A 230,686-nucleotide genomic window follows, 5' to 3' on the forward strand; every position below is an offset into this window, starting at 1 on the left:
CCATCTACGTGGAACTGAACGATACGGAAGCGAAAGTTTTCTATCTCAGCAACCACCTCGATGTAGCAGGAAGAGGATACGCCCTGGCCTCGACCGATACGCTCGCTAAAAAAACAGACGGTCGCTATGAAAAAGGGCCTGCTACCATCATCACTGAAAACGAAAAAAGCATACTCCTTTTAACCACCAGGAAAGGTGTCAACCGGTACGCACTACATACCGTAACGGATATGCATGCCGCCAACAACGATCTCAACAATGCCTACCATTGTTCCCGGTATTTTGAACTGTCCGACAAGCTGAACAAAACCTACCCGCTTTATCACTACAGTTTCAGGGAAGCTTATGGTACCTGGAAAACTGCAGAGAATAAAGAAATAGATTACGTCCAGTTCCGGGAATGGACCGACCGGCGTATCAGCGTCCTCCGCGACAGCCTCACCCGGCTGAACGACAGCCGCACGGCTACAACGGATTTTCTGCTGAAAAATATCCGGACAATCGACTATCCCGCACTGAAAGAGAAAATCCAGACGCTGCCCGCTGAATACGCCTATCAAAGCCAGTATTTCACGACCGTTGCCAACGCGGTGGCAAAAGAAAAACCGGAATATTTTCTCCGCCTGGCGGAAGACCTTCCTGAAAGCCGGCAAATACTGTTTCAATCCGTCGATAAAACCCGGCCGGTTTTTGACAGGATCAGAGCTGTAGAAGGATATGCCGCGGTAAAAAAAGCCTTCTTCGATGAGAGGGCAGGGATGTACACCGGGTTCTATAAAAAATAGATCACTTGCGTTCGTGCAAGCCTGCATTCCTGTAAATCAAAGTACGATATCCCGCTGACCTCCCTTTTTCACAAATCCAATGACATAACCCGCTCATCCCGACCACCCGATTGTCCCACTTCCGTCACGAAAATCCGTTTACGGGCAAACGCTATTTCCGGCCAACAAATTTGTTTGCCGATTCGGGAATTTCCCGCATATTTACAAAGAGCATTGAAACGGCCCGAAAGCCTATAGAGCACATAGACTACATCTAAACCAAAATCGTTATGCTGAACCCGATATCTTAAACCGTATCCCGCGCAGGACTGCGCCTGATCCACATATTCGATTCCGCTACTCGTTTTTATTGTCAACCATCCAAATTCCTGTCAACATGCAGAAAATTGTACTCCTTTTCCTGGGGTGCTGTATGTGTTTGTCCGTTGCGGCGCAGCAATCGCCGCATAAGGATTACCGCATCCTGCACCTCAACAAAAAATTCACGCCTGAAAAAGGTTTCCGGGCGGATAACCGCTTCAGCCGGACGGCACCCGGCGCGAAGGTCCGGTACAACCAGGACCAGTATTTCCTTGTCCAGTTCGAGGCCATCCCGGACGAGCCGCGCAAAGGCAGGCTCCGCAGCGCAGGCATCACCCTGCTGGACTATTTTCCGAACTACGCTTACTTCGCCCATTTCGCCCGCGAACTGAATTCGGATGAACTGGCCGTCCTCGGCATCCGCACGGTACTGCCCCTCGACGAGAGCCTCAAGCTGTCGCCGGAGCTGTACCACGACCAAATTCCCCCGCATGCCCTTAAAGGCACCACGGCGGAACTGACGCTGCACCTCTTTGCCGGCGCCGACACCACGGCAGTGGCAAAAGAACTCAGCCGCCTCGGCGTCACCCTGCTGGAAAAAACCGCAGCGGCGGAATGGCGCATCGCGGTACCGGCCGCCAAATTCCGGCAGCTGGCCAACATCAAACAGGTGAAATACCTCGAGCCAGTGAGCAGCGACCCGGTACCGGAACGCGAGCCGGAGCCGAAACCCGACCCGGAAGACGTGTTCAGCAACGAGCACGGCCGTTCCAACTACCTCAACAGCGGCTTTAACGGCCTGCTGTACAACGGCGACGGCATCAACGTAATGGTGCGCGAAAACGGGATGTACAAAGGCCCGGAGCTGCAGGGCCGCGTTATCAGCGGCTCCAATGAACCGGGCGATCCTTCGTCGCACGCCTCCGGCGTGGCGGGATACCTCGGGGCAGGCGGCAACGTCAATCCCCGCGACCGCTCCAATGCCTGGGGCGCCAATATCCTCGGCCTCAGCGGGCAGAATACCTACACCTTGTACGACGACCCGGTGAAACGGATCAGGGTCACCAACATGTCGTACGGATGGCCCGATGAAGTAGCCGGCTACAGCTCGCTTTCCCGGGAGCACGACAACTTCATCCGCACCCGCCCCGAGGCCATGCTGGTCTATTCCTCCGGTAACGATGGCGGTACAGCGGCATTTGGCGGTAAATACAACGGCATCTCCGGCTGGGGCAACATCACCGGCCGCGCCAAGCACGCCAAAAATCTGCTGGTGGTGAGCGGTACGGATTACGAAGACAATTTCCTCGACTGGACCTGTAAAGGCCCCGCATACGACGGCCGCGTGAAACCGGAACTGACCATCGAAGGCCAGGGCGGCACTTCCTTCGCCGCGCCCAAAGTATCCGGCATCTTTACCATCCTTCACCAGGCCTATAAAACCGAAAAGAACGCCGCGCTGGTACCCTCCGCACTCATAAAAGCTGTGCTGATGAATACCGCCGACGATGTATATAATCCCGGCATCGACTTCAAAACCGGCTACGGCAGGCCCAATGTGCGCCGTGCCTACCAGGTGATCCATAACGGGCAATACCAGTCCGGCAGCATTGCCAACGGCACACAACAATCGTTTCCTATCGCCGTGCCCGCCGGCACCTCCCAACTCCGCGTAATGCTCTACTGGGCCGATTACGAAGCCGCTTCCGGCGCCGCACAGGCGCTGGTGAACGATGTAGACCTGCGTGTGGCCGACCCCGGTGGCGCTTTCACGCTCCCCTGGGTACTCGACACTACGGCCAACGCGGTAAACCTCAACCTGCCGGCTACACGCGGCGCGGATCACATCAACAACGCAGAACAGGTGACCATCGACAATCCCGCCGCCGGCACCTACACCCTGCACCTCGACGGGTTCAACATCCCGCAGGGCCCGCAGGAATTTTTCCTTGTCTATGAATTTGTACAGGAAGGCGTCACCATCAGCTACCCGGCAGGCGGTGAAGCCTTCGGCACCGGCCAGCAGCAATACATCCGCTGGGACGCATATGGTGCGCCCGGTACGTTCGACCTCTCCTATTCCACCGATAACGGCGCTACCTGGAATACCATCGCCACCGGCATTGCGGCCGACAAACGCCAGTACAAATGGACAGTGCCCGAACTGAACGCCAAAGCGCTGATACGCGTCACCAGGGGCGGGCAAACCAGCACCTCCGGTGATGTACATGTGCTGAACATTCCCTCCGGCCTGAAACTCGATTGGGTATGCGGCAGCAACCTGCAGTTAGTGTGGCGCAAAATGCCGCAGGCCGCGCAATATGAAGTATTCCGCCTTGGCGCAAAATATATGGAGCCCATCGGCACCACGTCCGATACCCTGTTCATCTTTGCGGCGGCGGATTCCACGCTGCCGGAATGGTATGCCGTGCGCGCCATCACGGCCGGCGGTGTAACCGGTTTAAGATGCAACGCCCTGAAAAAAGAACCCGGCTCGTTTGATTGCCAGAACCTGCTGACAGGCCCCGCATTTTTTATCCAGCGGGATAAAGCAACCCTTACCGGTCGCGTGAACCCGCTGGGTCAATCGCTCACCGACGTCACGTTTGAATACGGCCCCACCAGTGCGTTCGGTTCATCGTTCGTACTGCCGCAAAGCTTCAGCGGCACGGTATTCCAGCAGGTATCGCAGGAAGTGCCCATCGCCATGCAGTCGAACCAGACCTGGTACTACCGCCTGAAAGCCACCCTCAACGGCACAATCATTTACAGCGATGCGCAAACCTTCCAGCCCGCGCCAGGCAATTCCATGAAATTCAACGGCGACGGTACCATGACGCTGGGACCGAACGATGCGGTGAACGGTAACAAACCGCGCACCATTGAGCTGTGGGTAAAAACCAGTGTGTACAATGCGGACGGCGGCGCTATTTCCCTGCCCGGCGGTAGTGGTACCACCCGTGGTGATTTTACGCTCGGTACCAACGGCGCCGATAACCAGTGGAAACTTTCCCTCTGGAACGTGACCCGCACTTATACCCTGCCCGGCAACAAAGGCGAATGGCATCACCTGGCGCTGACCTACAACCCCGCCAACACAACGGCGGAACTGTATTACGACGGCACTTTGTTCGATACCTGGAACACCGGCGGCGCCCTCACTACCCTGCCCGGCAATATCCGGCTGGGCGTTCGCGCCAACGGCGGCAACTTCTATTACAACGGTGAAATGGACGAAGTGCGCATCTGGAGCACCGTGCGCACGGCGGCACAAATCCGTGAAAACATGCACCACCCGCTGAAAGGCACTGAAACAGGGCTGGTGTATTATGTGGACTTCGATAACATGGTGCCCGAAACCTATGAGCTGATCACGAAAAAAGTACTCGGCTACACCGGCAACCTGCAAAAAATAAAAGCACACTATCCCTTCGGTCAGGGTGCGACGGTGAACGGCACTGAAGCCGCCGGTACCGTTACTTTCGGCAACAACGCCAACGTAACGGCGAACTATGCAGCACAGGCGGCCAGGGCGGTATCTTTCTCCCGCATCGACCTGACCTCTGCCGTGTTCACCGGTACTTCCACTTCCGCGGTGAAGCTGGCGGACGAGTTCTGGGTAGGCCACCGCTACACCACAGCAGGCGGCGCACTGAACATGCAGCTCGCATTCAAGTCAGCGGCGGATCTCACCGCAACAGATGCCGCCAACCCTGGCAAGATCTATCTCTTTACCCGCCAGCCTTACACAGACGGAGCATGGCAGTACAGCGGCACGGCATCGTCCGTGGACGATGCAGGGGATTCCATCCGTGTCAACGGTCTCACAGCGTACCAGCAGTACATGTTCATGAAGGATGAGAACGCCTTTGTGTTTGCCGCGGCGGATTCGCTGCTGCTCTCGGATGCAAGGCCCGGTGCGGTAACACCGTCTGCCTCCTTCAGTGTATCCGGCTATAACCTGCCTGATTCGCTGGTGGTAACCGCACCGGCCGGCTATGAAGTTTCGGCCGACAACCTCGCCTTCACGGCTGCTCCCCTGAGCGTGCCCGTTACGAACGGCGCGGTGAAAGACCTGAAAGTGTATGTGCGTTTTGCCCCCACGGCAGCACAGGCCTATAATGGCATCGTACGACTGGTGTCCGGCGGCGTACTGCTCGACAGTGTGCGGGTGAGCCAGCAGGGCATTGCAGTAGACACCACCGCCGGCAAAGCGATGAGCTTCGACGGCACCGGCGATTATCTTGAAATACAGAACCTCAACTGGAAACCTACCGAGTTCACGCTCGAATGGTGGCTCAAAGCCAAATCCACGAAGGATTACAACCAGCAGATCGGTAACGGGTGGGGCAGCTTCCTCTCCCATGCCGGCAACGACAAAGGGGCCAGCTTCGGTGTGGCGAACAACGCCAATTCCCGCATTGCCATCCCCGGCGCTTACAACGACCTCGACACCTGGCATCACTACGCCTTCACGTTCCGCAATGGCGAAGCAAAGGTGTACCGCGATGGTAAACTGATCGATTCGCGCACCGCTTCTTCCCTGCCGGCCCAGTGGAATACCTTCCGCCTCGGCACAGCCGACGGCAATACGCTCCACGGCGAACTGGAAGAATTCAGGATGTGGTCTGTAGCCAGGACCCAGCAGGAAATCCGCGAGAACATGCACCTCACCGCCCGCGGCGACGAGCCGGGCCTGAAAGTATACCTGCAATTCCAGGATGCAGCCAGAGACGTGACGGACCTGTCAGCGAACGCTTACCCCGTCCGCCTCTTCGGCAACACCGTACGGGTAACTTCCAACGCGCCGGTAGCCGCCGGCATCAGTGAAACGCGGGCCGTGAACGCTGCCGGTACACTCACCTTCGAACAAACCGGCCTTGCCCTGACGTATGCCAACACCGGCGTATATCCGAAAGGTGAAGTAGTGATCAGCCGCCTGCAAAGCCCCGCAACGGGCGTGAACGGCGCCAGACAATACTGGGTGGTGCGCAACTACGGCGACAGCACTGCCAATGCCATCAGCACGCTGCAACTACTGCAAAACGCCGACAGTCTCAGCAACGTACGCCTGCAGAAACGTGCGTTCAACGCCACCGGTACCTGGAGCGCGGGACTGGCCGGCAATAGCCTCACGTTCAACATCGCGGCTACCGATATCCGCAACAGCCAGGTAGCGTTTGCCGTAACGGCCAACAATGCACCGGTATTCACAGCGCCGGCCCATCTCACCGTATACCGCAACGATACCTGCGGGTACAATGCGGATACCAGCGTAACGGGCGTACCGAAAGCAGTGTCTGACGACAGCGGCCTGCCGCCACAGATCAGCTTCGCAGACATGGTCATCGACACCGCGGTTATCCGCACCTGGACGGCGACCGACAACATGGGGCACCGCTCTTCACAGCAGCAGACCATTTTCATCAAAGACAGCACGGCGCCGGCGGTGCAGTATGCAGACAGCCTCTTCCGCTGTTATGATGCCTCCGGCAGCTACAGTCTACCCGCCTTGCAGGCCAGCGACAACTGCGGCGTGGATTCTATCCGCTACACCATTTCAGGCGCCACCGCCCGCGCAGGCAGCGGTGCCAATGCAGGCGGCGTTTTCAATGCCGGCACATCGCTGATAGACTGGGTGGTGACGGATAAGAGCGGCAATGCTACTCTCCGCCGCACGGTAATAACGGTGAACAATCCGCTGCAGCTGAGCATCCCGCATGCGTTTGCAGTAAGTCCCGGCGGCGCGCCGAACACCATTTACCTGGGTTATGGCCCCGCTTCCATCACACTGGCAGGCCAGGTGAGCGGCGGTACCGCTCCGTATACCTATGCATGGTCAAGCGGCAGCACGCAGGCCACGGCCACCGTACAACCCGCTACCGCAGGGCAGCATAGTTACACCTTAACCGTTACAGACGCCAAAGGCTGTACCATCAGTGCAACGCATGTAGTAACGGTTTCGGACATACGGTGTGGTAACGGCTGGGTAACCATTTGCCACAAAGGCTCCAAAACCCAGTGCATACCTTCCGCCGAAGTGGCGAATCACCTCGAACATGGCTGCCAGCTCGGCGCATGCGAAGGTGGAGCCTCAACGAAAGAAGAGATCTCTGCGGAAGTGCAACCCAACCCTACCGCTACCGAGTTCGTGCTGAAAGTAAAAACACACAGCACGGCGAGCTTGCTGATCAGGGTGTATAACCTGCAGGGCCAGCTGGTGGATGAAATCACCGCACCGGCGGGCCAGCAGATACGCTTCGGGCAATCTTACAAACCCGGATTGTACATCACGGAAATAAGACAGGGGAACCTGCGAAAAACGATGAAGCTGATTAAGTTGTAAGGAACAATACAAACGGCCGGTCAGATTGACCGACCGTTTCATTATCAGGAGTTTTTCCCTGCGCTCGTTCATCTCGCCAATCCTTTATGGCTGCGCTTTGGTCAGCTCTATCGAACCGTTCCCTCTCCAGAGCAATTTGCCCTTCGCATTCAGCACAGCAATATCGCTCTTGGCCACATTGGCTTCCTTATATCCAAAATACAGCGCACCGTCTTTCCAGGTAAAGAAATTGGCACTCGTTTTAATGATCCCGCCTGTATCGTAGATGTCGAGAAATGGGCTGTCGAAATACCAGACATATACCCCTCCGAATACCGGCCCTCCCTTTGTACTGACCCATTTACTGCCTTTCTCCGGCACCACCGCCAGCGCTTCCGGTATAAGCGCCCCGCTATTGAGCGTAAAACCCGGGGAATTTTCGATATTGGACAGCTCCTTTCCAGCCGTGAAGTCTGCCTTGAAACTCATCCCGCTCATGACCAGCGCCAGTTTGCCTGATGTATAAGTCCAGGTGCCGTTGCGGTCGCCGGCTATGTCGTGCCAGACCAATTTCCCGCCGGCATCCAGTTTGAAACTGTACAGCCCTCCGGTATAAGATCCTGTCCAGATGGTGCCTTCCGGGTTAAAAACAGGTTTATCGTTTTTCTTGCAGCCGGTGGCACTGAATATCAGGATGAACATCACCAGTATGCTGCGCATGTTATTTTTCATATATGCGGGTTTATCTGAAACTTCTGTAAAGCTGGATAACCTTTGACAAACGGTATAGAAAAAAAGCGACATTCTTCCCGGTATCGATTTCGTCTGAGGGGCAGCATACCCACTGCTGCACAGGAGCCCTTATTACAGCCGGACAGTTTTCCATTTTTCAATACCTTCGTACCCTGAATTAAACAAAGAGTGTTCATGGCCAGCAAACAAACCGCGCAACCGCAGATACAACCTTCCGGCTTTGATTTTTTAACCAGGCTTAAAAAGAACAATAACCGCGAGTGGTTCAACGATCATAAAACGGAATACCAGCAGGAGCTCGCCCGCATTGAAATATTCGCGGAGGCTTTGCTCGAGAACCTTTCCGCCCACGATGTGATAGAGACGGAATCCGGCAAAAAGAGCCTGCACCGCATTTACCGCGACATCCGCTTTTCGAACGATAAAACACCTTACAAAAGCAACTGGAGCGGGGCCTTCCGCCGCGCCACCAAATACCGCCGCGGTGGGTATTATTTCCACCTCGAACCGGGCAACAGTTTTATCGCGGGCGGTTTCTGGGGCCCGTCCACCGAAGACCTCAAACGCGTGCGCGACGATATTGCATTCGACCCCGCACCGCTGCGCAAGATCATCAACAGCAAAGCCTTCATCAACATGTTCGGCGCTTTGCAGGGGGAACAGCTAAAAACCACGCCAAAAGGATTCGACGCCGGCCATGAAGCCATCGACCTCCTTCGGTATAAACAGTTCCTGCTCATCCGGCGGTTCTCCGATAAGGAAGTGTTTTCCCCAAGCTTTTTAAAGGAGGCCGGCCTGACATTCAAAGCCATGCGTCCCTTCTTCGACTACATGAGCGATGCATTGACAATGGACCCGAACGGCCTGTCTGAGTAATCCGATATGCATTGAAGATCGCTTTAATATGTTATCTATTCGTTATAACGTATTGAAAATGGTTGTTTTACGTTAGCTTTGCCGAAATTTTCAAGCTATGATATTCAAGGCAGTTAACCTGAGAAATTCGCTGCTGGTGGCAGCAGCTGTTACCCTGCTGGCTTCCTGCGCAGCATCCCGTAAAACAACGTCTACCCAGCAGTACATGAGCAAACAGTACAAGGAACTGAAAGACGTGCTGAACGAAGCAGAGGTTAGTATTATTTCGGACAGTGTGAAGGTGATTTTCCCCAACAACGTGCTGTTTGCATCGGGCGCCGATCAGCTGAAAGAAGAAATCAAGCCCACTTTCGGCCGCTTTGCGAACGTGCTGAAGAAATACGATAAAACGAAGATCATCGTTACCGGCTATACCGACAACACCGGCAATGAACAGTATAACAATGCGCTCTCCGAAAAACGCGCTGTCAACGGGAAAGCACTCCTGGTGGAAAACGGCGTGGCGGCAGACCGGATGTTTACCTGGGGCTTCGGCCAGCGGGTGCCCGTCGCTTCCAACGATACCGAAGAAGGCCGAGCGAAGAACCGCCGCGTGGAGTTCGTGATTTTATACGATGTGAAACATTGATCATAAATAATTAATGAGCCGGTTGTTCCGCCCAAAGGAGCAACCGGCTTTTTTTTGTCTGTTATCCTGGCTCCTGACACAGGGTTGTCATGCTCCCTCCTCACCTTTACCGCCAATCAATAAATTATAAAAATGAGCATTCAACACCACCCCGCATTTAACCTCATCGGCATCGCTGTCAGAACTACCAACGAAAACGGCCAGGCGGCCACCGATATTCCCGCATTGTGGGGAAGGTTTATGGCAGAAGGTATCCTGCAGCAAATCCCCGGCAGGATTGACGATACCATTTACTGCCTGTACACCGGCTACGAAAAAGATCACACACGGCCTTACACCACCCTTCTCGGATGCCGGGTGGCCAACCTGGAGCACATCCCCGAAGGCATGACGGGTAAAAGCATCGAAGGTGCGGCATATGAAAAATTCGTGGCCAAGGGGGATCCGATGAAAGGCTCCGTATACAATGAATGGCTGAAGATCTGGAGTGCGGATATACCGAGAACTTTCATCGCCGATTTCGAAGTATACGGCCCAAAATCCCAACAGCCCGATGCCGAAGTGGATATATTCTTAGGGGTGAAATTCTGACCCGGATAAAGGCCTGCAGCATGTGCGGGCCTTTATTCTTTCCGCGCGCAATCCTCCGCATTTCTCACACGCTCCGATATACGGCGACGGCTTTAACATTCCTTTGGGTAAAATTCAAAAATCGTCCACCATTTACAGTAATCTGTCCAATCGCTGACAAAAGAACACGGCTTAATTTTATCCCCATAAAACAAAGGCCATGACAAACTGGACAATCGATGAATCACACAGCGAAATAGGCTTCAAGGTAAAACACCTGATGATCACGAACGTAAGCGGCTACTTCGCCCGCTTTACCGGCAGCATACAAACCGCCACCGACGATTTCGAGGATGCGGACATCACGTTTGAAGTAGCTGCGGACAGCATCAATACCCAAAACTATCAACGTGACCAGCACCTTAAAACCGCCGAGTTTTTCGATACGGTGCAATACCCGAAAATCAACTTCGTTTCCAAAAAAGTGAAGAAGATCACAGACGATGCGTACAAACTGCTCGGCGACCTGACCATCAAGGGCCAGACCCACCCCATCGAGCTGGACGTAACCCGCAACGGCAGCGCTGTGGACCATTACGGCAATGAAAAAGTGGGCTTCGCCCTCCGCGGCCGGCTGCACCGCGCCGATTATGGCCTTCGCTGGAACGCCTTCACGGAAGGCGGCGGCATTGTGCTGAGTGATGAAGTAAAACTGAACCTCGAAATCCAACTCCTCAAATCTTAACATGATCGAAATAGGTATAGACAGCTTCGCGGCGAAGTTCAGCGAAAGCAACAGCACCGCGGCAGACGACCGGCAGGCCATGCACCAGTTGCTGGAAAGAATCGGGCACGCCGACCGCACCGGCCTCGACGTATTCGGTATCGGCGAACACCACCGCAAGGGTTTCCTCGACTCCGCTCCCGCCCTCATCCTGGCCGCCGCCGCATCGCGCACCCGCAACATCCGGCTCACGAGCGCCGTTACGGTATTGAGCGCGGCAGACCCGGTACGGGTGTTCCAGGAATTCGCGACGCTGGATCTGATTTCAGGTGGACGAACGGAAATGGTGGTGGGGCGCGGTTCTTTCACGGACGCATTTCCATTGTTCGGCTACAACCTATCCGACTACGATGCGCTGTTTACCGAAAAGCTCGACCTGTTGCTGAAAATCCGGGACAACGAATTCGTCACCTGGTCGGGAAAATTCCGGCCGGCCATGAGAAACCAGCCCGTTTATCCAAGGCCGCTGCAACAACCGCTTCCCATCTGGCTGGGTGTTGGCGGCACGCCCCAATCATTCGTACGCGCGGGCGTGCTGGGTTTACCCCTTATGGTCGCCATCATCGGCGGGGAAACACATCGCTTCCGCCCATTGGTAGACCTTTACCGCGAAGCCTGGCTAAAGTCCGGCCATCCGGCGGAAAAGATGTCGGTGGGCTTACATTCCCTGGGCTACGTAGGCCCCACCACGGAAGCTGCCGTCCGTGACTTTTATCCCGGCTATGCCGAAAGCATGACCAAAGTGGGCGAAGAACGCGGCTGGCCCCCCATGACCGAAGAACGCTTCCTGGGCCAGGCCGGCCCGCGCGGGGCATTGATCGTAGGTGGCGTGGACGAGGTGGCAGAGAAGATACTCCGGCACAGTGAGGCGCTGGGTGGCATTTCCCGCCTCACCTTCCAGCTGGACACCGCATCACTGAGCCACGAAAAGCTGATGGAATCCATTGAGCTGATCGGTAAGGTGAAGCAGATCGTGAACGGGTAACACGCGATGCAGGATAGGAGAAAAAGGTGTATCTTATGATGCCAAATATATTTTGCCATGAAACACCTCCTTATTACCCTGCTCGCCACATGCCTGTTCACTGCTTCGTATGCACAGACAGAAGACATCGCCGTACTGAAACAACACAATGAAAACTGGATAGGCGCCTATTCTAAGAAAGATACTGCTGCATTAAACAAAATTGTGGCGGACGACCTGGTGATGATCACACCGAATGGGTCGCGGATCGGCAAACAGACGCTACTGGCCAACGTATCCAAAAGTGCATATGTGTCAGCGAAGGTAGACAGCGTTGAAGTGAAGCTATTAGGCAATACCGCCCTGGTCATTGCCAAAGCCAGCTTTGTGACGAATACCGGCGGGAAAGAAACAACCGGCCACACGAGTTATATGGACGTGTATGAAAAACGCAACGGCCGGTGGGTGGCGGTGGGTGCGCATGTTACTTTTTTGGGGCAGCGGTAAAACTGCCCAATGCCGCAAAAAATCAGCCTCCAATTCCCTCCATCCCGTACAACCGCAGGCTCCCCGAGCTATGTACCGCCAGCAGGCCGGCCGGTACAACGATCACATCCCCCACTTCACCGCTGTAATCCAGGATGTCCGCATCACCGGTTACCGGCTTTCCACCCTGATCGTATGCAATGATCTCGTTTCCTTCCAGCAGCAACTCGCCGGTGCAGGCCATCGTAGCCCGGTCTATCAGCAACAGGCGGCCGAAGCGGGTCAGGGAAATGAGCAGCTGATCGTTGAGGAAAAGAACCGTGTAGTCGATGGTATCCTCATCTTCACAGGGGTATTCATTCCGGCCCGCGAATAATGTTTCCTGCGGCAATCCGGCGATGCGCGTTATGGCAGGAAAGGAATATATTTCAATGCCTTCGTCATAATGCGGGGCCATTACGAATGATTGCCCGTCGGGTGAAAAGTTGCCGACGATCCGGTCAAGGCACTGTGTGGCTTCGGCGATATCCAGCCTGCCGTCTTTTTGAATGGTGATGATGAAAAGATGCGCGTCATCCTGACCCGCAGCGGCGTCGATAAAGATGATACCGGGGTCGGGCGTGGCGGTAAACGTATAGCGGTATTCCTGGTCGCCTTCCAGGTCGTAGCGGGCTGCGATGCCAAGTGTTTCCAGGTCGAGCTGCAATAATTTATCGCCGGTGGGCGTGGGAATGATGAACAGCACCCAGCGGCCCGCGAAAAAACAATTGGCACCCATAAACGGCGGCCAGTCGTCGTGCTCATAGGTGAACAGCGTTCCACCGGAGGGCGTCATCAGCCGGAAATTATCTGATTCGGTGATGCCGTACAGTGTACCGTTGGGATGAGCGCTGACATCGGCATATACATAGTTTTTCGACCGAAGGCCGAAATCCTTCGTCCAGAGCACCTCCAGCTGTTCGTCCAGTTTGGACAGCATCGGGCTGCCTTCATATTTGAGCAGGATATTCCCGTTTTCTACCGGGATGACCGCAGCTATTTCCAGGTTAGGCCGTATTTCTTTCTTGATAGCAAGGGGGATTTGCCGGAAGGACATAGCACACATGATTTATACCTTCCCAAGATATAAAAACTTCCCGTTCATGGGGTTGTGGCGATATATTCCCGGCTCTGCCCCACCATCCGGCCTCCTGCTGCTGCCGGCGGCAGCAGGCCCGGCACGCGGTATCCACCGTTGCCTTCTTCCCATTTTTTCTTATTGCCGCCGCCATAATTAACGGAATGGTAATAACACCGCTGCGCATTATCAGCCGCATCCCTGAGACGGTACTTTGGCACGTCCGTCAGTTCGTAAGCGTGATGTGCGGCACATCCCGGGGTGGCGGGGCCCCGGGTGAACCGTCACACGCTATACAATGCATTTTACTCCAGTTTCGCCTTTACGCCCCAGCCGCCGAACGTTTCGGAAACGGCGATCCAGAGCTCGTTCCTTCCCTTTTTCAGATCCAGATAGAGGGCGTCCCAATAACCCACCGTGCCCAGGAAGCGGTAGTCGCGCGACATGAACACATCGTCGCCCGAATACAGCAACCGGTTATTGAGGTACACTTTGGCCCGGTCGGAAAAACCGAAACTCAGTTTTTTGACGCCCGGTTGGTCAGCGTAAATCACCTTCCGCACAAACACGGTGTTACTGTCCTGCGTGATGCCGGTGAGCACCGACAGGTCGGTGATCCCGTTGGCATCTGCCCATAAATGTTTCCAACTGAGCGCTGTGGTATCTTCCGGCCGGAGCTGCATTTTGTTTTGCAGGCTTTTTTCTGTGATCAGGCTGCTGACGGCCCATTCTTTAATGGCGCTCTCGGGCAGGGGCGTCACGGGAGCCGGTTTACTTTTGATGGTCACCGCATCGGAAGGTGTGTATACGACATTACTGTACCATACTGTTTCCGGGTACGGATTGGCCAGGGCGATCATGCCGCCGGTCACTTCCCGCTTCAGTTCGTGGATGAAAAGCACGGGTTTTTCTTCGTTGTCGAAATATACTTCGGCCTGTTTGTCTTTGATCATGAGGCGGACGTGCAGCCAGCGGTCGAACGGCAGCTGCACCGCGTTGTTATAGCCCGGGCCGTAATACAGCTGCCAGCCACCGAGGCCGTTATATACCGGCGTGTACTGCATGGCATCGGGATTGCCGCTCTGGTGCGGGCGCAGGTAATACTCCTCGAAGTTTTTGTCGTCCTGAACCCGGAACTGCACGGCCGGGAAATACCGCGCTTTTTTAAGCGCGATGTCGAATTCAAGGATACCGTTGCGGAAATTGGCGTCGGTCAGCAGCGCCCGGCCTTTTTTCAGCCGGAGCGCCGGCCGGTTGAGGTGGGTTTCTTTCACCGCTTCTTCGCCCTCGATTTTCCAGCGTGGGGAATCGAACGGAACGGCTGTTTGAGCGGTGGCCTGGGCGGATATAAAAAACAGGATGATCAGAAAGCGACACATGCGGAATTGAATTTTAAATGCGTGAAAAATATTACTTTGGATGCGGCATCCACCGAAAGTTATAGCATCCTGCATGTTGGCGGTTGTTCAGAAGGGCTTCAAGTTTATTCAAAGTTGTTCACGCCATATTTAACTGATTATCAATCATGAACAAGAACGATCTGCAACAGGCCTGTTGTGCGCTGATCGAGCGGAAACTCGGCTGGGGACATAGTGACGACTGGCAGAATCAGGATTTCGAAACGCTGAGTGCGAAAATCTTTGAGGAAACGCAGGTGGTGCTGAGCGTCAGCACGCTCAAAAGAGTTTGGGGTAAAGTGAAATACGACAGCCTGCCTTCCCTCACCACTTTAAACACACTCGCGGTATTTGCCGGGTTTGAAAGCTGGCGGGAATTCCGGCAGCGGCAGTTGCATCAGGATGATGGAGAATTTTCCCACGCACCCGGCAGTGACGACATGGGGCTACCCGAAACCGGTGCGCCTGCCATGCCCATTGATGAATCCCAACCGGCACCTGATGTGTCAGTGGAAAGCGGTGCCGCCACGCGCCCCGTTTCCGAAAAGCGGCCTCCGTCAGATTTCCAGGCAGCGAATGCACACACACATAAAGCTGTCTCACCCCGCACAAAAAAAGCCCATCCCGCCTGGTATCTTGTCCCGGGCATACTGGCCGTACTGATTCTCGCCGGTTGGATGTACAATAACAAAGGGCCTGCCGCGCCCAAAAGCAGTTTCAGTTTCAGCAGCGAGCCCCTCTCGAACGGCATTCCCAATTCGGTGATATTCCGGTACGATGCGGCGGCGGCCGGTGGTGATTCGGTATTCATCCAGCAATCGTGGGACCCGCGGCGGAGGTTTGCCGTGCCCCCTAACGGGCATACCTACACGTCCATGTACTATTACCCCGGTTATTTCAGGGCGAAACTGATCGTCGGCAAAGAAATCGTAAAGGAGCACGACCTGCTCATCCCCTCCGACGGCTGGCTGGCGGCTGCGGATCAAAAACCCGTGCCGGTGTATTTTACGCGGGATGAAGTGAGGAAGGACAGCGCCCTCCGGGTAACGGCGGCACTATTGCAAAACAAAAATATCCCGGTGCAGCCACAGGTGCCTGAAATCCGTATTTATAATATCGGGGACATGAAAGGCCTGCGGAGCGACAACTTTGTTTTTGAAACGGAGCTCAGAAGCGAATACGGCCAAGGCTCGGCCATTTGCCAGAAGGCGGCCGTGCTGATCCACTGCGAAAACTCGATCTTTCTCTTCCCGCTGAGCATACCCGGCTGCGTGGCGGAAATGGGCCTTATGCTGAACGACAAAGCCGTTAGCGCCAAAACCGCCGATCTTTCGGCTTTCGGATGTAATATGAATGAATGGGTGAAACTGCGGTGCGAGGTCCGCGATAAAAAGGTCCGGATCTGGGTGAACCGCAAGCCGGCTTATGCGGATGCGCTTACGAGCGAGGCGAACAACATTGTGGGGGTAAGTTACCGTTTCGAAGGGCCCGGGGCCGTCAATGCCGTTAAACTGGCCCGCCTGGATGGTACGGCTGTTTTGGAGGAAACGTTTGAATAGGAAGAAACTCAATTCTCCGGGGCATCAAAAATGCCTGCAGCAGTTGGCTATACGCCCTCTCATATAAAAATCAGATTAATATAACGTTAAACCGGCATAATCCGGTAAGCGCAATGACGCGCTCCTTCCAGTGCATGGTCGAGCCGCTCGATGGTGCCCCACTCTTTGAAGATTTGCTGGAAAGTCTGCAGTTCTACCTTGCAGATGTCGTGGCAGGCCGTGGCGGCCGCACAAATGGGACAATGGTTCTCGATCATCAAAAATCCTTCACCGTCGGGGCGGTATTCGGCCAGGTAACCGTCGGCGGACCGTAATTCGGCGAATTTACGCACTTTGGCCTCCAGCCCTTCTTCCAGGCGCAGGATATCGTAATACCGCAGCAGAGCTTTGTGTTCCCGGGAAGAAATCACCTGGCCCAGGGCCTCGTCGCCCAGCACGTCGCGGATGGTATTGATCAGCTGTACTGTCAGTTCGGCATGGGTATCGGGAAAACGGCGGTTTCCCCGCTCGGAAAGGCTCCAAACCAGCGAAGGCCGGCCCACCCCCTTGGAAATCGACTCAAATATCACCCAGCCTTCCTCCGCCAGCCGCTGCAATTGCTGACGGGCACCCTCACCGGTAATACCCAGCTCCTGCGCAACAGCAGTAGTCGCCAGCGGCCCTTTTGTTTTGAGCAGCAGCAACATACGGTCTGTAGAGGTAGTATGATATGCTTTATAATTTTCCAAGTTTTTACTTGCTTTATTCGCAAATATCGTAACTTTGTGGGGATTTCAAAGAAAGTATTTATTTACCAGTTTGAAATTCGCGGTAGGCAGTGATTAATTACCGCTTCCAAGGCACTATCTTTGTACCGGCGTAACAAAATTACACAATATAATACGGTATAAAAAGGTCAGCAGTCCATGGAGTGGATTGCTTTTACCCGTAGTGGTACCCAATAATTTGATAGAGAAGTATAATATATTATGAGCGCAGAACAAGACATATTACAGGAACTGGCCGGCCGGGATTATGAGTTCGGGTTCGAGACCGATATCGAAATGGATATCGCGCCTCCGGGGTTGAACGAAGGTATTATCCGTTTCATTTCCGCCAAAAAGAACGAACCGGAATGGCTCCTGGAGTGGCGTTTAAAGGGCTACCAGCTTTTTCAGAAGCTGAGCATGCCTACCTGGCAGAATTTCAAACTGCCGGAAGTGGACTTCCAGGGTGTTTCCTACTATGCCGCACCGAAAAACCAGGTTAAGTACGAAAGCCTCGACGAGGTGGATCCGGAATTGCTCCGCACCTTCGAAAAACTGGGTATCCCCCTGGAAGAGCAGAAAATGCTCTCCGGCGTGGCGGTAGACGCGGTATTCGACAGCGTATCGGTGGCTACCACCTTCAAAAAGCAGCTGAACGACCTGGGTATCATCTTCTGCTCCTTCTCCGAAGCGGTACAGGAACATCCTGAGCTGCTCCGCAAATACCTCGGTACCGTGGTACCGCAATCAGACAACATTTATGCCGCCCTGAACTGCGCAGTTTTTTCAGACGGCTCCTTTGTATACATTCCGAAGGGCGTACGCTGCCCGATGGAGCTTTCCACCTACTTCCGCATCAACGCCAAAAACACCGGCCAGTTCGAGCGCACGCTCATCGTGGCCGATGAAGGCAGTTATGTAAGTTACCTGGAAGGCTGTACCGCTCCCATGCGAGACGAAAACCAGCTCCACGCAGCAGTGGTGGAACTGATCGCGCTGGACAACGCGGAGATCAAATACTCCACCGTTCAGAACTGGTACCCCGGCGACAAGGACGGCAAAGGCGGTATCTACAACTTCGTGACCAAACGCGGGATCTGTAAAGGCAAAAACTCTAAAATATCATGGACGCAGGTGGAAACCGGCTCCGCCATCACCTGGAAATACCCCGGCGTTATTCTGCAGGGCGACAATTCCATTGGTGAGTTCTATTCCGTAGCCGTGACCTCCAAAAGGCAGGTGGCGGATACGGGTACCAAAATGGTGCACATCGGTAAAAACACCCGCAGCCGCATCATTTCCAAGGGTATTTCCGCCGTGCACGGTCAGAATACCTACCGTGGCCTGGTGAAGGTAGGTCCAAACGCCACCAATGCCCGTAACTTTACGCAGTGCGACTCGTTGCTGATCGGTGACCGTTGCGGTGCGCATACGTTCCCTTACATCGAGTCCCGGAACAATACAGCGATGGTAGAACACGAGGCCACCACCTCCAAAATCGGGGAAGACCAGGTGTTTTATCTCAACCAGAGAGGTATAGACAGCGAACAGGCAGTGAACATGATCGTGAACGGATACGCAAAAGAAGTTTTAAACCAGCTGCCCATGGAATTTGCCGTGGAAGCGCAAAAATTATTGTCCATTACCCTGGAAGGTAGTGTGGGATAACAATTAATACCAAAGAGATGCTCAATATTAAAAACCTGCATGCAGCAGTAGAAGGAAATGCTATTCTGAAAGGCATTAATCTGAATGTAAAAGCGGGCGAAGTACACGCCATCATGGGGCCCAACGGTTCCGGTAAAAGTTCCCTGGCCTCTGTGCTGGCCGGTCGTGAAGCGTATGAAGTAACTGAAGGTTCTGTAGAGTTCGAAGGTAAAGACCTGCTCGATATGAGCCCCGAAGTGCGCGCCCGCGAAGGTTTATTCCTCGCCTTCCAGTACCCGGTAGAAATACCCGGTGTTTCGAACATCAACTTCCTCAAAACCGCAGTGAACGAAATCCGCGCCTACCACGGCCAGCCGCCGATGCAGGCCAAAGCGTTCCTCGATATGCTGAAGTCCAAGCAGAAACTGATGGAATTCGACGCCAACCTGATGAACCGCTCCCTCAACGAAGGTTTCTCCGGTGGTGAAAAGAAAAGAAACGACATCTTCCAGATGGCCATGCTGGAACCCAAACTGGCCATCATGGATGAAACCGATTCCGGGCTCGACATCGACGCCCTCCGTATTGTTTCCGCCGGCGTCAACAAACTCCGCAGCAAAGACAATGCTTTCGTCATCATCACCCACTACCAGCGTTTGCTGGAATACATCGTTCCGGATTTTGTACACGTACTCTATAACGGCCGCATCGTAAAATCAGGTACCAAAGAACTGGCGCTGGAGCTCGAAGAAAAAGGCTACGACTGGCTGAAAGAAGACATCCGTTTAGAAGAACCCGTACAATAGATCATGACCACTATCACTAACAATACTACATCTTTATACGATTCGCTGCCCGCGCAGTTCAGCACCCTTGCTAACGGTGCGCAGTTTCCCGAAGCCCGGAAGGCGGCGTTCGCCCAGTTCCAGGCCCTCGGCGGGTTTCCGACGGTAAAAACGGAAGACTGGAAATACACCAACGTGATTCCCTTCTTCCGTAACCTGCAGACCCTGGAGCTCCCCCAACCCATCGCCATCAGTGCGGAAGAGCTGGAAGCCACCGAACTGCTGCTGCCGGACACTTACCGCATCGTACTGCTCAACGGCGAACTGCAACCACAGCTGTCCGACCTGCCGCCCGCCAAACAGGCCACTGTCCTGAAACTGAGCGAAGCCGGCAACGAACCCGCTTTTACAGCACACTTCAATAAAAGTAAAAAGCTGAACGAACACCACTTCGCCCAGCTCAATACCGCCTTTTTCACCAACGGCCTCTTTATTGAAGTAAAAGCCAAAGCACAGCTCGAAAAGCCCATCCACATCATCCACCTGTACCACAATACCAGCAGCCTGCTGCTAAACCCGCGCCATCTCTGGATAGCGCAGGAAGGTGCTGCCGTGCAGATCATCGAATCCGCCGCTGGCATCGGCCAGGCCGGCGCCATCGTGGTGAACAGTGTGATTGAGGCGGTTACTGCTGAACGCGCGCAGATGAGCCACTACCAGCTGCAAACAGGCGGCAACCAGCTGCGTTTCATCAACCAGACGCTGGTACAGCAACTGGGCAAAAGCCTTTACAACAACTACACGTTCACCCTGTCCGAATCCGAACTGGTGAGGAACAACCTCAACATTTCGCTCGACGATGAACGCACCGAAACGCACCTTTACGGCTTCTACATCGCTACCGGCAACCAGCTGGTAGACAATCATACCAGCGTAGACCACCGCATGCCCAACTGCGAAAGCAACGAGCTGTACCGGGGTGTACTGATGGACAAAGCCACCGGTGTTTTCAACGGTAAAATATACGTGCACGAAGACGCGCAGAAAACGAACGCTTTCCAGCAGAACAATAACCTGGTGATCAGTCCCGAAGCGAACATTTACACCAAACCGCAGCTCGAGATTTTTGCGGACGATGTAAAATGCAGCCACGGCACCACCATCGGCCAGGTGAGCGACGACGCGCTGTTCTACCTGAAAGCCCGCGGTATCGGCGATGCACAGGCCCGCAGCATGCTGGTGAAAGCATTCGCCTTCGATATTACCGCACAGGTCAAAATTCCAGCCGTGCGCAAACAGGTGGAGCAGATCGCTACCCGCTACCTGAGCGCCGCGGTTAACAACTAAACCGCATAACCATGGAAACCGCCACCGCTAAGAATACGATATGGCCGGATGTGGAAAAGATCAGGAACGAGTTCCCGATTCTCCAGCAATCCATTAACGGCAACCCGCTGGTGTACCTCGACAACGGGGCCACCACGCAGAAGCCCGTGCAGGTCATCCGCGCCATGCAGGAATACTACACCGGCTATAACAGCAACGTGCACCGCGGTGTGCATACCCTCAGCCAGAAAGCAACGTCGGCCTACGAAGCAGCCCGCCACCAGGTGGCCGCTTTCATCGGTGCGCACCATCACGAAGTGGTGTTCACCAAAGGCACCACCGACGCCATCAACCTGGTGGCCGCCGGTTTCCGCAAGGAGTTTTTGCATGAAGGCGACGAGGTGATCATCTCGGGCATGGAGCACCACTCCAACATCGTGCCCTGGCAGCTGGCCTGTGAAGAGAAAAAGGCGCACCTGAAAGTGATCCCCGTGACCGATAACGGTGAGCTGGACATGAATGCCTATGCGTCGATGCTCGGCCCCCGCGTAAAAATTGTGTCCGTTACCTGGATATCCAATACACTGGGCACCATCAACCCGGTGAAAGACATCATCAACATGGCCCACGCCGCCGGCATCCCCGTGCTGCTCGACGCCGCGCAGGCCATCGCCCATACGCCTATCAAGGTGCATGAGCTGAATGTCGACTTCCTCGCCCTTTCTTCGCACAAGGTGTACGGCCCCACCGGCATCGGCATCCTGTACGGCAAAGAAAGCTGGCTCCAGAAGCTGCCTCCTTACCAGGGCGGTGGCGACATGATCAAACATGTCACTTTCGAAAAAACGACCTATGCGGAGCCCCCGCTGAAGTTCGAGGCCGGCACCCCCGCCATTTGCGAGGCCATCGGTTTCGGTGCGGCCGTTGCTTATGTAACGCAGCTGGGCATCCATAAAATACAGGCGTATGAGCACCAGCTCACCGAATACGCCATCGCACAGCTCAAAACCATCCCGGAACTGCGGCTGATCGGCGAGGCCAAACACCGCGCCGGCGCTATCTCTTTCCTGGTAGGCCAGCATCACCCCTCCGATGTGGGCGTGCTGCTCGACCAGCAGGGCATTGCCGTACGAACCGGCCACCACTGTACCCAGCCGCTGATGGACCGCTTCGAGTGCCCCGGCACCGTGAGAGCTTCCCTGGCGCTGTACAACACTACGGCCGATATCGACCGCCTCGTGGAAGGTGTGCGAAAAGCCGTAACTTTGCTGGGATAAACAAACGACGCGAACAATGACCATTAAAGAGCAACAGGATAATATCATCGCTGATTTTGAGGTGTTTGGCGACTGGATGGAGAAATACGAGTACATCATTCAGCTGGGGAAAGACCTGCCGCTCATCGACCCGAAATATAAGACGGACGACAATCTTATCCGCGGATGCCAGAGCAAGGTATGGCTGCATGCGGAAATGCAGGGCGATAAACTGGTATTTACGGCCGACAGCGACGCGGTGATCACCAAGGGCCTCGTAGGCCTCGTGATACAGGTGCTGAGCCACCAGACGCCGAAAGACATCGCCAACGCCGACATCTATTTCATCGACGCCATCGGCCTCACCAGCCATCTATCCCCCACCCGTTCCAACGGCCTGCTCTCCATGCTCAAACAAATCAAGCTGTATGCCATCGGGTACCAGGCCAAATCGATCCAACAAAACTAGCTGAACATGGAAACAACACTCAGAGACCAGGTGGAAGAAGCATTACGCACGGTGCACGACCCGGAAATACCGGTGAACATCTACGACCTGGGCCTGGTATATAAGATCGAGATCGGCGAGAACAACAACGTGCTCGTGATCATGACCCTCACCGCCCCCGGTTGCCCCGTAGCCGGCAGCATCATGGAAGAAGTAAACAACAAGATACTGGCCATCCCCGGCGTGGGCGGCGCAGACGTACGGCTCACCTTCGACCCGCCATGGACGCGCGACATGATGAGCGAAGAAGCTAAACTCGAATTAGGATTTCTTTAATACACAAAGGCGCTTCAACGGCGCCTTTTATTTTTCAGATATGGCAGAAGATTTAACCATCGCAAAAGGCACCAAAGCCGAACAATACACCACCCTGCTCCCGCAGATCAAAGCCCTCATCACGGGCGAGCCCGACCAGACGGCCAACCTCGCCAACATCACCGCCGCGCTCAAGGAACAGTTCGGCTGGCTGTGGGTAGGCTTTTACCTCGTTAAAAACAACGAACTGGTGCTGGCGCCCTTTCAGGGCCCGGTAGCGTGTACCCGCATCCGTTACGGCAAAGGCGTGTGCGGCACAGCCTGGCAGCAGGCCAAAACCCTCATCGTGCCCGATGTGGAGGCCTTCCCCGGCCACATCGCCTGCAGCAGCCTCTCCCGTTCCGAAATCGTGGTGCCGGTGTTTAAAAACGGCGAAGTGATCGGCGTGCTGGATGTAGATAGCGTGGACCTGGATACCTTCGATGAGACCGATCAGCGGTTCCTGGAGGAGATCGTGTCGTGGATCGAATAAACAGCGCAGTCACATAAAAAAAGGCGCGGGCATGCACCCGCACCTTTGTCTAAACCTTACCATTTATTATTATTCCCCGAAAATCTCCTTCAGTTTTTCGTCGACCGATTTATCACCGTCCTCGCCGGCGCCTATGATCTTATAAAGTATCTTACCTTCCTTGTCGAGCAGGAATTTGGTGGGGAAACCCGTCACCCCGTATTTCTGCACCAGGTCGAAATCTTCTTTGCCGTAGTTGTTCATCACATGCAGCCAGTTGATCCCATCGTCCTGCACGGCCTTTTTCCAGGCGGCTTCGCATTTGGCGAGATCAGCCTGTTTTTCTTCCGAGATACCCACGATTTCGAGACCCTTCGCGGCGTATTTCTCGTACACCTTTTTCAGGTGCGGATGGCTTTGGCGGCAGGGCCCGCACCAGCTGCCCCAGAAGTCGAGCAATACGTATTTGCCTTTCAGGGAAGCGAGGCTGAAGTTGTTGCCGTTGATGTCTTTTTTAGTGAAGTTGATCGCCGTTTGCCCCAGCGCGGTGGCTTTTGTGCTTTCAATCTTGCCTGCCACTATTTTCCCGTATTGGGAGCTTTTGTAGGTAGCGGCCAGTTTTTGATAAGCCTGCTCATACTCAGCAAGGCTGTAGTTTTCATACAACTGGCTGAGCAGGTACATGCTGATGAAAGAGCCGGGATGCCGGCTGATGTAATCTTTCCGTAACTGCATACGCTCCTGGTCGATCGCTGTAAGTTGCCCGCGAATAGCGCGCATAGCGGCGGTATCCGACCGTTTGATGCCTGCGGATGTTTTCTGCAGTTCCCAGCGTTTTTTGACCAGCGGGTTTTCTTTGGCCTTCAGCCGCGCCAGTTCTTCATTTAATTTGCCACCTTTCACCGAAGCCATGAACCCTTCCGACGCATCGCCGGTAATGGTAATCGCGTCGTTGGTGAGCACAAACTCCAGTCCCGGCCCCGGTATGAACATGCCTCCTTTTACGACCTCATGTTTGGCGGAAGGATGGCTGGAATACATATAGGCAACCACGGGACCGCTGACCTTCCCTGCGAACCGGAAATGGTCTGCACTCACCACCTGTGGCGTATCCGACTGGCGGCCGGTGGGCGTCTGGTGCATCACGGTCAGTTTATAGCTGCCCTGGCCTTTGATGTGCGCGTCTATCGTATATCCCTGTTGCGCAAAAGCCGGCATGCACGATGCTGCGGCTGCAACTAAACCCAGTAATTTTTTCATCCGTAATTATTTAGGAACAGGCCCCGTATCTTTTTCCCGGCGCCTGTTCCAGGTCAATCAATGTTTATCGGCTTACATCGCCATGGCAGGAATCACCTTTCTTTCACCGGCAGGTTTCGCCGTGGTGCCTTTTTCCATGATGGCCTTGATTTCAGCTTCCGTTCCGGGGCCGTAGCCGGTGTGCTTCGACACGATCTTACCCTGCGGGTCTACCACGTACAGGGTGGGAATACCGCTGAACTGGAACTGCTCCATGGTTTTATCCTTGTCGTCGCTCAGCAGCTGTTTCCATGGCATCTTTTCATCTTCCATGGCTTTTCTCCAGGCTTTTTTATCGGTGTCGATCGATACGCTCACCACGTCAAATCCCTTGTCTTTATACTGCGCATACAGCTCCTTCACTTTCGGGATGGCCTGGCGGCAGGGGCCGCACCAGCTGGCCCAGAAGTCGATCAGCAGGTATTTGCCTTTGTATTGTTCGAGGCCCTGTACCTGGCCCAGCTCGTCGGGATAAGAAATAGTGGGCACAGGCTGGCCGGGTTGCAGCTTCATCGCCTGTGCCTTATTTTTCAGAATGGTGGCTTTCATGTCTTTCGCCTCGGTGAGCCAGGGATACTTTTTAATCAGGTTATCCAGCTTGGTCAACGCTTCGGCATATTTTTCCTTGCTCTCGGTGCCGGCCATGGAACGCAGCGCGTAAATCAATACCGGCCTGTCTTCATAGATCTTCATCAGCACCTCCTGCCGCTGTGCGGCATCTTCGCGCAAAGGGTTGTAGCGCTTGCGGGTAGCCAGATAGCTGGCCCAGGCAGAGTCTCCGCCTTTTTCCTTGTGCTGTTTGGCGAAATATTCCTCATTGTACTCTTCTATCATCCGGAGGTAACCATTGGTACCATTCAGTTCCATCTGGTTAATGAAGTTGTTGTCTGAAGAACCTTCCACGAAATAAAAATGCGGGATCTTCATCTTCATTTTAGCGGTATCGTAACCGCGTGAGCTGATTTTCACATCGGCATCGCTCCAGAAAGAGATATGGTCCCAATACATGATGTTCAGCTTGTAAATACCGGGATGGTCCTGTTTGATCTTGAACGTGTAGGTGAGATCGTCACCCAGCACGGTGGAATCCACCACTACCGGTTTGCCGGTGCCCATGTCGCGGGACAGCCAGATCTTGTTGGGTTGACCGGGGGGTACGGCGAATTTCACCTTTCCCTGTACCGTAATCTGTTTTGGCAAAGCCGTTTTCTGCGCCTGCAGCGCTACCGGGCTCATCAGCGCCAGCAGCAGGGCCGGCTTCATAATCGTATTCATCATTGTGGTTCAGATTTTTAATAGTCTTTGTTCTGTCGAATATTCGGGTTCAATGTGAGCATTCTGTCGGGCACGGGCATCAGCACATGGCCGGCGGGCTGGCGCAGCCCGGTGAGATAAGGCACCGCTTTTCCGAAGCGGCGCATGTCGTTCCAGCGCATGCGCTCCCCGGTAAACTCCCTTCTTCTCTCCTGTTCGATCTCGTTCAGGAAATCCTGCGGGGTAGCGAACTGGCTGTTTAACCGCGTGCTGGCGCCGCGTTTGCTGCGCAGGGCGTTATAGGCGGTGACGTCTACCGCGCCTGCCCTGGCCGCTGCTTCCGCCACGATCAGGTAGGCCTCGCTGTACCGGCAAACGGGATAGGCCGGCGTGATTTCCATCGGGAACTTCATCAGGTAATACACCTCGTTCACGAGGTTAGGCGCCTTCTTTTTCAGGTAAGCGGTTTTGCGGACGTCGCCATCTTCATAACTCTTTACCATGTTGGAATCTATCCAGGTATTGCCGCTGCCCGCCTGGCCGGTACCGCCGGGGCCATACGCATTCGGCAGGCCATAGGCATTACTGCCGCTGGTAGACGTTTCCCCGATGGCATAGACCATTTCCCTGGAACTGGTATTGTACTTGAACATATCGGCATACTTGCCCGCTTCCAGCGTGAATTTCCCGGAGGCGATCACGGCTTCGGCAAGTTGTTTCGCGTCGGCGTGTTTGCCGGTATTCAGGTACAGCCGCGCCAACAGCAACTGCGCGGCCTGTTTGCTGGCCACCAGCGTTTTACCGGCGAAGTCGGGCAGGTAACCGATGGCCTTGTTCAGGTCGGCGATGATCAGCGCTTCCACCTCCGCCACCGGCTTGCGTTCCGGCAGCGATAAGGGGTTTTCGCCACCGAGCATGATACCTACGTCACCGAACTGATCGCTCAGCAGCATGTAGGCATACGCCCGCAGCAGGTAAGCTTCTCCCACTGCCGGACGTATGGCATCGTCGAGGTTCTTTTCGCCGAAATTGATGGCGCTGTTGGCATTGGCGATGCACTGATAGGGATATCGATAGGCAAATGTGAGGGTATTGTCGGTCACGGGGATGTTGCAGGCTTCGTAACCGGCCAGGCCGAGCGTCTGTACGTCGTCAGACATCACGTCCGGCAGCACGAAGTACCCGTAAAATGCATTGTTGGTCAGCCCCAGCTTGGCGCCGTTCACCAGCAGCGGCAGGTTGTTTTTGGTCACCTGGTCCGGCGCGATCTGTGTGTCCGGATACACGTCCAGCTTGTTGCTGCAGGCAGACAGGGCGATAAAAGCGGCGATATGATAAATGAAATATTTTTTCATGGTCGGTGTTGTTTAGAATGATACATCAATGCCTAATACCATCGCACGCGGATTGGGCAGGTTGCTCGATACGATGCCGCTGTTCGCAGCCGCTTCGGGATCAAAGCCAATGTATTTCGTGAGCGTAAATACGTTTTGCGTGGAAGCGTAGAGCCGGGCTTTGTTCATCCCGGCCTTTTTCACCAGCTTGCTGGGCACATCATACGCCAGCATCAGGTTCCGGAGGCGGAAATAAGAGGCGTCGTAGATGTATTGGGTGCTGGGGCGGTAGTTCCAGTCGGTGGTTTTACCGGAACCGTGCGCGCCCACCACGGCCCTCGGCACGTCGGTCACGTCGCCCGGCTTGCGCCAGCGGCTGGTCACGATGTTGAACTTGTTGGGCATCACCCCGAAGAAGTCCATATCATAATTGCGGAGCGTCTGTTCGTAGTAGTCGTACACTTTCGAGCCGGCATTGAAATTGAACAGCGCTTCGAGCGTGAAATTCTTATAGCCGATGTTGAAGTTGAAACCGCCTACGAATGTGGGCAGGGCAATGGGAACGGTCACGTAATCCCTGGTGTTGATCACTCCGTCTTTATTGATATCCTGGTACACAAGATCGCCGGTTTGCGGATCCACGCCCAGCGACTGGTACACTTCCACCGAACCTACCGGCTGGCCCACTTTCACCTTGGAGCCCGGCCCGCCGAAAATGAAGGTGCCGAAGTTGATCACGGAATCGGAGAGCGACATCACCTTGTTGCGGTTGAAGTTCAGGTTGGTTTCCACCTTCCACTGCAGCGCCGCATTGGACCGGCTGCCGTAACTGAGCTCGATGTCGACCCCGCGGTTGCGGATATCCCCGACGTTGAAAGGAATGCTCTGCGCCCCGAATTCCCAGGGAATGAAACGGCTGCTGAGCAGGCCTTCGGAGATTTTGTTGTAATAATCCACCGTCAGGTTCAGGCGGTTGGCGAACATCGCCACATCAATCCCTGCATCTACCTGGCGGGTCTGTTCCCAGCGCACGGCGGGGTTGCTGACGATGTCGCGGAGCTTGAGCGCCGGCTCGCCGAGGTAAGAGGTGGCCTGCATCAGGTCGAACGCGCCGTAGGTGGCCAGCGGGCGGATGTTGCCGCTCAGGCCGTAACTGGCGCGGAGCTTCAGCTGCTGCACCCAGTTGAGCGCCTGCAGAAAATCTTCGCGCGACATATCCCAGCCTGCAGACACCGACGGGAACCAGCTATACCGGTTGCCCCTCGCCAGTTTGGACGAACCGTCCGTACGGATGCTCGCATTGAGCATGTATTTGCCGTCCCAGTCGAGCCCCATCCTCCCGAAATACGCTTCGGAAGTTTCGGTGGAGTTGCCGTTCAGTGAGGCGATGGCGGCTACGCTCCCGTATGCCGCAGCGGCAGCGCCGCCGGTGATGCCTTCTACTTTGGGGAAGCCGTTCAGGTCGTACCCGAACGCCGACTGATCGATGCTGTAAAAAGCGTAACCCGCCGTAGCGTTGATACCGAGTTTTTTCCAGCGGTTGTTGTAGGTGAAATAGTTGTCCCAGTTATAGGAAAGATTATCGCTGCCGGAGGTTTTCAGGTAACCTTTGTTGAAGGCGCCGAGGTAACCATAAGCCGACTGGAAATCGGTGTTATTGGTATTGTATTTATTCAGCGAAAACGCGGACCTGAACTGCAAGGTACGATGCAGCTGGAGCTCCGCGGCGAGGTTGCCGAAGTAAGTGAGCGTTTTGCGTTTGTTGCGGTTTTCGCGCATATCCCCGAGCGGGTTCTGCTGGCGGCCCACGTAATACCCAAGAGAGCCGTCGGGCAGGATGATGGGTTCTTCCGGCGTGTCGGGCCGGGCGTTGAAGGCGCTCACGATGGGATAGGAATTGTTTTTATTCACCCCCTGGGAAATATTCAGGTTGCCGGAGAGTTTCAACCAGTGGTTCACCTGCTGGGTGATGTCTACCTTCCCCGTATATCTTTCGAAGCGGCCGGTGCCGATGGTGGCGTCTTCCTGGTAGCGGCCGAGCGACATATAATAATTGTTCTTCTCCCCACCCCCGCTCATGCTGGCCTGAATGTTGTTCACCGGTGCTCTTTTGTTTTTCACCTTGTCTATCCAGTCGATGCTGCGGTTCTCCATTTTAAGCGCGTCTACCTGGCTTTTCAGGCGGGTGGCTTCGCTCTGCAGCTGGCTGATTTGCGTGGGGGTGAGACTGCCCGGGTTGGCCAGGGTTGTTTCGATGTCTTTGAGGCGATTGTTGCGCGCTTCTTTGAACACTTCTTCATATTCCGGCGTGGTAAGCATCCGGCGGCTGGTAGGCGCGTTGTTGAAACCGGTGTAGGCGTTCACCGCGAAAGCGGGTTTGCTGTTCTGTTTGCCTTTTTTGGTGGTGATGATGATCACCCCCGTGGAGCCGCGTGCGCCGTAGATGGCGGCGGACGCTGCGTCTTTCAATACTTCTACCGATTCAACGTCCTGCGGGTTGATGGCGTTCAGGGCGATGGCGTTGCCTTCTACCACCAGGCCATCGATCACCAGCAGCGGGTTCGCATCCTGTGCGCGGGCGGATTGTACGCCGCGGATGAGGATGTTCGGCTGGTTGCCGGGGCTGCCGGAGCTGCTGGCCACCATCACACCGGCTACTCGGCCCTGGAGTGCCTTGCCGATGTCGCTCACGATATTGTTTTCCGGCGCCAGTTTTTTACTGCTCACCGAGGAAATACTGTTGGTCACATTGCGGCGCTGCAGTGTGCCGTACCCCACTACCACCGTCGATTGAAGGGCCAGCGGGCTGACTTTCAGCATGATGGGCTTCGTGACGAGGGTGGCCGCCGTCATTACAATGGGCTCGAACCCGATGGAGGAAATGCGCACCTGCGCGCCGGCCGGCACTCTCAGTTCGAATTCCCCTTTGGCGTTGGTCATCACGCCACCCGTGCCGTTAATGACTTTGATCGTGGCGCCGGGAATGGGCGCCTGTGTAACCGAGTCGCGTACAGTTCCCCTGATCACCTGTTGGGCCATGGCGCCCACACTCATCATACAGGCCAGGGATAATAATAAAAGTTGCCTCATACTTTAAGATTTGGTTGGTTGTTGGATGGTTGGTTCCTGATTTAGGTTATCGCCCCGGATGAATTCGCTGCCGTGATATAAAACAGATCTCATGAATGACCACAAAATACAGCGCGCCGAATACCGCGACCTGAAAACTGGACATACCGGCATTCCGCAGGGACGTACCGCCCGTGCGGAAGGACGAAAAAAAATGGCCCAAAATGCCCGCGGATGCTGTATCTTAGGGCGGTTATGACAGACCGCGGACCATACCGTTATTGTGCGCACCTGGCCATCTGGATGGCCCTGGTGATGCTCTACATTTTCCCCTCCCTGCGGGTGAACTGGAACAGTGCGTTCGGGATGAAATGGATACTGATCCGCTATGCCGTCTACGGTTTTATCAACTTCCACCTGTTTTACCTGCTGGTGTTCGCGGCGATGCCCCTGCACCGGAGAAAACAACACGGCAAAGCCGTTGCCGCAGTGTCGGGCCTCGTTATTGCCTTCTGCCTGATCAAATACGGCGTCGGGAATATCTTCCCCGATGAAGTGCTGCAAAAGGCTGTCGCGCTGATCGGCCTGAAGAAAACCTATTTCACTTTCTTCGGCTATTTCCGGCTATGCCTGCAAACCGGCCTCGCGGTTACCGCCGTGGCCTATGCGTATTATATATTCCTCAGCTGGCGCAGCAGCGACCAGAAAAGCCGCCTGCTGCAAAAGGCCGCCACAGACGCCTTCAGGCAGTACGAGCGCATGCGGTTTTCTTCCGTGCTGCTCCTGCGCAAGCTCCGCGCACTGGAAACCATGCTGCAGGATGAAAATAAACGGGACAAGGAAGGCGTAGCCGCCATTCTCCAGCTGTCGGACCTGCTGCGGTATATGCTGTACGACAAAGCCGCCCAGCAGGAAAAGGCGCCCCTGGAAAAAGAACTGCAATACTATACCACGTACGTGCAGCTGCACAACCAGCTGTTCCCCCAACAAACCGTACAGCTTCATATTGAAGGCGACCCGCAGGGTTTGTACATCGAGCCCCTGCTGCTGCAAACCGCTACTGAAAAGTTGCTGCAGGAGCAGAACGAAGCGGCGCCCGTAACGCTCCGCCTGCAGATCGCACCCGACAATCTCGCCCTCTCCCTGCCCCGGCAGGGCAGCAGCCAGTGGCAACGTATATGGGCCGCATGGAAAGGCTACCAGGCGATGTACCGTTTCAAAACCCCTTTATATGCAGAAGCGGTTTGACATGCGGCGCACCCTCACTGAATTTTTTGTGCTGCTGGTGATATGGATGGTGCTGATGTACGGGATGAGCCTGTTAACGACCACCGCGAAACTGACGCCGGCCGTGCTGCGCTCCATGCACATTCACCAGGGCGTTTTCGGTTTTTTGAATTTCCTGCTTTTTTACACCGCCACCCGGTGGCCCCTTCCGCAGTTCCTCCAACATCGCCGCTGGCCGGTGCTGATCGGCGGATTATTGCTGCTCATGGCTGCGGGCATCTGCGTGAAATATTTCATTGCCGGTACTTTCTTCGCGGAAGACATCCTGCTGCAGGGCAAACGGAATGTGGTGCGGATATACAGCACCTTCCCCAGGTATGCCGAAAGAACGGCCTGGACGAATGCATTTGTGCTGATCGCCGCCGCCGCGTATGTGCTGTTTTTCAGCTGGCTGCAGGAAGACAAACGCCGCCAGCAGCTGTTGCAACAAAAGCAGGAAGCCGATTTCGCTTTCCTGAAGATGCAGCTGAACACGCACTTTCTCATGAACAGCCTGAACAGCATCTACTCGCTGGCGCTGGTGCGCTCCGCCGAAGTGGTGAACGCCACCCGCACACTTACCGACATCCTGGAATACATGGTGGCGCAGCCCGCCGTGACCAGTTACCGCAGCAAGCTGGCGGATGAGATCAGGTACCTGGAAGACTTTATCGCCATGCAGCGCCTGCGCACCGGTTGTGCCGACTGCGTGCAGCTAGTGGTGTCCGGCGAGGTGGGCGACCATGAAATAGCGCCCCTGCTGCTGGTGCCATTCGTGGAAAACGCCTTCAAGCACGGCATCGCCAACCAGCCCGCCAAACCCGTCCGCATCACGCTGCATTGCGGCCCGGAACTGCTGGAATTCAGTGTGCATAATGCCAAAGCGGTGCAACGGAAAGACAAAACAGGCGGCATCGGCCTGCACAACGTGCGCAAGCGTCTCGACCTCATCTACGAAGGCGGCTATGCCCTCGCCGTGCAGGAGACGGAACAGGATTATTATTGTAATTTGCAGATACGCTGGTAAATAGGGTGCTTATGGCCATTCAATGTATTGTAGTAGACGACGAGCCGCTGTCCATCCAGGTGATCACGGAGTTCATCCGCAAAACGCCGGAACTGGAACTGCTGCAGAGTTTTTCCAACCCTTTGCAGGCGCTCGCGTTCCTGAAGCAGGAACCGCAGGTAGGCCTCATTTTCCTCGACATACAGATGCCGGAGCTCACCGGCATCGAATTCATGCAGATCAGGCAGGGCGCGGCCGATATCATCATCGTATCCGCGTACGACGAATACGCCCTCGACGGTTTCCAGTACGATGCCACCGACTACCTGCTCAAACCTGTTTCCTTCGAGCGTTTCGCCAAAGCGGTACAGAAAGTGCTGCAGAAAAACACACAGAAAGAAGCCGCTCCCACAGCGGCCTTACACAACGAATTCATCTTCATCCGCACAGACAAACGGATCGTACGGGTCAACCTCGGCGATATCCTCTACCTGGAAGCCCTCCGCAACTACGTGGCCATCCAGACGCGCACCCAGAAAATACTCACCCTGCAAAACCTCCGCAGCTTCGAGGAGATCTTATCGCCGCAGCGTTTCGTGCGCGTGCATAAATCGTTCATCGTGGCGATCGACAAGATAGACAGCGTGGAAAGGCAGCGCATCTTCACCGGCCCGCATACGGTGCCCATCGGCGACACTTACGTCAAACAGTTTTACGAAGCCATCCGCATGGGTTAAAACAAAAAGGCTGTCCCGTCGGGAACAGCCTCGTTGTAATGCGGTATACGGTGCTTAAACGCCCTGTTTCCAGGTGTTATTGGTACTGTTCACATCAGGCAGGCGTTTGTCGGGGTCGGCCACTACGCTCTCCACTTTTACGCCGGCGGGCACCGGGTGGCGGAAACGCCAGATGGAGCCGCCCTGCCATACTTCCACAGGTAATTTCACGCGCTCTGTTTTGCCGTTGGCGGTTTTGATTTCCACGGTCAGCGGCATGGGGCATTGTTCCAGGCATTCCACGGCCACGATGGCGGTGGTATCGTTGGCGTAGGTGACGCCCTGCACGCCCATATCCACTTTCCAGTTGTGGATGATCCAGCCGCGCCAGAACCAGTCGAGGCTCTCTCCGCTGCTGTTTTCCATGGCGCGGAAAAAGTCCCACTGCGTGGGATGTTTGAAAGCCCAGTTATCGATGTAATACCTGAATGCCTTATCGAACCGCTCTTCCCCGAGCACTTCCTCACGCAGCAGCTCGAGGCCCATGGCGGGTTTGTAATATGCGAGCAGGCCCAGGCTGCTGGTCCGGATCACGTCGGCGCGGTGCATGATGGCGCTGGCGGAATCGAAGAACATCATGCGGCTGGCGGCGTGGCGATCCCGGCCTTTGTTGTAAAACTCTCCTTTGTTGAAGGCCTGATCGGCCAGGCTGTTGATGAAGGTGTTGAACCCTTCGTCCATCCAGGCGAAGCGGCGTTCGTTGCTGCCCACGATCATGGGGAACCAGTTATGCCCGAACTCGTGGTTCGTTACACCCCACAGGCCGGCCTTTTGCGAGCGGGCGGAGCAGAACACGATCCCGGGGTATTCCATGCCGCCTACGATACCGGCCACATTCACGGCTACGGGGTAGGTATAAGGATACCATTTTTCTGAATAGTGCTCGATGCAGCCTTTCACGAACTCGGTAGAGCGGCGCCAGGCGGAGTCGCCCGCGCTTTCTTCAGGATAGGCGCTCATCGCCAGCGCTTTTTTACCGCCGGGCAGGTTGATGCGGGCGGCATCCCACACGAATGCGGCGGAGGAAGCCCAGGCCACGTCGCGGGTGTTGAGGCATTTGAATTTCCAGGTGAGGCGGTCTTTCCGCGGCCGTGTAGCCGCATCCGTTACTTCGCCCACATTGCGGAGCATCACCGTTTTATCGCTTTGTTCGGCCTGTTTGTAGCGCTGCAGCTGTTGGGGCGTCAGCACTTCGGCCGGGTTGAGCAGTTGCCCGGACCCTACCACGATGTGGCTGGCCGGCGCGGTAATGTTGTATTCGATATTGCCGTATTCGAGGTAGAACTCGCCCTGACCGAGGTACGGCAGGGTATTCCAGCCCAGTACGTTATCGAACACGCACATCCGGGGATACCATTGGGCGATCTCGTAGATCTTGCCGTTTTTGGTCGGCAGGATGCCCATCCGGTCTGTACCGTATTGCGGGATATTGAAGGCGAATTTTACTTTCAGTTGCACCGTGCCGCCGTTCGCTTTGAGCGGCTGCGGCATTTCAACACGCATGCGGGTGTCGGTGATCTCGTGTTTGGCAGCCTGTTCTTTACCGGCGTTCAGGAACGACACTCCGCTGATGGTGTAACCGCCGTTGAAGTTCCGGTTAGCCCAGCGGCCGCCGCCCACAGGGGTTACGGCAATACCCCGGGAACCGGGCTGGTAAATGTTCTGATCGAGCTGCAGCCAGAGGAACGGGAGGTTTTCCGGACTGTTGTTTTTGTAAGTGATGATAACCGTGCCGCTGATGTTTTCGCTAGTTTCGTCAAACGTCACGTCGATCTTGTAGTCAGCCGAATTCTGCCAGTACTGGTTACCCGGCCTTCCGCTGGCGGTGCGGATATCGTTTCCTTCCGATTCATAAAATAAGGGCTCAAAGGCTTTGTAGGCATTGTATTTCGATGCGCTCTGCTGCGCCGATAATGCCGCCGGCAGGCATATACATCCCATCAGGACGGACAGCCAGCGCTTGTGTTGCTGTTGTGCAGGCATATTAAGATTTTGTTATAAGCCGTTAAACTAGGGATAATATTCCGTTTTAAAAAGCGGGAAATGACAAGCGGAGACGGAACTGCGGTACGGCTGCGGGTGCGCGCAGGATGGCGTCCACCCTGCCGGTCGGGCCGAAAAGTAATGTATGCGCCACGGACCAAAGGGGAATCCTCCCTCAATACCGCCAACGCTGCATGGATAAACCGGAACACGCCACAGGGTCAGATATATGCTGCGAAAACGCCCTTGCCTGCAGCCGGATGAATGCCGGCAAAACTGCTTCCCTAGCCCTTCCTTTTGAACGCCTCCAGCAGCACCTCTCCCCGCGGGCTGAGCCGGTAACCGGGGCTCGTGCTTTCGGTGAGCCCCAACGCTTTGAGTTTGCGGATGTTGAGCTTCAGCCATTCCTTGTCCATGTTGAGATCGATGGCCATATCACCGGCTTTCATTTCCGGGTGGCGGAGAATGTGGCCCATCACTTTTTTGGTCCACGGCCCGTATTCGCTGCGGGCGTCGATGTTGTGCAGTTTCTGGAGGATGGCCGCCGTTTCGGTGTCGGATACCTCGCTGTTTTCGCGTAGGGCGATGCGGGGGTCTTCTCCTTCGTAGTGGAGCTGTATGCGGTAGAGCTTTTCGCCCTGGTGTTTATTCAGTTCAGCCAGCAGTGCGGCTTTGGAAGGGAAGCCGGACTGAACGGCTTCGGCATCGGTGATACTGCGGGCGCTCACCACGTCTACCGCGTCGATGCCCAGCACTCCCATTTGAGTAGTCAGCCGCCCGCCGGTTTTGACGGTGGGCCGGTTCCATTTGCGGAAGGCGAGTTTGATTTTCCCTTCCACCATGCCTTTTAGATGATGTTCCTTGATCAGCATAACAGCGTAAAAATAAGCATTATTCCGACCGCAGGCTGTTGACAGGATTGTTGAGTGCGGCCCGCAACGCCTGGTAGCCCACCGTGCCCACTGCCACCAGCAGCGCCAGCACCCCGGCCAGCGCAAACATCCACCAGCTGAGGGAAATACGGTAAGCAAAATCTTCCAGCCAGCGGTGCATCGCCCACCAGGCTAACGGCACCGCCAGTACGGAGGCCAGCAGCACCACCCGCAGGAAGTCGCGCGACAACATGCCGGTGATATCGCCCACCGACGCCCCCAGCACCTTGCGGATACCTATTTCGCGGGTACGCTGCTCGGCGGTAAAGGCCGCCAACCCAAACAGGCCGAGGCAGGCGATAAAAATGGCCAGCGCTGTAAAAATGAGGAACACCCGCCCCTGCGCTTGCTCGGCCGCATACTGACGGGCAAAATCATCGTCGGTGAAATTTATTTCTAGGGGATAGTTTTTTTCAAACTGGTCGTACACCTGCCGGATGTGCTGCAGCGCTTCGGGGATATGGCCTTTCTGCAGGCGCACGTACAGGTTGTCTTCCCATGACGGCTCTGGCGCCATCATCAGCGCCACCGGCGCGATCCTGTGTTGCAGGGAATAGATGTGGAAGTCTTTCACCACCCCGATGATCCGCCGTTCGCGCACGGTATCGGCCGTGAACTGCACCCTTTTGCCGACCGGGTTTTGCAGGCCCAGTTCCTTCACCATCGTTTCATTCACGAGGATGGCGTTGTACCGGTCGCCCGGTTGATCTGCCCTGAAATTGCGCCCCTCGGCCATTTGCAGTCCCATCGTGGCCACAAAGTCTTCGTCCGCCTTGAAGTTTTGGGTGATGAGGGAGGCTTCTTCAAACTTCCCGTCTTTCTCTGCTTTGAACCCGTTGGAACTGATGTTGTTACGGCCGATGGGATTGCTGGTAGCCGCTACACTTTCGATATAGGGGCTTTTTTTCAGTTCCGCTTTGATGGCCGCGATCTGGTTGCGCACGGCACGGTCGTGCAAATGAAACGTCACCACCTGGTCTTTCTGAAACCCGAGGTCTTTCTCCTGCAAATACCGCATCTGCCGCCAGCATACGATCGACACGGCGATCAGCACAATGGCCACGGTAAACTGGAACGCCACCAGGCCTTTTCTGAGCGAGGCATTGCCCAAACGGCTGGTGAGTTTTCCTTTGAGGGCGTTCACCGTTTTAAAACCCGACATGAAAAAGGCCGGGTAAGTGCCTGCCAGCAGCCCCGCCAGCAAGGCAAACAGCCCCAGTACCAGTAACGTATATCCCATCCCGTATTGCCAGAGCGAAAGTTCGGTTTGTGCCAGTACGTTGAAATAAGGCAGCACTACCGACGTGAGCACAATGGCCAGCACCGCCGCCATCAACGTAAGCAGTACGGATTCGGTGAGAAACAGGCCCGCCACCTGTTGTTTGACGGAGCCCAGCGATTTACGCACGCCCACTTCCTTGAGCCGGACAGACGAACGTGCCGTGGATATGTTCATGTAATTGATGCAGGCGATCAGCAGGATCAATACGGCGATCAGCGTATACAGATAGGTATTCCGCGCGCTGCCATTGGGGCCCAGCTCATAATCGAGCGTGGAGTGCAGGTGTATATCGGTGACGGGCTGCAGTTCCATCCGGAAATCCACCCCCTCGCCCATTTCCGCCCGCATGTACCGGTCGTAGAAATCGGGGAGGCGGTTTCGCAGGGTGGCCACATGGGCGCCCGGTTTGAGCAGGATGTAGGTATAAAGGTCGAAAGTTTGCCAGCGGGAGCTCATATCCCCCGGCAGCGAACGCACCGCTTCAAACCGCATATGCGAGTTGGCCGGCACGTCCCGCATAACGCCCGTAACGGTGCTCGTTTGGCGTAAATCCCAGGTCACCTGCTGCCCCATGGCCGCGGCCGGGCTACCGAAAAGCCGGCGGGCCAGCGACTCGGACACCACCACGGCGTCCGGCGCCGCCAGCGCCCTGGCAGGATCGCCGGCCAGCAGCGGGAACGTGAATATGCTGAAGAAAGTACTGTCGGCCAGGATCACCGCATCGGTCTGCAGGCGCTTATCGCCCGCTTTCAGCAAACCGCCGCCTTCCGTCAGCACCCGGGTGTAGTTTTCCACCTCGGGGTAATTTTCCTTCAAGGCGGGCCCGAATGGCGCCGAGGAAGTGGCCAGGCGCAGGTCGCTGCCCGGCCACGATGCCAGTACGGCGGTGCGGTAGATGCGGCTGCTTTGCCGGTGGAAGCGGTCGTAACTCCATTCGTTCCCCACATACAACAAAATCACCCAGCATGCAGCCAGGCCGATCGCCAGGCCAACCAGGTTGATGGCCGTGTAAGTCCGGTGTTTCCACAGCTGGCGAAGCGCTATTTTGAAATGATTGCGAAACATTGGGTATAGATTTTGTGTTGATTACTGGAGAGGATTAAAAACCATACCATCTTTCAAATCACTATTAATCAATCAGTTGACTTCCGGCTGTTGTCCGTTTCAGTACAATGGCCGTCCGCTTCCGGACAACCTGGTTCAAACAAAACAGCGCGTATGCATCTGCAATCCGGTTACCCCTATTCATTGGTAAAATACGGCCTGCCCAATGATTATCCAAAGCTCGGTAGCGACCTCCGTACAACCGTGACCGTTATCGGGGGCGGTATTTCCGGTGCGCTCGCCGCCCATGCGCTTGTGCAGGCAGGCATCGACTGCATCGTGCTCGATGCCCGCACCGCCGGCCTGGGCAGCACGGTGGCCAGCACATCGCTGCTGCAATATGAAATAGACGTGCCGCTCACCCGCCTCATCAAACAGATAGGCCGCTCCGGCGCCGAACGGGCCTACCGCCTGTGCGCCGCCAGCATCGGGGAGCTGGAAGCCATCAGCCGGCGCCTGCCGGGCGTGCCTTTCGACATGAAACCCAGCCTCTACCTCGCCTCTTACAAAAAAGACCTGCCGCTGATCGAAGCGGAACACAAAGCCCGCCGCCGGATGGGGCTTGATGTACTGTTGTGGGATGCCGATACGGTGAAACACACCATCGGCCTGGATGCCCCCGGCGCCATTTATTCCCGCGCCGGCGCACAAACGGACGCCTACCTCCTCACCCACGCCCTGCACCGCTACAACCTGAAAAAAGGCGCACAGGTGTACGACAGAACCCTCGTCACCGATATCCGGACCCACAAAAAAGGCGCGGTGCTCACTACCGCCGGCGGTTATACGGTGCAAACGAAAAAGATCATCGTGGCAACGGGTTACGAGTCGCTGCAATACATCCGGGAAAAAGTGGTGGAGCTCCGTTCCACTTACGCCGTGGCCAGCGAGCATCGCGAAACCGCTACGGCCTGGTACGAAAACTGCCTCATCTAGGAAACCAAAGATCCTTACCTCTACATGCGCACCACCCCGGACCATCGCATCCTCGTAGGCGGGCGCGATGAACCGTACTACAATCCCGCGCGGCGCGACAAACTGCTGCACCACAAAACCCGCCAGCTGACAGAGGATTTCCGGGGGCACTTCCCGGAAACATCATTCTTGCCGGAGTTCAGCTGGACCGGCACCTTCGGCAGCACGCGCGACGGCCTTCCTTATATCGGCGAATACCCCCGCATGCCGCACACCTATTTCGCGCTTGGCTTCGGCGGCAACGGCATCACCTTCAGCCAGATCGCCGCCGGCATCGTTTGCAGCCTCGTACAGGGCAAAAAGCACCCGGACGCGGCCCTGTTCTCGTTCAACCGTTTTAAGGGATAAAAGGCGTAAATTTGTGCCCTTAAACTGGAATGTATGAAGATTGATATCTGGTCAGATGTGGCGTGCCCCTTCTGTTTTATCGGCAAACGCCACCTGGAGGCGGCACTGGAAAAATTCCCCCACCGCGATGAAGTGGAAGTGACCTGGCATAGTTTTGAGCTGGACCCGGGCGCACAAAAGGACTATAACGAAAACCAGTACGAACTGCTGGCGAAAAAATACGGGATGTCGCCCGAACAGGCCAAAGCCACCACAGAACGGGTAGAGGCATCCGGCGCGGCCACCGGCATCCGGTTCGATTTCGACAAGGTGATCCCCACCAATACCTTTAACGCCCACCGCCTTATTCAGCTCGCGGCGCAGCAGGGTAAGCAGAACGAAGTGGAAGAACTGCTCTTCACCGCCTATTTCACCGACGGTAAACATATCGGCCACATCGAAACGCTGGAAGCGATCGGCGCCGCCGCCGGGCTCGACACAACCGGACTGTTCACGTCAGACGCTTACACGGATGCCGTGCGGGCGGACGAAGCGCAGGCGCAGCAGCTGGGCATCCGGGGCGTTCCGTTTTTCGTGTTCGATTACAAATACGCCGTTTCCGGCGCACAACCGGTGAACGCATTCGAACAGACACTGCAGAAAGTATGGGAAGAAAGCCGGCCGGCCGATGTAGCGCCGGGGGCGGTTTGTGAAGATGGGACCTGCACAACGGAGTAAGATCGATTTATAAAAAAGACAAAAGCCTTTTAAAAGAGCTCTTCACTCTTCTAAAAGGCTTTTTTATGCGAGGTAATGCCGCTTAAAAATTAAACCCTGCTTTCAGGCCGAAGAACCCGAGGCCGCCTTCGCGGAACCAGTTCTCGTACTTCGCCTGCACATCCAGGCCCAGTACGCGGATGCCCACGCCGGGCGCGAGGATGAAAGCTGAACCGTCGAGGTCGCCTACGAAGTTGGCGGCGCCGCCTTCCAGTTTCACATACAGGATCGAAATCAGCTGGTATTTCAACCCTACCCTTACCGGTACCGCCTGTACGGTGGAAAAGGTGGTATTACCCACTTCCTTGCCGCCGAAACGCATGTACCCCACAGAGCCCGTTACGCCAAAACCGGCGATCAGTTTGATGTCGGCGCCCAGGCCCACACCATACCCTGTTTTATTGGCATCTGCAAAATCACCTACCGGAAAACCCGCTTCTACATAAGGCCCGAGGCTGAACCGTTTTAATTGCGCCTGCGAAGCTACGCTGCAGGCCAGCATCATCACGACGATGAGAAGGATTCTGTTTTTCATTCAAAGGATATTTCGAGGTTATGTATTACACGAAAGTATTATTTATTTCTCACACGTCCCAAATTAATTGTATCAGCGGCTGATCCGGTTTTGCTCCTGCTCGATGCCGCTGCGGCGGGCCCTGACGCTTCGCACGTCTTTATGCCCGAACCGGTACACGAACGTGAGCGTTACGGTTCTGTTGTCGTTGTACGATTCACTTTTCACCCGCACACCGTTGTAGTCGGAAATATTGCCCTGCTGCATGGTGCGGAATATGTCGGTCATGTTGAGCTTGATATCCGCCCGTTTCCGCCAGATGCTCCGCTGCACGCCGATATTCAGGCCCCAGTAACTTTTCATCTCCTGCAGGCCGGACGCTACGCGCGACGAATAGCTGAACGCGGCCTGTACATTACAAACATCCGGAATGCTGAAAGCGTTCACCGTACTGAAAAAGAAACCGGGCACCGAGGGCTGCAATGCGGTGGAGTCGAACCGGTAGCGGATGTAGCCGCCCTGCAGCGAGGTGTTGTTCGACCACCACGATGTAAACTGTTTGTTATAACTCACCCCGAGGAAATACCACTCCGAATAGCGGAGGTTTGCGTAGGTGGAATACAATATCCTGCTCTTTTCGTCCTGCTCGTAAATCTGCGATACCACCCCGTTATAGCGCATGTAAGATATCGTCGTGAACAGGGTGTTCTTAAACGAATGCGTCAGTTCCGCGTTATGCGCCATTTCAGGCCCCAGATCGGGGTTGCCGCGGAAATAGGCGTATTTGTTCTCGAAGGTCAGGAAAGGGTTCACATAGGCGTAAGACGGCCGGTTGATGCTTTTGCGGTACGACAGTGACAATTCATTCCCGGCGTTCAGGCTGTGTTTGATGGCTACATTCGGGAACAGCCGTACATACTGCCTGCGGAAAGATTCGCCGCTGGTGAGGGAACGTCCGTTGGTGCTGGTGTTCTCCAGCCGGAGGCCTCCCTGCAGGCTCCATTTCTGCCAGTCGCGGCTATAGTTCAGGTAACCGGCAGCGATCCATTCTTTGTAGATGAAATGATTGGTTTTGCCGGCATCATTCACCCAGCCGCCGGCTGTTGCCTGCTGCCAGCGGGTATCGTTATCTGTTTTGATGAAGATCGTTTTCAGGCCCGCATCAAATTGCCCGATGCGGGATGGGTGCTTGTAGTCGGCAGACAGTGCGCCGATGCGGATAAGCTGCGGCGAATGTTCTTCCAGCGTATAAGCCTCGCCGTTCTCCGTGCGGGTATCGAACAGGTTGTTGCGGCGGCGGGAAAACGTGTAATAGTCGCCGTTAAAAGACAGTTCGCGGCCCGTACTGTCGAGGCGTGTTTTCAGGTACGCATTGACGGCCGGCGTGAAAAACCCGCCGTCCCCCCGCGTGGAAGCCGTCAGTACGGAATCGGCCGCGGCCTGTTTGCTGAAAAATGCGGCGGTGCTGGTGCGGCGGCTGTCCTGGTCGGCATACATGCCGTTGACGGCAATGCCCGCGGTGGTACGCGTATTCAGCATATGGTCGATGCCCGCGCGCAGCTGGTGGTTTTGAGTGACGGTAGTGCCGTTCTCGTCCCCGCCGATGCGGAAACCCTTTGCCGTGCGCCATGTTTGGGCGGCCATAGCCCGCTGCTGGCGGCTGAAATCGTAGCCGCCGTACACCGTTGTTTTTTTGCTGCGGTGCTGTACGAACACCCCGTTGCTGGTCCGTAAGTGCGCGCCCATCCCGGCGCCCAATGTAAGGGTGCCGTTTGTGCCCATCCCCTTTTCTTTTTTCAGGCGGATGTTGATGAGCGCGCCTCCGGACGCATCGTATCTGGCGGAAGGATTGCTGATGAGCTCTATCTTGTCGATGCTGTGCCCCTGCTTGCCCGTGAGCAGCGCTTTCAGCGCGTCGGCGCTGAGGTAGGAAGGGCGGTCGTCGATATACACCGTTACGCTTTTGCCGTTGAGGCTGATCTTTCCCTGTGCATCCACCTGCACGCCGGGCGCCAGCTGCAGGATCTCCAGCACGTGCTGTCCCGCCGAAAGCGGGCTTGCCGCCACGTCCAGCACCATTTTGCCGGCTTTCATGGTAATAAAGGGTTTACGGCCCTCCACCGTCACCCCTTTGAGCTGAAGGGTGTCTTTCTGTTGGGCCGGCAGTTGTATGGAGATGAATAAGAGGAACGGTACAATTATCTTTTTCATATTTTCGGTTTTATGCAGCAAAGAAAGGCAGGAAGGAAAGCCCCTTCAAGCGGGTTTCGACAACACCCGGCAGGTTTTCGGCCAAACGGGACGCGGGTCGTTTCGTCGACGAAAAACCCGTTTCGTCGACGAGCGCTTTCCTCCAAAAGCGGCTGCGATTAATTTACAGGCATGAAAAAACGACCGTCCCTGCGCGCATCCCGGTTCCCTTATCTGTATGAGGCGTTTATCTGGCTGATGTACGTGGCGCTTTACAAATACGACTATTACCTCCGGTTTGTGCCCGCGATGGACGTGGGGCATACCGTTTTCCCTTTCCGCAACATCCTCCTGTATGCCATCGCTACCAGCCTGTATATGATCCTTTATTACCGCTGGCTGGCGCCCATGCTGTTCAAACGCCGGTGGTACTGGCTGTTCGCGGTGATGGTGATCGTGTATTTCGGGTATGTGTCGAAGCTGAATTACTGGACGATGAGCGAGCTCTTCGCCGCCTGGAACGGCCAGCCGCTGCTCGACGGCACCTTCGAATCGTTCAGGCGGCTCGATTCCCTGCGCCTGCGGCACCTGCTTTCGGGCTGGGACCTGCGCATCCTGGCCACGGACTTCGTCACGTTCTCTTCGGTGTTCTTTGTACGGTATGCTTTCGAGAACGAAGAAAAAAAACACCTCCTCGAAACCGATAACCTCGTATTGCAGCTCGAATCGCTGAAAGCGCAGCTGCACCCGCACTTTTTGTTCAATACGCTCAACAGCCTGTACGGCATGAGCCTTACACAGTCGCCCGACACACCGGCGTTCATTCTCAAACTGAGCGATATGCTGCGGTATGTGCTGTACGACTGCCAGCAGCATAAAGTGCCGCTGGAAAAAGATGCGGAGTTCCTGCTCAACTACCTCGATATGGAGAAGAAACGCTACCCCGACGCACAGATCGACTTCCAGGTAAGTATAAACGACGGTAGCATCCCCATCGCCCCGCTCCTGTTCATCAGCTTCGTGGAAAACAGTTTCAAGCATGGCGCGCACCGCATCAACCCGGACGGGTTTGTACGCGGCTCCCTCACACAGGCCGGGCATACCCTTACCTTTGTAGTGGAAAACGACATCCTCGAAGCCGGGCCGCCCTCTCATCCATACGGCGGCATCGGCCTCGAAAACGCCCGGAAACGGCTGGAGCTGTATTATCCCGGCCGTTATGAGTTGCAGGCCGGCGGCAACGGCAGAATTTTCACGGTCACCCTTCGCATACAACTAAACGACTGATATGATACGCTGCATGATCGTAGACGACGAACCGATAGCGCACCAGATACTCGAGCAATACATCCTCCAAACCGGGGGCCTCACGCTGGTGGCCAAAAGCCGCAATGCGATGGAAGCCTTTGCCCGGCTGGGGCAGCTGGAAATAGACCTCCTGTTCCTCGACATCGAAATGCCGCTCATGAACGGCATCGCCTTCCTCAAATCGCTGGCGAATCCGCCCAAAGTGATTTTCACCACGGCTTATGCGGAACATGCCCTGGAAGGATTTGAGCTGAACGCGGTGGACTACCTGCTGAAACCCTTTTCCTACGAGCGTTTCGCGAAGGCCGTCGCCAAAGTGCCGGCCACAGCAGCGCAGCCCGCCGAAAACGGCGAGGACTTCCTCGCCATCCGCGAAAAGGACGCCTGGCTGCGCATTCCGTATGCAGACATTCTCTATATCGAAGGCGCGAAGGACTACATGAAAGTGTACACGCCCACACGCAGTTACCTCGCGCGGTTCACAATGAAAAAACTGGAAGAAACCCTTCCCCGGCAGCTATTCGTTCGCACCCATAAATCGTACATCGCCGCCCTCCGGCATATCAGGCTGGTGAAGGCCGAAAACCTGCTGCTGACGGGCGATGTGAGCGTCCCCCTCAGCCCGGTTTATAAAGAGGCGGTAATGAAAGCATTCAAAGGCCATTAGATTTTGTCAAATTCCCGGAGTAAATTCCATGTATGAAACGTTACCTCGTCCCTTTGTTACTTATCCTCACCGCGCGGGCAACGGCGCAGGACGCCCGTTCCTGGAAATATCACAAAGAAATCCGCATTGTCACCACGCCCGCAGGCGCACATATCAAAGGCGATGTGCGGAACTACCCGCTGGCCGTAAAACTGAACGCCCGGAATTTCGACTTTACTACCGCCAAAGGCAACGGGGCCGACATCCGTTTCTCCCAATCCGGCAACACCTTTCTCCCGCACAGCATCGAGTGGTGGGATCCCGTTCACCGCGAAGCCCTGGTATGGGTGAAAGTACCTCTCATCAAAGGCAACAATGACGTGCAAAATATTACCCTGCATTGGGGCAACGACCAAGCCCCCGATGAAAACCGCCCGCACGAAGTGTTTGCCGCCGCCGATGGTTTTGTAGGCGTATGGCACCTCAACGAACCGGGCAATACATTACCGGAAGGATATAAAGACGCCACGGCCAACGCCGCCGATGCCACCGGCGTGAACATGGTGCCCACCAGCCTTGTCCCGGGCGTGCTCGGCAAAGCGCAGCAATTCGACTATCACAGCAAACAATGGATAAAGGTAGACAGTGACAAACGCAAGCTCTTCGACCTCACCAACCGGCTGACTTTTTCGATCTGGGCCAAAGCGCGGAGTTATTCCAACAAGGGCGATGCCGCCAAACGGGTGCTGGAAGGTTACGAAACGATGTTCGCCAAAGGCGACAACTCCTGGCGCCTGCAGAAGTTCGGGGTGCGGGGATGGCACAAGCCGCCCGCCGACCTCATCGAAATCTGCGTGGAGCGCCTTGACCCGAAAGGCGACCTGTGTGTGGTAGGCAAAACCGACATGGTCACCGGCCAGTGGTTCCTGCTCACCGGCGTGCACGATCATCCGTACGTGCGCCTGTACGTTAACGGCGTGCTGGATGCCACCGAGCTCTTCGACAGCAAATGGAAAACGGACGATCATCCCGTGGGCATCGGTAACCAGAGCCAGTTCCCCGAAAAGGGCGGCCGCTATTGGGATGGCTGGCTCGATGAGGCCAGGGTGCTGCAGGTGGCAAAGGATGAGCACTGGATCAAACTCGATTACGAAAGCCAGCGCGAGGGGCAGCGGCTGCTGGAATTCGGGAAAACGCAGCAACAATAATGATAAGACCAGCTTAAGGCAACCTGCAGCAATACGAAAAATATATCCCTTATGATGACCTACATTCTCACCAGCCTCCTTTTTGCCGCCCTCCTTACCTACCTCATTTTCCGCGCAGTGAGCATTTCACGCAATAAGCAGCGGCCTGCCACCGACGGATATTTCATCTCGTCCCAAACACAAAGCAACGAAAGGCTGGCGTCGCTCGGCCTTGACGTCCCATCTGAAAACGCTGCTCATATACTGGACAAAACAAGATTGTCTGTGCCTGATGAAAAAGCTCCTGGTGAAGAAATGAAGTTCGAACCAGACCCTGAAACAGCCTGGATCATCGAACTGGCGCCTGCGGGTGATGCACCTCTTAGAAAGGAATACCTGCGAAACATGTTCGACGCTAAATGGCATACGGAATTTGAATCCGAGATCTATGGTCTTATACCGGGCGATAACAGGTGGACTTTTGCCTTTGCAGGCGGCGCACCGGATCTCTTCAGCAAAATCCGCATCGCCGTTGACCTGAAAGAAATTTACAAGGATGATGAGCCGGAGATTGACTCCCGCAAACTGGAGGGATATCTGACGGAACTGGAGAGCCGCATGAAGTCGTACCCCGTCGCCGCAAGGCTCCAGCCAATGGAACCCGTTGCAGATGCAGTAGTAAAGGCCCGGAAACTCGTTCAGCGTTATCATGGATTCAATATCGATGCCATCATTGTTTTGCACGGTGAAAGGCCATTCAATGGCATGGCAGCCTGGGACGCACTCCTGAGTGTTGGTTTATCCTGGGGCGATGGTGACCTGTTTCACTGGAGCAACTACGATTCCGGTTACGGCCATGATCAGCATTTCAGCGTCTGGACCTCCACAGCACCCGGATATTTCTTACCGGAAGAAATCAAAGCCGGCAATATGCACCCCGGAGATCTGATTTTCGGATTTTCTGTGCCCCGCAGTGCCGATCCGGAGCATATTTTCGACGCCATGCTGGACGCCGCCAAATACTGCCAGCAACGCCTCGGTGGAATACTCGTGAACAGGAACGGCACGATGCTGCAGGAACGGCAGGAAAAAGATGAATTACATGAACTTGTCAGGGAAATGAAAGAAGAAGGGTTGATGCCAGGGTCAGATGGAGCGCTAAGGACATTCTAAGTCAAAAACATATATTTGGACAGAAAAAATGCGACGTCGTGTGAAACCGAAAAATGCAGGAATAAAAAAGCCTGAAGACCGAGAAGGCCTTCAGGCTCGATGAAGTCAATTATGTATTAGTGATTAAAAGTCCGCCGCCACTTGTCGATGCTGAAAAATGTACAGCCTGAAGCATAATTCCATCTTAAAATGGCCGGCTACACACATTATTTCTGACTCTCTTTACTTTTAAAGTCCGTGATGGTCTTTCCATCATAACGATACACTCCATCAACTGCGCCAAACCAGATACTTCCATCGTTGGCTTCCAAAATCCCCAACAAAGCTGGTCCTCTTGACATAATTTCGGTTACAGCGGGCATTTTATCGTACAAGGATTTTTGATCATAACGGGAAAGCGACCAGGCCTGCCCGATACGGGGAGGTTCATCCGCACCGGTGGTCCAGATGTTTCCATTTTTATCTTCGATTATGGCAAAAGCCCCCTTCTGCGATACCTTGGTAAAGGTTCTGCCGTCATAGCGCCAAAGTCCATCATTGTCAGCAAGCCAAATATTGCCTTTTTTATCTTCCATTATCGACCACACGTTGTTAAAGGCCTTACCGTCTTTGTTTTTGAAAACGGTAAATGTTTTTCCATCATAAAAACAGGGCTCGCCCCTTGTGCCAAACCATAATTTCCCGGTTTTGTCTTCCATGATCGTAGTAAGATCATCATTGGAAAGTCCTTCTCTGGTTGTAAAATTTCGAAAAGATCTCCCATCGTAACGGCTTACTCCACCTCCGGTGCCGAACCAGATATTGCCGGCTCTATCTTCATAAACGGACATAACCCTGTTATTGGCAAGTCCCTCCCTCGTTGTAAAATGTTGAAAGGTTTTCCCATTGTAATTATACACCCCTGAATCAGTGGAAGCGAACCAAAGGATTCCGCGTCGATCTTCGAGAACATCCCAAAATCTGTGCGAACCCACTTTACTGGTGAGATTGGTAAACGATTTTCCATCGTAGCGAAAAACACCATCCCATGATGCAGCAATCAAAATGTTTCCGTTTCCATCCTGCTTTACCTTCCGAACCATTGCGTTAGGCCCGTAGGAAGTGACTGTGTCTTTGGTTTCGGACTTGATAACATTCTTCTTTATTGCTGTTTGGTTTTGTCCACAGGAAGTGTGAAAAACAAACATCCAGAACAAAGTATTTAGGCGTATGTATTTCATAATTTATGTACTCAGCAACCGCCGTTTCGAGGGGCGCGTTTAAAAATTATTTTACCATCCCGTTCTACATAGTCGCCCGATACGATTGGATAGGAATACTTGGGAGCGTGCGATACGGTATGGCTTCTTATAATTATTTTGTCGTTGACTTTCAGGCTCTGCAATTGCTCCAATTGAGACTTTTCCGGCTCGAATTTTACAATATAATCGACACCATCAATCCTGGCCATCACCCCGAAACCCAATCTTGATCCCGGCGGAAGAGAAAGAGAGGTGACAACAGCCTCCATATCGGTAAAAGCACTTATATGCTTCCTTATTTTAGCCGCACCGGCCAGCACTTTTTTACCGTCGGGAGACGCTTTCCATTTTTTGTACATTATACCACCAGGGGTAGCCTCCCATTTTTTCACTGCGGCTTCCCTTTCAGCAGCAGAGAATGGCTTGGAGGTCGATTTTTCAGAAGTGTCATTTTTGATTTCGCGATTGGCGAATACGAATCCGCTTACCACAACCAGCGGTAAGAACAGCGCATAAATAACTTTTTTCATGTTTTTCAGGTTTAATGAACATAGATCTATTCCTTATAAGTCAGTTCCGTTTAAGGGATTTCTTTTATTTTTCGTATCCCGTTAAAGTCTGATACAGCGAAGCTACTTTGATCTTTTCGGCTTGAAGGGTCAGGATTGTAAATTTTAAATGTAAACTTTGTAAATTATTGTAAATAACACCTTGGATCTTAGTTGCTTAGATCATCGCTGACTGCAGAAGGTTACTGCTCCCTGAGCCGTACGATGAACGGGTTGCGACGCAACGAAGATGCCCAGGGAAGCGGAAACCGGTACTAAAACGATTTAAGCCGCCAAACAGCGGCTTTTAAATTCCCTCACCTGATTCCGTTCAAAGAAAGAGGCTTGATCAGGCATAAAAAAACAGGCGGCCAAAAGACCGCCTGCCTGTAAAAAACGCGTATATCATCCTACTTTTTCTTCCTGCTCCGTTTCTCCGTGATTATACCGTTAAAAGAGATCGGCTGCCGGTTCACGCTGGTGACCTGGAGGGAAGCATAACCGTCTTCCGATACGGACAGAAACAGTTGCTGCACATCCCGTACGTCTTTCGGGGAAATGGTGATATCCCAGCCCCCGCGTTTGCCCGGCTTTTCCGTGTATTCAAAGTCTTTGGAAAGGAACTGGATACCGCCCTTGGAGGGGTCCAGCGGCGCCGTGTACGCCCGGCCGAAATACGGCAGGTAGGAATTCACGGTGTCTTTCGACACGCTCACGTCGTATCCTTCTCCCCCGATCTGGCGGGTGCGGCCCCTCATGGGGAAAACCGACTGCGCCTGGAACACATAGTTCCGGCTCTGGACTAACTGCCTGATTTTGTCCGACTTGGATGTTTTCACCTGGGCTTTGGTCTGGGCGGATGCCCCCAGGAATCCCCCTAAAACCAGCAACAGAACAGGTATAGTGCGTAATACTCTCATATGCCTGGAATTTTACGTTTGCATATAGAACAAAACGTATACCATAAAGGTTTTTTTCATTATATTTAACAATATATATCCTTAAACACCATACACTATGACTCCCTTTACGCTGTTAGCGGTTGCCGCTGCCCTGTTTTTCGTTGCGCACGTGTTTTTATTGTTCACCTCCTTCGGCCGTGGTACCTATAACAAAAAAAAGTATCTCTGGTCGCACCTTACCCTCTGGATTTGCGGCGGTATCCTGTTTGCCCTGGCTTCGATGTATGCCGGCACCGGCGAATCCCCCATTGTCGACGTATTTGACACCCCGGTGAAACGCTGGCTGATCATTGTGGTGGCTTTCGGCCTGTCGGCCATCGCTCACACCATCGTGAAGCTGCTGGTAATGCCCCGTTACCAGGCCCGGTAGTTCGGCAGCCTGAATGTTTCTGTATCTTGCGGTATGACCGTTCGCAAAATCATTCATGTGGATATGGACGCATTCTATGCCTCGGTTGAGCAGCGCGATTTCCCGGAATACCGGGGCAAACCCATCGTGGTGGGCGGCTCACCCGAAGGGCGTGGCGGCGTGGTGGCAACGGCCAGTTATGAAGCACGCAAATACGGCATCCGCTCCGCCATGCCTTCCAAAAGAGCGCAGCAACTGTGCGCAGACCTCATTTTCGTACGCCCCCGCTTCGCCGCTTACAAAGAAGTATCGCAGCAGGTACGGGATATTTTCCGGCGGTACACGGACCTGATAGAGCCCCTCTCGCTCGATGAAGCTTACCTCGACGTTACGGAAGACAAACGCCATATCGGATCCGCCATCGCCATCGCGCGTGAAATCAAACAGGCCATCCGCGACGAGCTGCAGCTCACCGCCTCGGCAGGCGTGTCCGTCAATAAATTCGTGGCCAAGATCGCTTCAGATATGCAGAAGCCCGACGGGCTGACGTTCATCGCCCCTGAACAGGTGGAAGGATTTATGGAGAAACTGCCCGTGGAGAAATTCTTCGGCGTGGGAAAGGTAACGGCGGAAAAGATGAAGCGCATGGGCCTGCATACCGGCGCAGACCTGAAAAAGCTGTCGGAAAACAACCTGGTGCAGCTCTTCGGTAAAACCGGGCATTTTTATTACAACATCGTCAGAGGGATAGACAGGCGCGAAGTGCAGCCCCACCGCGAAACCAAATCGCTGGGCGCGGAAGATACCTTTGCGTACGACCTTACCACCGTGGAGGAAATGAATACCGAGCTCGACAAAATCGCCCTGACGGTAGCGGGCCGCCTTGAAAAATACCAGCTTAAAGGACGTACGGTAACGCTCAAGATCAAGTACAGCGATTTCCGCCAGATCACCCGCAACCAGTCGTTCTTCCACCCCATCGGCGACCTGGCCACCATTGCGGCCACCGCCAAACAATTGCTGCTCAAAACCGACCCCGTTGATGTAAAAATCAGGCTGCTGGGCATCACGCTCTCCAACTTCGGCGACGAAGCGCCTCCCCCGCCCTCGCAGCAACTCAGCCTTTTTTGATTATTCGGCTTTCAGACTGATGGCCGGGTTGGCCATTGCGGCTTTGATGGCCTGGTAACTGATGGTCAGGCAGGTAATGACCAGCGTGGCGAAGCCTGCTATCACGAACATGCCGGCATTCGGCGTAATATGGTAGGCAAAACCCTGCAGCCATTGGTGGCTGGCCCACCAGGCCAGCGGGAAGGCGATCAGGATTGCTATCAGCACCAGCTTCAGAAAGTCGCGCGACAGCATCACCACCACATTGCCCGTGGTGGCGCCCACCACTTTGCGCACGCCGATTTCTTTCTGCCGGCGTTGCGCGGTATAGGCCGCCAGGCCGAACAGGCCGAGGCAGGAAATGAGGATGGCCAGCCCTGCGAAGTAGCGGGAAAGAACACCTATCCTTTTTTCGGCGGTGTACATTTGCTGATAATCCTCGTCGAGGAATTTGTATGCCAGCGGGAAACCGGGATTAAACTGCCGGTAGAGAGTTTCAAGCCCGGCGATGGTTTCCTGTTCTTTACCTGGCATGATCTTGATGGCAACGGAGTAAGTAGCACCGGGGTTCAGGCGGAAGAAGAGCGGCTTGACGTCTTCATGCAGCGATTCAAAATGAAAATCCTTTACCACGCCGATGATCTCCCGGGTCTCTCCCCACAGCTTCACCTGCTTGCCCAGCGGATCCTTCATCCCCATGAATTTGATCCCCGCCTCATTAAAAATGATGGCATTACTGTCCGATGCAAAATTCCTGGAAAAGGTGCGCCCTTCCTTCAATTTAAAATCCATCGTTTCCAGCATGTCGTAAGACACGGCTACATTCTCAAACTCGGTACGGTCTTCCGGATTTTTGCCGGTCCATTCCACCCCGGAAGTCCCGCTGTTATGCCCGGCCATGTTATGGGCGATATAGGAGGCGTTCTTTACACCCGGCAGCGCCTTTACTTCCCGGATGAACGATTCCAGGTGGTCTTGGGACGCCTGCAGTTTCCCCTCGCGCCGGAAGCTGAGGATGTTATCCCTGTCGTAGCCAAGGTTCTTGTTTTGCACGTACTCCACCTGTCTGTACACCACCATCACCGAAACGATCAATACCGCGGAAATGGTGAACTGGAAAACCACGAGGCCCTTGCGTATCCACAATTCCCCGGCGGAGCTGACCAGCCTGCCTTTCAACACGGTAATGGGCTTGAACCCGGAAAGGTACAATGCGGGGTAACTCCCGGCGATGAGCCCGGTAAACAGGGTAATGAGCAGGAAAGAGAGGATCATTGCAGGGTCGAGCGACAAAACAAGCTGTTTGCCGGTAATATCGTTAAATGCAGGCAACAGCAACGCCACCAGTACCACGGCGGCAATGAGCGCTATAAAAGTCATCAGTACCGACTCTCCCATGTATTGCAGCATCAGCGAGCCACGGCTGGCGCCGGCCACTTTTTTGATGCCGATCTCCTTCATTCTCCTGGCGGCTTTGGCGGTTGACAGGTTCATGAAATTGATCGCGGCGATGATCAGGATGAAGATGGCGATGATACCGAACAGTTTTACATAACTGATGCGTCCGCCGGTATTGACCCCGTTTTCATATGTGCCGTATAAATAATTTTCAGCATAGGGTTTGAGGAAAGGCGTGCGGTGCTTCGTTTCCCCGTTGGTTTTTAGTGTTACAAAACCTGCCAGTTTTTTATTGAACTGCGCCACATCCGTTCCCTCTTTCAACAACACGACCGTACGGGGTCCGGTGTTGCCCCAGCTCCTGATATTTTCCCGGGTCTCAAACAGTATGCTGATTGGCAACAGGAAATCAAACTGTTCCGTCGCATTCGGCGGCGGGCTTTTATATACACCGGATACCGTGTATTGATCTTTATGCCCGAACTCCACGGTTTTACCGATCAGGTTTTCCGTGGTGTTGAACAGTTTAAGCGCCAGCACGTCAGACAGCACGATGGAATTACTCCCGGCCAATACCTGGTCCGGCGTGCCCTGCAGCAGCTGGTAAGAAAAAATATTGAAAAAGTCCTTCCCGGTATATTTCCCGGAAGCCTTTACATCCTGCTGCTGCACCGTCAGCGTAACATCGGCTGCCGACCCTTCCGTAATGGCATACACCACCTCCGGCATGTCCGCCTTCATCGCCTCCGCCATAGGGCCCGAGGTGCTGGGCGCGGTCCAGATGCCATCGGCTTTGATGCGGTGCTCCATGACCTTGAAAATCTGGCTGTCTTTCGTATTGAACTTGTCCACCCGCAGTTCGTCCATCACCCACAGGTAAATGAACAATGCGCAGGCAAGGCCGGTTGACAGGCCGATGAGGTTTAAAAAAGAAGATTGACGGTCTTTTTTAAGGCTGCGCCAGATGACTTTGAAGTAGTTTTTCAGCATAACGGAAGAGATATGGCCATTGTTTTGCGAACTCCATACCACCCTGGCCATCCGCTGTAAATTAACACGAAACAAATGTAATATATTTATTACTTGTTCGCTTTCAAACAAGGGGCTGTCCGGAATTGAACACCCGCTTACTCCGCTTTTATCACGGCACCTCTCCGGGACACACCGTTTTCATTGATGGCCTCGATGGAAAAATAATAGGGTTGCTGACTGTCCATCCCTTTGAAATAATAATCGTTCTGCCCGTGCACCATGATGCAGTTGTAGAGTTTATCCGGCGCGATGCCCATGTAAATGTTGTAGGCGTAGGCATTTTCCACCGGCGCCCATTTCAGCCAGGCGCTTCGTTTATCCTTCTCCGTGCGCAGCACCACAAAATCCCGGATGGTGTCTGGCGGTGTTCCGGCGCCTTTGCCGAACACCCGCAAACCGCTGATCGCGAATTTACCGGTGGGCATGTGGATGTTTTCGAGTTTGATGAAACGGGCCTTCACCGGCTGCGGCAACTCGATATAATCGTGCGGCACATCGCGCCGGTTATCGCTTTTATCGATGAGCAGCTTCCACCGGCGGCCGTCTTCCGAATGATAGAGTTTATACTGATGATAGATGCCCTGCTGTTTGCCGAGGAATTCCGCATCGTGGTCGGCATAGTTGAGCTGGACGGCGTTCACGGTGCTTACCGCGCCAAGGTCGGTGCTGATCCATTCGCCTTTATTGCCTGTAGCCGCGCTCCAATATGTTTTGATGTTTTCATCCACCGCATAATTGGGCAGGTGGCCGCCGAGCGTGGACGATACCGCTACCGGCCGCTGGTAATTCAGCAGCATCCAGCCGGTGAATGCGCTGCCCTCGCCGCGGCGCAGGTAATGCGGGTAATCCCCGAACGCGGTGCTGCACCACATCACATCGTCTTTATCAAACCCGGCCGGCCATATGCCGATGCGGCGCTCGAAATTATTCTTCACCGACACCACCATCGTGGATACATGCCAGTAGTAGCCGTCATTATCCTTAAATGTGGCCCCATGGCCTGCTCCGCGGGCAAAGCCGCCGGGTTTGTAAGCGAATGGATTATGTTTTTGCGGCGTGAAGGGGCCCAGCGGATGATCGCCCACCACTACCCCGTCGGCATAACCGCTGAACTCGGTGCCGGGCGCGCCGTATTGCAGGTAGTATTTGTTGTGGTGTTTCGTCATGGTGGCGCCTTCGATGAAGGGATCGAGAAAGGTATTGTCGTTGTACTCACCGAAGCGCTGCCAGCCGTAACGCCAGTCTTCCAGCAGGTACAGCTCCTTCCGTGTGCCCAGCGGCCGGAAGGTTTTGCGGTCGAGCTCCACGCCGTAAACCGGGTAGCGGTTGCTGCTGCCGTTGTACATGTACAGCCGTCCGTCGTCGTCCGCAAAAAAATCAGGGTCCCAGCCGCCGATCTCAAATGAATCCACCGCTTCCTTCCACTCGTTGCCTTTCGGGTTGGTGCTCATCCAGATGGGAAAGTTACCGCTGTAGGTGGAGCCGAACACCAGCATGGTGTCGCCCATCACGCCCACCGCGGGCGCGCACAGTTCGTCGTATACATGATGGTAAGGTTTCAGGAATTTACGGGGCACGAAGTGCCAGCCGAGCAGGTCGCTGCTCCACCAGTACCCCCACTGGTTGGTGGAAAAGAGGTAATAGTCGCCTTTGTAGTTGACGATCACCGGGTCCGCCGTGGCCCTGTGTTTGCCCCAGGTGGTGAAGTTCGGGATGGGACAATAGCCGTAATCGATGTTCACCGGGTTACAGTACGTGCGCTGCTGCGCGGGCGCGGCTATAACGGTCATCAGCAGCAGGAACGTGGATACCAAGGTTTTCATCTACCTAAGTTCCGAAAAAAATCCCGGTAACCGTGAGGCTACCGGGACCGGCTATATCAGCTTGCATTTTTTCAGTATTTGGCGGCCTGCCCGTTTTTCGGGATGGCTTTCAGGATGAACTGGCGCAGGTGCTCGTTGCTGGTGGCCAGGTCGTCTTTGCGGAGGTACATCATGTGCCCGCTGCGGTATCCTTCCCAGGAGAGGCGGTCTTTCATGCGCCCGCTCGGGTCGAGCTGCCACATGCTGTATTTGGCGTTGAAATAATCACAGGCGCCGTCGTAGTACCCGCTCTGGATGAACACATGCAGGAACGGGTTCTGCGCCATGGCCTGGCGGAGATTCTCGCCGGTGCGGTTGCCGTTGTTGTCCCAGGGGAACACAGGGCCGAACATGTAATATTTCAGGTCGGTTTTATACTTCAGCTCTTCTCGCAGGTACATGTTGATGGCCGGGGTGAAAGAGTGCAGCCAGGAAGTCAGTTCCGCGTTGAAATCCACCCGGTCGCCCGCATCGCGGCGGTCGAGGCCGAGATAGCGGGAATCGAGGCGGCCCACGGTGTAACCGCGCTCACGCAGCAGTTCCTTCCAGAAAAAGTTCAGCGGCACGTCGAGATTGTTCTGCAATACCGCTTTTTCAGACAGCCCGGAGAAGCGGCCCACTTTGGCGGCAATTTCCTTTTTACGCGCCTCGGATAAAAAACCGCCTTCCGCCAATGCCGGCATGTATTCCCTGATGGTGAAAGTCTCTACCTCCTGGAGCATCTGCGGCAGGTCTTTCTGCTGCAGGTCGGCCGCCAGCGCCTTGTGGTACCAGGCGGTGGCCGCGTAATACGGCAGGCGCAGCGCGGCCTCGGCAGGGCCGGACCGTTCGATGCCCAGTTCCGTCGGCGACACCAGCACCACGCCGTTCACATAAATCCATTGCGCGTTTTGCAATTCCAGCGCCAGGCCGGACACGCGGGTGGTGCCATAGCTTTCGCCCACGAGGTATTTGGGCGACGCCCAGCGGTTATAGCGGGTAATGAAGGTATTGATCCATTCGGCGAGGTATTTCACATCCTGGTTCACGCCGAAGAATTTGCTGCCCGGCACGTCTTTGTTCGCCGTGCGGGAGAAGCCGGTATTCACCGGGTCTACATACACGATGTCCGCCACGTCGAGGACGGAATGCGGGTTGTCTTTCAGGCCATAAGGCTGTACCGGGTAACCTTCATCGTCGATCTTCAGCACACGCGGCCCGGTGTATCCTATCTGCATCCACACGGAAGCCGTTCCGGGCCCGCCGTTGAACGAAAACACCAGCGGCCGTGCGCCCTGGTTGCTAACGCCGGTTCTTTCGAAATAGGTATAAAACACGCCGGCAATTGCCTTGCCTTCTTCGTCCCATACCGGCAGCGAGCCCGCCGTTACCTTGTAGGGAACACGCTGCCCTTTGATGGTCACTTCATGGCTGGTCACCACACTGGCGTCGATTTTGAGGGTGCGGCCCGCGCTTGCGGCGTTATAGAATTTACCGTCTGCGGAATCTTTAACAGGGCCTTTCTGTGCGAATAGTTGGCTGCAGCCCAGCAGGAGGGCCGCTGTAAGAATGTGTTTCATAAAATAAACATAACGTATAATCTGAATATACGGGAAAATTTGTGATGGCAGGAGCAAAATCTACACGACCGTTATTGACGCCGCAGGAAATACAGCGTATACCCCAGATCAAGCTCGTCATAGATCTCGAACCCGAACCGCTGGTACCAGGGAAGATTCTTCGGCATGGAGGTTTCGAGATATACCGGTAAATCCGCACTGTGCCGCAGCACCTCCTGCAGCATGCGGCTTCCATGCCCCGCGTGCTGGTGCTGCGGATCCACGCCGATGAACCAGAGGTAAGCCATTTTTTCCTTCGGCCGGATGGCGGCCACTTTGGCTTTCCTTGCCTTCACCTTCTTTACGCCACCCACACCAATGGCCCGGAACATCAGCCGGAGATCGAGCAGGAATGTTCTGAAGGAAGCACGTTGCCGGTCCGGGTACAGCACCAGCGCACAGGCTTTACGGTCGTCGGAGAGCCACACTTCACCGAATATCTCGCACATGGCCACGGAATATTCCATCAGGGCGCGGATACGCTGCTCCCTTTTATCGTCCTGGCGCACGATGTAATTAACGCTGCCATTGCCGTCGAAGGAACGGGTGAGCATGGAAATGATGAGGGGTTTATCGGCGGGTAAGGGTTTGATCATGTAGATAAAGATAAGGGATTCGCGATTTTCGTAAATTTATTGAATACTGGAATCTCTAACCGATTTTCAACAAATGGATGTTACTCAAATTGAAAACAGCGGAAATTTTGCCATACGGAAACTTCGAGCGGATAAATTGAAGAATGGACTACCGTTTATGATCAATTCCAAAGACCTCCCAACGAATGAGGCGTATCTGGAATATCCCTGCGGAAGGATTGCATTGATTACAATTACGAAGGAATCGCGTGACTTTATTGTCCTTCGCAACTTAACGCCCCACGAAAACAGCATCATCAGAGCGAAATTTAATCTTTTCAACCTGGAGAGCTAATGCCTGGGCCATAGATTATCGCCGGCTCAAACCAAGCTAAAAGGTCGTTGATTGCCCCATTAACCGTTCTCTAGCTGCAAAGGTTAAGAAATCGGATTTGCATTTCTTTTTTGAAAACCGCAATTGTAGTAGATTGAAGATTTCGGTTAACCCAAACGACTGCATGGCGTACTTTCTTTTTATCGATGAGAGCGGACAGGATCACAAAAATTCTCCATACGAAGTGCTGGCCGGCATTGCTATTCAGGATACATTGCTCTGGCAGTTGATAAAAGATGTTCATGACATCGAACTAAATTGTTTCGGCAGAAGATACCGGCATGATGGAAGAGAAATCAAAGCCACCAAATTCCTGAATACAAAAACTTTTCGGTTGGCGGGCCAAATGGCCCCGATTAACATGCCCGAACGGACAGCACTGGCAAAGCTGGCTTTGGATAACGGCGAAAGCACCAACAAAAAGCAATTAACCGCCCTTGCACAGGCCAAGCTGTCATACGTCAAACAGATATTCCGCCTTTGCTATGGATATCGATGCAGAATTTTTGCAGCCATCATTGCCAATCCTGACAAAGTGCTTGCAGATGCTTCCATGCTAAGGAAAGATTACGTTTATCTATTTGAGCGGTTTTATTATTTCCTGGAAGACGCTCCCGGAGCCTCACAGGGTATAGTGGTATTTGATGAACTGGATAAGTCCAGCAGTCATATTTTATTGAATCAAATGGAAAAATACTTCAAAAACACGATGAAGGGAAGAGCCAGAAGCAATCTGATTATCCCGGAACCGTTTTTTGTTCACAGCGACCTGACTACCAGTATACAAATCGTTGATTTTATTGCGTACCTGTTTTCATGGAATTTCAGGGTTCCTAAATTGACGAAACCAGGTAGAACGGAACTGAACAGCTATATTGAAATGTTAAAGCCGATGCGATATAAAACCACCAGAGTTATAGGAGAAAACAACAACCACATCATATGGAGCGTGACACCCGTATAAAAGAAAAAAGGCAATGCCAGTTTCCCAGCAAAGCCTCCGTTACAAAGGTAATAAAAAAATAAATATCACGCGCAAAAAAAAATGATCTTTCTTTCAAAACCAAGGTCCTTCTGCTGCGGCTGCGAACAGTTGCATACCAGAAGGACCATTACAAAGGTCAGGGACATTTTCATCTCCCTAAAATAATCTTATTTCGTCATAAACACCCAGTTCACCTTTCGTTCATACCCAAACGGCTTCCCCGTCGCGGGTGCGCTCATCTCTCCTGCCAGCCGGCCGTTTTTGTCTTTCGACACTTTCAGCGTCACCTGCGAATAGGCGCCTTTTTCGTAATTGAAAGTCGTGCCGTCGTCGTCGTACAGGGTGAAGCTGCCGGGTGCGGCGCCGTAGTGCCTTACTTCCAGCGGCAGCACCTCGCCTGCTTTCGGCGCCTGCCTGCGGGCGGGTATCATGGGGATGATCGCGCCGTCTTTAACGAACAGCGGGATTTTTTCGAGCTCGGCTTTGACGGTGATTGCCTGGTTTTCACCGGCCAGCGCGCCGGTATAGAAATCGTACCATTTACCGGCGGGCAGGTACACCTTGCGGCTCTTTTCACCGGTGAACACGGGGGCTACGAGGATGTTGTCGCCCATCATATACTGGTCTTTTACTTCGGAGCGTGTTTTGGCTTCGTAAGGGTTATGCGTGGCATCCAGCTTCCCACCGCTTTCCTGCGCGGCATAAGCGAATCCGTCGATGAGGTTCATGGAACGGAAAGGCGGCTTGCCTTCGAAACGGTACTGGGCGAAGGTGGAATAAATGTAAGGCAGCAGGCGCATGCGCAGCATGGCTACGTCCTGCACGGCTTTTTCCACTTCGGGGAACGACCAGGGTTTGGTGCCGTCGGCCCAGGCGTTGAGCATGGCCATCGGCGAAAAACAGACGCTCTGCATCCTTCTCACCCACTCTTCCGCGGTTTTGGAGGCGCGCACTTCCGGCGTCCACAGCACGCCGATGAAGCTGCTGTTCACGAGGGCGGTGATGAAGTCCTGGTGGGAATAATAATCGTTGTAAATCACGTACGGGAAATTGCTGGCGCCGGCGTTGGACGCACGCACCAGTCCGTAGGTACGCTGGTTCTGTTCACGGTACCATTCGTCGGTCATCTTCTGCATCATCACCCCGTACACCTGCCGCAACTGTTCGGCGGCCGTGCCGGAAGGGAAAGTAGCCACATCGGGCCAGAGCCATTTGTCGTAGCCGTCGTTCTCGTCCATTTTATAACCACTCACGCCGAGGGATATATGATTTTTGATAAAATGCTCCTTCCAGATCTGCCGCGCTTCGGGGAAGGTGAAATCGGTCACCAGCCCGTTCCACACGGTATGCGTGCCGGCAAAGGGTTTCACTTTGGCATACAGGCTGCTTTTGGGCGACACATAGGGGTTGATCCACAGGTTGGCCCGCACGCCTTTTTTAGCCAGGTCGTCGATGAAACCTTTCGGGTTGGGAAAACGTTGTGTATCCCACTCAAACGTGCAGGGATAACTCATCGAATGCCAGCCTGGCTCCACGCCGATGAAGTCGAGGGGGAAGTTATGCGTTTCAAACTCGGTGGCTTCGCGCAGGATGTCCGACTGGGAGTACAACGTGGGCACGCGCTGGGTAAAACCGAGGCCCCACTTGGGCGGCAGGTAACCGCCGCCGCTGAAAAGGTTATAACGTTGCACGGCGTTCATGGCCGTGGGGCCGCCGAACACGTACACCTCCACACCACCGGCAGGCACGAGGACTTCCACGCCGTCGGAATACGGCATGCTCTGCCAGTTTTTATTTTTATCGTTGCGGTCGATCAGCTCAGGCGGATTTTTGGTATCCACGCGCACCGCTGTGCCGGCATATACCGTAATGTAACGGGCGGCGTCGATCAGTACCCCGTAGCCGCGCGACGACACATAAAAAGGCACTGGCGCATGCGTGCGGCCGTTGTCGGCACTGCCGTAGTGGTCCATATGCAGCTGGCTTACGCGGCCGCGCTGGTTCACAGTCTTAAAATTGAGGCCGAGGCCGAAAAGCTGCTCTTCTTTTTCCAAGGGAAACTTGAGGTACACCTTGCCGTCCGCGATGCGCATGGTGATGTCGGCCTGCGGCAAGGGAAATCTGGCGGCGGGTAGTTTTTGCAGGGAAGCTTTGTCGGGCGTAGCGCCGGCGGCTTTGAGCAGGCTGATTTTCTCAGGCGTGCCGGCCGAGGCCTTCCATATGCCGGGTTGTACTTCCTGCCACTGTAAAGGAACTTGTTGTGCCATGGCGGCTGCGGTCATGAGCAGGCAAAGGCATGTAATACGGATTGTTTTCATAATTCGATGGAACTTCTGCAATCAAGTTAGCAAGAAATTCCACGAATTCTCCTTTTGATCAATATACTGGCAGGAAACGGTAAAATAGTGGGGATTACGGCTATACAATCACGTTGCGGTTCACCGGCTCCGTTACCGCCGGGTTCACCTGGTAACAAAGCACCTCGCCGTTGTTGAGCACTTCCACGATGCGGTAGCCGAAATAAGGCGTGCCCCAGCTGCCGCCCAGGTGGCCGTCGAAGAAATAATGTTTGCCGTTCTTTTCCTTCATGCCGTCTTCCGCATGGTCGTGGCCATGGAACACGGCCCGCAGGTTCTTCTGCGCGGAAAACAGTTCCACCAGCTCGGGACAGTCGATACCGTGCTCGGTCCATTTTACCGGTGTGATATGCATGATGACGAAGAGGTGTTTTTTGTTGCGGTATTTATGGAGCTGGCTACGGGTCCAGTCAACATCGGGGCAGATGTATTTCCCTGTTTCGTCCGCGGTGTTGAGTATCAGAAAGGCTGCATCGCCTTTGGTAAATGCATGGTGCCAGCGGGTGCCCCAGGTCTTCTCCCAGCCGTCTTCATTGATTTTGTCGTGGTTGCCGTGCGACACGAAATACGGCATCTCCAGGCGGTCCCAGGTGGTTTTGGCTTCCGGGAGGAAGGCCGGGTTGTCGTGGATAATATCCCCGTTGATGAACGAATAATCAAGCCCCCTGCCCGCTTTCTCTTTATTGAGGAAGCCGGTCATACGCTGATGGTTATCGGCCCAGGTGGTATCCTTTTGCCCGAAGTGCCCGTCTGACGCAAGCGCGAAACGCAGCACCACCTTGCCCGCTGCGGGCAGCCGGAAACCGGGGGCGGCGAAAGACTGTAAAGTATTACCGGCGCCGATGAGTACGATGCCTTTGAGGGTATTGACGAGGAATTTACGGCGTGTGAGCATGGGATGAAGATAAATAATTTCCCGCATCGCCAAAAGCGGCCGGTATGATTTAATCCTGCGTTTACACGAAAGTCAGGTTATCCAGCTGCCGGCGGTAATCGTACTGGAGGTCTTCATGCAGCGTTTCGAGCGCTTTCTCGATTTTACGGAGCTGCTGGGTATACAGGTTGACGAGCTGCACGCTTTTTTCCATTTTGATGCCCGACCGCCTCATTTTCCCGCAGAAGAACAGCAGCAGTTCCACCTCGGCCTGTTTGGAGCCCGTAAAGCGGATATGTTTATTGGTGATGCGCAGGATTTTACGCAGCGTTTTTTTGGCGAAGTAGAGGTTGCCGGTGCCCAGGCCGTCGAACTCCAGGGCGATGAATTCCTTTACCGAGGCCATATACCCGTCGAGGCTGTGGCTTTCGAACAGCAGGTAGGTCAGCAGTTCCTTGCTTTCTTTTTTGAATTTGGCGAGGCGCAGGCACAGTTCCACCAGTTCGCCCGGCGGCAGGGTGCTCAGTTCCTGTTTTATTTCGTGGATGGACGCTACTTTCATCTGTTATTCCTGGTAAAAATCGATCAGCGCGCCGAAGTAGGCTTCGTTCCAGCCTTCCACGATGTCGTGGTACGCTTCGTCGGGGATGTTGGTATGTTTCAGTTCGGCCGAGGTGTCTTTTTTGTGGGGATGCAAAATGATGGTGACGATGGAAGGCGCTTCCTGTTCACCGAAATACCATTCCTGCACGATCTTTTTATCTTCCGTGAACTCCAGGTTCAGGCCGGCGATGCTGCCGTCCCAGAGTGAAAATTCGGAACCGGGCTCGGTACTCATCTCCGCTTTTTCGCCCGTCCATAACTGGATGGTGGCCGGGTTGGTGAGCGCGCGGTACACGTCTTCCGGCAGCGCGGGTATCTCGAAATGTTTTTTGTAGTCTTTCATGCTTTATTGTTCCAGTAACTGGATGCCGGTTTGGGTAAAAGTGATTTTCTGTTGTTTGTACAAAGCGCCCGTGGTCATTTTGAACGTCTTTTTGCTCATGCCGAAAAAGGCGTAAATCTCTTCGGGATCGGATTTGTCGTGGTACGGCAGGTACCCGTCGTTTTCGCGGAGCAGGCGCAGCACTTTTTCGCTTTCGTCTTCCACCTTGCTGTAACCGGAGCGGCCGGGCACCACGTCTATTTTATTGTCGTCCTTGATGGCTTTGATAAAACCCTGGAAGCGGTCGCCGATGTCCATGGGCCGGAACTGGTCCGCAAAATGGAGCACGCCGGTATGGCGGTTATTGATGATGGTGACGAAGCCGATATCGGTGCGGCGGTACACCACCAGGTCCACCACATCTTTTTCCTGGACCGTCAGCTCTTCGTTGCTCAGGTACTGGTCGATTTTTTCGGTGGCGGCGATGCGGCCGGTGAGTTTGTCGATATAGATTTTCACGAGGTACTCCTGTCCCTTGCGCATTTTCAGGAGTTGCTGCGACTTGGGGACGAAGAGGTCTTTCATCAGCCCCCAGTCGAGGAAAGCGCCCTGTTCCGTAGCGTCAACGGCTTTGAGGCTCACGATGTCGCCCACCACGCCGAAGGGTTTGTCCGTCGTGGCGATCAGGCGGTTTTCGGAATCGTGGTAGAGGAACACTTCCAGTTCGTCGCCGGGTTTGGTCCCTTTCGGCACATATCTTTTAGGCAGCAGTATTTCCTGGTCCCCTCCGTCGAGGTACACCCCGAAATCCGCTTCTTTTTTCACTTTCAACGTATTGTATGCGCCGATATTGATCATAATTTTTCCTGTATGAAGCGCAAAGGTACAATAAAATAATTCTGGCAAAACGGTACGGAATTGTACATATGCTACAAATAAAGTATTCATAAACCGCTCAGGGATATGTTCAGAATAGTTGATACACACATTATTAGGCGTAACCAATTATAAACACTACCTTCGGGCCCTTATATTTTTTATAATTTTTTACACAATGGAACAAAAATTCACTGGAACTGTAAAGTTCTTTAATGAAACCAAAGGTTTCGGCTTCATCAAACATGATGAATCAGCTAAAGAAACTTTTGTACACGCAAATGGCCTCATTCACGAGATCCAGCAGGATGACCGCGTAGAGTTTGAACTGCAGGAAGGAAGAAAAGGCATGAATGCTGTAAACGTTAGACGTATTGATTAAGCTTGCTTAAAATATGTTTTACCGGCCGGTCGTTATGACCGGCCTTTTTTTTGCCCGCCTGGCGGGCTTTTTTTTTGTGATGCAAACTCGTTTGAACAATCGCGTTGATGGTTCCGGTTCACCCCCTCGCGCCCGCTTCTCTCTCAATTGTATGCCCCGGTTCGTAAGAATAATGTTCGCAACTGGTCTGTAACTATCCTCCAGGTCGGTACCTCAATAGCCTGAAACTGTTGCTACCATTGTATTTCCTTAGGATGTCCCACAGATATCCCACTGATGTCCCACTAATGAGCCACAGATGTTCCACATCTTATAAGATGTGGGACATCTGTGGGACAATTGTGTTGAAGTCGTGACGGAATAGTGTCGGAGGATTAAGGATTAACCAGTGTTTTAGCAGGTATAGGGACGGTTTTCTCCAGGGAAAGTACCGTTTTAGCCTAATCAGAATCATTTCAGGAAGGCCGTTAAGGCACCGGCTATGACGGATTTCGCCCGGGAAACTGCAGTGTTAATCTAATCAGAGCCGTTTAAGGGGGACATTACGGTACCGGCAATGACGGATCTCGCCCGGGAAAGTGAAGTTGTAACCTGATCAGAGCCGTTTAAGGGGGACGTTGTGTTACAAGCAATGACGGATCTCACCCGGCAAAGTGCTGTTTTAACCTGATCAGAGCCGTTTAAGGGGGACGTTGTGTTACAAGCAATGACGGATCTCACCCGGCAAAGTGCAGTTTTAACCTGATCAGAGCCGTTTAAGGGGGACGTTGTGTTACAAGCAATGACGGATCTCGCCCGGAAAAGTGCAGTTTTAACCAATCAGAACCGTTTCAGGCTGCCCGGTTTGAAGTCCCATTCCGGGGTGATGAGCGCCTCACCCACCCGCGTACCGTACCACGGGCTGCGGGCATCGGCCGGGTTGCGGAGCAGGTGGATGCTCTGGGCCGGCATATAACTTTGCGCCAGGAGGAAGCGCCGTTCGCCGGCTTTGTTCACGGCCACGTCCATCACGATCACGGCATGGCCGGGCGAACCGCCCTGAATGAATACATCACCTGGGAGGATGTCGGCCGCGGCGCGAAGCTCGCGGCTCAGCGAGAGGGTGCCGGCGTAGGAGAACACCGTTTCGAGGAATTGCCGGAAACTTTCCCGGTTTTCAGCCGGGGCGGCGCTGCGGCGTTTGACCAGTTTGCCCTTTTGCAGCACATAGCGCGTGCCGTTGCGCCAGCTGTCGTAATCCATCAGGGTGCCGTCGGTGGCGCGGAAGGCGATGCGGCCGAACTGGCGGTGCGCGTAGCGGTATTCCGCGTAGAGCCGCATCACGGCGTCGGCGCACTGCTGCAGGTCTTTGCTCCCTACGGAGATGTCCAATACGGCGAACTGGGCCTGCTGGTTATATTTCTTTTGCCCGTTGAACAGGTATACGGTACGGTCTTTTTTCAGGGGCACCTTTCGCAGCCAGGCCCCGAAACTTTCAGGGGGCTGGGCCATCCGGGTGAAACCCGCGGGTACGGGAACGTCCGCCACGGTTTGCGCCTGCATTTGCAGCGCGGTAAATACGAGGGTGAGCCATGGAAGGAAACAACGCATGCTGTGTAGATGCAGCGGGCCGTATTTTCCACAAGCATTCTTTTTCCGTCCGGGAAAATTATAATAACTTGACTGCATCATCCACGGCATTATCATAAAATGAATATGATATGAAAAACACCCTTACCCTGCCAACATCGCCGCTGCCGCAACTCACCGGCTTCCATGCCCCGTTCGCGCTGCTGGAGCCGGTAAAGAACCGGGCCCTGCTGATCGTGTTCTGCGGCGTGTTCAGCTTTTTGTTCATGTACATTTTTTCACCCTTCAATATGAACCAGTGGTACCAGGGCGGCCCGCAATCGGTTACGGGCGTGTTCGGGATCTTTTCGCTCTGCGGGATGGCCGGGTTAAGCATCTCCCAGTTCGGGCTGATGCGGCTCAAAGGCCCCAAACCGCTCAGCTGCCTGCAGTTCATGGGCTGGTTCGCGGGCGAGGTGATGCTGGTGGCGCTGATCGTAAACATCGTGAACGTTTCCATGCACGATTACCTGCAATATTCCTGGCTGGAGTATTCGGATACCCTCAAGTTTTCTTTCGGGGTGATGGCGCTGCCCTATTCCATCGCCCTGCTCTGGTTCTATAACCGCGAAAAAGTGGCGGAGCTCCGCTACCGCGGCGAAACCAAAACCGCGGCGCCGGAAACGGATACCTGCCTGCATATCAGCGACGAATACGGCAAACTGGCCCTCAGCCTCCAGCCCGGTCAGTTGCTCATGATGAAGGCGGAAGATAATTATGTGCAGGTATTTTACCAGCATGGCCAGACCATCCGCAAGGAGCTCATCCGCAACTCCCTCAAAAAGCTGGAAGGCCAGCTGGCCGGTCATGGTTTTGTGCGGGCGCACCGGTCGTACATGGTCAACCTGTCGAGAGTGATCCTTTTCCGGAAAAACAGCCGCGGCCATTATATCCAGATCGACGGTATGGAGGATGTGACCATCCCGGTATCCGGCTCTTACCTTCCCGACTTCCAGCAACGGTTCACCCCGGCGGTGTAATTTTCACCCCGCAGGCCCGCCCGTTCACCCCAAAGCAGCCGCAGGCGGCAGTTGGCTGACGGTATTTTTTTAATATCGCTGCATCAACCAATGCCCGCCCATGTACAAACTGATGCTACTGCTCGCCTTTTCCCTGTTGGCCCGGCCCGCTGCGCTGGAGGCTCAACAGGTGATCTCGGGGAACGTCCGGAACAGTGAAACAGGAGAAGCCGTGCCCGCCGTGTCCGTCAAAGCACGGAACACCCCCAACGGGGATTACACCAACAACCAGGGGAACTTCCGGTTCCACACCCGCGCGCCCCTGCCCCTTACGCTGGTCTTTTCTTCCCTGGGGTTCGCCACGCAGGAAGTGACCGTCACCACCAACGCCCCGGTACAGGTACGCCTGCAGCCGGCCACGGTGCTCGGCACGGAAGTGGTGGTGTCCGCCAGCCGTCACGTGCAGCGGAAAATCGAATCGCCGGTGACCATCGAGCGCATCGATAACAAGGATGTGATCAACTCCCCCCAAACCAGTTATTACAACATGCTCCAGGGCCTCAAAGGGGTCGATATCACCACTTCCAGCCTCACCTTCACCACGGTGACCACCCGCGGGTTCAATACCAGCGGCAACACCAATTTCACGCAGGTGGTGGACGGGATGGACAACCAGGCGCCCGGGCTTAACTTTCCGTTGGGTGCGGCCATCGGCCTCACGGAGCTGGATGTGGACAACCTCGAAGTGCTCTCCGGCGCCTCCTCGGCGCTCTACGGCTCCCGCGGCCTCAACGGCACGCTGGTGATGACGGGGAAAGACCCGTTCAAATACCAGGGCCTGAGCATCCAGGTGACCCAGGGCATCAACCACCTCAAAAAAGGAAATGGCAACGACCCGATGGGGCCGTCGCCTTATTACGACTGGGTGGTGCGCTGGGGCAAAAAGGTGAACGACCGCCTCGCTTTCAAGATCAACGCACAGTATACGCTCGCCAAAGACTGGATGGCTACCGACACGAGCAACACCAACAGCTCCGGCACCCGCTTTACGGACCCTAATTACAACGCGGTGAACGGGTACGGGAGCAAAACGTCGGTCGACATCAATCCCTTCCTCGAAGCCGCCAAAGCCATGGACCCTTCGCTGGCGCCGATCGTGGATCCCCTGTTGGCCAAACCTTCCAACTATGTGGCCCGCACCGGTTACCCGGAATATGGTTATCTTAGCAATGAAGCCAAACTGCTCAAATTGAATGCAGAGGTCCGCTATAAGATCAAACCCAAACTGGAAGCGATCGTTTCCGGCACCTACGGCGAAGGCAATGCGGTATACAGCAACGATACCCGTTATGCGCTGACGGGTTATAAACTGGGCCTGTACCGCGCCGAGCTGCGGGGAGAACAATGGTTTTTCCGCGCGTATACCTCCAGCGAAAACTCCGGCAACACCATCATCGCCAGTCCTACCGCACAACTGCTCAACGAAGCCTGGAAACCGAGCTTCAACCCGAATACGATGGACGGCTGGTACCCGCAATACACCGGCGCATTGATTCAGGCGCTGGCCACGGGCAGCAGCCTGCAGGACGCCCACCTCGCCGCCCGGAGCTTTGCCGACCAGGGCCGCCCCGAAGCGGGCAGCGCAATGTTCAACCGGCTGAAAGACAGTATTTCGGGGCTGCCCACCTCACAGGGCGGCACGCTGTTCCTCGACCGGAGCAAACTCTACAACGCGGAATTCCAGTATAATTTCAGCCGCCTCATTCCTTTCGCGGAAATCATCGCCGGGCTCAACTACCGGTTGTATAAACTCGATTCGAAAGGCACGCTGTTCCCGGATACCGACGGGCCCATCCATGTAGCGGAATACAGCGCTTATGCCCACCTGGCGAAAAAGCTGATCGACAATAAACTGCGGTTGGGGGCGGCGTTCCGGTACGACAAAAACACCCTCTTCGAAAAACCGCGCATCACCTCCCGGCTGTCGACCGTTTTGGAAGTGGCGAAAGAAAACTATCTCCGGTTCTCTTACCAGAACGCCTATAGTTTCCCGTCGAACATCCAGTCGCTGCAAAGCACCCTGATGGATTACAACACCTACGCCTCCGGCGGTTCGGCGCGCCTGCTGTACGGCGAATACGGATTCGACCAATACCCGCCCTACCTGCTCAACAGCGTGCTGGAATACCAGCAGACCAACGACCCTTCCAAACTCAAACGGTTCACGCCGAGCGACATCAAACCGCAGTCGGTCGACGCGTTCGAGCTCGGTTATTCCGCGTTGTTCGGCAACTGTGTGCTGGTAGACGTACTGGGTTATTATTCCACCTGGAAAAACTTCATCGGGTATGTGAACGTGGCCAATACGCCCGGCACTACCGACGTGACGGCGTTCAAGGAACGCAGCAAATACATCGCGTACAACATCGCCTACAACGGCGCCGAAACCGTGAATACTTACGGGTATGCGGCGAGTGTGAGCGTGGACATGTCGCACAACTTCATGGCCAAGGCCAACTTTTCGTCCGACTTCCTCCAAAACAGGAACAACAGCCAGATCAACAACTTCAACACGCCCAACTGGAAATTCAACGTGGAGTTCGGCAACAACGGCCTGGGTAAAAAGCAGCAGCTGTCGTTCAACACCAGCCTGCGCTACAAGCCCGCTTATTTTTACGCCATCGGTTTGGCCAGCGGCACCATTCCCGCCAACGTCGTGATCGACGCGCAGGTGAGCTACAAACTGCTGAAAGCCCATTCCCGTATCAAGCTGGGGGCCACCAACCTCACCAACCGGTATTATTACACCGGCTTCGGGAGCCCGGCCATCGGCGCGGTGTATTATGTGACGCTGGCGTATAACGTATTCTAAAATAAAAACCCGCAATATGAAAACTTATGTGGCCGCACTGGCCCTGTTGGCAATAGCAGCCTGCAACACCGCTCCCGCCACCCAGGGAGATTACAAAACCGTGCTCACGTTCGGGCCCGGTGAAGAAACAAAGATCACCGAGGCTTTTCTGTCGCTGAAAGACAGCAGCAGCATCGAGCTGAAGGAAGGCCGGTACCGGTTTGATAACCTCAGCCTGGTGCAGCTCAAACACATCCGCATCAAAGGCGCGGGGCCGGAGAAGACCATCCTCGATTTCAGCGCCCAGAGCCAGGGCGGTGAAGGCATCCGGGTGGCCGAGGTAAAAGGGTTCGTGATCAGCGGCCTGGCGCTCCGCGATTCCAAAGGCGATCTGCTGAAGATCAATAAAAGCGAGAACGTCACCATTACCGACGTGCACACCATCTGGTCCAAATCCGATTCCACCAGCGGCGGATACGGCATATACCCCGTGCTGTGCAGCAATGTGCTGGTGGAAAACTGCTACGCCCAGGGCGCTTCCGATGCGGGTATTTACGTGGGCCAGAGCAACAAGGCCGTGGTGCGCAAATGCAAGGCGTATAAAAACGTGGCCGGCTGCGAGATCGAGAACACCACGAACGCCGAGGTGTACGACAACGAGTTTTACGGCAATACCGCCGGTTTCCTCGTGTTCGATCTGCCTGACCTGTCGCAGCGCGGCGGCCATGTGAAAGCGTACAACAATCACATCCACGACAATAACGAGCGCAACTTCGCCAAGGCCGGCAGCTTCGGCACCAGCTGGGGCGTAGGCAACGCGGCGCCGGGCAGCGGCGTGATCATCCAGGCCACTTCCGACGTGGAGCTGTACAACAACAGGATCCTGAACAATAATTCCAGCGCCATCATCCTGGTGTCGGGATTTTTTGTGGACGGCAAGGCCGGTGAAAAGATCAACGCCAATTATTTCCCGGTGTCCAAAAACATCATGATACACGACAATACCCTGGAGATGGGGCCTGCATTCCCCGAGCCCGTGTATGCCCACCATACCGGTAAAATCCTCGTGGCCATCGAACAGAAACTCGGCGCGCGCATTCCCATGATCGTGTACGACGGTATCAGCACCAACGTGCTCACCAACCAGCAATTGCAGAACCCGGACTCCATCTGCATCCGCCAGGCCGGGCAGAACCTATTCGTCAATGTGAACGCGCTGCAGATGGAATCGAAAGACTGGCGCCCTTCCACAGACATGACCGCTTTTAACTGCCAGTAACAATGAGATGGATCGTCATAACAGTGATGGGGCTCTGCATCGCCTGTAACCAGCCGCAGCAGCCCGTTGCATTCAGTTTCAAGGAAAAATTATCCGACTACGGCTTTTTCACCGGGGCGCTGAAAGACCTGCGCCCCGTGGCCGGCATTTTACCGTACGAGCTGGCTACGCCCCTCTTTACCGACTATGCGCTCAAAGACCGGTTCATCGTATTGCCGAAAGGAAAGGCCATCCAATACCGGGATTCCGGCGTACTGGATTTTCCCGACTCCACGTTCATCATTAAAAACTTCGCCTACACCGACACGGCAGGGCGGAAAGTGATGATCGAAACGCGGCTGCTGTTCCGCGACCCGGCCGATCACGGGTGGAAGGTGATGAACTATCTCTGGAATGCGGAACAGACCGAAGCCGGCAGATGGATCACCGGCAAACGCATTCCCATCACCCTGCTGAACGACGAGCGCAGGGCTGTGTCTACCGTGTACCAGATGCCCAATACGAACGACTGCAAGCGCTGCCATTCCAGTAACGGCTCGCTGCAACCCATCGGCCCCAAGGCCCGCAACGTGCATTACAACGGCCAGCTCGAAAAGTGGGCCGCCGGTGGCGCATTGCAGGGCAAGCCTGCGCAGGTGGCCGCCATGCCCGTGTGGAACGACAGCCGGCATTATACCCTTGACCAGCGCGCCCGCGCTTATCTTGATGTGAACTGCGCCCATTGCCACACCAAAGGCGGCGATGCCGACAATACCGGTTTGTTCCTGGAGTATGAACAGCAGCAGCCCAACCATCTCGGCATGCTGAAGCAGCCCGTATCTGCCGGCAACGGTGCGGGCGGGCTCGATTTCGATATTGTGCCCGGCAGCGCGGCGAAGTCCATCCTCATACACCGGATGAACAGCACCGAGCCCGGCACGGCCATGCCTGAACTGGCCCGCACGCTGGTGCATAAAGAAGGGCTGGCCCTCATCACCGCCTGGGTGAACAGTTTGCCGCCACAGCAGTGAGCGCCTTGAAAAATGTACAAAGCGGAGTATCTTCGGGGTAAGAATCTTCCCATGAAAAAACTGCAGCTCGATGTCACTGAAGGCATGCCTGATACTTTTCCGATAGACTCCACTTTGTCATTCGCACCTTTTGTAACGTATCTGAAAGCACGTGTTGCGGAAGAAAAAGATGCGATCAAACAGACCTTGTACCAGCAGGTGCTCGAACGTTTCGAGGCGCAGCCGCCCGAGGAAGAGATGGCCCGGATGGTGCATACCTGCCTCTCCCCTTCGCTGCTGGCGAAGAACGAAAGCATCTGGGGCATCTGCCCGCCGCTGCGGCCCGTGATCACGTTTGCTACAGACGGCCTGCTGCTCCTGGTCAAAAACTGGAAAGACGAACTGTTTTCGCGCCGGCCCGAAGATTTCCGGAAAGAAAGGTTACAACAGATCTATGCCTTCATCCTGCGGCGGCTGTACAATTTCCAGCCGCCGGTACGGTCGGTCAAATACCACGCTTATTCCAACCCCGAAACGGGGCTGATGCAATACTACACGGTGAACGTCAACCCGGATTTCATCGATGTGGAGCCCATCGGCGAACTGCCGGCCGTGGACTTTTCCAGCCTGCATTCCCGGCTGAACAACGGCGAGGGATATGAGATCCTCGAAAACGTGATCCCGCTCCGGATGTTCCGGTTTAAAGGCATTTCGATCCTGACCGTTACGGATGTTACGGCGCTGCAGGCGGTGGAGAACATCCGGAAAATACGCCTGAGCCGCACGCCGGGCGACAATACGGCCACCTACCGCCATGTCATCCAGTCGCTGAAAACGCTGGTAGGCAATCCCAACGTGGAATTCGACCTGTTCACGTTCGTGCGGGTCAACGGCAAGCTGGTATACGGCTATGAAAAAGGCGGCACGGGCATCCTCTATAAAGTATGGGGCGAAGAGGCCCTCACCCCCGAACAGTTCCAGGCGCAGGCCGAAGGTTATGCCCGGCGCCCGAATTCATTCTTCTCCCGCAACCTGGCGAAGGAAGACCTGGTGCAGAATGCCTGGTTAAAAAAATTCATCGACCACGGCGTGGGCTCGCTCTCACTCAGTCCCGTTTTTTACGACCATACCCTGGTGGGCGTGCTTTGTATGCATACCTGGGGAAAGGAGCGGTTCGACGAACGGCTGCTGGCCCTGATAGAACCCGCCATCGGCGCCATTGCGCAGCTGCTGCAGATTTATGTGGACGAGTTCAACATGGAGATCGACACCATCATCAAGGAAAAGTTCACCTCCATACAGCCCGCCGTGCAATGGAAATTCAACGAGGCCGCCTGGCAGTACCTGCTGCGGCGGAAGAAAAACGAACCGATGCCGGAAGCCGACCCGATCATCTTCAACGCCGTGTACCCGCTATACGGCGCGGTCGACATCCGGAATTCCACCACCGAACGGAACCTGGCCATCAAAGCCGACATGGAGCAGCAGTTGCAGCTGTTGTCCAATACCCTGGCCGCCATCGGCCTGCAGCACCATTCCTCCTTGCTCGACGGCATGCAGTTCGCCTGCCGCAACTGGCAGCAGAGCCTGCAACAGGAGGCGCTCGGCACGATGGATGAAAGCAACATCAACCATTTCCTGCAACAGGAAGCCCTGCCTTTCCTGCAACACATGGTCACCCAGCACCCCGACGTGCAGCCCCATTTCGATGCGTACCTCGCCGGCGACACGGCGGTCGACACCCATAAAAGCGCACTGGAACTGAGCATGCAGATGCTGAACAACCGCATCAACAGTTATCTCGAAAAGGAAAAAGAACAGCTGCAGCTGTCCTACCCCTGCTATTTTGAAAAATTCCGGACAGACGGGATTGAATATGATATTTATATCGGGCAATCCATCGTTCCCGATCAGCCATTCTCCCCCTTCCACCTGAAAAACGTACGGTTGTGGCAGCTGTCGTCCATGGCCGAAATTGCCCGGCTCACCAACAGCCTGCTGCCGCAGATGCCCAAGGCGCTGCATACCACGCAGCTGATCTTCGTGCACAACCAGACCATCGATATCAGTTTCCGCCCCGACGAAAGGAAGTTCGACGTGGAAGGCGCCTACAACATCCGTTACCAGATGATCAAGAAACGGATCGACAAGGTACACATCCGCGGTACGGAAGAACGGCTCACCCAGCCGGGCACTATCGCGCTCATTTATTTCAACCGGAAAGAAATAGAAGATTACATCCCCTTCATCCAATACTTACAGGAAAAGAACGTATTGCAGAACGAACTGGAAGACCTGCTGCTGGAAGATTTGCAGGGGCTCAGCGGATTGAAGGCGCTGCGGGTGAAGGTGGTGCTGTGAGTGCCGCATGCGCCGTATAGCCCTCCCCATCACCCGAAAACATCCCAGGCCAGCCGCAAAATGGTTCCGAATACGACCACCAGGAAAAAGACCCGGATGAATTTGTTGCCTTTCAGTAAAGCGAGGCGGGTGCCGAAGTAGGCGCCGCCCATGTTGCAAACGGCCATCGGTATGGCGAATTCGTACAGGATATGGCCGGTGCCGGCGAAGTAGCAGATGGCGGCGAGGTTGGTGGCCATGTTGATCAGTTTGGCGCTCGCGCTGGCGTGCAGGAAATCATACCCCAGCAAGGCAATGAACACGAGTATGAAAAAAGTGCCGGTGCCCGGGCCGATCAGCCCGTCGTAAAACCCGATGATGAGCCCGGCCAGCATGCCCACCACCATTTGTTGCAACCGGCTGTGCTCTACGGCCACGGGCTGCCCGAAGCTTTTATTAAAATAACTGTAAGCGGCCACGCCTATCAGTACAAAAAGAATGACCGGCTTGATGACGGCATTATCGATCAGGGTAACGCAATAGGCGCCCAGCACGGCGCCGCCGAAAGCCAGGGCGGCCACATACGCCATCAGCCGCCAGTCGATCGCCACATGGCGGGAATACCGCCAGGCCGCGAAAGCGGTGCCGGAAATGGAAGGGATTTTGGTCGTGCCGAGCAGCGTCGCCACGGGATATTGCGGCAGGATTACCAGGATGGCCGGCGTTTGCAGCAGCCCTCCCCCACCTACGATCGCATCGATAAAACCTGCGCAAAAGGCCGCCAGGCAAAGCAGCAACAGTTCCAGCAACATGGCCGCGAAATTACACAAAAAAAGGCTGCTGCTTTTCAGCAACAGCCTTTCCGGTTATTTAATCCACTTCCCTATTTCTCAGGCACGAGGATGGCCTTGAAATAGTTGGCGTTGCCCAGGTATTTCACCGCAGCGGCTTTTACGCTGGCCTCGGTCACCTGTTTCAGGCGCTCGGCCTGGCGCAGCACCGTGGTCGGGTCTTCGTTGTTTTTGAATTTGGAAGAGAGGTACGACAACCAGAAGTTGTTTTCGCGCAGGCTTACTTCCATGGCCCGGGTGCTTTCCGCGCGGAATTTTTCGATGTCCACGGCGGTAGCGCCTTCCTTCTTGATCTTCTCGATCTCGTCGAGCGCGGCGGCTACCAGCTTGTCTACATTCGCGGAAGCGCAGCTGAAGGAAATGGTGAGGGTGTAATACGGGTGCGGCAGTTTTTCGTAGCTCACGCCCACATTGGGGCTGTACACACCGCTTTCTTTTTCACGCAGGCGCTCCAGCACCTTGAATTCCAGCACGTCGCTCAGCGCGCTCAGCTGGAGGTTGTTCTCCACGGAGTACTGGTAGTCGCCATGGAAGAACAGGCGTACCTGAGCCTTGTCTTCAATGCCTTTTTTCACGATGCGCGTCACGTTGCCGGTGAGCGGTTTGCCGCCACGGTCCACGAACGTTTCTTTACGGCCGGTGGCGGGCAGGCCGCCCAGGTATGTTTCGAGCAGGGGTTTGATCTTTTCCACGTCGAAGTTACCAACGAACACAAAAGTCTGCCCGCTTGCATCGGCAAAACGTTCTTTGAAAAACTCGAAGGAACGGTCGAGGCTGATCTGATCCAGTTCCGCCAGCGTGGGTTTCCGTTCCCGCAGGTTGTTGCCGGACATTACGGAAGTGATCGTATCGCCGTACACATTTTCCGGACTGTCGTCCGCATTCTGGAGATACACTTTGAACTCGTCCATGTTCTTTTTGAACAGGATGGGGTCTTTCCGCGGATTGGTGCCGTGGGCGTAGATCAGCTGCAGGGCTGTTTCAAGGTCTTTGGGCGACGCACTACCGCTGTAGCCCTGGTGCAGGCTGCTGATATACACCGAACCGCCGGCGGTGCTGCCGGCCAGCATTTTGCGCAGCTGGGTGTTCTCGAACTCGCCGATACCGTCGCCGCCGATGTTGCCGGCGTAGTTGGTGGCCATGTAATCTTTATCTTCCGCGAGGGAGGTGCCACCTTCGGCAAAGGAAGAGAAGATGATCTGGTCGTTCTTGAAGGTGGTGGGTTTCAGGTATACCTTCACACCGTTCGACAGGGTGAGTTTCGTAACATCGATACCCTGTATTTTTTCTTCCGCCGTTATTTTGCCGGGCACCGGTTTTTTCTCGAGCAGCGGTTTGTTCACGGCATTGTCTACATACGCCGTAACGCCTTTGCCGGAATTGCGCAGCGCATCGAGCAGCTGTGCCTCGGTGGGCAGTTTGGCTTTGTCTTTATCCGGCGCCTGGGCAATGATGGTGATGTTTTCGGGTGCCGCCATCTTTTTGGCGAACTCGTTCACTTCCGCCAGCGTGATATCGGCCAGCAGCTGTTTGGTAAGTGTATAACGGAATTCCGGGCTCACGATGGGGGCGTTGTACATGAAGTTTTTCAGGTAAGCCTGCACGAAGGAGTTGGACGGGATCTTGTCCATTTCGCGGTAGTTCTTCTCATTGCCGGCTTCCATGTTCTTTTTCACCACGTCGAGCTCGGAGGCGATAAAGCCGAACTGCGCCATCCTTTCCACTTCGGTCATCACACCGCTCAGGCCCTTGGCCAGTTCGCCGGGGTCTTTGGTCACCGCCACGATGGTAGCGGCGTCGATGCCGGGTACCAGGCCGCCCTGGTAGGCGCCGTAGCTGAACTGCCCTTCCACGAACGGCGCAGTGCCTTTCTGCTTCAGTTCCAGTAAACGGCTGCTCATCATGGAATTGATCATGCTGGTGATGATCCCTTTCCTGATGTCGGGAATGCCGTTGGTGACTTTAGCGCGGTGGCGGATGAACGTGAGTACCACGTTATAAGGGAACTCCTTGTCCGTAACGAGCTTCACGATGGGCTCCTTATTGTCGGGGAGATCGTATTTTTCATGCGGGCGGGGTTTGGCGGGGTTGGTGAGCGGACCAAAGTTCTCTTTGATCAGCGCTTCCACCTGCGCCACGTCGAAATCGCCCACGGCAATCACCGCCTGCAGGTTAGGACGGTACCAGTCTTTATAAAACTGTTTGATTTCGTTGTGCTTGAAATTCTGGATGATGTCCAGCTTGCCGATGGGGATACGCGCCGCGTAGCGGGAATTGCCCAGCAGCACCGGCAGCAGTTCTTTCTGCATGCGCGACTGTGCGTTCTTGCCGCGTTGGCGGTCTTCTTCCACGATCACGCCTCTTTCTTCATCGATGTCGGCATCTTCCATGCGGATGTGGCCGGCCCAGTTGGCGAGGATCTTGAAACCGTTTTTGAACAGCGCCGCACTGTCTGTGGGTATCGGCAGCTGGTACACGGTCTGGTCGAACGAGGTATAGGCATTCAGATCGGCCCCGAACTTCACGCCTGCTTTCTGCAGGTAGTTGATCAGTTCGTTTTTGGGGAAATCCTTCGTGCCGTTAAAGGCCATGTGCTCGGTGAAGTGGGCCAGCCCCTGCTGCGCGTCTGTTTCCATGAGCGAGCCGGCTTTGAGGGCCATATACAGCACGGCCCGGTTTTTAGGCTCGCTGTTTTTACGGATGTAATACGTAAGGCCGTTGGAGAGTTTGCCGATCTTGACATCGGGGTCGGCCGGTATTTTATCCGTGGCGGCTTTGACGGCGGCCTGTTTGGGTTTCGGCTGCGCCTGGGCCTGGATGGATGTTACCTGGAAAACGCTCGTTGCGGCAAGCGTCAGCAGTAGAAAACGTCGTTTCATAAAGCGGTGTTGGTTTATAGATTTTATTGCGGCAAACAAGTATGCCAACGCCCCCATGACGGGGGCGGGCATAAATATACTATAAACCCTGCGAATGGGCCCGGCCGTTTATCCGGGAAAACAGGGCGCCTGTCATTTATTGTCATACAGCTGCTGATGCACTTCCCAGAACGATTTTACCGGGTTTTTGAACACCCTGCGGTCGTACGTCATCAGCCCGTTGGTTTCCACCTCCACGTCCGTGGTTTGAGTGTACACGGCGGCGGAAAGGCCCAGCGGGATTAATTCTTTCAGTTTCTTCATGTATTCCTGGTACCGTCTGAACAGCTCTCCGGCCGTTTTGAAGGTCTGGTAGCCCCAGTTATCCTTCTGCTGCCACACATGCCCGTCTACCGGGAGGCCCAGCCCGCCGAACTCGCCCAGCACGATGGCCTGCTTGCCGCCGTAGATGTCTGCGTCGGGCATGGCGGGGTCGGGATAATTATGCAGGTCGATGATATGGCCGGTGGGATAAAAGTTGCCGCCGCTGGCGCTGTTGACCAGCCTTGAAGGGTCTTTCTGCATCGTCCATTCGGTGATCTCTCTGGTTTTGAACTGTCCCCATGCTTCGTTAAAGGGCACCCATACCACGATGGAGGGGCTGTTGTGCAGGGCGTCCATGATGGCGCTCCACTCCTGCCGGTAAGCATTTTCGGAGGCCTCGCTGCGTTGCTGATCGGTGCCGCGGCCAACGATGCCGGGGCGGGGTTCCCAGCGGTTGCCGAGGTCGCCGCTCGGCATGTCCTGCCAAACGAGCATGCCCAGCCGGTCGCAATGATAGTACCAGCGCGCGGGTTCCACCTTGATGTGTTTGCGGATCATGTTAAAGCCCATGGCTTTGGTCTGCTCCACATCGAAGAGCAGCGCTTCGTCGGTGGGCGCGGTGTACAACCCGTCTGGCCACCAGCCCTGGTCGAGCGGGCCGTACTGGAAGAGGAATTTATTGTTGAGCAGCATGCGGTACACGCCTTTCTCATCTTTGGCCATCGACGATTTGCGCATCGCGAAATAACTTTTCACCGTATCCACCGCCTTGCCTTTGCGGGTGATCTCCAGCTTCAGGTCGTACAGGAAGGGGCTGGAAGGCGACCACAATTTGGGCGACGGAATTTTCAGCACGGCGGAGCCGCCGGGCTCGATGGTGGTTTCGGCCACTTTGCTGCCGTTGTCCCAGGCGCTCACCAGCACCTGGTCGCCCGGAACGGGATTTACCACGGTGGTGTTCACCGTGAGGGTTTCCTGGTCGATGTCCGGCGTTTGTTTGACGGTGGCGAGGTAGGTTTCCGGCAGGGCTTCGAGCCATACCGTTTGCCAGATGCCGGTTACAGGGGTGTACCAGATGCCCTCCGGCTTGCGCACCTGTTTGCCGCGCGGCTGCGGGCCCTGGTCGGTAGGGTCCCATACTTTCACCACCAGCGTTTGTTCGCCTTTCTTTTTCAGGTGCGGGGTGATGTCGAACGAAAACGGGTCGAAGCCGCCCTTGTGGCTGCCTGCCAGCATGCCGTTCACATATACTTCTGTTTCCCAGTCTACCGCACCGAAATGCAGCAATATCTTTTTGCCGCCGGCGGGCCGGGTGAAGGTGGTCTGGTACCAGAGCAGGCTGTCTTTCCCCACCGTTCTGCCCACACCGGACAAAGCCGACTCGATAGCGAAGGGCACGAGTATTTTCCCCGTATAGGCGGCGGGGTTACCGGCGCTACGGGGGGTAACGGCATAGTTCCACAAACCGTTGAGGTTTTTCCAGTTGCCCCGTACGAGTTGTGGACGGGGGTATTCCGGCAACACCTGGCCGGGCGTTACTTTCTCGCTCCAGGGCGTTTTGATTCTCCCGGGAACTGCCTGCCAGGTCTGTGCCTGGGCCATATTGGCCACCAGCAGTAATACAAATAGTTTTTTCATGAACCGGTATTTAGTGCTTGTATATTCCTGAATTGCGGGATGCGGTGGAAGGTGAGGTAATTGGCGTTGTGGAAACTCTCCGCTCCGCCGGTTTCATCATCGTAGGCCGTGCGGCATACGAAGATGAGGTCGTCGCCGTCTACCTGCCAGTCGGCATAATTGAACCCGTGATGCAGCGGGTCCGGGTGATGCAGCACGATGCTGTGCAGCTCCCAGTGCAGGAGGTCCGCCGACGAGCAGAGCGCCTGCGTATTCCTCACTTTATCGAGCGGGGTACTGTGGCGGTAGGTTTCCGGTACGTAGTTGGCGATGGTCCAGTACCGGGCCGATGCCGCATCGTACCGCACGCTGAACTTTTTACCGCCGCCGGGAAAATCGGTGAAAACGATGTTCCCGCCGGGCTGAACGATGGCGGCCAGTTCTTTGCCGGTATCCTGCGGATGGTGCACCCGGAGCAGGTTCCATACATCGCCGTCCGGGGCGGGCACGGCGTTGCCTTCGAGCCATCCCTGGAACTGCCCGCGGAGCAGTGAGGCGTCGTACGGCAGCGCTTCGTTTTCCTGCCAGCTGGCGGATTGGAGCAGGTCTGCGTCTTCGGGGGCGTGGAGCAGCTGTGCGCTCATCATCCTGCTCCACAGTTCCGGATCCCCTTCCGCTTTTTCCACGGCGCGCCAGATGCGGCCGTTGTAGTGCAGTACGGGCACGGGGCCGGTGTGGTACCGCCCTTCGCGCACGATGCCTTTTTCCCAGGTGCGGCCGCCATCGGTCGAGCGGCGGATCACCAGGTTGCCGTAGTGTTTGTCCGTTCCCATGAGGTATAACGCTCCCCCGTGTACGAAAAGCCCCGACCAGAATTGCCCCTCCAGTTCCGCAACCAGTTCCCAGCGGAGGCCGCGGGAGGCGGAGCGGTAAATGCGGGCGGTGGCGGACTGATGTTCCCTGGAAGCCGGCCCGAACAGGTCGTGCGAGGCGATGTAATCCCCGTTGGGCAGGATGCACACGGACGGCGAGCCGATGTAAAGTCCCTCTGATTTGGGGCTGTGCGCTACTACAACGCCCGGGGGCGCGGCAGATGGCGCCGTTGCGGCATGCTGTACACGGGAAGCAGATGGTTTCATGGTTCGTTGGAATACGGGAAGGGGTAAAATAGTCATTTTTTGAATATCTTGTAAGCATGAAAAAGTTACTCCTTTCCGCTGCCCTGCTGGGCAGCGCCACGTTATCATCCGCTCAGCAATCCATAAGCCTTTTCAACGGGAAAGATTTCACGGGCTGGCACATCGACGTGCCGGCGCTGGAAAAAGACAGTTCCCAGCCTAATCCCTTCATCATCCGCAACGGCATGATGGTGAGCCTCGCCAAACCGCAGGGCCACATCATCACCGACGCGCAATACGAAAACTTCCGCCTCGACGTGGAATACCGCTTCCCCGGCAAGCCCGGCAACTGCGGGGTGCTCGTATTCGCCTCCACACCACGGGTGCTGTACGACATGTTCCCGAAGTCGATCGAAGTGCAGATGATGCATAAAAACGCCGGCGATTTCTGGTGTATCGGGGAAGACATCGAGGTGCCCGATATGGAAGCCCGCCGCGGCCCCAAAGAAAAATGGGGGTCGGTAGACGGGAAGAACCGCCGGATACAGAACCTCACGGACAGTTCGGAAAAACCGCTCGGCGAGTGGAACGCCATGCGCATCGAATGCCTCGGCAATACGGTGAAGGTATGGGTGAACGGCCAGCTGGTGAACGATGGTTACAACGCCACGGCTTCCAGGGGCCAGATTGCGCTGCAGGCGGAAGGATCGGAGGTGGAGTTCCGGAAGGTGATGCTGACGCACCTGAAAAAACGAAAAACAGCCAAAAAATAATGCCCATGGACATGGGCACTAAGCGAAACCAAAAACGTTTTTTCTCATGCCGTTCCCTGTGCGGGTGCGGGCATTGTGTGTAATGTCTACTATATGCATCTTACCGGGAGGGAAAATAAAACAGCCCAGTGAAAAGAAGATGGTCTGCAGCTGCGGGAGAAAGTGTTGCCGCTAAGGTGGCAAAATATTGATTACAAGCCGGTTAAATATTTGTTAAGGCCGGCTCGTCCGGCACAGAAAAACCGGCCGGGAAGCGGGGAATCATCCTCCTTCCGGCCGGTTTTGCCGTATATAAACGGGGAAATTATGCCACACTGATCTTGATCACCACCTTTTTCACCTGTTTCGGCGTGTGGGCGGTAAGGTTGGGCATATGCAGGTCAGACGGGAAAAAAACCGCGAAATCGTGCTGCGCGAGCTTCGAGAAGAAAGACGGTTTTTCCGCGAAGAGCATGTAGTCCGCCTCTTCGTCGTACGCCTTCGAAGGGGCCTGCCCGTTGAGGAAATCGTGCCCGATCTGCTCCTCTCCCTGCACGATGTACTGCACGTCGATGTATTTCTTATGCGACTCCATCTGCTCCCCTGAAGGGTCTACCGTCTGGTATTCGTTGACGATGGCAAAAATGGAGGTGCCGTCTATTTCGTATTTCCCTTTTTCCAGTTTGGAAAAATCCGTCTGCCGCAGGTAGTCGAAAGCCTTTACAAATTTGGGCCCCAGGCCGTGGTAACGATGTGCGTTGTCTAAAGAATCGATGATCATGGGTGTAAAATTCGGCCGGTAAGATACTCATTCATCCGGTAAAACAATACCCGATCCGATAACGGTACGTGGTTTGCTTCATGTATTGGCATGATATTATAACAACCATTCAGCCGAAATTGTAATAATTTTGACAAAATGCAGCAAATGGACCCGAACGAACAAACGGAGAAACCACTTATTTCCAAAGGCGCGGATGCTTTTTTCATTGGTGTTTACGATATATTCAGATTTATCAGCCGTTTTTTCAAGGAAGCGCTGCTCCCCCCTTTTGAAATCAAGGAGTTAATCCGCCAGTGCTTCCAGGTCGGGTATAAATCGCTCGCGCTCATCAGTCTCACCGGTTTTATCACGGGACTGGTGTTTACCAAACAGTCGCGGCCCTCGCTGGCGGAGTTCGGCGCCACCTCGTGGCTGCCTTCCCTTATTTCCATCGCGGTGATCAGGGCGCTGGCCCCGCTGGTAACGGCGCTCATCTGCGCGGGCAAAGTGGGTTCCGGCATCGGCGCGGAGCTGGCGTCGATGAAAGTAACCGAACAGGTCGACGCCATGGAGGTATCGGCCATCAACCCTTTCAAATACCTGGTGGTGACCCGCGTGCTGGCCTGCACCATCTGCCTGCCGCTGCTCATGGCGTATACGGCCGTAGTGGGGCTCATGGGCTCTTACCTCGACATTCACCTCAACGAACAAACGAGCCTCGTGGCCTTTTTCCAGAAGGCGTTCGAAAGCATCTCTTTTCTCGACCTGGGCGCCTCCTTCGCCAAAGCCCTCACTTTCGGGTTCACCATCGGCATCGTGAGCGCGTACCAGGGATATAACGCCACACAAGGCACACAGGGCGTGGGCAAAGCCGCCAACATGTCGGTGGTGATTTCCATGTTCCTGATTTTTATTGAAGAAATACTGATCGTTCAGATTGTAAACTCGATACGGTGACGGCGTGTAACGAAACGCCGCCCGACCTTTGAAAAATCGTTATTGACAGATGAAAACATTTACGCCTGAAATAGACTGGAACAATGTGGTGATCTCCATCAAAGACCTGTACAAGTCTTTCGGGAACAACCATGTGCTGCGCGGCGTGGACCTGGAGCTGCACAAAGGCGAAAACATCGTGGTGCTGGGCCGTTCCGGCACGGGCAAATCGGTGCTGATCAAGATCATTTCCGGGCTGCTGAAGCAGGATGCCGGTACGGTGAACGTGCTGGGGCAGGAAGTGGCCGAACTGAGCCCGGCGGATCTCCGCGCCCTGCGCCTGAAAGTGGGCTTCTGTTTCCAGCATGGCGCGCTGTACGATAGCATGACGGTGGGCGAAAACCTTTCCTTCCCCCTGCAGCGTAACGAGCCGAAAATGACGGCAGCGCAGCGGGAAAAACTGGTAGACATCGTGCTCGAGGCCGTGGGTCTCTCTCACACTGTCAACCAGATGCCGGCGGAACTGAGCGGCGGGCAGCGCAAACGCATCGGCATCGGCCGAACCCTCATCCTGCGCCCCGAAATCATGCTGTACGACGAACCGACGGCGGGCCTCGACCCCATCACCTGCACGGAGATCAACAACCTCATCAACGAAGTGCAGCGCCGGTTCAACACCAGCTCCATCATCATTACGCACGACCTTACCTGCGCGAAAGTGACAGGCGACAACATCGCCGTCATGAAAGAAGGCCAATTCATCAAACAGGGAAAATTCGACGAAGTATTTGCAGAAAACGACGAACTGATAAAGGAATTTTACGACTATAATTTTATTCAGTAAACCATGAAGCCGGGCGTGAACGAAATTTATCCCGCAGGGAACAAATGCGGGGCTCGCTCCGGTCACCGGACCATAAACTATTAACGGATGAAAGATAAGAGTACCAAAAGAACCGTCATCGTAGGCATTTTTATATTGCTGGGCCTGGTCATCTTCGCGACCGGCGTACTGGTGCTGGGCGGACAGAAAAAGACCTTCATGCGGGCCGTGAGGGTGAGCGCCCTCTTTCACGACATCGGCGGCCTTTCCAAAGGCGACAATGTGTGGTTCTCCGGCGTAAAGGTAGGCACCATCAAAAAGATCACCTTTCTCAGCTACGATCAGATAGAGGTGCAGATGGACATCGATAAAAAATCCCGGGAGTTCATCCATAAAGATGTGAAGGCCCGCGTAAGCTCGGACGGGCTGGTGGGCAACAAGATCATCGCACTCTCCGGCGGCTCGGCCAACATGCCGGCAGTGGAAGACGGCGACACCATCCATGTGGAAACCTCCATCAGTACGGACGAGATCATGAATACGCTCCAGGTCAACAATAAAAGCCTTGTGGAAATCACCGGCAACCTGAAGGTGATCACCAAAAAGATCATGGACGGCGAAGGCACCGTGGGCAAGCTGCTCAACGACGATGCGCTGTACAACAACCTCGAAGGTACTTTGGCCACGCTCCGCAAAACGGCCTCCAATACGGAAAGGCTCACACAGGGCCTCTCGGACTATGCCGCCCGGCTGAAAACGCAGGGCACGCTGGCCAACGACCTCGTAACGGATACCGTGGTGTTCGCCAACCTGCGCAGCACGGCCACTCAGTTGTCTGCCGTAGCCGGGCACGCAGACAGTGTGATGCAAAACCTGCGCGGCGCCACGGAAGGGCTGCAGCGCGACCTGCGGAACCCCGCCACACCCGCAGGCTTATTGCTACACGACGAGAAAACGGCGCAGGCTTTGAAAGCCACTATCCGGAACCTGCAAACCAGCACCGAAAAGCTCGACGAGAACATGGAGGCCCTGCAGCACAACTTCCTCCTGCGCGGCTTTTTCAGGAAAAGGGACAAACGCGAAGCGAAGGAAGCCGCACAGCAGGCGAAGGATTCCACCCAACGATAATTACCATCACCATACAAAGAAAAGGCGCCGGATGACCGGCGCCTTTTTTATATCCAGCTGCTGTAAAGCAGGAACGTTCATGACAGTACTTTTTCCGCGATGTTTTTCAGCTGGCGGGTATGGCGGATACTATGTACGATGGCGAAGTTGATCATTTCCTGCCTCGTCAGGAAGCCGAATCCCGGGAATTCAAAGTCGGCGACCGTTTCGGTGAGGTCCAGTTCCCCGATGGCTTTCCGCAGCTTTTCCCGGGAATCCCGGAAGGAAGCGATCAGTTTTTCCTGGAAGTATTCCTGCATGCGCGGGTCAATAACATCAGGCGACTTGAATTTGATATCGAAGTCGAGGAAGGTGGCGCGGATGGCCGGCACCTGCTCGTTGGCCGGCCGTTCCGTGGGGCGGGTATTGCCGAAGAGCACCTCCGCCACGCCGGTTTCCGACATCGACAGATGCTTCGCCACCTGGCCCGGCGTCCAGCTGCCGGGGAAAGGCACGGCGTTAAATGCTTCATGGCTGAAGGAAGACAGTAAGCGGAACAGTTCTTCACTGTTTTTGTCCAGTTCGGCCAGCAATTCGTTTTTCATACAATGGTTTTAATTCACTGCGAAGTTAGCAGGAAGTACCACGCGGGCACGAGGGTAAAAATGCCAACATTGAGGGCAGCTGTTACCGGTTGAGAAGCAGTTTGATATAAAATGAGGGCCTTGCCAGCTTCTTCCGCAGATCCACCTCATGGAACATCGACATCACCAGTTCCTGCAGCTGTTTGTTGCGTGCGCTCATCCGCACCAGCATGTTGAGCAGCCAGGGGAAACGGATGAGCTGCTGGAGTTTGGCACTCAGTTTCAGTTCAGGCCAGAGAGCGCGGTACAGCATATCGTCGTACGCCAGCAGGGTTTCAGCGGAATAATCATCCGCTTCGATGCAGGCGGCGGCCTGCTGCGCCGCGAGGCGGGCGCTGTACATGGCGTTGCCGATGCCTTCGCCGCTGAATGGGTCGATCAGGAAACCCGCGTCGCCCACCAGCATGTAGCGTTCGCCGGAAACCCTTCTTTTTTTGCTGCCGAGGGGCAGGCCGTAGCCGTCGATACTGCCGTTCAGGGTGGCGTTCTTAAACCGTTCCTTCAGCACCGGGTCGTGCGCCACAACATCGAGCAGCATCTGCTTCAGGTTGGCCTTTTTGCGGCGCACCACTTTGCTCAGCATGCCGATGCCCACGTTCGCCTCGCCGTTGGGCAGCGGGAAGATCCAGAAGTATCCCGGCAATACGTTTTTGAGGAAATGCAGCTCGATCAGTTTATCCGGATGGATGCCATCGATGTTGCTGTAATACGCGCGGATACCGGCTACATAATGCTGCGGCTCCATATGGATACCCGCCACTTCTTTGGTGAAGCCGGAATGCGCGCCGTTGGCCGCGATGACCAGCTGCGTTTTGATACGGATGCTGCCTGCCGCGTCAGACAGCAGGTAGCCGTCGCTCTGCAGTTCGTAACGGGTGATGGATGTCCCTTCGATCAGTTGCACCTGCGGACAGCGTTTCAGTTCTTCCACGAGGAAATTATCGAAGTCGAGCCGCTTGCATACAAATCCCCGGGGCTCGCCGGGCAGTTTCCGGTAGCCCGGTTTATAGGGAATGTCCATGCTCATGCGGTTGGCCGCGGTGAAGGTAACACCCCAGCTGTCTTCTTTAAAAGCGGCCTGCTGCAGTCTTTCCCCGATACCCGGATCGATGCGGTTGAGCAGGGTGAGCACTTTGCCGCTGAGACCGTCGCCGCAGACCTTATCCCGGGGGAAAACAGCTTTGTCCACTACCAGGCACGGAATGCCCATATAAGCCAATTGAAGCGCCGCGGTGGCCCCTGCGGGGCCTGCGCCGATGATGCAAACTTTGGTTTCCAACATAGTTTTGCAAAGTAGGCAAATATTTTCCAATATATCAGCACCTGTCCCGTGGCGATACGGCCTATCCAGGCTGATTTTATTTACGGCGCCGGCCATTCCGTGACCACCACCGTGGTATCCGTTTTCCGGACACAACGACGTGCGGAAGTGAACATATTCATATTTCATCCATACATAAATAACAGATCAAATTGGGGCTGCAAGGCTGGCAACCTTCTTGTGGAGGAACCACCGGATCGTTTTTATTTCTTTTAATTCAACCGGGTCTTTATGAGCCACATCGTCATTCCCATCCCACCTCACTCCGGCAAACAGGAGATTGAAATCGAGGTGACCATCAACAACCAGAAACAGCAATTGCACTACCGGGTGGAGCTGTTTTACTGGGAAGATTGCAGTGTCCCTACCGCTCACCGGGCCGATTGCATCAGCGAAATGCTGGCCCACCACGACCCCGAATGGACGGTGTATTACATCGGCACGCCTACGGACAAGTTCGTGCCCATCACGTTCGTGAACAAAGAAAGCCGCAAGCTGCTGCAACGGTTAAAAGATTAGTGAAAAAAAATTTCCGGGGCTGCTGACATACCGTTGTCACAGCCCCGTTTTTTCTTTGTGCTATCAAATAAAATAATAGCATATGGAAAACAATTTCATCTATTCTACCGACGAATTGAAACATCACTGGCAGGGCCACCGCGGCCTCACCCGCAGGGTGATCGACGCCTTCCCCGAAAAAGAACTGTTCAGCTATTCCATCGGCGGCATGCGCCCCTTCTCGGAAATGGCCATGGAACTGATACGTATAGCCGAAGCCGGTATGGAGCAGATGGCCAATCGCAACCTCGACCCGTCCGGCCAGCTGCACACCGGCGCGAAGCCCGCCACCAAAGCCGAGCTGCTCGACCTCTGGGATAAAGTGAGTGAAAAGGCCGATCTGCTGTGGGCCAAAATGCCGCCTGCCCGCTTCCGCGAAACCGAGAAAGCCTTCGGTGAATACGAAGGCACCGTGATTTCCCTGATGCAGTATTTCTTCGATAATGAAATCCACCACCGCGGACAGGGCTACGTGTACCTTCGCTCGCTCGGCGTAGAACCGCCCCCGTTCTGGGACCGCTATTAATAAATTTAACGGCGGAAGAAGGAAATTTCGAACTTTACGGGGCTGATTGCGACACCATCCCTGCGATTTAACAACAGAAACCGTTAGATTGCATAAAATTTATCAACCATGAAAGTCCTGAAAAAGATCCTTATCGGCCTGCTGGTGCTGGTTGCACTGCTGGTGATCGTTTCCTTCTTCCTCCCTTCCACTTACAGCGTCAGCCGGACCTCCGTAATGAAGGCGCCGCCCGAAGCCGTGTTCAACCAGTTCAACGATTTCAACAACTGGCGGCAGTGGAACACTTTCGACGACATGTACAAGGAGATCAATTACACCACCTCCGACCCGTCTTCCGGTGTGGGCGCCAAACAAAGCTGGGTGGCCAACAAAAACGAGAAGGGCGTCATGACGATCGTGAAAAGCGAGCCCGGCAAGCAACTGGATTTTACCATCGCCTTTGAAGGATTCGACGAGCCGATGTACGGTTTTGTGAGCTTCGAGCCCGTGGCCGAAGGCACGAAAGTAACATGGACGGATAAGGGGAACATGGGCAACAACCCGATGTACAAGTACATGGGCCTGTTCATGGACGGTATGATGGGCGGCAACATGGAAAAGTCGCTCGACAACATCCGCAAAATGGTGGAGAATAAATAACCGTTTGTTAATGATATATCGAAACCTGCACTCTTGTGCAGGTTTTTTTGTGCCCTGTCGTAAATCACCCCTTATCTTGGCCCAAGTGCCCTCGCCTGATTCAACGGAGTATCGTAAGTTTGGGGTATTCAATTATCCACCAAAAAAGTAATCATCATGGCACACGTTAATCCTTATCTGACATTCGGCGGCAACTGCGAGGAAGCATTCAATTATTACAAATCCGTACTCGGCGGCGAATTCCTCACGGTAATGCGCTATAAAGACATGCCCGGCCCCCATCACCAGGACCCGGCAGACGACAACCTGGTGATGCACGTGGCATTGCCGATCGGCAAAAACTCATTGCTGATGGGCGGCGACCGGCCCAAATCTTTCGGCCCCGCCGAGCTCGGCAACGTGTTTTCCCTGGCCATCGATCCGGACAGCCGCGAGCATGCGGACAAGCTCTTTGAAGGCCTTTCCAGCGGGGGCAAAGCCGACATGCCCATGGGCGACGCTCCCTGGGGCGCGTATTTCGGCATGCTCACCGACAAATTCGGGGTGCAATGGATGATCAACTACGACGCCAACCCGAAACAGTAACGAACCGTTCAAACATAAAAAAGCCTCCGGTGTATAACCGGAGGCTTTTTTGTTACGGCGGTAATGCCGGATTATTTCAGGATGCTGCCGTCGTTCACGATGTATACACTGTTGAGGAATACAGTGGAAGAGGTCGCATTCGTGTTTTGTTTCGCCGGGATGGTAAGGCGGAACTCTTTCGCCACCGGGTCCTGGAAACCGGCATACGTTGCTTTCGCGTAGGCCAGCCAATCTTTGATGCCCGTGCTGGTAAACCAGAGCTGACCGCCTACATAAGCGTGGAACACATGGTTCGCGTCTACGGAAAAGGTGATTTTCTGTTCGGCGCCGCTGGCCATGGCGAAGGCCGGGAGCCTGCCGGTAACCGGGTTGAGGAGCGGCAGCGGTTTGGGCAGTGTGGCGGCGGTGTTGCCGTTTTCGCTGAACTGCTCAGAACCGCCGATTTGCGGAACGGCCGTGGAGAAACGAATGCGGTAGTTATTCCCGGTACCGCCCACGGTGGGGTATATTTCCCAGCGGATTTCGCGCAGGTAAGGAAACGAAGGGTTCGCTTCCGGCTGTTCGAAAATCATGGAAAAAGTGATGGGCTCGTTGGCCCTGAACGATTTTTTCCAGCCGAATTCAGCGCTGACGGAAAACGGTATCTTCAAAGGCACTACGTTGAGCGGTCTGCGGAAAGTGGGGATATTGGTGTCTTTCGCGTCAAACTCCATGATCGACTTCTTCGGGTCCGTATTCGCCACAAGGGTACGGTTGATATTCGATTCCGCCCAGCCACCGCCGGCAGTGGTAAAGGCATCCTGGAACTCGTCAAAGAAATACCGCACCACTTTCATCACGGTAGACCGGGAAGAAGTGTTCTTGCCGTTTTTGGCGGTAGCCGTAATCGTGTATTCACCGGGCGTGACAGGCGCAATCCAGAGATTTTCGAAAAGGTTCTGTGTTCTCCAGCCGTCGAATGTGCCGCCGGTGGCGGTCCAGCTGTAGGTGACATCATGCAGGTCGCCGGAGGTGGCTGCCCACACCGGCACTTTTTCCCCGTAATAAAACTCCTGACCGGGTTTGCTCAATGACACGATCTCAACCGGCTCATCTTTCTTGCACGCCACGATGGATGCGCACATCGCCAGGAACAACACCGGATAATATATCTTTTTCATCATGATCAGTTTAATTATTTGTTATTGTCGAATTGTGCCTTGGAGGGCGGAATCAGATACTTGTCCATTACATGCACCGGCGCGTTGGTGGCCTGCAGATTGGGCGTGCGCGGCCTTGTTTCCAGGTACCAGGTATGCGGGAAAAGGGCAAAATTGTTCAGGTAAAAGAACCCGTCGCGGTCGCCTTTCATATACACGTAAATCTTCGCCAGCGGATTGGCTTCGCTGGTGAGGTAAGTATCCAGCCACACCGGTTTGGAGGTGATGGTGGAATAATCCTGCCGGCCTTTCAGGATGTGATACCGCAGCAGGTCGGCCACCAGCTTTTTGTCGTATTGCGCCCAGCTGGTGCCGCTGAACGGTTTGGACGGATCCGCCGGGTTGGCGATTTTGTTCCTGGTGAAGAAACTCGTGGTATCCGTTTCCAGCTCGGTGAGCGCATTGTTGGTAAGCAACAGGAAGGTATTGCCGGTGCCGGCATACAGTGGCTTGATGTCTTTGTAAGCCGGGTCGGTATCTACATAATCGATCGCCGCCAGCATGCCGGAAAACAGGTCGGGCCGCGATTTCATGAAGTCCACCACGCTTTTGTTGAGTTTGTTATCGTAGTGAGACGGCGTATAGTCGTATCCCTCCTGCAACGGCAGCTTCTTACAGGCTGTAAAGGCAACGCACACAAGCAGGGCGGGCATTATTAAAAATATCTTTTTCATACACATTTCTGATTAACGTGAAAGTTATTATTCGTCGTAAGGCGGGTTCTGGTCGCCCACCAGCTTGCGGTTCGCATTAAACGCGTTGGAGTTGATCGGGAACAGGATCCGGCCCATCGCGTTCGGCGTATTGGCGTTGTTATCGAACAGCGTAGCGCCTTCGCGGGTAGCCAGCACGGGATTCATCATCTCACGCAGGTATTCGTAACCGGTGTTGGTGAAGTCGTACATCTTGTCGATACGGCAGAGGTCGAACCAGCGTTTGCCTTCGCCCAGCAGCTCGAACTGCCTTTCCTTGAGAATGATGCGCTCGATGCCTTTGATCTTATCCATGCCGGCCGGTACGTCCGCTTCCGTTGCTTTTACCTTATACCCTACTCTTTCCCTTACTTTATTCACAATGTCCAGCGCTTCCGTAAAGCGGCTTTTATGCGCCAGCGCCTCTGCGCGCAGCAGCATGATGTCCGCAAAGCGGTAGATGGGGATCTTTACGTTGCAGGTATTGTTGCCTTCGAAAATAAATTCGCCACCCGGTGCGGCTTTCCACAGGGAGAACTTGCCGAACTGCACCACATCGGTGGTGTATTTGGCCACGGAGTTATATTTCACGGTATCCCAGCAGAGGTAAAAACGGCCGTCGGTGGTTTTGCCGCCTTCGAGGTGGTTTTTCAGTTCCTGCCACAGATCCGGACGCAGCTTGTACTGGTGGGTGTTGGAGCCCGAGCCCAGTTTCTGGCATATGCCTACGCCCTGGTTACCTCTTTCCACATCGTTCCACCAGAGGTTGAAGATGGTTTCGGTAGAGTTTTCAGGGTTTACGAACATGTCTTTCCACTTCATATTGTCGGTAACCCAGGTGCATTTGCTTTCGGTGATGCAGTTCTGGGAAGCTTCCAATGCCGCATCATACTCCTGGAACCACATGTGCACGTCCGTTTTCAGGGCGTACACACCGCCTTTCTGGATGCGGTATTTCATCGCTTTGGTGGTGATGTCGTTGCCGATGATGGCCAGCGACGCATCGATGTCGTCGAGTATCCGTTTTTTAACGTCGGCGATCGGTGAGCGCGCAAACTGCACTTCCTGGTTCAGGTCTTCCACGGGCACCGTGAGCAGCGGCATCTTGCCCCAAACACGCAGGCCGTAGAAATAATACATCGCACGCAGCGCGTAACACTGCCCCAGGTAATCTTTGTACACATTGATGCCTGCATCGCGGTTCTCCGCGATCATCTCCGGAAAATACTTGATACCGAAATTGCAGAGGGAAATGCCCACGTACAGCTCGGTCCAGGTGGTAGTGCCGTTCAGGTCGGCGTCGTTGGCGGTGAGCGCATTCGACAACATTTTCACCTGCGCGTTACCGGTACCGGCCACCGTCATGTTATCGGAACGCACTTCGCCCCAGTCGAACCAGTTCAACCGCAGCACGGTCTGCAGCTGGTTGTATACGCCGGCCATCCAGGCTTTGGCGTCGTTCTGGTCTTTCCAGAAATCTTTCGGATCGCTGGTGGAAACAGGACTTTCATCCAGTGTTTTGTTACACTGCACACTGGCGATCATCATCAGTCCTGCAAAAAATATCGCGGTTAATTTGATTCTTTTCATACACTGTACTGATTAAAATGAAACGTTTACACCCATGCCCAATTCACGCCTGCGGGGGTATTTGCCCGGGTCGTCGCCGGGTTTCAATACGCTGCGCTGGTTTACTTCCGGATCAAAACCGGTGTACTTGGTCCATGTTAACAGGTTATTGCCGTAGATATACACATTCAGCATCTGCAGCCGTAGTCTTCTGCTGATATCGCCCGGCAGGGAATACCCCAGGCGGGCAGACTGCAGGCGGATAAAGGAGGCGTCTTCCAGGAAGGAGCTGTTGCCGCGGCGGGAGTTGTCCGCCGTTTTATCGCCGCCCCTGTAAGAATCGGTGATCTGGCCAGGATACTTCCACATGGTGTAGATATAATACGGTTCCGGCGTTGTGTTCGAGTTGGAGAATGAGGCCGTGTTCCGCCTGTTCTCGTTGTACACGTGGTTGCCGAAGTTGCCGTAGAAAGAAAATGCCAGGGTGAAGGTTTTGTAGGTGAAGGTATTGCTCCAGCCCATGCTCCAGCGGGGCTGCCCGTAACCGATGATCTTCCTGTCTTCGTTACCGATGTTGCCGTTGAGCACGCCTTTGTCATCGGGCAGGTTGGTCCAGATCACGTCGCCGCCTTTGGATACCTTGCCCGCCGCCGTCATCTGTTTCACGTCGCCGGTATATTTCTGTCCGTCGGGCGTGTTGTAGCCGGTGAGGATGGGCTGCATGTTTTTGCCGATGATCACGTTGCCCTGCGCATCGCGCTCGAACTGCGGGATGAGGCGGGTTTTGTAATCGGATGACCAGGCGTTGCTCTGGTCGTACTCGTAAATTCCCTGGTATTCATAACCAAAGAAGTTACCGGCTTCCATGCCCTGGCCAACATACCAGATATCATCCACGTAGTCGCCGCCGGGCAGGCGGGTGATCTCGTTCCGGATTTTGGTCCAGTTCACGTTGGTCATCCACTGGAAGTCTTTCGTGCGGACGGGGTAAGCCGTCACACCCAGCTCGATACCGGTATTTTTGATGCTGCCGGCGTTGGTGCGCACCTTGCCGGGATAACCCGCTTCGAGGGGTAGCGGCGCGTCGTACAGCAGGTCTGAAGTATGTTTTTCGTAATAGTCCGCAACAAAGTTGATGCGGCCGTTCAGGAAAGTCAGGTCGATGCCCAGGTCAGGCTGAATGGTTTCTTCCCATTTCAGCGACGGGTTGCCGAGGCGGGTATTGGTTCTGATGCCGCTCACGCCGTTGTAACGGTATTCCCCGAAAATGAACTGGGTTTGCGCATCATAGTCGCCGATGGCCTGGTTACCTGTAACACCCCAGCTGGCGCGGATTTTACCGTCGGTCAGGATCTTAGACAGGCCTGCCATGAAAGGCTCGTCGCTGAAGCGCCAGCCCACGGATACGGAGGGGAAGCTGCCCCAGCGGGTATCGCGGCCGAAGCGGGACGAACCGTCGCGGCGGATGAGCGCGTTCACGAGGTAGCGGCCTTTATAGTCGTATCCAACCCTGCCGAAGAAGCCCAGCAGCGAGGAGTTGGTACCGGAGCTGTACAGGTCCGCCAGGGAAAATTCCTGCGCAGCGTTGAACGTTTCCACGGATTCCGTTACAAACCGGCGGCCGGCGATATTGGTTTCCTCGAAAGTGTTTTTTTCATAGTTCATCCCTGCCGTGGCGCTCACGTTGTGCACTTTATCGAACGTCTGTTTGTAGGTCAGGAAAACGTTCGACTGCGTTCTGATCGGCAGCGAGGTGTTTTCGGTAGCCGTGGCTACGGGGTCGCTGGTGAGGTCCACCAGCTTCGATGTAAAGCGGTTTCGTTTCTCCAGTTCGAAGTCCGCAGACGCGTCGCCGTGCAGGTTCAGGAAAGAGGTGATGGCGTAGTCGAACGACTGGTATACGGTTCCGCGGTAAATATTCGATATATCCTTACGGAGGTAAGCTTCCGCAATCGGGTTTCTACGGCCGCCGCTGTTATACACATATTCCCCGCTGGGCGTGTACAGCGCATGATGCGGCGGGCGTTGCAGCGCCTGGCGGATCACGTTGCCTTCGTCCGTGTTGCTTCTGTCCTGGAAGCCTGCGAACAGCCGCGTGGCCATGGTCAGTTTTTTATTCGGCCTGTACTCCACGTTGGTACGGAAGGAGAAACGTTTGTTGTAGGTATTGAGGATGATGCCCTCTTCCGAGAGGTATTGCAGGCCGGTGTAATAGTTCAGCACTTTGGTGCCGCCTTTCACGCCGATGTCGAACTGGTTTTTGATGGCGGTCTGGGTGATGAGGGCCTGGTAATCGTTGTCGGCGTTTCTGTTGAATGCGGTGGAATCGTCCGGTTTCGGATCCAGGCCGATATTGGCGCGGCGATCGTAGATCTGCCTTTCGAGGCGGTTGGACTGCGGCACCCTGTTAGCCAGTTTCGACCAGCTGCGGAAATAATCAAAGCTCACCTGCGGTTTCCCTTCTTCCCCGCGTTTGGTGGTGATGAGCACCACGCCGTTGGCGGAGCGGGAACCGTAGATCGCAGCCGAGGCAGCGTCTTTGAGGATTTCGATCGACTGGATATCTTTCGGGTTGATGGAATTGATATTGTTCATCGTCACACCGTCTACGATATAAAGCGGTTTTACGCCTGCGTCCGAGAGGGTGGAGAGGCCGCGGATGGTAATGTCCTGCTCCGAACCGGGGGCTCCGGAGCTGCTCATGACCCTGACGCCGGGCGCTGCGCCCTGGAGGGCGTCGAACACGCTTACCGGCTGGCGCTCTTCAATCGCTTTCGCGCTGATGGAAGTGATGGCCGCCGTTACGTCTCTTTTTTTCTGTGTGCCGTAGCCCACCACCACTACGTCGTTGAGCGTGGAAATGCTTTCCAGCAGCGTGATGTTGATGGTGGTACGGTTGCCTACCGGTTCTTCTTTGGTGGTGAAGCCGGTCATCGAAAACTGGAGGGTGGCGCCGGCAGGCACCGAGATGGTGTAATGGCCTTCCATATTGGCGGCCACACCCTGTTTGGTGCCTTTTACGGTCACCGTTACACCGGGCAGGGAATTGCCCTTTTCATCCTTGACGGTACCCTGTACTTTTACGGTTTGCGCAACTGCGGCGGCACTCACCGTCACCAGCAGCAGCAGCAACATCGAAAGCGGCAACAGCCACTTCCTGGCGTAAAAGAGGCGGGGATTCGCGCTCATACGTTGTCTCATAAGGGAATTACTTTAAAATTTTGAAAATTGATACAGGAGCTGTTGATTACTATTTATTCGATTGATCAGGTGGAATTGGCAAGATGGGCAGGGCAAGCACCCCGCAGTTGCAGCATAGTTCTCCAGTCATAACGTGTTACTCTTTCTTTTTTTTAAACATTCATAGATCCGGTCCTTTTGATACCGTTTCATGCAATCGTTTGCATTTTGTGGCAAAAAAATAACGGCATTGTCCGTTCTGTCTACGATCAGTTGTACTGCCTGCGGCAGCCCTTATTTTACGTGATTTGTAAGTAAGATCTGAAAGTTATCCCCAATTCCAATTTCCGCGGATAAGTCCGTAAGTTGATTTTGGTTAGTTAGCACTTTTTCACTCGTGGAACCAACATTATGGCGTAAAAGTCAGGTAATTCGCCTGAAATTCCTTGTCGTTTATTCACCAATACTTGTATTTTTTTCACACCTGGCGGGCCGATCGGAGTACCGGGAAGGTAAAACCGCGGCAGTGATCCTCATGCGGCCGGCGGGGAACATTTCCCTGCGGGCCGCATTCAAACGGCCCGGAAAGGACCGGATTTTGGAAACGTTTGCACTTCGTTTCCCTGTTTTCCCTTCATTTTTATGGCATTGGGGCATAAATTTTGCACCCGCCCTATGCAACAATATATTACATTGCAGTGTTAACGAACTTAAAATTTACCTCACAATGGCAAAAGCAGTAAAAAAAGCAGCTACGGCAACTAAAAAAACAGCGGAAAAATCCAATTCAGGGTTCATGGCCCCCCTCACCCCCAGCCCTGCACTGGCTGCCGTGATCGGCGATGCTCCTTTGGCTAGAACCGCCATTGTTAAAGCGATCTGGGACTATATCAAGGCACACGGCCTGCAGGACCAGAAGAACAAGCGTATGATCAATGCAGACAGCAAACTGAAGCCTGTATTCGGCAAAGACCAGATTTCGATGTTTGAACTGGCTAAACTGATCAACCAGCACGTTAAATAAGCGGATACGCTCAAGAAATGCCCCTGCTGCCGCCAGCTGTTCCCGGTTGGCGGTCAGCAACCAGGGTTTCCCCTCTCCTCCCGGCATTTGTTCTGTTTGCCGGTGAATTTTCCTGCACGATGCTCCCGGGATTCAACCCGGAGGGCAGTCTCCTCTTCGACGCTTTTCGATACATCCCAACCGGCGCCGGCCGCAGGATGGAACGCTCGTGATTCACCAAACAACGTTGTCCGTATAAACTTTATTGAAGTAATCGGAGAAAGGCCTCCCCAGTTTCATTTTGAGGCTGTCGATATCCAATTCCCAGATTGCTGCGTTTTCACACCATGGGTCAATCAGGATTTGAAGTGTTTTTTCACCGATCTGACGGACATCGAAAACTCCTTTTATATCTATTTTAGTGCAGACATCTTCTTTCCAGACTGTGAACCGATCATCGCCTCCCATCACCGCCCATTTGCTGTCGTGGCTGATTAATCCACAGGTTGCATCTCCATAAAACCAATCCAAATAGGTTACCTTTTCTGTGTTCAAATGCAGCAGATAACCGTTTTCTGCAATACTTATCAATATCAGCGCCTCGCTTTCACCATATTTTATCAAACTGCTTCCACCACCGCCTGAACGGGAGCCGGTGGCCGGCGTTTGCCGTGCGCCATTTATTAAACTCCGGAATAATTCCATGTCTTCCATGCTGCTATTCTCCATTCTACAACGACTGCCGCTTCAGCTCCTGCACCGCATAATCCGCCGCGCGCGCCGTGAGCGCCATATACGTCAGCGAAGGGTTCTGGCAGGCGGAAGAAGTCATACATGCGCCGTCGGTTACAAATACATTCTTCGCGCTGTGCACCTGGTTCCAGGCATTGAGCATCGACGTACGGGGATCGCGGCCCATGCGGGCTGTGCCCATTTCGTGAATGGCGCCGCCGGGGTAAGAATCACGCTGGAACGGTTTTACATCTTTTAATCCGGCCGCCTCCAGCATTTCCGCGGCATCCGCGTCCATATCCACCCGCATTTGCCGCTCATTCTCCTTAAACTCGCAGTTGAATTTCAGGACCGGCTGGCCCCAGGTGTCTTTCAGCGAATGATCGAGCGTTACCTGGTTTTCATAATACGGCAGGCATTCGCCAAAGCCCATCAGGCCCATTTGCCAGGGCCCGGGCTCCGACAGGTAATCTTTGTAGGAAGCGCCGATACCAAGCTCCGCAATGCCCCGCGACCAACCGGTGCGGCTGCTGGAGCCTGAATAACCGAAACCACGGAGATAGGACCGTTTGTCTGTGCCGATATTCCTGAAACGGGGAATATAAAAACCGGCGGGACGCTGGCCGTAATAATATTTATCGGCAAACTCTTCGGAAATACCGCTGGCGCCTGCATGGAAATGATGGTCCATCAGGTAGTGCCCCAGCACGCCATGATCGTTGCCCAGCCCTTGCGGGAAGCGTGATGAAATGGAATTCAGCAATATAAACGTACTCCCCAGTGCGGATGCGTTCAGGAAAATTATGCGGGCATAATATTCGGTGACGGCTTTGGTGTGTTTGTCGATCACCCGCACGCCGGTAGCTTTACCTTTTTCTTCGTCGTAGATAATGGAGTTTACGATCGAATCGGGCCGGAGGGAGAGATTGCCGGTTTTGACGGCTGCGGGAAGGGTCGACGACTGCGTGCTGAAATACGCGCCGAACGGGCATCCCATCGCACAACGGTTCCGGTACTGGCACTTTTCGCGGTCACCGATTCTTTCGGTGAGATTGGCGGTGCGGAAGATGGTCATTTTCCGGCCGGGATAAGTGGCTTCTATCCGTTTTTTCGTTTCCTTTTCAAAACAGTTCATCTCCATCGGCGGCTGAAACACCCCATCGGGCAGATGCGGCAACCCTTCGGCCTGACCGCTGATGCCCGCAAATGCTTCCACATGATCGTACCAGGGCGCCAGGTCTTTGTAGCGGATGGGCCAGTCGATCCCCATCCCGTCTTTCGCATTGGCTTCAAAATCCATCTCACTCAGCCGCAAAGACCCTCTCCCCCACATGATCGAACGCCCACCCACGATGTCGGGCCGCGTCCAGTCGAAACGTTTTTCTTCGGTATACGGACTGTCGGCGTCCTTCATCCAGTAACTTTCATTGAACTCGCTGTATACCCGCTCGCGGATGAGGTACGGATGAGATTTTTTCTGTTCCGTCGTCAACCTCCCGCGATGCTCCACCTCCCACGGCGCCTTCACGGCATTCGTATAATCCTTGATATGCTCCAGCTGCCGGCCGCGTTCCAGCATCAATACTTTCAGCCCCTTTTCGCAGAGCTCCTTGGCAGCCCAGCCCCCGCTGATGCCGGAGCCTATCACGATGGCATCGTACGTGTTCGCGGGTTTCGCCTTCAGGTTCAGGTTGATCATAATATCGTATCAGCTTTCGAGAAATATAGTAAAAAACCATGGCATGTTCCCGGCGTCGGCTCGATAATTTTATGTAAGTAGTTACATTAAATACATGAACGGTAGCAGAAATAGTCCGCCACCGGCCTAATTTCGCATAAAAAGCCCCGACCAGATGAAGACGACCAAGATCCGCGTATTTCTTTTGTTGATGTATGTAACTACTTACGTAAATAACCTGCAGGCTCAAAACCCGGTGCAGCATTACGCCGTCAAAGGGCGTCTTTCCGGCCAGGGCGCACTCCAGGAAGTAGTGATCCAGCTGCTGCACCCGGCCGGTAAAAAACTGGTGAAAGTGGAATATGCAGACAGCGCAGGCAATTTTACCTTCGACCGCATTCCAGCCGGCAATTACATCATCACCACGCAGAGCATGGGCTTTGCACGCTACGAGTCGGCTCCTTTCAGCCATCAGCAGCATACACAGCTGGGCACCATCGCGCTGCAGCCCCTCACCACCACCCTCAGGGAAGCCGCGGTAACGGCCAACAGGCCTTTCATCCAGCAGCGTTACGATAAAACGGTGCTGAACGTATCGGCTTCCATCTCCGCGGCAGGCAGCTCTGCGCTGGAAGTACTGGAAAAAGCCCCGGGCATCACCATCGACCAGAACGATAACATCGCCATGCGCGGCAGGCAGGGCGTGCAGGTGATGATAGACGGAAAACTGGTGCCCATGAGCGGACAGGACCTTGCGAATATGCTCCGCAGCATGTCTGCCAGCCAGATAGAAACCATCGATCTGATCACCAATCCTTCCGCCAAATACGATGCGGCCGGCAATTCAGGGATTATCGACATACGGTTGAAAAAAGGTAAAAGCACGGGAACCAATGGCAATATTACCCTGAGTGCCGGCCAGGGCGTGTATCCGAAACTGAACCCTTCCTTTAACTTCAACAGCAAACACAAAAAACTGAACGTGTTTGCCTCGTACAGCTACAACTATCGCCGGGATTTCAACGATCTCACCATCTACCGCGATTTTTATAACAACAAAGATGAAATAACGGGGAGCATCAACTACGACAACTATTTCAAGTTACGCGTATCCTCCCACAACGCGCGCGTGGGAGCCGATTATAACATCAACCGGGATATCACGGTGGGCGTGTCGGCAAACGGCATCTTCACCAATATCAACGTAGGCTCCAACAGCGTGGCGCAGTCGTACGACGCGCAGCACCAGCAGACCGGTTCCTTTACCACCCTCGGTAACAACAGCCCGGCGCGCAACAACGGCAGCCTGAACCTCAACTATAAACATACGCTGGATACGACCGGCCGCGAACTGACGGCGGACCTTGATTATGCCCGTTTTTCCAGCGGTGAATTGCAGGACTACCACACCGCTTATTTCGACCTGAACATGCAACCGTCCAGGCAGCCTTATGTGCTGTTCGGTGATCTGAACGGCGACCTGCGCATCAAATCCGTTAAAGCGGACTATACCCAGCCATTGCGTCGCATCGGCGCCAGGCTCGAAGCGGGCCTCAAAAGCAGCTGGGTAACGTCGGATAACGATGTGAAGTTCTATAACCGCAGCAACGGCGGCGATGTGCTCGATCCGGGCAAAAGCAACCAGTTCATCTACGAAGAAAACATCAACGCGGCTTACCTGAATGCTTCTAAAAAATGGAAGAAACTCAGCCTGCAACTGGGCTTGCGGGTGGAAAACACCAATGCCAGCGGCTTGCAGGTGACCACCAACGAAACCTTCGACCGGAATTATACGCAACTGTTCCCGAGCGGCTACGTAGGGTATGCCTTTAATGAACAGCACGACCTCGGGCTGTCGCTCAGCCGCCGCATCAACCGCCCGTCGTATCGCCAGCTGAATCCTTTCAAGGTATTCCTTGACCCGCTGACTTCGTCTTCAGGCAACCCTTTCATCAATGCCGAAACCACGCAATCCGTGGAGCTGACGCATACTTTCCGGCAGCTGTACACCACGAAAGTCGGGTTCAGTCGTACCAAAGACAACATCCTGATGGTGCTGGCACCCGATGCGGAACCGAACAGCGTATTGCAGACCTTCCGGAACCTGGCGCTCTACGATTATTACAACATCAGCCTCAGTGTGCCCGTTACCGTTGGCAAATGGCTGAGCAGCACCAACAATGTAGTAGCGTATTACGGCCATTATAAAGGCAACGTGGTGAACACCGACCTGAACGTGAGCCGCGTGGCGTTCAACATCAATTCCAGCAACACCGTCACCCTCAATCCCAACACCTCCATGGAAGTGATCGGCACCTATCAAAGCCGCTCCTATTACGGCTTCCTCGACGTGGACGGTTATTGGGCCGTGAACGTGGGCGCACAGCGGCAGTTGTGGAAAAAGAAAGCCTCGCTGAAACTGAACGTCAGTGATGTGTTTTTTACCAATAAAACCCGTGCGGTGACGCGCCTCACCGGGTATGGAGAACGCTTTTTCCAGCTCAGGGACACCCGCGTGCTCACCCTGAGCTTTACGTATAAATTCGGGGGGAGTCAGCCAGGCGCCAGAAGAAGAACCGGTGGTGCGGAAGATGAGAAACGCCGGGCCGGATAAAATTGTATAAATTTAGCGTATGAATCTGGTGACCGAATTAGAAGAACTGGCACTGGCCACCCGCCTGAAACGGCTGGCGGAGCGCCTTTCGCAGGATGTAAGCAGGGTATACAAAGAATCAGGCCTCGATTTTGAGGCCCGCTGGTACCTGGTGCTGGAGTTGCTAAGCCGCCAAAAGGCGATGAGTATTACGGAAGTATCTGAATCCCTGCAGCTCAGCCACCCTGCCGTAGTGCAGTTCACCGACCAGCTGCTGACGCGCGGCCTCATCAAAGCCGCGGCCGACGAAAAAGACGCGCGCCGCCGCATCATTTCCCTCACTCCGGCCGGCAAACAAATGCATAAACAGATCGGCCCCATTCTCGACGTGATCAGGGAAGAAAACAGGAAGTGGCTGGCCACCGCCTCCGCCAACCTTCTGCAGGTTCTTTCAGAACTTGAAAAATCGCTGGATGAAAGAAGCATGTTCAAACGGATAAAGATCGCGCTGCTGGAAAAATCGGAGCAGTAGAGGTTCGAACCGCCTTGTAATGGCGGGCCTGAATTGCTTATGCTGCCTTTAACGGTGCTTATTTTCCACGCATTGACGGTCAAGGGTATTCACTGCATTTCTATACTGCCATTAACTTCGTGTCCGGCCACCGTTCTGATGGGGGCCCTTATTTCCCATACACTGACGGTCAATGGCATTCCCTGTTCTCTACTGCCTTTAATTTCGTGCTTGCCACCGTTCGGATGGGGGAACCTTATTTCCCATACACTGACGGTCAATGGTATTCCCTTGTTTCTATACTGCTTTAAACTTCGCGCCTGCACACCGTTCAGATGAGAGGAATCTATTTTCCATACACCGACGGGCAATAGCATCCCCTGTATTTCTATACTGCCATTAATTTCGTGCCCACACATCGTTAAGACGCCATGAACCTGCTTTCCACACGCCGGCAGTCACAGGAACACGGCTATCGGTCTCTAAGTCCCCCCGCGAATCCTCCCCCATTCTCCCCGGATTTCAAAAAAAAGCCCGCGAAAATCGATCGGCATCCTGTTTGCCGGCGGAGACCGTTTATTTTGTGAACGAAAAACCACGGAACTATGAACCAGCAACAACTCGAACAATACCTCCAGCAACTCCGCAGTATGGGCCTCACGGAAGACGCCATCGCCATGTACCGCCAGCAGATGGAACAGGCCATGCAGTTCTCCGCCAACTTAGGCAACCAGTTCAACCAGTTTGCAAGCATGTTTGGCAGCCAGCAGGGCCTGCACGATGCCGTCAATGCCGTACGGCTGAACGAGGCCGCCACGCTCTCCACCGGAGAGCAATGGGCCGTTGCCTGTGGCGCCGATGTGGCGTTTGCCAACGGACAATATCTCAACGACCTGGCCACCGGCCTCGATAAATCCACCTGCCGCCAGCTGCTGTCGGATTGGTGGGACATCGACGGCACGGAAGAATTGCAGGAAAGGATCGCCATCCTCAAAGAAAGCGGCTCCCGCGTGGAGTACGACATCATCTGGCAGGCGCTGAACACCGTGTCTATCAAGGAAAGCAAGGCCTTTTTACGGGAATACGTGGCAGACGCCGGCCTGGACGAGGAAACGGTGCTGGATCATATGCGCAACACCCGCGATGCACTGGAACTGTTTGCCGAAAAACAATTACTGGAGCCGGGCCTTCAACCCGAAATGCTCATCTGGGACTTCGCCCGTATCATCAATCTGAGCCGGGGCGGCTTCGATGCGGGGTATTTAACCCGGGAACAGGCCCTGGAACATATTATGTTTTGCGTACCGGCCATCCAGCGCGTGTACACATCGTGGAAACATCTCTCGATTTCGTACCAGTTTGCCCGTTGTGTGTGGAATGGCGTGGACGAAGAAGAAGCGGAGGAATTCCTGCAGAACATGGAAGTATTGCTCACCGACCCGAAAAGCCCCTGGATGACGCTGCCCTGGAAATAAACACCTTCATAAAAAAAGAGGGAGCGTGCTGCCCCCTCTTTTTTATTCAACTGCCAGCGATTCCGCCAGCCCGTTGTCTTCCACAAATTTGTCGCGTTTCGCCTTGTAAGCCTCTACCAGGCCCTCCACTTTGTCGGTGCCGCCCACAATGCTGTCGTAAATATCACCCAGCGATTTTTCGAGCTCGTTATCGCCCAGGTTGATGTTGTCCGTTTCTATCTGCCCGATCTTTTTCACGAGGGAAGACTGCGTATTTTTCAGATCTTCCAGTTCCCGGATGATTTTATCCATCAATAATGCTTTTTCTCTTTTGTCCATATGAGCACTTTTTTTGGATGAGGAATACCTGTTGGGCGTCAAATATGATGCCAGCCCTATGCTCAGCCGCGGACTTTATGGAAGCTGATCTCCCTCCGCTGCCGGAATCCCATATGCTCATACAGCCGGATGGCCCTTTCGTTCGTTGTTGCCACATGCAGGAAAGAAGTAATACCCTTTGCGGCATGCATGCCGCATAATTGTTCAATGAGCCGCTGCGCGTAGCCGCGGCCGGTATGCTCCGGATGCGTGGCAATGGCGCTCAATTCCGCGAAGCCGGTCATGCGCATGCGCTCACCCGCCATGGCCACCAGCATACCGTTTTGCCGGATACCGTAATAGGTGCCCAGCAGTCTCGTATCTGCGTGATAATAACCGGGCTGCACCAAATTGATGAGCTGAAACATATCGTGCGCATCTTCCGCCCGCAATTCCTCCACTGTTGCCGCATCGTGCTGCCGGGCCACCGCGGGCGGCGTTTGGGCAAGCACCATCTGCGCACAGGGCAGTTCATGCTCGAGCGACCAGTGCGGCGGCAATACAGGCAAATGCCCGATGATAAAAAATGTTTCTCCTTTGGTCATCCAGGGTATCAGTTCCTCAATACCTTCCTGGGCGTTGCGGCAGGCCGTAAACGGCACCACACCGGGCCGGTACCTTTTGGCACGGGCGCTGCCCATGGCAAAATCCGCATGCTCGCTGTTCAATGCGCTCCAGGCCGGGTTATCCAGTAAAGTTTCATTCATCTGGCCAAGTTAAGGAATATTCCCGCATCCACTTCTTCTCCCCGGCCCTGCCCGCCTACGGCTGTACCGGTAATTCCATATTTTTTCCCTAACCTTGTCCAAAGAAGGGAATTCCATTTGTTATAGTGTAAATACATTTTCCGTAACACTTAAAAAATTACACAATGGACGAGTTCATTTTAATCTTCCGCCACGAAGACGGCACCAAAGTAGCATCCCCGGAACAGATGCAGGTATGGATGAAACAGACTATGGACTGGATTGGCGGGATTGCCGCGCAAAACAAATTCAAACACGGCAACGGCCTGCCGTTCGAGGATGCGCGCGTCGTATGGCACAACAACGTGGTGACCAACGGGCCCTTCGGCGATATCAAGGAAACGATCGGCGGTTACATCATTGTAAAAGCGGAATCCGTGGACGAAGCGGTGGAATTTGCCAAAGGTTGTCCCGTTTTGCAGGGCGACGGCAACAGCGTGGAAGTGAGAAAAATCATCAAAGGAGACGGCATCCATTAAATGCTGCGGTCCCTGCCCGCGGGCGGGGACTGCCTTTATCACATGCAGCAGCAGGAGCTCATACCACATTTGTTCAGGACCGAATTCAGCAGGATAACGGCTGTATTGTGCAAACATTTCGGCATGGAACACATCGAGCTGGCGGAAGACATCGCCGGCGAAACCTTCCTGGCCGCACTCGAAACCTGGCCCTACAAAGGCATTCCGGAGAACCCCGCAGCCTGGTTGTATACGGTGGCCAAAAACAAAGCCGCCAATCACTACTCCCGCCTGCAAACCTTTCGTGCAAAAATCACCCCTGCCCTGCAGCAGGCATCTTCGGGTGGGGAAATCGATATCGACCTGTCTGACCGGAACATCACAGACAGCCAGTTACAAATGATATTCGCCATCTGCCACCCGGCCATTCCACCGGAAGCGCAGATCGGGCTGGCATTGCGTATCCTCTGCGGTTTCGGGATTGATGAAATCGCCAACGCCCTGCTTACGAACAAAGAAACCGTCAACAAACGATTGTACCGGGCGCGGGAAAAACTGCGGCAGGAAAAAGTGGAGATCACTTTCCCTGCTCCGGGCGAAGTGAACAGGCGCCTCGAAACGGTGCTTACCACCCTCTACCTGCTTTTCAACGAAGGGTACTACTCCGAAAGCCAGGGTGCCGTACTGCGTGAAGAGCTTTGCCTCGAAGCCATGCGCCTCACTTACCTGCTGGCCGGCAATGAAAGCACAAACCTTCCACCCGTCAACGCACTACTATCGCTCATGTGTTTTCACGCATCCCGTTTCCCTGCCAGGAAAAACGATCATGGAGAAATCGTATTGTATCACGATCAGGATGAAAACCTATGGAACTTGGAACTGATCGGCAAAGGAGCATATTATCTGCACAGGGCTTCCGGTGGCGATCAGTTATCAAAGTACCATATCGAAGCTACCATCGCATACTGGCACACCGTAAAAGAAGATTCGGCGGAGAAATGGGAAAACATCCTGCAGCTCTATAACCGCCTCCTGACCATTGCCTATTCTCCCATCGCTGCACTGAACCGAACGTTCGCACTGTCCAAAACGAAAGGAAAACCGGCCGCTATCGCCGAGGCGGAAAAACTGGCCTTAACGGACAATCACTATTATCACACGCTGCTGGGCGAACTCTACACCGGTATCGATAACGGGAAAGCACGTATTCACCTGGAAGCGGCTTCACAGCTGGCAAAAACGGAAGCCGACAAAAGTACGATCCGGCGTATGCTGGAGGGGCTTTAAAAAGACCTCACCAGTTATGTAGGGTCATTTTGTCCTGAATTAGTTGTCTTATCTTAAACTTTCCTGATTGCTCAGCTACCGCTTCAACTGCATTATTATCCCAACATTCCTTTTTTGATCGCCTCCGCGCCAAGGGTTTTACGGTAAAAGTGAAACCATAGCCCCCGGGAAAATAATTTTCCGGACCTTTATGCACTGCTGACATAAGGCTGTCAATAACCGGAACTAGCTTTGAACCATAAACCTAAAAAAACTATAAAATGGCAACTACAAACACATTACGCGGATTCGCCACGGTAACTTTCTTTGCGGCAGACCATGAAGGAGCTAGAAAATGGTATTCAGAGCTGTTCGGCATACCCCCTTATTTTGATAAACCGGGTTATATTGAGTTCCGGGTGGGCGATTATCAGCACGAAATAGGCATTATCGACGCGAAATATGCCCCTAAAGGCGCTCAGCCGGGCCCAGGCGGCGCGATGATCTACTGGCATACGGATGATCTCAAAGGCACGCTGCAGAAATTGCTGACGATGGGCGCCACGGAATTCGAGCCCGTCACCGAACGCGGCGAAGGTTTCATCACCGCATCGGTGCTCGACCCTTTCGGCAATATCCTGGGCATCATGTACAACCCGCATTACGTGGCGGTTGTGGCGGCAAAGAAATAGCTCATCAAATAGTTCTCATATGGATGAAGTAACCCGGCGAATGCTGGAAAAAATTCATCAACCCGGCCTCTTTGACGCGCTGGTTAAACAACTCAGTGCCTCGGAACTCAATACCGTTTTACTGGATGTGTTTAACCAGCGTGTAGCCGGACTGGATGCGGCAGCACTGCTGCAGAAATACATGCTCAACCGATTCGTAAAACCGGCAGCCGTGGATGTTATACGGCTGAAGGAAGAAGAATTGCAGATACTCCGGCTGCTGCAAAAGGAAGGATTTGAGCCATTGGAACTGTCGCCCGTTACGCAACTGGGCGCCTGCGCCGTTGTTGCCGCCGTGAACCAGAAAAAAGTGATTTCCGCGCTGCGGAATACCGAAGTACTGTCTGACCCCACCAATGCGATGGCCCTGTTGTATACAGAAGGTAAAAAGTCCGGCGGGTTGCCGGCGCAAACATACCGCTACTGCGCCATCACCAGAACCGTGAGGGCACAGGCGCTCGATAATCCTGCTTTCGCCCCCCATTTTGCGGTTTGCGCCCTGGCAACGATGACCTGCGCGGGCGCCGGGTACATCGTGGAAACAACAGCACTGTGCGAACATGTGATGGCCCAGGAAGCCATTCTCCGGCAGGTATTCGGCCTGAACAGCATACGCGTCCACCTGCTGCCGCAAAAGGGCCATGGAGCTAACCATGCGCTGGTCGGCACTGCCATGGAACTGCTGCAGCGCAGCCGGCCGGCAATAGCCGTTACGGTACGGGAACGTGATGAAACCAAAAACTATTACACCGGTATCCAGTTCAAGCTCATCGCAGATCTTCAGGGAGAGCCGTTTGAAATCGGCGACGGCGGACTGGTGGACTGGACACAACAACTGCTCAGCGATAAAAGCCAGCGGATGTTCATTAGCGGCCTCGGCACACAGGTACTGCACCAGCTTGGCGCAAACAACCGCCTTTCTTTCCCGCACAATCCGTAAATTCATGCCGCCTTATACCCAATGCTTATGTTCCGCAAAATCCATTTTGTCCTCGTACCACTCATTGCCGCCTCGTTGCAGCTGCAGGCACAGGCCGTAGTGCCGAAAAACAAAGTACTCTACGTAGTAGACTCCGTTCCTGTGGGCACAGGCCATGATCTGCGCCGGGAGTTGCCATACGAGGAACTGAAAAGTGAAGCCATCGCGTCCGTCAACATCCTGAAGTACCCGGAAACGTTACAGCATGCTAAATACCGGCCGTACGACAGTGTGCTGTTCATTATCACCAAAGCATACGCCGCACGGCCCGCCGAACTGAAAGCCATCCCCTCCACCGACCAGCTCACCCGCAAAGGCAATATTTATTTTTACAAAGGAAAGCCATACAGCGGCAAGGTGCTCGACTACCACTACGACGGCAGTATTTACCATGAAGGGACGCTGGAAAACGGGAAGTATACGGGCGTTCATCTCTATCACGATCCCGAAGGCCTGCGCCGGCATAGCTACACGTACGACAAGGACGGCGCCGAGCACAACACCGGTACAGACACCAACGGCAACATGACCAGCCGGGTAGTGCGCACCGATGAAAGGCTGCTCCTTTTTGAACTGTACTATCCCAACGGGCAACTGAAGCACCGGACGAAACGCGTAAAAAACAAGGAGATCCAGACTTCCTATTATTCTTCGGGCCTGTTATCGGACTCACTCGTCCGCCACCTCAAAACGAACAAAACGTACTACGATCCGCAAAGGCAGTTGCTCCGCAAACTGGCGGAGCAAAAAGATTATCTGAAACTGCGGGAATTGTTCCCGTCGGATCCGGCTACCTATATGTACATCTCCGCTCATAAACGGCAGGATGGACAATTCGATGAAGCATTGCGCTACATGGATACCTGCATCGCCCTCGAACCGCTGGAACCAATGTATAACTACGAAAGAGCGATGCTCCGCCTGCGGAAATTCGCGTACGCGGCCGACAAGGTAACTTTCAAATGGGACTACGAATTGAGCCGGTACCTCGATAAAAAACCGGAGCTCCACATTCCCGAAGCAGACAAACAAAAGATCATGGCCGATCTTAAACTGTTCGAGCCCATGAAGTATACGAACAGGGATTTTGTGAAAGTGTACCGGTATGTTGCGGAGAAGTTCTAGGAGGTTCAGGTCCGTCGTTCTACCGGTGCCCGAATCCGCTCGTTGATGAACTATTGAAAACACATAACGGAGACGTTGTGAAAGGGTGCCATATGTTGCGAAGAAGTTCCAGGAGGCTGAGTTCTGTTGCTCTACCGGGTGCCAGAATCCACCCCTTGATGAACCATTGAAATACACAACGGAGACGTTGTGAAAGGGTAACGATAAGTTGCAGAAATGTTCTAACAAATGCGGCCGGAGCATTGATCCACCCGGCGCCCGAATCCACTCGTGGCGACCGCTAATTATATCCACATGCTACTTCCCTCCCCTGATCTCCTTCAGCATCAGGTAAAACGAAGGTTTCGGCATATCCCCGTGGCCGTAACCGTCCAGTTCGAACAGCTGTGTTTTTTTGTGCCCGGTGAGTTTCATCATCCTCGCCCAGTAAGCATTTTCTTCATACCGCCCCAGCATCTCCATTTCCCGGTCGCCTGTAAAAAGCACCATGGGCGGCGCATCCGCCCGTACATGGTACAGCGGTGCAAATGCATCGATCAGCGGCTGCGTTTCGGCCATGCCTCTTTCTTTGCGGATGGTAAAATGGGTGATGGCCTGGGCACTGAAGGGGAACAGGCCGGCAATGCGGTTAGCGTCTATATTGTGCCGGGCGAGCCACTGTTTGTCGAGCCCCACCATGGCAGCGAGATAACCGCCGGCGGAGTGGCCGGCCACATAAATCCGGGAAGTATCACCGCCATATTCCGAGGCATGCCGGAATGCCCATGCCACCGCAGCAGCGGCGTCTTCGATATAAGCAGGACAACTCACCTTCGGGCTGAGCCGGTAGTTGGCAGCCATTACAATCACCTGCTGCTGTTGCAACTCGGCCGGGATGCTTTTGCTGCCGCCGGTAATGCCCCCGCCATGAAACCATACGATCACGGGCAGCCCCTTCTTTTTGGCAGGGTAATACACATCCAGCACACAGCGCTCTTTCATATAATCCGTTTGCGGGCCGCTGCGATACGGCAGGTTGTTTTGCCGGGAATACGTAAGGCTATCCTGGCCGGATAGGGGCAATACAAAGCAGATCAGGGCGAAAAGAAGCAACTGTTTCATGGTAACAAAGAAAATAAAAAATGCGGCTACTTGCTTTTAGTTATTTTTTAATATATTTTGATAGACGTTTTAACAGTTATAACTATCCACATGTCCACGTTCACAGCTAAGCGCAGGAGCCTTGTCCTGCTGTCATTACCTTTTGCCGCCCTTTTGCATGGCTGCGGCCGGCAAACCGCCACCGATCTGCGTATCCGCGAATTCGATTCCGCTTTCACCACCCGTTTTGCCGATTCGGTGGAGGCCGCCCTCAAACCGGAACTGGCCCAGGGCCTCAGCCTCTCGCTATGGGGCATCGATTCACTGGTCATCTCTCCCATCGCCATCGACATCAGCGACCGGGGCGACCTCTATTACACCACCACCAACCGGCAGAAACATTCGGAGTTCGATATCCGCGGGCACCGCGACTGGGAAATCCCCTCCATCAGCCTGCAAACGGTGGAAGACCGGCGCGCTTTCCTGCACAAGGAACTGTCGCCCGAAAACAGCCACCGCAACAAATGGCTCGAAGACCTGAACGGCGACAGTTCGCACGACTGGCGCGACCTGACCATCGAAAAAGAAAATGTGTTCCGCCTCACCGACATCAACAACGACGGCATCGCAGACCGCTCCCAGCTGGTAGTGGATGATTTTAACGATGAAGTGACCGACGTGGCCGGCGGTGTGCTCAGCGAGGGCGACGACCTTTATGTGGCTGTGGCACCGGATTTATGGCGGATGAAAGATAAAAACAACGACGGCATCGCCGATGAAAAAACGTCCATCTCCCATGGTTACGGCATTCATATCGGCTTCAGCGGGCATGGTATGTCCGGTGTGGAAATGGGGCCAGACGGCCGCATCTACTGGCAGATCGGCGACATCGGTTTTAACGGCACCGGGCCCGACGGCCGGAAATGGGAACACCCCAACAGCGGCGTTATTGCACGTTCCAACCCGGACGGCAGCGACTTCGAGATATTCGCTTACGGCATCCGCAACACCCATGAATTTGTATTCGACGAATACGCCAACCTCATCAGTGAAGACAACGACGGCGACCATCCCGGCGAGAAGGAACGCCTGGTGTATATCGTCAACGGTTCGGACGCTGGATGGCGCAGCAACTGGCAATACGGCAAATACCGCGACCCGCTCAACAACGGCTATAAAGTCTGGATGGACGAAAAAATGTACCTGCCGCGCTTCGAGGGGCAGGCGGCTTATATCACACCTTGCATCAGCAACTTCGTGAGCGGCCCGGCTGGCATGGTGTACAACCCCGGCACCGCGCTCAGCCCGAAATACCATAAAACGTTCTTCATTGCCGAGTTCGTCGGCAACCCTTCCGGCTCCGGCATCCATGCTTTCAAACTCAAACCCAAAGGCGCCACCTTCGAGCTGGGCGAACACGAAAAAATTCTTGGCGGCGTACTGCCCACCGGGCTTGATTTCGGTCCCGATGGAGCGCTGTACCTGGCCGACTGGATAGACGGGTGGGACACTCATCACTACGGCCGCATCTGGAAGCTGGACGATACCAACGCCGCGGCCATGGCGGTACGGAAGGAAGTGAAAAAACTCCTCGCCGCCGACTTCTCCGGGTATGAAACCGGTGCCCTGGCCGGCCTGCTGAAGAATGCCGACATGCGGGTGCGGTTGAAGGCGCAGTTCGAACTGGTCAAACGCAAAAAGAAAGGCGCCGAAGTATTCGAAGCCGCGCTGCAGCAGCGCAGCCATCAGCTGTCGAGGGTGCATGCCATCTGGGGGCTCAGCCAGCTGGCCCGGCAGGATAAAAAATATGCCGCTGCGCTGATGCCGGTGTTACGGGACAGCGATGCCGAGATCAGGGCGCAGGCCGCCAAATGGCTGGGCGACGTGCGGTATGCCGAGGCAGGCGCCGCCCTGGTTCCCTTGTTGAAAGACACTGCGAGCAGGGTCCGCTTTTTTGCGGCGGAAGCCCTGGGCAGGATAAGGCACGAAGCCGCCGTGCAGCCCATCATCGATTTGCTCGCCGCCAATAACGACGAAGACGCTTACCTGCGCCATGCCGGCAGCCTCGCTCTGGCGCGCATCGGCAAGGCCGATCCGGTGCTGGCGCAAGCCGCTCATCCCTCCCGTGCCGTGCGGCTCGCGGCGGTGGTGGCGCTCCGCCGGATGTCGCACCCCGGCATTGCCCGTTTCCTCAGCGACACCAGCGAGCTGGTAGTGACCGAAGCGGCCCGGGCCATTAACGACGACTTATCTATTCCCGCCGCATTGCCTGCGCTGGCAGGTTTATTGAATACCACCCGTTTCAGGGGCGAGCCGTTGATGCGGCGCGTGATCAGCGCCTGCCTGCGCGTGGGCGCGGAAAACGGTACACTACCGGAGCTTATCCGCTATGCCCTTAACGAAAACGCCCCTGCCGCCATGCGCGCCGAGGCCATCGACGTCATCAGCGTATGGCCCCAACCTTCCGTGCTCGACCGGGTAGACGGGCGGCTGAGAGGCCCCGCGGAGAAGAAAAACTCCAAAGCCGCCGAACTTTCCGCTACCGCGCTTACCGGCCTGTTGCAACACAAAGCACTGCCTGTGAAGCTAAGTGCCGCCGGAGCCATCGACCGGCTGCATATCAAATCCGCCGCACCCGCATTGCTGGCCGCGGTGAAGGGCGACAAAGAAGCCCTCATGCGCGTGGTGGCGCTCAAAGCGCTGGTAACGCTGCAGGACGAAAGGCTGGAACCTGCCATCCGGCATGCGCTCACCGATAAAGAAAAGAAAGTGCGTGTGGCCGGCCTCGACCTGCTGGAAAAAATGAACATCCCCCAACCTGTGATGGTCAGTTTGCTCACCAGTGTGATCGATACCAAAACGCTCGAAGAGCAACAGGCCGCCGTACTGACGCTGGGCAGGCTCCCGCTGGAGCATTCGCAGCCCAGCATCGAAGCCCTGCTGGCTAAAATGGAGAGCGGCCGCCTGCCTGCAGGGGTGATACTCGAATTGGGCGAGGCTATCGACAGCACGGGTTCGCAGGCACTCAAAACACGTTACGCCACCATCAGCAGCGGGTTGTCGCCGGACGCGCAACTGGCCGCCTATGCCGGCAGCCTCGAGGGTGGCGACCCGCAGCGGGGCCGGCAGATCTTTTACCGCAACCAGAGCGCCCAGTGCATGAAATGTCATGCGTACGACGACCGGGGCGGCAATGCCGGGCCGCGCCTCAACGGCGTTGCCGGCCGCATCAGCCGCAGCCAGATACTCGAAGCGCTCATCGACCCGGGCAAACGCCTGGCGCCGGGCTTCGGCATGGTAACGCTGGAACTGAAAGACGGGCAAAAACTCACCGGGGTGCTGCAGGGCGAAAACAAAACCGGCCTCAGCATCAAAGCGGGCCTCGACCCGGTGCAGACCATCCCGCTGGCCCGGATAACGAAAAAAACCTACGCACCGTCGAGCATGCCCGACATGAAAACCATACTGTCCAAGAAAGAAATCAGGGATGTGGTAAGTTTTCTGGCAGAAGCAAAAGAAGACAATTAATTTTTGTACTTTTTGCGCGGCAAATGATCCAACCAAAATCGGGAAGAGGGTTATCTTATCGTTAATTTCACCGCATGGCAGGCTGATCGCTTTTTCAGCGCATCACCCGCCGCGGGCCGGTTTACAGGTATCTGCGGCAATAGCGCACATGCCTCACCGCCACGCCAGGCACTGGGTGATCTGAACGGCCACGTTATATTTGCAACCTAAATCCATGTGATGTCTGTGCAGAAAGTACATATTGCGCCCGGCCTGTTGCAAGCCGTTGCTGGAGGGGATGAAAAGGCCTTCAGTGAACTGTTTCACCTGTTCCGGAACAAAGTGTATGCGATCGCTTTCAAAGTAACCGCTTCCGAGGCCATGGCCGAAGAAGTACTGCTCGACGTGTTCCTGAAGGTATGGCTGAAAAGGGAGCAACTGCCGCAGATCGAACATTTCACCGCCTGGCTCTTCACCGTTACCCGCAACCACATCTTCAACCTGCTGAAGCAGGCTGCCCTGCAGATGCACCCCGCCCCGCTGGCGGAGCAGGAAGATTATGCGCTGACGTATTCAGACAACCCGGCCGCGATACTCCAGGAAAAAGAATACCGTAAAGTACTGCAGCAGGCGGTGGACCGGCTGCCGCCCCAGCAGAAAAAAGTGTACCGCCTCATCAAGGAACACGGCCTCAAACGCGAGGAAGCAGCCGTGGAGCTGAACCTTTCCCCCGAAACCGTGAAACGCCACCTCTCCGATGCCATGCAGTTCATCCGCGTGTACTGCGTATCGCACCTGGGCGCCTCCGCCGCCCTCGTCATTGTTAAGGCAATATTATGAATACAAATTATTTTCCCGCCGGCTGACCCACTCCCCCTTTTTCACTGTCTCTTTTGGTAGAACGCACTTGTAAAATCATACTATGTCCAGGTTAGACACACTGTTCCGCAAATTCATGCAGGGTTCCTGTACGCAACAGGAAAAGCAGGAGCTCTTCGCGCTGATCGCGAAGCCGGAGCACGATGCGGCGCTGCACCGCCTGCTGGACGAAGTGATCGCCGATACGGACGAAGAGAAGGAAGTAGACGCCGCCAGGGCGCAGGAAATCCTGTCGATTATCCTCAAAGCCGGCGCACCACCCCGCAAACGCCCGGCCCTGCTCCGCACACTGGGCAAGGTAGCCGCTGCCGCTGCGGTGCTGGGACTGGCGTTCGCCACCTTCCATTATTTCAACGCGGCACCGCCTGCCGCACAGCCGCAGCGCAGCGCCATCGTACAGGACATTCCCGCTGCCGTCAGTGGCGCGGTGCTCACCCTTGGCGACGGCCGCAAAGTGCCGCTCGACAGTCTCGGCCAGGGCATCATTGCGCAGCAGGGCGGCGCCACCGTTACACTGGCGAAAGGCGCACTGGCGTATAACGATCACGATGCCGCTGAAGTCACCTACAACACGCTCAATACCCCGCGCGGCCGCGTATTCCGCGTGGTGCTGCCCGACGGCTCGACGGTGTGGCTCAACGCCGCCAGCACCCTGCGCTATCCAACCAGCTTCAACCAGCACGACAGAACAGTGGAACTGAGCGGCGAAGCTTACTTCGACATTCAGCCGCAGGCGGGCAAACCGTTTAAGGTAAAAGTCGGCAGCCATACCGAAGTACTGGTGCTCGGCACCGGCTTCAACGTATCCGCCTACCAGAACGATGCGCTTGTGGCCACTACCCTGCTGCACGGCAAGGTGAGCGTGAACAGGCAGCTGCTGCAGCCGGGTGAACAGGCGCAGCTGGCCAACGGCAGCCCTACGCTGAAAATCATGAAAGCAGATACCAGCCAGGTGATGGCGTGGAAAAACGGCATGTTCAACTTCGACAACGCCGACATCCGCGAGGTAATGAAACAACTGGAACGCTGGTACGATATAGATGTACAGTACGAAAACGGCATCCCGCCCCTGCGCTTCGGCGGAAAAATAGAACGCGGCCTCAGCCTGCAGCACATCACCAGGATACTGGCTATTTCAAACGTGCACTGCCGGCTCGAAGGGAGAAAACTGATCGTCACACAATAAACCGTTATTCAGGCTCACGCCCGTCTGCACACCATAACCGAAGGTTAGGGACGGGATACCTATGTTTTAAAATCTTTAAACAGGAACATGTTGCACTTTAATTATCGCAAACCACGACAGAAACCAAAACTTTTAGTCATGAAGCTGATCATTACCCTGGTAACGGTGCTGACCCTCCAGGTACAGGCCCGGGTAGCCGCCCAGACCATTTCCATGACAGGTAAGGACCTCTCTTTCAGGGAGATTTTTACCCGCCTTGAAAAACAGACCGGCTACGTGGTGTTCTACAACCTCGCCCTGCTGGATAAAACCACGCCGGTTTCCGTGTCTGCCCGGAACATGCCGGTGGAAACGTTCCTCAGCACCATCATGAACGGCCAGCCGATCGATTTTGAGATCAACAGCAAAACCATCACCATCAAGGCAAAAACGTTGCCGCCCGCGGCCGTGCAACAGGAGAAAACCGCGAAAGATCCGCCTGTGAAAGGAAAGGTGACGGACGAAGAAGGCAACCCGCTGCCGGGCGCTACCATTTCGGTGGCCGGCACCAGCCGCGGCGTGCAGACGAACGAGAAAGGCGAGTTTTCCATCGAAGCGGGTAAACAGGATGTGATCTACATTACTTATATCGGTTTCGAGCGAAAAGCATTGCCGGTAAAAGATATCAACGGCCCGCTCACCGTAAAGCTGCTGCCATCCAATAAAAACATGGACGAAGTGGTGGTGATCGGTTATGGCAGCGTGGCGAAAAAGGACCTCACGGGAGCAGTGTCTACCGTAAAAGTATCCGACCTGCAGGACATTCCCGCTCCCCGTGTGGACCAGATGTTGCAGGGCCGCATCGCCGGCGCGGAAATCGTGTCCACCGACGGCGAGCCCGGCGCCGGTACCTCCGTGCGCATCAGGGGCACCCGTTCCATCTCCGCCAGCAACGAACCGCTGTTCATCGTGGATGGATTGATGGACGCCATCACCAGCCTCAACGAATTGAACCCTTCAGACATCGCCACCATCAACGTGTTGAAAGACGCGTCTTCCACGGCCATCTACGGTTCCCGCGGCAGCAACGGCGTTATCATCATCACCACCAAATCGGGCGGCGACAAACGCGGAAAGACCAATTTCACCCTCCGCAACGACATGGGCTTCTCCGAACTGCCGCGCTACCTCGACCTGATGAACGCCACGGAATTCGCGCAGCTGCAAAATGACCGCTACTATTTTGCGTCCACCGCCAACCAGACCAAACCACTGGAAGAATACCCCTATCCCGACCCGCTGGCCCTGGGCGAAGGCACCAACTGGACAAGGGAAATCACCCGCCGTGCGCCTTATCACAACATCACGCTGTCCGCTTCCGGCGGCGACAAGGCCACGCAGTATTTTTTCTCCGCCAATTACAACAACAATCAGGGCATCATACAGAACAGCGGCATGCAACGCTACCAGGTGCGCCTCAACCTCGACCGTACCATCAGCCAGTTCGTAAAGGCGGGTGTACGTTTCAACTATTCCAGCCTCGACCGGCAACTGAACAATGCAGATGTAGGCACGAGCACCCTCTGGTACCGCTCCACCATCTTCCTGGCGCCCACCATCCCGGCGTATAAACCGGACGGCAGCTTCAACGACTGGAACACACAATGGTACTCCGGCACGCTCTTCGATTCCCCGCTGGCCAACGTGCTGCTGAAAAAGAACGACCGGCTTGAAAAAAGCCTCAGTTCCATGGCTTATATCGAAATCACGCCGTTCAAGAACGTGCTGGTGCGCTCCACCATTTCTTATTCGGACTTTTCGAGAACGAACGACCAGTTTACGCCCTCCACCATGCCTTCGCGCGTGAACGCCAATTCCGGCGCCTATGCGTACAAAAGCAGCTATGCGGAAAACAACCTGCTGAATGAAAACACCATCACGTATAAACGCAGCTGGAACAAACGCCACAATTTCGACGCGATGTACGGTTTTACGGTGCAGCGCCGGAAGTACGACAACCTCACGGCCAGCGGCAGCGGGTATTTTGTAGACGACATCGAAACCAACGACCTCGGCGCTTTGCCGTCGAAAGAAACGGTGACGCTGGGCTCCTCGCTCGAAACCCTCGGCCGCCTGTCGCACCTCGCCAGGGTGAACTACAACTACCGCAACCGCTACTATCTCACCGCTACCATGCGGGCCGACGGGGCGTCCAACTTCGCGAAAAACAACAAATGGGCGATGTTCCCTTCCGCCGCATTCAAATGGAATATCAGCAACGAGGCTTTCATGCAGGGCTTCAATAAACTCAGCGAGCTCTCGCTCCGCCTGAGCGGCGGCACCTCGGGCAACGACGCGATTTCCCGGTACCAGTCGCTTTCCCGGCTTTCCTCCACTACCGGCGGTTACCTGTTCAACGGCACGCAGCCCGTGGCGTATTATCCCTCCCGTATTTCGAACGAAGGGCTGACCTGGGAAAAAACCACCACCTTCAATGCGGGCATCGACCTGTCGTTTTTCAACAAGCGGCTCGACATTGTGCTGGATGTATACCGCAGCGCTACGGCTGACCTCCTGCTCACTGTACAGCTGCCCACGCACGTCGGGTATGGCTCCAGGCTCGCCAACATCGGGAAAACCTCCAACCGGGGGATCGAGCTCACGGTGAACCATGAGAACATCCACCGGAAGAACTTCTCCTGGTCCACCACCGTCACCGCCGCGCACAACTCGCAGCGTGTGGACGATATCGGCGGGCTCGACAAGGTGTCCGTATACGACAATCCCTATGGCGCGCAATACATGATGTACGGGTATGTGAAAGGCCGGCCGCTGAATGCCCTCTGGGGTATGGAATACGGCGGGGTATGGAAAAGCCAGGCCGAGATCGAAAAGAACAAAACCAGCAAACAGTACGCTTCATCCGCCGTCAACTTCTACCAGCCGGGCCGCCAGCGGTATAAGGACCAGAATCAGGATGGCATTCTTGACAACAACGACCTCGTGTACCTCGGCAATGCCGACCCTTATGTGTACGGCGGTATCCAGAATACCTTCCGGGTGAAAAAAGTAAGCCTGTCGTTTTACGTCAACTACTCGCTGGGCGGAAAAATCTACAATCCCACCGAACTTTTTATGGGCACCGGTACTTACCTGAGCAACCAGTTCCGCTACATGGTAAATGCCTGGCACCCGGTGCGGAACCCTACATCCGAATATCCCCGCGCGGATTCGAAAGACGATATCCCGAACGACCGTTTCCTGCACGATGCGACCTTCCTGCGGCTCAAAAACGTGTCGATCGCCTACCCGCTCGATCTCACGAAGATCACCGGCAGAAAGCTGCAGTCGCTTTACCTGGCGCTGAGCGCCAACAACCTCGTGCTCTGGAAATACTACAACGGCTACGACCCGGAAGTGTCCACCCAAAGCGCAGGCTCGACCATCCGCAGGATGGACAACGGCGCCTATCCCACCAGCCGAACGCTCACCTTTAGTGCAGAACTGAAATTCTAAAAACACCGAACATGAAAACGACCAAGAACAACATACTTTTTTTCCTGCTGCTCGGCGGTGCGGTCACCCTGGGGAGCTGCGGCAAGCTGCTGGAAGAAGACCCGAACAGCTTCGTGAGCCCCGATGCGTTCTTTAAATCGGAAAGCCAGTGCATCGCGGCACTCAACGGGTGCTACATGGAGCTGACCAATATTTACGCGGCCGACCTGATGATTTCGCTGGAAGCGGTGACCGATCTCGCGTTCCTCAGTTCCTCCAACCTCGACGCCAAACTGGAAATCTCTCCTGCCAACCCCGGCATGGGCGATAATATCTGGACGGCCTGTTATAAAGGCGTGATGTATTGTAATGCCGCCATCAGCGGTATAGAGAACGCCACCATCCCCGCCGATAAAAAACCGCCGCTGAAAGCAGAAGCCGTTGCTCTGCGGGCGCTGTATTATTACATCCTCACCAGCACCTTCGGCGATGTGCCGTATTACACGACAGACATCAACAGCCTCAGCGTACTCGAGACCATCTCCAAACTGGGCCGTATGAGCGCCAACGAAACAAGGGCCACGCTCATTAAAGAACTACAGGAATATGCGCCCAAACTGCCACAGATGCGTACCTCGGAGGTGAAAGACAACCGCATTTCCGCGCCCATGGCGTATATGCTGATCGGCAAGATGGCGCTCTGGAATAAAGACTATGCCGCCTGCACGCAGGCCATGGAGGAAATCAGGAAGATCTACGGCCAGCTGGTGCAGTACCCGCTGGAAGCCACTTATTTCCGGAACAAAAACACGGCTGAATCGATTTTTGAAATACAATACACCTGGTCTGCCACCGGCCTGAAAAAGACCTCTACCGTGGCGGCCTTCTTCACACCCGTTAAAGCTTCCGGCACGAGTACGTACGACGGGGTGAACATTCCCGAACTGGGCGATGCCGCCAATCCTTTCAATTCCATTACGCCGTCGGAATACCTGATGTCGCTCTACGACCTGGCCGACCCGCGGAAAGAGATCATCCTCGCCTACAGTTACAACGGCACCTGGTTCAAAAGGCCCATGGCCAACAATGGTACCGGCAAACCCTGGATGGGCCCCAAATTCTGGTGCCCCGGCATGACCAACATCGCGGACGGCAACAACCAGAAAGTATTCCGCTATGCCGATGCGCTGCTGATGCTGGCGGAGGCCGCCAACGAAACCGGCAACACCGACCTGGCCATGCAATGCCTGAACGAAGTGAAAGGCAGGGCCGGTGAAGACTTCAAATTACCGGCCTATCCCGGCAAACCCGAATTCCTCGCCGAACTGAAAAAAGAACGGGCCCGCGAACTGATGGGCGAATACGGCCGCAAATGGGACCTGGTGCGCTGGGGCGATTTCTTCCGCGTGGTGAATGAAACCATCGCACTGGAATACGAAACCGTCAAAACCAACATCCGCCCTTATCATGAATTTTACCCTATCCCGGACAAGGAAGTTGTCCGTTCCGGAGGGGCATTAACAAATCCTGCATATAACCAATAAGCGTATATGAAAAAAATAATCTGCTTCCCGCTGTTCCTCCTCTCCCTCTGCGCCATGCTGTCCGCCAGCGCCCAGGGTACCTTCCGGGTATTGAGCTATAACATCCTCGAAGGCATGGTGAAAGACACCACCAAAGGCAAAACCGTTTTCGTGGAATGGGTGAAAGCCCGCAACCCGGACGTAGTGGCCCTGCAGGAGTGCAACGGCTTCACCCAGAAAACGCTGGAAGAACTCGCCCTGAGCTACGGCCATCCCTATGCCGTGATCGTCAAGGAAAACGGCTACCCTACCGGGCTTACCTCGCGTTATCCGATTGCAGACATCCGCAAGGTGAACGAAAGCATGACCCATGGTTTTATCATGGCGCGCATCGAACAGTACAACATCGTGGTGCTGCACCTCAACCCGCATAAACACCTGAAAAGAAGAGCCGAGATCGCACAGGTGCTGAAAAACGTGGAGCTGCAGAAAGACCGGAAAAACTGGATCATGATGGGGGATTTTAATTCCGTGTCGCCCCTCGATAAGGAGCGCATCGAAAAATCGGGCTACATCGCCCGCCAACAGGCCGCTGCCGCCAAACGCCCCATGCTGGACAATCTCGTCAACGGCAACGCGGTGGATTACCAGGTGCAGCAGCACATCCTGGACGCCGGTTTCACCGACGCCGGGCACACTTACGACGCCCGCGAAAAGGCCCGCACCGGCAAAAGCATCATCAATACCGATACGCGGATAGATTATATCTACCTCAGCAGCGACCTCGCAAAGAAGCTCGCCGCCTGCAGTTTTATTTACGACGACTTTACGGCCACCCATTCCGATCACCGGCCCATTTTACTCGACTTAAAAAAATAACGGATGAAGCAACATTTCTTATATCTCCTGGCCGGCGGTTTGATGGCCCTGCTTTTTTCCGCCTGCCGCAAAGAAATAGATTATAAATTCAGCACGGAGCTCGCCGTCGACAGCCGCATCATACGTCTGAACGCCAATGCAGACACCACGCAGATCATCGTGTATGCCGACGGTAAATGGTCGGTAGAGCCCGCTGAGGAAACAGACTGGATGAAACTGCAATCCACCTCCGGCGACGGTAAAGGCAGCGTGCGCGCGGAAGTGACCAGCAACGACGGGAACCTTCCCCGCGCCATCAAACTCGTGGTAAGGGCCGGCGGCAAAACCGACACCATCTCCCTGCAGCAGCGCGGCCTCACCCCGCAGATCGCCATCGCAGACACCACGCTGCAAAGCATCGCCAACGGCGGCATGCTCAAAACGGTGATCGCCACCAATGTGCCTTTGGAAAAGATGAACGTCAGCTACCGGTACGACGATGCGGCGCAGGCCGGCTGGCTCGGCAGCGTGAGCATCCAGAACGGTTACCTGTTCTTCAAAGCCGACACCAACCGCGCCGCCGCAGCGCGCTCAGGCGTGCTCACCCTGAGCTACCTCGACGCCCTGGGCACCACCACCCGCGATTCCGTGCGCGTACGCCAGCATCCGGGCATGAGTTTCGAAGGGGCCGTGCTGAAAGACTTTGCTTACGTCAAACAAAGCCTGGCGGCCGGCGTTATCCAGGAAAATATTTATATCGAGGGCATCGTGATCAGCGACAAAGGCCATCCCAACATCGCCAAAAACCTGAACGCCGCCACCAACAAACATACGCTCGACAAAACAGAGAACGCCATCGCCGTATACGTGCAGAGCATGGACGGTACAACGGGCCTCTACCTGAAAACCAAAACCGCCGGCGACAATATCTTCGCGTTCAACGACCATGTGAAAATATGGCTTAAAGGCGCCACGCTGACTTCCCTCACCAATCCCGGCCGTACGGTGATTTCCAATATCGAAGCGCCGCAGGTGATGGGGAAAGAAAGCCGCACTACCCCGTTGCAGCCCCGCGAGAAGTATATCGGCGACCTGACCGACAACGACCTGTATACCTACGTGAAACTGAAAGACGTGGAAATATCCGTTCCCTCCGGTTCCTTCAGCAACATCAACGAAGGGTATATTGCCCGAATGGACTGCTACCCTACGCATATCCGCGACGTCAAAGGCGCAGGGCTGTACATGCTCACCAACCTCGATGTGCCTTACCGCCGCGACGGCACGCAGGTGCCCCAGGGCTCCGGCACCATCGCCGGTGTGCTGGTGAGTGAAACACTTGAGCGTTATGGCGGCAACATCGGCAAATACGCCATCCGTCATTTGAAAAGAGAAGATATTGTTTTGCAGTCCGCGCGGGAAAACGGTTTCTCGAACGTGCTGGTGGAGTGGAGCCGTTTTAAAAACGAATTCGCCGCCACACCCACGGAGAGTCAAAACCCGCTGACGCCCGAAACCGGTACCGGCCGGCTGTTCCAGACCACGAAAACAGGTCTTGACTTCACCGCCAACGGCATCTCCGGCGCCACCGACTACAACGCCCTGTTACAGGAAGCCGCCACCAATAAAGGCGCCGTCAGCTTTGGTGGCTGGGCCTGCAAAAACTGGTGGAATACCACCGCCAACAAAGGCGAAGGCTGGATGATACAACTTTCCACCGCCGGCATCAGCAAGCCCATCTCACTGCAGCTCGAGGGCAATTCCGATATCGGCGGGCCCCGGAACTTCGTGGTGGAGTGGGCTGCTTCCAACGAAAGCACGGCGGTGTGGAGCAGCGTGGGCTCCTTCACGTTCGAAGACGTAGCCAACTGGTCCAATACCCTGCTCACGCAGGTGGCTGGCAACAAAGTGGTCAACTTCAACTTCCCGCAGGCAGCCAGCGGCCTGCCGCAGCTCTACATCCGGGTGCGAGTGGCGAACAGAACGGCAGGCACCACCACCAACCCCACCGGCGGCACGCTGGGCGCTACCGCCACATCGAGGCTGGTGCATGTGTCTGTGAAATACAATAAATAAACGGAAACCCTGCAATATGGTAAAAGGCCGGTCGTAATGACCGGCTTTTTTTATTTGTACGCTTTGTCGAGCTCTTTCATAACGGCATGATCGAGGCGCAGCGCCAGCAGTCCGCGTATATCGTTATAGATAGACGCCGGTACCCATTGCGGCATGGCCCCCAGCGTTTCCGGCTGATCGCCCAGGTGTTCGTAAAATGCAACCGCGGCGGCATTCCAGAGGTCTTTCGCCTTTTGCCGGAAGCACCACTCGCTGAATGCATAATAAGCTGTAAGCCTCACTGTATCGTTAACACGATGTGCTGCGATAGTAGCAGGAAGCAGCTCGATGAAAAAATCATAGATCGAAAAGTCGTTCACCTCGATTTCCTTCTTCAGGCCGGGCAGGCATGCCATTGCTTTTCTCCGCCAGGTACTCATGGAGCAGTGTGTTTTATCATACAAGAATATTTTCAGATGCCTTATATCCATCCGTATTCATCTTCCTTAAGGCATGGAATGCAGGATTATCATCTTTAACAAATGTAAACCTGAATTTCAACAGGAATATCCGGCCATTGAATAGTTGGCAACTGCCTTCAAAATCAAATGTATGCCCTTTTTGATAACCGAAATTTCCGATTCGAACACTTTGATTAGTGTCTCTTCTCTTTATGGTCCCGCGGCAAAAAAAAACCTACCTTTAAGATACAAACCCGGGGAACCATGGTTACGTTCGAAACAAAGTGCTATGAAAACGACTGGGAATTCATCCTCAAAGGCCGCCGCCTCGAAGAAACCATCGGGCGCTGCAGGTTCGGTTTTGCGCGGAAAACGGTCATCATCAACAATGTGGACAACCCCGCCCGCGTACGGCGCTATGCGGACAAGAAAGTACAGCAGGGCGTGATCGACCGGTATTACTTCGCTGCCGACTACGCCGACGCGGCGCTGGAATTTTTCAGGATTGACAAGGCTTCCTTCCGCGGGGGCTACTATTATTCGATCGCGGAGCTGGTGGGCATCTTCCTTTGCGAAACACCATACCTCCTCCACTTTTCGAGCGATACACGGCCCGCGTACGGCAACCCGCCCTGGATTGCGGAAGCGATCGGCATTTTTGAACAGCGGGAAGACGTGGTAGTGGCCAACCCTGCCTGGGATCATCGTTTTGAACATGCGGAAGAAGAGTCCTTCGACAGCACCGGGAATTTTTACCTGGGATACGGGTTCTCAGACCAGTGTTACCTCATCCCCACCGCCCGCTTCAGGCAGCCGGTATTCAACGAAACACACCCGGAATCGGCCCGGTATCCCGCATACGGCGGGGAGCTGTTCGAAAAGCGGGTAGACAGTTATATGCGCAACCACCAGTTGCTGCGCATCACCAGCAAAACGGCCGCGTATGAGCACAAAAATTTCCCCAAAGGCCGCCTCGACCGGCTTCGGCTTAAACTGGACATGTACCTGAACCGTTCATCATCATCTAAATAAATATCCGCTATGAGCTTTAAAGAATCCTTCACCCTCCATGGTGAAAACCTCGTCAAAAAAGTAAAGGAACTGATCGAAGAAGGCAACGTCAGGAAAATTTCCATTTCCAACAAGGAAGGGAAAGAACTGATGAGCTTCCCCCTCACCATCGGCGTGGTAGGCGTGCTGCTGGCGCCCATCCTGGCCGCCGTAGGCGCCGCCGCGGCATTCATCGGCGAATGTACCATTACCGTAGAAAGAGAAGCGCCGGAAGAAGAAAAAAAGGAACTGTGACCTTTGCCGTTCCATTGGGCCGTGCCGCAACTACCGCGGGCACGGCTTTTTTGTTTATGGCGCGGTTTTCAGTTCGTTCAGCTGCTCCTCCAGCCCTTTGAGATCGCTGGGCTGTTTGGCGGAAGATACCACCAGCTCCGAGTTTTTGAGGATGGCGTAACGGGGGATGTACAGCGTTTTGTTCTTTTCGCCGAAAATATCGCGGAGGTCTTTCATCAGCGCTTCGGACGCACGGAGATGGTAACCCTGCAAATCATAATATTTGATCATCTCTTTCCAGCGCGGCTCATCCTGCAGCCGGTCGATGGAAATGTACACCGCTTCCACACCCTGTTTTTTCAGCAGGGCTTTCAGGTCCCTGTTATACGCAAACTGGGCTTTGCAGGGCGTACACCAGGTAGCCCAAAGGTCGATGTACACGGTTTTGCCGGGGAAAGCGGCGGCCAGCGCCCTGAAGGAAGCGGGCTGCTCCTCCACGAACCGGTGGTCGTCGGTGAAGCCGGCTTTGATTTTATCATGATACGCCACCACCCGCTGTACACCCTTTTGCATCGGCGCGATAAACCGGCTGCCGGGGTACATCGCGGCAAAGGCGCGGTATTCGCCGGGGATGAACGCCTGAAACTGGTTGTAGGTGAGCAGATCGCCCAGCCACGATGCCAGCAGGTACTCCTTTACCGGCCCCCGGTAATGCTGCCGGATGACCTTGCCCAGGAACAGATCGCGCTCGTCGCTGGTGGCGGCTTTGGTAAAAGTGCCCGATGCGGAAGGCAACAGGTAACCGAGATAGTTGGTGTTGTACATGTTCACGAAATAGAAAAACTCCATCGATCCGGCATTACTACGGTCCATCATGTTGCAGACACCGCGCAGCGACTGCCAGGCGGCCACCAGCTGCTGCACCGCGGCTTGCTGAAAGCCGGGCTTCTTTTTGTCGGCCTGCACGGCCATGGTAGGCCGCAACAGGGTAGCGCCCAGCACGGACGCATAATAACCGGCGGTCAGTTTCTCCGCATGCTGTAAAAACGCCCGGTCTGTTTTCTTTTCCCGGAACAGGTTGGTGAAGCGCTGCAACTGCGCCGCCTGGTCTGCCCGCACCCGTTTGGCATTGTGCGCGAACACGGAGTCTTCGGCATAGTACCGCATTCCCCGCTGCTGGTAAAACTCCGCGGAAACGTTGTTCAGCTCCAGCTGTCCCTCCGCATCCGGCCCGGTAACGGCCACCGGGTTCACGGTATCCGCAGCGTTGACCGTCAGGCTGTAACTCTTACCGGGTTTGACATAAAGCGTATAACAACGTTTGTAGAAAAAATAATAAGCGCCGGGAACCTTCTCCGTATTCGGGAACACTGCCGTGCCGCTGCTGTCGAGCCGCCGCTCCGATAAATTGCCCATAAAGAATTCCCCCTGCACCGGCGGCAACACGCGCAACTGCTGCCCCGCCCCGCCGGCGGCGCTAAAGGTGATAACGGGCTCCTGCGCGAAAAGCCATACAGGGCAGCATACAAGAAAAAACAGATACAGCTGACGTTTCATAATCCGGAATTTGGCTGCTTAAGATACTAAAAAATCTTCCCGGGGTTGCAATTTCAGGGGCATTCTCCTATATTGTGAGCTACGACCAGTAAACCACGTCTCCATGAAAATCAACAGACGCGCCGCCCTCCGGCAGCTTTTCGTGATATCCGCCGGCGCAGCCGTTTTACCGGCCTGCGTCAACGACAAAAAATCCACCAAAGCGTCCGGGCTGCTCGCCCTTACGCCGGAGCAGGAGCAAACGCTCGCGGACATTTCCGCCACGCTCATCCCTACCACCGACACGCCGGGCGCCCGGGAAGTGGAAGCCCACCTGTTCGCCCTTCGCATGGTCAGCGATTGTTACAAAAAAGACGACCAGGAGAAATTCCGAAAGGGCCTCACGCAGTTCAGCGATAATGTGCGCCAGCAATACGGCAAGCTGTTCCAGGATTGCGCCGCCGCCGATAAACAGAACATCATCGCCAAAGCGACCGCCTCGAAAGATGCCGGCACCGACGCGGCCTATTTCTACAACACTTTCAAACGCCTCACCATCCAGGCATACACCAGCTCCGAATACTATCTCACCAAGGTAGACGCTTACAAGCTCGTGCCCGGCAAATTCATCAGCAGCGTAAAAGTATAACCACTACTATTCATCAGCTATGTTCAATATCAACGATTCCGTGAAGGAGCGCACCTATGATGCGATTGTGATCGGCTCCGGCATCAGCGGGGGCTGGGCGGCCAAGGAACTGACCGAAAAAGGGCTCAAAACCCTCGTGCTCGAACGCGGCCGCAATGTGCAGCATCTGAAAGATTATCCCACTACCAACATGATGCCCTGGGAATTCCCCCACCGCGGCCAGGTGCCGCTGGCGGTAACGGAAGAAAACCCGGTGGTCAGCCGCTGCTATGCGTTTAAAGAAGATGCGATGCACTTCTTCGTAAAAGACAAGGAACATCCCTACGTACAGGATAAACCGTTCGACTGGATCCGCGGTTACCAGGTAGGCGGCAAATCGCTGCTCTGGGCGCGGCAGACGCAACGCTGGAGCGACTTCGATTTTGAAGGGCCCGCCCGCGACGGGTTTGCGGTAGACTGGCCCATCCGGTACAAGGATCTCGCGCCCTGGTACAGCCATGTGGAAAAGTTCGCGGGCATCTCCGGGAATAAAGACGGCCTGCCGCAGCTCCCCGACGGTGAATTTTTGCCGCCGCTGGAGCTCAACGATGTAGAGAAATATTTCAAGGACTTCGTAGGTAAAAACTATAAAGACCGGCATGTGATTTTCGGCCGCTGCGCCCATCTCACCGAACCGAAACAGATCCACCTCGATCAGGACCGCGCCCAGTGCCAGAACCGGGTGCTGTGCCAGCGGGGCTGCCCCTTCGGCGGGTACTTCAGCAGCAATGCCTCCACCCTGCCCTGGGCCGCCAAAACCGGTAACCTGACCCTGCGACCCGACAGCGTGGTGCAGGAAATCATGTACGACGAAAAACTCGGCAAAGCCAGCGGCGTGCGGGTAATAGACGCCAACACCAAAGCCGTCACCGAATATTTTGCGTCCGTTATCTTTGTGAATGCCAGCGCGCTCAATACCAACCTGCTGCTGCTGAACTCGGTATCGAACCGGTTCCCCAACGGCCTTGGGAACGACAGCGGCACACTCGGCAAATACGTGGCCTTCCACAACTACCGCGCCCGCATCAGCGGCATATGCCATGATTACAAGGATGTCTACACGGAAGGCCGCCGTCCTTCCAGCGCTTACCTGCCGCGCTTCCGCAACGTATACAAACAGGAAACCGACTTCCTGCGCGGATATGCCGCAGGCTTCTCCGCGGGCAGAAACACCCGTCGCGACACCAGCGGTTTCGGGCAGGGCCTGAAAGACGAACTGATGAAAAAACAGCTGGGCGACTGGCACGTGGGATCCCATATGATGGGCGAAACCATTCCCAAAGCCTCCAACTTCGTGGCGCTCGACGCCAGCCAGAAAGACGCCTGGGGCATGCCTTTGCTGAAAGTGAACATCAGCTACGACGACAACGATGAAAAAATGGTGAAGGACTTCCACGAGCAGATGACGGAGATGTACACCAAAGCCGGTTTTACCGACATCAAGGTGACCGACAGCAAACAGGCCCCCGGCCTCGATATCCATGAAATGGGCGGCGCCCGCATGGGCCACGATCCCAAAACCAGCATGCTCAACAAATGGAACCAGCTGCATGCCTGCCGGAACGTATTCGTGACGGACGGCGCGTGCATGACTTCCACCAGCACACAGAACCCTTCGCTCACGTATATGGCGCTGGCCGCCAGGGCCGTGGATTACGCGGTGGAGCAGCTGAAGAAAAAAGAACACTGATTTTCAAAACATGCATATATAAGAAAGTGCCCCACCTATGTGGAGGCACTTTCTTTTTTTGTCACCTTTCTATCCCTAAAGCAATTTTATTTTATCGGGACAACTTTACCGGATGCGCTGGCATTCCCTACTGTCAGTTTGTAGATCAGGAATACGCGCATGTATTCAGGCACCTGGTATTGGATGTGCTGAGCACTGCCCTTGATCACATTCGCCTTTTGCACCGTTGCCATGCGTTGGCCCATCAGGTTGTAGAGCGTCAGCTCTGCCATGCCTGTTTGCGGTGCAACATATTTGAATATGAGCACGTCGGAATACGGGTTCGGGAATACCGTCACTTTCATCTTGGCTTCATCTGCCGTTGTTGTAGCAGCTGCCTGGCGGCTCACGCTGAGCGTGGTGATATTGCCGGCGGACAGGTTGATGTTGTTGCTGGATGAAGCCCATCCTACCAGTACTGCGCACTTGTCGAATCCTCTGTTGATGGCATCTACCGCTGCATTCACGTCTGACGCTGTGATACCGCTGACGGTCTGCCCGCCCAGGTATTTATTCGCCAGATCGAACAGGCCCTGTACGGTAGCCTGGCCGGTAGAAGTCAGGTAAGCCACTACGTTCTTCGGCAGTGTGAAGGTATCTATCTTTGATACCGGTGTGGTGCTGCCGCACGCGGTTACCTTCGCGGTGAACAGGGAGTCGCCCTGAATGGCCAGTCCTGACAGTGAAGTGGTGACACCCATGTTGAAGAACAGCGCCATCGTTTGTGACAACAATACGTTGTTGATCTTTCCATAAGTGCTCTTCGCCGTTGAGATCGGCACATTGGCCCAGGTATTGGTTTTGGTGAAGGTAGCGTAGCCTTTCAGCGCTGCTGGTGTACCACCGCCCGGCAGCATCTTGAAGATGTCGTCGCTGGTGATGTTGGCCAGGAACAACGTGAAGAACTTGCCGGTAGATGTCAGGCCGAATACGGCGGAATCGCCTACCTGTGCATCCATCACAGTTGTCATCATGACTTTCGCGGTAACGCTGGTGCCGCCCGGAGTGCAGCCAAGGCCGCCCTTGTTGCCGTAGAAGCCCTGCGTATAAGTACAGTAGCTGTCGCAGCAGCTCACGGTCACAGCCTGTTCTACATAAGTGCTGTTACCGCATTCGTCGGTGGCCGTCCACCGCCTGATGTGTACGAACGGACAGGCGGAGCCTTCCCTCCTGTCGCTGGTGGTTACCGTTACGGTACCGCCGCAGTTGTCTTCAAACGTCGGAGGATCGAAGGTTACCTGTACGCCGCAGGCCAGCAGTTTGTTGTCTGCCTTGGTTACTACCACCGGCGCTACATCGTCGAATACCGTCACGGTCTGATACAGGGTGTCGGACTTGTTGCCGCAGGCATCTTCTGCCCACCACATCCGTACTACCTTGAATCTGTTCACGCAGGTGCTGTCTGTTACCGTCTGGCTGTAGTGAACCGTTGCGTCGCCGCAATTATCGGTAGCGGTTACGTTTCCGGCCGCAGGCACGTCTTTCGCGCAGGCCACGGTCACATCGCTCACGTTACCGTCGAGTACCGGTGCAATATTGTCTTTCACGTGAATGGTCTGTTTCACGGAATCACTGTTACCGCACGCGTCGGTGAATACCCAGGTGCGTACGATGGTGAGGTCGCAGCCGGATCCGGTGCGGGTTGCACTGCATACCGGTGTGAGATTGCCATCGCAATTATCCGTAGCCGTCGGTGATGGCGGCGCAGGAATATCCTTTTCGCACTGTACGGAGATTTCTTTGTCGAAATCGGCCGTGATCACAGGTTTCACGTCATCGTAAACCGTAATGGTCTGGCGCAGGGTGTCGGACTTGTTGCCGCAGGCGTCTTCTGCCCACCACATCCGCACTACCTTGAATCTGTTCACGCAGGTGCTGTCTGTCACCTCTTCACTGTAGTGAACGGTTGCTTCGCCGCAATTATCGGTAGCAGTGATGTTGGCAGCGGCAGGCACGTCTTTCGCACAGGCCACGGTCGCATCGGTCACGGAACCGTTCAATACCGGTTTGGTATTGTCTTTCACGTGGATGATCTGCGTTACGGAATCACTGTTGCCGCAGGCGTCGGTGAATATCCATTTGCGCACGATGCCGAGGTCGCAACCCGTACCATTGCTGATGGAGCTGTAAACCGGCGTGAGGGCGCCGTCGCAATTATCGGTAGCCGTCGGGGTCGGCGGTTCGGGTATGCCGTCTTCGCACTGTACCGTGATTTCTCTTTCGAAATCAGCGGTGATCACAGGCTTCACGTCGTCATTTACGGTGATGGTCTGGCGCAGGGTGTCGGACTTGTTACCGCAAGCGTCTTCCGTCCACCACATCCGTACCACCTTGAATTTATTTACGCAGGTGCTGTCTGTCACCATCTGGCTGTACTGAACCGTTACGTCTCCGCAATTATCGGTAGCGGTCACGGTTGGCGCGGCAGGCACGTCTTTGGCACAGGCCACGGTCGCATCGCTCACGTTGCCGTTCAGTACGGGTGCGGTATCGTCTTTCACATGGATGGTCTGTTTCACGGAGTCTGCGTTGCCGCAGGCATCGGTGAATACCCAGGTGCGTACGATCGTTGAGTCGCAGGCGGTACCACTACCGATAGCACTGTACACCGGTGTCAGTTCGCCGTCGCAATTATCCGTTGCCGTCGGGGTTGGCGGAGCGGGTATGTCGTTGACGCACTGCACGGAGATTTCCTTTTCAAATTCAGCCGTGATCACAGGCTTCACGTCGTCGTTGACGGTGATGGTCTGCCGCAGCGTATCTGAGGTATTACCGCAGGCGTCCACAGCCCACCATTTGCGCACGATCTTGAATTTGTTCACGCAGGTGCTGTCCGTCGTTTCCTGGCTCATCTGTACCTGCATTTCTGCCTGGCAATTATCGGAAGCGGTCACTGCCGGTGCAGCCGGTACGTCTTTCGCACAGGCCACGGTAGCGTCTGCTACGGTGCCGGCCAGTACGGGCGGAATGGTATCTTTCACCTGGATGGTGCGCATACAGGTATCTTTCACCTTACCGTCAGGCGTTGCGGTGATCAGTTGCAGCACATAAGCGCCGCAGCTGCTGCCGGCCAGTACGGTAACGCTGCTGCCGTTGGTAGCGCCGGGAATGCTAGCATTACCCGTTACGCTCCAGCTGTAAGAGCTGACATCGGCAGGAGGCGGCCCGGTATAAACATTGGATGTTCCGGGGCACACGGGGTCAGGACCGTCAATCACGCACGGCGGATGCGCATGCTCGGTAACGGTAATGACGACGGTGTCTTTATCCATACAGCCGATGCTGTCGGTAATCGTCACAATGAACTGGTATACACCGGCGGAAGGAGGAACGAAGTAAGGATTGGCGATATTGGTGGCTGACAGCCCTGTAGCGGGGCTCCAGCTGAATGTGTAGGGTGCGGTGCCGCCGCTGGGCACGGCATTGAGATAAGCCGTATCCAGGTTCGTGATCGCCTGGTCCGTTCCGGCGTCAACGGATGCTTTCTGTACCACCACGGGCGTGCCCGGGCTTTCATGTGTGCCCAGGTAGCAGGTGTCTTTCAATCCGTTGCGGGTCACGATCAGCTGCAGGTTAAAAGAACCGGCATTGAAAGTAGATCCGATGGGCACCACTTCGATGTTGGCCAGGGTGGCGTTCACGATCTGGGCCCCGGCGGTATTGGCGCCGATGATGCTCCAGAGGTAAGTAACGCCTTGCGCATCGTCGACCGTGGAAGTGTAGAGCAGCGGCGAGAATTCGGCGCATACCCTGTCCGGTCCGGCCACTTCGCACTCAGGCGGAACAAGAACAGCATCGGTTTTCAAGGACCTGTCCTGATTACCGATGCTGACCACGTTCCCATTAATGATCCAGTTCTTCAGACGCATGTGGTAGGGAGAACCGTTGATACCGGAAGCCGAATTGGATTCCCCGGTAACAGGGTCGCTGCCCCATTCTGCTTCACTGGCGATGTGCCCGCCCCAGGCGAGCACCACCGTTTCTTTCAGGGCTTTGAACGTAATGTTGATCACGGTTTCAGACTGCGCGGCCGTGAGGTTGCCTTCGGAAGCATACGTCACGCTTAACAGGTCTGCATTGTACCCCGTCATCACCCTTTCAGCCGCCGGCAGGGCGTTAAAGCTGGCAGCCGGTTGGCCCGCAACGGGCGTGCCCGCAGTGGAGGGCACGGGAATGGGTTCCGTGTCGGTGCTCGTAAAATAAGCCGCCGGGAACCCGGTTACGTTCAGAATGGGGTTGACAGTTTCGGCGGTATGCCCGAATGTGATATGGGGTTCCAACCGCTGGAATTGCGTAATGTAATCGAGGGCATGTTTACTGCCGTTCCGCACGTCGAGCGCCACCACCAGGGTGTACGTCTGATTCACCACCAGGCTTTTCAGAACGGCGCGGTAAGGCACGGAGTATCCCTCGAGAAAGTGGGCGGTGTTGCCGTTCAGGTTACCGTTCACCCAATCTACCGGCGTAGTAGGGGCCGAGGCCTTCCCATTGGCGCCCTGGTCGAGGTTGGCGGATTGCGCCTGCGCAACCACGGTGAACAATAAAAACATGAAGGCGGAAAAAAGTAGAGATCTGACATAATGTTGTAGATGAGGAGAAAAACGATCACTGACATCTGAATCAAATTGGCTCATAAACGCAGATTTTGAAATGAACAATAGGTATCATCCCGCGTAGTTTATACGCAGTATCAGGAATGGGAAAAAAATCAGCGTACGCAGCAGATACCGCCTGTGCACATAGCAGGATCGTCGCGTGCGGGCCGCGGGCGCTTGGTTAGCGTGGATTCAGGAATACGGTCAAAAACGGGAGGTCGAAAAGTGAGGTTACAATCTCGAAGTCAGATTTAAACAAGCCACATACATCTTAGATACAGGAAAGCGGACTAATTCCATTGCTCTGCAAAGTTTACAAATTTTCTGTGAATTTGTAAAACCGGAAGGTTAACGCAATGTTATCGCGCAAAAAAAGCCCTTCACCACCATACCTGCCCCCACTACCTGTTTCCGGGTATTTTACTCCCCGCCTGCCGCCATCCATAAATAATTAACTATTTTTCCGGAATGAAAGCGCCATTCCTGCTGACACTGCTGGTGTCGGCCACCATATGGAGCCATGCCCAAACAACCCGCGATCCGCAAAAAGTACTGCAGCAGCTAGAAAATGACCTTCGCCAGGCCGCGTCCGACAGTGCAAAAGCCTACGCGGGCTTTGCCCTTTCCGGCTACTGGATCGCTAAAGGCGATACGATAAAAGCCAGACAGTACCTGCAACAGGGCATGCCCCACATCCAGCACAATGCTTTTCTCGAAGGGATGTACCGGCTCTGTGCGGCCCAGGTAATGCCCGTCGGCGCACTGGAAGAAAGGCAGGCCGGCTACCTGAAAGCAGACAGCCTGCTGGCCCGTTACACACACGCCGATGCCACCCGTTTCCGCGCGCAGGCCTGGTACCAGTATGGCCGCGTGGCGCAGCGGAAAGACGATCTGAAAACATTTACCGACGTTCTCCTGCATAAAGCCATTCCGCTGGCCAAACAGTCGGGCGACAATACCCTCGTAGGCAAAGCCAACCTCGCCGTTGCGATCGTTTTCAAAAATACGGCGCAATACGACAAAGCGGAACCCTACATCCAGCAGGCCATCGCGGCGTTCAAAAACAAAGACGTGGAAACGCACGAGCTCATCACGGCCTATCATACCATTGCAGAAAACTATTCCCTCTCCGGCAAAAACGACCGCGCCCGCCTCGCGCTCGACAGCGCGGCCACCCTGCTCCCCGCCTACCCGGATTCGGAATATTACCTCGATCATTACGCCGCGGAAGGCATGTATTTCACCGTGGCCGGCCAGTTCAAAAATGCACTCACCAGCCTCGAAAAAGGCGTCGCCATGGCGAAGCGCCAGCAGCTGCGCTATGAAGAACAGCGCCTCGTGATGCAACAGTTCTATGCTTATTATAACGATAAAAACTTCACCAAAGCCAAAACCACACTGGAGTACCTGACGCAGCAGCCGGAAATGATGGCCTTCGCCAGCAACCGCCTGCAGATCTACTACGGATTCGCCGCGACCTACGAAGGGCTGCAGCAGATGGGCCCGGCTTACCAGTGGATGAAAAAATACAGCGAGCTGAGCGACAGCGTGACGCAAAGCCAGCTGAAGAAAGATGTACAGGCGATGGAAGTAAAATACCAGAACGCCGAAAAACAGAAAGAGATCAACGCCCTGAAAGCCAAAACCATCCAGGATGCGCTGGCCGCCAAAAATAACCGGCTTCTCAACGGGCTCCTGGCCGGCGGCATCGTGTTCCTGCTCGTAGTACTGGTCTTCGCCCTCATCGTATACCGCAACCGCAAAAAGCTGCACGAACAGCAGCTCAACGACATCCGCCGGCAGCAACAGATACAGTTCAGCCAGGCCATCATGCAGGGCGAAGAACAGGAACGCAAACGCATGGCGCAGGAGCTGCACGACGGACTGGGCGGCATTCTCGCCGTGGCCAGGATCAATCTTTCGTCGCAGGTGAAAGACAGCTGTACCGACCATCAGCGCACGGAGCTGGAGAAAATCACCAGACAGCTCGATCATTCGGTACACGAGCTGCGCCGCATCGCACATAACATGATGCCCGTGGCCCTGCTGAAATTCGGCCTGCAAACGGCGCTGAAAGACCTCTGCGAATCACTCATGAACGAGCACACCAGCATCGATTTCCAGGCGCTCAACATCCGGAACACCTTGCGCCAGGATGCGCAGATCCATATTTACCGCATCATACAGGAACTGCTCACCAACGCCATCCGCCACGCACACGCATCGCGCATCATGCTGCAATGCAGCCAGGACGGCAATTCGTTTTTCATCACCCAGGAAGACAATGGCCGCGGCTTCGACACCGACACCGTAGCCAAGGCGAAAGGCATCGGCTTCAGTAATATCAAAAACCGGGTAGGTTACCTTCACGGCAGGATGGACATCGATTCCTCCGAAAACGCAGGCACCGCCATAAACATAGAATTGCATGTTGAAAACTAATACCACCATCGCCATCGTGGACGATCATCCGATTGTACTGGAAGGACTGCAGCGCCTGCTGCAAAACGCGGAAGGAATGGAAATCTCCGGCTGTTTTACCACCGGCGCCGAACTCATCGATTTCATACGCGGACAGAAAGTGGACATCGTACTGCTCGACATTTCCCTGCCCGATATCGGCGGTATAGAGCTGTGCCGCGAAATCAAACAGCTAAGCCCCACCACGCACGTGCTCGCGCTCAGCAACCACTCCGAGCGCAGCCTCATCCTTCAGATGCTGCAAAACGGCGCCACGGGTTATCTCCTGAAAAACATCGCGGTGGGCGAACTGATCACCTGCATCGAGGAAGCCCGGGCAGGACTGGTCACCTTCAGCAAAGCCGTCAAGGAGATCATGGCCCGCCCTTCCGTTAGCGACCTCAAAGGCGCCACGCAGCTCACCAAACGTGAAAAGGAAATCCTGCACCTCATCGCCGAAGGCAAAACCACCACGCAGATCGCCCAGGAACTGAATCTGAGCCCGCTCACGGTGGAAACGCACCGCAAAAACCTGATACAGAAATTCCAGGTGCCGAATGTGGCGGCGCTGATCAAGGCCGCGCTGCAGCAGGGCGTTATATGAAGAAAAAAAATGGGCTGCCGGCAAACGGCAGCCCTGTTAGTTTGGTCCTATCCTATGGTCTTAAGCTTCCTATCAAACTATGATAAGTAACTCCTGAAACATCGTCATGTCAAAAACGATGTAACATCCGCACAATGTAACAACCATGGTGGAGACGCCGGATAAGAAAACTTCGATAATGCTGTCGTAATTCCGCTACAACAGCCTTGCCACCGGCGGCATGTTATTTGAACCCCACTACCTGCATCAAAACAGATACATCATGCATATTATCCTGGGCGCTACCGGCCACATCGGTGCTGCCTTAACGAAGATATTGCTCGAACTGGGCGAGCCCGTCACCGCTGTTACCCGTGATCCTCAAAAAGGGGAAAAATTACGACAGATGGGCGCACATGTTGCAGTCGTGAATGTGCTCGACACGGAAAAACTCCGCCGTACTTTCAAACAGGGCAAACGGCTGTACCTGCTCAATCCGCCCGCCCCGCCGGATACCGATACCGCCAAAGAAGAATTTAAAACCGTGGATGCCATCATCAGCGCGCTGGAAGGCTCCGGCATCGAAAAGGTGGTGGCGGAATCCACTTACGGCGCACAGCCGGGGGACCGCCTGGGCGATCTCGGCGTGCTGTATCACATGGAACAGGCGCTGGACGCACTGTCCGTGCCGCACACCATCATCCGGGGCGCCTACTACATGAGCAACTGGGACCATGCGCTGGACACGGCGCGCAAGGAGGGCGTGGTGCATACCCTGTACCCTGCTGAATATAAAATCCCGATGGTGAGCCCGGCAGACATTGCCAAAGTAGCCGCAAAACTCTTACTGGAACCGCCCACCAAAGGTGGCCTGTATTATGTGGAAGGCCCCGAGCCGTATTCCAGCGCCGAAGTGGCGGACGCATTCTCCGCCGCGCTGCAACGGCCGGTGAAAGCCGTGACCATCCCGCAGCATCAATGGATACCCTCCCTGGAGAAGATGGGATTTTCACCGGAAGCCGCCGCGTCCATGGCTGCCATGACGGACATCACCCTCAAACAGGACTTTGAGATGCCGGATGCCCCGATACGCGGCGAAACCACCCTGCAGGAATACATTCACCGCCTGGTGCATCCCAAACATGCACCGGTAACGGGCGGGTGAGATGAGATACACGCGGCTTGAAAAACAACGAATATCCGTTCATCGCATTGATGAAAACACGCATAAAAAAAGCGGGGAAACCTCCCGGCCTCCCCGCTTTCCATTTCCCCTTAATCGAAATCAAAAAAATCACCTAAAAAGGATTTCTTTTTCTTCGGGTATTTATGCCGGTCGTCGTATTGATGGCGGTCGTCGCTGTAGGGACGGTGGCGATGGTCGTTGTCGTGTTTGTAATGAGGCTGATCATCGTCCTGCCGGGCTTCCTGCTCCAGCAGTTTGTCCAGTTCCCCCTTGTCGAGCCAGATGCCGCGGCATTTGGGGCAATAATCGATCTCAACGTTGTTGCGGTGCGTCATCAGCAGCGTTTCGTTGCAATTCGGGCAATTCATATCTGTGTCGGTTTGTTGAATACAATCGTTTTTACGCACCCTGTTGAAGGGTGCGTCACATCAAAGCGTCGGCAAATGAGCGATCAAAACAGGCTGAACCTGTGGAGGAAGGAGTAATAGGCAGGCCGGTACCAGGAGTCCGGCAGCGGATGGAATTCATCCCGGAATACGGGCGCCTGTGTATCCGTTACGGCGGCAACGGCTGCAAGGTAGCGCGCTGCGCGGGCGGAAGTCTCTACCCGGTATTCGGTTTTTTCCGCGGCATCGCCGTCGGCTTCGGGGCATACCATGCGGTACTGGTGGTCCGGTTGTACCATCAGCAGCAGGCTCAGCCCAATGAGCAGGAAAATATGGAATACGTTGCGCAGCATCGAACCGGCAATTTAGGGAGTTCGGGCGAGAATCCCCTGCTGCACAACCGTACGCCTCCCATTTTTAACAAGATCTTCTGAAAAATCCCTTTTGTCGCGTTCCCCCCGCTAAATGTCATGTTCCACCCCTGCCGGAGTTGCGGGCATCCCCTACTTTTACATCAACAAAAAAAGAAAACTATGAGCAGGAAAATAATCTATTCCATGCACGTGTCGCTCGACGGGTTCGTGGGTGGCCCCAACGGGGAAATGGACTGGATCAAGGTCGATGATTCGATGTTCGATCACGTGGGCCAGCTCACGGACGATGCGGACGCGGCCATCTACGGGAAAAACACCTTCCACATGATGGACAGCTACTGGCCCACGGCCGACCAGGGGCCCAATCCCACCAAACACGATAAAGAACATGCGCAATGGTACCGCAGCGTTGAGAAGTACGTGATCTCCACCACCCTTAAAAACACCGGTGCAGACAAAGTCACCATCATCGGTAAAAATATCCCCGAACGCATTGCGCAGCTGAAAGCCCTGCCCGGCAAAAACATCCTGATCTTCGGCAGCCCTTCCACGGCTTACTTGCTGACCCAACACGGCCTCATCGACGAATACCGGCTGTTCGTGAACCCGGTGATACTGGGCAGCGGCATTCCCATGTTCGAGCACAACGGGCAGACCATTCCGCTGAAGCTCCGGGAAACCCTGCAGTTCGCGGCCGGCGTTACCAGCCTGTGCTACGAAAAGGCATAAAAAAAGCCTTCAAAACAGACGTTTCGAAGGCTATTGGCTGTTCAGACTATTCCAATCTATCGTTTCATGATATAGGAAAAAATATCCTTCACCTCCTGTTCAGACAGGCGGTCGAGGATACGTTCCGGCATCATGGATATATGCTGTGCTTTCATTTCCTTGACCTGCGATGCGGGCAGGATCATGTTCTTGCCCGCCAGCGGCTGCACCGTGATGGCCGTCCCGTTCCTGGAAACGATCTTTCCCTCCAGCGTGCGGCCGTCGGTAGTGGCGATGCGGTGGATGACGTACCCCTCGCGGATGTCGGCATTCGGGTCCACGATGTTCAGCAGCATGCTGTTGAGGTTGTCGCGGTCGTACCCGGTGAGGTCGGGCCCGATGTTGCCGCCGGCGTCGAACAGGCGGTGGCAGGCGCCGCAGTTGTTCTGGTACAGCACCTTCCCTTTGATCACATCGCCGCCACCTGCTTTGATGATCCGCAGGTATTTGGCGATGCTTTCATTTTTCTCCCCGGAAGTGGCGAGTTTGACGTTCGGCCACAGTTTATTGACCCGCTCCGCGATCTGCGGATCCTTGAGCAGCTTCAGCTTGCGCGCCACCTGCTCATTCACGTCGGCCTTGTTGATCACTTTCGTTTTTTCGATGGCGGCAAGAAAAGTGTTGGCCCAGGCTTCCCGCCCGGACACAAGCTCTATCGCGGCGTTCCGCACGCCTTCATCCCCGCGGTACTGAGGGTATGCCGCCACTACCTTCGCGCCGATCTCCGGTTCGTCGAAATACTGCAGGGCCTGTAGCGACGCCTGTTTTAATGAGGCGGGCGCGGACGCGCTTTCCACCGTTTTCAACAGCGCGGGGATGGCTTTTGCCTGACCGGCCTCTCCCATCATTTTTACGTACGACAGCCGTTCCCTGATCTCCGCTTTCGGGTTGGCCACCACCTTGATGGCCTGTTCCACCGCCTTCGCATCGCCCTGCCGGATGCCCATCGCCAGCGGGCCGCCGAAGAGGTCGGACTGGTAGGGCTGGATGGCTTTGGTAAGCGCGGGCGAAAGACCGATGAGGTCCCTGCCGCGCAATCCTTCACTCAGGCCTGCCACCAGCGGTTTGGCGAGTTTTTTATCCGGCGCCTGGTTCAGCAGAGCGGCGGCAGCGGCGAAATTCGCTTCCCCGCCGGCCATCACGTACCGCTGCATCAGACGTTCGAGGATGGTTTGCTGCACGGTCTTATTCGTCCACAACGATTTGTTTTTAAACATGGCCAGCAAGGCATCACGACCGGTTTCTGCCTTGGCTTCCACCGCCCACCAGGTGAGCAGCGGCATATCGGTATCGGCCGCATCGGCCGCGCCGCTTTTCAGCAGGCCTTCGATCACGGGCACCGCCAGCTGCGGCGGTAAACGTTTGGCGGTACAGGCGAGCTGGCTCCTTACTTCGGGATGCGTTTCGGCCTGCGCCAGCTGCACCAGCTGGTTGGCCACAGGAGGGGCCACGGGCCCGCCATCGCCGGCGAGGCGCACGGCCCAGCTTCTCACATGCGGATCGGTATGCGACAGTGCGATACGCGCCACTTCCGGTGTCCATCCGCCGCTGGCGTTGATCGCCCAGAGCGCTTCCAGCGCCCACTGGCCGTTGCCGCCGTTCAGTAGCGGCAGCAGCGCGGGCACCGCGGCTTTGTTTTTACGGTTAGCGAACTGCAGCTGCGCCTGCTGGCGGTACCATTTGTTGTCGCCCTTCAGCAACTGTATCAATTGCTGGTCGGAAAACTTGCTGATATCGAACCGGGGCAGGGCGCCGCTGCCGGCTTTGTTGCGCAGGCGGTAAATACGCCCGGAGCTTTTATGCCAGGTGTCGCGGGGGTCAACATGGGAAAGGCGGCTGTCGTACCAGTCGGCGATGTACACGGCCCCGTCGGGACCGGCCTTGACGTTCACCGGCCGGAACCAGCGGTCGTCGGTTTGCAGGATCTGTTCTTCATCCACATTCCCGAACGTAGACCCGGAAGGCTCGAACCGCGTCAGCTGCACGTAGTTCAGCAGCGGGTTCACGGCAATCATCTTGCCCTGGTATTTATCAGGCAGGCTCGTTTCTTCATACCGTATCAGGGAATGCGTAAAACGTTTCTTTTCGCCGGTTAGTTTCATGCTGGGCAGGTTGCCGAACGTGTAACCGTTGGTGTAAGGGCCGTGTTTGCCCAGGCTTTTGGGATAATACCCGCCCTGTTTGAAGTTCGGGCCGCGGCCGTAGCCGTTGTCGCCGGAAAACAGGCGGCCTTTGCTGTCGAATTCGATGTTGAACGTATTACCGCCCCCTTCCGCAAACACTTCGAACACGTGGGTATCCACGTTATATCGCCATACGGCCTGGCCCTGGAAGGCCACGTTCTTCGAGGCCAGCGAGCTCACGTTCGCGGTGGTGGTGCTGCCCTGCGCGCCGTACAGCCAGCCGTCCGGGCCCCAGCGTAAACTGTTGGCCACGGCATGTGTGTCTTCCAGCCCGAATCCCTGCAAATGCACTTCGGGGTTGCCGTCCGGCACGCCGTCGTAATCGGCGTCGGGATAAGCGAGCAGGTACGGCGGGTTCAGCACCCATATTTTACCGCGGCCGGTGAGCACGCTGGTGGCGATGTTCAGCCCGCGGATGGCGTCGGTGGATTTGTCGTATTTGCCGTCGCCGTCGGTATCCTCGAACACGCTGATCTTGTCTGCCCCGGCCACGCCGGCGGGCGGTGCGGCGGGCACCTTGTCGAATTTCACGCGCAGGAAATTATCCACGCTCGCTACTTTCAACCCCTGCGGGTACGGGTACTGGTGATACTGCACCACCCAGAGGCGGCCCCGGTGATCGAAGCTCACTTCCACCGGCTGCACCACCTGCGGTTCGGACAGCACTAAATCGAGCGCCAGGTCCGCGGGGTATTTGAAATGCATCAATGCCGAATCGGGCGGGGTGGGCTCCGACGAATCGGTGAGCGCACCCACGCCTTTGAATGATTCCATGTACCGCGCCACTTCTTCATTCTCCACGGCCGGTAAGCCGGAAGCGGCAGCCGTGCTGTCGCCCCCGGTATGTTTTTTACTTTGCCGGTTGCAGGCTACGGCCAGGGAGGCCACCGCCATGCATAACAGCCATCGTGTGAGGCTTTCTCGCTTGTTGATATTCATTAACTCAGTGTTTTACAAACATGCTTTTTTCATGCAGCCCGCCGCCCCGCAGCACCAGCACGTAAGTACCGGGCAAAAGGCCCGAAACATCGGTGGTATGGCGGTTGAAGCCGGCGGTGAGGGGGATCTGTTTCGTATGCACCAGCGCCCCGCCCATGCTGAAGATTTTTATTTCCGCGTTCCCGGCGCCGGCGGCGGTAAACTCCAGTTCCATGTTTTTACTGGCCGGGTTGGGGAATATTTTGAATGATCTGGTGGTTGCCTTTTCCGGCACGGCCTGTTTACTGGCGGCCTGTTCGGATAGCGGTGTTATTTTCCGCAGCCGGATGGTCTGCGAAAAACCATGCTCCAGCACGAAGCTGGCGGTCAGCGTGCTGGCCTGGCTCGTCACCGTAGCGTTGAAGGGATTGTCGATCACTTCCCATTGCCCGTCCAGCACCAATGTCACCGGTCGCGGTTGCGTGCGCCAGTAATAATCGTACGCGGTTTCGGTTTTGATGTTCATATCGGGGGAATTGACGGTCAGCGTCAGTTCGTCGCCTTCTTCGCGAACACCGGCCATGCACACGGACGACACGCTTTTGATATACCCTGTATTTACGGCGGTGTTGGCGGCGAAGAACACATACGCGGTGAGCGAGCCGGGCAGGTATTTCACCACGTGCATTGCCCCGGTCTGTTTCAGTACCTGGTAAACGGTGCCGCCGGTCAGCACGGGAACCAGCGCTTCCATGGCGGCGGGCGTGGTGCCGGGCACCGTCACATAATGATACTGGCTGTCTGTGGGGTTCACGCCGTGATTCAGCCAGGCTTTGCTGGCATAGGCGGAATCATAGGCAGTGGGCAGGCTGAGGTTCGTGGCGTTTTCTTTCGGCGTGGTCTGTTTCAGCCGCACCACCTGCACGGAATGGTTGCCGGCGGGAACGTAAAAGCCGGTGGATTGCGCGTTCAGCAGCCAGAGGCCGGACGTTTCCGTATCGTAAGTCTGATCGTACGCCGCATCGGATACCGGTGTGGTGGAATTGATATAGATGGATGGATGAGCGGGGTTGATGGTGGTGCTGTTAACGGTCTGGAAAAGGTTGGTGGCCACATTGCCCAAACCGTTGCTGGCAGAGATACCGCTGCCGAGGCATACCAGTATGGTGTCGAAGGCGAACACGGATTTCCTGGATTTCAGCCGCGAGGGGCTATAGTTCACGCTCGCCTTTTCGTCGAAATTAAAACCGAAGATGCCTTCCTGCCCCAGCGACAAGGAGCCCGCAAAGTTGTTGTTCTGGAATTCCATGGCAGTGCCGGTCACGGATGGCTTCAACTTCAGAAAGTCCGGGAAGTGCACGGTAGTGGCGCCGGGCATTACATTCCAGTCCCAGCCCTTGCCGGCCGCGACGTATCCCGTAGCCGCCAATGTGCCGCCGTACAGCACTTCCAGCGTTCCGTAGCTCTGGTAGCGGCCATACCGGTTTTCGCTGGTGTAGATCTCCGCCCCGAAAATCTTGCTGGTAAACCCGCGCATCACCGCCACCCAGTTTCTTTTCCGCTGGATGCCCACCGCGCCGTAGTTATACTGGTGAAACCCGTCGATCGATACCGGCGCCACGGGGAATTTATTGACGCCCGTCACATGGTTGTAAATGCCGCCCATCACGGGGTCGGCCGTCGTGCCTTTGATGTCGCCGCCGATCTCCACGAACCGCTCGAACTGGGTGAGGTTCACAGGCAGATTCGTGGGAAAGGGATTGCGGCCGGATTCGGCATGCGCGAAAATCACGCCTTTGGAAGAGGCGGCCAGCAGGTATTTTATCCCGGCGCTCATGTTGTTGTAGGCGGAAAGATCGACCCGGTACACCGTGCCTCTCAGCTGGTAACAGACATCCGCCCAGCGGCCCCAGGCGCCCATGTAACTGGTGTGGTGCGAACCGTGGTGATACCCCACCCCGTCCGGCTTGATGCCGTCGCGGCCGCCGATACCGGGCACGGTATTGCGCTCCATGAACCGTTTCGCGAGTTTCACATCGCGCACGGCCTGGTTGGAATCGGGTTCCGCCAGCGCGAGTTCGAAAAGGAAAGGCGTCCGGAGATTGAGATAATCCACACTGTAGCCTTCGGTGTAGGTTGCGCCGTAAGTAACGCTGAATTCGTTCGCCCACTTCAGCATGGCCAGCACCTCCGCGCGCATGGCGGGCGGATAATAAGGCAACGCCTCCAGGAAACCGACGGGGAATGTACGGGCGGGCGGATAGTCGTTGGTCTGGGTGATGATGCGGCCGCCCTCCGCCAGCCCCTGGCTCAGCAGGTATTCGGTAAAAAGCACCAGCTTCGCCGCCGCATCGGTATCGTTCAGTTTGTCCGCCGCCCTGGCCAGCGTGCCGCAGTGCTTCGACAGGTTCAGCAGCGTGGCCGTGGTATAGATATCGGGAATGCCGTTGCCCCGGATGCTGCCGTCGGTGTTATAGGAGATATTGCAGGCCAGTACAAAATTCTTGGCGGCATCCACTTCCGTGCCGGAGGGAGTTGTTCGCACGCGCGGAAAACGCGGCCGCAATACGGCCAGGTCTGCCACCTCCGTGGCGGAAGCGGCGGTCACGGGAATATCCGGCCCGTTCTTCCAGTTTTCCAGTATGTTCAGGTAGGGCGCATTGGTGACGTGTTTCCGGAAATAGGTATAGTCCGGCCACATATGCGGCCCCGGTATGCGCACCTCGGTATTCCCGATCAGCGTGGCCTCGTCGATGTGAATGGTGCAGGTGGTACTGCTGCTCACCGGTTTGAAGATGATCTTCATCTCGTTGAGCTGGAACTGCGCCGCCGCAATACCGCCCGTGTAGTCGTAATAGTAAGAACGGTGGTATTCCCGCCACCCTTTGTAATTCAGTAACATCTTCCCCTGCCGCTGCACCGTGCCGGTTCCGTCGGCAAACTGGAAAATGAGGGTGTCTTCGGAAACTGCCGGGGAATGAATAAAAATGCGCGCGGTAGCGGACGCGGCGGCATTCACTTCCGAAGAAGGGATCGCCAGGTTGACCGCATGAATGTAATCCCCGCTTGCCGCCTGCCAGATCAGCGCCTGCCCGTTTTTAACATGCAGGGAACTTAAAGCCAGCGCACTGGTTGAACTGGTTTGCCAGTTCGACGGCAGGGTATCGTCGAACGATACAAAACGTTGCTGCGACAGCACTTCGCCACCTGTTGCCAACACCACGAACGCCATCAGTAAAATTTTTTTCATAGCTGTTGTGTTTGGTTGAGTGAATTGAGCAAAACAAACCATTCCCCGCTCCGGGCAATGGTATGCGCCCGGAGTATGAATGCCTCCCGTATCGTCGTAAAAATCAGTCGGTGACCGTCACATCTATCTGCCGCACCACTTCCCGGCTTCCGTATATGTTGGTGTTCTGCGCAATGAAATACGCCTTGTAAGTGCCTTTCTCTGCGTAGGTATATGTGAATTTTTCAAGCCTTGCTTCCGAGTTGCCTTTGACGGCGACGGACTTGTTGATGCCGTCGCCCTTGTATACATGCCCCGCTTCACCGGAATAGAACGAGATGATGCCGGGGTTCCCTTCGAATGTAAAAGCGCCTTCCACCCCCGCTTTAAAGGTGATCGCCGTGGCTTTCAGCGCAAACGCGGGCGCATCGGGCATCACTTCTTTTTTGCAGGCGCCGGTGGCCAGCAGCAGTACGGAACATATGATGAGTAAATATTTCATGTTGATGGTGTTGATGGATTACCAGCCTGGGTTTTGCGTCAATGCCCTGTTCAGCGTGAGCTCCCGTGTAGGGATGGGCCACAGGGTGTTACGGTCGGAGATGTTCGGCCCGAAACCTTTGATGTAAAGGTTGAGGTATGCGGGCGTGGTGAGGTTGCCGAGATCCTTTTCAATGGTTTCGGACAACTGGTGCATCCTTTCCACGAAAATCCCCCAGCGCAGCAGGTCCGCTTTACGGAAGGTTTCCCCGTTCAGCTCCCTCGACCTTTCGTCGCGGATGAACTGGCGGAAGGGCTCCTGCCCGGCCGTTGCGGCGGCGGGGGCCAGCGCGTCCGCCGGTGTGTAGATGGTAGCCGTGGCCGTAGCGCCGGAACCGTTACCGCCGGTGAAGGCGATGGTGGGCGCCGAGTTGTATCCCACACCTTTCGCCAGCCCGTAGATCGCATCGTTGGCGAACGTGACGCCGGTTACTTTGCCGCCGGCGATCACAGCCGTGGCGGTAATGCCCGAACCGCCGCCACCGGTGAAGGTTACGGTTGGCGCAGTGGTATAACCCGCGCCGCCGTTGGTGATGGTCACGGTTTTGATGCCGCTGCTCCAGCCCCGCCGCCGCACTTTATTGACGGCTTCGATGGCCTCAGGCGTGGGCCCGGATATTTCGTTCTCCGCTTCGGCGAACATCAGCAGCACGTCGGAAAAACGTATCAGCGGGCAGTTGATCGGCGTGGCGGTATTGTTCTTCGGCAGCACCAGCTCGTATTCGCGGCGGTATTTGCCGGGCCAGCGGTTATAAGCGTTATTGCGGTTAACGGGCGTGGTGATGAATGTTTTGAAGTTCGCGGGCTGGCTTGCCGTGCCGTAGTTGAACGTGGCGATGCACCAGTCCCTTCTCCCATCCCCTTCCTCGTAACGGTAATACAGGTCCGCCGTGGCTTTGATACCGGCGTAGGCAAAACCTGTCTGCGAATTCTGTGTGGCCGGACCGTTCACGTCGCCCAGCGAACCGGTTTCGGTATAGGCGTCGGACCTGTTGCCCCAATATTCCACTTCCCACAACGATTCCTTAATATCGTATTTGTCGGTGATCAGGTTCATGAACACGCCATGGTAAGACGGGTTCAATGCATGCCCTGCTTCCGCATCGTCCATCACTTTTTTCGCCCAGCCGCGCGCTTCCGCGTACCGGCTCACGTCTTTCACCGGGTGGCCGGCCATGTGCAGGCATACGCGGGCCAGGATGCCGCGTACGGCGGATTTGTTCACCCTCCCCCCGAAACCGAAATGCGTGATCGGCGCCACCAATCCTTCGGCTTCCTTCATGTCTGCGATGATGCGCTCATACACTTCCCTGGCCGTTGCACGCGGCGCATCCACATCGTTCACGGATTTGGGCGGCTGCAGTATCAGCGGCACGCCGCCGTAGCTCTGCACCAGCATAAAATAATAGTACGCGCGCAGAAACAGCGCTTCCCCCTTCACTCTCGCCCGCACGGCGGAGTCGATGGACGGATTGTTGTTCAGGTTGGCCAGCAGGTAATTGGCGCGGCCGATGCCGATGTAGAGGTTGCTCCAGAAACTCTGGAAATCCGGATGCGCGGCGGTGTAATCGTACACATGCAGCCCGCTGAGCGGCGCATTCTTGACGTACCAGTGCTCGTCGCCCTCAAAACCGAAACGGAAATGAATGGGGTTTGAATAGAGTACGCCCAGGTTGTCGTACACCCCCGTCAGCGCAATGTTCAGCTGTTCCGCCGTCTGGTAATACGACGAAGGCAGCAAAAAGTCTTTCGGTTTGCGATCCAGTTTCTCCACACATCCGCCGAAAACCATCACCATCAAAGCGGATAACAAAATATATCTGTATTGCATGTTGTAAAGTATGAGCGTCAGGAATTAAAAAGTAACATTCAGGCCGAACACCACCGTTCTGGCAATCGGGTACGCGGAAAAGTCGAAGCCCGGCGTGAGCACGGAACTGCGCACCGATACTTCGGGATCCATGCCGGAATAACTGGTCAGCGTGAGCAGGTTCTGCGCGGCCACCGTGAGGCGGAGCCTCGTCAGGTGCAGCGTCCGCAGCAGCCTGTCGGGGATGTTATACCCCAGCGATACGGTCTTCAGGCGCAGGTACGACCCGTCTTCCAGCACCCGCGAAGAATAGCTGCCGATGGTGCCCTGCCCGCCGGGTTTGAAGTTCCGGTTGGTGGGGTTGGTTTCGCTCCAGCGGTCGAGGTAACTGGCAAACTGGTTCAGGCTGAGGCGGATGTTGCCGTTGCCTTCGAACATATAGCGGTTGGCGTTCAGGATGTCGTTGCCGTACGACCATTGCAGGAAAATGCCGAGATCGAACCCTTTGTAAGAAAAGTTGTTGGAGAACCCGCCGGTGTGAATGGGCTGCCCCCGGCCGATCACCACGAGGTCCGCGGTGGTGATGTCGCCATCACCGTTCACGTCGCGGTACTTGATGTGCCCCGGCTGCGCGGCCGCGCCGTTATTGTGCACGCCGGCTTTCAGCGTGTACTTCCCGGCGGGGGACTTGTCGAAATCGCTCAGCTGGTACACCCCGTCGAAAATGTACCCGTAGAACATGCCCGCGGGCTGGCCTACCTGCGAAATGTACGGCGGGTTGTTGTTGTACTGCGTTTCGAAGTTGACGGTGGAATACAGCGCATCCTGCCCTCTCACCAGCTCGAGTATTTTATTCTGGTTGAACGCGATGTTGAAACTGCTGCTCCATTCAAACGCTTTCGTTTTGACGTTGACGGTTTTGAGCGACAGTTCGATGCCCTGGTTCCGGATCTTGCCGATGTTCTGCTGCGCGTTCAGCATGCCCATGGTAGCGGGCAGGTCGGCGTTCAGCAGCAGGTCGCTGGTGATTTTCCGGTACCAGTCCGCCGTTACCTCGATGCGGTTGTTGAACAGCCCGAGGTCGTAACCGATGTTCAGCTGGCGGGTGGTTTCCCAGCGAAGGTTTTCGTTGCCCAGCCCGCCGATGATCGCGCCTTTGCCGGGCACGCCGTTGTTGAAGGAATAAGAATTGGCGACCGGGAAACTCAAACCGGCGAACGCATCATAGTTGCCCACCCGGTTGTTGCCGGTGCTGCCGTAGCTGAACCGCAGTTTGGAATTGGACACCACTTTCAGCCCGCGCATGAAATTTTCCTCCTGCATGTTCCAGGCGAAAGATCCGGAGGGGAAATAACCCCATTTGTGACCCTTCGCGAATTTGGAGGACCCGTCGCCCCGGAACGTAAATTCCAGCAGGTACTTCGATTGGTAGTTATAAGTGAGCCGCCCGAAATAAGACGCCATAAAATTCTCCCCGCCGCTGGCGAAGCTGGAATACGGAATGCCTTCGTCCAGCCCGGGCATCTCCAGCTGCTCGTTGGGCAGGTTCTGCGCGGCATAACCGTACGTTTCGGCTTTGTATTCCTGGAACGATACGCCGCCCAACGCCGTGATCTTGTGATCCTTGCTGAAGTTCGTGGTGTAGGTCACCGTGTTGTCGTTCGACCAGATGTTGGTTTCCGTAAAAATCACGGAACCGTTCACCCCGCGCACGTTCCGCGGGTTGAGCGGGCTGCCCTGCACGGTTTTCGAATTATAGAACACGTCGCCCCTTCGCTGGCGGTTCGACATGGAGCCGGCGAAACGGAACACCAGGTTGCTGAGGGGTGAATACGTCACGTAGGCATTGGCCAGGAAGTCGGACGTTCTGCTTTTATTGTATTCGTTGTTGTTGGTCGTAATGGGGTTCAGCCGGATGTCGTACTGGTTGAGGAAAGCCATGTCGCCGTCGTCGTCCTGCAAGTCCGTGTTCGGGTCGCCGGCCACGGGGCGGTACCCCCAGGCCCTCGATAACAGGTAGGTGGTGAACGACGGCCCGTTGCCTTCCGCCAGCGGCTGGCCGAAGGTGGTGAGCCGGCTGTAGTTGGCCGTGAGGCCCGCCTTGAACTGGCGGCCGATACTCTGGTCGATCGACACACGGCCCTGGTAGCGGCTGTAGCCGGAGTTGATGACGATGCCCTCCTGGTCGTACACCGACCCGGAAATCGAATAGCGCGTTTGCCCCGAGCCGCCTCTCACCGCAATGTTGCCGATGGAGATGGGCGACTGGCGGAACACCTGGTCCTGCCAGTCGATCCCCTGCACATCCTTGTACGATTCGAGCGTTCTGCCGTTCTGGAAATAGGTGGCTGCCGCGGAAGTTTTATTCAGTTCGTTCTGGTATTTCACAAAATCATAAGCGCCCATCACCTCCATCTGTTTCTGCGCTTGCTGGATGCCGTGCGACAGATTGAGCGTCACCACCGGCTTGCCGATCTTTCCTTTTTTGGTTTCCACGAGTATCACCCCGTTGGCCGCGCGGGAGCCGTAAATGGCCGTCGCGGAAGCGTCTTTCAGGATGCTGATGCTTTCGATGTCGTCGGGGTTCAGCATCCCGTCTTCCGGGTCTTCGATCGGGAACCCGTCTATCACATACAATGGAGAATTACTCTGTGTGAGGGAGTTGGCGCCCCTGATCACGATGCCCATGCCTTTGCCCGGCTGGCCGTCCTGCGACGATACCTGCACCCCGGCGATGCGCCCTGCCAGCGCTTCCGTAAAGGAGGCCACCGGCGCTTTGGAGAGATCGGCCATGTTCACCTGGCCCACCGAACCCGTGAGGTCCGTTTTTTTCACGGTGCCGTAAGCCACCACCACTTCCACCTGGCCGAGGGTGTTCGACGACTGGCGGAGGCGGATGTTACCCAGGTTCAGTTCCTGCGAACCGGTAACGGTGAGCGGGTGCCGTACCGACTGGTAACCCAGGCAGCTGATCTCCAGCACATAACTGCCCGGCGCTACGCCGCTGATCAGGAATGCGCCGCGCTGGTTGGTGGAGGTGCCTTTGTTGCCCGGCATCAGGCGCACCGTGGCCCTTTCCACCGGGGCGTTGGCGCTGTCGAGCACGATGCCCGTCACATTGCCCGCCGCGGCGGGGTTTTGCGCGGGAATACCGTCTTCTTTTTTGCGGTAGATGAGGATGGTTTTGTTGTTGATCTCATAACCCAGCGGCTGGCCCGTCAATGCCAGGTCGAGCAGCTGCGGCAGCGGCATGTTCACCGCGTTGAGCGAAACGGGGCGACTGTTTTCCAGCACCTTTTTGTTGCTGAAGATCACGTAACCCGTCTGTTTTTCGATGAGGTGGAATACTTTCGTCAACGGCATGTTATTGCCGGAAATGGTCACTGCCTGCGCCATGTTTTTCCCCGACACGTGCAGGAAAAAGAGCAGCATTAGGTAAGCGGTGTATCTCATAACCCGGAGCATTTGACTGCAGGGGCCGGGCATAATACGGCCGCTGCAAATGGCATTAAATTGCATACATTTACGTTGATTTGGTTGATTAATAAGCAGTCTGCCACGACTGTCCGTTTCAGTTGATCGCCAGATCGCCGATGCGCTCCGGGGCCTAATCCGGAGCGTATTTTTTTGGCGTATTTATTTGCCGGTGAGTATCACCAGGCGGTTATTTTCCAGCCTGTATTTCACGTCCGCCCGTTCCAGCATTTTGAGGATGCCCGAAAGCGGGATGTTGCGTTGCATTTTCCCGTAGAATTCCATGTCCGGTATGCCGTTTTCGTATACCACTTCCACATTGTACCAGCGCGAGAGCTGGCGCATCACTTCTTCGAGGGAAGCGTCCTGGAAGTTGAACAGCCCGTTTTTCCAGGCCATCACCTTGTCTGTATCGACGTTTTCTTCCACTTCCACCTTGCCGTCCGTTTGCACCGCCTGCTGGCCCGGGGAGAGCACTACGCCGGTGTTGCCGGAATTGACTTTGACCCTGCCGCTGAGGAGCGTGGTTTTGATATGGCGTTCGTCCGTGTATGCGTGAATGTTGAAGGCGGTGCCGAGCACCAGCACTTCCGTGGTTTTGTTGACGATCACTTTAAAGGGCGCCGATGCGTTCTGCGCCACTTCGAAATACGCTTCGCCGCTCACCTCCACCGTACGTTCGCCGCCGCTGAAAGCGACCGGGAAACGGATGGACGAAGCGGCGTTGAGCCATACCTCCGTACCGTCTGGCAGCAGCAGGCGGAACTGGCCGCCGCGCGGCGTCGTTAACGTATTAAAGACACCGGCGCCGGCGCTGGTTTCCGTATAATGAAGCTTGCCGTTCCGTTGTACAATGGCCCCGTTGCCCTGCGCGATCCGGCGCGCCGAACTGTCGAGCGTCACCACGCTGCCGTTGCCCAGGGTGAGCACCGCCTTGTTGCTGCCCGGCAATACATCCGCCACCTGCGTTACGGCCGGCGGCGTGGAAGGCGTTTCTTTTTTCAGCAGCCAGAAAGCGCTGCCCGCCAGTATCAGCAGCACCGCGGCCGCGGCGATGCGGTAGGGCCACATGCGGCGCAGTGGCGCGGCGGGCCGGATGCGCTGTTCGATGCCGGCATAGATGCGCGCGAACACGGCCTCCTCCCCTTCGTTGCCATACTTTTCCTGGTGCAGGCTCCGTTCCACCAGACGCCCGAACGCCTCCAGGTACGCGGGGTCGCGCAGGAGGTTTTCCAGCTGCCGTTTATCCGCAGCGGTAGCGGCGCCGGTGACGTATTTATCCGTTAGTTCTTCGAGCAGGGCCATGTCCATAAAAAATGTATGCTGTTACTATTAAAGACGCAAAACAAAAAAGGTACGGGGGATGCGGACGAAAGAAAAAACACATTTTTTTATTCCCTATAGGTAATACAGGCAGAATATGGCGATATGCAAATGGTTGCCGTTGTTTTTCAGGTAAGTGCGGAGGAAGTTGAGGGCGAGGGTGATGTATTCGCTCACCGTGTCTTTCGAGATGTTGAGCTCGGCGGCGATTTCCGCGTGCGACTTCCCTTCGAGGCGGCTCATCTCGAACACCTTTTTTCTTTTGGCAGGCAGCTGGTCCATTCCCCTGCGCAGCAGGCTGTTCAGTTCTTTCAGTTCCAGCTGGCTATCGGGCACGTACAGCGTTTCCGCCACATCCTCGTCGCCATCCGCCGGTTCCGATGCGAGTTTTTCGCGGAGGCGCGATACGATCTTGTTGCGGGCGGTGATAAAAAGGTATCCCCGGAAATTTTCGATGGCGGGGAGCGTGGCGCGTTTTTCCCACAGGGCCACAAACACGTCCTGCGTGGTTTCTTCCGCTTTTTCGGGAGAACGCAGGTAAGCCAGCGCGTGCGCGTATATATTGGGCCAATAAGCCGCCACCACCGTTTTAAACGCCGGCTGGCTGCCCATTGCCATCTGCTGCAACAAATGCGCTTCGTTTTGGATATCTGCGTACATTCCCGTGGAGGCTGGCTTTTTTAAAATTGATCCTGGCGAACAGGCAACTAAAGTATAAAAAGAATGGGAAATGTTAACGTACCCGTTTATGAAATAGCGGATTGCACCCAGGGACTGGAAGGAGCCGTGAGCAGCGTGCGGTGCTCCCGGTGCAGGTTGGCCAGGTCGTCGAGCCGGCCGCTCCACATCACATGCCCCAGCATGAAATTTTCGCTGAGGTTCTCCCAGGAAGTATAATGGCCCCGCAGCTGCCGGCCGAGCCGGCGGATGTGATAGAGCGCCTCCCCTTCGTTGAGGTATTGCCGGTCGTATCCCCAGCGGCAGAGCGCAATGGCGCGGCCCAGGTCCCAGGTCAGCGCGTCCGTTTTACTCCCGTTGGCAAAACACCCCGCCTCCTGGAGAAAACGGTAACCGCTGGCGATATTGTCCGCATACCAGGAAATATCCGTTTTGTCGCCCGTGCTTTTCACATCACCGTGCAGCTTTTCGATGGCGGTCGCATCGCCCATCACTTTCCAGATGACCCCGAAATAATGCCGGTGCCCTTTCCCTTCGAGCCAGGAAATGGTATTCAGCAGATGGTCGCGGCTTTCGATGCCCCAGTCTTCCTCCAGGATGATCTTCACTTCCGCCATAGCCGTGCCCGTGCCCAGGGTATTGAGCGGGATGCAGTTCAGAAAAGCGAGGTTGGCCCCGGCCGCGATGTTTTGCTGGTCGTCGTCGCTGAGCCCCGTATCCGCTTTCATTTCCGGCAGGTAAGGATTTTCCCCTCCCTTTTTATCCTTCACGGATTGCAGGTATTGCTGATCGGCCGCTTCCTGCCGCCGTTTTTCCTTTTTCCGGGAAACGTATCGCAAAAGGATTAACATGCCGGCAACGGCGAGAAATACCAGGAAGTAGGTATAAAAAGATGGCGTATTCATAGTGGTGTATTGAGCTGGTTCCGTCTGTTTAAAGATAACAAAAAATTAAAGGGCTAACTTCGCCCGGCAATTTAGCATTTTACCTGACAACGAAGCAGTGACATTGAAAAAGACGATCTGGATAATTACCGGCATGATGGCCGCCATGCAGGCCCATGCGCAAGACACGACGGACCTTTGGCGCAAGGCGCGCCAGAACCCGAACCTCGGACGGCAGAAATACGCGGAACTGCGGCTGCACAGCGGCTCTCACCTCTACACGGGGCAGGCCCTCTCCGAATTTCTCCAGCACGGTTACACCGGTGTGGAAGTGCGGGTGGCCTGGCAATCCACCGGCCGCGAAACCTGGCAGCGGGCCTTCAACTATCCCAATTACGGCATTGGTTTTTACACCGGCAACATCGGCGATGCTACCGTGCTCGGCAATCCCAGCGGGGTGTACGGCTTTTTTAACGCGCCTTTCCTGCGCAGGAAGCGCCATCAGCTCGAAGCCGGGCTGGCCCTGGGTTTTACATACGACCTCAATACGTATGATTCGGTGAAAAACCCGCTGAACGATGCCATCAGCTCCAAAATAGCAGTGTACTTCAACCTGGCCGTTACCGGGGTATGGAAGATGAACGAGCTGTTCGATCTTACCTACGGCCTCGACCTCACGCACTTTTCCAACGGCCGCACCCACACGCCCAATCTCGGGCTGAATATGTACGGCCTGCATGTGGGCCTCCGGTACCATTACAATCCCCTGCGGCGCATCGCAAAGCAGCAGATCGAGCCCGGCTTTGAGCCGGCCCGCCGTACTACGTACGACCGGTCGCCCGTTCCCCGCCCCGACCGTTATCACCAGCTAAGCCTGTATGGGGCTTTCGGCGTGGTGCAACATCCTGGCAAACCACGCATCAGCGCCTTTTACGGCACCGCGTCCACCGCGCTCGACTATACGTACCGCTACGGCCACCTCGGCAGCATCGGCGCGGGCGTCGACGGGTTTTACGATGCCTCGCTGGGCCAGCTGTACCGTAAATATGCGACGGTGCGCGCTACCGACAAGATGCAGGCCGGCGTCCACCTCGGGCACAACCTGCACATCCAGCGGCTCGAGCTCGTCACCCACGTGGGCGCTTACGTGCTGCAGCGCGACGGCGAAAAAGGGAAAATGTACATGCGGATCGGGTTGCGCTACAACATCAGCCGGCGCGCGTTCGCGCAGGTAGGATTAAAAACGCTGAAAGGCGCTACGGCCGACTGGATAGAATGGGGCGGCGGCGGCGTGCTATACAGGAGCAAATAAGATTGATTATCTTGAACGGTACATTCATCTAAAATTGTTACTCAATGAAAAAAATCCCGCTGTTTATCACCTGTACTTTATTTGCCTGCCAGTTAAACGCACAGGTTTCCACCCTCAACCGCACCCTCGTGAACGGCGCGCCGGACGACGGGTCATCCGCCATCCGCATCAACGGCAATGCCCGCCTCACGGCGAGGGGACAAAGTTATATAGCGAATAACTATGCCACGTTCGGTGAAACGATTTCCGGCGCCGCCACCCTGATCGGCAACAATGCGATCGTCAACCCCGATATACGCGAAAGGATCGATTATGGCACCACTTCCCCGGACGGCAGCAACGCCATCGTACAACAGTTCCATTTCGGTACGATGTTCCATGTAAAAGCCACTACGGCCAATGCACGCGCCGCCGGCGATAAATGGTTCGAGGTGGGCGACGGCACCGACGAGGTGATGCGCCTGACGCCTTCCCACAACGTGCTCATCGGCACGCTGACCGACGACCCGGCCTACAAACTGCAGGTAAAAGGCAGCATCAAAGCGCAGAGGGTCAAAGTAACCCTGACCGGCTGGCCCGATTTTGTATTCCGGCCCGGTTATGCGCTGCCTTCACTGCAAGAGCTGGAAGCCTATGTAAAAGAACACCGGCACCTCCCCAACATTCCATCCGAACAGGAAGTGCTCCGTGACGGCGTAGACCTGGGAGACATGAACAGGCAACTGTTACAGAAAGTCGAAGAGCTCACCTTGTATATTATCCAACAGCACAAACAGATCGAACAACTCTCCGAGCGGATAAATTCACTGGAAAAGAAATAATCGAAGAAGCCGCACCCGTTGCGGCTTTTTTGTTGATCAGAATGCCTGCAGGATTTTGGCGGACCCGGCGCGGCGCACAGGGCTGATATTCGTTCCGGCGCCGTTGGGCGTACCCATTTCCACGCCGATAGCAAGCAGTAAGGTGATGTGCGCAGGCACGTCCTCGATGCCGGGTATTTGCAGCTCTATGGATGTTTCCGGGAAAACGTGCGTGCAATGCGCCCAGGATGTATCCACGTAAGCCCGAAATCCATCCATGGCGCCGCCGTCGGCCAGCTTGAATCCATGTTTCCCATACACCACATCCACAGCGCTCCCCAACGTCAGGGTAAAACGGAAATACGGATGCTGCCATGGAAAAGCGACATGGAAGCCGGGATGAAGCTGCGGGATGGTCACCACCGCACTGGCCTGCGCCCGGTTGACCTGAAAGGCGACCGGCAGGTGGATAAGATGATCGAACTGATATTTTTTGTTGAAATTAAACCCGTTCAGCCAATGGCGCCACTGCGCCCATTCCACCTGTCGCTGTCCCCGGTTCCTGACCGGATCTTCCAGCTGTACTTTTTTGCACAGCCTGTTCAGCGTTCCTGAATAGTTATAGTCACTGAGATGCCGTACCATACAAACCGCGTCCCTGATACTGGTACCCGCCATGGAACTTGCGCCGAACTCGGCGATGTTCTCGCGTGTGCGTTGAAACTGGGGCAGTTTTTTGATCTGCTCTTTGGAAGGCCCGGCCTTGCGCCGGATAACAGTCTTGTCTGTTCCCGCCATTTTGTAAGCTGAAAACATACCGAGCGGGCCGGTAAATCTTAAGTCGCCGTCAAGAATTGCCATGGTGTATTTGGTTTTAAGTTATGCAAACACCGGTAAATCATTTACCGGGAGATTATAATAACATACAGATTCAACATTGGTTCAATAGTGGTGTCCCACAGATGTCCCACATCTTATAAGATGTGGGACATCTGTGGCGCATCTCTGGAACATCAGTGGGACATCTGTGGGACATCCTCTATGAAAGACAATAGGAACAACGGTTTCGGACCAATGAATCACCGGCGAAACACCAGGTATAAACACGGGAAGTGATCATACAAAACGAAGTAAAAAGGAAGGATTACACAAACATAGTTGTGAAAAGACGGGATTTTGAGCAGCAATACTACTACATCCACAAATATGATTGCGGATACACACAAAGTAGATTGCGAGAATCACTTCAGTTCCAGCGGTACTTTTTTCTGTTTGAGATCGGCGTTATCGGTGCTCCAGGATTTGCCGTTCCAGCTGTACACGAAAAACTCCTGTTCGAAAAAACAGCTGTCGATACAATCTCCTTTGAATGCCGCGGGGCATAAATCATCCCCGGGGATATCCATTTTTTTGCGGGTCAGGTAATTTTCAACCCTGATAAAGCTGCTGTCGGTTTCGGGAATATATGCAATGAGATTTCGGGCGGTATCGATGGCTTTTACAAACATAAAAACGCTTTCTCTTGCTTCCCCGGTCAAAGGCAGGATCACATCATAGGTACAGGATGTGCCGCAACCCTGGGATAAGATGAACGCATCGCGGGATTTACCGACCAGCTCCAGTGTTCCGTTTCCCTGCACATCAAAAGTGGCGGTCGTTACATTTGTTGCCCCATCTCTTCCCCATACCACCCGGTACACCGACGAATCTGCGTTTTCCATTTTTATCCCGCAAAAAAAGCCATCGCCGTCAAACAGGTATTTTACCGAATCCTGCCGGTCGTGGCCGCCACCGGGCGGGGTATTGCACATACTGCACGAAAGCCACAGCGCCATGCAAGCCATTATTACACTTATTTTAGTTTCCATAACCCTTTAATGCCTTTTATTTTTTCAGTCAGCGGTATTTTCTGCATCAATTTGTTCCGGTCGTAAATCGTGCTGCTGGCTGAGTTGTAAAAAATAACCCCTTTCCCCACGTTGCTATTTCCGTATTCTGCCTTGATGGATGCGCTGGCGCTTGCCTGCCATGCTTTTGTTTCTTGTTCATTCGTATAAATGGTCTTTTCAGGGGTTTGAAAGGACGCATTGGCCTTGTCGCCGGACTTGGACACGTCGTAAAACTTGTTCACGATCCCTTTATATGTCCCATCCGCCTTTTCGAAAGAACCGTCAGGCAAATCCCCTCTGTTCCTGATGGACTCTGCCACGATGCTTTTTGCCTTGTCGTCGCCCCCTCTCATTTCCGCATACACGGCTCTTATCATGACCCCTACCTCGCTATCCATTGTTATTTCCGTAGAACGCGCTTTGACAATCCCTGCATGCGCCTCGCTCAATTCTCCGCCCCAGTTGACTGCAGTATTCTCTTTTACCGCTCTTAATTTTTCATTCAGCACATATACTTTCCCGTCGTCTTTTCCGTCATTGCCCAGGTATTCTCCATCTCTTGCGAAGAAGTCTCCGGGGACCATTCCGTCAGGATCAATAAATCTCAAAGGATTGTCGAAGCCATAATTGTAGGGTGAATGCCGACGCATTTTATCCGCCATCGGGTCGATCGCGTGCCAGCGCCCTATTTGCTGGTCATACATCCTTGCCCCGTAATCATACCAGTCCAGGCCGGTGCCAGTGCTGAATTCCTTCTGCTGCAGCTCTTTCCCGTTATACAGGTGCCTGTTGGCGAGCTTGCCGGCTGCCGCGGCGGATATGGCGCTCATGGTGAGCCCGAAAGGATAATAATGCGTTTCCTCCAGCAGCGGGCCAGGTGTGTTCATGACGGTCACATTATCGAAATACACATCCTGTGGCGTTTCGTTGCTGGTGTAAACATACAGGAAACCGCCTTTCTGCATCACCATTTTATCTTTCGCGAGCGTCTGCAACTGGTCCGGCTGGTTCTGCACCTGGCGTACGCCGCTATTCTCCTCCACTAAGTTAAACTGATCGTCGAACAGGGCAAAATTCAGGTATGCTTTCGGACGATTGTCGTTTTTGCCCCTTCCCGGATCTTTTTCCTTCATCCGCTGATACTGGTCGTTTACAAAGCGGTCGGTGAACGGGGAAGCCTGTCCCGGGGCGCCCGCTACTTCCTTACTGCCCTGATTTCCTGTTGTGCCGCCAAATGCGCGCACCAGCGCAGTAGCCATATCGGCTACGGGTTGCCTGGATTTGTCCTGCGGGGCCGTAGTTGTTTTATAAAATGCCCTGGCGCCAATGGAAATTGTATCGCCCGCCATGACTTTCAGCACCAGTGAAGGGCCTACACGCCTATCCGGGTTGCTGCCGTTCAATTTTGCCACCTGGCTGTTGGGGCCGGCGCTCTGGTCCTGCGGATAACCGGCAGGTTTCGCACTGCGGCTGGATTCGACGTTGGAGAACAACGCATTCTCGGTGGCCGCACGGCTGATCTCCATGCTGGCAAGATACAGATTGAACGAAGTCTGTTCCGTCAGTACGGCGCGCACGTTGCCGAGATGATCCTCAATGAAATAATCATAATGGAACTGCACGGGGCCCGACGGCGGATGCACGGCGCGCACCCGGCCTTCTTCATGGCCGATGTACTGCAACTGGTTGTTTTCATATACAACGCCGCTGAGATAATCGGTCACCGTCACCTTTGCAGGAGATACCGTCTGGTCCGTTACTTTTTTGCGGCGTTTGACACCGGCGGCATCGTAACTGAACTCGATGGTGCCTTTACCGGCGAGGGTGATTTTCCGTGGCAGGTTGAGATGATTATATTCGATACCCTGCGCCTGGATATTTTTATTCAGATCCTGCGTCAGGTTGCCATTGGCATCATAGGCATAATCGTTGCCGCTGTTGGCGCCATTGGTAAAATCGCCGAGGCCGGGAGCCTGCCCGTCCTGCACCGCCAGCAGCTTGTTGCTGTTCGCTCCATAGGTATATTGCAGGCGGTCTACCGGCACAATGCCGCCTGTACTCACGCCTTCATGATGCATGGTCAGAATGTTCCCGTTGGCGTCGTAACTGATGTTGGCTGTCGTGAAGTCGGCCACGTTCTTCACCCAGCCGCCTGCCCCGTTGTTCTGCTGACTGTATTCGGCGTGCAGCAGGCGTTCGGCCTTGTCGTACCGGAAGCCGTAGGCTCGTGGGACGGTTCCCGTGTTTTTGCCCCGCCAGCGGACACCGGCAATATTGCCGTTGTACTGACCGTAAGGTGTACCACCCATGGTAAAACCATAATCGTAGTTCAGTTCCTGTCCGAAATAATGATTTGTTTCCTGCCCTGTAACATACAGCTGGTTGACAGATTTGAGCCATCCCCGGATATTGTAGGCATAAGCCAGTGTTTCGAGATTGTTACCGAGCACTTTAGTGGCTACCTGGCCCAGTGCATTATAGGTAATGAGGGAAACCGTTTTTTCCACACCGTCCTTCACCTGATTGTTCACCTGCAACAGGCGCCCGTCGTGATCGTATTTCATTTTGGTGCGCACCCACATGTCGGAGGTTTTGCTGCTTCTGGGATTTGTCTGATGCAGATAAGTCCCCAGCAGCCATCCGCCGAAACTGTAAACACTGGAAAGTATATCCTTCCCTCCCACCGTATTATCGCTGATGTTTTGAATTTCCCTTCCCCGGTCATCATAATACAGGGAAGTAGTAAGCCATTCACCGGTATCCAGCAGTTTCACTTTCCGGCCGGTAACAAGGCCTTTCGTGTGGAGGCTTTGCGTGGCGGCCCTTTCTACCTGGTAATCGGCATCAATTGGCGCCGGTAGTGCAAGTTCCGGAGCGGCCAGGGCATGTGCGCCGGTATAGCCGTAATTATCGTAGAAGGTATAGGTCAGCGGTTCGTATCCGCTGATGCCCGGCAGCGGATTATTAACGGTGAGGGACTGCGATACACCGGTTGCGCCGATTTCAGCAATGAATGCCGCCCCGGCCTCCGATTCAAAGCCTTCCAGGAATACGATGTTCTCCGCGGCTTTATATTCAGGGCGCCCCGTTTCCCGGAAGCTCACTTCCATATTCGCGGCAACCGGCAATTGAGTGGGCGGCAACGCAACATTCCCGCCCGCAGCACCGTCCATCATGGTTTGCAGGCTCTGGCGCGTAGCAGCAGAAGGGTATAATGCCGTCATCACCGGCCGGTTGATATCATCGTAAAAAGTCACCAGCCATTTAGGGTTGGTCCCCGTGCGCAGATTGCCGTCCTGCATGAACACCTGGCGGTCACGGACATCATATACCATCTCCACTACACCCGCACCGGGTACTTTTTTGGCAGTCACGCGGCCTTTGCCGTCATAGTCATAGCAAAAACACAGTTCCGCGAGAATCGTACCCGCATTCAGATCCCAACCGTTGGCAGCCAGCGCGTCCACGGCCTTCGGGGGAATCACACAGCGCAGGAAGTCCAGGTCGTCGTACACATAATATGTACACAACCATCCTGCATGGCCGGGTGCAGTGGATGTTATTTCCACCTTGCGTAACACCAGTTTCCCTTCCTTGTTCTTAAAGTCCACGGTTTGCCCGCCGTGCTCATCGAGGGAAACGGTTCTTGACAACATACCCTCGCTGTAAGCGGCCGGGCTGACGGGTATACTGCCCGCAGCCGTGGCAACGTTCCAAATCCGCACACCATCACTGGCTGTATTTACCTCAAACCGCGTTTCCACTCCCCGCCCGTTACCTGCCCAGCTGTTGCCTGCCGGCAACGCTTTCACGACGCGGTTGAGGGGCGAAGCCTCGTAGTCATTCCGGTTGTAAAACACCTGTTCTCCCGGCAATAAAGCGCCCAGTGCGCTTTGCAACTCCGTAAAAGGGTCTGTTTTGAACTCTCCGCCGGCTGTTGCGGAGGGATACGGCAGATACTGCTGCACATTCCTACCAAACGCATCATACACCATCGTTTCCACCATATCCTGTTGCTGCGGGCCGGTCCGTTTGGTAACGGTCTGCAGCGGGCGGCCCAGGCCGTCGAGGTAAGCGGTTGTCTGTTTCACCTGGCGTGCCGTACGGGCGGGGTCGCTTGCAGTAGCGGCGTCGGTATAATGAAACCGGGGCTCCCAGGTACGGACATGATTCACTTTCGTACCGGCCGCATAGGCACCCGGTGCGGGAATAACGGTGGTTGCCGCCGGCACAGCGCCCGGCTGCGGAGTTTGCGCCATGGCGCCAAGGCCGCTGAACAAACAGGTATAGAACAAAACGTTTTTCATATATGCGGGGCTAAGGGTTATTGTTGGTACTGGTATTGGAATACTTTAAGGATCTTTCCGTCTTTGTCCTTCGTATGCTGCAGGCGGCCATGCTCGTCGTACACATAGAATATCCTTTTCCCCGACGGGTCAATTTCACTGGTCATTCCCGTCAGCGGTGAATACACGTAGCCGGACACCTGCGTGTTGGAGGATGCGAACCGGTTGCGCACGTTCGTTATTTCCGCCACCAGTTGCGCCTCGCCGGGAGGTTGCTGGATCACGGCGTCGTTGAGGCCGGTGACGACCGTATTATAGTCGGCGCCAACCACCTTCAATACCGGCAGGCTTTGCTGGTACCCGTAAACAAATGACGTGACCACACCGTTTTCCTCGAACTGGATGATGTTGCCCCTGCCGTCGTGCCGGATGTTCTTAACAAGATCGTTCGACGGCTGGCCACCCAGGGATTCGGCGGACTTTGTTACGTGTATGTGATTGTGTTCATTTTTGGCGTAGTCAAATGTTTTGAGGCGTTGCTGACCATTCTTTACCAGCACCTCCTGTAACAGCCGGTCGTACAGCTTCAGGGATTTCATCTCTGTTACCACAGCGCCGGGACTGGTTACATCCAGCGGGTAGGTGAAATTTTTGCTGATAGTTTCCCCTTTGCTGCCTGTTTTTTCTTCTTTTACCAGCTGGCCGTATGCATTGTAAGTATTGGTGGTGGTGATGGTCAGCGGCACGTTCGAAAACTCCGTTTCCGTCACTACTTCCGGTACGTACCATTTGGTGTTGACGGGATAAAAATAGGCCACCCATTTGTAGTTGATATTTGGTGGCTGGTCAAACCCTACACAGGAAAAGTTATTGATGTAGGCGTCGCAGTACATATCGGCCAGCATTAACCCCCGCGTCGTTTTGCGCTCCAGCAGCTTATAGGCATACGCCTGCTTCTTCAGCAAGAACCCGTCGTTCCGGTACGTAGTCACGGAATCGACCAGCCCGTTACTGTAATACCCCACAGTCGGCAATGATTTGCTGTAAGTATGAAAACCGTTGCTGGACGCAGTGGACTGGGTATTTTTGTAATTGTAAACCGTTTTGCCGTTGGTATTGCCGGCCGCATCCATATCCGTTACCTCCACCCTGTCGTATCCCACATAAGAACCTTCCGCGTCTGCGGAAAGCGGCACATAACTGTAAGATGCCACGCTGTAACTATGGGAGGGATAGGCGGAAAAAGTAATCGACCCGTCGATCACGGTTTTTACCACATGCGTACGGAGCGTGTGTGAGAAGTAGCGGGGCGGCGCCATAAGTTTACCGGAAGTGGTGACGCCGTCCTCCTTCAGGTATTTGAATACTTTTTTCCCGGCGAGTTTGTTTTCGTCGGTGTAATGTTCGATAGCTGCAATGCGCAGCCCTCCCCCGATGCTTTCCTTTTCCACCATCTGTTTATCGATCGTGGACCAGTTGGCATGTGTAATGGCTTTCGGAATGGAGGTGCCCACCGGGGTCAGTTGGGGAATGTTGGCGAGATGGCTTTCAACTTCGTAATAGTCGGTCGGCTCCCCGCTCAGTATAATGTCTTCCGGCGGATATGCCTGTGAGCCGGTCTGATTGAATATGTCCCTTGGCGCGGTCACTACCCACTGCCGCAGCTGTGTGCGTGTGCCAGATGCGCTCACCCGCCAGATCTTCACATAACAGCTGAGAAAGTAGGTATGATCAATTTTGGCTCCCACACTGGAGAAACTGCAATTAAACTGGGTCAGCTTGAGATTACCGTCCGCGTCCGGGTATAGGGGAGCGCTGGTAATGACGTTGGTGTTATAATTCTTGTCGTCTACGTTGGTAGCGATGATCCCTACATTCCGCCTGACCTCATCCGCCGAATAGGTGCGATAATTTTTATAGGTATGCGGCTCGTAATGGAATACCGAAAATCCTTTGGTGGGGTGGGTCAGTTTTTTGAGGATGGCGGCAGTAGCCGGCCCCGGCTCCATTCCCTTATTCGCCGTACCCGCATCGCGGATGTTTCTCATGATATCCGTTTCGGTGATGGGCACACCGGGGATCTTCAGCACCCCTGTAACGATCTCGCAATACAGCCTCGGTATGAAGCTACTGTTGGACTGTGCATTGAAAAGCCCCCAGTGGTCGCGGGCGTAACCATCCTTACGGGGAAGCGTGACGGACTCATTGTATTCGAAAGCATAGGGCGGAACGTTTTGAACGGCTGCGCCACCGGCCGTATAACCGACTTCCTGTACAGACAGGAGCTTGAGGCGTTTGGTGAGGTGCACCGGCGGCGGGAAAGTGGCTATCCTGCCGGAAGAATTGATATCGCCGTAGAAAAAATCATATGTAAATACGAACGACTTCACTTTCCTGTTCGTTCTTTTGTCCCAGATATGCACTGCATTCAGCCTGCGCGCTCCGTAGCCGCCATCTATCGTTAGTCCCTGCAAATCGTCTCTCTCCTGCGCAGTGCTACTCAGCTCAAACACAACCCGCACATGGTCTGTTTCCATACCAGTCAGGTATTTGGCATAATAAGTCGTGTGGGTTACATCATTAGTGGGATTGGGCGGGAGATCCCGGTTGTCGAAAGATTTGGAAGCCGAGTAAGCCGAAAGACTGTATTTCCCGTTTATATAGCTGAAGTTCATCACCTGCCCGATTGCAGTGGTAATGCGGGTGAGTTTGCTGACTGCGCCGCTCAATGGCTGGCTGGCTTCGGCATAAGAATATTCGTGATCGGTGCGCGCGAAAAAGTATTTATTGCCGGCAATGTCTTCCACCGTCCATTCCGGGGCGTAGCTGCCGCTATTGCCAAACAGGTGCTTGGTAATGAACACCGGCGTTTTCTTTTTCCCGATCTGCACAGGCGTCAATCCCACCGGCGTAAGCATAAACTCTTCCGATATGCCCGGCACGCTGATCCGGAAGATGTCCGGCTTTCCCCAATCGTAGGCTTTGAGTGTCGATACCGTGCCCATGTCGTTCAGCAGCGGCTGGGAGGCATCTACACAGAACTGCGTGGCAAAGATGGTATTGTCCATCCCCGGGTTATTGTCGTTGGCGGTTCCCCGCCGCATCAGTTCCTGGTAAGTGGTACCGAGCGGACTGGTGAGATTGGTTTCCTGGTCCGCCAGCCCGCTCACCACCTGAGTAACGCTGCCGCCAACGGTGAGGTCCCAGCCGAGGCCCACCCAGGTCGCTTCCTGCTCCACCTGTATGCCGGAAGCATGGTAACGAAGCACGATCGGGACCTCCACGCCACCCAGTTTGACACTATAAAGCGGAATGGAAATTTCAGGGGAACCGGTATAGTTGCCCACGGGAATGTTGCCGAATTTGCCCAGGGAAGCGGCTTCAGGGCTTACGATGTTTTCGGGCTTGAGTTGCTGCGCATCGGCGGATATCACCACAGACAACAAGGCACAGGCGATAGCATAGGGGGTAAATCGCATACGGTTTCGCGTTTTTGGGTTCAGTTCGATAAAAGCGGCGGATGTCGGGTACGGTACGGGTCAGGGTCTCTTGCACTACTATTCATCCAATGTAGGAAAGATTTCCGAGATTAACAAACAGGCATCATCCAAGGCTCAGTGGGCTCCGCGGAACATTCGGCCATGATATCCGTTACTTCCAGCAATAAAAAAGCCCCCGGAAATGCTTCCGGGGGCTCTTGCTGCATAACCATATGGTTTATTTCTTTTCTTCGGCGCTTTCCGGCGCTTTGTCGATCAGCTCCATGAACTGGTCCAGTTTCGGGGTGATGATGATCTGTGTGCGCCTGTTCCGTGTTTTACCGGCATCGTCGGCATTGGAAGCAATGGGATTATATTCACCCCTGCCGCCGGCCGTAAGCCGTTTGGGATCCACCCCGTAGGTATTCTGCAATGCCTGTACCACGGACGACCCTCTGAGCGCACTCAGGTCCCAGTTGTTGCGGATGTTCGTCTGCGAGATGGGCACGTTGTCCGTATTACCTTCGATCAGCACATCATAGTCTTTATAATCCATGATGATCTTGGCGATCTTGGACAGCGTAGCGCCGGCGGTCGGCGAAATCTCGTAGCTGCCGGATTTGTACAGCATTTTATCAGACAGTGAGATGTACACCACGCCTTTCAGCACCTGCACATCCACATCTCTCATTTCCTCGCGGCTCAAAGAGCGCGTGAGGTTGTTGGTCAGCACCAGGTTGAGCGAGTCGCTCTTGTTCTTGGTGTTCACGAGGTGCTGGATGTATTTGTTGGATGCGTTGATCTCATCCACCAGTTTGGAGATATTGACATTACCCTGGCTCGTGGAGTTCAGGCATTTGTCGAGTGCAGCCTGCAGTGCGGCGAGGCCCGTACGCTGCGCCGCAATCTGTTCTTCCAGGCTTTTAACGCGGGTGTTGGCGCCCGACAGTTCACGCTGCGAAGCCTGGTACTTGCCATCCAAATCCCTGTTGCGATTTTCCAGTTCGTTATAGCTCGTCTGCAACTGGCTGAATTTTTTGTTACTCACACATCCTTGTCCTAAAACCGCTATCACCGCCAACGATGATAATAAAGCAGGTATTCTCATATGCTCAATTTTTTACATGAAAAGATACTTGACTATTGATTAACACTGTTCTCGGGCAAAGGTTATGCCAGTAGTGGATATGTATTGATAATCAAATGATAAGGAAGGATTGAAATGCTTTAGAAGTCTCCGGTACCGTCCGGGATAATGACGGATTATACGCCTGAATTCAAACAAGCGGGGTTATGTTGTTTTCATGCATAAAAACATTCCCGGGCAACCATGCCAGGTAATGCTATATGCAAAAACATATAAGGGCCTAATTTTAGCATTTATTATATCTAATTCCATATAAAATTGTTATTTTTAAGTAAATTATATCCAAAAGCATATAATGCTCACATTAGCTGAATTTGTAAAAAACAGGCGGAAAGACGCCCGTCTTACCCAGGAGGAATTCGCGGAACGGGCTGGTGTGGCCCTTACCGTTATCCGGAAAATCGAACAGGGCAAAGGCAATTTGCAGCTGGAAAAGGTGAATCATGTGCTGAAGATGTTCGGCCATGAATTGGCTCCCGTTAATAGTAAAGACATCAGCAAAGGATAAATATGCGCAGTGCTGAAATATACTACAAGGATCTGCTGGCAGGCATTCTTACCGAAACGGACGATGGCGAGTATACGTTTCAGTATGACGGGGCATATGCTGTCGCACATCCTAAACAACCCATCACGCTGACCATGCCGGTACGGCGAGAAATGTACATCGAAAAAAGGCTGTTCCCTTTTTTTGAAGGCCTCATCCCGGAGGGATGGCTGTTGGACATCGCTAGCCACAGCTGGAAATTGAACCCCAACGACCGGATGGGTCTTCTATTGGTTTGCTGCCGGAATTGTATCGGGGCAGTCAGTGTTCATGCAATCGCCTCTGCCGATGAATAAACGATGCCTATACTGTTACCAGCCACTGCCGAAAGGCGACTTTCATGAGCGCTGCAGCGAGGCTTTTTTCGGCACCAAAAAAGCCCCGCTCCTATCTTATTCCCTCAGCGAGATGGCGGCATTGGCCCAGCAGGTTATTGAGCGTAGCATTACCGTGCCTGGCGTACAACCCAAGCTGTCGCTGACCCTGGTCAGTGAGTCGCTGGCAGCGGGCACTAAAAACCGGTTGACGGTTGTTGGCGCATTGGGCGGTAACTACATCTTTAAACCGCCCTCCGCACAATACCCGGAGTTGCCGCAAAACGAACATCTTACGATGCGGATCGCGGAAGCCTTCGGGATAAATACGGTAAAATCCAGTCTCATACGGCTGCAATCGGGAGAGTTATCCTATATCACCAAACGCATCGACCGCACTGATGAAGGAGAAAAGATCCATATGCTGGATATGTTTCAAATCCTGGAAGCGTTTGACAAGTATAAAGGTTCCATGGAAAAAATCGGGAAAGCGTTGGGAGAATACTCCGGCAACACGCTGCTGGATAAACTATACTTCTTTGAACTCGCGGTATTTTGCTTCCTTACGGGCAATAACGATATGCACCTGAAAAATTTCTCCATGATCACGGATGGAAGCAACTGGCAACTGGCACCGGCATACGATCTGTTGAATGGCGCAATCGTGAATCCGGCAGATACGGAGGAACTGGCTCTTACGCTCGACGGGAAAAAGAAAAAAATCAAACGGGAACATTTTACCGGGTTGGGGCAAGGGCTGGGACTGAATGACAAACAGATCGAAGGCGTTTTCAGAAGATTTCTGAAGGCAAAGGATGTTGCCTTTGAATGGATCGACCTTTCTTTTTTGTCGCCGGCGTTGAAGGATGCGTACAAAGAAGTGTTTGAGGAACGGTGCATGAGGCTTTCGGGAAAATTAAAATAAAGTACATAAGAGATATCACAGGTTAAATGATCAAAGCATAAAAGCCATGAAATTATTTAAAAGATCAACACTGACCCTCTCCCCGCTTAAAGAAATCCCGTTTAAGCTGGAAAAAGAAATGCAACAGCTTTTTGAAAACAATCTCGGACTAATTACCAATCTCAGGTTGATCAGATCACAATTCAGCATTAAAAACTACCGTATCGATACGCTGGCATTTAACGAGGAAAGCAGCTCTTTTGTAATAATTGAGTATAAGCGTGATAAAAATTACAGCGTTATAGATCAAGGCGTCTCCTACCTTAAATTGATGCTGGAATACCGGGACGCTTTTATGGTCGAGTTCAATGAAACGCAAAAAAAACAACTCAAACGTGCAGAAATAGACTGGACCCAAAGCAAGGTAATTTTTGTTTCACCATCGTTTACCGATTTTCAAATTCAAGCTTCCGATTTTAAGGATCTCGCAATTGAGCTCTGGGAAATCAAACAATTCGACAACTCCCTGGTGGCAATCAACCCAATAAAAAAATCCAAGGCCTCTCCCAGTATTAAAGAGCTGCAACCCAACGACAATTCTGAAATCAGCAAGATTACCAGAGAGTTTAAGGTTTACACGGAAGAAGACCACCTGCAAGGGAAAAGCGACGATATCATCGAGTTATACGAAACTTACAAAAATGCCATCCAAAACCTGGGTGACGGTATCATCGCCGAGCCTAAAAAACTGTACATCACATTTACGCAGAACAAGTTGATCGCAGATATTGTCATCCAAAAGAACAACCTGAAACTTTATATCAACTACAAAAACGGTAAACTGGACGACCCCAAAAAAATATCAGAGAAGGTTCACAACAAAAGTAAATGGGGCAGCGGATACTATGTTCTGGAAATCACCAATACCGATAACCTGGAATATATCATGAGCCTTGTAAAGCAGGCGCTGTAAAAATGGAAACCAGGCATGCATTCAGCCCTCCACCTTCCTTTTCAACATCATCAGCGTCGAATTCCAGTAAAAATTAAGGTGATGGTAAATCGTTTCGGTCGGGAAATTGGATAACTGCAATGACAGTGCGGTGTGCGCGCCCTCCTCCTTCAATTCGAACCGGACCACCGAATAATTCTCGGTTACATCAGGCAACCGGGAGACGGAGCTGAGGAAACTATAAGCCATCACCCGTTCCGGCACATATTCCAGCACAACGCCCCTGTTCTCGAAACGGACATGATGGAAACCCCTGATCACGAGCGGGGAGCCTACCTCCCAGCTGGTCGCCACTTCCAGCTGCAGTTCATCGCCTCCCATCCATTCCCGCATGGACCGTATGTCTGTAATGGCTGCCCACACTTTGCCTACCGGCGCTTCGATCGTGATATTTTTATCCAGTATCTGCATCATACCCTGAACTTAATTACTTTTTTCCAGACACGGCAACATTCGTTACATTCATAGCATGATTCCCGCTATCCGCAATCTCCCGCTGCTGAAAAGAATCCTCTGGGCCGATTTTGTCCTCGGCGGCGGTACGGCCATTATCGGCCTGTTGCTGTATTCCTTGCTGGAAGGTTTCCTGGGATTGCCCGTCAATATCATCATCTTCATCGCGGGCATTACGCTTGTTTACGCCCTGCTGGCGCTCGGCCTGGCCCTGCAAAAGCCCCCCCTGTCCCGCTGCTCAGGATACTGATTGCCGGCAACTGGCTGTGGACGGCCGTCAGCGTGGGGCTTTTAATTATTTACGCGCCCGGCGCTACCGTATTCGGGGTGATATTCCTCGTATTGCAGGTACTCGTTGTGGGAGGCCTGGCCTACCTGGAGGGGCGGCAGGTCAAATAAACTGTTTCTTCAGCTTTGCATAAAACTCTTTGATCACGCCGGCCTTGTCTTTTTTGATCTTCTTGCCCACTTCCCTGCGCGGGCAATTCGCATTGTATTTCGCTCCCCAATCCATGATCTCGATCACGATCGGCAACAGGTCTATTCCTTTCGGGGTAAGGCTGTAGATGTATTTCGATTTGTTCAGCGGCGAAACGCGTTTGACAAGGATGTTCTCCGCTTCCAGCACGCTGAGGCGGTTGGCAAGAATATTGGTGGCGATCTTCTCTTCCGACTCCAGGAATTCGCTGTAAGACAGCTTCCCCCGGAGCATAATGTCCCGGATGATCAGCAGCGACCACTTGTCTCCGAACACGTCCAGGGAACAACTGATGGGGCAATCCGATCTTGTTTTTTCCATATGATCTGCTTTAGAAAAAAAGTACTTGCATTTTGAAATAACTTACTAACTTAGTACTTGCAAAATGCAATTACAAAGATAATAGTTGTTTCACGTTAAATACAAATAAAATGGACAACACCGCTTCCACCAAACAACTGCTGGATACTTATTACAAGGGGTTTGCCCGCAAAGAAGGCTGGGAATCCGTGATTGCGGACGATTTTAAATTCAGGGGCGGCGACATGACAAATGTCAGCCCCATTGTCGGCAAACCGGCTTACCTTTCCGTCATTGAAAGGTTCTCCCGGGCGTTTACGGCCATGCGGGTGAAAGAGATGATCGTGGAGGGTGAAAACGCCTATGTAACCGGGAATTACGACTTCAGGTTCCCGGACGGCACCGCCGTCAACGGCGATGTGGCCGAAATCTGGAAAGCGAAAAACGGCAAGCTGGATTCGCTCACCATTTTCTTCGACACGCTGACTTTTGACAGGCATACGCCGAAGTAACCGCCGCTCCCGGCGCCGGAACCTGTTTACCACGGAATCTAACACCCACTATATGCATTCCATACAGGCTCTCAAAACAGTGGACCGGGACATCTATTCTTCCCTGGAAAACCCGAAAGGCGCGAGATACGACAACAAGGCGAAATATTACGAGCGCGTTGTCGGCACCAGATTATTCAACCGGCTTTTCTGGGGCACGCTGCCCAGCGACTACACCAACTTCGCGCGCAACGCCATCGTGGACACCAAGGGCAGCGTGCTCGACGTAGGCTGCGGCGGGCTGACACAAACCGCTTCGCTGTACAAAACCACCACCAATGAATGCGTGCTGGCAGACAGGTCGGTGGAGATGCTGAAAATTGCGCGCTCCCGGCTGATGGATAACGACGGGTCCATTCCTTCCAATATCCGGTTGCTGCAAACCGACGCCTTCCATCTCCCCTTCCCCCACAATACCTTCGACACCGTTTGCAGCTTCGGCACCATTCACCTCTTCGACAACAAGCAGGAATTCGTGGACGGGCTGTTGCGCGTATTAAAAAGCGGCGGCAAATTCTACTTCCTCTCCATGACCACCGAAAAGCTGATCGCCCGGCTCTTTATGGCGCAGCTGCGGCCCTTCAAAGAATTCGGGCAGCTGTTCTCCGCAGGGCAAACCTTATCGCTGTTCGACAGCGACCGGCTCGAAGTGAAGAGCTACATGAAAGGCAGCGTGATATTCATTTATGGACAAAAACTATAATCATACCATAACGGCATCGTGGCGGGCAAATACTGAATCAAAACGGTATTGATCCTGCCGGGCGCGGCGTGGGCATGTTTTATACGCTCCTGCATCCTGATGATGCTTCCCTGATCCGCATAAAAAAGGCCGTGAAAAATCACGGCCTTTGGATTTGATTCTACTATTCCTATCAATAAATAACCTTCAACTCCGAACGCCTGTTCTGGCGCTGTTGTTCCTCGGTGCAGGGTGTTCCGTCCTTGCAGGCGTTCACCAGGAACTGCTCGCCGAGGTTCATGTAGTATAATCTTTTTACGTCGATGCCTTTGCCGCCGAGATAATCGATCACGGCAAAACAACGCAGGGCCGACAGGTTGATGTTATAACCTTCCGAACCGCGGCTGTCCGCATACGACAGTACCATCAGTTTCCAGTCCGGGTGCTGTTTCAGTACGCCGGTCACGTAATCCAGCACTTTCTTCGATTCAGGCAGCAGCGTGGCGCTGTTGAAATCGTAAAGGAAACGCAGTTTTTCCAGCTCCCTGATCAGCTCCAGTTCTTCTGTGGTGGGTGTTCTCTTCTGCCCGGTGGTGCCGGTTGTGCCGGTAGTACCTGTTGTGCCTGTTGTGCCGGTAGTACCTGTTGTGCCCGGTTGGCCGGGTTTACCGCCGGCGAGATCAGGCTGTGTGATGCCTGTACCCGGTTGCCCGCCGGTTGTACCGCCATCGCCGGGGCGGCCGCCGGTGAAATAGGCGGCATCCGTGAAGTGGTATATGTCGTCGGAGCCCTGTCCGCCGGGGCGGTTGGACGAAAAGTAACCTTCGTAGCCGTTGGGTTTCAGTATGAGGCCCATATCGTCTGCGCCGGTATTGAAAGGCGCTTTGAGGTTCACCGGGGCACCCCAGTTATCCCTGCTGCCGGTTGCACGGAAAATATCGTAGCCGCCCATGCCTGGGTGGCCCTGGCTGGAAAAGTATAAGGCCCCCTCTTCGTTGATGGTGGGAAAAGTTTCCGCGGCTACTGTATTTAACCGGGCGCCACAGTTCACCGGCTTGCCCCAGGTACTGTCCGCCTGTTTTTCGCTGTACCAGATATCCGCCTGCCCAAACCCTCCGGGCCGGTCGGATACGAAGTACAGCACACCACCGTCGCCGCTTATCACGGGATGGCTGGTGGAAAACCCGTCTATATTCAGGCCGGGCAATATCGCGAGGGGCGACCAAACATTATCTTTCTTGACGGCATAATACAGCATCAGCCTGCGGCGGCCCTGGATGGGGCCTTTTCGCTGCTGCAGCTCCGGCCGCTGCTGCTCGTTCACCGTTACATACAGCGTGTCTTCCGCGCGGTTGAAGCACGAAGGGCCGATATGATAGCGGTATTTATCCAGTACCTTCGGCAGCATTTCTTCGAGGTACATGGTGGAATTACCCTGCGCGTACTGCTGGTACACGTAGGCTTTGTAATACGGCTGGAAAGTGCGTTTATCCGTAACCGGGTTGGCCTCCGCCCCATCGTTCAGCATCATTTTACGGTAACCGTTCGACACGAGCAGCAATCCTTTTTTCACCGCGCCGCTGATCCACTCCGAATACGGTGTGTTCAGTTCCTTGAGCACCCCCAGGTTATTGAGGGTCACTTTCTGTTGCCGCCAGGCTACCGCGCTGTCGCAGCCCCTGAGGGCGGCGGCTTTGAGGGCGAGGCTATCCGCCTGCACCGTATTGAAACGGGCATACTGCACTTTCGCGGAGTCGTACGCTTCGAGGTTGCGCAGTACTTCCCCGTAGGCGAAATACGCCGCGGCAGGGCAATCGGGCCGCTGCACCGCAGCCGCATACCAGTTGGCCGCTTCCCCGAAATAGCCGGTTTCGCGGCGGCAATGCGCCAGTTTCATCAGCAGCGCCATCGGCGCGCGGGAAGGCTTCCCTTTGATCACACGGCCATAGAGATTACCGGCGAGCGCGTATTCCTGCCTTGCATACGCTTCATCCGCAAGCCGGAGCTCCGATTTCTGTTCCTGGGCCATCAGCTGCATACTGCCCAGCGTCAGCAGGGCGCAGCCTATCAAACGTTTCATGTAAAATGAGTAAGGATGTATCAAGGTCAGGATGTTTTAAATTAAAAATAGCGCGGGTTGGCGGTGGAATATTTTTTGGAGGGGAACAGGAAACCCAGTGAAATCTCATGGGAACCGCCCTGGTAACCCGCCAGTTTGTTCACGTTCAGGTCGTAGGCATATCCCACGCGCAGCCGCTCGGAGGCATAAAACTCGGCCATGATGCTGGCCGCGTTGATGGCCCGCAGATCGTTGGCGAGGTTTTCTTTCGTCCAGATTCTGGCGTTGGTACGGTACGAACCGCCGATCCATATTCTCTCACCGATGAGCAGGAAGGCGTTCAAATCCACGGAAGTGGGGCCTTTGAAATCTTCCTTCACCATGATGGACGGTTTCAGCTGCAACACGTCGGACAGCTTCAGCATCGTGCCCGCCGTGAAATACACGTGCTGGGTTTTGCGGATGGTGGCGTAGTTGTTGCCTTTCCAGCTGTACCGCGTAGCGTCGGTATACAGCGCGAACAGGTCCATCACGGAAATGCCGGCGTAAAACTTCGACGTGTAATAGTATATCCCGAAACGCGCATCCGGTATCCAGTTGCTGGCTTTGCCGGTGGGAATGGCTTCGTCGTTATCGTCTATGTATTGCAGCGCCGCCCCGTCGATGGCGTACTGGGTAACGCCCGCGCCGATGCCGATGCAAAGCCGGCGGGTGTCTTCATCGTCGAGGGGAATGCGGTAAGCGTAAGAACCGTACAGCGACAGTGCTTCCTGCGGCCCGAGGCGGTCGGACATGATCTGCAGCCCCACGCCTACTTTGTTGTCGCGGGCATTGGTGAGGCCGTCTATCGACACGCCGCCGGTGCGTGGCGCGCCGGGGAAACCTGCCCACTGATGCCGGTAGATGGCATTCATGTACCAGCTCTCCTTATACCCTGCATAAGCGGGGTTTACACTGAGTCCGTTAAAAACATACTGGCTGAACTGCACGTTCTGCTGTGCTTTGCCAGGTATCACTGCTGCGGCGAGCAGCAGGAGGGTCATGTAAATCGTACGTTTGCGCTGCATAATGTACTTTGTTTTGCGGACCGACCCGGCGCCGCCCTCTTCGGGCAGCGCCGGCGATCGCGCCAGTTTGTTATCTCAATATTTCCACCCAGCCTTTGTGAACGCTGTTGCCTTCCGGTCGTCTCACTTCCAGGATATAGTAATAAGTGCCTTCGTTCAGTCCTGAACCGTTCCAGTCGTTCCGGTAATCTTTGCTCTGATATACCATGCCGCCCCAGCGGTTGTAGATGAAGATTTTCGATCCCGGGTATTTTTCCAGTCCCTGGATGATGAACCTTTCGTTCTTGCCATCGCCGTTGGGGGTGATCACGTTGATGAAATTGAGGTCTTTCACTTCCACCGGCACGCTGGTAGACGGTACGCCTGCCTGCGGCGAAGGATGCGGCTCGTTGGGATTGTCCGGACTGGCCGGGATGGTGGGCTGGTCGCCCTGCCCGTTGCCGTTGTTGACCATCGCGGTGTTGGTAATGGCCGTGATGCCGTTGAGCTGGGTCGCTACCGTTACGGTGAAGCTGACAGTGCCTGTAGCGCCTACCGGTATGGCAGGGATGCTCCACGAAAGGTCTCCGCCGTTCCGCACGCCGCCGTTATCGATGCTCACGAACTCGGTGCCGGTGGGTATCACGTCTTTCACCGCTACGTTGGTCACCGGCACATTGCCGAGGTTCCGTACGTGCATGGTGTAAGTGATGCGGCTGCCGCTGCGTACGGTGCCGTTCGCCCCTGCCGGCGTGTAAGCCGCGCTCTTCCAGTTCACCGTTCTCGGGCCGCCGCCATCTACCGGTACGCTGGTAGCGGGTTTGGTCGGGTCGGGGTTCGGGAGCGGGTTACCCGGGTTGTTCGGGTCCTCCGGCACGGTGGGTTTCATACCGCCGCCGCCGTCTGTCTGCGCCGTGTTCACGATGTTGGTGATGCCGGTCAGGTCGCTGGCTACCACCGCGGTGAAGCTTACGCTCTGGGTGGCGCCGATGGCCAGTTCAGCAATCGTCCAGCTCAGGTTGCGGTTCGTATGTACGCCGCCGTTGGCGATGCTCACGAAGTTGGTACCGGCCGGTACGGCGTCGGCCACTTTCACGTTGGTCAGTTTCACGTTGCCGTTGTTGCGTACATGGATGGTGTACACGATCTGGTCGCCGGGGCGAACCGCGCCGCCTGTACCGGTGCCGGTGTAGCGTACGCTCTTCCAGCTGATGGAACCGTCGCCGCCGTTATCCACCGGTATGTTGGTAGACGGAGCGCCCGGAACCGGGTTCGGATGCGGGTTGCCCGGGTTGTTCGGGTCTTCCGGCACGGTGGGCTTCATACCGCCGCCGCTGCCGTCGTCGACCTGCGCCGTGTTGGTGATGTTGCTCGCGCCGGTGAGGTCGCTGGCCACCCTTACGGTGAAGCTGCGGGTGGCGGTGGCGCCTGCGGCGATGTCGGTGATCGTCCAGGTGAGGCGGCGGCCGGCCGGTGCGATGTTATCCTGCGCACTCACGAAAGTGGTGAACAGCGGCACGTCGTCTGCAACGGTTACCTGTTCGAGTTTCACATTACCCGTGTTGCGCACGTGAATGGTATAGATGATCTGGTCGCCTGCTTTCACCGCGCCGTTCGCGCCGGTGCCGGTGTAGCGCACGCTCTTCCAGGTCACGGATCCTTTGAAGTCATTGTCTGCGATGCTCACGGTGGCCTGGTGGCCCGGTGCGGCGGCCGGCTGGAAGCTGCCCAGCGTGGCGGTGCTGCCGTTCACCAGTGTAAGCACCACGGTTCTGCTGCCGTCTACCAGGATGTCGTCGATCACGCTCAGCGGCACTTTCACGTCGGATGCGCCTGCGGGGATGACAACGGTAGTGCCCGTGGCCTGGTAGTCTGTACCTGCGATGGCGGTCCCACTCACGGCATACCTTACGGTAATGTCTTCAGTAGCGGTAATGCCCGCAGGCAGGCTGATGGTATACTCGCCGTTCACGGGGCCGGTTTCGTGCGCGTTGGCGACGGTGGCCCTGATCTGCAGCGTCATGTTGGCAGTGGTGTTGTCGTTATCGGCAATCAGCACGGTGGCATTGGAAGATGCGCCTGGTGCGAAGCCTGCGGCTGCGCCGTTGACGGTGGCCATGCCGTTGGTCAGCGTCAGTATCACGCTGCGGCTGCCGTCGATGATCATGTTATCGATCACGTCTACCGGTACGGTCACCGCGTTGCTGTTAGCCGGGAGCACTACGGTGCCGCTCAGCTGCACATAATCCCTGGTGACTGCACTGGCGTCTGCGCCGGGTTTGGCCGTACCGCCGATGGTGTAATTCACCGTTACGGGCACTGCTGCCGTTACGCCGGCGGGCAGGCTGATGGTGAAGGCCCCGTCTTTCGCGGGTTCTGCTGCATCCGGGATGGAAGCGGTAACGTTCAGCACCTGGTTGAGCGCGGTGGCATCGTCGTCTGCGATCGTTACCGTGGCGATGTTGGCAGCGCCTGCGGTGAACGTGCCTGCTGCGGATGCGGAAGCGGCCGGGTCGATGGTGAGCGTTACGGTTTCATTGCCTTCGATGATCCGGTCGTCTTTCACGGTTACAGGAGCCAGTACGCGGCTGCTGCCGGCGGGCAATGTGATGGCGGTGCCCATGTTATCGTAGTCCGTACCTGTGAGAGCGGTACCGCCTGTTGCGAACACCACGTTGATGTCGTGCGCAGTGGTATAACGCGTGCCCGGTACGGCTTCCGGCAGCCTGATCTCGAAGCGGCCGCTGGTAGCGGGTTCTGCTGCATCGTTCACCCTTATCACTTCCAGCGTGCGGGCTGCAACGGTGTTATCGTTGTCCGCGACGTTGATGGAAGCGGTATGGCCGGTGGTGGCAGGCGGGAAATACACATCAACGTTCATGCTGTTCTTCCCGTTACCGCCGAGCAACTGCAGGGTCAGGTTTTCGGTGCCTTCGATGATATAATCGTCGGTTACTGTCACGTCTACATCCACCCCGTTGGCTCCTGCGGGTATCACTACGCTGCCGATCTGGTAATCCACGCCTGCGGTGGCGGAGCCGGACAGGTTATACATCACGGTGATGTCATTGGCCGCGGTGGCGCCTGCGGGCAGGCTTACCCTGAAGCGGCCGTTGGTGGCAGGTTCTGCCGCGTCGGTCACCGCCGTAACGGTTACCGGGTTATCTGCCGGTGCGTTCACGTCTACGATGTTCACCGTAGCGGATGCGCTGGCCGGGTCGATGGTGAACGGTACGGATGAAGTGGCTGCGGTGAGCGTCATCACGGCGCCTTCCGGTCCTTCAATGATGCCGTCGTTGTATGCTTCCACGTCTACCCATATTTCATTCGCACCTGCGGGGATGACAACGGTGTTGCCGCCGATCACGCCCGTGCCCTGCATCAGCTGGTAGTCGGTAGTGGTGTTGCGGATGGCCGCACCGCTCATGTTGAAGGTAACGGTGATGTCGGCCGCGCTGGTGAACCCTGCGGGCAGGCCGAGCCTGTATCGGCCGCGGGCTGCGCCTTCGATGGCGTCAGACACTTTGGTCAGCAATACCACACGGGCATTGGCGCCGGCATCGTCGTCCGCGATATTCACGGTGGCGGTATTGGCCGCAGCCGCTGCGTAGTTGAATAAACCGTCGCTGCCGTTGTTGACGTGCAGTATCACGGTTTCAGCGGCTTCGATGATCTGATCGTCAAGCACGTTCACCGGTACGGTCACGCTGCGCTGGTAAGCCGGGATGGTCACCGGTACGGTGATGGCGGTGTAGTCCGCACCCGGTGTAGCGGTGCCGGTATTGTCTATCGTGAAGTTCACGGTAACCGGGCGGGCCGAGGTGACGCCTGCGGGCAGGCTGATCACGAATGTGCCGCCGGTGGCCGGTTCTGCCGCGTCCTGTTGTTTGGTAACGCTCAGCTGCAGGTTGGCCGTGGTGTTGTCGTTGTCTGCAATGCTCACCGTGGCGGGGGTGCCTGCCTGGGTGAGGTTGTATGCGGTACCGCCCACGTTCACCGCACCGTTGCCGATGGTCATGATCACAGTGCGGGTACCGTCGATGATGGTATTATCCACAACAGTCACCGGAACCGTTACGCTGTTGGCGTTAGCCGGGATGGTCACCGTGCCGCTGAGCGCAGTGTAATCCTGCGTGGTGGCGGCGGTACCGCTGATGGTGTAGTGCACGGTCACAGGTGCTGCAATGGTCACCCCTGCAGGCAGGCTGATGGTGAACTCGCCGTGCACCGGCCCGGTTTCAGCGGCGTTCGCAGCCGTAGCCGTGGCGGCCAGTTGCAGGTTGGCCGGGGTGAGGTCGTCGTCCCCGATCGTAACGGTTGCCGCACTGCCTGCCGGTGTGTACACGTCACCGCCGGTAGCGGTGGAGTTAGACAGGGTGAGCACTACGGTTTCGTTGCCTTCGAGGATCTGATCGTCCTTCACCGGCACCGTTACCTGTACGGCGCTGCTGCCGGCCGGCAATACGATGCCGGTACCGATGGCGTCGTAGTCGGCCGCTGAAGTGGCGGTACCCGCGGCGGCAAACACCACATTGATATTTTCGGCTACGGTGTAGCGCGTACCCGGTACGGCTTCCGGCAGCCTGATCTCGAAGCGGCCGTTGGTGCCGGGCTCTGCGCCGTCCGCTACTTTCACTGCTTCGAGCGTGCGGTTGGCGGCGGTGTTATCGTTGTCTGTAATATTGATCGTAGCGGTATGGTTGGCGGTATGCGCAGGGAACAGCAGGTTGTTGCCGCTGATGTCCTGGCCGTTACCACCCAGTATACGCATGATCACTGTTTCGGTGCTTTCAATGATGTAATCGTCTTTCACCGTTACCGCCACGTCTGCGCCATTCGCGCCGGCCGGGATGGTTACCGTGCCGGTGGTGTAATCCGCACCGGTGGTGGCGATACCGCTCAGCGCATAAGACACGGTAATGTCTCTGGCTGCGGTGGTGCCTGCCGGCAGGCTTACGCGGAACTGGCCGTTGGTGGCAGGTTCTGCTGCGTTGGTCACGTTCGTGATGCTGAGGGCAGCGCTGGTTGCGGCGTTTACATCCACGATGTTCACGGTGGCGGCAGACTGTGCCGGGTCGATGGTGAAGGGCAATGCGGAAGTAACGTTGGTGAGTGTTACCACAGCCTGTTCCTGACCTTCGATAATACCGTCGTCGGTGGCATCCACATTGATCAGTATTTCGTTCGCACCGGCCGGGATGGTTACCGTAGTGCCGCTGATCACAGCGCCGCCGGGCACTGCCGCCAGCTGGTAGTCGGTGGCGCGCACCCCGGTGCCGCTTACCGCGAAGGTCACGTTGATGTCCTGCGACGAGGTGATGCCAGGCTGCAGGGCGATACGGTACTGGCCTTTCGCGCCGCCTTCCACCGCGTCGGATACTTTGCTGATCCGTACTACGCTGGTGCCGGCCGTGAGGTCGTTGTCCGCAATGTTCACCGTGGCCTGCGCCACATCGGCGGTGAAGTTGACCGTCGTAACGCCGTCCGCTTCGAGGCCTGCGCCGCCGGTGATGTTCATCACCACGGTTTCAGCCAGTTCTATGATCTGGTCGTCCAATACATTCACGGGCACCGTTACACCCGGTCTGCCGGCGGGGATCACTACCGTGCCGGTGATGGCCTGGTAATCCGTGCCTGCCGCCGCGGTGCTGGTGGCGTCGATATTGTATTGAACGGTGATGTCGTTGGTGGCGGTGTAGCCGTCGGGCAGTTTCACGAAGAAGGAACCTGCATTGCCCGGCTCTGAACCGTCTGCCGTTTTAATGATGCTCAGTTTAAGGTTGGCGGCGGTGTTGTCGTTGTCAGCAATGGTCACCGTGCCGGCGTTGGCGGGCGCCGCCGCAGGGGCGAACACACCCAGGCCGGATGTTCCACCGGTTACGGTAGCTATCACGGTGCGGCTGCCGTCGATGATCATGTTGTCGATCACGTTCACGGGAACGGTTACCCGTTTGTCGCCTGCTTTCAGGATAACGGTGCGCTGCATGGGCTGGTAATCCACGCCTTCCGTACCGGTCCCGCTGAGGGTGAAGGTGATTTCCACATCTTCGGCGGCGGTGATGTTGGCGTCGGCAAAACTGAAGGTGATTTCACCATGTACCGGCCCTGCTTCAGCAGCGTTGGGGATGGTGGCTTCCGCCTTCAATACGCGGAACTGCGCATCGTTGTCGTTGTCTGCGATGTTCACGGTCGCTGCCGCGGGTACGCCGATGGGTACGGCGGCATTGCCCATGGCCGTGATGCTGGCGGATTGCAGGGTGAGCTGCACGTTTTCCATCGCTTCAATGATATAATCGTCCGTTACCGCTACGGTTACGGTTACCTCGCCGCTGCCGGCAGGGATGCGTACCGTATTGCCCGTGATGGCGGTACCGCCGGCGTCAGTCAGCGCATAATCCGTATTACGGAGGGCGGTGCCGGTGATGTTATAGGTCACGTCTATATCGGCGGTGGTGGTTTGGCCATTGGCCAGGCGGATGGTGAACGAGCCGTTGGTGGCCGGTTCTGCCGCGTTGGCATTAGCAGGCACCACTTCTATCCTGGCGTTGCCAAGGTCGTCGTCTGCGATATTCACCTGTGCGGTGGAAGCAGCGGCATTCACGCCTACAGACCCAACAGTCGGCGTTGTACCGCCGGTGAGGGTGAGGATGGCCGTGCGCGTACCGTCGATGATGCTGTTGTCTTTCACATCAATGGGAACGGTAACCGAAGGCGCGCCTGCGGGAATCACCACGCTGCCGGAGAGTGTTTCGTAAGCCGTACCGTTCACGGCGGTGCCGCTCATGGTGTAGGTAACGGTGATGGGCTCGGTGGCGATGGTGCCGGCCGGCAGGCTGATGGTAAACAGCCCGTCGATAGCCGGTTCGCTCGCATTGGCCACGGTAGCGGCTACAGAGAGCTGCGTAAGGGCGGCATCATCATCGGCAATGTTCACCTGGCCGGTAGCTGCACCGGCATTCACGCCAATGCTGCCTACCGTGGCGGTGGTGCCGCCGGTGAGGGTGAGTACCACGGTGCGGGTACCGTCGATGATGGTGTTATTGATCACTCCTACCGCTACCTGCACAGACGGGTTCCCTGCCGTGATAACGGCGGTGCCTGTCAGCGTCACGTAGTCTGTACCGTTGGCTGCGGTACCGGCGATGGTGTATGCCACGGTAACATCTTCCTTCGAGGTCATACCGGCCGGCAGGCTGATGGTGAAGGCGCCGTTGGTAGACGGTTCACTGGCACTGGCCTGGGTAGCGGCGATCGACAGGGATGCTTTGGCGGCATCATCGTCGGCAATCTGAACAGTGGCATCCTGCGCAGCAGCGTCCACCCCAATGGCCACGACCTGTCCGTTTATCGTGGCTTCCCCTCCGGTGATGGAGATGTCGACCGTCCGGTTGCCGTCGATGATATTATTATCTATCACAGTTACCGGGATCACCTGGCTGGACGAGCCGGCCGGGATGGTCACAGTACCGGTTAACTGGATGTAGTCTTTGTCTGTCGCGGTCGCATCTGCGCCGGGCGCAGCGGAGCCGGCGATGGTGTACCGTACGGTGATGGGCTGCACAGCGGTTACGCCGGCGGGCAGGCTCACGGTGAACTCGCCGTTGGTGGCAGGTTCGGTGGCATTGGCCTGGCTGGCGGTCACGCGCAGTTTCATATTGGCCGCATCATCGTCGTGAATGGTCAACGTAGCCTGGTTGCCGGGCGCAACGGATGTAAAGGCGCCCAGGGTGCTGCCCGCAGGCAGGTCGATGCCGGAGATCGTCATCACCACGCTCCTGTCGCCGTCGATCAGCTGGTTGTTGATGGGCGTTATGTTCACATTGGCCCCTGACTGACCGGCCGGGATGGTGACCGTCAGCGGAATCGTCGTGTAGTCGGTACCGTTTACGGCCACGCTGCCGGTGAGCGACAGGTGTACGGTGAGGTCCTCAGCCACGGTGATGCTGTTCGGCAGGCTGATGGTGAACTGGCCGTTCACGGGCACGGCGCCTTCCTGCGCATCGGGCAGGGTAGCCGTGATGGTGAGGGTGCGGTTGGCGGCGGTGCCGTCGTCGTCGTGAATGGTGAGGGTGGCATTCAGCGGGCTCACAGAGAAGGTGCCGCCGTAAGGATTACCGCCCGTTACCGTTACGGCGCCGGCGGTTATCACCACACTGCGGTCGCCGTCGATGATGCTGTTGTCTACCGGCACGATGTTCACGTCCGCGAACGACTGGCCGGCCGGGATGGTGACAGTGAAGGTGCTGATGGATTGATAATCCGTACCATTCACCGCTTTACCGGCGAGTGAATAAGTGACGTTCAGATCGCGGGTAGCGGTTACGCCGTTGGGCAGGCTGAGCCTGAACACGCCGTTCACCGGTGCGGGGCCTTCCTGTGCGTCGGGCTCCTGCGCCGTCAGCGCCAGTACGAAGTTGGCCGCTACATTGTCGTTGTCCGCGATATTGAAGGTGGCGGTATTTTCAGTGGCATGCGCCGTGAAGGTAGCCACCGGTGCGCTGATCACGCCGTTGTTGATGGTTACGGTCACACTGCGGCTGCCGTCGATCACGGTATTGTCGATCACGTTCACGGGCACATCCACATACCCTGCACCGGCCGGAATAATGGCCTGGCCGCTCAGCTGCACATAGTCGCGGGTAGTAGCGGAAGCGTCCGCACCCGGCACGGCTGTGCCGGATATGATATAGTTAATCGTTACAGGTTCGTTGGTAAGCACGAGGTCTGCGCCACCCACGGTACCCGGCAGTTTGAAGCGGAATACGCCGTTCACGGGGCCGGTTTCGTTACCGTCGGCGCCGATCTTCAGCACGCTCACTACGCGGTTCTCCGGCTTGTTGTCGTCGTCCGCCACGGTCATGTTCGCAGATGCGGTCGTGCCCGGTACGAAGGCCCCTACTACTGCGGATGTACCGCCGGTTACGCGGAGCACCACACTTTCGTTGCCTTCAATGGCGTAATCATTGATGATAACCACCGGCACATCCACATGCGTCTGGCCGGCTGTGATCACGGCAGTGCCCGTATTGGTGCCCTGGGTATAACCCGCGATGGTGAGATCGGTACCGTATGTAGCAGTACCGGCATCCAGCACGTAAGTCACGGTGACGTCTCCTGCCGCGGTGAGACCGGTGGGCAGGCTGATGCGGAAGATACCGTCGTTGGTACCACCGCCCGGCTCGGCCGCCTGGCGTTGCACGGCTGCGGTCAGTTCCTTGTTGGCGTCGTCATCGTCCGCAATGTTGAGCGACACGTCGAGCGTGTTGTTCACGGTAAACACTACTGTGCCGGCCGTTGCGCTTTGCAGGCGGATGATCACGTTTTCGACACCTTCGATGATCTGATCATTGATGACAGGTACGGCGATGTCCGCAAACCCGCTGTTCTCCGGTATCACCACAGTACCGCTCAGGGCAGTGTAGTCCACACCGGCAAATGCGGTGCTGCCGGATTGTACCGTGTACGTTACGGTGAGAGCTCTGCCGGCTCTCAGGCCGCCGCCCAACTGTACGCGGAACGCGCCCGGGGTGGCCGGTTCACTGGCGTTCGCCTGGTTCGTGGCTGCTACGGTGAGGGTATAACCCGGATCGTCCTGGATAAATACCGTGCGTTGCGCAGCACCCTGAATGGTCAGGTTCTGCGTGCCGGCAGGCAGTACAGCGGTGGCGCCGTCGAGGCGGATGAAGAGGGACTCCTCTCCTTCCACCAGGTCGTCTGTCACAGCCCTGATGGGCAGATCCACCTGTGTCTGGCCGGCCGGTATCTGTATGGTGCCTGCGCCGGTGGCAGGGTTGTAAGTGCCGGTGAGTGCGCCGAAGTCGACAGCATAGTCGGAAGGCAGCGCCGTTCCGGTGCCGAGCACGGTGAAGGACACGGTCACATTGTTACCGGCTGTCGCAACCGGGTTTACGAGGCCGAAGCGCACGTAGCCGTTCGTGCCGTTTTCCTGTGCATTGCCGGAGCCGATCGCGCTGATCTGGGCGTTGGCCTCACTGTCTGTAATATCCAGTGTGGCTGCGTTGCCCGGGGCGGTGGCTGCGGTGAAATTATAGCTGGTGCCGCCGTAAGTGCCGGTAGCGGCAACGGGCGCCAGCGTCAGCGTTACGGTTTCGGTTCCTTCGAGCACGTTATCGTCCTGCACGGCTGCAGTTACGATGGTGCTGCCCTGGTTGGCAGGGAGCGTGAACGTGGTGCCGATATTGCTGTAGTCGGTGCCTTCGGTGGCGGTACCGCCAATGGTGAAGTTGATGCTCAGCGGGATGGATGAAGTATATCGCTGACCGGCCGCGTATTCGGGCAGACGGAGCTCAAAGAGGCCGTTGGTGCCAGGTTCCGCGCCGTCGCTCACGCGTACTGCTTCCAGTACACGGTTGGCCGCATTCGTTACGTCTTCATCTTCGATATTAATGGTGATCTCGTCGTTGGCGGCATCGGCAGGCACGTAAATGGTGCTTGCGCCGTTGATGCGGTTACCGCCCAACAAGGTGATATGAATGGTTTCGGTGGCTTCCAGGATGTAATCGTTGAACACGGGGATGTATGTATCCACCTGGCTCTGGCCGGCAGGGATGGTTACGGTACCGATGATCTGATAGTCGTTCCCCTGTGCCGCGGTACCACCGATGGTGATGGATACTTCCGTCGGTTCCAGGAAGGTGTTGCCGGAAGCGACGCGCACGCGGAAGCGGCCGTGATCGGCCACTACAGTGCCCGGTTCGCGGCCGTCCTGTAATTTTTCGATGATCAGCACGTTGCTCGGGTCGGCGGAGTTCACGTCGAGCACGTTCACGGTAGCGTCTGCAGGGCTGAGCGTAAACGGCGCACCGGCACCATTTACGGCGTTGGAGAGGTTGAGCTTCACGATCTCCGTAGGCTCTACCACACCGTCGTTCACCGCGGCTACTTCAATGATCACAGACGTCTGGCCGGCCGGGATGGTGATGGTTTTCGTTACTTTATTCAGGTGCGGTGCATTTACGAATTCATAGTCCAGACCCGCGCCGGTACCTTCCACAGCGGTGCTGCCCGTGAGCGCATAAGTCACGGTGATCGGCGTGGAGCTGGTAACGCCCGGGGGCAGGGAAATCTCGAACTGGCCGAGCGCGCCGCCTTCCACCGCGTCGGATACGCGGGTGAGCAGCAGCACGTTGGAGTTGGCGGTATAATCTTCGTCGGTAATGTTCACCGTGGCCGTGTTGTCCGGCGCGGTGGCGGCGGTATAATTGTATACACCGTCGTTGCCGGCATTCACATCCACTTTCACGGTACGGGTACCGTCGATCACGTAGTTGTTGATCACATTCACGTATACACGCACACCGTTATCACCGGCTTTGATCACAGCCGTGCCGGAAAGCGCGGCGAAGTCGTTGCCGGGTGTGGCGGTAGAACCTGCACCGTCGAACGTATAGGTGACGTTGATATCACGGGCTGCAGTTACGCTGGCAGGCAGGCTGATGGTGAAATAACCGTGGGTAGACGGTTCTGCTGCGTGCTGCGTAGCGGCGATGGCCAGCACCTGTTTGGCGGCGGTGTTATCGTCGTCGGCAATGGTCACTGCTGCGGGTGTGGAAACGGCCGTCAGCGGCAGGCCGGTGGCGGTTGCGCCGCTCAGCGCCATGGTGGCGGTTTCGTCTCCTTCTATGATCTGGTCGTCCAGTACACGCAGCGTAACCTGTATGCTGGTCTGGCCGGCAGGAATGGTAATGGTGGTACCGCCGATCACGGTGTTGGTGGCATCGCGGAGCTCATAATCAGTGCCGCGCACTGCCACGCCGTTCACCCCGAAGGTAACGGTGATATCCGTTGCGGCGGTAGTGCTGCCGGGCAGGCTGATGGTATAGCTGCCGTCGTGCGTGGCCGGTACGGTACCGGGCTCGGCGGCGGCATTATCGGTAGCCGTGATGGTCACCTGTGTTTTAGCCGGGTCGATGCGCTCATCGTCGAAGATGGTGAGCGTGGTGGTCCGTTGCGCCGGATCGAGCGGGTGTGCCGGGTACAGGCCGCCGTTACCATCTCCCAGGTCTATCACGATGGTTTCGTCGGTTTCGATCACGTTGTCGTTGATGACATCGATCTCGAATTCCGCCTCACGCTGACCACTGGGTATGGTAACGGTGCCTGTTGCCGGGTAGGTGTAGTCGGCGCCGTTCGCGGCTGTGCCGGCGGCGTTGATGGTATAATTGATAACAATGTTCTCTGAAGAGCGCACCCCTGCAGGCAGGCTCACTTTGTAAGCGGCTTTCTGCGGCAGGCCCAGGCCCGGTGCATTCTCATAACCGTCCCGCACTTTGGTGATGGTCAGGTAACGGGCTTCCACCGGGTTGTTGTCTTCGATCGTCACGGTAGCGGATGCCGGGGCAGCGTTCGTGAAAGTGAAGCTGGTGGATACCGCTGCGGTCTGGTTGAGGATAACGGTTTCGTTCGCTTCCAGCAGGTCGTCCGTCTGTACGGTCACCTCCAGGGTCACGCTGTTCTGACCGGCGGGGATCACGATGGTACCGGTATTCGTACCGGCGGTGTAACCCGCCAGCTGGTAATCGGTGCCGTAGGCCGCTGTTCCCGCACCGAGGTTGAAGCTCACGGTAATGTCTTCCGCGCTGGTGTACCCGGTGGGCAGGCTGAAAGTATACTGGCCGTGCACCGGACCGTCTTCCTTGGCCGGATTGACGGTAGCGGTTACCGCCACTACGTTATTGGCGGGTGTATTGTCGTTGTCCGCAATGTTCACCGTCGCTTCAAATTCAGTGGTATGCAGGCTGTACGCGGAAGCGCCGCTGGCAGCCGTGAGCGTCATTTTCACGGTTTCAGACAGCTCGATCACCTTGTCGTCGATCACGGCCACATTTACGTCCACGCCGTTGCTACCGGCAGGGATGATGGCGGTACCGGTAAGGGTACCTGCATTCAGGCCGGTGATCGTGTAATCATTTACGTTAGCAGCCGTGCCGCTGATCTGGTATTGTACGGTGATGTTTTCCGAGGCAGCCAATGTTCCCGGGAGTTTGATTCGGTACTGGCCGTTCACGGGGCCGGTTTCGTTGCCGTCGGTGTTTTTCAGCACGCTGATAACGCCGGTGGCGGAAGTGATACCACCGAAAGTGGAGAAGCTCTGGATATTACCGAACTCCACGTATTTCACGCCGTTCACTTCGCCGTTGGCGTCGGGTGAAATTTCGGTCATGTTGTTGAGGCCGGTTTCAGTGAGATCAGCGATTACAGCGTTCACATTACCGGCATGTTTGAACCATTTCCAGGTCTGCGGGGCGGTTACGCCACGGTCGTTGGCGAGGAAATTCTCGGCCGCCGTTTTCTCTGCGTCGTTCCAGAAGAAACGCACTTTCACGCCGCCGTTCACAGTGAGCGGGGTGCCGGTGTAAGAGATCTGCAGCATGCGGCGCATGAGCTGGGTACCGTAATCGGTGCCACCTGCTTTACCCAGCTGGGTATTCATGTCCCTGTTCACGGCAATGTATGCGGTGAAGTCTGCCGGGTTCACGGTATTTCCGTTCGGGTCGATGGCAGCGATGTATTTATCCTGGTCTGCGGGATCCCTGAAGTAGAGCATGCCGTCGGCATCGAGACACGTACCGGTCGGAGTGGCATCAGCGCCATCCGGTACCAGTAACGCCTGCGGCGATACCAGGTTGCGGGTTACGAGCGTGAACACGGCGCCGTTGGTGAGGCCGCTCACGTTGTCGAACCGTACTTTGTCCACATCCAGCTCGGTAGCGGGGATGAGGATATAATTGGCCGGTGACAGGCCGGCAAAGTTGCCGGAGCCGGTTTTGTCGACCAGCAGGGCGTAATGCTCCAGCGCAGTACCCGTGCGGGTGATGCCGGTGAGGTCGAATTCGAGGTCTACAGGCTGTACCGCGTTATCGAAATTGGACAGCTGCACTTTCCATTCGCGGGTGATGCGTTCCCTGATACAACCGGGCAGGTCTGCGTTGTTGGCAGTTACCGCGCCCGCGTTGGCGGACCACATCATATAGCTCTTATCCGCGGGGAAAGAATTGGTATTGGTAATATTATCCACCGCAATGTTACCGAGGCCCACCGTGAGGATGGAGCCGGCGTTGATGCTGCGGGATTGTTTCTGCACGAGTGCGGTAGCATCATCGCGACCGATACCGGCGATGTTCGTTTTATAAATGCCGTTAACGGCGGCGTCCCACACTTTGGTAGTACCGTCTGTGGCGAGATAGTCCTGCGGTGTGGTCTGGTCGATGGTGATACCGTATTTGATGCCGAGGTAGGACTCTACCTGTCGGGTCTGCGTCGGGTTGAGGAGTGATTTGTAAACGATCACTTCCGGTATTTTACCGTTGAACACACGGGCGTCGAATGATGCTCCGCCCGCGGTGCGGCCCCCTACTTCGAAAAGCGAAGTGGCCGATGTGGGACAGGTAGTGGCCGTGAGCTCTGTTCTGCCGTTGATTGAAATGGTGCCGCCAAGCGGGTTGCCCACCGTGGTATATACGCCACGGGTCAACCTGGGCACGGTATTCGACGACGTCGCTACACCGCCGAAACAGCCGCTGCCATCCAGCGAGTATGAGGTCCCGTTGGCATTCAGGCCAACACCGGCAGCACCTGTTCCACCATCCACCGTCCAGTTGGCAAGCCCGGAGAAGATACCGGCGAAACCACCGGCCAGCGGGCCTTCCACCACGTTGGTAGAGAATATGGACACGGTGCTCGCATCCCAGTCGATATTGGTATTTCCTTTGAGGGATTTGGTCGTTGCTCCGCTGAAGTCGATAGCGGGGTTGAAGTTCATCGCGCCCGGTACTTTCAGGATGCCGGACGAAGCCACAATCGGGTCGGTGTGCGTCAGGCTTGCCGCGCGCAGTTCAGTGGTCACGATGCCGCTGCCGCTCTGGTCGTTCCATTGTTCCACCTGGTTAGCGCCATCCGCCTGCACCCCGGCGTCGGCTTTCACCCAGAGGGAGCTGCCGATCACACCGCCGGGTGCGGCTACGAATGCCGCAAACGTGAAATATTGTCCGTCGTTGAGTGTAGTGGTCACTGCGTAATAGTCCTGTCCGTTCAGGGTGATCTCTGAAACAGGATGGGCCTGCGGCGCGCCGAATGTGTTGCTGTTGTCCACGAGCAGGTGCAGGCCGGTGATGTTACCCACCACCGCGCTTTTCGGCACCGCTATCTGCACATCGTTCACGGTACCGGTTTTCTGGGCCCTCCACACACGCTGCATGCGGTAGTTCATGGAAGGATTGCCGACAATAGGCGTATTGAAGGCCGTGCTGGCGTTGTCGTCGCCCCAAACCAGGTAAGTCCGGTCGGCGGCGAAGGCATTGCTATTGGAAAGATTCGTTTCGGCCAGCGTGTTGAGGCCTATAGCCACCTGCAGACCAGCATTAACGCTGCGTGATTGTTTCTGATCGAGGCCTTCCACATCGTCGCGGCCGATACCCGCAATATTGTTTTTGTATGTCGCGTTGGCGGCGGCATCCCATACTTTGGTGGTGCCGTCGGTAGCGAGGTAATCGGTAGCACCGCTGTTCAGGGTGATACCGTATTTCAGTGCCAGGTATGTATTCACCCGCTGTTGCTCCGTGGGGTTCAGCGGAGCGGTATAGATGATCAGCTCACCGAAGCGGGCCTGCGAGGCCGCACCCAGGTTGAAGGTGGAATTGATTCCGGTATAGGTGGCGGTAAAGTTGCCGGTAGCAACACTGGTACCGTTCCTGCTGAGCACCTGCCTGTTCGACGGCAATGCTATATTGCTGGTGGCCGACCAAAGCAGGGTCTGGTTATCGATACCGCCCGGAGGCGTGTAGGTGATCCGGTTAGCGACCCTTGGCGCATCCCAGTAAACGATGTTGTCGCTATAGGTGGCGTGCAGGGCGAAAGCCGAACTGCCGCCGCCGCTTGTCGCTTCACCGAAAATATGGCTGGCCTTCACTGCACCCTGGTTGCCGACAAAGAATACGCCGGCCCCCGAATAGGTACCGTTCTTCAGGATAGAAGCGCCGGTGAGTGCGTTAGTGGCCACACCCGGGAATTTCACAACCGGGTTGTAGTTGATGTTTTCTGCCGCATTGTTGACATACGAGGGTTGGTCACCCACTACCGACTGACTCATGTTGTTCAGTTCGTTGGTATAGTCGGTCCAGGTGTCGATTTTTTCACCATCAGTAGTGACGGATGTGCCCTCATCTCCGCGCAGCCACAGGGTGGTCCCTCCTACGCCACCCGGTACTTTTATGGACGATGCGAAGCTGAAGTATTGCCCGTTGGTCAGGTCTACCGTGGCGGCATAATGCTTCAAATTGTTGAGGGTAATTTCGCTCACCGGCAGGAACTGGTCCGTTCCATCAAAGACGGCATCGTTACTCACCACGAGGTATGTTGCTTTGGCATTGGGCAGCGCATTGAAGGGCACCGCAATCTGAACCGCGCCAACGGTACCGGTTTCCTGCGCTTTCCAAACCCGCGTCATGCGGTAGTTCACAGCGGGGTTGCCGGCGATGGGGGTTTTAAACAGACTGCTGGCGCCATCGTCGCCCCATACCATATATGTTTTATCCGCGCCGAAAGCATTGGCGTTCGCCGTGTTCGTTTCAGCCAGTTCGCCCAGGCCAATGGCCAGTTGAACGCCGGTGTTCACACTACGGCTTTGTTTCTGCACCAGGTCTTCCGCATCGTCGCGGCCGATACCTGCGATGTTATTCTTATAGGTCGCGTCTGTCGTCCAAACCGTGGTGGTACCATCGGTGGCGACATAGTTGGTAGCGCCGTTGTTCAGCGTAATACCATATTTAATAGCGAGGTAACTATTTACCCGTTGTTGCTGCGCGGCGGTTAACGGCCCTGCATATACAATCAGTTCCCCCATGCGGCCGTTATAGAATACGCCGGCGTTCCCGCCCAGCTGGAAGGGATAGTTGCCGCCCGCTACCGGATTCGTGTTATTGCCTGTCAGCACACTTGCACCGTTTCTGAAAATGGCCTGCCGTGCGGCTGCAAGGGTAATGTCGCTGGTAGTGGTCCAGAGCAGGGTCTGACCATTAACGCCACCGCTGGAATAGGTAATACGGTTGGCGTAAGGTGCGTCCCAGTACACATTATTATCTGACCAGGTGGCATGCAGCGTAAACTGCGTAGGCAGCGCATTGCTGGCGCCGGGCTCCGTAAATACCACCGTTGAATTGGCGGTAGCCTGGTTGCTCACCAGGAAAGCCGCCGCACCATTATAAGTGGCGTTTTTCAGGAAGGAAGCCCCTGTCATGATATTGGCCGAGCCATTGAATTTCACAACCGGGTTAAAGTTGAGGTTGTTGGCGGCATTATTTAAATACAATGGTTTGCCGGCCGCAGTTGCCTGCGATACCGCGTTGCCGTTGGGGCTGTAATCGTTCCAGGTGCCTATCAGATCATTGTCCGCAGATGCGGAAGTACCGAGGTCCGCGCGCAGCCACATCAGGTTGCCGCTGTTCACACCGCCGGGGTATTTCGCCGGTGCGCCGAAAGTGAAGTAAATACCGTCCGGCAGCAGGCTGCTGTTCAGCGTGATGGACTTGTCCGCGTTCAGCGGCAATTCCTGGTCGATTGTTGCAAATGTCGGATCGGCGCTGATGAGCATGTACACCGCAGTACCCACTGCACCAGCTTTTAAGGTAACAGGCTGATCGGCCCAATTGGTTTTATCCACCTGCCAAACTCTGGCCATGCGGCGTGTCAGGTTCGCGCCATTCACGTTGACGCCGTAGGAAGTAGCGGATAAGCCATTGTCGGCGAATACGAAGAATGATTTATCGTTGGTGATGGTGTTGCTGTTCTGTTCGTTGGTGATGGCGATGGTGTTGCCCAATGAGATGGTTACAAAGCCGGTATCTGCGCTCAGGGACTGTTTCGTATTGAGTGCGGTCTCATCGTCGCGGCCGATGCCGGTGATGCGGTTTTTGTAGGTCGGGCCGGCCGTCCAATACGTGCTGCCGTCGGAAGCGAGGTAATTGGTAGGCGTGGTCTGATCCAATGTAAGACCGTATTTCAGGGCGAGATAAGATGATACCTGCTGGCGCTCCACATCGGTCAGTACACGGTTGTAGGCAATCACTTCCGCCATATCGCCCATCCAGTACAAGCCGCGTGCGGCAGTGGTCCTTGAACCGATCGATACAAGATTGGTCGTTGCAGGATTCAGCGTAACAGTACCCTGTACCTCCAGTTTGTTATTGCCATATATCCTGACGCCATTGGTCAAATTGGTTTGTGAAACGCCGAAAATATAGGGCCTGTTCTCCACGGCAACAGTGGTAGAGGTCACGGCCTGTACCGCCGCTGCGTTTTCAAGGTACTGCATCTGGCCGGGAGACAGTATCCGGAACTCCATGCCCTGGTTACCAGCCACCGCACCGGAGCCGATCAATTCACGGGGAGCAGTAAAGTTCGTTCCCCTCGCTACCGCCAGGATAGTGGCGTTGGCGGGGTCGATCCGGGTGGTATTGATGTCGAGGAAATCGTCCGTACCATCAAACTTAAATGCATAGTTGAAGTTGATGCCGCGCGCATCCGTGATGGTCTGGCTGGCCGTTACCGCCTGGCTGGCATCATTGCCCAGCCCGCTGTAATCGTACCACTCGGCAGCGCCGGAAGCCATATCATCGGCGCGGAGCCAGAAGGTGATATTGTCCTTCACACTGTTCGGGCCACGTACGTAACGTGCGAAGGTGAAGTAAGAACCGTTCGCCATTTCGCTGCTGCTCAGGGTCACGGTGCCATCGGCGTTGAGCTGTTTCCATACCGGCGTACCAGTGGTGAAGTTGGCGCTGTTGTGCAGCAGGAGATAAACATCGTCGTTCCCGTTATTCAGTTTCAGGGTGATGTTGGCATCGGCCCATCCGGCGGATTTTTCCACCTTGAAAATGCGGCTCATGTGCGATGCCATGCCGGCGCCGCCTACGATGGCGGTGCGGTACACGGCAGCGCCGTTGTTATCTGCGAATGTGAAGAATGAAAGATCGTTTGCGATACTATTGGTGTTCGCCGCGTTGTCTGCCTGCACGGTGCTGCCCATCGCAATGGTCACAATCGAACCGGCGTTCACGGAGCGGGACTGTTTCTGGTGTAACTCGGACGCGTCATCGCGGCCGATGCCGGTGATGCGCACGTTATAACCGGTGTTGGAAGCGGCCGTCCACATGAGGGTAGTGCCGTCGCTGCCTACGTAGTTGGTGGGCGTAGCCTGGTTGAGGGTCACGCCGTATTTGAGTGCGAGATATGAATTGATACGCTGGATTTCCGCAGCGGTAGGCGCTTTGGAATAGATCACCACCTCTCCGAGGTGCATGCCCGTTCCGTCACCATTATCCACCACGTCGCCCACGTTGTACACGCCTGTGGCCGCACCGATGGAACCCGGGGTTTGGGCTGTACCGGCCAGACCGTTGAGGTAACCGGTACCGGTACCGGCATTCCCCACGAAAGCGGCGATATGCGGTTTATTGGTGGAAGCGTTCCCTGCGGTGAGGCCCGCTGTGGCTCCGACAAGCTGGTATCCGCCGCCGGCAATGGCAGTTGAATATTCCACGCGGCCCTGGTTGCCGGTTTCTCCGATCACGAAAATGTCGGTAGCATTGGTGTTATTCAGCGGCTCGAGTGCGAAGAACATGGCGAAGCTGGTGCTGTTGGCCATTTTCAGATCGGTACCGTTGAAAGCGTCTTTCGTCATGTCGGTGAACTTCAGCGCGGGGTTGAAGTTCAGGGTACCGGAAAGGTATTCGATGGTGCCGGCTACGCCGCTGGTGTGATTGTCCTGCCCGGAGAAGTCTCTCCACGCCGTGGCGTTACCACCGGCTGCGGTGACGTCTTTATCGGAACGGAGCCAGAGTTTCACCCCGTTGGCTACAGCGCCGGGGCCCCTGAGGTTCTCGCCGAAAGAGAAATAAGCGCCGTCGGCCAGCAGGCTGCTGTTGATGGTCACCTGGCCGGCTGCGTTCAGCGGATAGATGGCATCTCCTGCGCCGAATACATTGTCGGCGCTGAGGATCAGGAGCGTTTTGTCGTCGCCGCCCTCGAACTGCAGGGTTACATCGGTGTCGGCCCAGTTGGTTTTATCCACTTTAAACGCTCTCGGCATACGCATGGTGATGCCGGCGATGCCGGTTACGCGCGTGGTATAAGTTGTAGCGCCGTTGTTGTCGCCGAATGCGAGGAACGACAGGTCGTTGGCGATATTATTGGTGTTGGTGAGGTTGGAGGTGGCAATGGTATTACCCAGTGCAATCGACACCAGCGCGCCGGTGAGTTGCGAGCGGCTTTGTTTCTGGTGCAGGGTACCGTTATCGTCGCGGCCAAGACCGGTGATGCGTTGTACGAAGCCGGTGTTGTCGGCGGCCGTCCACATGTTGGTCGTACCGTTGCTGGCCACGTAATCCACGGCCGCACCAACGTTGTTGGTAAGCGTGAGGCCATACTTCAGTGCCAGGTAGCTGTTTACGCGAGTTCGTTCCGCAGCGGTGATCCTCCTGTTGTAAAGGATCACTTCCGCGATGCCCCCGTTAAATATGGAGTTGTGGCCAGCCCCGATCGCACTGTTGAGCCCTGCCCCACGGTTAAAGGATACGGGATAGGTAGTAGCCAGGTGTGCCTCCCGACCGTCGAAATTCACTGCCCAGCTGGATGGTGCGCTCCAGTTATTCATAATGTGAGGCAACTGCATGTTCACCGTTCCGAAGGAGTAATTCCTGCGGGCATTGGTACCGAAGTGGGTGTATTGCTGGCCGTTACTATAATGATAATGCGTTGCGGTAAGGGTCGATGCATCTCCACCGAATTCGTACGGGAACGTAGGCGTGGTAGCAGTGGCCGGCAGGTTGGAATATTGTATCGAGAATATCTCACCCTGCGTGTAAGCTTCGGTAAACCGCGCCACACTATAATAGTTATTACCATCGAACCTGATCGCCGGATTAAAGTTGATGGCGGACTGCAGTAAAGGCAGTGCCGGCGTGAGGGCCGGCAGCCACAGCCTGCCTATGGGCGACTGGTCTACCCACTGCCGGGCATCGTTACCGATCGCGGTAACGCCCTGGTCAGCCTTCGTCCATGCTTCCAGGCCTGTGCCTACCCCACCGGGGAAACGCTGCAGGCGGCCGTAGGAGAAGAACGCGCCGTCGGGTATGTCGCTGCCCTTAATGGTAGCCGCGCCGCTGGTGCTGAGGCGCACTTCTTTGGTCACCGTGCTGAAATCGGCTACGGTGCTGATGAGCAGGTAGTTGTTTTCACCACCGCCCTCCAGCAGCAGGGTAATATCCTGCGTATTGTCCCAGCCGGCGTTTTTCTGCACGCGCCATACGCGGGCCATGCGGCTGGTAGACGTTACGCCCCCTGCGCTGATGGCCTGGTTGAAAATCGGGTTGCGGCCGTTATCGCTGAAGAAGAAAAATGCCTTGTCGTTGGTCACCACGTTCGCGTTCAGGCGGTTGGCCGTCATAACGGAAGTGCCCAGTGCGATGGTGATCAACGCGGTGTCCTGGCTGGCAGACTGCTTCTGGTGGAGCCAGGAAACGTCATCCTTGCCAAGAGCCGTGATGCGCCTTCCATAACCGGTATTGGCGGCTTTGTCGAAAATAATGGATCCGTCGCTGGCCAGGTAGTTGGTGGTATCGAGCGTGATGCCGTATTTAATGGCGAGGTAGCTTTCGATTTTGAGGCGGTCCACATCGGTGAGCGCGGAGATATCATTATATACGATCACTTCGGGGATGCGGCCTGCGAAATAATCGGAGCCGTGCCACACACCAATGTTGGACGCGTAATTTCCGCCGTTGCCGGTAAAGTTATAGGCGCCGGGCTGATTTTTCACCGTGTTGTGGTCCCGGAACACGCTCATGTTGGTAGTGGTTTTGGTAAAGCTCCACGCATGGGCCTGCCCGAGGTTACCGCCCCATGGCGCGTTGTAGACGCGGAAACCATACGGCGCGTCCCAGAGCACGGATGTGGTGGTCCAGGTGGGCGCCGCGCCAACGTAGTAGCCGTTGGTCGTGTACTGGTTAAACAGCGCCCCTGGCTTCACTACGGTGGAAACGGACACGCCGAATACCGCAATCCTGTTCATGTTGCCGTTGCCCAGTACGGAAGAGCCCGGGTCTACGGCGTTGGCTTTACCGAAGTATTGCGCTGAGCCGGAGAAAGTAGCCGTGGGGTTGAAGTTCACACCGTTGACACTGTCTACACCCGCTGCGCCTACCCTCGGAAGGTTTTTGGCGTTACCGGAAATATCGTTCCACTGCCCTGCGGTCAATCCCTGATCGCCCCGGTACCACGCGGCGATGCCCGCATTCACACCTGCGGGCCCCATTATGTTGATGGATTTCGGGTCACTGAACTCGGAAGTACCTTTGGCGGAGGTGATGGTCGCAGACCAGAATGCACCGGGGCCACCACCGTAGGTGACGCTGCGGACGGCGGTACCGGCCGCTACGCCTGTGTATGTGGCTACCAGCTGGCGGCCGCTGTAGGGTGAAGTGCCCGCCTCATTCGCATAAAGCTGGACCGTATAGGTGCTGCCTGCCGCATCCGTGGCAATCACCGGAACGGTGATACCCACATTATAATTACCGCCGCCGGCAGAAACGGAAGAAACCACCACGGGGCGGTTTACTCCTTTATAGTTACCATTGGCCGCGGCACCTATTGAAATGCCGCCGCCGGTATTATTATATATACTGTTGTCCGTAATGACGGTGCCCTGGGAGTTTTCATTGGTATTGAAATAAACACCCGAGCCACCGTTCCCATAAATTTTGTTGTTCCCCGTGATGCTCACATTTCTCGCGGCATTGGTGCCGGCATGCAACCAGACGCCATAGCTGGCGTTGTTCCTGATAGTATTCCCGGTCATCTCGATCTGCTGGGTGGCATGCGTCATGGTGATCACGACGCCGGCACGTGCGCTCGTTTCAAAAAGGTTATCTGTGAGTTTAACGTTCGTTCTGGCAAAGGTGCCGTAAAACTCAACGGCATCGCTGCCTGCCGTACCGCCGGCGCCGCTGACCGACGAATTTTTCAGCTCCAGGGTACTGACTTGCCCGGTGAAGTTGAAGCCTTCCCCTACATTGGTAATCTTGACGCCATCTATCACGGTATTGGAAATTCCTCCTGCCCAAATCATCCCCCCATTGAGCGCGTTCGATACTTTTATGTTCTTGAAGTTGCCATTCGTTACCAGGCCGTCAAAATAAATGGCGTGGTTCACTTTATCCAGCGGGTCGCCGCCAACGAGCACATCGTCCATCACCAGGCCAGTCACCGCGTTGACAAGACGAATGCCGAATGCAGCGCCATTATGTGCCAGGTTGGCATTGGTAAATTCCGAGGCCGTGATGGTGACGTTTTCAGCGATGGCGGTAAGGCGGAGACAGTAATAACCACCCTGTATAACCTTTGTATTATGGATCGTGAGGTTTTTAACCGTACCATTAAAATCAATCCCGAAGTCCGCTTCAGGATTGCCGGCTACCGCCGGTGCAGCCACATTAAAATAGCTGTTCAGAATTTTTATATTCTCTACGGCCATTGCCGCACGGAATGCGTATTCCGTACCGTTAGTCCAGTATTCGAAATGTACGTTGTCGAATGTTGCATTCTTCATGGTGCCCTGCATGAGGATCCCGTAAGCCAGGGCTTCCATTTGTACATCCTTGATAAGCGCGGTATCCAGTGAAGCCGAGCCGAAGAATTGCATAAACATCGACCCCGTAGCCGCGCCGCTGGAGTTGCGCCCGACGATTTTGATGTTTTCCATCGTCAACGAAGCATGCCTGCCGGCGGCAAACGCAAATGCGCGGCCATTAGTGGATCCTCCTGCAATTTCCATCCCCGTTTCCGAAACGATGTTCCGGATCGTCAGGCGGCGGGAAGCCCCGTTTACCAATACCACGTTATTCAGTAAATCAGCCGCCGTACCCGCGGTACTGACTTTCAGCCCTTCGATGGTCACGTCTTCCGTGTTGGCGCCGATGACCACCGGCGTTCCCCGGGTATTGAGCAGCTCGAAGTTCTTCACCGTAACAGCATTGGAGTTGATGGTGAAGAAAAACAGGGCCGCCCCGTTGTTGGCGTTGATGATCACCTTGTTCTGCCCGTCGATGGTGAGCCGCGATGCCGTAATGGCCGGCAGCGTGGTGGCCAGGTTGATCGTACCATGCACGTTAAACACGATACTATGCGGGCCTGCCCCGGCCGCGTTCACGTCGAGGATTGCCTGCCTGAGCGACCCCGACCCGGCATCGTTGGTATTGGTAACCGGGAACTGGGCGGCCTGGGCATAAGCGGCCGGCAACAAACAAATCATGACGAACAAAAACCTGGAAAACGCGCGAAGACGCAACCGGGAAAGGCTTGTAAAATTCCTCATAGGGTACTGGTTATGAAAACGGTATATGGTTAAAAGGGGTTACGGGTCCCTTTTTTAGGCTCTTTGGTGTTATGCAACCGCTAAATTAGGTGAAGGCGGGGCGGTGACTTATAGAATTAGTACGTCCTCTGTGTAGTATAAGTTCGACATTTGTCAAAAAAAGGAAATAAGGGGCAGGGGTTTTCAAAAAAGACTAATTTTGTACTGTCCCGTACCGAGATCCTGTGAAGAGGGGCCCAATACCAACAACTATGAAAAACATCCTGATAGCGGATGATCATACCATCGTCCGTTTAGGCGTTGCACACATTATCTCCACCCTGCCGGTGCCTGCCAAGTGCATTGAGGCCGAAACCTTCGACCGCGTCATCGCTTTGCTCGACATTCATATCTTCGACGTGCTGATACTGGATATCAACATCCCGGGCGGCAACAACCTGCAGATGATCGATGCGGTGAAGCTCCGCCAGCCGCAAATAAAAATCCTGATCTTTTCGGGGTACGACGAACAGCTGTTCGCAATTAACTATATGCAGGCGGGGGCAGACGGTTACCTGATGAAGTACACGCCGGAAGACGAAATCCGCCACGCCATCCTGACGGTGATGAACCGGGAAAAATATATGAGCGCCAATACGCGCCAGCAGATGCTCGATATGCTGGGCTCGCAGCGGGAACAGGTGGTGAATCCCCTCTCCTCTCTGTCTGCCCGCGAAGTGGAAGTCATGAATCTGATGACGAAAGGGGTGCCCATGGCTACGATCGCTAAAATGCTGCATTTGCAGATCACCACCGTCAGCACTTACAAAACGCGCATCTTCGAAAAACTCGGCATCACCAACATCGTGGAACTGCTGGAAAAAGTAAAAATGTACAGCGCCGTCGTTTAATCCAGCTGCAGCAATATCTCCATACTTGTTCCCAGCGCTCCGTTGGCATGCACGTATAACTTCCCGTTAATCTGCTGTAACAGCTCCACTACAATCACCAGCCCGATCCCGTTCTGCGTCACCGGCAGCCTATTGTCCGCCACCAGGGCCTGACAGCGGTTGATCCATTCCCTTATTTCAGGGCGCATGCCGATGCCGGTGTCTGTTATCCGGATGGATACCGTTCCATTTTCTTCGTAAGAAGCCGCCAGGTGCACGGAACCTTCGACGGTATATTTCACGGCATTGTCGAGCAGGTTATTGACCACGATGGAGAGCAGCTGCCGGTTCACGGGCACCTGCAGCCCCCGGATGGCGTTGTTCTCGATCCGCACCGAGCGTATTTCCGCGATGGGCCGGAAAATGCCGGCCTTTTCCTCGAGGAGGTCGTGCAGGTCCACGTATTCGCGGAACGAGTGATTGCGCACCGCTCCCATTTTCATATACTGGATGAGGTTATCCACCATGTTGTACATGCGGTAGAGCGCGTCGCCCATGGCCACCGATTTTTTGTCCGTGGGATTCCCCGTTTTCGACAACAGCATGAGGTATTTCATGGGGGTTTTGATATCGTGCGTAATGGCGGTGATCAGACGCTGCTGCATCACGCCCTGCTGGCGCAGCTGCTGCTCCGATTCCTGTAGCGACAGCAATGTATTTTCGAGCTCGGCCGTGCGTTCAGACACGTGCCGGCTGAGCTGGCGGTTTTTGCGGCGCATGTGGCGTATGCGGAGCTGCGTATAGATGTATATCAACAGCCCGAGTATGCAACCGGCCATTATCATAGCCGGCAGCGTTTCGAACCAGGCGGCTTCCACGATCAGGGTGATTCTTTTTTCGGAATAGTTATTCACGCCGAACCCGTTTATTTTACGGATGCGGAGAGTGTAGGTGCCCGAGTGAAGCCTCGAAAATGCGATGGTCCCATTGTTTTCCACCGGCAGCCACACTTCATCCTCTTTTTCATCGAGTGTATAAAGCAACTTCAGGTTATAAGGGTCTCCGTAATAAGGCGTACTCAGCTGCAGCCCCAGGCGAACGAAATTGTTGGGCAGCCGGATGGTATCGCCGGTTTGCAGGAGCTGTGTATCCAGTTCCGCCTGCCCTGCAATCAAAGGCCCATCCGGAAGCTCCGCCCTGATTTGCGCCGGCCGGAAACGCAGCAGGCCGTCGAGCGAAGGCAAAGAGATATCCCCATTCTGCAATTGCAGGGCACAGGGCTGGCATCCGCCGTTAAATTCATTGGTCAGCATGCCATTGGACTTGCTGTAATAGTGATAATACACATACCGTTGCTCACCATCGGCATAAGCCAGCATATCTTTCCTGGCGGCCTGAAACAGGCCTTTATTTGTCGTTATCCAGTAAAACCCGCGATCGTCGGGCGTGATGCAATGCGCTGTTTTTAGGTACCCCAGCCTGTCTGCCGGCATCTGCACTACCCTGCCTTTCCGGTAAAGAAAAATACCTTCATCATAAGTGGTGATCCACACCTCTCCGCGCCGCGGGATCAGCAGGCTGCGGATGTATCGCTGGCCAAAGCCGGGCACGGAATCGATCCGCAAAGGAGACAACTGCACGCGGTAAAGCCCTTTGCCAGTCCCTACCCACAGCACATCCGGCGACTCGTGCAGCATGTAACTGGCGTCTTTCACCTTGTTGGAAAACAGTAACGGTACGGGTGAAACATCGTTCAGATTCAGGAAATACAATCCGCCCTTCCACGTACCCACCCACAAGCGGTCTTTCACACCAAGATAAAGCTGCGTCACCGCATCATCTCCAAACGAACGTTGCCACAGAATCTTTGTAAGGGAGGCATTGAACTTGTAAATCGTATTCTGATGTTTGTACCAGAAGTTGCCAGCTCTGTCCCGCTCCATACTGTACCGGTTTCCCTTCGGGATATTCTGCAGCAGCGGCACACGGGAGGCGTTGCCTGCGCTGTCGAACGCGATGCCCTGCGCGGTTATAATTCCATTGTCGCCGAACGGGGCCTGTGCATAGAAAACATTATCCTGGTCAACCGGTGAAACCAGCGGGTGGAATTGTTTTTTTGTGAGCACATACAGTCCCCGGGAACGGCTGCCGAAGAAAATGCGCTCATGCTCCGCATCATAAAATACGGAGACAATATCGTTCTTCCTCCTGCTGAACCCCGTTACCAGCAGCTTTGAATGCAACGTGCCATCCTGCCCTGCGGTGATGTAATAACATTTATCGTCCTGGTAGATGAACAACTGTTCGGCCACATAGTTCCAGTAGAGTTGTTTCGCGTCCAGCGGTTTTGCGGGAATGTCTCCGGAGAGTGTAATGGTTTCCGGGGTATTGTGGCGGAATAAAAGGAGCCTGCCGTCTTTATGCACGGTATAGAGCCTGCTGCCTATGGTGAAAAAATCCCACGGGCTGTCTGTTTTCCAGGCAAAGCGGTATTTTTCTTTTCCCTTTTCAGCGAAACTGACCGAATCCTTTCCGACGAGGAAATACGCATGTGCGGATGTGGGCAACAGGTAATAGTCATACTTCACGATTCCCGCATACAGATTGGGCAAGCCGGTAGCAGGGAAAGTGCCGGTGACACCATGCTGCACGAGGTATTCATAATCGCTGCACCCCGGTGGCCGGGGAGCGACGGGCCGTACATCCGCCCCGCCATTGCTGATGCTGAACAGCAACCCATTCAGGTTGACCGCCAGCAAGGATTTACGGCCATTGCCGGGAAAAATATAAACGATACGGGTATTGGTGTGGGTCGTAAAACGCCCTCCGTCGAACCGGACGAGGCCGTTTTCGGTAGCCAGCCAGAGAAAACCTTCCCTGTCGGGAACAATAAATTTTACGCTGTTCTGTGGCAGGCCATTTTCATCTGTATAGTGGACAAGATGATACGAATGAGGTTCCGGTTCCTGAGCCAGGACCGCCATAGGAAATAACAGCAGCAAAAGGATAGGGCGCAGTTCCGTTAGCATGCTCGATCGTACACTTAGGGTAATATCTATATAGAAGGCTGTATTAAAGCTATGGTTTTTCGAACATTCATATTCTATAATACGGTCGCATATAGCAGATAATTAACGCATCATCACGCAAATATATAAACGCTTATTCGGATTCCTAAGCTTTTTTTTCAACAGCCGTACCTATACGAAAAGAAAGGCCGCCCATACAGAGCGGCCTCGTTGCCGGGTTTCCGTTCAGGGAAAATATCATTTCGCCGCTTCCCGTATTGCTTTGAACAGTGCTTTGAAGGTATCGGCGTTGTCTTTCGTGTTAGGGCGGTACTCCCCTTTCCCATAATATGCGCGGATAAATTCGGCGGAATTCACCCACATGGTTTCAAACACGCCGCGCATGCGTGAAGCCAGGGGCACCGCCCAGTCCGCACGGGTCCCGTCTTTCCGGGTCATGAGCACCTGCTGCAATTGCGCGAGCGCCACATCGGTTTTGGCGCATGCGCTGGGCAGCACATTGAACCCTTTTATCGCAAAATATCCCGGTGTGGGCGGCGCGCTTTCATATTTCCAGTCGGTGATGACGATGTCTTTCGGAATGCGGTCGATGGCGCGGTGGGTGTCGTTCATGCTGGCCTGCCAGCCCAGCAGGTTGGTGGTTTTCCCGTCGATGAGGCGGTCGCTCCACATCCACATCTCCACGTTTTTCTCCCGGAGGTGGGCGTGCAGGCGGTTCACGTATTCGGCGAATATTTCCGACCGGTCGCCTCCCTGGCAGCGCGGGCATTTATCGTAGCCGATGATCCATACTTCGTCGAGGCCCACGTGCAGGGCGTCCGCTTCGCATACCGCCACCAGTTCGTCCATAATGGGGAACAGCACCTTCAGCAGGTCAGGGTGGCGGGGACAGATGCTTTTGCTGTAGAACTCGAACATTCCGGCATCCTTCCAGGGTACGGGCGGGTTGAAGTCGGGCGACTCGTCAAACTGGGGATAGTGTTTCAGCAGGGGGCCCATTTCCGTTTGCTCCGACTGGTGCGCCATGAGGTTCATGGTGGGAATGAGCCGGATTTTCGCATCCCTGCAGGCCCGCACGATCTGTTTCATCTCCGCTTCCGACAGGGCGTTTTTCTCCGCCAGTTCGGGATGGGATTTGAACTGGTACATGTATTCGATGCGGATGGCCAGGGTATTGACGCCTTCTTTGACGAGAGCGGTGCGGATAAAATCACAGAACATGGGCACGTCCTGTTTGGCGGGCACGCTCAGCAGCAGCCCCCGCACGGGTAATTCGTTCCATTTGAAGGCGGGCGCGGCCTGCGCGCCTGCCTTCCCTGCGGCGGATATGCCAATGCATACCGCCAGCAGGTGTTGCAGTAGTCTTCGTTTCATCTTTTATTCAGCGATTACTTTTCTGATGCGGTTGTTTTTACGGTCGGAAACATACACAAGGCCGTCTTTTGCGACTGCCACACCTGTCGGCGCATTGAACAGGGCGGCGGAGCCGGTGCCGTCTTTAAAACCGGCCGTACTGCCGCCGGTGTAGGTGCTCACTTTCCAGGTGCCCGCTTCCACGAAGCGGATGCACTGGTTGGAGTTGACGGGCGAACCGTCCCAGGTGCCGTTGCCGGCGATGAACAGGTTGTCGTTCCTATCGATGGCGATGCCCCAGGGGAAGTCGAACTTAGCGGCCGTAGCGGCGCCGTTGACGAGGCCTGTCTGGCCTGCCTGGCCGATGGTTACGCCCGGTGCCCAGGTGCCGGCTTTGAACTCGCTGATCACGGAGGAGCCGTTCTGCACCACAAAAAGGTTCCCCTTGCTGTCTACCGCCACATCGGAAGGATAATCGAGCCCGGTGATGATTTTGGTGCTGTTGCCGTCCGCCGTTACTTCGTATATGCTGCCGGGTTTCTTGGCGTCGGCGAAGTAAATCTTCCCGTTCCGCTTGTCGATGCCAAGACCCCATGCCTCGAACCAGCCGATCAGCGTGGTGGTACCGTCCGGCGTGATTTTGCGGATGGTCCATGCGGCGGGGTCGGAGGTAATGATGTTGCCCTGCGCATCCACCGCCACATCGATGGGCACGAAAAACTCCGCTTCCGTGCCTTTGCCTTCCTTGTATCCCCAGTTGCCGTTGCCGGCCAGGGTGGTCACCACGCCACCAGGCGTGATCTTTCGGATACGCCTGTTCTCCCCTTCCGCTACGTATACGTTCCCGGCATCGTCCACATCCAGCCCGCAACGGTTGCCGATGTTAAACACGGCATCGGTCCCCTTACCGTCCGAATACCCGGCGCTGCCGTTGCCGGCCAGCGTGGTGGCGGTATAGGAAGGCTGGTACTGGAAGGCGTCTTTGCTCTTGCCTTTATTGCCGTTGATGCTCACTTCGATGGGACCTGTACCGGCTTTGGTGGGGATCACAATGAGGATGCGGTCTTCCACCACTCCTTCCACGATCGCTTTCACACCGTTCACGGTTACGGTGACCCCATTCGTGTCTGTACTGAAATTGGTGCCGTACAGGAGCACTTCGGTGCCTGCGCCCCCAGCGGCCGGGGTGAATTTGTCGATCACCACCGGTGCGGACGGATTGTGCGCAAAACCCTTGTCTTTGTTACAGCCGGCCGAAACCATGGCGGTAGCGGCGGCCAGCAGGATGTATATGAATTTTTTCATTGCCTGTTTTTTAATTGAAGGAAGATTACCATCCCGGCGTTTGTTTGAATTCCGGGTTGCGGGCGCTCACTTTGTCGATTTCGCTTTGCGGAACGGGCAGCCAGTAATTGCGCGCCGCGCTGAACACCCGTTTTTCGATCACGGGATAAGTGTATGTCACGTTGCCGGAACCGGTAACGGTGACGCCGTGCACTTCGCGGTTGTCGATGGTTTCGGCGATTTTCCAGCGGCGTACGTCCCAGAAACGGTGATCTTCCAGCGCCAGTTCGATCCTTCTTTCCCGCCGTATTTTCTCCCGCACGGCGTCTTTGCTGCCGCCGCCGTAATCCGGCATGCCCGCACGGGCACGCACGGCGTTGATGGCGTTGTACACGGCCGCACCGGGACCACGGGCCTCGTTTTCGGCTTCCGCATAGTTGAGATACAGTTCCGCCGTGCGCATCAGTACCCATTTCCGGTCGGTGGCGCCGGTGCCCGCGAAGAGGTTCACGGATTCCAGCTGGTATTTGCGCGGCCAGTAGTTGGTGCTGATCTGCCCCGAACGCGGCGCATCCGCCCCGTTGGGATCGAGCAGGCGGCCTTTCCACATAGCGCCGGGATACAGGATAGTAGCGGCAAAGCGCGGGTCGCGGCCATCATACGGGCGCTGCGGGTTGTAGCCCGATGCGGGATCGGTGATGGGCAGGCCGGTATTCTTCATCTCATAATCGTCCACCAGCTCCTGTAAGGGATTGATATTACCGTAGCCATTGGCGCCGCGTGGATTCATTTCGCGGTCGATGCCGCCGTCGCCGAAGGCGCCCGGGGAGGGACGGCTCCAGATCACTTCGCGGTTGAAATACTGGATGAAGATTTCGCCGTAGTTGCCATGGAGGGTATACCCGGTGTTGAGCGCAGTGTCGAGCGCGGCGCGGCAGGCTTCCGCCGCCACCGTCCAGCGGCTCTGATCGTTGGCCGGGTTAAAGAGGGGGCTGGCGTTGTAGAGCAGCACCCTTCCCTTCAGCGCCAGCGCGATCATTTTCGACGCGCGCCCCCAGTTGTTGGGGCGGGATGTATAATTCACCGGCAGCAGGGTTTCCGCTTCGGCGAGGTCTTTAAGGATAACGGCGATCACCTCCTGGATAGGCGCACGTTTGTAATAAATCGCGTCCGGCTCGTCGAAGGGGTTCTGCACTTCCGACAAAATGGGCAGTTCGCCCCAGCGGATCACGAGGTTAAAATAATAGTACGCGCGCAACAGCAGCACCTCCCCTCGCAGCCGGCTCCGGCGTTCGGGGTAGTTCGGATCTACGGGCACTTTATCGTAATTGGCGAGGAAAAGGTTGCAGGAACGGATTTTCCCGAAGTACTCCGCCCACTGGTCCTGCATCGGGAAATTCGCCGGGCTCATGGAGCCGGTGTTGAAGTTCCCCGCATCGGGATAAGAGGCCGAGTTGTCGCCCGCCTGGTTGGTTTCGTCCGTAGCGCTGCTCAAAGCCCAGGCAGAGCGGGGCTTGTAAATATTAGGCAGGCTCTGGTAGATGACGTTCACGAACTTCTCCGCGTTCTCGATGTTCCTGAACACCTCTTCTTCGGTGATCAGGTCGCTCGGCTTGCGGTCGAGGTAGTTTTTGCTGCAGGCGGCGAGGAGCGGCAGCAGCAGCCACAACAGGTGCACAGTTTTCATCCTTGTTATTTTCATTGACGGTGGTTTAGAGGTTAATGGTGATACCCGCGTTATACACGCGCATGATCGGATAAGGCTGCCAGCCCCAGCGGTCGCCGGCGTTGGATTCCGGGTCGATGCCCAGTTCGCGCACATTGTCCCAGCTCACGAGGTTCATCCCGTTCAGGTAGATACGGGCGTTTTTGATCTTCACCCGGTTGGTCCAGTGCCGCGGCAGGCGGTACCCGATCTCGAGGTTTTTCAGTTTCAGGTAATCCGTTTTGCGGATCCAGTAGCTCGAGTTCATGTAGTTGTTCGCCATGTTGCTCTCGGACAGGTGCAGCGCCGGAAAAGTGGCGGTGGCAGCCGTTTCGGGCGTCCAGCGGCCTTCGTGTATCGGGCGGTAGCTTTCGCGGTAGTTGAACACGAGCTGCGCGGAATAGATCTGCCGGCCGCCGAGTGCGCCCTGGAACAGCGCGCTGATGTCGAAGCCCTTGTAATCGAGCCCGAAGGTGGCGCCGAAATAGCTGGTGGGCACATTGAGCATCGGCAGCATTACCCGGTCGGCATCGTTGATGATGTTGTTGCCGTCGATGTCGCGGTATTTGATATCACCGGGAATGAGCGGCGAGAAAGTCTGCTTCGGGCTTTTCGCGATCTCTTCCTTGCTCTGGAACAATCCTTCCGCCACATACCCCAGGCCATACCCGATGGGAAGGCCTACCTGGCTCTGGTGAGCATATTCCAGCTTCGGCTCGTCCATTTCCAGGATTTTATTTTTCACGTACTGGTAGTTCATTTTGGTAAACACGCCTACCTGGCCGATCTGTGCATTTACATGCAGGTCCGCTTCAATCCCCCTGTTGATGATGCGTCCCATGTTGCGGTTCAGCGAGGCGGTGATGCCGAGGTAAGAAGGAATGGAACCGGCGGCGGTAAGAATGTCCGACCGTAGTTCACGGAACACGTCCACGTTCAGTTTCACGCGGTCTTTAAAGAAACCCGTTTCGAGGCCGATATCCGTTTTGGCCGCCTTTTCCCAGGTGATGGCCGTGTTCCCGATGCGGTTCTCGTAATAGCCGCCTACTCCGGACGCTACGCTGCCGAACGTAAAACCGTCGCCGCGCGAGAAGTCGGAAATATAAAGCCAGCGGGCAAAACCGATCTGGTCGTTACCCACGTACCCATGCGAGAAACGCAGTTTCATGAAACTGAGTGCGGAGCTTTTGGGCATGAAGTTTTCGTTGCTGATCATCCAGGCCGCGGAGGCAGCCGGGAAAAAGCCGTAACGGTTACCAGTCGGGAAGTTCTCCGAGCCGTTGTAACCGGCGTTGAATTCGAGGTAGTACTTTTTGTTGTAGTTGTACGCTACCCTGCCCACATAACCTTCATATACACGCGGAAGGTCGCCGGACTGCGAGCGGTAGTTCCGGTTGAAGAGGAACAAACCGCTGAAGGAATGTTTCCCGAAATCGCGGTCGTACATCAGCTTCATGTCGTAATAGTAGTACCGCTGCCCGCTGTTGTAGCCGGAACGCTGGAGGCTGGTGGCGGCGCGGTGCTGCGTGTAGAGGCCACCGCTGGTGCCGGGCTCGGGTTTGTAGCGGTAGGAATCGAATTCCTGGTCGAACGCCACATTGATGTCGCCGTAATTCTCGAAAGTGAAGAGGCCTTTTACTTTCAGGCCGGGCGTGATGAAGTCGAGCTTGCGGGTGAGGGCCACGCTACCGCTGGTGCTGTGCCAGTAAGCATCGAGGTAGCCGTTGCGGGTGAGCACCCCGTAGAGGTTGTAGAAGTCCTCACGCATATTGCCGGAAGCGATGCTGCCGTTGGGGTTTTTAACGGGCGTGAGATGGTTCGTCATCTGTGAGAGTAGCACCCAGAAGAACTCGTGCCCGGCGCGGTCGGCGGAGGGACTCGTTCTGTTCTCCAGGCGCGATGCGAGGTCAACCTGGAGATCGGTGTTTTGATCGAGCGTAATGTCGACGTTGGACCGGAAATTGAACCGGTCGTATTTGTACTTGACGCCATAGGCGTTGTCGGAGGAATGTTTATAAAGCGGTTCCTGGCGCAGGTAGGAGCCGGACACAAAATAGCGCACGTACTTGGAGCCACCGTTGATATTCACGTTGAGCGCCTTCTGCGGGGAGTTTTTCCGGATCATTTCTTCGTACCAGTCTACGTTCGGATAGTCGTACGGTTTGAGGCCCGTCCGGAAATATTCCAGTTCCTGCTCCGACCAGACCGGCTGCAAGCCGTCGTTTTTCGCCGCCTCGTTCTGCAAGAGGCCCGAGCGGTACGAATTGAGAAAACGCGGAAAGGTTACCGGCTGCTGGGTAGCCGTTTGCATATTGATCTGGATGTTCGGCGGCCCTTCCTGCCCGCGGCGGGTGGTTACCAGCACGATGCCGTTCGCGCCCTGGATGCCGTATAGTGCCGTAGCGGATGCATCTTTGAGTATCGACACGGATTCGATCTCGTTCGCGTCGAGCTGGCCGAGGTCCGCATTGCCACGCGGCAGCCCGTCGATCACCACCAGGGGGTTGGTAGCGCCGGTGGTGTTGATGCCGCGGATGAAAAGCTGCGAATAATCCGAGCCGGGGCGGCCGGAGTGCTGCACCGTTACGAGGCCGGGCAGCCTGCCTGCGAGGGCGTTCGTGAGGTTGGCTACGGGGCTTTGTTTCAGCTCCTTCGTCTGGATGCTGCTGATGGCCCCGGTGATGCTCTGTCTTACCTGCTTCTGGCCGTAGCCGAGCACCACTACTTCGTTGAGGCCGGCGGCAGAGGGTTTCAGCTGGATGGCCGGCAGCTGCGCTTTGCCGTTCACCGGCACTTCCTGCGGCTCATGGCCTACATACGAAATCACCAGCACGCCGTTGGGCGGCACCTGGAGGGTGAAGTTCCCTTTATCGTCGGTGGTGGTACCCTTGGAGGTGCCTTTCAGCTGGATGCTCACGCCGATCAGCTCCGTGCCGTTTTCGCCGGTCACCTTGCCTTTCACCGTGATGTTTTCCTGCTGCGCGGGAGAGATCACCACCAGCCCGTCTTCCAGGATGCGGTATGTGAGCGCCTTGCTGCGCAGCACCTGGTCGAGCACCACGGGCAGCGTGGCGTTGTTGAACTTCACGTCCACCTTATCTCCCACCGGGAATGTTTTGATGTTATATAAAAAGCGGTAGTTGCTTTTCGTTTCTATCCAGTCCAACAGCTTTTGCAATTCGATTTGTTTGCTTTCGATAGAGAAACGGCTCTGCGAATAACCTTCCGCCCGCAGCTGCAGGATGAAAACGGTCATCAGAATCAGGCATAGCTTCATAACTAACAGTGTTTTTCGCACTAAATGCTTGGGAATTGCTGGTTGAAAACGCAGCGTTTTTTTCATACTTTTGGTTTGAGTGTTGAACAATTGAAACAAATAGCTTCCCGCACGGAAATTATGTTTCATTCCATGTTTGACATGAAGGGGAGTGTAGCAGCACTTCCCTTTTTCATTTGGCTGGAACCGGCTGTGCTAGCCCGGCATGGCGGAGTTGGCGAATCGAATCATAGCTGTATTTTTGGTTGACTAATGCTGAATAAAAACGGTATCTCCCTTGATATCATACGTGAAATCTGCGGTCAGTTGCAGGGCTTTCAGCGCCCTTTGGATGTCTTCTTTGCGGAATTCCCCTGAAAAACGGTTGTCATTTAAAGCGGTGTCCTGTATAACGATGCGTTTGTTGAACCAGCGTTCCATGATTTTGGCCAGTTCCCCGAAGGATTTGTTTTTGAATTGCAGGCGGTCGTTGCGCCACATGCTTTCGCCAACGGGACTGTCGTTTACCGGTTTGGCCTCCAGCACTTCCGCGGCAAATTCGCCCCAATCCTGCTGGCCGGCCGGTACGACGCCTTTTTTACGGGTCAGCAGCAGTTTTTCGCCGGGGCTCAGGAGCTGGCGCTTTCCGGGGTCGCGGAGGAGGTTGACGGCCACTTTTCCTTCCACCAGGGTGGTTTCGAGGCTGGCGTCTTCAGGATAGGCCCTGAGGTTGAAGGCCGTGCCGAGCACCTGTACGCTGAGGTCGGCCGTCCGGATAACGAAGGGGTGTTCGGTTTGGGGGGCCACTTCAAAATACCCTTCCCCCCGGAGCTGCACCGTCCGCTGGCCGTTGTGCATATCCCTGGCATATTCCAGGCGGCTGCTCACATTGAGCCACACGCGGGTACCGTCGGGCAGGGTAATGGTCGTGCGCTCCCCTGCGGCTGTCTGCACCATTTCCATGGCCGGCTGGCGGAAGAGCAGCCAGGCGCCCGTCCCGATAGCCAGTACCAATACGGCGGCAGCGGCCGTCCACCAGCGGGTGCGGATACGCCGGACGGGCGTTTCCACCCACTCCCCTTCCTGCTGCAACTGCTCTACCATGTTGCGGTATACGGCTTCCAGTGCGGGAGCCGTGTTGGGCATACCGGCGGCGTGGCGGGATTCAAACCGGCCGTACCAGGTTTCTACGGCCTGTTTTTCTTCTTCCGTACATTCGTTCCGGAGGTATTTGTCCAGTAACTGCAGCAGTTGTTGATGGTCCATGAGGGTGCTTATGTATAGTAAAGACACGGCACCTTCTTCCCACCCTACCCCTTTTCCGCATATTTTTATCCGTATCGTGATTTTTCTGCTATTTTTACGGGGATGGCTTACACCACACTGTCTGACAAGGAACTACTCACGCTGCTGGCCGGGAATGACAATCAGGCGTTCGAGACGCTGTACCGGCGCCATGCGGACGCCCTCTACCAGGCTGCGTACCGCAAGCTACCCGTTCCCCACCTCGTGGAAGACCTGCTGCAGGAAGTGTTCGCCAACCTTTACCGCAAGCGGGCCGAACTGGGCGACATCGACAACATCAAAGCCTATCTCTACAACGCCCTCCGCTACCGCATCCTCAACGAACTGCGCAATTCCCTGCTGCACGCCGAACATCACCGGAAGCTGCCGGCCGACACCGCAGCCGAGGCTGTTATCCGCTACGACCTGCAGCAGCTGGAGAAACGTTTCGCCGGGGCGCTGGAGCAACTGACGGAGCGCAGCCGCGAAATATTCCTCCTTTCCCGCCGCGACCATCTGTCGTATAAAGAGATTGCCGACCGCCTGGGAATTTCCGTGAAAGCCGTTGAAAAACACATGAGCCGCTCGCTGCAGGTGATGCGGCACGAGCTGAAGGATTACGGGTTGTCCGGGGTGGCATGCCTCGCCGTGGCGCAGTATCTTTTGCAATAAAGGGCATAAAAAAAGGCGCGGTTGCCCACGCCTTGGCGATCCCCCCAAGGATCTCGTCTGTAATGCAGTACAAGCCCCAACTTGTTACTGCGTGTCTGGTTTATCACATGAAGGACACAGTAAACTTTCCTGAATAATTGTTGCAGCGAATCCCCAGGGGATGCATGACACCCTCCCGCACCGCATGCGCTGACCTGCCGGGCGATACCACCTGCACTACATGGGCAGTGAGATGTCCATACGCCGGTTAGCTATCACCGTTTTGATTAAATAAACTGGAAATTAAATTTGCTTTTCATACCCTGTTCATCGTTTCACGCTGCCGGGCGGCTTTACACAGTGCCGGCGTGCTTCTTCTATTTGGATGAATTGTTCTTCTATGCGACAGTTAAATGCTCCGGACAAATATATCACCTGCGGTTTAAATTTCAATCGTTTGCATGAATATTCTGCCGGTTTCCGGGCGCAATTGTCAAGAAAGCATAGATAGTGGTCAAAATAATTGAGATGCCATCAGGGGCAAATGAAAAACTACACGTTTCCGGGGATTGCACGGGCCGCGGGAAGGCCGTATCTTTTGCGGGTAAAGATTGATATTTTACGGTTATCATCAACGGCCGGCTTATTATAAACACAATCCATGAAACGTATTTCCACCTTCTTAACGCTGATTGCGCTTATCATCATTTCAGTGCAGCCTGTTGCGGCGCAGCCGTCCCAACCGGATCCCGATTTCCACATTTACCTGCTCATCGGCCAGTCGAACATGGCCGGCCGGGGTAAAGTGGACTCCATCAGCAAGCTGTCGCGCCCACGCATATTGATGTTCGACAGTACGCGAAAGTTCGTTCCCGCCACGGACCCGCTTCACTTCGATAAAAAAGTGGCCGGTGTGGGACCGGGCCTCAGTTTCGCCGATCATATGCTGCCGGCCGGGGGCCGTATCAAAATCGGATTGGTGCCGGCGGCGGTGGGCGGCACTTCTATTAAATCGTGGGTACCCGGGGGATTTGACTCCGCAACGAAGACGCATCCGTACGATGAGGCGATGGTACGCATCAAAGCCGCTTTACGGTATGGCGTGCTGAAAGGGATACTCTGGCACCAGGGCGAGGCCAACTCCGGTGGTTTTGCGCAAAGCCCTACCTATATTACACAATTACAGGCCCTGGTGGCCCGGTTAAGGTCTGAGCTCAATGCGCCCGATGTTCCTTTTGTAATGGGTGAACTGGGTTACTTCCGGCCGAAGTTCAGGAATTTTAATGCCATGCTGCAACAGGTGCCGGACAGCATCCGCAACATCACCGTTGTGAGCGCGCAAGGTCTGGGGCATAAAGGCGACACTACGCATTTCGATACGCAGGCGGCGCGGGAACTAGGAAAGAGATTTGCCGTCGGGATGAAGCAACTGCAGCAGAAGTGATCAGTCTTCGAAAGGCTTCGTTGCATACACCCCCATGATCAGGGCATTGATGTCTTCTTCCCCGAGGCCGTGCTCCTCCTCTTTCTTCCGCATCCATTCCTGTATCTGTTCCAACGCCTGCGGCGCTTCTACCCCGGCCTGCATTTGTTCCGCCGTGAGCTGAAAGGGCGCGCCGATCAGCAGGAAGGCGCTTTCCGGGAGCAGTTGCGCTTTCACCTCTTCCGTTACCGCGCAACTGAGCACGGGCTCATCGCCGTTTACCAGTTCGAGGTGATGGCCCGCTACCCTGCCCCATAAGTCGGTAGCGGACACGTAAAAAAACACGTCTCCTTCATACACTTTTCCGCCGATGTCCTTCAATACCGGCGTGGCAAACATGATGCCGTCGGGCACGAATAAATAAGGAATTTTTCCAATCAGACCGGTAAAACAATGTTCGTTCATCATGATGGGTTTTAACAATCCTGCGATGAGGTTTCCGGTTGAAAAATACGAATAATCCGGTAAAGAAAAGCCTGTCTCGCAATCGCTGCTCGACAGGCCTTCCACCTTGCAATCCAATTTATCAATCTGTCATTTCATCGTCAGCACTTCATCAAAAGCCGTGCGATGTGTGGTGCCGGGCTGGTTCATCCAGTATTTCACCCGCAGCACCTTGGTAGCAGGATCGAATTTATTGACGCCGGAGGGGTCCAGCTCGGCCGACCGGCCATTGGAGGCGGGCTGGCCATGTTTGTTGACCACGCTGATCACATTGTACCGGGCATCGAACAGCAGCACCGCCCCGAAGGAACCATAGGTAGAATTAGCCCCGTTGTTTTGCAGTTTGTGCAGCACGTCTTTGCTGAAATCGTCGTCTACCATTTCCAGCTGCCGGAGGGTGCCCTGGCGCAACGTCACATTCCAGGGGTATGGACCGGTAAGGCTTGCGCTGGTAAAGTCCACCATGGTGCCCGTGCATACGTATTGCCCGTTGGCAAGGTTGATCTCCTGTGATTTTTCCGCAAAGAACGTATCGATTCCTTTTTCCGGCACGTAAGCCGTCCGGAATGTGATGACATCCACCAGGGGATCGATATCCTTAAGGGTATCTTTCAGTGCGGCGGTATTGCTTATTTTGCGCTGTACAGGCGCCTGCATGGTATTCCTGTAGGTGGCAACGGTGTATTTGCAGGTAGTGTCCACGGAAGAAAAGTCGAGCGCCATACCTTTGCGGCAGTTCATCGTTGCTACTTTCCGTATGAACAGTTCGGCTTCAAAAGCGCTGCCGAGCGCGCGGCCACTGACCAGCGCCGAACCGGGCGTGGATGAATTACCGGCTTTATCGTACGCCACGATCTCGAAGGTATAGTCGCCCTCGGTGAGGCCGGTCACCAGCGTTTTCTGCACCACATTTGCCTTGTCGGGCTGTACTTCCAGCTTTTTCTGGCGGTTGTTCCAGTAGATGATGTATTTGACAGTATTCGGGTCTTTAGATTGGGTAAACTGAATTTCCACCCTTTCCCTGCCGGAATGGACCTCCAGCTGATACGGCGCGCCCAGGTAAATGATTTCCCCGTTTTCAAGGTAAGGCGCGTAGGTATGATCCATTTTCGTGCAGGCAAACAGGGCCATCAAAGGTATCAGCAGTTTGATATATGTCAGCTTCATGAAACGCATTTAATTCGATGAGAAAATATTACAGGTAGTCGCCCATAAACTTGATGGACGCCATTTCCAACCCCGTGCCACCGCTGAAGTTTTCCAGGATGACGATCCGGAAATACCGCATGGGGACTGCGGGGAGGGGGAGCACGAACTCTGCGCCGCTGTCGACTATTACGTAATCCGCTGCGTTCATCTGGCCGTAGGGCAAACCGGAGGGTTTCACCAGCTCGAACACGCCGCCCAGCTGCGTCCAGCTTCCATCAAGCGCGCCGTTGGGATTGGGGTTCATGCTGCCGTAAAGTTTGAAATAGCGGAGTGTGCCGTTCCTGAATTCCGCTCCGCCGTTTTTGCGCATGTAATAGCGGATGCGGCTCAATACAACCGGCTTTCCAAGGTCGACCGTCACCCTGGCGGGGATGGAATCGTTGGCGCCTTTAACGCCGTAAAAGGCCCAATCGCCCGCACGGTAGGGATTCTTGAGGGGCACATCAATATTGGAATTACAACATGCCAGCTGGTCGCCGCCCAGTACCAGCCCTTTCATCACCGATCTGTCCAGCTCCACTTCGTTCATGGATTTGACCTTTGCCCAGATGGTATCGGAGGTGTTTCCCCAGCGGTCGCGCACGTACGCGCCATACTTCCGTTCGCCGGCTTTAAAACCGCGGACGGAAAAATTGCCGGACGGTTTTTTGGTGTAGTCGGTGTACACGTATTCCGCTTTACCGGCCGTGTCTACCAGCGCTACGATGGCGATGTCGCCCTCGGTGGGGTTCTGGTAAGCGATATTGGCGCCGCCGAAATCCGCGTAAATCTGCAGGGTGCTTTTCACCGACAGGTAGGGCGGCGTTTGCGGGAACACCGTTACCTCCACCGGATCCGATTTTACTTCACTCCTGCTCACGGCACGAAGTGTCACTTTGTATTCGGCGGATTTTTCAAACCCCCTTACCACAATGGTATCGGTGTAATAAGATGATTTGGCCTGCTGGGAAGCATGGTCGTTCACCTTGTAGTCCGCCTGCACATACATGATTTCCGGGTCGGCGGGAATATTGTACACGATCGTGGCGCCGCCGGCAAAATTAATGACGCGCACATTGGTGACGGCGGGCGGTTTTTTATCGCTTTTGTAAATGGGCTCGAGATTGGTGCCGGTCTGTTTCTGGCAGGAATGAATGCCGGCGATGGCCGCCAGTAGCACACAAGCCGTCAGTATGCTGAAGATAATTTTCATGGAATCGTTTTTAAGTCAGGGAAATGATCACCAAAGCGGGTTTTGCACAAGATTTGGATTGACGTTCAGGTCGCTTTCCCGGATCGGGGCCAGGAAATCCCGGTAGGTATTATGCGGCGTGTATAATGTTCTTGCCCGGTAAAACGCGGCAGGCGTATTCTGCAGCATGTCCCAGCCCGTCACCGGCCTGTTCATCAGGTCGAGCCGTTTCCAGCGGCGCATGTTCCAGTAATTTTCGCCTTCAAAGATCAGTTCGATCATGGTTTCCTGCTGGATGATGTTGCGCAGGCCCTCTTTGGAAGATGGTTTGGCGGCATTGCGCGAAAACCGGCTCCATGATTCCACCACACCGGAAAGTCCGGCGCGCTGGCGCACGAGGTCGATATACTGGTACGCTTTTTCCGAGGGCCCTTCGGCTTCATTCAACGCTTCGGCGCACATCAGGTACAGCGCTCCGAGCCGGATGGCGGGCCAGGCGTATGCGTCGGCGGTATAAGAACCGCCATCGCCGGAGGTTTTCCAGCTCACCAGCTTCTTCGGCCAGTAACCCGTAAAGGAAGTCCTGGAAAGGCTGTTTGCAGAAGACGAGCCCCACATGGTGCTGATGTAAAGCAGGTTCTCTTCGCCGGACCGCTGTTTGATAAAGTAAGAAGAACCGTCAAACGCCAGGTCGGCATAGAAACGCAGCTCCCTGTCGAGGTTAAAGGAGGATGTGGTGTAATTCGGCTTGAGGATGGCCCGCTGGCCTTCGGGAACGGTTTTCAACGTCGTATACCGGTTGGCATAATCCCAGGAAGGGTCTTCATCAATCGGTACCCCGTTTCTGGTATAAAAGATCTCACAGGCTTTCATATTGGCGGCCCAGAGGGAAATGGTATAGGAATACACATCGTTGCGCGGCGCACACTGGCGTTGCAGGTTGCCGGTGGAGCTGTGTGTAAAGGCCCAGATCACTTCGGGGTTCCACTCTTCCGTTACCGCCCCCCGGATGTCCATGCATTTTTTGGTGGTGTCGCCGATTGCATTCAGATCAAAGGGTTTCACAAAATAATGCAGTTTGAATCCCGCCTCATGTGCGAGCTGAATGGCTTCCTGACAAGCAGTGGCGGCGGTCGCCCATTTTGTCTGATCCGCGGAGAGGCTCATCAACGGCTTGCCGTCTTTATTCTTCAGATCAGCATAATCTTTATTGCCATTGAAAAGGGGGCTGGCATTAAGCACGAGTGTATAAGCCTTGATCGCCAGGGCAATCGGCCGGGTGATACGCCCCATTTCTTCACGCTGGTTGCCGATTACCAAGGGCAAATCGTCCTTCGCCTCATCAATCAGCGTGGCTATGTAAGCAGCCACCTCATCCACCGGCTGCCGCTTTACCCGCACGTCGTCCACGTTCGCGTATACCGGCAGGTTCTCCCTGATAATCGGCACAGGTCCGTACATTCTGAGCAGGAGAAAATGATAGTAGGCCTTCAGCACTTTCACTTCCGCAATCCAGCGCTTTCTTTCAAACTCCTGTATATCCGGCACACGCTGGATGTTATCCAGAAATATGTTGCAGGTACGGATGGCCACATACATCGGCACCCCGCCGTTGGTGCCGCTCCAGTAGTTGGCGATAGGATCCACTACGTTCTGGTAATCGTAACAAAGTTCCATGATGGAATTCGGCACGCCGGACTGCGAGCCCGGGTATGGCGTTGCTATCTCGCGGGAGCCCAGGAATCCGTAATTCCGGTCAACATTTCCCAGCTGCGGCAGGTAGGAATAACAGGTGAAAAGGTATTTTTTGGCGGTGGCCCTGAGCTGGAACGCCTGGTCGAGTGTGGCGATGTTATCGGGCACGATGTCGAGAAACTTGCTGCACGAAGCCGCCGTTCCCAACAGCATGATCAACATGACTCTGATAATCCTCATAAATATTTTTTTGCTGTTTGAAAATTCTTGTTGCGGTCGTCGTTATTTGACGGAAAGCGTCACCCCTGCGTTGATCACACGCTGTATGGGATAACCGAGGCCGTTGCCGCCCATTTCAACGTCCCAGAGGTTAAACTTGCTGAACGTAAACAGGTTGACGCCGTTGACGTAAAAGCGGGCGTTGGACAGGCGCAGCCGTCTCATCAGCTGATCTGGCAGGGTAAACCCGAGTTCGGCCGACTTGATCCGCAGCAGCGCGCCGTTGCGCATGAACCAGGTACTCGTCTGGATATTGTTGGCATTTTCGTCCACGCTCAGGCGCGGCCACAATGCATAAATATTACGGTTGTCTTCGCTCCAGTGATTATCCGCCCACACTTTCAACAGCTGGCGCTGTTCTCTGACGAACGGCGATGTGCTCTTGGCGTCGATCCAGAATGATTCCCTGGCCAGTCCCTGGAAGAAAATGGAGAAATCGAAGCGGCCGTAGCCGGAAGAAATGCCGAAGCCGTACACGATCTCCGGCGCGGAAGGAAACCCTATCGGCGCCTGGTCCAGCTCGGTAATCCTGCCGTCGCCGTTGATATCGCGGTATTTGATATCTCCGCCGCCATATGGCCCGAAACTTTGCCGGGGTGAATTCCGGGCATCCAGGTCGTCAACAAAAAGGCGCTCTGCGATATACCCCCAGTTTTGGGAAAGCGACCGGCCTACGTGCAATTTGTTTTTTTCCTTGTATTCCGGTTCTTCGTATACGTCAAACCGGCTGGTGGCATAGGTAAAATTGGCCATGCCCTTTGCCCACCACTTGCTGTTGAGCCGCTGTGAAAAATCGATGGCCACTTCGAAACCCTGCGACTGCGCTTTGCCCACATTCGCCCGCGACACAGCGCTGAGGCCCATCGTAGTGGGAATAGACGCGCGGTCCATCAGGATGTTGCTGCGCCTCTCCTGCCACATGTCCATATCGATATTGAGTTTGCCGAGAATGGACGTTTCGAAACCCAGATTGGTTTTGCCCGCCTTTTCCCAGGAGATGTTGTTGTTGGCGTACCGGGATATGTCGATGCCCGACAGCGTGTAATCTTTCAGCGTGCCGAATCGCATGCCCCGGTCGCCGCTGTTCATGTTTACGTTCGACAGGTAAAAGAACCGGTCTGTCGGCGAGCCGATGGCGTCGTTACCTACCAGGCCGTATGTTGCCCTGAGTTTCAGTTTCGGCACGATGCGCCTGATCGGCTCCCAGAAATCTTCGTTGGAAACGGTGTACCCTACCCCGGCTGAAGGGAAAAAGCCGAAGCGGTGGCTTTTATGGAAACGTTCGGAGCCATTGTAACCGAAGTTGAACTCCAGCGCATACCGGCTGTCGTACACATAATTCACCCTGCCGGAAAGGCCCACATTGCGGAAGGGCAGCGAGCTCTGCAGTGAGCCCGCGTTGCCCACCAGGCTGTTTTTGGCGATCCCCACCAGCGTAGCGCCCACGCTATGGATCTTGTTGAATACGCGACCGTAGTCCAGCGCCAGTTCACCATAAAAGTCGGCGGACAGTACCTTCTCACCTTCCTGGTAATCGAGATATTCCGTACCTGCCGGCGCCTGCGACTGCCCGGCTTCGAGGTTGATGGGCCGGATGGAATATCCTTTGGTAGCGTAATCGTAATTATAAGCGATGTAATAAAACGGGTTATAGGCCCGGTTCACGGCAAAAGATCCGTTTCGCTGCAGGTTGACCATACCGCGGGCAGAGAGCCCCTGCGTCACAAAATCCAGTTTCTGGCGCATGCCTACCTGGGCGTTGATGTTGAAGCGGCTCGATTGCCGATAGCCTTTTTGCAGATCCGAGTAGGGATTATTGTACTGGCCATCCGCCGAGTTGCCGAACATAATATGTTTAACATACCGTGTTTCGTCTGTTGGCTCGTAGTAGGCAGGAAACAGCACGGAATTGGATTCCATGATCTGTTTGTAAATATCCGCGCCGCCGGCCAGCGGACCGGAATAGTCGTCGAAAGAACCGGAGAGGCGCGCGGTCATTTCCGTGGTAGACGTGAGGTTCAGGTTGATATTGCTTCGCAGCGAATAAGACCGCAGCCGGGAATTGCTATTGAAATTGCTTTTCCTGTCTACTTTCAAAATGCCGTTATCGATATTCATGGCGCCGGACACGTAGTAACGGGCCACCTTCCCGCCACCGCTCAGGCTGAGGTTATAGCGCTGGTTGTTGGTCGATTTTTTCAGCAGTTTTTCCTGCCAGTCGGTAGACGGGAACACCACCGGATCGAGGCCCTTACGGGTATTTTCGATTTTGTCTCTTGAATACAACAACCCTCCCAGCGGGTTCCTGGTCAGCACCGCTTCGTTGGCCAGTTCCATGTATGTCACGGGGTCGGCCAGTTCCACGTTGCGGGTGGATTGCGATAATGAGTTCTCGGCGCGGAACGAAAGGTTTACGCTTCCTTCGCGTCCTTCCTTGGTAGTGATGAGGATAACGCCGTTGGCGCCTTTCGACCCGTAGAGCGCTGTAGCCGTAGCATCTTTCATGATCGAAAAGCTGGCGATATCATCCACCTGCAGCCGCGCCAGATCTGTAGAAGAGGCTTCGATGTTATCGATCAGTATCAGGGGCGATTTCCGGTACCCGAAGGTGGTAACGCCCCTTACGAAAAAGTCTGCGTTATCGAATCCGGGTTCGCCGCTTCGCTGGAATGCGATGATACCGGCGAGTTTGCCTGCGAGGGCGTTGGTGAGATTGCTGACAGGGATTTTCAATTCGCCCGGCTTGATGCTCGTAACAGCGCCTACCACTTCCGTTTTTTTCTGACGGCCATGCGCCACTACCACCACCTCATCCACTTTACCTTCAGCCGGCCGTAGTATGATGTTCATCACGCCGTTGGTGGTAATGGCCACTTCCAGCGGCTCAAAGCCGATGAACGACACCTGCAGCACGCCTCCTTTCGCCGGCGCTTCAATGGTGAAAACGCCGTTGGCATCCGTGGCCACGCCCTTGGTGGTGCCTTTGATCTTTACCGTAGCGCCCGGCAGCGGGATGCCCTTATCATCCGTCACCCGGCCTTTTACTTCCATCCGCTGTTGCTCTTCCGCGGCAACAACGGCAGTGGCCTGTGCAGCTACCGTCGTAATGATGATCGTTTGCTGTGAAATCGCATACCCCAGCGGCCGGCCCCTGAAACAATGTTTCAGTGCCTCTTCCAGCGGCATGTTCCTGATGTCGATATCGATTTTGCCTGCATTGTTCAGCACTTCATCTTCATAAAAGAACTTCATCTGTGTTTGCCGGTTGATCTCCTTAAAGATCTTTTTCAGCGGCACGTTCTTCCCTTTCAGCGTTACGTGCTGGCTGTAACTTCCAGCGCTCACCTGCATGCAGATACCCAATAAAAAAATGCCTGTCAGCTTCATAACTAAATGTGTGTGGAACCATTTTCCCCGCCCGGGCGGGAAGGAGAATTGTAACTTTAAATGCATACTTTTGCTTTTTACCCGCCGCGGCTTGGTGCCTGGCGGGTGTTTGGATTTGAGAATAAACTTTCTTTCCTGAGATGGTTTTACGGCATTTTAGCCGGTTCAACCCAAACGAAGAGCCGTTCCGTCTCGCACACGGGACGGTTTTCTATTTTGGGCTGATGCTGTTTTATTGAATGACTGTAATGTTCCTTCCTGTTATTTCAAACCGGACGCCCGCCAGCTGCATGAACTGCAACACCTCTGCAATGCTGCTGTTCCTGCTGACGACGCCTGAAAACCGACGGTTAACGGTGTTCCCCCTGTAAGTAATGTCTACATCGTACCACCGGCTGATTTGCCGCATGATGTCGGGCAGGGCGAGGTTCTCGAAGTGGAACAGGCCGTTTTTCCAGGCCATCACTTCATCGAGGTCAACAACACCTTCCGCCTTCCGGAGGCCGGCGCCTGCAATGGCCTGCTGCCCAGGTTGAAGGGTAATGTTTTCGCACCCGTTTGCAACGCTGACGGCTCCTTCGAGGAGTGTTACGCTGGTAGCCGCTTCGTCTTCATAGGCATGGATATTAAAATGGGTGCCGTGCACCATTACGGTGGTACCGCGCGCCTCTACCTCAAATTGCACCGCGGGGTTCCTGGCCACTTCAAAATATACTTCGCCGGTAATCTCTACAGTGCGTGTTCCTTTGAACACAGTGGGGAAACGAATGGATGAGGCCGCATTCAGATATGCCCGGGAGCCGTCGGGCAGCATCACTGCATACACGCCGCCCTTCGGGGTGGATATTTTATTGTAGCGCATTTCGTCGTTGGGCTCGCCGGTAACACGATAGGCAAGCATGCCGTTTTTCAGTTTGGAAACCGCCGCAGCGCCTTGTTGTGCGAGCATGCCGTTGTCCGCACTGTCGAGCTGCACGATGGCGCCGTCACTTAAAGTCAGTATTGCTTTTTTTCCGCCAGGCACAATCATCGACGACACCGCGGTTATGGACGCATCGTTTGGCGCCGGCGCAACGGGCGTCTTTAAGAAGAACCATCCACCGGCAAATACTGCAACAAGGATAGCAGCGGCGGCGGCCGTTCGCCACATCAGGCGGAAGGTCCGTGTGTTTTTCCGGCCGGCCAGCATCAGCGTGGCGAACATCTTATTCCGTTGCGCGGCATCCGTTTGCCCGTCGTAACGACCGGACTGCAGATCGGCCAGAATTTTCGCCGCAGCAGCCTGTTCATGTTCCGGCAAACGGTCGCAGAACGCCTGTAGCTCCGCTTCTGACAGTGTACCTGCCGCGTATCCTTCCAATAACTGATTAAAATCCGGTGTACCCCTTTTTGCGTCCATATGCCGTGCGGTGATGACAGTTCATATATAAAGACACCGGAAAAAATCCAGTGTACCAGCGCACAATAAAAAAAAACCGATTTCACCATCGTGCTTCCTGACATAGTCACGGATAAACAGCATAGCCCGGAAAAGGTGGTTGCGCACAGTGTTGCGGGAAAGTTTCAGCTGGTCGGCCACTTCATTCAGTTTCAGCCCGTGGCGCTGGTTGAGCTGGTAAATCATACGCTGCCTGGGAGGCAGGCGCAGTACGGCTTCTTCAAGTACAAGCTGCGATTCTTTTTGCATGTATGCTGTTTCCGGGGCGGGCGTAAAGCTGTCCGACAATTCCTGGTGACGCTTCATGCAGGCCTTTTCCCTGGCAATGCCCCGCAGCAGGTTCAGGATATGATTTCGGGTCATAATGAAAATGTAATCGTGCAACCGGGTAACCGTATGCAGGCTCTCCCGTTTCGTCCAGATTTTCAGGAAAATATCCTGCACCACTTCTTCCGACATCTCGGAAGACTTCGTGTACGTATACGCCACGCCGAACACCCTGTCTGAATACTGTTCAAACAGTTGGCGGAATGCGGTTTCATCCCCCGCGGCTATCTGCTGCCGCAATGTATCGTTGCAGGGATTCACGTGGATGGAGTTGTCATCTCAGAAAATGGTGATACTATGGTTGATAAAAAAGATCCTATTCCAATATCCAGCTGGCGGGTGAATAGGCGTGCAGCGGTACGTTGAACGCCTGTTTGCTGACGGGTATGCGCTTCCCGGTAACTTCGCCGCGGAGGTCTACCGGCGTTGCGTAACGCACTTTCAACGATGCGGGCAGGCGGATGATAACAGGCGCCGTAATGCCCGATTGTTCCCATACGCGCAGCATGGTTTTTCCGCCGCTATCCGGATTCTTTCCGAAGGCAGTGACCAGTACGCCTTTGCGGGAAACGCTCAACCCTTCCCTCTCTGCAGGCAGGGTACCGTTACCCGCCGCAGCGGCCGCCAGTAAAGGCACCCGCATTTCCCACGCGTTCACCGCCAGGTCGTTTTCTTTCGTTTCCGTTCCCCGCACCGGCCAGATCCGCACGCGCTCACTCCAGGAGCCTTCCTGCCATAACGGGAAATTTGTGTTCCACATGTTATTGTACAGGTTGACAAACACCACCGGTTTTTCCGGTACGTAGTCCATACTGAACCGCCAGAGGCCCGGCTCTCCCAGCGATACCAGCGGCGCTTCCGCGGCACAAAGCCCGACGCCTGTGTTACCACCGGTCACCAGCACCCCGCTGTTCACCGCATGTATGTGACGGTTGGTGCCGGGTATAATGTCTTTCGCGGGATTCACCGGCGCTCCCAGCCGGCCCAGGAGAAATGAGGGCTGTCTGATCTTAAACGGGAAACAAAGCCATCCACCTTCGGGATGTTTCTCAGCGGTCTTATCTTCCACCGTCCAGGTCACGTCCACAAGGGGAACGTTCCGAGGGAAGGTGAAGACGATTGTGCAAGCCTTCGCCAGCCCTTCCGTGTTGCCGGCGATCAGCGTCACACGGTCTTCCGCCGGCGTTGCGTCGACGGATATTTTCCAATCCGACGGAGATACCGCGCGGTATGGCACCTGTGTTTCATCCGGCATACCGGGTTTACCGATATCGTTGAGCCCCCAGCTATCGTGGATGCGGGAATACTTGTAGAAAAAGCGGTCGAATACTTCACGCTTGCTGAACCGCTCGTGCAAAAACTGTCCGATCACATACCCCGAGGCGGTATCCACCAGTTCGGCGCCGGTGGCTTTATCCACCAGCGAACGGATGCCGCCTTTTTGAAGATCGAAATGCGCGGTAAAGTGGGGCGTACTGAGCGTTGCAGCGGCAGCCTGCTGCACCGGCGTATGCCGAACAAGGGGTACTGTTTTATATCCGTTCGGGGGTACATTTTCTACAAACACACGCACCCCATCTACCATCACCATACCGGAACGTTTCCAGGGCAAGGGGTTGTACACCACCACGCCTTTATCTTTTACGGATGCCGCCAGCTGCTGCAAACGGGCTTCCAGTTCACTGTTCACGATTGCTGCGGCGGTACGGGCATAGTTGGCGTGATCGTTGTATGACTGCAGCCATTTCCGCTTGTTCCCGCGCGGCAACTTTGCGTAATCGCCGCCGGCAGGCAGCGGTTCCTGTTCCATGGCGGCCAGCCATTGTTTCCATTCTTCTCCATATAAGCGCCTGGGGCCATATTCCGCATTCATTCCCCAGGTGTGTTCACCATACAACAGGCTTTGTTCGTAGGCCTGCGCCAGGCGTGGCGCTACATCCCCGGTATGGAGGCCCCACATCCGTAAATGTGTATCCATGCTTTCCAGCGCAGGCGCCAATGGCCTGGCCGTTCTGGCAAGCCCGGTAGCCTGCGGCATCGACATCAGCCCGTGAATCCAGGTATCGGGCATATCCCCGCGCACTACGGGCAGGTCGGGCTGTTCGGCCAGCAATGCCTTGGCAAAGTCGTCGAGCGTTCCGAAATGCACATTCACGCCGGGCATTTTGGTTTCATATTGTTTTCTCCATTTTTCCACGTCTTCCGGCGAGGGAGGGCCGTGATTATCGCCGGCCATGATCATCGACAAATAGTTTTTGCAGGGCCAGTCAGCCGGCGGAAACGGGTCGCTGCCGTAGTCGATCGTGTATGCACAGAGCACCTTCGAACCGTCTGCCCCTTCCCACCAGAAAAGCTGCGGCACGCGCGGATACTGGCTGGCAGGATTAACGCCGATATGCAAAAACCGGATACCGGCGTGATGCAGCAAGGTGGGCATCACCCAGCTGTGCGACGGCACATCCGTCATCTTTGCGGCCACCGGCAGCGGCCGGTTATATTTGTGTGCAATCTTTGCGGCGAAACCCAGTCCCCTGGCAAGGTCCTCCAGTTCAAGCGACTCTGTGTGCGTCGAAAACGGCAATGCATGCGGCGCAAGCGCACCTTCCCTCACAGCCTGCTCTACCAGCACCTTCCTGGCGGAATCCTGCTGTGGGCCCAACATCTGCGCCCACAGCGGCCAGGCCGGCACCGTCCAGACAAAACGTTTGTTTGGCGGCAACGCCCTGTTGGCAGCCATTACTTTCAGGGATTTGTCCATCATCTCCGTACGGTAGCGCTCAAAAACATTCGCGGCCAAATCCGTAAAGCCAAGGTCAAAGTGACTTTTGACCACTACCCAGACATCTGTTACTGCGGGGGATGCTTTTCTCACCTGGCCCGTTGCGGAAAAGGTAAACAGGGTCAATACCAGTATGTATAGATTTTTTCTGCGCATATAGTTCGTCGATCGGCCGGGCACAACTTCACCGGTCTTTTCCGAAAAGTAACACCCCTCCCTGCAAATGACCCTTCCAAAATTGATCATTTCCGATGCTATTTTGACACCCCGCCCCACTCCGGTTTCCCCGGGGCCTTGCTTTCTGTTCTTATCGAGCACCTAAAAAAGGAATACCCCGTTGCCGGGGTATTCCTGTCTACGTGTATGCAACCTGTCTATTTGCTCACTACAAACAATTTGGACACCGCTTTCCCTTCGATCATCATCGACAGCACATACGTACCGTTCTGCAAAGCATTCGTATTGACGAGCACTTTGTTGGCACCGGTTACTACATCGATTTTACGCAGCAGCTGCAATTTGCCGGACACATCGAATATCTTCAGTTCCGTAACACCC

Annotated in this window: 158 protein-coding genes and 1 pseudogene (2 of these 159 running past the window's edge); 78 read left to right on the forward strand and 81 right to left on the reverse strand. The window is 55.3% G+C overall.

Going from position 1 to position 230,686, the window contains the following annotated elements; genetic code table 11:
* A protein-coding gene (locus tag EGT74_RS16665) for a hypothetical protein (RefSeq protein WP_123847709.1) crosses the window boundary here: on the forward strand, nucleotides 1-785 show its 3' portion. 109 nt of this gene lie to the left of the window's left edge; 785 of the gene's 894 nt are visible here — the last part of the coding sequence; its start codon lies off the left edge, out of view; its stop codon occupies nucleotides 783-785.
* Nucleotides 786-1,161: 376 nt separating this feature from the next.
* Complete coding sequence (locus EGT74_RS16670; protein ID WP_123847710.1) at nucleotides 1,162-7,431, forward strand: LamG-like jellyroll fold domain-containing protein; 6,270 nt, start codon at nucleotides 1,162-1,164, stop codon at nucleotides 7,429-7,431.
* Nucleotides 7,432-7,515: 84 nt separating this feature from the next.
* Here the strand turns inward: EGT74_RS16670 and EGT74_RS16675 are convergent, their stop codons facing one another.
* On the reverse strand, nucleotides 7,516-8,142 hold the full coding sequence (locus tag EGT74_RS16675; protein ID WP_123847711.1) for a hypothetical protein: 627 nt from the start codon (nucleotides 8,140-8,142) through the stop codon (nucleotides 7,516-7,518).
* A gap of 195 nt (nucleotides 8,143-8,337) precedes the next feature.
* Between EGT74_RS16675 and EGT74_RS16680 the strand changes: the two genes are divergently transcribed.
* From EGT74_RS16680 to EGT74_RS16705, 6 genes are all read left to right on the forward strand, one after another.
* Nucleotides 8,338-9,039 (forward strand): DUF2461 domain-containing protein, encoded by a 702-nt coding sequence (locus EGT74_RS16680; protein ID WP_123847712.1) that lies wholly within the window; start codon nucleotides 8,338-8,340, stop codon nucleotides 9,037-9,039.
* 97 nt (nucleotides 9,040-9,136) lie between these two features.
* Nucleotides 9,137-9,667, forward strand: coding sequence for an OmpA family protein (locus tag EGT74_RS16685; protein WP_123847713.1), 531 nt, complete (start codon nucleotides 9,137-9,139; stop codon nucleotides 9,665-9,667).
* A gap of 132 nt (nucleotides 9,668-9,799) precedes the next feature.
* A complete protein-coding gene (locus tag EGT74_RS16690; RefSeq protein WP_123847714.1) occupies nucleotides 9,800-10,258 on the forward strand; it encodes a GyrI-like domain-containing protein in 459 nt (152 codons plus the stop codon).
* 199 nt (nucleotides 10,259-10,457) lie between these two features.
* Nucleotides 10,458-10,982: a YceI family protein gene (locus EGT74_RS16695; RefSeq protein WP_123847715.1), complete on the forward strand. Its 525-nt coding sequence runs from the start codon at nucleotides 10,458-10,460 to the stop codon at nucleotides 10,980-10,982.
* Nucleotide 10,983: 1 nt separating this feature from the next.
* A complete protein-coding gene (locus tag EGT74_RS16700) occupies nucleotides 10,984-12,006 on the forward strand; it encodes an Atu2307/SP_0267 family LLM class monooxygenase (RefSeq protein WP_246008232.1) in 1,023 nt (340 codons plus the stop codon).
* Nucleotides 12,007-12,063: 57 nt separating this feature from the next.
* On the forward strand, nucleotides 12,064-12,492 hold the full coding sequence (locus EGT74_RS16705) for a nuclear transport factor 2 family protein (protein ID WP_123847716.1): 429 nt from the start codon (nucleotides 12,064-12,066) through the stop codon (nucleotides 12,490-12,492).
* 22 nt (nucleotides 12,493-12,514) lie between these two features.
* On the opposite strand, the gene EGT74_RS16710 is transcribed toward EGT74_RS16705, so the two are convergent.
* The 3 genes from EGT74_RS16710 to EGT74_RS16720 form a co-directional block, all read right to left on the reverse strand.
* Complete coding sequence (locus EGT74_RS16710; protein WP_123847717.1) at nucleotides 12,515-13,567, reverse strand: hypothetical protein; 1,053 nt, start codon at nucleotides 13,565-13,567, stop codon at nucleotides 12,515-12,517.
* 44 nt (nucleotides 13,568-13,611) lie between these two features.
* Nucleotides 13,612-13,809: a hypothetical protein gene (locus tag EGT74_RS16715; protein WP_123847718.1), complete on the reverse strand. Its 198-nt coding sequence runs from the start codon at nucleotides 13,807-13,809 to the stop codon at nucleotides 13,612-13,614.
* 84 nt (nucleotides 13,810-13,893) lie between these two features.
* Complete coding sequence (locus EGT74_RS16720; protein WP_123847719.1) at nucleotides 13,894-14,967, reverse strand: hypothetical protein; 1,074 nt, start codon at nucleotides 14,965-14,967, stop codon at nucleotides 13,894-13,896.
* Nucleotides 14,968-15,113: 146 nt separating this feature from the next.
* Here EGT74_RS16720 and EGT74_RS16725 point away from each other — a divergent pair, with 146 nt between their 5' ends.
* Nucleotides 15,114-16,544, forward strand: a complete 1,431-nt coding sequence (locus tag EGT74_RS16725; protein WP_123847720.1) for a hypothetical protein — start codon at nucleotides 15,114-15,116, stop codon at nucleotides 16,542-16,544.
* An 86-nt stretch (nucleotides 16,545-16,630) separates the two neighbouring features.
* Here the strand turns inward: EGT74_RS16725 and EGT74_RS16730 are convergent, their stop codons facing one another.
* On the reverse strand, nucleotides 16,631-17,272 hold the full coding sequence (locus tag EGT74_RS16730; protein WP_246008233.1) for a helix-turn-helix transcriptional regulator: 642 nt from the start codon (nucleotides 17,270-17,272) through the stop codon (nucleotides 16,631-16,633).
* Between the two features lie 240 nt (nucleotides 17,273-17,512).
* Here EGT74_RS16730 and sufB point away from each other — a divergent pair, with 240 nt between their 5' ends.
* The 7 genes from sufB to EGT74_RS16765 are packed head-to-tail and all read left to right on the forward strand — an operon-like array spanning nucleotide 17,513 to nucleotide 23,599.
* Nucleotides 17,513-18,958: a Fe-S cluster assembly protein SufB gene (sufB, locus tag EGT74_RS16735; RefSeq protein WP_123847721.1), complete on the forward strand. Its 1,446-nt coding sequence runs from the start codon at nucleotides 17,513-17,515 to the stop codon at nucleotides 18,956-18,958.
* A gap of 17 nt (nucleotides 18,959-18,975) precedes the next feature.
* Nucleotides 18,976-19,743 (forward strand): Fe-S cluster assembly ATPase SufC, encoded by a 768-nt coding sequence (gene sufC / locus EGT74_RS16740; RefSeq protein ID WP_123847722.1) that lies wholly within the window; start codon nucleotides 18,976-18,978, stop codon nucleotides 19,741-19,743.
* 3 nt (nucleotides 19,744-19,746) lie between these two features.
* The gene (sufD, locus tag EGT74_RS16745) at nucleotides 19,747-21,069 is read left to right on the forward strand and encodes a Fe-S cluster assembly protein SufD (protein ID WP_123847723.1); all 1,323 of its coding nucleotides are present in this window, start codon (nucleotides 19,747-19,749) and stop codon (nucleotides 21,067-21,069) included.
* Nucleotides 21,070-21,080: 11 nt separating this feature from the next.
* Nucleotides 21,081-22,325: an aminotransferase class V-fold PLP-dependent enzyme gene (locus tag EGT74_RS16750; RefSeq protein ID WP_123847724.1), complete on the forward strand. Its 1,245-nt coding sequence runs from the start codon at nucleotides 21,081-21,083 to the stop codon at nucleotides 22,323-22,325.
* A 16-nt stretch (nucleotides 22,326-22,341) separates the two neighbouring features.
* Nucleotides 22,342-22,773, forward strand: a complete 432-nt coding sequence (locus EGT74_RS16755; RefSeq protein ID WP_123847725.1) for a SufE family protein — start codon at nucleotides 22,342-22,344, stop codon at nucleotides 22,771-22,773.
* A gap of 6 nt (nucleotides 22,774-22,779) precedes the next feature.
* Nucleotides 22,780-23,088: a DUF59 domain-containing protein gene (locus EGT74_RS16760; protein WP_123847726.1), complete on the forward strand. Its 309-nt coding sequence runs from the start codon at nucleotides 22,780-22,782 to the stop codon at nucleotides 23,086-23,088.
* 40 nt (nucleotides 23,089-23,128) lie between these two features.
* Complete coding sequence (locus EGT74_RS16765) at nucleotides 23,129-23,599, forward strand: GAF domain-containing protein (protein WP_123847727.1); 471 nt, start codon at nucleotides 23,129-23,131, stop codon at nucleotides 23,597-23,599.
* A 69-nt stretch (nucleotides 23,600-23,668) separates the two neighbouring features.
* On the opposite strand, the gene EGT74_RS16770 is transcribed toward EGT74_RS16765, so the two are convergent.
* The 4 genes from EGT74_RS16770 to EGT74_RS16785 form a co-directional block, all read right to left on the reverse strand.
* Nucleotides 23,669-24,838: a TlpA disulfide reductase family protein gene (locus EGT74_RS16770; RefSeq protein WP_123847728.1), complete on the reverse strand. Its 1,170-nt coding sequence runs from the start codon at nucleotides 24,836-24,838 to the stop codon at nucleotides 23,669-23,671.
* Between the two features lie 72 nt (nucleotides 24,839-24,910).
* Nucleotides 24,911-26,155, reverse strand: a complete 1,245-nt coding sequence (locus EGT74_RS16775; RefSeq protein ID WP_123847729.1) for a TlpA family protein disulfide reductase — start codon at nucleotides 26,153-26,155, stop codon at nucleotides 24,911-24,913.
* A 14-nt stretch (nucleotides 26,156-26,169) separates the two neighbouring features.
* Nucleotides 26,170-27,486, reverse strand: a complete 1,317-nt coding sequence (locus EGT74_RS16780; protein ID WP_123847730.1) for a RagB/SusD family nutrient uptake outer membrane protein — start codon at nucleotides 27,484-27,486, stop codon at nucleotides 26,170-26,172.
* A 12-nt stretch (nucleotides 27,487-27,498) separates the two neighbouring features.
* Nucleotides 27,499-30,555, reverse strand: a complete 3,057-nt coding sequence (locus EGT74_RS16785; protein WP_123847731.1) for a SusC/RagA family TonB-linked outer membrane protein — start codon at nucleotides 30,553-30,555, stop codon at nucleotides 27,499-27,501.
* Between the two features lie 234 nt (nucleotides 30,556-30,789).
* Between EGT74_RS16785 and EGT74_RS16790 the strand changes: the two genes are divergently transcribed.
* The 3 genes from EGT74_RS16790 to EGT74_RS16800 are packed head-to-tail and all read left to right on the forward strand — an operon-like array spanning nucleotide 30,790 to nucleotide 33,543.
* Complete coding sequence (locus EGT74_RS16790) at nucleotides 30,790-31,782, forward strand: histidine kinase (RefSeq protein WP_158618189.1); 993 nt, start codon at nucleotides 30,790-30,792, stop codon at nucleotides 31,780-31,782.
* The gene (locus tag EGT74_RS16795; protein WP_123847733.1) at nucleotides 31,766-32,827 is read left to right on the forward strand and encodes a sensor histidine kinase; all 1,062 of its coding nucleotides are present in this window, start codon (nucleotides 31,766-31,768) and stop codon (nucleotides 32,825-32,827) included. Before EGT74_RS16790 ends, EGT74_RS16795 begins: the two co-directional genes overlap by 17 nt.
* 11 nt (nucleotides 32,828-32,838) lie before the next feature.
* The gene (locus EGT74_RS16800; protein ID WP_123847734.1) at nucleotides 32,839-33,543 is read left to right on the forward strand and encodes a LytR/AlgR family response regulator transcription factor; all 705 of its coding nucleotides are present in this window, start codon (nucleotides 32,839-32,841) and stop codon (nucleotides 33,541-33,543) included.
* A 54-nt stretch (nucleotides 33,544-33,597) separates the two neighbouring features.
* Here the strand turns inward: EGT74_RS16800 and EGT74_RS16805 are convergent, their stop codons facing one another.
* From EGT74_RS16805 to EGT74_RS16815, 3 genes are all read right to left on the reverse strand, one after another.
* Nucleotides 33,598-35,565 carry a M1 family metallopeptidase gene (locus EGT74_RS16805; RefSeq protein ID WP_246008234.1) on the reverse strand — a complete coding sequence of 656 codons (1,968 nt, stop codon included), beginning with the start codon at nucleotides 35,563-35,565 and terminating at the stop codon, nucleotides 33,598-33,600.
* Nucleotides 35,566-35,849: 284 nt separating this feature from the next.
* Entirely contained in the window at nucleotides 35,850-36,437 is a 588-nt protein-coding gene (locus EGT74_RS16810) for an ASCH domain-containing protein (protein ID WP_123847735.1), read from the reverse strand.
* 19 nt (nucleotides 36,438-36,456) lie between these two features.
* A complete protein-coding gene (locus EGT74_RS16815) occupies nucleotides 36,457-38,844 on the reverse strand; it encodes an ABC transporter permease (protein ID WP_123847736.1) in 2,388 nt (795 codons plus the stop codon).
* Nucleotides 38,845-38,997: 153 nt separating this feature from the next.
* Between EGT74_RS16815 and EGT74_RS16820 the strand changes: the two are divergent.
* Nucleotides 38,998-40,206: pseudogene (locus tag EGT74_RS16820) on the forward strand (NAD(P)/FAD-dependent oxidoreductase).
* A 33-nt stretch (nucleotides 40,207-40,239) separates the two neighbouring features.
* The gene (locus EGT74_RS16830; RefSeq protein WP_123847739.1) at nucleotides 40,240-40,923 is read left to right on the forward strand and encodes a DsbA family oxidoreductase; all 684 of its coding nucleotides are present in this window, start codon (nucleotides 40,240-40,242) and stop codon (nucleotides 40,921-40,923) included.
* 82 nt (nucleotides 40,924-41,005) lie between these two features.
* Here the strand turns inward: EGT74_RS16830 and EGT74_RS16835 are convergent, their stop codons facing one another.
* Nucleotides 41,006-41,497, reverse strand: a complete 492-nt coding sequence (locus EGT74_RS16835) for an outer membrane beta-barrel protein (RefSeq protein ID WP_123847740.1) — start codon at nucleotides 41,495-41,497, stop codon at nucleotides 41,006-41,008.
* Between the two features lie 72 nt (nucleotides 41,498-41,569).
* Nucleotides 41,570-43,687: an outer membrane beta-barrel protein gene (locus EGT74_RS16840; protein ID WP_123847741.1), complete on the reverse strand. Its 2,118-nt coding sequence runs from the start codon at nucleotides 43,685-43,687 to the stop codon at nucleotides 41,570-41,572.
* Between the two features lie 171 nt (nucleotides 43,688-43,858).
* Between EGT74_RS16840 and EGT74_RS16845 the strand changes: the two genes are divergently transcribed.
* The 4 genes from EGT74_RS16845 to EGT74_RS16860 are packed head-to-tail and all read left to right on the forward strand — an operon-like array spanning nucleotide 43,859 to nucleotide 47,980.
* Nucleotides 43,859-44,953: a sensor histidine kinase gene (locus EGT74_RS16845; RefSeq protein WP_123847742.1), complete on the forward strand. Its 1,095-nt coding sequence runs from the start codon at nucleotides 43,859-43,861 to the stop codon at nucleotides 44,951-44,953.
* 1 nt (nucleotide 44,954) lies between these two features.
* Complete coding sequence (locus tag EGT74_RS16850) at nucleotides 44,955-45,641, forward strand: LytR/AlgR family response regulator transcription factor (protein ID WP_123847743.1); 687 nt, start codon at nucleotides 44,955-44,957, stop codon at nucleotides 45,639-45,641.
* Between the two features lie 32 nt (nucleotides 45,642-45,673).
* Nucleotides 45,674-46,828 (forward strand): DUF2341 domain-containing protein, encoded by a 1,155-nt coding sequence (locus EGT74_RS16855; protein WP_123847744.1) that lies wholly within the window; start codon nucleotides 45,674-45,676, stop codon nucleotides 46,826-46,828.
* A 51-nt stretch (nucleotides 46,829-46,879) separates the two neighbouring features.
* Nucleotides 46,880-47,980 carry a cell division protein ZipA C-terminal FtsZ-binding domain-containing protein gene (locus EGT74_RS16860; protein ID WP_123847745.1) on the forward strand — a complete coding sequence of 367 codons (1,101 nt, stop codon included), beginning with the start codon at nucleotides 46,880-46,882 and terminating at the stop codon, nucleotides 47,978-47,980.
* Between the two features lie 206 nt (nucleotides 47,981-48,186).
* Here the strand turns inward: EGT74_RS16860 and EGT74_RS16865 are convergent, their stop codons facing one another.
* The 3 genes from EGT74_RS16865 to EGT74_RS16875 form a co-directional block, all read right to left on the reverse strand.
* Nucleotides 48,187-49,200: a ligand-binding sensor domain-containing protein gene (locus EGT74_RS16865; protein ID WP_123847746.1), complete on the reverse strand. Its 1,014-nt coding sequence runs from the start codon at nucleotides 49,198-49,200 to the stop codon at nucleotides 48,187-48,189.
* Nucleotides 49,201-49,211: 11 nt separating this feature from the next.
* On the reverse strand, nucleotides 49,212-49,751 hold the full coding sequence (locus tag EGT74_RS16870; RefSeq protein ID WP_123847747.1) for a hypothetical protein: 540 nt from the start codon (nucleotides 49,749-49,751) through the stop codon (nucleotides 49,212-49,214).
* A gap of 428 nt (nucleotides 49,752-50,179) precedes the next feature.
* Entirely contained in the window at nucleotides 50,180-50,689 is a 510-nt protein-coding gene (locus EGT74_RS16875; protein ID WP_123847748.1) for a DUF4251 domain-containing protein, read from the reverse strand.
* A 97-nt stretch (nucleotides 50,690-50,786) separates the two neighbouring features.
* On the opposite strand from EGT74_RS16875, the gene EGT74_RS16880 reads away from it, so the two are divergent.
* A complete protein-coding gene (locus tag EGT74_RS16880; protein WP_123847749.1) occupies nucleotides 50,787-51,101 on the forward strand; it encodes a hypothetical protein in 315 nt (104 codons plus the stop codon).
* A 33-nt stretch (nucleotides 51,102-51,134) separates the two neighbouring features.
* Entirely contained in the window at nucleotides 51,135-52,211 is a 1,077-nt protein-coding gene (dinB, locus tag EGT74_RS16885) for a DNA polymerase IV (protein WP_123847750.1), read from the forward strand.
* Here dinB and EGT74_RS16890 read toward each other — a convergent pair whose 3' ends face one another.
* From EGT74_RS16890 to EGT74_RS16905, 4 genes are all read right to left on the reverse strand, one after another.
* Entirely contained in the window at nucleotides 52,212-54,578 is a 2,367-nt protein-coding gene (locus EGT74_RS16890) for an ABC transporter permease (RefSeq protein ID WP_123847751.1), read from the reverse strand.
* A 137-nt stretch (nucleotides 54,579-54,715) separates the two neighbouring features.
* The gene (locus EGT74_RS16895) at nucleotides 54,716-56,443 is read right to left on the reverse strand and encodes a family 43 glycosylhydrolase (protein WP_123847752.1); all 1,728 of its coding nucleotides are present in this window, start codon (nucleotides 56,441-56,443) and stop codon (nucleotides 54,716-54,718) included.
* A 71-nt stretch (nucleotides 56,444-56,514) separates the two neighbouring features.
* Entirely contained in the window at nucleotides 56,515-58,041 is a 1,527-nt protein-coding gene (locus EGT74_RS16900; protein ID WP_123847753.1) for a S10 family peptidase, read from the reverse strand.
* 71 nt (nucleotides 58,042-58,112) lie between these two features.
* The gene (locus EGT74_RS16905; RefSeq protein ID WP_123847754.1) at nucleotides 58,113-58,676 is read right to left on the reverse strand and encodes a GNAT family N-acetyltransferase; all 564 of its coding nucleotides are present in this window, start codon (nucleotides 58,674-58,676) and stop codon (nucleotides 58,113-58,115) included.
* A gap of 497 nt (nucleotides 58,677-59,173) precedes the next feature.
* On the opposite strand from EGT74_RS16905, the gene EGT74_RS16910 reads away from it, so the two are divergent.
* Nucleotides 59,174-60,013 carry a DUF3800 domain-containing protein gene (locus EGT74_RS16910; protein ID WP_123847755.1) on the forward strand — a complete coding sequence of 280 codons (840 nt, stop codon included), beginning with the start codon at nucleotides 59,174-59,176 and terminating at the stop codon, nucleotides 60,011-60,013.
* Nucleotides 60,014-60,201: 188 nt separating this feature from the next.
* Here EGT74_RS16910 and EGT74_RS16915 read toward each other — a convergent pair whose 3' ends face one another.
* From EGT74_RS16915 to EGT74_RS16935, 5 genes are all read right to left on the reverse strand, one after another.
* The gene (locus EGT74_RS16915; RefSeq protein WP_246008235.1) at nucleotides 60,202-62,301 is read right to left on the reverse strand and encodes a TIM-barrel domain-containing protein; all 2,100 of its coding nucleotides are present in this window, start codon (nucleotides 62,299-62,301) and stop codon (nucleotides 60,202-60,204) included.
* A gap of 151 nt (nucleotides 62,302-62,452) precedes the next feature.
* Nucleotides 62,453-63,286 carry a metallophosphoesterase family protein gene (locus tag EGT74_RS16920; RefSeq protein WP_158618190.1) on the reverse strand — a complete coding sequence of 278 codons (834 nt, stop codon included), beginning with the start codon at nucleotides 63,284-63,286 and terminating at the stop codon, nucleotides 62,453-62,455.
* Nucleotides 63,287-63,347: 61 nt separating this feature from the next.
* A complete protein-coding gene (locus EGT74_RS16925) occupies nucleotides 63,348-63,827 on the reverse strand; it encodes a hypothetical protein (protein ID WP_123847758.1) in 480 nt (159 codons plus the stop codon).
* Nucleotides 63,828-63,830: 3 nt separating this feature from the next.
* A complete protein-coding gene (locus EGT74_RS16930; protein WP_123847759.1) occupies nucleotides 63,831-64,211 on the reverse strand; it encodes an SRPBCC domain-containing protein in 381 nt (126 codons plus the stop codon).
* A gap of 3 nt (nucleotides 64,212-64,214) precedes the next feature.
* Nucleotides 64,215-65,048, reverse strand: a complete 834-nt coding sequence (locus EGT74_RS16935) for a CvfB family protein (RefSeq protein WP_123847760.1) — start codon at nucleotides 65,046-65,048, stop codon at nucleotides 64,215-64,217.
* 196 nt (nucleotides 65,049-65,244) lie between these two features.
* Here EGT74_RS16935 and EGT74_RS16940 point away from each other — a divergent pair, with 196 nt between their 5' ends.
* A complete protein-coding gene (locus tag EGT74_RS16940) occupies nucleotides 65,245-65,448 on the forward strand; it encodes a cold-shock protein (RefSeq protein WP_119080576.1) in 204 nt (67 codons plus the stop codon).
* A gap of 819 nt (nucleotides 65,449-66,267) precedes the next feature.
* Here EGT74_RS16940 and EGT74_RS16945 read toward each other — a convergent pair.
* Nucleotides 66,268-67,038, reverse strand: coding sequence for a DUF4846 domain-containing protein (locus EGT74_RS16945; RefSeq protein ID WP_158618191.1), 771 nt, complete (start codon nucleotides 67,036-67,038; stop codon nucleotides 66,268-66,270).
* A gap of 110 nt (nucleotides 67,039-67,148) precedes the next feature.
* Here EGT74_RS16945 and EGT74_RS16950 point away from each other — a divergent pair, with 110 nt between their 5' ends.
* From EGT74_RS16950 to EGT74_RS16970, 5 genes are all read left to right on the forward strand, one after another.
* On the forward strand, nucleotides 67,149-68,036 hold the full coding sequence (locus tag EGT74_RS16950; protein WP_123847762.1) for a LytR/AlgR family response regulator transcription factor: 888 nt from the start codon (nucleotides 67,149-67,151) through the stop codon (nucleotides 68,034-68,036).
* Nucleotides 68,037-68,136: 100 nt separating this feature from the next.
* Complete coding sequence (locus EGT74_RS16955) at nucleotides 68,137-70,887, forward strand: TonB-dependent receptor (protein ID WP_123847763.1); 2,751 nt, start codon at nucleotides 68,137-68,139, stop codon at nucleotides 70,885-70,887.
* A gap of 16 nt (nucleotides 70,888-70,903) precedes the next feature.
* Nucleotides 70,904-72,145: a parallel beta-helix domain-containing protein gene (locus EGT74_RS16960; RefSeq protein WP_123847764.1), complete on the forward strand. Its 1,242-nt coding sequence runs from the start codon at nucleotides 70,904-70,906 to the stop codon at nucleotides 72,143-72,145.
* Nucleotides 72,146-72,147: 2 nt separating this feature from the next.
* The gene (locus EGT74_RS16965; protein WP_123847765.1) at nucleotides 72,148-73,155 is read left to right on the forward strand and encodes an SO2930 family diheme c-type cytochrome; all 1,008 of its coding nucleotides are present in this window, start codon (nucleotides 72,148-72,150) and stop codon (nucleotides 73,153-73,155) included.
* 51 nt (nucleotides 73,156-73,206) lie between these two features.
* Nucleotides 73,207-75,495 carry a GAF domain-containing protein gene (locus EGT74_RS16970; protein ID WP_123847766.1) on the forward strand — a complete coding sequence of 763 codons (2,289 nt, stop codon included), beginning with the start codon at nucleotides 73,207-73,209 and terminating at the stop codon, nucleotides 75,493-75,495.
* 29 nt (nucleotides 75,496-75,524) lie between these two features.
* Here EGT74_RS16970 and EGT74_RS16975 read toward each other — a convergent pair whose 3' ends face one another.
* The 4 genes from EGT74_RS16975 to EGT74_RS16990 form a co-directional block, all read right to left on the reverse strand.
* On the reverse strand, nucleotides 75,525-76,286 hold the full coding sequence (locus EGT74_RS16975; RefSeq protein WP_123847767.1) for a sulfite exporter TauE/SafE family protein: 762 nt from the start codon (nucleotides 76,284-76,286) through the stop codon (nucleotides 75,525-75,527).
* A gap of 71 nt (nucleotides 76,287-76,357) precedes the next feature.
* Nucleotides 76,358-79,204, reverse strand: a complete 2,847-nt coding sequence (locus EGT74_RS16980; protein WP_123847768.1) for a M16 family metallopeptidase — start codon at nucleotides 79,202-79,204, stop codon at nucleotides 76,358-76,360.
* A 132-nt stretch (nucleotides 79,205-79,336) separates the two neighbouring features.
* Nucleotides 79,337-81,145 (reverse strand): glycoside hydrolase family 2 protein, encoded by a 1,809-nt coding sequence (locus EGT74_RS16985; RefSeq protein WP_123847769.1) that lies wholly within the window; start codon nucleotides 81,143-81,145, stop codon nucleotides 79,337-79,339.
* The gene (locus tag EGT74_RS16990; protein ID WP_123847770.1) at nucleotides 81,142-82,263 is read right to left on the reverse strand and encodes an exo-alpha-sialidase; all 1,122 of its coding nucleotides are present in this window, start codon (nucleotides 82,261-82,263) and stop codon (nucleotides 81,142-81,144) included. The genes EGT74_RS16985 and EGT74_RS16990 overlap by 4 nt, the downstream gene beginning before the upstream one ends.
* Nucleotides 82,264-82,319: 56 nt before the next feature.
* Between EGT74_RS16990 and EGT74_RS16995 the strand changes: the two genes are divergently transcribed.
* The gene (locus EGT74_RS16995; protein WP_123847771.1) at nucleotides 82,320-83,015 is read left to right on the forward strand and encodes a 3-keto-disaccharide hydrolase; all 696 of its coding nucleotides are present in this window, start codon (nucleotides 82,320-82,322) and stop codon (nucleotides 83,013-83,015) included.
* A gap of 304 nt (nucleotides 83,016-83,319) precedes the next feature.
* Here EGT74_RS16995 and EGT74_RS17000 read toward each other — a convergent pair whose 3' ends face one another.
* Nucleotides 83,320-83,775, reverse strand: coding sequence for a YhcH/YjgK/YiaL family protein (locus EGT74_RS17000; RefSeq protein ID WP_123847772.1), 456 nt, complete (start codon nucleotides 83,773-83,775; stop codon nucleotides 83,320-83,322).
* Between the two features lie 147 nt (nucleotides 83,776-83,922).
* Here EGT74_RS17000 and EGT74_RS17005 point away from each other — a divergent pair, with 147 nt between their 5' ends.
* From EGT74_RS17005 to EGT74_RS17015, 3 genes are all read left to right on the forward strand, one after another.
* Nucleotides 83,923-84,714, forward strand: coding sequence for an MlaE family ABC transporter permease (locus EGT74_RS17005; RefSeq protein ID WP_123847773.1), 792 nt, complete (start codon nucleotides 83,923-83,925; stop codon nucleotides 84,712-84,714).
* A 49-nt stretch (nucleotides 84,715-84,763) separates the two neighbouring features.
* Nucleotides 84,764-85,537 (forward strand): ABC transporter ATP-binding protein, encoded by a 774-nt coding sequence (locus EGT74_RS17010; RefSeq protein WP_123847774.1) that lies wholly within the window; start codon nucleotides 84,764-84,766, stop codon nucleotides 85,535-85,537.
* 87 nt (nucleotides 85,538-85,624) lie between these two features.
* Nucleotides 85,625-86,644: an MlaD family protein gene (locus EGT74_RS17015; RefSeq protein ID WP_123847775.1), complete on the forward strand. Its 1,020-nt coding sequence runs from the start codon at nucleotides 85,625-85,627 to the stop codon at nucleotides 86,642-86,644.
* A gap of 77 nt (nucleotides 86,645-86,721) precedes the next feature.
* Here EGT74_RS17015 and EGT74_RS17020 read toward each other — a convergent pair whose 3' ends face one another.
* Both EGT74_RS17020 and EGT74_RS17025 read right to left on the reverse strand, forming a co-directional pair.
* A complete protein-coding gene (locus EGT74_RS17020; RefSeq protein ID WP_123847776.1) occupies nucleotides 86,722-87,228 on the reverse strand; it encodes a DinB family protein in 507 nt (168 codons plus the stop codon).
* 82 nt (nucleotides 87,229-87,310) lie between these two features.
* A complete protein-coding gene (locus EGT74_RS17025) occupies nucleotides 87,311-88,549 on the reverse strand; it encodes an NAD(P)/FAD-dependent oxidoreductase (protein ID WP_123847777.1) in 1,239 nt (412 codons plus the stop codon).
* A 270-nt stretch (nucleotides 88,550-88,819) separates the two neighbouring features.
* Here EGT74_RS17025 and EGT74_RS17030 point away from each other — a divergent pair, with 270 nt between their 5' ends.
* From EGT74_RS17030 to EGT74_RS17045, 4 genes are all read left to right on the forward strand, one after another.
* Entirely contained in the window at nucleotides 88,820-89,107 is a 288-nt protein-coding gene (locus tag EGT74_RS17030) for a hypothetical protein (RefSeq protein WP_123847778.1), read from the forward strand.
* A gap of 82 nt (nucleotides 89,108-89,189) precedes the next feature.
* The gene (locus tag EGT74_RS17035; RefSeq protein ID WP_123847779.1) at nucleotides 89,190-89,672 is read left to right on the forward strand and encodes a DinB family protein; all 483 of its coding nucleotides are present in this window, start codon (nucleotides 89,190-89,192) and stop codon (nucleotides 89,670-89,672) included.
* Between the two features lie 108 nt (nucleotides 89,673-89,780).
* Nucleotides 89,781-90,311, forward strand: a complete 531-nt coding sequence (locus EGT74_RS17040; RefSeq protein WP_123847780.1) for an SRPBCC family protein — start codon at nucleotides 89,781-89,783, stop codon at nucleotides 90,309-90,311.
* Nucleotides 90,312-90,467: 156 nt separating this feature from the next.
* A complete protein-coding gene (locus EGT74_RS17045) occupies nucleotides 90,468-90,896 on the forward strand; it encodes a VOC family protein (protein ID WP_123847781.1) in 429 nt (142 codons plus the stop codon).
* Nucleotides 90,897-90,967: 71 nt separating this feature from the next.
* Here the strand turns inward: EGT74_RS17045 and EGT74_RS17050 are convergent, their stop codons facing one another.
* The 4 genes from EGT74_RS17050 to EGT74_RS17065 are packed head-to-tail and all read right to left on the reverse strand — an operon-like array spanning nucleotide 90,968 to nucleotide 97,557.
* Nucleotides 90,968-92,059 (reverse strand): PKD domain-containing protein, encoded by a 1,092-nt coding sequence (locus tag EGT74_RS17050; protein WP_123847782.1) that lies wholly within the window; start codon nucleotides 92,057-92,059, stop codon nucleotides 90,968-90,970.
* An 11-nt stretch (nucleotides 92,060-92,070) separates the two neighbouring features.
* The gene (locus EGT74_RS17055) at nucleotides 92,071-92,769 is read right to left on the reverse strand and encodes a fasciclin domain-containing protein (RefSeq protein WP_158618192.1); all 699 of its coding nucleotides are present in this window, start codon (nucleotides 92,767-92,769) and stop codon (nucleotides 92,071-92,073) included.
* 27 nt (nucleotides 92,770-92,796) lie between these two features.
* Nucleotides 92,797-94,377, reverse strand: coding sequence for a RagB/SusD family nutrient uptake outer membrane protein (locus tag EGT74_RS17060; RefSeq protein WP_123847784.1), 1,581 nt, complete (start codon nucleotides 94,375-94,377; stop codon nucleotides 92,797-92,799).
* Between the two features lie 12 nt (nucleotides 94,378-94,389).
* On the reverse strand, nucleotides 94,390-97,557 hold the full coding sequence (locus EGT74_RS17065) for a SusC/RagA family TonB-linked outer membrane protein (RefSeq protein WP_246008236.1): 3,168 nt from the start codon (nucleotides 97,555-97,557) through the stop codon (nucleotides 94,390-94,392).
* A 376-nt stretch (nucleotides 97,558-97,933) separates the two neighbouring features.
* Between EGT74_RS17065 and EGT74_RS27215 the strand changes: the two genes are divergently transcribed.
* Nucleotides 97,934-98,560 (forward strand): SWIB/MDM2 domain-containing protein, encoded by a 627-nt coding sequence (locus tag EGT74_RS27215; RefSeq protein WP_246008237.1) that lies wholly within the window; start codon nucleotides 97,934-97,936, stop codon nucleotides 98,558-98,560.
* A gap of 213 nt (nucleotides 98,561-98,773) precedes the next feature.
* On the opposite strand, the gene EGT74_RS17075 is transcribed toward EGT74_RS27215, so the two are convergent.
* Together EGT74_RS17075 and EGT74_RS17080 are read right to left on the reverse strand one after the other, a co-directional pair.
* On the reverse strand, nucleotides 98,774-99,253 hold the full coding sequence (locus tag EGT74_RS17075) for a hypothetical protein (RefSeq protein ID WP_123847785.1): 480 nt from the start codon (nucleotides 99,251-99,253) through the stop codon (nucleotides 98,774-98,776).
* A gap of 16 nt (nucleotides 99,254-99,269) precedes the next feature.
* Complete coding sequence (locus tag EGT74_RS17080) at nucleotides 99,270-100,970, reverse strand: GMC oxidoreductase (protein ID WP_123847786.1); 1,701 nt, start codon at nucleotides 100,968-100,970, stop codon at nucleotides 99,270-99,272.
* A gap of 154 nt (nucleotides 100,971-101,124) precedes the next feature.
* On the opposite strand from EGT74_RS17080, the gene EGT74_RS17085 reads away from it, so the two are divergent.
* The 3 genes from EGT74_RS17085 (at nucleotide 101,125) to EGT74_RS17095 (ending at nucleotide 105,528) form a co-directional block, all read left to right on the forward strand.
* Nucleotides 101,125-103,563 carry an outer membrane beta-barrel family protein gene (locus EGT74_RS17085; RefSeq protein ID WP_123847787.1) on the forward strand — a complete coding sequence of 813 codons (2,439 nt, stop codon included), beginning with the start codon at nucleotides 101,125-101,127 and terminating at the stop codon, nucleotides 103,561-103,563.
* 19 nt (nucleotides 103,564-103,582) lie between these two features.
* Nucleotides 103,583-104,074: a MarR family winged helix-turn-helix transcriptional regulator gene (locus tag EGT74_RS17090; RefSeq protein WP_123847788.1), complete on the forward strand. Its 492-nt coding sequence runs from the start codon at nucleotides 103,583-103,585 to the stop codon at nucleotides 104,072-104,074.
* A 584-nt stretch (nucleotides 104,075-104,658) separates the two neighbouring features.
* The gene (locus EGT74_RS17095) at nucleotides 104,659-105,528 is read left to right on the forward strand and encodes a DUF1266 domain-containing protein (RefSeq protein WP_123847789.1); all 870 of its coding nucleotides are present in this window, start codon (nucleotides 104,659-104,661) and stop codon (nucleotides 105,526-105,528) included.
* Nucleotides 105,529-105,570: 42 nt separating this feature from the next.
* On the opposite strand, the gene EGT74_RS17100 is transcribed toward EGT74_RS17095, so the two are convergent.
* On the reverse strand, nucleotides 105,571-105,846 hold the full coding sequence (locus EGT74_RS17100; RefSeq protein WP_123847790.1) for a hypothetical protein: 276 nt from the start codon (nucleotides 105,844-105,846) through the stop codon (nucleotides 105,571-105,573).
* Between the two features lie 62 nt (nucleotides 105,847-105,908).
* Nucleotides 105,909-106,592, reverse strand: a complete 684-nt coding sequence (locus EGT74_RS17105) for a GNAT family N-acetyltransferase (RefSeq protein ID WP_123847791.1) — start codon at nucleotides 106,590-106,592, stop codon at nucleotides 105,909-105,911.
* 164 nt (nucleotides 106,593-106,756) lie between these two features.
* On the opposite strand from EGT74_RS17105, the gene EGT74_RS17110 reads away from it, so the two are divergent.
* From EGT74_RS17110 to EGT74_RS17130, 5 genes are all read left to right on the forward strand, one after another.
* On the forward strand, nucleotides 106,757-107,110 hold the full coding sequence (locus EGT74_RS17110; protein ID WP_123847792.1) for a YciI family protein: 354 nt from the start codon (nucleotides 106,757-106,759) through the stop codon (nucleotides 107,108-107,110).
* Between the two features lie 123 nt (nucleotides 107,111-107,233).
* The gene (locus tag EGT74_RS17115; protein ID WP_246008238.1) at nucleotides 107,234-108,376 is read left to right on the forward strand and encodes an RNA polymerase sigma factor; all 1,143 of its coding nucleotides are present in this window, start codon (nucleotides 107,234-107,236) and stop codon (nucleotides 108,374-108,376) included.
* Nucleotides 108,377-108,636: 260 nt separating this feature from the next.
* On the forward strand, nucleotides 108,637-109,047 hold the full coding sequence (locus tag EGT74_RS17120; RefSeq protein WP_123847794.1) for a VOC family protein: 411 nt from the start codon (nucleotides 108,637-108,639) through the stop codon (nucleotides 109,045-109,047).
* Nucleotides 109,048-109,066: 19 nt separating this feature from the next.
* The gene (locus EGT74_RS17125) at nucleotides 109,067-110,026 is read left to right on the forward strand and encodes a hypothetical protein (RefSeq protein ID WP_123847795.1); all 960 of its coding nucleotides are present in this window, start codon (nucleotides 109,067-109,069) and stop codon (nucleotides 110,024-110,026) included.
* A gap of 27 nt (nucleotides 110,027-110,053) precedes the next feature.
* Nucleotides 110,054-111,190 carry a toxin-antitoxin system YwqK family antitoxin gene (locus tag EGT74_RS17130; RefSeq protein WP_123847796.1) on the forward strand — a complete coding sequence of 379 codons (1,137 nt, stop codon included), beginning with the start codon at nucleotides 110,054-110,056 and terminating at the stop codon, nucleotides 111,188-111,190.
* A 297-nt stretch (nucleotides 111,191-111,487) separates the two neighbouring features.
* Here the strand turns inward: EGT74_RS17130 and EGT74_RS17135 are convergent, their stop codons facing one another.
* Nucleotides 111,488-112,291, reverse strand: a complete 804-nt coding sequence (locus EGT74_RS17135) for an alpha/beta hydrolase (protein ID WP_123847797.1) — start codon at nucleotides 112,289-112,291, stop codon at nucleotides 111,488-111,490.
* A gap of 90 nt (nucleotides 112,292-112,381) precedes the next feature.
* Between EGT74_RS17135 and EGT74_RS17140 the strand changes: the two genes are divergently transcribed.
* The 7 genes from EGT74_RS17140 (at nucleotide 112,382) to EGT74_RS17170 (ending at nucleotide 125,773) form a co-directional block, all read left to right on the forward strand.
* On the forward strand, nucleotides 112,382-115,798 hold the full coding sequence (locus EGT74_RS17140; RefSeq protein WP_123847798.1) for a DUF7133 domain-containing protein: 3,417 nt from the start codon (nucleotides 112,382-112,384) through the stop codon (nucleotides 115,796-115,798).
* Nucleotides 115,799-116,017: 219 nt separating this feature from the next.
* Nucleotides 116,018-116,617 carry an RNA polymerase sigma factor gene (locus EGT74_RS17145; RefSeq protein WP_123847799.1) on the forward strand — a complete coding sequence of 200 codons (600 nt, stop codon included), beginning with the start codon at nucleotides 116,018-116,020 and terminating at the stop codon, nucleotides 116,615-116,617.
* Nucleotides 116,618-116,699: 82 nt separating this feature from the next.
* Nucleotides 116,700-117,842 carry a FecR family protein gene (locus tag EGT74_RS17150; protein ID WP_123847800.1) on the forward strand — a complete coding sequence of 381 codons (1,143 nt, stop codon included), beginning with the start codon at nucleotides 116,700-116,702 and terminating at the stop codon, nucleotides 117,840-117,842.
* Between the two features lie 138 nt (nucleotides 117,843-117,980).
* On the forward strand, nucleotides 117,981-121,337 hold the full coding sequence (locus tag EGT74_RS17155) for a TonB-dependent receptor (RefSeq protein WP_123847801.1): 3,357 nt from the start codon (nucleotides 117,981-117,983) through the stop codon (nucleotides 121,335-121,337).
* Between the two features lie 11 nt (nucleotides 121,338-121,348).
* Nucleotides 121,349-122,860: a RagB/SusD family nutrient uptake outer membrane protein gene (locus EGT74_RS17160; RefSeq protein WP_123847802.1), complete on the forward strand. Its 1,512-nt coding sequence runs from the start codon at nucleotides 121,349-121,351 to the stop codon at nucleotides 122,858-122,860.
* A 6-nt stretch (nucleotides 122,861-122,866) separates the two neighbouring features.
* Complete coding sequence (locus EGT74_RS17165; RefSeq protein ID WP_123847803.1) at nucleotides 122,867-123,718, forward strand: endonuclease/exonuclease/phosphatase family protein; 852 nt, start codon at nucleotides 122,867-122,869, stop codon at nucleotides 123,716-123,718.
* A gap of 3 nt (nucleotides 123,719-123,721) precedes the next feature.
* Nucleotides 123,722-125,773: a DUF5689 domain-containing protein gene (locus tag EGT74_RS17170; protein WP_123847804.1), complete on the forward strand. Its 2,052-nt coding sequence runs from the start codon at nucleotides 123,722-123,724 to the stop codon at nucleotides 125,771-125,773.
* 50 nt (nucleotides 125,774-125,823) lie between these two features.
* On the opposite strand, the gene EGT74_RS17175 is transcribed toward EGT74_RS17170, so the two are convergent.
* A complete protein-coding gene (locus EGT74_RS17175) occupies nucleotides 125,824-126,192 on the reverse strand; it encodes a DUF7674 family protein (protein ID WP_123847805.1) in 369 nt (122 codons plus the stop codon).
* Between the two features lie 285 nt (nucleotides 126,193-126,477).
* On the opposite strand from EGT74_RS17175, the gene EGT74_RS17180 reads away from it, so the two are divergent.
* Entirely contained in the window at nucleotides 126,478-127,245 is a 768-nt protein-coding gene (locus EGT74_RS17180; RefSeq protein WP_181954755.1) for a hypothetical protein, read from the forward strand.
* Nucleotides 127,246-127,254: 9 nt separating this feature from the next.
* Complete coding sequence (locus tag EGT74_RS17185) at nucleotides 127,255-127,518, forward strand: DUF4342 domain-containing protein (RefSeq protein ID WP_123847806.1); 264 nt, start codon at nucleotides 127,255-127,257, stop codon at nucleotides 127,516-127,518.
* A gap of 54 nt (nucleotides 127,519-127,572) precedes the next feature.
* Here the strand turns inward: EGT74_RS17185 and EGT74_RS17190 are convergent, their stop codons facing one another.
* On the reverse strand, nucleotides 127,573-129,054 hold the full coding sequence (locus EGT74_RS17190; protein WP_123847807.1) for a TlpA family protein disulfide reductase: 1,482 nt from the start codon (nucleotides 129,052-129,054) through the stop codon (nucleotides 127,573-127,575).
* Nucleotides 129,055-129,157: 103 nt separating this feature from the next.
* On the opposite strand from EGT74_RS17190, the gene EGT74_RS17195 reads away from it, so the two are divergent.
* A complete protein-coding gene (locus EGT74_RS17195) occupies nucleotides 129,158-129,682 on the forward strand; it encodes a gluconate 2-dehydrogenase subunit 3 family protein (RefSeq protein ID WP_123847808.1) in 525 nt (174 codons plus the stop codon).
* A 19-nt stretch (nucleotides 129,683-129,701) separates the two neighbouring features.
* Nucleotides 129,702-131,411 carry a GMC oxidoreductase gene (locus tag EGT74_RS17200; RefSeq protein ID WP_123847809.1) on the forward strand — a complete coding sequence of 570 codons (1,710 nt, stop codon included), beginning with the start codon at nucleotides 129,702-129,704 and terminating at the stop codon, nucleotides 131,409-131,411.
* An 86-nt stretch (nucleotides 131,412-131,497) separates the two neighbouring features.
* On the opposite strand, the gene EGT74_RS17205 is transcribed toward EGT74_RS17200, so the two are convergent.
* On the reverse strand, nucleotides 131,498-136,000 hold the full coding sequence (locus EGT74_RS17205; protein ID WP_123847810.1) for an HYR-like domain-containing protein: 4,503 nt from the start codon (nucleotides 135,998-136,000) through the stop codon (nucleotides 131,498-131,500).
* A 513-nt stretch (nucleotides 136,001-136,513) separates the two neighbouring features.
* On the opposite strand from EGT74_RS17205, the gene EGT74_RS17210 reads away from it, so the two are divergent.
* From EGT74_RS17210 to EGT74_RS17220, 3 genes are all read left to right on the forward strand, one after another.
* A complete protein-coding gene (locus EGT74_RS17210; RefSeq protein ID WP_123847811.1) occupies nucleotides 136,514-138,487 on the forward strand; it encodes an ATP-binding protein in 1,974 nt (657 codons plus the stop codon).
* Entirely contained in the window at nucleotides 138,474-139,109 is a 636-nt protein-coding gene (locus tag EGT74_RS17215) for a response regulator transcription factor (RefSeq protein WP_123847812.1), read from the forward strand. The genes EGT74_RS17210 and EGT74_RS17215 overlap by 14 nt, the downstream gene beginning before the upstream one ends.
* Nucleotides 139,110-139,371: 262 nt before the next feature.
* A complete protein-coding gene (locus tag EGT74_RS17220; RefSeq protein WP_123847813.1) occupies nucleotides 139,372-140,253 on the forward strand; it encodes an NmrA family NAD(P)-binding protein in 882 nt (293 codons plus the stop codon).
* Between the two features lie 110 nt (nucleotides 140,254-140,363).
* Here the strand turns inward: EGT74_RS17220 and EGT74_RS17225 are convergent, their stop codons facing one another.
* Both EGT74_RS17225 and EGT74_RS17230 read right to left on the reverse strand, forming a co-directional pair.
* Complete coding sequence (locus EGT74_RS17225; RefSeq protein ID WP_123847814.1) at nucleotides 140,364-140,642, reverse strand: TFIIB-type zinc ribbon-containing protein; 279 nt, start codon at nucleotides 140,640-140,642, stop codon at nucleotides 140,364-140,366.
* 83 nt (nucleotides 140,643-140,725) lie between these two features.
* On the reverse strand, nucleotides 140,726-141,013 hold the full coding sequence (locus EGT74_RS17230; protein ID WP_123847815.1) for a hypothetical protein: 288 nt from the start codon (nucleotides 141,011-141,013) through the stop codon (nucleotides 140,726-140,728).
* A 180-nt stretch (nucleotides 141,014-141,193) separates the two neighbouring features.
* Here EGT74_RS17230 and EGT74_RS17235 point away from each other — a divergent pair, with 180 nt between their 5' ends.
* Nucleotides 141,194-141,763, forward strand: coding sequence for a dihydrofolate reductase family protein (locus EGT74_RS17235; RefSeq protein ID WP_123847816.1), 570 nt, complete (start codon nucleotides 141,194-141,196; stop codon nucleotides 141,761-141,763).
* Nucleotides 141,764-141,819: 56 nt separating this feature from the next.
* Here the strand turns inward: EGT74_RS17235 and EGT74_RS17240 are convergent, their stop codons facing one another.
* The 8 genes from EGT74_RS17240 to EGT74_RS17275 all read right to left on the reverse strand — a co-directional run bounded on the left by EGT74_RS17240 (nucleotide 141,820) and on the right by EGT74_RS17275 (nucleotide 156,862).
* The gene (locus EGT74_RS17240) at nucleotides 141,820-144,924 is read right to left on the reverse strand and encodes a PVC-type heme-binding CxxCH protein (protein WP_123847817.1); all 3,105 of its coding nucleotides are present in this window, start codon (nucleotides 144,922-144,924) and stop codon (nucleotides 141,820-141,822) included.
* Nucleotides 144,925-144,928: 4 nt separating this feature from the next.
* The gene (locus EGT74_RS17245) at nucleotides 144,929-148,153 is read right to left on the reverse strand and encodes a polysaccharide lyase family 8 super-sandwich domain-containing protein (protein WP_158618193.1); all 3,225 of its coding nucleotides are present in this window, start codon (nucleotides 148,151-148,153) and stop codon (nucleotides 144,929-144,931) included.
* A gap of 103 nt (nucleotides 148,154-148,256) precedes the next feature.
* A complete protein-coding gene (locus EGT74_RS17250; RefSeq protein WP_123847819.1) occupies nucleotides 148,257-148,634 on the reverse strand; it encodes a DUF5017 domain-containing protein in 378 nt (125 codons plus the stop codon).
* Between the two features lie 18 nt (nucleotides 148,635-148,652).
* The gene (locus EGT74_RS17255; RefSeq protein ID WP_123847820.1) at nucleotides 148,653-150,503 is read right to left on the reverse strand and encodes a RagB/SusD family nutrient uptake outer membrane protein; all 1,851 of its coding nucleotides are present in this window, start codon (nucleotides 150,501-150,503) and stop codon (nucleotides 148,653-148,655) included.
* A 24-nt stretch (nucleotides 150,504-150,527) separates the two neighbouring features.
* On the reverse strand, nucleotides 150,528-153,935 hold the full coding sequence (locus EGT74_RS17260; protein ID WP_220392894.1) for a TonB-dependent receptor: 3,408 nt from the start codon (nucleotides 153,933-153,935) through the stop codon (nucleotides 150,528-150,530).
* Nucleotides 153,936-154,118: 183 nt separating this feature from the next.
* Complete coding sequence (locus EGT74_RS17265) at nucleotides 154,119-155,267, reverse strand: FecR family protein (protein ID WP_123847821.1); 1,149 nt, start codon at nucleotides 155,265-155,267, stop codon at nucleotides 154,119-154,121.
* 87 nt (nucleotides 155,268-155,354) lie between these two features.
* Nucleotides 155,355-155,939, reverse strand: a complete 585-nt coding sequence (locus tag EGT74_RS17270; protein ID WP_123847822.1) for an RNA polymerase sigma-70 factor — start codon at nucleotides 155,937-155,939, stop codon at nucleotides 155,355-155,357.
* A gap of 86 nt (nucleotides 155,940-156,025) precedes the next feature.
* Complete coding sequence (locus EGT74_RS17275; RefSeq protein WP_123847823.1) at nucleotides 156,026-156,862, reverse strand: DUF1266 domain-containing protein; 837 nt, start codon at nucleotides 156,860-156,862, stop codon at nucleotides 156,026-156,028.
* Between the two features lie 103 nt (nucleotides 156,863-156,965).
* Between EGT74_RS17275 and EGT74_RS17280 the strand changes: the two genes are divergently transcribed.
* Nucleotides 156,966-158,153, forward strand: a complete 1,188-nt coding sequence (locus tag EGT74_RS17280) for an acyloxyacyl hydrolase (protein WP_123847824.1) — start codon at nucleotides 156,966-156,968, stop codon at nucleotides 158,151-158,153.
* 44 nt (nucleotides 158,154-158,197) lie between these two features.
* On the forward strand, nucleotides 158,198-158,974 hold the full coding sequence (locus EGT74_RS17285; protein WP_123847825.1) for a hypothetical protein: 777 nt from the start codon (nucleotides 158,198-158,200) through the stop codon (nucleotides 158,972-158,974).
* A gap of 36 nt (nucleotides 158,975-159,010) precedes the next feature.
* On the opposite strand, the gene EGT74_RS17290 is transcribed toward EGT74_RS17285, so the two are convergent.
* From EGT74_RS17290 to EGT74_RS17310, 5 genes are all read right to left on the reverse strand, one after another.
* Nucleotides 159,011-159,814, reverse strand: a complete 804-nt coding sequence (locus EGT74_RS17290) for a hypothetical protein (protein WP_123847826.1) — start codon at nucleotides 159,812-159,814, stop codon at nucleotides 159,011-159,013.
* Between the two features lie 380 nt (nucleotides 159,815-160,194).
* Nucleotides 160,195-160,788, reverse strand: a complete 594-nt coding sequence (locus EGT74_RS17295) for a hypothetical protein (protein ID WP_123847827.1) — start codon at nucleotides 160,786-160,788, stop codon at nucleotides 160,195-160,197.
* A 17-nt stretch (nucleotides 160,789-160,805) separates the two neighbouring features.
* A complete protein-coding gene (locus EGT74_RS17300; RefSeq protein ID WP_220392895.1) occupies nucleotides 160,806-165,149 on the reverse strand; it encodes a DUF6443 domain-containing protein in 4,344 nt (1,447 codons plus the stop codon).
* Nucleotides 165,150-165,166: 17 nt separating this feature from the next.
* Entirely contained in the window at nucleotides 165,167-168,607 is a 3,441-nt protein-coding gene (locus tag EGT74_RS17305; RefSeq protein ID WP_123847828.1) for a hypothetical protein, read from the reverse strand.
* Between the two features lie 238 nt (nucleotides 168,608-168,845).
* Nucleotides 168,846-169,715 carry an OmpA family protein gene (locus EGT74_RS17310; protein ID WP_123847829.1) on the reverse strand — a complete coding sequence of 290 codons (870 nt, stop codon included), beginning with the start codon at nucleotides 169,713-169,715 and terminating at the stop codon, nucleotides 168,846-168,848.
* 334 nt (nucleotides 169,716-170,049) lie between these two features.
* Between EGT74_RS17310 and EGT74_RS17315 the strand changes: the two genes are divergently transcribed.
* From EGT74_RS17315 to EGT74_RS17330, 4 genes are read left to right on the forward strand one after another with little or no spacing between them, the layout of a single operon-like run.
* A complete protein-coding gene (locus EGT74_RS17315; RefSeq protein WP_123847830.1) occupies nucleotides 170,050-170,262 on the forward strand; it encodes a helix-turn-helix domain-containing protein in 213 nt (70 codons plus the stop codon).
* 2 nt (nucleotides 170,263-170,264) lie between these two features.
* The gene (locus EGT74_RS17320) at nucleotides 170,265-170,597 is read left to right on the forward strand and encodes a HipA N-terminal domain-containing protein (RefSeq protein ID WP_123847831.1); all 333 of its coding nucleotides are present in this window, start codon (nucleotides 170,265-170,267) and stop codon (nucleotides 170,595-170,597) included.
* Complete coding sequence (locus tag EGT74_RS17325) at nucleotides 170,590-171,540, forward strand: HipA domain-containing protein (RefSeq protein WP_123847832.1); 951 nt, start codon at nucleotides 170,590-170,592, stop codon at nucleotides 171,538-171,540. Before EGT74_RS17320 ends, EGT74_RS17325 begins: the two co-directional genes overlap by 8 nt.
* Before the next feature lie 46 nt (nucleotides 171,541-171,586).
* Nucleotides 171,587-172,492: a DUF5655 domain-containing protein gene (locus EGT74_RS17330; protein ID WP_123847833.1), complete on the forward strand. Its 906-nt coding sequence runs from the start codon at nucleotides 171,587-171,589 to the stop codon at nucleotides 172,490-172,492.
* Between the two features lie 21 nt (nucleotides 172,493-172,513).
* Here EGT74_RS17330 and EGT74_RS17335 read toward each other — a convergent pair whose 3' ends face one another.
* Complete coding sequence (locus tag EGT74_RS17335; protein WP_123847834.1) at nucleotides 172,514-172,945, reverse strand: SRPBCC family protein; 432 nt, start codon at nucleotides 172,943-172,945, stop codon at nucleotides 172,514-172,516.
* Nucleotides 172,946-173,000: 55 nt separating this feature from the next.
* On the opposite strand from EGT74_RS17335, the gene EGT74_RS17340 reads away from it, so the two are divergent.
* The gene (locus EGT74_RS17340) at nucleotides 173,001-173,234 is read left to right on the forward strand and encodes a hypothetical protein (RefSeq protein WP_123847835.1); all 234 of its coding nucleotides are present in this window, start codon (nucleotides 173,001-173,003) and stop codon (nucleotides 173,232-173,234) included.
* A gap of 141 nt (nucleotides 173,235-173,375) precedes the next feature.
* Here the strand turns inward: EGT74_RS17340 and EGT74_RS17345 are convergent, their stop codons facing one another.
* The gene (locus EGT74_RS17345; protein WP_123847836.1) at nucleotides 173,376-173,783 is read right to left on the reverse strand and encodes a winged helix-turn-helix transcriptional regulator; all 408 of its coding nucleotides are present in this window, start codon (nucleotides 173,781-173,783) and stop codon (nucleotides 173,376-173,378) included.
* A 110-nt stretch (nucleotides 173,784-173,893) separates the two neighbouring features.
* Here EGT74_RS17345 and EGT74_RS17350 point away from each other — a divergent pair, with 110 nt between their 5' ends.
* Both EGT74_RS17350 and EGT74_RS17355 read left to right on the forward strand, forming a co-directional pair.
* Nucleotides 173,894-174,274 carry a nuclear transport factor 2 family protein gene (locus tag EGT74_RS17350; protein WP_123847837.1) on the forward strand — a complete coding sequence of 127 codons (381 nt, stop codon included), beginning with the start codon at nucleotides 173,894-173,896 and terminating at the stop codon, nucleotides 174,272-174,274.
* Between the two features lie 52 nt (nucleotides 174,275-174,326).
* Nucleotides 174,327-175,016: a class I SAM-dependent methyltransferase gene (locus tag EGT74_RS17355; RefSeq protein WP_123847838.1), complete on the forward strand. Its 690-nt coding sequence runs from the start codon at nucleotides 174,327-174,329 to the stop codon at nucleotides 175,014-175,016.
* Between the two features lie 172 nt (nucleotides 175,017-175,188).
* Here the strand turns inward: EGT74_RS17355 and EGT74_RS17360 are convergent, their stop codons facing one another.
* From EGT74_RS17360 to EGT74_RS17370, 3 genes are all read right to left on the reverse strand, one after another.
* Complete coding sequence (locus EGT74_RS17360) at nucleotides 175,189-177,075, reverse strand: OmpA family protein (protein WP_123847839.1); 1,887 nt, start codon at nucleotides 177,073-177,075, stop codon at nucleotides 175,189-175,191.
* A 41-nt stretch (nucleotides 177,076-177,116) separates the two neighbouring features.
* Entirely contained in the window at nucleotides 177,117-178,121 is a 1,005-nt protein-coding gene (locus tag EGT74_RS17365) for a PorP/SprF family type IX secretion system membrane protein (RefSeq protein WP_123847840.1), read from the reverse strand.
* A gap of 70 nt (nucleotides 178,122-178,191) precedes the next feature.
* The gene (locus tag EGT74_RS17370; RefSeq protein WP_123847841.1) at nucleotides 178,192-202,485 is read right to left on the reverse strand and encodes a Calx-beta domain-containing protein; all 24,294 of its coding nucleotides are present in this window, start codon (nucleotides 202,483-202,485) and stop codon (nucleotides 178,192-178,194) included.
* A 251-nt stretch (nucleotides 202,486-202,736) separates the two neighbouring features.
* Here EGT74_RS17370 and EGT74_RS17375 point away from each other — a divergent pair, with 251 nt between their 5' ends.
* Nucleotides 202,737-203,375, forward strand: coding sequence for a response regulator (locus tag EGT74_RS17375; RefSeq protein WP_123847842.1), 639 nt, complete (start codon nucleotides 202,737-202,739; stop codon nucleotides 203,373-203,375).
* Here the strand turns inward: EGT74_RS17375 and EGT74_RS17380 are convergent.
* From EGT74_RS17380 to EGT74_RS17405, 6 genes are all read right to left on the reverse strand, one after another.
* On the reverse strand, nucleotides 203,372-206,338 hold the full coding sequence (locus tag EGT74_RS17380; RefSeq protein WP_158618194.1) for a sensor histidine kinase: 2,967 nt from the start codon (nucleotides 206,336-206,338) through the stop codon (nucleotides 203,372-203,374). The genes EGT74_RS17375 and EGT74_RS17380 overlap by 4 nt on opposite strands.
* Nucleotides 206,339-206,620: 282 nt before the next feature.
* The gene (locus EGT74_RS17385) at nucleotides 206,621-207,757 is read right to left on the reverse strand and encodes a family 20 glycosylhydrolase (protein WP_123847844.1); all 1,137 of its coding nucleotides are present in this window, start codon (nucleotides 207,755-207,757) and stop codon (nucleotides 206,621-206,623) included.
* A gap of 3 nt (nucleotides 207,758-207,760) precedes the next feature.
* Nucleotides 207,761-209,041 carry an IPT/TIG domain-containing protein gene (locus EGT74_RS17390; RefSeq protein WP_123848945.1) on the reverse strand — a complete coding sequence of 427 codons (1,281 nt, stop codon included), beginning with the start codon at nucleotides 209,039-209,041 and terminating at the stop codon, nucleotides 207,761-207,763.
* 25 nt (nucleotides 209,042-209,066) lie between these two features.
* Nucleotides 209,067-210,707: a RagB/SusD family nutrient uptake outer membrane protein gene (locus EGT74_RS17395; protein WP_158618195.1), complete on the reverse strand. Its 1,641-nt coding sequence runs from the start codon at nucleotides 210,705-210,707 to the stop codon at nucleotides 209,067-209,069.
* 25 nt (nucleotides 210,708-210,732) lie between these two features.
* Nucleotides 210,733-214,002 (reverse strand): SusC/RagA family TonB-linked outer membrane protein, encoded by a 3,270-nt coding sequence (locus EGT74_RS17400; RefSeq protein WP_158618196.1) that lies wholly within the window; start codon nucleotides 214,000-214,002, stop codon nucleotides 210,733-210,735.
* Between the two features lie 249 nt (nucleotides 214,003-214,251).
* A complete protein-coding gene (locus tag EGT74_RS17405) occupies nucleotides 214,252-215,247 on the reverse strand; it encodes a FecR family protein (RefSeq protein ID WP_123847847.1) in 996 nt (331 codons plus the stop codon).
* A 102-nt stretch (nucleotides 215,248-215,349) separates the two neighbouring features.
* Here EGT74_RS17405 and EGT74_RS17410 point away from each other — a divergent pair, with 102 nt between their 5' ends.
* Both EGT74_RS17410 and EGT74_RS17415 read left to right on the forward strand, forming a co-directional pair.
* Nucleotides 215,350-215,937, forward strand: coding sequence for an RNA polymerase sigma factor (locus EGT74_RS17410; RefSeq protein WP_123847848.1), 588 nt, complete (start codon nucleotides 215,350-215,352; stop codon nucleotides 215,935-215,937).
* A gap of 640 nt (nucleotides 215,938-216,577) precedes the next feature.
* Nucleotides 216,578-217,360, forward strand: coding sequence for a sialate O-acetylesterase (locus EGT74_RS17415; protein WP_123847849.1), 783 nt, complete (start codon nucleotides 216,578-216,580; stop codon nucleotides 217,358-217,360).
* On the opposite strand, the gene EGT74_RS17420 is transcribed toward EGT74_RS17415, so the two are convergent.
* The 9 genes from EGT74_RS17420 to EGT74_RS17460 form a co-directional block, all read right to left on the reverse strand.
* Entirely contained in the window at nucleotides 217,361-217,807 is a 447-nt protein-coding gene (locus EGT74_RS17420) for a hypothetical protein (protein WP_123847850.1), read from the reverse strand.
* A gap of 126 nt (nucleotides 217,808-217,933) precedes the next feature.
* Nucleotides 217,934-219,010 carry a DUF4998 domain-containing protein gene (locus EGT74_RS17425; RefSeq protein WP_158618197.1) on the reverse strand — a complete coding sequence of 359 codons (1,077 nt, stop codon included), beginning with the start codon at nucleotides 219,008-219,010 and terminating at the stop codon, nucleotides 217,934-217,936.
* Between the two features lie 28 nt (nucleotides 219,011-219,038).
* A complete protein-coding gene (locus EGT74_RS17430; RefSeq protein ID WP_123847852.1) occupies nucleotides 219,039-220,244 on the reverse strand; it encodes a DUF4959 domain-containing protein in 1,206 nt (401 codons plus the stop codon).
* A 27-nt stretch (nucleotides 220,245-220,271) separates the two neighbouring features.
* Complete coding sequence (locus EGT74_RS17435) at nucleotides 220,272-222,158, reverse strand: RagB/SusD family nutrient uptake outer membrane protein (protein ID WP_123847853.1); 1,887 nt, start codon at nucleotides 222,156-222,158, stop codon at nucleotides 220,272-220,274.
* A gap of 42 nt (nucleotides 222,159-222,200) precedes the next feature.
* Nucleotides 222,201-225,584: a TonB-dependent receptor gene (locus EGT74_RS17440; protein WP_220392896.1), complete on the reverse strand. Its 3,384-nt coding sequence runs from the start codon at nucleotides 225,582-225,584 to the stop codon at nucleotides 222,201-222,203.
* 232 nt (nucleotides 225,585-225,816) lie between these two features.
* Complete coding sequence (locus EGT74_RS17445; RefSeq protein WP_123847854.1) at nucleotides 225,817-226,983, reverse strand: FecR family protein; 1,167 nt, start codon at nucleotides 226,981-226,983, stop codon at nucleotides 225,817-225,819.
* Nucleotides 226,984-227,004: 21 nt separating this feature from the next.
* On the reverse strand, nucleotides 227,005-227,610 hold the full coding sequence (locus tag EGT74_RS17450) for an RNA polymerase sigma factor (RefSeq protein WP_158618198.1): 606 nt from the start codon (nucleotides 227,608-227,610) through the stop codon (nucleotides 227,005-227,007).
* A gap of 55 nt (nucleotides 227,611-227,665) precedes the next feature.
* Entirely contained in the window at nucleotides 227,666-230,284 is a 2,619-nt protein-coding gene (locus EGT74_RS17455; protein WP_158618199.1) for a glycoside hydrolase family 38 N-terminal domain-containing protein, read from the reverse strand.
* Nucleotides 230,285-230,502: 218 nt separating this feature from the next.
* Nucleotides 230,503-230,686, reverse strand: the 3' end of a protein-coding gene (locus EGT74_RS17460) for a LamG-like jellyroll fold domain-containing protein (protein ID WP_123847857.1). The gene runs 4,430 nt beyond the window's last position; the window shows 184 of its 4,614 coding nt (coding positions 4,431-4,614); its start codon lies beyond the right edge, outside the window; the stop codon is at nucleotides 230,503-230,505.

It is taken from the genome of Chitinophaga lutea (genome assembly GCF_003813775.1).
GTDB classification, from domain to species: Bacteria; Bacteroidota; Bacteroidia; order Chitinophagales; family Chitinophagaceae; genus Chitinophaga; species Chitinophaga lutea.

Excerpts from the sequence above, each read along its gene's own strand:
- EGT74_RS16670 (WP_123847710.1), top strand. The coding sequence starts at position 1,162 with ATGCAGAAAATTGTACTCCTTTTCCTGGGGTGCTGTATGTGTTTGTCC.
- EGT74_RS16675 (WP_123847711.1), bottom strand. The coding sequence starts at position 8,142 with ATGAAAAATAACATGCGCAGCATACTGGTGATGTTCATCCTGATATTC.
- EGT74_RS16680 (WP_123847712.1), top strand. The coding sequence starts at position 8,338 with ATGGCCAGCAAACAAACCGCGCAACCGCAGATACAACCTTCCGGCTTT.
- EGT74_RS16685 (WP_123847713.1), top strand. The coding sequence starts at position 9,137 with ATGATATTCAAGGCAGTTAACCTGAGAAATTCGCTGCTGGTGGCAGCA.
- EGT74_RS16690 (WP_123847714.1), top strand. The coding sequence starts at position 9,800 with ATGAGCATTCAACACCACCCCGCATTTAACCTCATCGGCATCGCTGTC.
- EGT74_RS16695 (WP_123847715.1), top strand. The coding sequence starts at position 10,458 with ATGACAAACTGGACAATCGATGAATCACACAGCGAAATAGGCTTCAAG.
- EGT74_RS16700 (WP_246008232.1), top strand. The coding sequence starts at position 10,984 with ATGATCGAAATAGGTATAGACAGCTTCGCGGCGAAGTTCAGCGAAAGC.
- EGT74_RS16705 (WP_123847716.1), top strand. The coding sequence starts at position 12,064 with ATGAAACACCTCCTTATTACCCTGCTCGCCACATGCCTGTTCACTGCT.
- EGT74_RS16710 (WP_123847717.1), bottom strand. The coding sequence starts at position 13,567 with ATGTCCTTCCGGCAAATCCCCCTTGCTATCAAGAAAGAAATACGGCCT.
- EGT74_RS16720 (WP_123847719.1), bottom strand. The coding sequence starts at position 14,967 with ATGTGTCGCTTTCTGATCATCCTGTTTTTTATATCCGCCCAGGCCACC.
- EGT74_RS16725 (WP_123847720.1), top strand. The coding sequence starts at position 15,114 with ATGAACAAGAACGATCTGCAACAGGCCTGTTGTGCGCTGATCGAGCGG.
- sufB (WP_123847721.1), top strand. The coding sequence starts at position 17,513 with ATGAGCGCAGAACAAGACATATTACAGGAACTGGCCGGCCGGGATTAT.
- sufC (WP_123847722.1), top strand. The coding sequence starts at position 18,976 with ATGCTCAATATTAAAAACCTGCATGCAGCAGTAGAAGGAAATGCTATT.
- sufD (WP_123847723.1), top strand. The coding sequence starts at position 19,747 with ATGACCACTATCACTAACAATACTACATCTTTATACGATTCGCTGCCC.
- EGT74_RS16750 (WP_123847724.1), top strand. The coding sequence starts at position 21,081 with ATGGAAACCGCCACCGCTAAGAATACGATATGGCCGGATGTGGAAAAG.
- EGT74_RS16755 (WP_123847725.1), top strand. The coding sequence starts at position 22,342 with ATGACCATTAAAGAGCAACAGGATAATATCATCGCTGATTTTGAGGTG.
- EGT74_RS16760 (WP_123847726.1), top strand. The coding sequence starts at position 22,780 with ATGGAAACAACACTCAGAGACCAGGTGGAAGAAGCATTACGCACGGTG.
- EGT74_RS16765 (WP_123847727.1), top strand. The coding sequence starts at position 23,129 with ATGGCAGAAGATTTAACCATCGCAAAAGGCACCAAAGCCGAACAATAC.
- EGT74_RS16770 (WP_123847728.1), bottom strand. The coding sequence starts at position 24,838 with ATGAAAAAATTACTGGGTTTAGTTGCAGCCGCAGCATCGTGCATGCCG.
- EGT74_RS16775 (WP_123847729.1), bottom strand. The coding sequence starts at position 26,155 with ATGATGAATACGATTATGAAGCCGGCCCTGCTGCTGGCGCTGATGAGC.
- EGT74_RS16780 (WP_123847730.1), bottom strand. The coding sequence starts at position 27,486 with ATGAAAAAATATTTCATTTATCATATCGCCGCTTTTATCGCCCTGTCT.
- EGT74_RS16785 (WP_123847731.1), bottom strand. The coding sequence starts at position 30,555 with ATGAGGCAACTTTTATTATTATCCCTGGCCTGTATGATGAGTGTGGGC.
- EGT74_RS16790 (WP_158618189.1), top strand. The coding sequence starts at position 30,790 with ATGACAGACCGCGGACCATACCGTTATTGTGCGCACCTGGCCATCTGG.
- EGT74_RS16795 (WP_123847733.1), top strand. The coding sequence starts at position 31,766 with ATGCAGAAGCGGTTTGACATGCGGCGCACCCTCACTGAATTTTTTGTG.
- EGT74_RS16800 (WP_123847734.1), top strand. The coding sequence starts at position 32,839 with ATGGCCATTCAATGTATTGTAGTAGACGACGAGCCGCTGTCCATCCAG.
- EGT74_RS16805 (WP_246008234.1), bottom strand. The coding sequence starts at position 35,565 with ATGCCTGCACAACAGCAACACAAGCGCTGGCTGTCCGTCCTGATGGGA.
- EGT74_RS16810 (WP_123847735.1), bottom strand. The coding sequence starts at position 36,437 with ATGCTGATCAAGGAACATCATCTAAAAGGCATGGTGGAAGGGAAAATC.
- EGT74_RS16815 (WP_123847736.1), bottom strand. The coding sequence starts at position 38,844 with ATGTTTCGCAATCATTTCAAAATAGCGCTTCGCCAGCTGTGGAAACAC.
- EGT74_RS16830 (WP_123847739.1), top strand. The coding sequence starts at position 40,240 with ATGAAGATTGATATCTGGTCAGATGTGGCGTGCCCCTTCTGTTTTATC.
- EGT74_RS16835 (WP_123847740.1), bottom strand. The coding sequence starts at position 41,497 with ATGAAAAACAGAATCCTTCTCATCGTCGTGATGATGCTGGCCTGCAGC.
- EGT74_RS16840 (WP_123847741.1), bottom strand. The coding sequence starts at position 43,687 with ATGAAAAAGATAATTGTACCGTTCCTCTTATTCATCTCCATACAACTG.
- EGT74_RS16845 (WP_123847742.1), top strand. The coding sequence starts at position 43,859 with ATGAAAAAACGACCGTCCCTGCGCGCATCCCGGTTCCCTTATCTGTAT.
- EGT74_RS16850 (WP_123847743.1), top strand. The coding sequence starts at position 44,955 with ATGATACGCTGCATGATCGTAGACGACGAACCGATAGCGCACCAGATA.
- EGT74_RS16855 (WP_123847744.1), top strand. The coding sequence starts at position 45,674 with ATGAAACGTTACCTCGTCCCTTTGTTACTTATCCTCACCGCGCGGGCA.
- EGT74_RS16860 (WP_123847745.1), top strand. The coding sequence starts at position 46,880 with ATGATGACCTACATTCTCACCAGCCTCCTTTTTGCCGCCCTCCTTACC.
- EGT74_RS16865 (WP_123847746.1), bottom strand. The coding sequence starts at position 49,200 with ATGAAATACATACGCCTAAATACTTTGTTCTGGATGTTTGTTTTTCAC.
- EGT74_RS16870 (WP_123847747.1), bottom strand. The coding sequence starts at position 49,751 with ATGAAAAAAGTTATTTATGCGCTGTTCTTACCGCTGGTTGTGGTAAGC.
- EGT74_RS16875 (WP_123847748.1), bottom strand. The coding sequence starts at position 50,689 with ATGAGAGTATTACGCACTATACCTGTTCTGTTGCTGGTTTTAGGGGGA.
- EGT74_RS16880 (WP_123847749.1), top strand. The coding sequence starts at position 50,787 with ATGACTCCCTTTACGCTGTTAGCGGTTGCCGCTGCCCTGTTTTTCGTT.
- dinB (WP_123847750.1), top strand. The coding sequence starts at position 51,135 with ATGACCGTTCGCAAAATCATTCATGTGGATATGGACGCATTCTATGCC.
- EGT74_RS16890 (WP_123847751.1), bottom strand. The coding sequence starts at position 54,578 with ATGCTGAAAAACTACTTCAAAGTCATCTGGCGCAGCCTTAAAAAAGAC.
- EGT74_RS16895 (WP_123847752.1), bottom strand. The coding sequence starts at position 56,443 with ATGAAAACCTTGGTATCCACGTTCCTGCTGCTGATGACCGTTATAGCC.
- EGT74_RS16900 (WP_123847753.1), bottom strand. The coding sequence starts at position 58,041 with ATGAAACACATTCTTACAGCGGCCCTCCTGCTGGGCTGCAGCCAACTA.
- EGT74_RS16905 (WP_123847754.1), bottom strand. The coding sequence starts at position 58,676 with ATGATCAAACCCTTACCCGCCGATAAACCCCTCATCATTTCCATGCTC.
- EGT74_RS16910 (WP_123847755.1), top strand. The coding sequence starts at position 59,174 with ATGGCGTACTTTCTTTTTATCGATGAGAGCGGACAGGATCACAAAAAT.
- EGT74_RS16915 (WP_246008235.1), bottom strand. The coding sequence starts at position 62,301 with ATGGCACAACAAGTTCCTTTACAGTGGCAGGAAGTACAACCCGGCATA.
- EGT74_RS16920 (WP_158618190.1), bottom strand. The coding sequence starts at position 63,286 with ATGCTCACACGCCGTAAATTCCTCGTCAATACCCTCAAAGGCATCGTA.
- EGT74_RS16925 (WP_123847758.1), bottom strand. The coding sequence starts at position 63,827 with ATGAAAGTAGCGTCCATCCACGAAATAAAACAGGAACTGAGCACCCTG.
- EGT74_RS16930 (WP_123847759.1), bottom strand. The coding sequence starts at position 64,211 with ATGAAAGACTACAAAAAACATTTCGAGATACCCGCGCTGCCGGAAGAC.
- EGT74_RS16935 (WP_123847760.1), bottom strand. The coding sequence starts at position 65,048 with ATGATCAATATCGGCGCATACAATACGTTGAAAGTGAAAAAAGAAGCG.
- EGT74_RS16940 (WP_119080576.1), top strand. The coding sequence starts at position 65,245 with ATGGAACAAAAATTCACTGGAACTGTAAAGTTCTTTAATGAAACCAAA.
- EGT74_RS16945 (WP_158618191.1), bottom strand. The coding sequence starts at position 67,038 with ATGCGTTGTTTCCTTCCATGGCTCACCCTCGTATTTACCGCGCTGCAA.
- EGT74_RS16950 (WP_123847762.1), top strand. The coding sequence starts at position 67,149 with ATGAAAAACACCCTTACCCTGCCAACATCGCCGCTGCCGCAACTCACC.
- EGT74_RS16955 (WP_123847763.1), top strand. The coding sequence starts at position 68,137 with ATGTACAAACTGATGCTACTGCTCGCCTTTTCCCTGTTGGCCCGGCCC.
- EGT74_RS16960 (WP_123847764.1), top strand. The coding sequence starts at position 70,904 with ATGAAAACTTATGTGGCCGCACTGGCCCTGTTGGCAATAGCAGCCTGC.
- EGT74_RS16965 (WP_123847765.1), top strand. The coding sequence starts at position 72,148 with ATGAGATGGATCGTCATAACAGTGATGGGGCTCTGCATCGCCTGTAAC.
- EGT74_RS16970 (WP_123847766.1), top strand. The coding sequence starts at position 73,207 with ATGAAAAAACTGCAGCTCGATGTCACTGAAGGCATGCCTGATACTTTT.
- EGT74_RS16975 (WP_123847767.1), bottom strand. The coding sequence starts at position 76,286 with ATGTTGCTGGAACTGTTGCTGCTTTGCCTGGCGGCCTTTTGCGCAGGT.
- EGT74_RS16980 (WP_123847768.1), bottom strand. The coding sequence starts at position 79,204 with ATGAAACGACGTTTTCTACTGCTGACGCTTGCCGCAACGAGCGTTTTC.
- EGT74_RS16985 (WP_123847769.1), bottom strand. The coding sequence starts at position 81,145 with ATGAAAAAACTATTTGTATTACTGCTGGTGGCCAATATGGCCCAGGCA.
- EGT74_RS16990 (WP_123847770.1), bottom strand. The coding sequence starts at position 82,263 with ATGAAACCATCTGCTTCCCGTGTACAGCATGCCGCAACGGCGCCATCT.
- EGT74_RS16995 (WP_123847771.1), top strand. The coding sequence starts at position 82,320 with ATGAAAAAGTTACTCCTTTCCGCTGCCCTGCTGGGCAGCGCCACGTTA.
- EGT74_RS17000 (WP_123847772.1), bottom strand. The coding sequence starts at position 83,775 with ATGATCATCGATTCTTTAGACAACGCACATCGTTACCACGGCCTGGGG.
- EGT74_RS17005 (WP_123847773.1), top strand. The coding sequence starts at position 83,923 with ATGGACCCGAACGAACAAACGGAGAAACCACTTATTTCCAAAGGCGCG.
- EGT74_RS17010 (WP_123847774.1), top strand. The coding sequence starts at position 84,764 with ATGAAAACATTTACGCCTGAAATAGACTGGAACAATGTGGTGATCTCC.
- EGT74_RS17015 (WP_123847775.1), top strand. The coding sequence starts at position 85,625 with ATGAAAGATAAGAGTACCAAAAGAACCGTCATCGTAGGCATTTTTATA.
- EGT74_RS17020 (WP_123847776.1), bottom strand. The coding sequence starts at position 87,228 with ATGAAAAACGAATTGCTGGCCGAACTGGACAAAAACAGTGAAGAACTG.
- EGT74_RS17025 (WP_123847777.1), bottom strand. The coding sequence starts at position 88,549 with ATGTTGGAAACCAAAGTTTGCATCATCGGCGCAGGCCCCGCAGGGGCC.
- EGT74_RS17030 (WP_123847778.1), top strand. The coding sequence starts at position 88,820 with ATGAGCCACATCGTCATTCCCATCCCACCTCACTCCGGCAAACAGGAG.
- EGT74_RS17035 (WP_123847779.1), top strand. The coding sequence starts at position 89,190 with ATGGAAAACAATTTCATCTATTCTACCGACGAATTGAAACATCACTGG.
- EGT74_RS17040 (WP_123847780.1), top strand. The coding sequence starts at position 89,781 with ATGAAAGTCCTGAAAAAGATCCTTATCGGCCTGCTGGTGCTGGTTGCA.
- EGT74_RS17045 (WP_123847781.1), top strand. The coding sequence starts at position 90,468 with ATGGCACACGTTAATCCTTATCTGACATTCGGCGGCAACTGCGAGGAA.
- EGT74_RS17050 (WP_123847782.1), bottom strand. The coding sequence starts at position 92,059 with ATGATGAAAAAGATATATTATCCGGTGTTGTTCCTGGCGATGTGCGCA.
- EGT74_RS17055 (WP_158618192.1), bottom strand. The coding sequence starts at position 92,769 with ATGAAAAAGATATTTTTAATAATGCCCGCCCTGCTTGTGTGCGTTGCC.
- EGT74_RS17060 (WP_123847784.1), bottom strand. The coding sequence starts at position 94,377 with ATGAAAAGAATCAAATTAACCGCGATATTTTTTGCAGGACTGATGATG.
- EGT74_RS17065 (WP_246008236.1), bottom strand. The coding sequence starts at position 97,557 with ATGAGACAACGTATGAGCGCGAATCCCCGCCTCTTTTACGCCAGGAAG.
- EGT74_RS17075 (WP_123847785.1), bottom strand. The coding sequence starts at position 99,253 with ATGGAAGACATGGAATTATTCCGGAGTTTAATAAATGGCGCACGGCAA.
- EGT74_RS17080 (WP_123847786.1), bottom strand. The coding sequence starts at position 100,970 with ATGATCAACCTGAACCTGAAGGCGAAACCCGCGAACACGTACGATGCC.
- EGT74_RS17085 (WP_123847787.1), top strand. The coding sequence starts at position 101,125 with ATGAAGACGACCAAGATCCGCGTATTTCTTTTGTTGATGTATGTAACT.
- EGT74_RS17090 (WP_123847788.1), top strand. The coding sequence starts at position 103,583 with ATGAATCTGGTGACCGAATTAGAAGAACTGGCACTGGCCACCCGCCTG.
- EGT74_RS17095 (WP_123847789.1), top strand. The coding sequence starts at position 104,659 with ATGAACCAGCAACAACTCGAACAATACCTCCAGCAACTCCGCAGTATG.
- EGT74_RS17100 (WP_123847790.1), bottom strand. The coding sequence starts at position 105,846 with ATGGACAAAAGAGAAAAAGCATTATTGATGGATAAAATCATCCGGGAA.
- EGT74_RS17105 (WP_123847791.1), bottom strand. The coding sequence starts at position 106,592 with ATGAATGAAACTTTACTGGATAACCCGGCCTGGAGCGCATTGAACAGC.
- EGT74_RS17110 (WP_123847792.1), top strand. The coding sequence starts at position 106,757 with ATGGACGAGTTCATTTTAATCTTCCGCCACGAAGACGGCACCAAAGTA.
- EGT74_RS17115 (WP_246008238.1), top strand. The coding sequence starts at position 107,234 with ATGGAACACATCGAGCTGGCGGAAGACATCGCCGGCGAAACCTTCCTG.
- EGT74_RS17120 (WP_123847794.1), top strand. The coding sequence starts at position 108,637 with ATGGCAACTACAAACACATTACGCGGATTCGCCACGGTAACTTTCTTT.
- EGT74_RS17125 (WP_123847795.1), top strand. The coding sequence starts at position 109,067 with ATGGATGAAGTAACCCGGCGAATGCTGGAAAAAATTCATCAACCCGGC.
- EGT74_RS17130 (WP_123847796.1), top strand. The coding sequence starts at position 110,054 with ATGTTCCGCAAAATCCATTTTGTCCTCGTACCACTCATTGCCGCCTCG.
- EGT74_RS17135 (WP_123847797.1), bottom strand. The coding sequence starts at position 112,291 with ATGAAACAGTTGCTTCTTTTCGCCCTGATCTGCTTTGTATTGCCCCTA.
- EGT74_RS17140 (WP_123847798.1), top strand. The coding sequence starts at position 112,382 with ATGTCCACGTTCACAGCTAAGCGCAGGAGCCTTGTCCTGCTGTCATTA.
- EGT74_RS17145 (WP_123847799.1), top strand. The coding sequence starts at position 116,018 with ATGTCTGTGCAGAAAGTACATATTGCGCCCGGCCTGTTGCAAGCCGTT.
- EGT74_RS17150 (WP_123847800.1), top strand. The coding sequence starts at position 116,700 with ATGTCCAGGTTAGACACACTGTTCCGCAAATTCATGCAGGGTTCCTGT.
- EGT74_RS17155 (WP_123847801.1), top strand. The coding sequence starts at position 117,981 with ATGAAGCTGATCATTACCCTGGTAACGGTGCTGACCCTCCAGGTACAG.
- EGT74_RS17160 (WP_123847802.1), top strand. The coding sequence starts at position 121,349 with ATGAAAACGACCAAGAACAACATACTTTTTTTCCTGCTGCTCGGCGGT.
- EGT74_RS17165 (WP_123847803.1), top strand. The coding sequence starts at position 122,867 with ATGAAAAAAATAATCTGCTTCCCGCTGTTCCTCCTCTCCCTCTGCGCC.
- EGT74_RS17170 (WP_123847804.1), top strand. The coding sequence starts at position 123,722 with ATGAAGCAACATTTCTTATATCTCCTGGCCGGCGGTTTGATGGCCCTG.
- EGT74_RS17175 (WP_123847805.1), bottom strand. The coding sequence starts at position 126,192 with ATGAGTACCTGGCGGAGAAAAGCAATGGCATGCCTGCCCGGCCTGAAG.
- EGT74_RS17180 (WP_181954755.1), top strand. The coding sequence starts at position 126,478 with ATGGTTACGTTCGAAACAAAGTGCTATGAAAACGACTGGGAATTCATC.
- EGT74_RS17185 (WP_123847806.1), top strand. The coding sequence starts at position 127,255 with ATGAGCTTTAAAGAATCCTTCACCCTCCATGGTGAAAACCTCGTCAAA.
- EGT74_RS17190 (WP_123847807.1), bottom strand. The coding sequence starts at position 129,054 with ATGAAACGTCAGCTGTATCTGTTTTTTCTTGTATGCTGCCCTGTATGG.
- EGT74_RS17195 (WP_123847808.1), top strand. The coding sequence starts at position 129,158 with ATGAAAATCAACAGACGCGCCGCCCTCCGGCAGCTTTTCGTGATATCC.
- EGT74_RS17200 (WP_123847809.1), top strand. The coding sequence starts at position 129,702 with ATGTTCAATATCAACGATTCCGTGAAGGAGCGCACCTATGATGCGATT.
- EGT74_RS17205 (WP_123847810.1), bottom strand. The coding sequence starts at position 136,000 with ATGTTTTTATTGTTCACCGTGGTTGCGCAGGCGCAATCCGCCAACCTC.
- EGT74_RS17210 (WP_123847811.1), top strand. The coding sequence starts at position 136,514 with ATGAAAGCGCCATTCCTGCTGACACTGCTGGTGTCGGCCACCATATGG.
- EGT74_RS17215 (WP_123847812.1), top strand. The coding sequence starts at position 138,474 with ATGTTGAAAACTAATACCACCATCGCCATCGTGGACGATCATCCGATT.
- EGT74_RS17220 (WP_123847813.1), top strand. The coding sequence starts at position 139,372 with ATGCATATTATCCTGGGCGCTACCGGCCACATCGGTGCTGCCTTAACG.
- EGT74_RS17225 (WP_123847814.1), bottom strand. The coding sequence starts at position 140,642 with ATGAATTGCCCGAATTGCAACGAAACGCTGCTGATGACGCACCGCAAC.
- EGT74_RS17230 (WP_123847815.1), bottom strand. The coding sequence starts at position 141,013 with ATGCTGCGCAACGTATTCCATATTTTCCTGCTCATTGGGCTGAGCCTG.
- EGT74_RS17235 (WP_123847816.1), top strand. The coding sequence starts at position 141,194 with ATGAGCAGGAAAATAATCTATTCCATGCACGTGTCGCTCGACGGGTTC.
- EGT74_RS17240 (WP_123847817.1), bottom strand. The coding sequence starts at position 144,924 with ATGAATATCAACAAGCGAGAAAGCCTCACACGATGGCTGTTATGCATG.
- EGT74_RS17245 (WP_158618193.1), bottom strand. The coding sequence starts at position 148,153 with ATGAAAAAAATTTTACTGATGGCGTTCGTGGTGTTGGCAACAGGTGGC.
- EGT74_RS17250 (WP_123847819.1), bottom strand. The coding sequence starts at position 148,634 with ATGAAATATTTACTCATCATATGTTCCGTACTGCTGCTGGCCACCGGC.
- EGT74_RS17255 (WP_123847820.1), bottom strand. The coding sequence starts at position 150,503 with ATGCAATACAGATATATTTTGTTATCCGCTTTGATGGTGATGGTTTTC.
- EGT74_RS17260 (WP_220392894.1), bottom strand. The coding sequence starts at position 153,935 with ATGAGATACACCGCTTACCTAATGCTGCTCTTTTTCCTGCACGTGTCG.
- EGT74_RS17265 (WP_123847821.1), bottom strand. The coding sequence starts at position 155,267 with ATGGACATGGCCCTGCTCGAAGAACTAACGGATAAATACGTCACCGGC.
- EGT74_RS17270 (WP_123847822.1), bottom strand. The coding sequence starts at position 155,939 with ATGTACGCAGATATCCAAAACGAAGCGCATTTGTTGCAGCAGATGGCA.
- EGT74_RS17275 (WP_123847823.1), bottom strand. The coding sequence starts at position 156,862 with ATGAATACGCCATCTTTTTATACCTACTTCCTGGTATTTCTCGCCGTT.
- EGT74_RS17285 (WP_123847825.1), top strand. The coding sequence starts at position 158,198 with ATGAAAAAAATCCCGCTGTTTATCACCTGTACTTTATTTGCCTGCCAG.
- EGT74_RS17290 (WP_123847826.1), bottom strand. The coding sequence starts at position 159,814 with ATGGCAATTCTTGACGGCGACTTAAGATTTACCGGCCCGCTCGGTATG.
- EGT74_RS17295 (WP_123847827.1), bottom strand. The coding sequence starts at position 160,788 with ATGGCGCTGTGGCTTTCGTGCAGTATGTGCAATACCCCGCCCGGTGGC.
- EGT74_RS17300 (WP_220392895.1), bottom strand. The coding sequence starts at position 165,149 with ATGAAAAACGTTTTGTTCTATACCTGTTTGTTCAGCGGCCTTGGCGCC.
- EGT74_RS17305 (WP_123847828.1), bottom strand. The coding sequence starts at position 168,607 with ATGCGATTTACCCCCTATGCTATCGCCTGTGCCTTGTTGTCTGTGGTG.
- EGT74_RS17310 (WP_123847829.1), bottom strand. The coding sequence starts at position 169,715 with ATGAGAATACCTGCTTTATTATCATCGTTGGCGGTGATAGCGGTTTTA.
- EGT74_RS17315 (WP_123847830.1), top strand. The coding sequence starts at position 170,050 with ATGCTCACATTAGCTGAATTTGTAAAAAACAGGCGGAAAGACGCCCGT.
- EGT74_RS17320 (WP_123847831.1), top strand. The coding sequence starts at position 170,265 with ATGCGCAGTGCTGAAATATACTACAAGGATCTGCTGGCAGGCATTCTT.
- EGT74_RS17325 (WP_123847832.1), top strand. The coding sequence starts at position 170,590 with ATGAATAAACGATGCCTATACTGTTACCAGCCACTGCCGAAAGGCGAC.
- EGT74_RS17330 (WP_123847833.1), top strand. The coding sequence starts at position 171,587 with ATGAAATTATTTAAAAGATCAACACTGACCCTCTCCCCGCTTAAAGAA.
- EGT74_RS17335 (WP_123847834.1), bottom strand. The coding sequence starts at position 172,945 with ATGATGCAGATACTGGATAAAAATATCACGATCGAAGCGCCGGTAGGC.
- EGT74_RS17340 (WP_123847835.1), top strand. The coding sequence starts at position 173,001 with ATGATTCCCGCTATCCGCAATCTCCCGCTGCTGAAAAGAATCCTCTGG.
- EGT74_RS17345 (WP_123847836.1), bottom strand. The coding sequence starts at position 173,783 with ATGGAAAAAACAAGATCGGATTGCCCCATCAGTTGTTCCCTGGACGTG.
- EGT74_RS17350 (WP_123847837.1), top strand. The coding sequence starts at position 173,894 with ATGGACAACACCGCTTCCACCAAACAACTGCTGGATACTTATTACAAG.
- EGT74_RS17355 (WP_123847838.1), top strand. The coding sequence starts at position 174,327 with ATGCATTCCATACAGGCTCTCAAAACAGTGGACCGGGACATCTATTCT.
- EGT74_RS17360 (WP_123847839.1), bottom strand. The coding sequence starts at position 177,075 with ATGAAACGTTTGATAGGCTGCGCCCTGCTGACGCTGGGCAGTATGCAG.
- EGT74_RS17365 (WP_123847840.1), bottom strand. The coding sequence starts at position 178,121 with ATGCAGCGCAAACGTACGATTTACATGACCCTCCTGCTGCTCGCCGCA.
- EGT74_RS17370 (WP_123847841.1), bottom strand. The coding sequence starts at position 202,485 with ATGAGGAATTTTACAAGCCTTTCCCGGTTGCGTCTTCGCGCGTTTTCC.
- EGT74_RS17375 (WP_123847842.1), top strand. The coding sequence starts at position 202,737 with ATGAAAAACATCCTGATAGCGGATGATCATACCATCGTCCGTTTAGGC.
- EGT74_RS17380 (WP_158618194.1), bottom strand. The coding sequence starts at position 206,338 with ATGGCGGTCCTGGCTCAGGAACCGGAACCTCATTCGTATCATCTTGTC.
- EGT74_RS17385 (WP_123847844.1), bottom strand. The coding sequence starts at position 207,757 with ATGAAACGAAGACTACTGCAACACCTGCTGGCGGTATGCATTGGCATA.
- EGT74_RS17390 (WP_123848945.1), bottom strand. The coding sequence starts at position 209,041 with ATGAAAAAATTCATATACATCCTGCTGGCCGCCGCTACCGCCATGGTT.
- EGT74_RS17395 (WP_158618195.1), bottom strand. The coding sequence starts at position 210,707 with ATGAAAACTGTGCACCTGTTGTGGCTGCTGCTGCCGCTCCTCGCCGCC.
- EGT74_RS17400 (WP_158618196.1), bottom strand. The coding sequence starts at position 214,002 with ATGAAGCTATGCCTGATTCTGATGACCGTTTTCATCCTGCAGCTGCGG.
- EGT74_RS17405 (WP_123847847.1), bottom strand. The coding sequence starts at position 215,247 with ATGGACCATCAACAACTGCTGCAGTTACTGGACAAATACCTCCGGAAC.
- EGT74_RS17410 (WP_123847848.1), top strand. The coding sequence starts at position 215,350 with ATGGCTTACACCACACTGTCTGACAAGGAACTACTCACGCTGCTGGCC.
- EGT74_RS17415 (WP_123847849.1), top strand. The coding sequence starts at position 216,578 with ATGAAACGTATTTCCACCTTCTTAACGCTGATTGCGCTTATCATCATT.
- EGT74_RS17420 (WP_123847850.1), bottom strand. The coding sequence starts at position 217,807 with ATGATGAACGAACATTGTTTTACCGGTCTGATTGGAAAAATTCCTTAT.
- EGT74_RS17425 (WP_158618197.1), bottom strand. The coding sequence starts at position 219,010 with ATGAAGCTGACATATATCAAACTGCTGATACCTTTGATGGCCCTGTTT.
- EGT74_RS17430 (WP_123847852.1), bottom strand. The coding sequence starts at position 220,244 with ATGAAAATTATCTTCAGCATACTGACGGCTTGTGTGCTACTGGCGGCC.
- EGT74_RS17435 (WP_123847853.1), bottom strand. The coding sequence starts at position 222,158 with ATGAGGATTATCAGAGTCATGTTGATCATGCTGTTGGGAACGGCGGCT.
- EGT74_RS17440 (WP_220392896.1), bottom strand. The coding sequence starts at position 225,584 with ATGAAGCTGACAGGCATTTTTTTATTGGGTATCTGCATGCAGGTGAGC.
- EGT74_RS17445 (WP_123847854.1), bottom strand. The coding sequence starts at position 226,983 with ATGGACGCAAAAAGGGGTACACCGGATTTTAATCAGTTATTGGAAGGA.
- EGT74_RS17455 (WP_158618199.1), bottom strand. The coding sequence starts at position 230,284 with ATGCGCAGAAAAAATCTATACATACTGGTATTGACCCTGTTTACCTTT.